Genomic DNA, 224098 nt, shown 5'->3' on the forward strand with positions numbered 1-224098 from the left:
CATGGCGTTTCAGCGCGACCTCGCGGAGCGCGTTCGGGCGCTGCCGGGTGTGCTCAATGCGGCCGTTACGTCCGCGGTGCCCTTCCGGGGCGGCGACTCCGTCCTCGTACTAAATGAGGTCGGCCGGCGTGAGGAGGTGATCGGAAACGGCCGCTTTGTGGACTCGCGCTATTTTTCTGTGATGCGCATTCCGCTCGTCCACGGCCGACTGATCTCGGAAACCGACACCGCCACGAGTGACAAGGTGGCGGTCGTGTCCGAATCGTTCGCCCGGCAGATGTTCCGCAACGGGGATCCGCTCGGCAGAAAGATCGAGTTTGACGGTCCGGTCGAGATCGTCGGTGTTGTGCGCGATGTGCGGTACGCCGCACTCGAACAGGATCCGCGTCCGGCCGTATACTTCGTCGCGGCGCAGTTTCCGCGGCCGGTCACGGGTTTGGTGGCACGATTGGCGCCGAACGCCGGCGATCTGCACGCGGCGGTCCGGAGCATCGTGCACGATCTCGATCCGGCGCTGCCGATCCTGCACATCGCCACTGTCGACGAGATTATCGGCGAAGCGATGGCGCATCGGCGGTTCTACACGTTTGCGACCGGCGCATTCGCGAGCGTCGCGCTCCTGTTGACAATTGTCGGCCTCGCGGTGATCGTCGCCAGGTACGCCGTGGAGCGGCGACGGGAACTGGCGGTTCGGGCCGCGCTGGGCGCGACACACTCGCACCTGGTTTGGCTGGTCGTACGCCAGGGTCTCGTTCCGGTGCTGACAGGCACCGCGGCGGGCTTGCTCGGCGCCTCTCTCACGGCCTCGCTGCTAAAACAATTCCTGTTCCAGGTCGCGCTGCGCGAGCCGGTGATCTATGCTGCAGCCGCTGGCGTGACCGTAGGCGTTGCGCTGATCGCGCTTCTTGTGCCCGCTCGGCGAGCGATGGCGTTTACGCCCGCTTCCAACCTGCGCGCCGAGTAAGGGATCCGCATATTTTTACCAAAATTCAGGCAATTCCGCGGGAAATGATGTCTCGCAACACACAGAGCTGCTCGCATCAGCCCAATGGTTGCCCTTCGGTTCGAGTGATTCCGCTCTGAGCTGGGGCCGTCAAAGGAGTATAGAGCATTGCGTTTGCGCGAGATTGTGGATAGTGCCAATGATTTTCCCCTTGACGATTGACAAGATATTCGAAATTCGATTTTTCACGAACGGCAGGAAAAGGCACACTCCAGTAACAGTCAAACATCGGCGGCCTCACTGGCAAAGCCGGTGGATCTCCCAACGGATTAGCTCACCCAGCTATGAGACTTGCCGTCCAGATGCGGGATTGACTGCTGCAAGGGAGCGACACCGTCTCTCGAGGCCATTTGTTCTTGACAGTTACATCCATGTCATTATATATCACTGCCATATATGTTACTCACACAGAGCAATCAGGAGCTTAAGAAGGGAAGCGCAGAGCTGCTGATCCTTTCCCTCATCGAAGTCCGGCCGAGACACGGTTATGACATCGCGCGCCTCATCGAGCAGCGGTCGGAGGGCACAATCCGGTTTCACGCCGCATCGCTCTATCCGCTCCTCTACCGTCTCGAGAAACGCGGCTGGATCATCGGCCGGTGGACCGAAAAGGCAGGTGAACGGCGCCGACGCCTTTATCGGCTGACTCCGGCCGGGCACAAGGCATTGGCCGCCCAGCGGAGCGGCTGGGAGGCGTTCGCGCGCGCCATCAACCGGATCGCGGGAGGAGAAAATGCCTGACTGGCGTCCGCACATCCGTGCGAGACTCGCTTCGTTGAACCTGCCGCCCGAGCGGGAGGCGGAAATCGTCGAGGAAGTGGCGCAACACCTGGATGATCGTTTCCGCGAGTTCTTTTCGGCCGGGAAAACTGCTTCCGAGGCTGAAGCTGCCGCGTGGCGTGAACTCGAAGCGCAGGACACGCTCCGCCGCGAAGTGGGTGCCGTAGAACGCAGCTCTCCGCCCGACCTGCCCCCACCCGGAGCGAGAAACCCCGCTTGGTGGCTGGAGTCGCTCATCCCGGATGTGCGGTACGCCTCGCGCACATTGCGTATGAATCCTGGATTTGCGATTGCCGTGCTTGTCACTTTGGCTCTGTCGATCGGTTCGACCACAGCCATTATCAGTGTTGGCAACTGGCTGCTGTGGCGCCCCATCCCCGGAGCGACGGCCCGCGGGATTGCGCAGGTCTATTTCGGCCGCTGGTATGAAGGCGGGAGCGTGAGTCCTTCAGGTGTTTCGTATGCAAACATCGCCGACATCCTGGGCCATTCCAAAACGCTGGCCGGAATTGCGGGGGTGCAGGAAGCCGATGCCAGCATCGCCATCCCTGGTGAGTTGCCCAGGATTGCCGGAGTCGCGTATGTGACGGCCGGTTTTTTCGATGTGCTGGGCGTGAGGTTTTCCGCGGGGCGTGGATTTTCCCCGGAAGAAGACCTCCCTCCTCAGGGCGCGGCGGTAGTTATCATAAGCGACGTCCTGGCGCGAAGAGCTTTCGGCCGGGTGAGCGACGCGATCGGCCGCCAGATCACGCTCAACAGCCGACACTTCACAGTCATCGGCGTGACGCTAGCCGGTTTCGCCGGAATCACCACCACCTCACAGGTAGAAGCATGGATCACCGGCGCTACCGTACCGTTTCTGTATCACCGGCCAGATGCCGGCCGGCCCGTGTCTCGGAGCAATGGAATCTTTTATTCTTTCGTTGCGCGAATGGCTTCTCCACATGGTATCCGCGAGGTCGAAGGCGAGTTGGGCGCGCTGGCGCACAGCCTCGCTGACAGGTATCCGAAGGAGAACTCGAAGTTCAGGACCGTCACGCCGCGTGTCTTTGCCGGTCTCGGGGCATATGTCCTGTCCCGGGACCGAGTGGGAAGAATCATCGCTATCCTCCTGGGTGTCGGTGGTGTTCTCCTGCTTCTCGGCTGCGCCAACGTCGCCAACCTTTTCCTGTTCCGGGCCGTTCGCCGGGAGCAGGAAGTGGCCGTTAGAAAGACCCTGGGTGCGGACAGGTTCCGGCTCGTTCAGCTGCAGCTTGTTGAATGCTGGTTGCTCGCTCTTTGCGGAGCCTTGCTGGGGATTATCTTCGCTCTGTTCTTGAAGGCAATGATTCAGGAGTTGTTGTTCCCTGCGGCTCCCGGGACCAGCGTCAGCATCCCGATCGATTGGCGAGTGCTGGGGATAACGTTCGGAGTGGCAATTGCAGCCGGGACGGCAGCAGGCGTGGTTCCGGCATGGTTTGTCGCTCGGGGTCGGCTCGCCGGACCGCTCGGCCGCTCGGGAATGAGGAGCAGTGCCCGGGCGCCACGGTTGCGCAGCGCCCTTTCGACGGTTCAACTCGCGCTCTCACTCGCTCTGTTGATCGGGGCCTTCATGCTCGTGTCAACGCTCAGGAATCTCCGCAATGTCGAGCTCGGATTTGAACCCAACAACGTCACGGTGCTGAATGTCGACCTGGCGGGTCATGGTTACGACAACAACCGGGCCTTAACCTATCACAGGGAACTGCAGGCAGCCCTCGAATCGGGCGGGTTTCAGAACGTGGCAATATCGCAACTTTACCCGTTTGGAGCGAGTACCATGCTGGAAATCGTGCCTCCCGACGGCGGGCCAAAAGGCATGATAGAGGTTGCATCCAACGGCGTCACGCACAGCTTCTTTCGCACTCTTGGCATCCCGCTCCTGCGCGGCCGTCCGTTCACGGAAACAGAGTGCTACACCTCCGGCGCCCGCCAGGGCGGACCGGCTATAGTCAATGAAACACTCGCGCGGCGCCTGTTTGGCACGATCGAAATTGTGGGCCGCACCATCCGCATTCCCGCATGGCTCGGAGGCCCCCAACGAGACCTCGTTGTGGTCGGAGTCTCCAGGGACTCCCGCTGGAGAGATTTGGCCGGCCAGGTCCATCCCTTCATATACTTGCCGCTCGGTCAATACGACTTCCCTGCCACGCGTGCCGCAGTGATGCTGTGCTCGATGCAGCCCGCATCCAAGGTAGCGGATGTGGTTCGTTCCGCCGCAGCGCGGATCGATCCTGCGGTTCCACTTTCCGGAGGCCAGCCGCTGGCGGCGGGCATCGACAGGGAACTGCGGGAGCAACGACTGTTTGCCTGGATGCTGAGCTTGCTCGGCGGCCTCGGCTTTGCGCTGGCCGGCGTGGGCCTCTACGGGCTCGTCTCCCACACGGTCGCGGAGCGATCTCGCGAGTTTGGAATCCGCCTTGCTCTGGGAGCGCGCCCGGTCGACATCGTTCACCTCGTCATTCGATATTCGCTCCTGATCACCGCAACAGGAACGGCATCAGGCATGGTGCTGGCCTTTTTCAGCAGCCGTATGATCAGGTCCATGCTCTTCGGGGTCACGAACGCGGAACCCTGGATCTATATCGCAGCCGCGGGCGCACTTGGATTCATCGTAGTCCTTGCCTGCACATTGCCTGCCCTCCGGGCAACCCGCGTCGAGCCCGTGGATGTCCTCAGGATGGAATGACGATTTTTCAGTCATGCGATGCGAGGTCAGGCAAAAGGCGGAGTCTTGGCAGTCCCGGCTCATTTTCCCCTTGACGATTGACAAGAGAAGCGCGATATTGCGCTTGTCAATAATTGAGGGGAAAGCAGATGGGCAAGCCTACAGATCTTGTACAAGGCACGCTGGACCTTCTGATTCTTAAAACGATCGCGCTCGAACCCATGCACGGTTGGGGGATTGCGCAGCGCATCCGGCTGGTCTCAAAGGATGTCCTGCAGGTAAACCAGGGAGCACTTTATCCTGCCTTGCACCGCCTGGAGCAACAGGGATGGATCGCGGCAAAGTGGGGCGCCTCTGAAAACAATCGCTGCGCCAAATATTACTCGGTGACGCCGGCAGGCCGCAAATATCTGAATCAGGAGCGTGCGAATTGGGACCGGCTGTCCACGGCTATCGACTTGGTTCTGGAAACGCCTTGAGGAACAGCCAAAATGCCGCGTTGGATATACAAATTGTTTCTCCGTCTCCGCTCGCTATTCCGAAGCAGCAAGGTCGAAAAGGAATTGCAGGAGGAGATCCGATTCCACCTGGAAAATCAGATCGCGGAACACATCGCCCTGGGAATGTCCCCACGTGAAGCTCGTTATGCGGCGCTGCGCGAACTCGGGGGCCTCGAGCAGCACAAAGAAGAGTGTCGCGATATGCGCGGGTTCCGATGGCTTGACGAGTTGCGGCAAGACCTGCGCTACAGCATTCGGACGCTAGCCAAAACCCGGGGATTTACCAGCGCGGCACTCCTGGTTCTGGCCCTGGGCATTGGAATTAACACGGCGATCTTCAGCATTGTCAATGTCGTCTTCTTCCTGCCTCTGCCGGTAAAATCTCCCGAAGAAGTGGTGTACCTGTACCAGATTCCCAGGAGCGACGCATCGCCCGTATCCATCTCGAATTGGGATTGCGAGTTTTTCAGGAAACCCAACGAGGCCTTCGTCGACGTTGCCTATCACAGGGGAGCCCCATTGAGGCTCGTTGCGGATGGTGAAAGCGAGGATGTCGCTGCCGAGATAATTTCCGCCAACTATTTTGATTTGTTGGGAGTCAAACCGATAATCGGCCGCACCTTCCTGCCTGAGGAGGATCAGCCGTCCTCTACACAGCGCGCGGCTGTCATAAGCCACGACTTATGGGAGCGCAGATTCAACTCAAATCCTGTGGTCATCGGCAAAAATATTCAGGTCAGCGGCAAAGACTACACCATTGTCGGTATCTCAAGGCCCGAGTTTAAGGGGGTTTCAGATCCCTGGACGCCGACTCAGCTTTGGATAACGCAGGCGCAGGCGGTCGCGGCTGGCGACTATTACAGAATGAATATTTACAACTGGCCCATAGCGCGCCTCCGGCCCGGCGTCACGCTCTCTCAGGCGGAGGCAATCCTTTCAACCATAGGAAAGCAGGCGCCATCCGTAGTCAAATATCGGGCAAATCCTCGCTACATTGTGCGCGCCTCAGAAGGCGTTCGTATGCCTTTCGATCCCAAGGGGAGTGTGGTTCCGGCCCGGTTGGCTACGGCGCTAATGGCAGTGACGGCGATGGTATTGCTGATCGCGGCCGCCAATATTGCGGGTATTCTCATGGCCCGGGGCATCAACCGTTCGGGCGAGATGGCGGTCCGGCTTGCTCTGGGGGCCGGCAAATTCCGCATCCTGCGCCAGCAATTGACCGAGAGTCTCCTGCTGTCCATGATCGGTGGCGCCTTGGGGCTGTTGGTTTCGCTTTCCCTTTTGAACATTTTCAGTAAGTGCACTCCTCCGCGATTTGTTCTGGAGGTCCCGCTCGATGTGCACGTTGTGCTGTTCACGGCGCTCGTCTGTATCTGTTCGGGCGTGATCGTCGGCTTGGCGCCTGCGCTCCAGGCTTCCAGAGTCAATGTGGTTGGCGCTCTTTCCGGAGGAGGCACAGCCGTGGGTAAGCAGGTGAAATCCCGCATGCGACCTTGGATCGTGATGCCTCAAGTCGCCTTGTCGCTTGTCTTGCTGCTCGTGGCCGGAGTTTATGTCCGAACCCTCATTGAAATTGAGTTGACCGATCTCGGTTACAGTATGGAGCGTGCGGTCGTACTCCGATTTATCATGCGGCAAGAATCGTCGAATGAAACCGCCCCGGACTCCAGCCGGATGCATGAAATGGAAACAAGCGCAGAAAAGAGCAGGGCCCTTTCTCGCCGCGTGCTCGAAAATATCCAGGGGATACCTGAAGCCGCGGCTGTCTGCCTGACCGATGGTTTGCTGCCGACATATCCGGATCCGGTACAGCCTTCCACTGTGGTTTCCCAAGAGGACTATCTGGCAGGCCGCACGCAAGGCGCGCTTAGCTACCATGTCTCTGTGTCGCCGGGCTATTTTCAGTCGCTCGGGATATCTCTGTCCATGGGACGCGACTTTGACGAGCACGACACGTTGACATCGACGCGTGTCGCCATCCTCAGTGAAGCGCTTGCGCGCAGGTTTTGGCCGAGAGGCAGTCCAAGAGGGAAGCGTCTGGCTTTTTATTCACCGGAAAATCCAGGGCAAAAGCTCGAATGGCTCGAAGTTGTTGGCGTCGTAAATGACGTAAAGCCGCTATTGCACGATCAAGGACAAAATCCTCATCTTTATGTGCCGCTGGGACAAAAATGGGATATGAGTGCTCATACCATCGTGGCCCGTGCTTATGGAAATCCTACCCCGTTGATGGATCGGCTGAAGAAAGCTGTTCTTGGAGCGGATCCAAAAGTGGAAATTGCCAGCGTGACGACCATGAGACAGATGACTGCGGAAATCCTCTATCCGCGTCGCATGGCTGCTGCGATCCTGGCATTCTCGGGATTGATCGGGCTGCTTCTGGCGAGCCTGGGAATCTACGGCGTCGTCTCCTACTCGGTGGCGCAACGCAATCGCGAAATCGGCATCCGGGCGGCGCTTGGAGCGCGGAAGAACGACATCATGAAACTGGTGATCGGAGAAGGGATAAAAGTCGCAATGTGGGGATCATTCCTGGGGCTCCTGTTGGCGATTGCGGCCATGCGCATCACCTCGCACTTCGTAGTTAAGCTCCCAAAGACAGATTGGATGACCATGATCGCAGTTCCCGCTTTTCTTGGCGCAGTCATCCTGCTTGCGTGTTATCTCCCAGCCCGCCGTGCCGCGCATGTGGATCCGATGGTTGCGTTGAAAGAGTTATGAGACTTCAGAAGAATAGGCAGATTTGAATGGCCGAACCTGAACCGAGAGCCGGCGGGCTGGGTCAGGCTCCCCATTGCTATTGACTTGGTGCTTATGAAACGCCTTGAGGAGTGACCAAAATGCCGCGATGGACATACACGTTGGTGGTTCGTCTACGCTCGTTATTCCGGGGCAGCAGAGTGGAGGCGGAACTCGACGAAGAGATTCGATTCCACCTGGAAAATCAGATCGAAGAAGAGATCCGTCAAGGAATGACCCCGCAGGAAGCTCGTTTCCGAGCCCTGCGTATGTTGGGAGGCGTTGAGCAGCACAAGGAAGAATGCCGCGACGCCCGCGGAGTTCGACTAATTCGCGACTTCCTTCAGGACGTGCGCTACAGCCTGCGCCAGCTGCGCCGTTCGCCCGGTTTTACGGCCGCTGCCTTGCTCACGCTCGCCCTTGGCATCGGAGCCAACACAGCCATTTTTCAGCTGCTGGATCGCATCGTCCTGCGGCCGCTTCCGGTGCGGGACCCCCAACAGCTCGTGCGGCTGCAGGGTTATCAAAACGCCCGCCAGCAGGGTTTCACCTATCCACTGCTGCGCGAAATGAGCGCCCGGCAGCACACTCTCCAGGGGATCTTCGCTTCGAGTCAATTCCGGATCAACGAGGCACGCATCGGCGGCCGATCGCTCACCATGCCGGAGGACGCCTGGGCCGTCACCGCTAACTACTTCCGTTTGCTTAGGACCGAGCCTCAGCTCGGCCGCTTTTTCGACGAAACCGATGATGAACCCGGCGCCACGCCGGTAGCCGTTATCAGTGACCGGCTCTGGCGCAGTGATTTCGCCGGTCAGGCGGATGCTGTCGGCCGATCGATCTCTTTGAATGGCCTCCCGATCACAATTATTGGTGTCGCCCGGCATGAGTTTTTCGGCGAACGCATCGGCACCGTCGCGGACCTTTGGGTGCCCATTCATCTCATCGCGCCGCTCTCTTCGCCGGCCTTTCTGCAGTCGAGCGTCGTCTGGCTTCACCCCATGGCGCGTCTAAAACCCGATGTCCCGCTCGCGCAGGCTCAGTCCGAGATTGCGCTGCTTTGGGTGCAACTCAAACAGTTCGGCATGCAGATCAAAGGCGCAGGCGAATACCGTCTGGAACTCAAACCAGCGCCCCAGGGTATCGGAGATCTGAATGCTCAGTTTTCCCGATCGCTTTGGCTGCTCATGGGCATCGTAGGAATTGTGGCGCTCATCGCCTGCAGCAACCTTGCCAACCTGTTCCTGGCACGCGGCACGGCGCGCGCCCAGGAAATGAGCGTGCGCCTGGCGCTCGGCGCCGGAAGGATTCGACTCATCCGCCAACTCATAACCGAGACACTTGTTCTGTCCGCGCTCGGAGGCGGAGCTGGGCTTGCGCTGGCGGCATTGGCCTCCAGCCAACTGGCAGCCCTTGCGTCAGCGGGTGAGAAATGGCAAATCTCGACCTTGCTCGACTGGCGCGTCGTCGGCTTCAACCTGGTCGCGACGCTAGCCTCCGCGGTTTTGTTCGGACTCGTCCCGGCTTTTACGGCGACCCGGGCCGAGCTGAGCGGGGCACTTCAGATGGGCAGCCGCACACTAAGCGCGAGCAAGTCACGCCGTGTTACGGCTAAGGCTTTCGTCGTCGCGCAAGTGGCGCTCTCGCTTGTCCTGACAGCCGGTGCAGCGCTCCTGGTCAGTTCCTTCTGGAAACTCACTCACCAGGATTTGGGCTTCCGCGCCAATGGCGTGCTGGTTGCCAATGTGGATGCGGATATGTCCGGTTTCAAGGACCTGCTTAACGCAAACAAACATCAGGCTATCGTGCAGCTCTTGAGTGAGGTCCCGGGAGTGCGCTCCGCTTCTTCGGCTGTCGCCGGTCCCCTCGGGACGGTAACCAATGATATCGCCATTGCATTGCCTGGGCGCTCATTTCCTTCAGGCGACATCAACGAAGTCCTGGTCGGCCCGGGCTATTTCGACGCCATGGGAATCCCGCTTATTGCAGGCAGGCCTATTACCGGCGTGGACCGTAAAGATGGGCCCAGGGTTGCCGTGCTCAGTGAATCAGCGGCCCGGCTTATGTTCGGCAAGCGGAATGCAGTCGGCTGCCTCTTTTCGGAGGGCAAGCAATTTGACGAAAAGAGGGCCGTTCAGGTGGTCGGTGTGGTTCATGATGTGCGTTACTCCTCCTTGCGCGCTCCCTTCGGCCCGCTGGTCTTCTACCCGGTCACTCAAAAATTCGTTTTCGGTAGTCCTACCTTCGTACTGCGAACTGAGGGTGATCCCCTGCGCTTCGCCGATGCGGTCCGCCAGGCAGTCCGTGAGGTTTCATCCGTCCTCCGCGTCTCCCAAATCCGCACGCTCGACTCGCTAATTGAAACGGGCGCCCGCCGCGAACGGCTCCTGGCCTGGCTCTCCGGCGCCTTCGGCGGTCTCGCCCTCATCCTTGCCGCCGTCGGGCTTTACGGCGTGGTCGCTTACGCTGTCGAACGCCGCACGCCTGAGATCGGAGTTCGCCTCGCCCTCGGCGCGCGGGCCTCACAGATACATGCGCTCCTTCTGAGCGAGATGATTATCCTGCTGGCCATCGGTCTCACGTTGGGCAGTGCCGCCACGTTCCTGTTCACGGCTCGGCTCGAACCGCTGCTGTTCGATGTCACACCGCAGAACCCTGCGACATTCGCCTTTGCCATGGTTGTGCTCGCGACGATCGCGCTCGTCGCCGGCTACATTCCTGCCCGCCGTGCCGCCCGCCTCGACCCCGTGAGCGCATTGCGTTCAGAATAGGGCGGAAGCGGCGCGCCCCGCCGAGGGACCGGAGAGAGTCAGCCAATTCCCAGCCACGCACGGATCGATAGCCCGTCCCCGCTGCCGATGGGGCATCAGAATTTCCATTTGACTTTCTAATGCAAGTAGCACTATTGTATTGGCGTGTCTAATGGAACGACTGACAAGATAGGTGTGCTGCAGGGGACTCTTGATCTGATGGTGCTCCAGACGATCGACGTCCTCGGGCCGTCCCACGGCTACGCGATTGCCACACGCATCGAGCAGGTTTCGAAGGGTGCCATCCAGCTCAACATGGGCACGCTCTATCCGGCGCTGATGCGGCTTGAGCAACGCGGTTTGCTTCGAGGCGCCTGGGGCATCAGCGACACGGGTCTGCGCGGCAGCCGCAAGGCACGCTTCTATAGCCTTACCGCGGCCGGCCGGCGGGCACTAGTCGCCGAGAAGCAGGCGTGGAGCCGAATGACGGGCATCATCCAGGCGTTAATAGATCAAGAGGGCTAATAGACAACGGATGTCCACGGTTGCAAGCGGGAGGGTGGCCATGGCGGGCACGATTCGCGAGTGGGTGCTCCGAATGTGGGCGACGTTGCGCCGCCGCCGCACGGACGCTGACCTCGAGGAGGAGTTGAAAGCGCATCTCGCTTTCGCGGCTGAAGACGCGCAGCACAGCGGCAAAGGGCCGAACGAGGCGGATCGTGCTGCGCGTCTGCGGGCCGGCGGCCTATCTCAGGCGTTGGACGCACTGCGCGATCAGCGCGGTCTGCCGTTTGTCGACGCGGCCCTGTCGGACCTGCGCTACGCGATGCGCGCGCTCATCAAGCGGCCGCTGCTGTCGGTCACGGCCATCGTCTCGATCGCGTGCAGCCTGGGACCCGCAACCGCCGTGCTCGGGATCGGGGAAGCGCTGTTCTTCAAGCCGCTCCCTGGTATCGCCCGGCAGGATCGGCTCGTCATCTACTTCTTCGGAACACGGGTCACGCGCGGTATCAACCCATTTGTTATTTCGTACGCCAGCGCAGAGGATCTGACGCGGAATGCGACCACTGTTGCGGCCATGGCAGGGTTTCAGCAGCTGCCGAGCTCCGCGCTGGCCGTCGCCGACGCCGAGCCACGGCTCACGCCTGGTGCAGCGGTCAGCGTCAACTACTTCGATGTTCTCGGGGTCCGGCTGCTTGCTGGACGAACGTTTCGCACCGAAGAGGATCGAACTCCCGGGGGCGAGCCCCTGGTCGTGCTCTCCGAACGTCGAGCGCGCGACTTTTTCGGCTCGGCCGAGGCCGCCGTCGGGCGGACCGTCTTGGTCAACAGTGTGCCGTTCACCGTCATCGGCGTAGCGCCCGGCTCGTTCGCGGGGACCGATGCTGAATCCCATGAGGACTTCTGGATCCCCGGGATGGCGTACGTGCGAGCGACGCAGTTCCCGCCGGAACTCTGGGCCCGCCGACCGTCGAGCAGACCACCGCCGAGCTGACCGGGCGGCTCCGGGCACTTGCTGCCATGGACCCGCGTCGGAAGGCCCGATTCCAGACTGTCGGTGCGATGCTTCAACCGGGATTTGCCGCGCCCGCAACGACACGGCCCGTCGCGCTGCGCGCCGTGCAACTCATGGCTGGCGTCGCAGCTCTCCTGGTGCTGCTCGGCGTGGCCAACGTCGCGAATCTGCTCCTCTTTCGCGGCGTCGCAGGCGCTCGAGACGTCGCCACCCGCAAAATTCTTGGCGCTTCGACGAGGCGCCTCGTACAACTCCGGCTGGTGGAGAGCCTGATGCTTGCGCTCGCCGGAGCCGTGGCGGGTGTGGGCGTCGCGCTCGCGTTGGGTGAGCTTTTCGCTGGATTTGCCGTTCCGGCGCTCGGCTCGATCAACGTGGTGATGGATTGGCGGGTGCTCACGGCCACAGCATGCCTGGCGATCCTCGTGGGCGCGGGCTTTGGCCTGGCCCCGGCGCTCCTGGCGGCGCGCAGCTCAATTCCGGGCACGCTGGGACGCGGCGCGCGAGCCGAGCTGCCGCGCGCGACGCGACTGCGGCACACGCTCGCGGCCTCGCAAATCGCGCTCTCGCTGGCGCTGCTCGTGGGCGCGCTGCTCTTCCTGTCCACCCTTCTCAATCTGCACGCGGTCGATCTGGGCTTCGATCCGTCCGGCGTGGTGATGGTTCCTTTGAACCTCAGAATGCACGGCTACTCGTCGGCGCGCGCGCTCGACTACGAACAGCGACTAGGCGACGCGCTGCGGCACGAGCCCGGCGTGCAATCGGTGGCGCTGGCGTCCGAGGCCCCGTTCTTCGGCCGCGCCATCGGCTTGGACGTGTACCTGCCCGGGGCCGACCCGAAGACCGCCACCGAAGTACCAGTGAACGCCGTCGACAGCGAATATTTCCGCACGCTGAACCTCCCGCTGGTGCGGGGCCGCGCGCTGAGCCACGATGAAGCCTTTGGCGCCACGCCAGACGCGCCGTCTGATGACGAGGCTGTCGTCCTCAGCGAGACGCTCGCGCGCGCGCTCTTCGGCTCGAGCGACGTCGTGGGCCGACGATTACTCATGCCGCGGTATCGGGCGGCGCCCTCCACGCTCCGTATCGTCGGCGTGGCGCGGCAAGCGCATTTTGGAGCGGTCGATAAGCCGCCGGATCCCGTGCTCTATGTGCCGCTGACGCATTTTCCCGCCGGCGAACCGTTTCTGCTCATGCGATCGACATTCACACCAGAGCGAGCCCGTCGGATCATTGCGAGGGTGGCGGCGGCGATCGATCCGGCCGTGCCCGTCGCTCCGGATCGGACGTTCGCCGCCATCATCGATCAGCGTCTCGGTCAGCAGCGGCTGTTTGCACGGCTGCTCGGCCTGCTCGCCTCGATTGCTTTTCTGCTTTCCGGCGTCGGCCTGCACGGACTGCTAGCGCAGACGGTGACCGAGCGGCGGCATGAATTCGGCATTCGGCTCGCGATCGGTGCCGACCCATCACAGATCATGCGATGCGTGCTGCGGCAGGCCGCCATTCTTGGGGCCACGGGTCTTGTCGCCGGTCTCGCGCTCGCCTGGATTCTCGGCCGTGTCGTCGAGAGTCGGCTCTTCGGCATCACAAGCCGTGACCCCGCGATTTACACCGCGGCCGCCTTCACGATGGTGCTCGTCATCGCAGTCGCGACATTCATCCCCGCTCGTGCCGCGACGCGCGTGAATCCCGTCGATATGTTGAAGCAGGAATAAGCGTCGGGCTTCACCCGAGGCAACCGACGGCGAAGCGCACTGTGCGAGTCACCATCCGACGTCCTCGCTCCGCCGAGTGCCGTTCCGATAGAGGCCGAGGCTGCCATCTCAACGCCAAATCGTCACGACCTCCCAGCCATGCGTGATTAATAGCCAGGACCGGGAGCGAAGATCGCGGCCCACCGGCTCTTGCGCTTGCTTCGCCGATATCAGCCTTTCCCGATCGCAATCACATGGTCCCTGGTCCTAACCCATGCAAACCATTTGAGGATGTTGACATTCTACATGGTATGGGTGTAGGCTGCCCACATGACCAAAACGACTCGTTATCAAAACCGAATCGAGTTGCTGCAAGGCACTCTCGATCTGCTGATTCTCCAGACGCTCCAATGGGGACCGCAGCACGGTTATGGAATCAGCCAGGCAATCCGCACAAATTCCGGCGAGGTCCTTCACGCCGACACAGGATCACTTTATCCAGCCTTGCACCGGCTTGAGCGCAAGGGGTGGGTTGCAGCCACCTGGAAGATCTCCGGCAACAAGCAGCGGACCAAAGTATATCGCCTGACGGCGTCCGGCAAGAGGCAGCTCGCTGACGAACATTCCCGTTGGGCGCAGTTCGTCGAAGCTATGCGACGCGCTATGACACCGGTCAAAGGAGTCTGAACTGTGAACCTTTTCAGATGGCGGCACCACAAAGAGCAGGATCTTCAGGATGAGATTCACTCACACCTCGAGATGGCGATCCGCGATCGAGTGGAGCGGGGCGAGACAGAGGCCGAAGCCTCGTACGCGGTGCGTCGAGAGTTCGGGAATGTCGAGCTGGTCAAGGAAATCACGCGGGACACTTGGGGATTCAGGTGGTTGGAACGGCTGCTGCGTGACTTTCGCCTTGTCCTGCGCGGCCTGGGCCGGGCACCCGGACCAGCCGTGCTCATCATCCTCACGCTGGGACTGGCCGTCGGCGCCAATTCCGCCACCTTCTCGTTGATCGATCGCGTCGCGTTGCGGCCGCTGCCCGTCGAGAAGCCGTACGAGATTGTGAGGGTGAACGCGCCCTTGCTTCCCTACGATCTGGGGGTGGGCGCCGTGATGAGGGGCAGCAGCAAAGTGAAGGGGATGGCCTACCCGCTCTTCCAATCGCTGCGCGCCGGCCTGTCGCGGCCGTTCAGTGCGATGGCCGCCTACCGGCCCTGGCGGTTCACCTTGTCGGCCGAACCATCGGCTGTCGAGATCTCCGGCGAATCGGTGACCGCCGACTACTTCCGGGTGCTCGGGCTCCACGCGCTCGTCGGACGGACCCTCACCCCCGCCGACGATGGGCAGCGCGACGGCCCGGCAATCGCCGTTCTCAACCACGGCTTCTGGATGCGACAGTACGGCAAAGATCAGTCAATCGTCGGCCGCACAATTCGCCTGAACAACGTCCCGCTCACCGTGGTTGGCGTCATCGCTCCCGGTTACTCCGGCATGACGGTGGGACAGCGTCCGGACGTGTTCGTGCCCGTCGCAATGGGCGACCAGCTGGAGCCGTCGCGCCGCGCCCGATCGCCGCTCTATGCCTGGGACGGTGTAACCAATTCCGTGTACTACTCGATCGCGCGGCTGGCCCCCGGCGTGACGTGCGAGGCGGCGGAGCGCGAGGTGCGCGCCTGCTATCAGCGCCTGTTCGACGATGTTGTGCGCGGGAGGAAGAGCAAGCTGAGCGCAAGAAGCATGGAGTTCTATCGGGCCAATCCCCCGGAAGTGATTCCGGCGGGCACCGTCGGCAGCACCCTGTCCGGGACGCAACGCAACCTGGAGGCGCCGCTGCGGCTCCTGTTCGCGATGACGGCGTTGGTTCTCCTGGTCGCCGCGGGCAACGTCGCGAACCTACTGGCCGCATCCGGCGCCCGGCGCAGCCACGAGATGGCCGTGAGCCTTGCGATGGGTGCCCAGCGATGGGACCTGCTGCGTCCCCGCCTGGTCGAGGCCCTGATACTGGCGATCTTGTCGGGCGGGGCGGGCCTGCTGATCGCGGCATGGACCGGCGACCTGATGCCGTCGCTGCTCGGCATGGGGGAGGAGCTCGCCGGCATCAACACGCGGCCCGACGCCCGCGTAGTCGTGTTCACCACGGGCATGTCTCTCCTCACCGGACTGCTCATCTGGCTGGCATCGGCGCTGCTCGTCACGCGCCGCGCCGCGCTGCCCAGTCTCCACACTGCGCCGCGGGGCGCCGCCGGAGGGCGGCCCGGCGCGACGCTGCGGCGCGGCCTGGTGATCGCCCAGGTGTCGCTATCGCTCGCGCTTGTCTGCACGGCGGCGTTCCTCAACCGCAGTCTTGCGAATGTGCTATCGGTTGATCCGGGATTCGACGCGGACCGCGTCGTCGGCTTCACCGTCAATCCTCGAGCGGCCGGCTACGACGGCAATCGACTCGAGCAGTACGTGCGCACGCTCGTCGACCGTGCGCGCGCACTGCCCGGTGTTTCGCACGTCGCGGTGTCGTCGGTGATGCCCCTGTCGGGGGGCGGTGGAGACACGCAGGTAGATGGACCGCGCCAACAGGAGGGCCACGCCGCCGCGCCATGGGTGGAAGACACGGTGGTGTCGCCCGACTTCTTTACGACCCTTGGCCTCGGCCTGACCGCCGGCCGGGCCTTCGACGACCACGACACGAAGGGAGCGCCGCGCGTCGCCATTGTCAACGAGACGGCCGCGCGACTCCTGGTGGACGGTCCGGAGGTCGTCGGCCAGATGATCGGGTATGAGGGCGTGCCGGCCAGCCTGCAGATCGTCGGCGTGGTGCGCGACGGCCGGAGCCGGCTCAAGGCGCCGCCCCCGCCCGCCCTCTTCCTCCCGCGCGCCCAGACGAACGCGAGCGGTGTCAGCGTTCTCCTGCGGGTCCCGCGCGCCGAGATGGTGTCGGCGGCCGCTGTCACCGAAATGGTCAGGCGGCTCGATCCAGGCGTCGCGATGTCGGCGTTCGGAAGTCTTGGCACGCTGGCGCGGGATGCGTTGCTGCGCGACCGGATGCTGGCGGGGCTGTCGCTGGTGTTTGCGTCGCTCGCCGGCCTGCTGGCGGCAATAGGACTTGCCGGCCTCACCAGCGTCAACGTCACGTGCCGGACACGCGAGATCGGCATTCGACTGGCGCTCGGCGCGACCCGCGGATCGGTGGAACGACTCGTTCTGCGGGAAGTCGCGCTGCTGATGGGCGCAGGCCTCGCCGCCGGCCTCACGTTCTTCCTTTTGGCGAACCGGGTTTTGCGGTCGCTGCTGTTCGATATCTCGCCCAACGACCCGGTTACGATCGTGCTGGCGATTGCCGCGCTTGCTGCCATCGGCGTCCTCGCCGGCCTGCTCCCCGCCCGTCGGGCGGCCCGCGTCGATCCGGCGGTGACGCTGAGGTGCGACTGACGGGGGGCCGCTCGCATCCAGACCGTGCTCCCAGTGGTCGCCCTCAGAACCGGACACCCGATAGTACAGGGTGGATATCCCGAAACATGCCTTCATGGTTCGGCTCGAACCGCTGCTGTTCGACGCCACATCGCAAGATCCTGCGACATTCGCCTTTGCCATGGTTGCGCTTGCGACGATCGCGCTCGTCGCCCGCTACATCCCTGCCCGCCGTGCCGCCCGCCTCGACCCCGTGAGCGCATTGCGTTCAGAATAGCGGATTCAAAACACCTGCGACCTGCGCTTAGGATGCTGCGGATAATCGTCCACGATGCGAGATCGTTGAGAAAACAGGTTCGAGATCGAACCAGGAGCGGCCCCGAAGGCAGTGGATCCACGGGGTAACGCGCCGCAACGCGGGGCGCAATCACGTCAGGCGAAAGAGCAAGTGAAAAATATGTTGACAAATCCTACTATATTTTAGTAGCGTAACAAACGTTATAGGAGGTCGCATGGCCAGGACCAAATTCACCAAGCTCGAACTGCACATCCTCGAGGCGCTCTGGGCGTACGGGAAGGCCTCCATCCGCGAAATCCAGGAGGCGTTTCCCGAACCTCGGCCCGCCTACACCACGATACAAACGACCGTGTACCGGCTCGAAGGCAAGAAGGCTGTCCGCCGCGTCCGGAAAATCAGCAACGCGCACATCTTCGAACCCCTCGTGGCGCGCGATGTGACCAGGCGCGGGCTGCTCGACGAGATCCTGAGCTTCTTTGGCGGAAAGGCCCAGCCGATGATGGCGCAACTCGCCGAAGCGGGGAAGCTCACCCGTGACGATGTCCGCGAGCTGGAGCGCATCATTAAGGAGCGCGACGAACGGGAACACGAAAAGGGATGGAGGTCGAAATGATCGCTGTCCTTCTGAACCATCTCTGGCAATCAACGCTCTTCGTGCTCGCGGCCACAATTACCGCGGCGGCGCTGCGAAAAAACAGCGCGCACATTCGGCACGGCGTGTGGGTGATCGCGTCGCTGAAGTTCCTGGCGCCGTTCTCTTTGTTAATGAGCCTGGGCTCGGCGCTGCCCTCGTTCACGCCGGCGGCGGCCGCGATCGCGGACACGACGACGGCTGCTGCGCCCGCTTTGCCGCTCACGGTCGACCGATTCGCGCAGCCGTTCACGGGCGATGACTTCGTGTCGACGATCACCATACGCGCAACGGCATCGACGACGAACTGGATGCCGATGGTGCTGCTCGCCATATGGGCGATCGGACTCCTGGCCGTGGCGTGGACGCGCCTCCGCGGCTGGCAGCGCATTCGCGCGCTCGTCCGTCAGAGTACGCCCGTCGCGCTGCGAAGTCCGATTCCCGTTCGGTCTTCGCCGGGTTCCCTCGAACCGGGTGTTGTCGGCATCTGGAGTTCCGTGCTGCTCATGCCGGCGGGCATCGAACAACGTCTCACGCCGTCGCAGTTCGACGCCGTGTTCGCGCACGAGCTGTGTCACGTTCATCGTCGCGACAACCTCACCGCCGCGATTCATATGGTCGTCGAAACCGTGTTCTGGTTTCACCCGCTGGTCTGGTGGATCGGAGCCCGGCTGGTCGAGGAACGCGAGCGCGCCTGCGACGAATACGTGCTCCGCGCATTCGGGGAGCCGCAGACCTATGCGGAGAGCATCCTCAACGTCTGCAAGCTCTACGTCGAGTCGCCGCTGCCGTGCGTCTCCGGCGTCAGCGGATCGGACTTGAAGAAGCGTGTCGCGGCCATCATGGTCAATCACATCGGCACGCGATTGAACCTTGCGCGCAAGACAGCGCTGACGCTCGCGGCGATCCTTGCGATCGCGCTGCCGCTCATTGTCGGGATGTTGACGCCGGCCATTCGCGCGTCGTCGCCGCAAGAACCGGTAGTCTTTGTCGCCAGACCTCAGACGCGCCCTTCGTTTGAGGCGGCTTCTATCAAGCTTGCTCCAAACTGCGACGCAACCCGTCCCGCGCGCTTCTTACATGACAGGATAATTCTGCCATGCACGACGCTTCGAGCCCTTATCCGGAACGCATATACCCCATTTTCCGGCGGAAGACTCCCAGCAACCCGTATTGAGGTGCTTGGTTTGCCAAGCTGGACAGAGAAGGATACCTATAATGTGGAGGCGAAGGCTGAATCCAATGCATCCCTTGCACAGATGCTGGGGCCCATGCTGCAAGCGCTCCTCGAAGACAGATTTCAATTGAAAGTTCACAAGGAGTTCAGAAACAAGCCTGTCTACGAACTGACCGTGGCAAAGAGCAATCCCAATATGCGGCCTTCAAAAAAGGGAAGCTGTATTCCGAGGGACGATAACAGCATTATAGCGGGTTCCGCCAATCCTGCCGAAATGTTTAAGACCAGATATTGTGGCATCGCGCCGTTCACGTCCAAAGGTTCGACTTGGAGCACCGATTGGTATGGGGTAAGTATGTCCGAGCTTGCCGATATGCTTCAAATCGCCCGCTTGGATCGCACCGTAATTGACAGGACCGGACTTACGGGGCGATTTGATTTCCACCTGGAATTTGTCCGCGAGCGCACCAGTTCGGGTGTGGTTACTCTTAATGGCGTTCCTGTGCCCGCTGACTCAATTCCATCGGTTGATGCAATGGGGCCGTCAATCTTTACCGCCCTGAAGGAACAACTCGGATTGCGACTTTCTCCCGCTAATGGTCAAGTAGCAGTGCTTGTCATTGATCGTGTGGAGAAGCTCTCCCCGAATTAGGAGGAGCAACCTCGAAGGTGCTCTTTACATTCTGCAGATTGGGAATTATGCCCAAACAATCTTGTTTTGCGAAGGAAACCCATTGAAAAGGCAAACGGAAAATTCACTCCGTCCGCGTCCAGGAAACAAGCGAAGGAGGTCGATGTGCTTGCTACCCTCATGAACCATCTCTGGCAATCATCGCTCTTCGTGCTCGCGGCCGCGATTACCGCGGCGGCGCTGCGGAAGAATGGCGCGCACATTCGGCACGGCGTGTGGGTGATCGCGTCCCTGAAGTTCCTGGCGCCGTTCTCTTTATTAATGAGCCTGGGCTCGGCGCTGTCCTCGTTCACGCCGGCGGCGGCCGTCATCGCGGACACGACGACAGCGGCTGCGCCCGCTTTGCCGCTCGCAGTCGACCGCTTTGCGCAGCCGTTCACAAGCGATGACTTCGTGCCGGCGGGCACGATGCGCGCAACGGCATCGACGACGAGCTGGATGCCGATGGTGCTGCTCTCCTTATGGGGGATCGGATTCCTGGCCGTGGCGTGGACGCGCCTCCGCGGATGGCAGCGCATTCGCGCGCTCGTCCGTCAGAGTACGCCCGTCGCGCTGCAAAGTCCGATTCCCGTTCGGTCTTCCTTGGGCCTCCTCGAACCGGGTGTTGTCGGCATTCGGCATCCCGTGCTGCTCGTGCCGGCAGGCATCGAACAGCGTCTCACGCCGTCGCAGCTTAACGCCGTGTTCGCGCACGAACTGCGTCACATCCAGCGTCGCGACAACCTCACCGCCACGATTCATATGGTCGTCGAAGCCGTGTTCTGGTTTTACCCGCTGGTCTGGTGGATCGGCGCCCGGATGGTCGCCGAACGCGAGCGTGCCTGCGACGAGCACGTGCTCCGCGCCTTCGGTGAGCCGCAGAGCTACGCGGAGAGCATCCTCAACGTCTGCAAGCTCTACGTCGAGTCGCCGCTGCCCTGCGTCTCCGGCGTCAGTGGTTCGGACCTGAAGAAGCGCGTCGCGGCCATCATGGCTAGCCGCATCGGCGCGCGATTGAACTTCGCGCGCAAGACGGCGCTTGCGCTCGCCGCGATCCTTGCGATTGCGCTGCCGCTTGTCGCCGGGATGCTGACCGCCCCCTTTCGCGCACCGGCACTCGGACTGCCCCAAGGTGGCGCGGCGACGACGGGACAATCGCCGCCGGCGAGTTTCGAGGTCGTCTCGGTCAGGGCCTGCGATCCCAACGCGGTGTCGCCTGGCGGCCGCGGCGGCTGGGCGGGAGCGGTGTCTCCGGGAAGACTGCGGCTGGATTGTCAGAACCTGGAAGCTTTGATTCGCTTGGCGTATTTCGTCAACGCGAACGGCCGCTTCAATCCGCCAGGGACATACCCGAGCATCGAGTGGTCCAAGGAGTCTGAACGGCTGAAGTTCGAACGATTCACGATTGAAGCGAAGGCCGATGGCACGCCACTGGCCGCGGTCATGCGGGGTCCGATGCTGCAGGCGGTTCTCGAGGATCGATTCAAGCTGAAAGTCCATTACGAAACCCGCGAGGTGCCCGTCTACGAGCTCGTCGTCGCCAAAGGCGGCTCGAAGTTGACACCGTTCAAGCCGGGCGCCTGCGTCCCGATCGATTGGAACTCGTACCCACCGCCGCCCCTCGAACCAGGCCAGCGCCGGTGCCAGAACTCAACATCGAGAGACGACAGCGACAGATACTGGGTGGAAACCGCCGAAGCGACGACGCTCGATGAATGGGTAACAGGGATCCGCGGGCCCGACCGCGACCGGCCGGTTGTCAACAAGACCGGGCTTACGGGACTGTTCGCCTTCCGTCTCGTCTACGAAAACCACGACGACTTTGTCGCCGGGCTCAAGAACCAGCTCGGATTGGAGCTGCGAGGGGCGACGGGGCCGCAGCGGATCTTGGTGATCGACCACGTCGAGCGGCCGACGCCGAACGCCGCATCAGCGATCGGCAACCCGCCAAGGCCAAGGCGGGTCGTATCCCGCTGATTCATTATGGACCTGACCAGTGGAAAGGCGCATGGGCCGGTCCATTTGGGCCCGGAAGCGCGGCAGCGAACGTTAAGAGATTTGCGCGCCGGAGGCGAAAATGAGAAGCCCCAGCATTCTGATTCTGTTGACCGCCTTCGCCTGGCGTACGGCGTTCGGACAATTGCCCTCCCCAAAACGGTATCCGAGGCCGCCTCAGTCAAGCCTGCTATTACACGTAATGCGGGCTCAGCGGCCGGCCCGCGGTCAACAGGCGCTCCACCCGCTTCGCCCCAGGGTGATCCGATTCTGGTTATCTACGCTGGCATTGCTCTCAAGGACCTCTTGATCAGGGCTTACGGTCTGCGATCACACCAGATCGTTGGGCCCTCTTAGCTCGAGAGAGCAGCAAACGAACTCTGTTACCGAGTCAAGTGACAGTCACTCGAAAGACGACCCATTATGAACGAATCGAGTAGCATGAGTTACGTTCGACAGATTGCTCTTGCGGCCGCCGCATGCCTGTGTCTCCTTTCCCTCGGCGCTGCGAGCCTGGCGGCCTCGGAACATCACGGACAGGTGAAGTTCGCAGGCGTGCCTGTGCCCGGCGCTACGGTCACTGCGGTCCAAGGCGAGAAGAAACTTGTAACCATCACAGACGCCATGGGGAACTACTCGTTTCCCGATCTTTCCGATGGAGTCTGGACGATTCAGGTCGAAATGCTTTGTTTTTCGGCCGAGAGACGGGACATGACCATCGCGGCGGAGGGGAGCGCTGCGGAATGGGAGCTGAAGCTGCTCCCGCTGAAGGAAATCAATGCGGAAACCAGAATGCTTGCGGTATCCGAGGCCGCATCAAAGCCGCAATCCGGTGTTTCTGCCGGTGCGAAGGATGCGAATAGACTCAAAGGCCTGCAAGTAGAGCCTCGCAAGGCCGAACCAGCGCAGCCGCCGGGAGCCAATGCGCAGGGGAGCTTTCAGCGCGCTGAGTTGAACGCTGCTGCAGCCGATGCTTCGGTGGGCGCCGCGGCAACGGATCGCGATTCGGGGGCGTTCAGAGGCCAGAGCTCCGACGAGCTAGTCCAGCGCGCCTCCGACGGCTTTCTCATCAACGGCAGCGCCAATAACTCAGCCAGTTCTCCTTTTGCCCTGAGGCCCGCGTTCGGCAACATGCGCAAAGGCATGCGGTCGCTTTACAGCGGTAACTTTGGCCTGGTCCTGGACAACTCCGCGTTGGACGCACGCTCGTATTCCTTCACCGGGCAGAACACGGCCAAGCCGTCCTACAATCGCCTGTCGGGCTCGGCTTCGTTCGGCGGCCCGCTGAGGATTCCGCACCTGATGACAAATGGGCCCATGTTTGTGGTCACCTACCAGTTTGCGCGAAACCGCAATGCCACGACGCAACCGGGCCGGATGCCGACGCTGGCGGAGCGCGGCGGAGATTTCTCGCAGACCGTGAATTCCCTCGGGCAGCCGGTGCAGATCTTTGATCCCACGACCGGCTTGCAGTTTCCCGGCAACGTCGTGCCGAAGGATCGAATCAGTCCTCCGACCAAAGCTCTATTGGACCTTTATCCACCCGCGATGTTTGCCGGCAGCGATCGCTACAACTATCAGATCCCCATCGTCGGGACTTCTCATATGGATGGAGTCCAATCTCGTCTCAGCCGCACAATCGGCCGCAACAATTATCTCTCCGGCGGCTTCGAATATCAGTCGACGCGTTCGAGCAGCCCGAACCTTTTCGGCTTTCTGGATAAATCGAATTCTTCGGGCATCAATGGGAACGTCAACTGGAGGCGCAGCTTCACGATGCGGTTCGTGATGAATTTCGGCTACCAGTACAGCCGCATGGTTTCCAGAAACACGCCGTTCTTCTCGAGCCGCCGCAATGTTTCCGGCGAGGCCGGGATCTCCGGCAACAACCAGGATCCGATAAACTGGGGGCCGCCGAACCTGTCGTTCTCGGGCGGCGCGACGGGATTATCCGATGCGCAGGCGTCCTTCAACCGCAATCAGACAAACTCGTTCACCTCCAGCACGTTCTGGAGTCGCGGCCGCCATGGCATGACCTGCGGGGCAGATTTCCGGAGGCAGCAGTTCAACTACCTGGCGCAGCAGGATGCGCGCGGCTCGTTCATGTTTACGGGTGCGGCCACGCAAGCCAGAGTGAATGGCATTGCGGTGCCGGGCACGGGCTACGATCTGGCCGATTTCATTCTGGGAATACCCGACACCAGTTCGATCGCCTACGGCAATGCCGACAAGTACTTTCGCGCGTCCATGTACGACGCCTACTTCACCGACGATTTCAGGGTCAATTCGGAATTTACCTTGAACATAGGGCTGCGCTGGGAATACGGCTCGCCGATCACTGAGCTGTACGGCCGCCTGGTAAACCTTGACATTGCCCCCGGCTTTACGGCCGCAGTCCCTGTGATTGCGTACGATCCGGTCGGCGGCATCACGGGGCAAACATATCCTGACTCCCTCGTTCATCCGGACAAACACGCCTTCCAGCCGCGCATCGGCATCGCCTGGCGCCCGTTCCCCGCGTCATCGCTGGTCATTCGCGCCGGCTACGGCATTTATTTCGACACTTCAGTCTATAACGCCATTGCCATGCAGATGGCCCAGCAATCGCCGCTATCGAAGAGCCTCAGCGTGCAGAACAGCCCGGATCACCCGCTCACTCTGGCAAACGGGTTCTACAGTTCTCCGGCGACCACGCCCCAGATCTTTGCCGTCGATCCGAACTTGCGCGTCGGTTACGTGCAAACCTGGCAGCTTTCCATTCAGCGCGATCTGCCGTTTGCGCTGCAGATGAACGCCACGTACCTGGGGAACAAAGGCACGCGAGGGATGCAGCGGTTTGTGCCCAACACGTATCCTGCCGGAGTGACGAGTCCCTGTCCTTCCTGTCCGGCGGGATTCATTTATCTGACCTCGAACGGCAACTCGAACCGGCACGCCGGACAGATTCTACTACGGCGGCGGCTGCACAACGGCTTTACCGCTACCCTTGCGTACACTTTCTCGAAATCGATCGACGACGCTGCAATCGGCGGACGGGGTCAGGGAAGTGCGGTGATCGCGCAAAACTGGCTCGATCTCAGCGCGGAGCGTGCTCTGTCGAACTTCGATCAACGTCATCTGATGAACCTGCAGCTGCAGTACGCAAGCGGAACAGGTGTAGCCGGCGGCATGCTGATGGGCGGCTGGAGGGGACGACTCCTGAAGGAATGGACTTTTGCCTCGCAGATCACGGCAGGCAGCGGTCTTCCCCTGACGCCCGTTTATCCTGGAGCCGTCGGCGGGACCGGGGTCACCGGGCCGCTGCGGCCGGACTACACAGGAGCCTCGCTTTATGCTGCTCCGCAGGGACTTTTTCTGAATCCGCTCGCTTACGTCGCTCCAGCCGCAGGTCATTGGGGAAATGCCGGCAGGAACTCGATTGCCGGTCCTGCCCAGTTCTCGCTGATCGCCTCGATGGGCCGCACGTTTCGGGTGCGAGATCGCATCAGCCTCGATCTCCGCATAGACGCCACAAATGCGTTCAATCATGTCACCTTCATCAGCTGGAACACAATGGTGGGCGGCCCGCAATTCGGCCTGCCGAACGGCGCCGGTCCAATGCGCAGCATGCAAACCACTCTGCGGGCGAGGTTTTAAAATGAGGCTGATCGCGACAGCAACTCTGTTTTTATGGACTATTGCTTCGGAAGGGCAGCAGGTCGGCCAGAACGCGCCCATGACCGCGACGCCGCAGACCACGTTTAAGACGAGCACCCAACTTGTGATCGAGAACGTCGCCGTCACGGACAAAAGCGGCAACTCGATCGAGGGCTTGACAGCCAAGGATTTCACGGTCACGGAAGACGGCGTGCCCCAGGAGATCACTGTCTTTGAATACCAGAAGCTGCCTGAGGCTCCGGACACGACCCCGACGTTGGAGCCAGTCCGGCCGATACTCCTCGATAAGCTGCCTCGCACCCAGATCTCGCCCGAAATGTCGGGTAAGATCAAATACAGCGATCGTCGCCTCCTGGCACTGTACTTCGACATGACCGCAATGCAGTCTCCCGACCAGCTGCGCGCGCTAAACGCGGCCATCAGGTTTGTGCACACGCAGATGACGCCTGCGGACCTGATATCGATGTTCATGTTTTCCGGTGGCGCGGTCCGCGTGCTGTCGGACTTTACCGCCGATCGGGACCGGCTGCTGAGCATCATCGAGACCATGATCGTCGGCGAAAATGAGAACGCCGAGGCGATCCCGGACGATGCGGACACCGGCGCGGCCTTCGGCCAGGACGACAGCGAGTTCAACATCTTCAACACCGATCGCCAGCTGGCCGCGCTCCAGACAGCAGTGAGCTATCTATCAACTCTGAGCGAGAAAAAATCGCTTATTTATTTCGCCAGCGGCTTGAGGCTGAGCGGCGTCGATAATCAGGCGCAATTGCAGGCTACTATCAACGCCGCGATCCGCGCGGGGGTCTCTTTCTGGCCGATCGACGCGCGCGGCCTGATGGCTCAGGCTCCCATGGGAGACGCCACCCGGGGATCGCCGGGCGGCGTGTCGATGTATACGGGCGGCGCCGCCATGGCGATGATGACGAACTTCCAGAGGTCACAAGATACGCTGTGGGCCCTGGCAGCCGATACCGGCGGTAAGTCTCTGCTCGACAGCAACGACCTGGCGCGGGGAATCGTCGAGGCGCAGAAAGCCACCTCCAGCTATTACATCATCGGTTATTACGCCAGCAACGCGGCTCTGGACGGCAAATTCCGCCGGATTAGGATCTCGCTCAACAACGGGCAGCCCGCCTCTTTGGACTATCGCCAGGGCTATTATGCCGGCAAACTGTTCGAGAAGTTTACCGCTGCAGACAAAGAAAGGCAGCTGGAGGAAGCGCTGATGTTGGGCGATCCGATCACGGAGCTCACCATCGCCATGGAGATCGACTACTTCCAGCTGAACCGTGCCGAATACTACGTACCGCTGGTGGTGAAGATTCCTGGGCGGGAGCTGGCGCTGGCCCGGCGCAGCGGCGCCGAGCACACGCTTATTGATTTTATCGGCGAGGTGAAGGACGACTACGGCACGACCATCCGGAACGTGCGCGACAAGGTGGACATCAAGCTGAGTGACGCAACCGCCGCGGAACTGGCGAAACGTCCGATTCAATACGACACCGGTTTTACCCTTCTTCCGGGAAAATACAAGATCAAGTTTCTGGCGCGCGATGCCGAAACCGGCAGAATCGGGACTTATCAGACCAACTTCACGATCCCGAATCTGAACCGGGAGGAGATACGGATTCCGATCAGCTCGGTGGTTCTGAGCAGCCAGCTTGTCTATCTCCGGGATGCTCTTTATAGCGTAGGGAAAGACAAGGCTCGGGAAAAGATCAATGCCGTGAATCCCCTGGTGCATGAGGGGATGAAGCTGATTCCCAGTGTGACGCGGGTGTTCAGCCAATCCCGGGACATGTACGTCTATCTGCAGGCTTACGACCGGGCCACGCCAAGCCTCCAGCCGCTGGTGGCATATGTTACTTTCTTCAGAGGGCAGACCAAGGCGTTTGAAACGGCGCCGCTCGAGGTGACCGACACTCCCGGCCCCGTTTCGAAGGCGATGGATTTGCGGTTCAGCTTATCTCTCAGCAAACTACCTCCCGGCGAATACATCTGCCAGGTAACGGTGATCAGCCCGAGCGGCCGGAAAGTCGCATTCTGGCAAGCCCCGATCATGCTCATCCAATAGCGCGCAACGCCGCTACAATCCAGGCTCCGCCCGGTATTAGAAGCTCGCTCCGGCCACGCCCACAAGCGTGTCCTCCTGCCCTGCTCGAAGCCGGCAACGGCCCCTCGATCCGCGGAGGCGCATCCATCTTCATATGCGCTGGCCCCACCGACAAGGAAGTGGCAGAAATCCGAGAAGGAACGATCCCGCCCGCTGCATCGCGGATGCGGCGGGAGCGGTCGGCGGCTGCTACACTCTCGGCTACTACACGAAGAACACCGCGAGCGACGGAAGGTACCGCCGCGTGAAGGTGATGCTCGCCGATCGGGTCGCAGCGGACCTGTCCTATCGCCAGGGGTACTACGGCGAGAAGGACTACAGCAAGTTCAACGCCTTTGACAAGGAGCGCCAGTTCGCCGAGGCGCTCAGGCTCACCAAACGATTCTCCCTTGCCCTCCTCACAGTGGATGGACGACGACTGAGTACGGGTTCATGTTGTCGCCCACGACGGTGCTGCTGGACCAGCAAGGCCGCGCGATCATGCGGCACATTGGATTCAGCCTCGCACGCGTGCGCGCGATCGAGGCAGGAATCAACAGATTGCTGCTGCAGGGAACGAAAGCGAGGTAAGGCGCTTTGCTTTCTCTTGGTGAGGTAGTGCTCTGCCAATCGATGACGCGCGTGACGGGCCTGCGCCATCCTGTCCAATGAGTCACTCCGACTTGAGCGCGGCCATGGGATCGATCCGGATTACCCGCGACGTTGCGAACCAGATCGCTGCCAAGGCCGTCAGCGTGAGCAGCAGGACCCCGAGGATGCACGTTTGCATGCGGAGGGGTTCCGAGGACGACATCAGGCTCGTCAAGAATTTTCCGGAAACGATTGCACCTGCGACACCCGCGCACATCCCCGCGATCACCGGAACCATGCCTTGTCGCACGATAGCAGCGCGAATTTTTCCGGGCGCTGCACCAATGGCAATGCGAACGCCAATCTCGTGCGTCCGCTGAGTTACCGAGTAAGAGGCCACGCCGTAGATGCCGATCGCCGCCAACACCATCGCAAATACGCCTAAAAACAGTATGGCGGTCGTGTAGAAGCGCGGTCGCAACAGGTTGCCGCTCAGGCGTTGGTCCAGGGTTGCCGCGTCATAGATAGGGATGCGAGGATCAACGCCCTGCACAGCTGTCCGGCACGCCTGCAGATACGCATCGGCCCGCCCGCGAACCCGCGCGACAAACGTCAAATACCCGGGAGCGGACTTTTCTTCCAGGGGTTGGTAGATCAGCATGTTCTGCTTCGATGCCGGACCGCCCAACCAGATATCGCGTACCACTCCGACAATGGTGTACGGGACTTTTCCCAGATAACCCCTGGTCCCGACAATTCGGGTGCCAAGACCGCTTCGCTGCGCAAAGGACTCGTCCACAATGACGACATGATCCCTTGCAGCATATTCCGCGGCTGTAAAGTCGCGGCCGGCGACGAAGTGTATTCCCATGGCTCCGAAATATCCGGAAGTGACCGTATTGCCCACGACGTGACCGGACACCATGGCGCCGGACTCGCTCGACATGTTAGTGTTGAGCAATCTCCAATCACTGTCTATGAGCGGCAGGTACCTGACTGCTCCGGCCGATTCGACGCCCGGCGTCGCCCTGAGGCGCTCCAAAGCGGCGCTGTAGAACTGAAGCTCGCGGTTCTTATCGTAGATCCCCGCCACAGAAGCTCGCATGGTCACAACCTGAGTGGTTTGGTATCCAAGATCGGCACCGAGCAGCTTCAGGAAGCTGCGGCCCATCATGATGCACCCGGCGAGCAGGGCTACTGTCAGCGCCGCCTGCAATGCCACCAGTGAGGTGCGCACCTTGCCTGGGCCCGAGCCGGCCACGCCAGGCTGGCTGCGGATAATCTCATCCACAGGTTGCATGCGACGGATTGTCAGCGCGGGAAGCAACCCAAAAATCACACCAGTGCCCACGGTCGCTGCCGCCATGAACGCCAGCACGCGCCAGTCGAGCACAACATATGACTGCGCGGCCAGCGGAGCGGGTTCGAAGCGGGTGGCCAAAGCCGACGCCCACCAGGCCACCGGCAATCCGAGGATCGTGCCGAGAAGCGTCAGAACGGTAGCTTCCGTAATCAACTGCTGGAGGAGCCGGGAACGGCTCGCCCCAAGCGCAGCGCGGATGCTCATTTCCAGACGGCGCTCGTTAGTGCGGGAAAGCAGCAATTGCGCGACGTTTGCGCAGGCAATACAGAGCACAAGCAGTACCGCAGCAAACAGCACGGCTGAGGCACGGCTTACCGGTCCGGCCAGTTCATCCCGGAGCGGCATGAACCGGGCATTTCGCATCATGAATTCGATGTTTCTCTGAGGATATACACGACGAAGCTCTGTGGTGAACATCGCCTTCGCCTGCGGCATGGGAATGCCCGGCTTCACGCGGCCGACGATGTCCGAGTCCCACACGCCATAGCCTCGCGGCAGCCCCTTGGGTACAGCCGCCCACATGCTGGTACGGCTCGGATAATCGAAGCCACGGGGCGCTATGCCGATCACGGTGAGCGGCACGCCATTCACGCGCACCGTCGAACCGAGCACGTCCCGATCGCCGCTCCAAAAATCACGCCACAGCCCGTAGCCGATCACGACGACACCGGGGCCGCGTGTATCTTCGTCCGGCGCGAAGGCACGGCCCAACTCCGGCTCGACGCCCAAAACCTGGAAGAAGTTGCTGGAAACCTCCGTAACGGTGACGCGCTTCGCCTCGGCACCCCGATCCAAGTTCACCTCTAACGTCGAGGTTTCCGCTGCTTCCGCGAGATATGCGCTGTGATTTCCCCAGTCCTTCACTTCACCTTGACCGCGGAAACGGAACATCCAAATCTGCACCAGTCTCTCCGGTTCGCGGAAGGGCAGGCTCCGGAATAGCACGCCGTTCAGAACGCTGAAGACGCCGGTGGTGACACCGATGGCCATGGCCAAAGCGATCACGGCGAGGCCGGTTGCCAGGGGGCGCCGCCAGTAGACGCGGGCGGATGTTCGCACATCCTGCGACACTTCGTGCCCGATCTCCGTCGGAATCGAGACAGCCAGATCGCAGAGCACGCGCGCCCAGAAAGCGAGGAGCGCCGGCCGGCCGCGAACTCCGCGATAGTCATCCTGAAACTGGAGTTGCAGGAGCGCCGCATATTCCTCACGGAATCGGGCAGGGTATAGCCGCAGCAGAAGGCGATAGAGCCGGGACGGGTCGCTCATGCGTCACCTCGCCAATTCCGGAAGGCAGCCTCTCTCATCGGCCAGGCGCACCAGCTCTCGCATGCGGGCGGCCTCCGCCTTAAGCACCTGTAGTCCCAGCGACGTAATGCGGTAATACCGGCGGCGAGCGTCGTCCAGGTGCGGATCGGGCCGTTCTTCGGATTCTTCGATCCAGCCCCGTTCGAGCATCGTGTTGATCGAGCCATAGAGCACGCCCGAGCCGAGGTTCATTTTCCCGCCTGTGCGCTGCAGGATCTCGCGCTTCAAAGCATACCCGTGCCGCTCTCCCTGGCTCAGAGACAGCAGCATGTAATAGAGATGCAACTTCAGGGGAAGGAAGACTTCCAATCGATTCAGTGTCTTCATAATACTATTATGTCTAATTGAGACATAGTATGTCCATCCTGGGACAGGTTGTCAAGCTCAAACTCTCCCTTGTGTGTCGCCATAAGTACCATCGCGATTCCGTCCCCGGGGTTGCGCCCGCCGTTGCACAGGATGAATCTCTCCCACGACAGTCCAAAGTGGCAGATCTGGGATGGCGCCCATTGCCGATAGAATGAAAATCGGATGATGGCACAAAGTCGCGGTGACTTGGGCTGAATCGGTCTGAACACCAATAACGCTTCAGGCCGCCTGCTGCCAATCGTATCGATGATGCCGGCCGCCCATTCGCGGGAATGAGATCACAGCAGCAGAAGTTTCAGAAGCTCTCCGTGAATTCTGGGAGCGCCCCAGGAGGAATTCTCAGACGCCATGCGGCGGGTCAGAGCTCGAACCTCGGCATTGAGCTTTGGCCTACCAAGGATCTTTGCCCGCGACCGAAGCCGCCAGAACAAACGAAAGCCTGCTCGATGCCAAGCGACCACGGTCTCTGGCTTGACGATGATCAGGACCTTGTTCCAGGCAGGCCATAACCGGCGGAGCAAAATCCAAAACACTCGGTCTTGGATTCGCAATCGCGGGCGAGGAGTTTTCCGCTTAAGCACGCCCAGCTGCTGACGGAGAGCAAGGATCTCAAGAGCGAGACTGCAACGGGAACGGAAAGAGACACTGAGGCAGTTCAGGAACCCAATCACAAATGCAATCATGAGCTCAGATTTATAGCATGAGGTGCATTCCACTGTCTGCGTTAACGGCTTGAATTTGCAGCCCTACGAAGTTTTGGCGACACACAGGAAGTCATGTTCGGTCAGATGGTCGGCCTTTTGCCGGGACGAATCTATTAAATCCTCCGCGGGGTGACTTACTCACATCGGAGAGCGGTCATGGCATCGACTCTGGCTGCCCGGTGTGCAGGCAGGTACGTGGCAACCATGCCCACCAACGCCCAGAGCGTGCATGCGCTAATGTAGGTAGCCGGATCGGTAGTGGTGACACCAAACACCATCTTCGACATCATCCTGTTCAGTATCAGTGCGCCGGCGACCCCGATGCCTTCGCCGACGAAAATCAACGAGAGACTTTGTCGGAGGAATAACCCTACGACATTCGGCATTGCCGCGCCCAGTGCCAAACGGATGCCTATCTCATTTGTACGCGAGCTGACGGAATACGCCATGACGCCGTAGATCCCAATTGCCGCCAGAGCGACAGCGGCGACCGCGAAGATGCTGATTAGGAGCAGATTGAATCTTCGGGGCATGTCGGAGCGGGCCAGGCTCTGTTCAAGGGTCTCAATGCGTGTAATGGGCTGTTCCTTGTCGATCGACCACACGGTTTGCTTAACACCTGCGATTAAATCCGACGGGTTCCCGCTGGTGCGTATGAGAAGGCCACCGCCGATTGCTCCCCGAAACTGCGGGAAGAGGGTGTATATGCTCTCTTCCACCGGACCTTCCAGCCCACGGTGCCTGACATCATCTACGACACCAACAATGGTCGTCCATTGCATTTCTGCTGGGTTCTTTGGCCGCGAGAAGGAGATCTTCTTGCCAATCGGGCTTTGACCGGGCCAAATGCTTTGTGCCGTTGCCCTGTTAATGATGGCAACCGCGGGATATGTGCTGGGAACGTCCTGGTTCGTAAACGTGCGTCCCGCGATCTGCTGAATGCGAAGCACGCGAAAATAATCTGGGCTGACTGGATGAATGTTGAGCTCGACAGGTGCTTCCCTGGCCTCCACATATATCCTGACAGGCATGCCTCCCGAAAAGGGAATGGAACCAATGGCTGCGGTGTCCGCACCCGGCAACTGTTCTAACTTTTCCAGGAGCTGCAGATAGGTTTGCTGTATGAGGTTTGAGTCATATACTTTCCCTTTCAGGTATTTGCTGCCGCTCGGGGAAACACGCAAAGTGAGCACGTTCCCGGGATCGAACCCGGATGGGACTCCATGCAATCGGATGAAGCTATTGATCAGCAGGCCGGCGGCAACGAGCAGCACCAGCGACAGAGAGATCTCTACCACTACCAGCAACCGACTGAAGCGGCGCCGCCGAGTTCCCGGAGATCTGGTCTCTTTCAAACCTGGCACCAAATCGGCCCTTGACCCTTGGAATGCGGGTACGATGCCGCAGACGAGTCCCGTGATCAGGGAGGCGGCTACCAGAAAAACGAAAACCGTCCAGTCAATGCCAATGGCGTCCAATCCCGGCAGGTTTTGGGGGCTCAGCCCAATCAAAGCCTTCAGACCCCACGAGGCAAGGACCAGTCCCAGCAAGCCGCCAAAGAACGCCAATAAGATACTCTCTGTCAAGAGCTGTCGGACCAGCCGCGCTCTCACCGCTCCCAATGAGGATCGCACCGCCAATTCTCGCGAGCGGTTGGCACCGCGTGCAATCAATAGGCTCGCGACATTAGCACAGGCGATCAACAACACTAAAGCCACCGCCCCCGCCAGGACGAGGACCTGTTTGTGTACGTCGCCAACCACAACTTCATAGAGGGAAACCAGTTTGATGCCGCAGCCTGCATTAGTTTTGGGAAACTCTCTTTGGAGCCGCTGGGCTATCAGATCCATCTCAGCCTGTGCCCGTTCGATTACTATATTCTGTCGAAGCCGCGCTATGACGATCAGCGTGTGACCCGATCTGGTTTGATCGGCTCTTGGGTCTTGCCGGAACCAGCAATCGATCGGACCTCGTAACGCATCACCAATCGTAAATTCGCGCGGCAAAATCCCGATAATGCTGTAGCTCTTGCCATCCAAAGCAAGGGATTGTCCGATTGCACTTGGATCACCTCCTAAACGGCGCTGCCAGAGGTCATGACTGATAACCACCAAATAACTCTCCGCGGATTTATATTCCTCAGAAAACAGCCGCCCCACGGCAGCATGTGTTCCCACAAGTGAGAAAAAGTCCGCAGTGACCGACATGGAGCCGACTTTTTCCGGAGCGCCTCCAGTGAGATTGACCTTGGAGTTCCTTACCGCGGCCATGCCGTCAAAGGAATGGGACGAGGATCTCCATTCGTCAAAGTCGGCGGGATCCGCATACGTCATGCTCGATTCTCTAGTGGTTTCAAATACCTGGACAAGACGTTGCGGATCTTTAAAGGGAAGCGAGTGCCACAGAACGCCATTGACAACGCTGAAGATCGCAGTATTGGCGCCGATGCCGAAAGACAATGTGAGGACTGCCGCCGCCGTGAAGCCCGGATTCTTGCGTAGAATCCGGAAGCCGTATCTGAAGTCTTGGAGCAAATCCTCGACAAGGCCGACACGGCGCATGTCCCGGCATTCTTCCTTGCGCAGTTCAATACCGCCCATGTCGATCATGGCACTGCGGCGAGCTTCCGTAGGAGACATGCCCTTGGCCAGGTACTGATCAATCTTCATTCCCAGGTGATACTGGAGCTCCGCGTCGAGATCCTCCTCGACTCGTCGCCGGCGGAAGAGCGAGCGCAGGCGCAACGGCACAGTGTAGAACCATTGCTCGAAGCGCATATTAAGCCTCCTCTAGTTGCACAACGCTCGAAATCGCTGTCGAAAGACGATTCCAGTCGGCGGCTTCTCTCTCGAGCTGCTTCTTGCCCAATCGGGTCAACGAATAGTACTTGGCGCGGCGATTATTCTCACTGGGCTTCCATTCCGCCCGGATCCAGCCTTGCTGTTCTAGTTTGTGCAGGGCCGGATACAGTGATCCGTCGCTGACCTGTAGGATATCCCCAGAGACTTGCTTAAGCCTTTGTCCGATTGCCCAGCCGTTCAACGGCGACAATGCCAGGATTTTCAGGATCAGCAGGGCTAGCGTGCCTTGTACGAGATCAGCGGGCTTGCTCATTTTGTTCCCTCGGTTAGCGAGATGAGTGTACGCACATTCCACTCGGTAAGCAAGGGGAAAGTAATTTAGATATTCGATCGCTCGATCTCACTCACATTTGCTTGTGGCCACAACACATGCGGGATAAGGCTGGCGGTCGAGTGTTAAGGTCGAATAATTCCCGCCATGAGCTTGACGTGGGGATTCTCGCTTCTATTCGTGACGAACTGCCACCATTGGGTCAATTCTTGAAGCGCGGCGAGCAGGCAGATAGCCGGCAAGTAATCCTGCCAGAAGCAGGATTGTAACGGAGGCCGCTATCGATGCCGGATCGTTTGGCTGAATCCCGTACAAGAGCGACTTGACGGTGCGCGTTCCGGCAAGTACGGCGGGAACGCCAATCGCTAATGCGATCAGAGCGAGAACGAGAACCTCGCACAGGATCATCCATACGATACCGGCGCGTTGTGCGCCGAGCGCCGCGCGAATGCCGATCTCGCTGGTCCGACGTTCGACATTGTAGGCGACGGTCCCATATAGGCCCACGCAGGCAATCAATAACGCGATTGCAGCAAACGCCGTGCAGAGCCGTGCAAATGTGATTTCCTGGCTGATCGCCTGGTCGATATGCGCTGTTTGTGTTTCCAGTCCATTGATCGCCAGGCGTGAATCCAGCTGCCGCACAATCTGGCGCACGGCATTGGCTTGTCTTATCGGGTTCCCGGAGGTTCGCAGCTCGTACGTCATTTGGCGGGGCGGGCGAACGCCCTGTAGATAGGAGAGGTAGACCATTGGAGCAGGATCTTCTCGCAAAAACATGAACGCAGCGTCGCCGACAACTCCGACGATCTGATACGAGCTCTTCCCAATAACCACGGTCCTGCCGATCGGAGTTGTCAATCCGAGATTTTTCACTGACCGTTCATTAACGATGGCAACCAGGGATGATCCCGCACCGTCGTGCTCGTTGAATTCCCGACCCGCAAGGAGTGGAATCTGCATCGTCCCGAAGAACGCCGGTCCGACACTTAACAAGCCCGCTCGGGTTGCTCCAATACCTCGAGCCGGCGAAGCCGGGAGGGGCGAAACGCCCGGCACTGTAATAGGAGCCACCGATCCCCCTCCCGTTGGCAGCGGACGCACGGACAAACTCACGCCTGTCACGCCCGGCGCCCGGCTCAGCCGCTGCTGGAGGTCCGAGTATAGGCGGTTCAGCGGCGCTCCGCCGTAACTGGTTGCCTGGGGCTTGATGGTGAAGAGCAGCACCCCTTCACGATTAAATCCGAGATTAATGGCATGCAGGTTTGAGAGAGTCCGTAAGAACAGACCCGCCGCTACCAGCAGCAGGAATGAAAATGCGATTTGCGCTATCACCAGGGCCCTGCCCAATGTGAGCCGGTTCCAGGCCCGGTGGCTATTGCCGGCCAGCGTAATTGCGCGCACCTGTTTGAGCGCCGGCATCACATCGAACTTCGTGGCCTGTATGGCCGGGGCCAGGCCGAAGAGCAATCCTGTGAGAACAGAGAGTGTGATCGTGAAATTCAATACGGCCCAGTTGAGCTCAGCGTGGAGGGTGAAATTGGCTCGCCCGTTGGCGAGCAACAACGTCAACGCGTGGATGCCCCATGCCGCAACTGCCACGCCGAGCCCACCTCCCAATGTCGCAAGGAGCACACTCTCGGTCAAAAGTTGACGGATAACGCGCACCCGGCTCGCACCAATGCTCAGCCGCACTGCGATCTCGCGCCGGCGCGCGAAAGCGCGCGCCAACAGTAAGCTCGCAATATTAGCGCATGCGATCAACAGGATCAGGCCGGCCATTCCCATCAGCACGTAGACCGGCTTGGAGTACTGCCGCCGCAGACTGTCAAGCCCTGTGGCGCCTTCCTGAAGCATCAACTGTGGAAGATCGGCGCGTTCTTTTTCATTGGAAGCGGACTCTTCGACGAACCGACGGAATTGCGGCGCCAGCACAGCCTGCGCCTGTGCCAGGCTCACACCAGGATTGAGCCGGCCCATGACCTCGATCCAATAAAAGTTCCGATCCTGATACTGCTGGGCCACTCCGGCGAGTGCGGTCGGCGGTTCGAGAAGCATGTTGGCATGCATGGGTAGATAGATGTCCGGTACGTAACCAGCCTCTGCGCCAAAAAACTCCGGCGGCGCCACCCCAACCACAATGAACGGCTTGTCGTTGATCCGTATCGATTGCCCCACCGCTCGGCTGGAATCGCCAAACCGCTCCGTGCTGAAACGATGGCTCAAGACTGCGACCGCTGCCGTACCGGCCTCGTCGTCGGCTGCCAGAATCAATCGACCCGCAGTAGGACGCACAGCCATGCCGAGGAAATAATCTCCCGACACATATTGCCCTTTGACGGCGTCAGTGTCTTCACGGACCGTCACGTTGAGACTCTCCGTTACGAAGTAGCAAAATGCGCTTGACAGGAGGTTCCTGTTGTCCTGGAACAGTTTCAGGGCAGGATAGGGAAAAACTGTGCTGATGGTGCCTCCGCCAGGAGGGGTATAGGTCCCACCTGTGGACGTCGAAATGCTCATGGCCACCGAAGCAAAGTCCTTGGCGCGCCACTTCATCACCACCAGTGATTTCGGATCCGAGACAGGCAAAGTGCGAAACAGGATAGATTCCATAAAGCTGTATATCGCCGTGTTAGCGCCGATTCCCAGCGCCAGCGAAAGCATGGCCAGCGCGGTAAAGGTCTTGTTGTGAAACATCGAGCGCAGCGCGTAGCGGAGGTCCTGGCCAAGGTGTTCCAGCCACATCCAAGTGAAAACCGCGCGGGCGTCCTCGGCGGCCAGAGTAAGGTTGCCAAGTTCTCCGGGTTCTGCCAGCTCTTTCAATGATTGCAGTTCTTCCTGCATGTCGAGCTCTTCGGCGCGGCGGCGCGATGGCAACAAATACTTGAGCTTTCTCCATTGGCCCATCATTGCCTCCGACTATGGCAAGGTCATTCGTGGCGAAGCGCGAGCATCGGGTCGACAGAAGCGGCCCGGCGCGCAGGAAACCACGCCGCCACGCACGCGACGAGAACGAGAAACGCGGCAGCAACCGCGAGCAGCAGCGGATTTCGAGGCTCGATTCCAAACACGATCTTTTCAACCAGGCTGCTGCATGCCAGCACCGCAACACTTCCGAGCGTTACACCGACAGCACATACCAGGAGCACGTCGCGCAGCACTAAGGCGAGGATGCCCGAGCGCGTTGCGCCAAGGGCCATGCGGATGCCGACCTCGTTCGTCCGCTTGGTCACTTCGTACGACAGCAGACCGTAGATGCCTACGGCTGCAATCGCCAACGCAAGAGCGCCAAAGGAACCAGCAAGGAACGCAAGCAGGCGATCGCGGTCCAGGGTCCGGTTGAGAAGCTCATCGGCGGTGTTGATGCTCCTTATCGGCAGCCGTGGATCCACTTGTCGGATCGCCTGACGAAGAGCGTTTTCCAACCCGAGTGGCGCTCCGGATGTGCGCACCAGGAACTGTAGACTCCACATGCGATCCCCCGGCTGATACTTCGTCAGGTAGATCCAGCGGCGCGGCGTTGCCCGAACGTTGTCGACGCGCATGTCGCGCGCGATCCCGACCACCTCCCATGCCTCCTTCTTCTCGCCGACGTACACCGTCTCCCCGAGGGGGTTCCGCTGCTGGAAGAAATGACGGGCAAACGATTCGCTCACCACGGCTGCGCGTCGGCTTCCAGTGGAATCTTCTTCGGTGACATCTCGACCGGCAACGAGCATTGCGCCGATGGTCGTGAAATAGTGCGGACCTACACGGTCGAACCAGGCAGAGGAATCTGATTCCTGCACCGGCTCAAATCCGTCGACGTACACGTCACGGCTAGAGTTTCGGCCCGCAAAAAAGCCGTTTTGAGAATAAGTCACGGCCCTCACACCGAGCAGCGAATTCAGCCGTTCGACTATACGGGCGACAATGATCTGGCCGCGGTTGAGATCGTATCCCGCTTCCGTCGTATTCATATCCAACACAACAAGGTTGCTGCGGTTCAATCCGATATCGTAGCGAACCAGCTTCTGCAAGCTGAAGGAAAACAGGCAAGCCGCAGCTGCAAGGAAGAGTGACAGGCCAAGCTGCACGCATGCCAGTGAACGCCCCAGCCGTCTGCGCTCGCGCCCAGCGATTCCTGAACGGCCGCGTGCCTGTAGTGAAGGAAGCAGCGGGCCCCGCAAGGCGCGCAGTGCCGGCAAGAGCCCGGAGATCAGTGCCGCCGAAACCGCAATTAAACACACGAATCCCAGCACAGAGCCGTTGATTCCATGAGAAATCACCACGGGTCCTCCCCGAAACGTGATCATCGCCAGCAACGCATTCGCAGCAGGCCCGCTCAGAAGCAAACCAAATGAGGCGCCGAGGATCGTGAGGACCAGGGATTCGGTCAGGAGCTGGCGGAGTATTCGGGCGCGGCCGGCTCCAATGGCCAGGCGGATGCTGAGTTCGCGGCGCCGTTCGCGGGCGCGAGCCAACTGCAGGCTCATCAAGTTGAGGCAACCGAGCAGGAGGCCGACTCCGACCATGCCAAAGACCATCTTCAGCGGTTCGGAAAAGCGATCACGCAAGATGGAGATGCCGCGCTCGAGGGACAGCAGCCGCAATCTCTGCTGTTTGAAGTGCTCGATATTTATCGGTTTTATGTTCGTTCCGAGCCGGCTGACGTTGATGTCCATCATCACCGGCGTCAGCGCGTCGGACGCCGCTTGTGCGTTGATTCCGGGACGCAACCGACCAATGAAGTCCAGGAAATTGGTATTGGGAGAATCAAGCCAGTTTTGATTCGGGAACACGGCAGGTTGAAGTGAGAGCGGCATCCACAGGTCGGGAGACTGCCCGACTTCAATTCCGAAGAATTCAGCAGGCGCAACACCTATAACAGAGAGGGGCTGGCCTTGAATCCGGATGGTGCGGCCCAGTACCGAGACATCGGATGCGAAATAGCGCCTCCAGAATCGCTGACTGAGCACAACCACAGGAGCAGGATTCGCCCGCCGATCGTCTTCCGGCGTGATCGTCCGGCCATGGGCGGCGGCTACACCGAGCAAGTCAAAGTAGTTTCCCGTTACCAGATCCACCGAGGCCCGAAAAGGTCCTCCGCCAAGATCGACATCCCGGATCTCTATCGTCGTGGCGAGAATCCCCGTCATCCACTCGCCCGAGCGGGCGCTGAACTGCTGCCACGCGAAGTAGGATGCGGTGCTGCTCTGTAATTGCACCAGTTGTCCCGGCTGCCGGACGGGCAGCGTTCTCAGCAGCACGGCATCGATCAGACTGAAGATCGCGGCATTGGCTCCAATGCACAATCCCAGTGTGATCACCGCAATCGCAGTAAATGACGGTTCACGGCGAAGCACGCGAAAGGCGTATCGGATGTCTGCCAGTACGCTCTCCAACCACCTCCATTTCGACACGGCGCGGGCATCTTCCTTGGCAAGCGTCAGGTTTCCGAGTGCCCTGTGCGCCGCGATGGGCGAGCCAAGGTCGTCTGCGGCCAGGTTTACGATCGACTGCAGCTCTTCATCAAGCTCACGATCTTCCGCGCTGCGCTTCCAGGGCAATAGATATAGCAGGCGGGTCCACCATGTCATGATTGCGAACCCCTCGGATCAGATTTCAGAACACTCGACATCGCAGCCACAAACTGCTGCCATTTCGATTCCTCTTTCACCAGCTGCCGTTTCCCCGCGGGCGTGAGGCGATAAAACTTGGCCTGCCGATTGCGCTCGGAGGTTTCCCACTTGGAAGAAATCCAACCTTTCAATTCAAGCCGGCGGAGGGCCGGATAAAGCGAGCCGAACTCGATCCGCAACGCCTCATTGGATGTCTGATGGATGGCCTTGGCAATTCCGTAACCATGCAGCGATCCGAAAATCAGCGTCCGCAGCACAAGCAGATCGAGCGTACCTTGCAACAAATCCGTGCCGTGCGATTGAAGTTTTTTCATGTCGCGCAGTTTGATTGAAATACACATCAATGTCAAGATATTCTTTATATAGATATTCTTTAGATTGATGAAACCACAGTGGTGTGTCGGCCATCAACTTCGCGTTCCGTCTTGCCCGGGGCAGGGGAAATGGGGACACCCCAATAACCAGATACCTTTTCCTCAACTCAGCACTGCAATTGGCTGCCATGTTCCAATAGAAATGCCTTTAGGATTTGTAGGAGATGGCGTCGATCAACACTCTCTTTGTCGCGACGTTCAGGTACGGTAGCGGGATCGCCGGCCCGCAGGTGCCCAACACGACGACGTTTCGCGGCGGCAATTAGGCAACGCCGCATCCGCAGTACTACCGCAACACCAGCATCGCGCTGAGCGCGCCCGACCAGCCGGCGCTGAGCCACCGCACGATCATCGTCTCGGGCGTTCTGGCGGCGGAGTGTCAGCACGTGATGCAGCAGTTCCTTCGGGAGAAGTAAAAGAACTCTGAGAAGGCTGGGTGGAGATCGAAAGCGATTCCCCCTTGCCCTCCTCACAGTGGATGGACGACGATAGAGTACGGGTTCATGTTGTCGCCCACGACGGTGCTGCTGGACCAGCAAGGCCGCGCGATCATGCGGCACATTGGATTCAGCCTCGCACGCGTGCGCGCGATAGAAGCCGGAATCAACAGATTGCTGCAGCAGTGAACGCGAGCGAGGTAAGGCGCTACGTTTTCTCTAGCGGAAACCGCGGCGGCGAAACGGAACGGCACACGATCAGCTGAGGCAGGCACCAGAGATCGACCCTCTTCGATGCGAGTAGACCTGGTCCTGAGAGCGCGCGTGACCACGCCCTTGCCGCAAGTCGTCGTTCTATTCCGCGCGCAGAGTGACGGAAGGCTCGATCCTGCTGGCACGTCGTGCTGGCAGATAACAGGCCAGTAAAGCGATGATTCCCAGTAGCAGCGCGAGAAGAACGATCACGGAAACTTGGGATGAAGCCAGCCACCAGAATTGGGACGAGAGAACCTTGGAACCCAGGATGGCCGCAGCCAGCCCGAATCCGATCCCGGTAATCGCCCATCGTGCTCCGTTTCGGACCACCCGACCGACAACCGATCCGCTCGAGGCGCCCAGAGCCATTCTTATGCCGATTTCTCTGGTTTGGGCGGTAACGGAACGCGACGTTACTCCATACATGCCTATGCCCGACACCACAACTGCGGCTGCAGCGATGCTCCCTAACAGCACGATCAAAAACGCCCAGGGCCGGGCCAACTCATCCCGGGCGTCCTTCAGTGTTCGGATGGCGGTGACGGGCTGATCAGGATCCATGCGCTTGATTATGTCCCTGATCCGCGCGGTAAGGTCCACGGGATCCCCGTCTGTATGTAGGACGAGAGTAGCATTGCTATACTCAGTGAAGTTGGAGGGCAGGTATACGGCATATTCGGGTTTGCGCACAAAACCCAAATTGACCACGTCGCTGCTGATCCCGACTACGGTATACCATGCGTTGTAGACCCGCACCTTCTTCCCGATCGTTTCCTGCCCAGCCCAGACTTCACGGGCCATACTTTCGCTGACAATGGCAACGTCTCGATCGACATCCTGTTCGGTGAAGAAGCGTCCCTTTTTCAGCGGGATTCCAAGGGTTCGCCAATAATCCGGGCTCACAGGTTCGCAAGAAGCAGTCAGCTTCGCCCTGTCATCAGTCTGTCGGTCCTTCTCATAATCGATTCGCGTGGATGCCCCTTGCCACATAATCGGCAGGTCCAGCATGAGCGCGGCCGAGCGCACACCGGGGAGCGTCCGGACTTCGGAAAGGAAGTCTCCGAAGAGTGGTTTCCGGTTCGCTTCTTTCCCGGTGCTACTTTTTGCTAGCGAGAGGGTGACCGCCAGGCGGTTTTCGAGGGGGAATCCCCAATTGAAATTCCAGAGCTGAAAAAGGCCCCTCAGAACGAAACCGCCGCCTGACAGGAGCAGTAGCGAAAGTGCAAACTCCCAGACCACCAGGATGCCGCTCAAGCGGCGCCGACGCACCACGGAGGAGTATCCGGAGGCGAAGTTCTTAAGGGTTTCGAGTGGTTCGACCCGGGTGCTGGTCAAGGCGGGGACGATTCCAAAAACGAAGCTGCATGCGACGGAAACCGCCAGCGTGAAGAGCAGCATGCGGCTGTCGATTTCGAATTTTTCCACTCCAAACGCTGCGAACGGATTTGATAGTGCAATGAAGAGAGACAGCGACCATCTGGCAAGCAGCACGCCGACTGTGCCCCCGAGCAGGGCAAGCAACAGGCTCTCAGCCATCAGTTGTCGGATGACGCGCAGCCTGCCGGCTCCCATCGCGATGCGCACGCCGATTTCTTTTCTCCTGTCTGTGCCCTGAGCCAGCAGGAGGTTCGCTACGTTTGCACAGGCGATCAGCAGGAACAAACCGAATGCAGCCATGAGCAGCTTCCCCTCTCCCGCCGTGCCTTTCTGCGCAAATGACCGATGCACCCCTTCCATGCGGACGCACCAGTCTTTCTTCTCCGAGGGAGGATAGAAACGAAACGCGTACTCCTTCGGGTGTTGCTCCACAAGGTGACGCATGAGGATGCTCATGGAATTTCGAGCCGACTCGAGCGCGACACCGTTTTTCAGGCGGCCCATAACCATGAAGACATTGTAAGCACGCGCGGATTCCTCCTCGGAGGCAACGAGTGGAATCCAGAGCGCGGACCCTCCTTCCATCGGCAGGGAGCGAAATAGTTCAGGCATTACACCCACGATCGTAGTGGCCTGCCCGTCAATCCGGATGACTTGGCCGACGATATCGGACCGGCCGCCAAACGAAGTCTGCCAATAACGGTAGCTCAATATCGCAACAGGATGCCGCTCGGGCGCAAAGTCTTCCGAAAGGAAGGTGCGGCCCAGCCCGGGTTGGATGCGAAATAAACGGAAGTAATCACTCGAGACGCGGTCGCCTTTTATGCGGCGGGCCTCGTCGCCTCCGGCAACATTGAGTTCTTTCGTCTGGTAGGCCGCGAGACCTTCGAACACTTGGTTGTGCCTGCTCCAGTCGACGAAGGTCGCATAGGAAGATCTAGCCACTGGCCCAGACGGACTTAGCGGTGCAAGGGCTTCTCCGAGCAGGACCAGCCGATCCGAATCAGGATAAGGCAGTGGCTTGAAATAGAGGGCGTTCAGAATGCTGAAGAAAGCGGTGTTGGCGCCGATCCCCAACGCGAGCACCATGACGACCATGGCGGCAAATCCCGGTTTCTTCCTCAAAATCCGGACGCCGAATGCCAGGTCCCGATGGAACTCGTCAATCCAGCGGATCCCGCTGGCCTCGCGGCATGCCTCTTTCGTCTGGTCCATGCCGCCGATTGCGATCAGCGCCTGCCGCCGCGCTTCCTCGGCATTCATTCCACGTCTGAGATTTTCCGAGATCTCCATCCGCAGATGGAATTCCAGTTCTCTCTCGAATGAAGACTCTGAGCCTGAACAACGTACGAGGTGAATGAGGCGCCACAGAAAGGCACGAATCGAAGCCCACATCGTCTCCTCCTCCGATCCCAATAAGGGCGGGATAGCAAGTGGCTACTCGTTTCGCAACGCGAGCATGGGATCTACGCGAGTGGCTCGCCGCGCGGGCAGGTAGCACGCAGCAAGGGCGGCGATCGTCAAGAACATCGCCGCACCTGCAATCGTCGCCGGATCGTTGGGCTCGATTTCGAAGAGCATGCCGCGCAGAACGCGTGTCAAGGCGAGAGCTCCCACCGTGCCGATGGCAATGCCGGAAACGGCGAGCCGCATCCCTTCTCTCAGAATCATGCGGAGGACGTCTGCCCGCTGCGCGCCCAGCGCCAAACGCACGCCAATTTCATGCGTCCGCTGGACGACGGAGTAGGAGATCACGCCATAGATGCCGACGATCGCCAGGATCAATCCCAGGACGGCGAACGATCCCACGAGCGCCGTCTGGAATCTCGGCTCCACCGAGGAATCTGCCAGGATCTGATCCAGGGTTTCGATGTGCGTAACCGGCGCGTCCTTACCCGCGGCCTGAATCACGCGCGTTATCGCCGGGACCAGGGGCATGGGGTTTCCGGATGTCTGAACGATAATGTCCCACTGATTGCCTTCGGGTGCGAACGGCGTGTAGTACTCCGGCATCGGCGATTCCTTCAGGGCGCGGTTGCGGACAGCATTTACCACACCGACGACTTCCATCCACTGGTGCCGGCCGTCCCTGTCCATCCTGACGCTGAATCGCTTCCCGAGCGGATCCTCGGCAATATATTTATGGGCAAAACTCTCGCTGACGATGGCCGCCTGCGCCCCCTCGTCTCCCGGTTCAAAATCACGCCCCTTCCGCAGGCGGATTCCGAGGGTGGCGAAATAGCCTTGAGTGACGGAACCGCCGATTATCACGTGCCCGGCCGGCAGTTGATCACCCTCCCGGCCCTCGACGTACAGGCCGACCGGGCCTGAACCGGGGTAGCGAAATGTGGCGTAAGGGCCGCTGAACGGGCCGCCCAGGGAGAGCGCCGCGCGCTGTACTCCCGGAAGCGACCGGATCTCATGGAGCATATCCCGGGCTGCCATCCGGCACTTCGTCGCCCCGTCCCTGCCGCTGCACTCCAAATCAGGGAACCTCGCCTTCATGGTGAGAATGTGGTTTGAGTCGAGGCCGATGTCCGTGCTCATGAGCCGATAGAAGCTGCGCCCCATCAGTGCTCCCCCCGCCACGACAATGACCGCCAGTAGCACTTCCAGGATCACGAGCGCGCTTCGGAGGCGATGCGGCCGCCTCATCGCAAGTCCGGCAAACGAATCACCCAGGACGCCTCTCAGCGCGCCTCCCATGCGCCGGGACGATGCCTGTACGGCCGGTGCCAGGCCAACCAGAACTGCTACCAGCAGCGAGATCCCCATGGTGAACCAGAGCACGCTCCCGTTCAGCCGGATGAGATCCACCCGCGGAGTATTCGGCGGGGCCAGGGCGCGCAGCAGCCGAACTCCCCACAGGGAAAGAAACAGGCCCAGTGCGCCGCCCGCCAGCGCGAGCAGCAGGCTCTCCGCCATGAGTTGCCTCAGGATGCGCGGGCGGGACGCGCCGAGCGCTTTTCGGATTGCCAGTTCGCGCTGGCGCGTCCATGACCGCGCCACCAGCAGCGAAGTCACGTTCACGCAGGCCATCAACAGCACGAATCCCACCGCGCCCATTAGAATCCATAGGCCGGCGCGCACGTTTGGATCGATTCCCAGATCAAGACTCTTGGCAGACAGGTTCATCAGTTCCGGCCCCGCACGTTTGACAAAAGCCTTCGGATAGGACGCCGCAAAACGGGCGGAGAGCGGTTGGAGCTGGGCATTGAGTTGGGCAAGGGTCGCCCCCTTTTTGAGCCGCGCAATGATGATCGAGTATCCGCCGTTTGACGCGTCCGCCGGAGACGGAACCTGGGGCACCCACATGCCGACGGCACTCCCGTCGTATTTCCCGGCCAGATAGGACAGGTAGATGCCGGCGCCGAATTCTCTCGGCATTACGCCGAGGACGGAATACGGCACTTGATTGACGGAAATGTCGCGCCCGACAATACCGGGGTCGCCGCCGAACTCGTCCATCCAGAGACGGTAGCTCAGGACCGCCACGTGGTCGTTCCCGGCCTGCGTGTCGTCGGCAAGGATGGGCCTTCCGAGCAGAGGCCAGGTTCCCACCAGCGGGAAGAAATCGGCGGATACGTGTGCCGCCGTGACCTGCGTCGGCGCTTTGGCTGCTCCAAGGGGCAGGCGGCCTAATTCGTAGGTCGCGATGTGCTCCAGCGTGCTGCATTGCTGCCGGATGGCGCGCAGCTCCGCGTAGGCTACATATATGGCCACCTGTTCCCGCCGGATCGTCACCAGCCTTGAGGAGTCCCGATAGGGCAGCGGCCTGAGGAGGATTCCATATACCGCACTGAAAATCGCCGAATTGGCGCCGATGCCGAGCGCCAGAGTCAGGACGGCGATGGCGGTGAACCTGGGCGATTTGCGCATCATGCGCCAGCCGTAACCGAGGTCCCGCCTGAACTCAGCGGCCCATCGGATCGCACACGTTTCCCGGCACGCTTCTCTCGTCTGTTCCATGCCCCCAAGGGAGATGAGAGCTTGCCGCCGCGCCTCTTCGTGGTTCATGCCCTGACGCAGGTTCTCCTCGATCTCCATCTGCATGTGGAATGCCAACTCCTTCTCGAACTGGGGTTCTGATTTCGAACCGCGTGCGAGATGGATCACGCGCCACACAAAGGCACGAATCGATGCCAGCATTATTACCCTCCGCTTCGAGGTGCAAGAATCACTCGGTACGATCCAGGCACACAGGTCGAGACACGAAGTGCACTAGCTCATTCGTTCCGCAACGATTCCATCGGATCCGTGTTGGTGGCGCGCATGGCGGGGAAAAAGCCGGACAGCGCAGTCACCAACGCTATTACCGTGGTAACAACAATCAGCGTCGGTGCGTCGTGCGGACCGATACCAAAAAGAAGGCTCGCAAGGAATCGCGTCAAGGCCATGGATAACAGCAGGCCGGTGGCCAAGCCGAAGAACGCCGATGTCATCACTTGCGCCAAAATCATCCGAACGATTTCAGGTGGACGCGCTCCAAGGGCAACCCGAATCCCGATCTCGCGGGTCCTGAGCCCGACAGAAAATGAAACCACTCCATATACACCGACTGCCGCCAGCAAGGTTCCCAACACTGCAAAGAGCCCAACCAGGGTGGAATAGAAACGGGGTTGATCCACTGATTCCCAAAGGATATCTTCCACGCGCTGGACTCGCTGGATCAGCGCCGTTTTGTCAACAGATAGAATTCGGCTGCGTATTTCTGGGATCAGCCTGGCCGAATCCGACCGGGTTTGCACTATCAGTGAAAAGTAACTGCCTCCTCGATAGGGTCGGTAAAGGGTGAGACGCGGCTCTTGCTGCAACCCGTGCTGTCTAACGTCCCGCACAACCCCGACAACCGGGATCCAAGGAAGGGAACGAGGACCCAAATGGAGCCGTTTGCCGATCGGATTTTCCCCGGGCCAAAGCAAGTGAGCAAGCGACTCGCTTACAATCACCTCTGCCGGCCAATCGCGCACAGATTCCGCAAACGTCCTGCCCTTCAAAATCTCGAGGCCCATGGTCCGGAAGTAGTCTGCGCTCACGCGTGCATCGTCAATGTCTTCAATAGTATCCCCTAGACCTGCGGGTGGTTCCTGTTCTAACAGACCTTTCGTGCGCCACGAAAAAGAGCCTGCTACGCCGGTCAACGGCAACGAGCTGACTACGCATGAGGACGCCACGTGGGGAAGAGCATTAATGCGGCGCAAGATGTCTTCGTAAGCCAATGGCGGGCCCTCCGGCCGTTGACCGAGCGAGAGCTGGAGTATAAGCAGGTTCTTCCGCTGAAATCCTGGATCTACCTTCATAAGCCTCACGAAACTGTTGATCAGCAGGCCGGCCCCGGTCGCCAGGACGAGCGCCAGTGCGATCTCGGAAATCATGAGCGCATTGCGGTATCGGCTATGCGGTTGTCCTCTATTCCCATGTGCCGACTTCAAGGTCGAATTGAGATCGAGCCGCCAGGCGCGCAGCGCGGGAGCGAGCCCGAAAAGAACACTTGTCAAAATGGATAAGCCCATGGCGAACGCGAATACTCGGAAATCAACATTGATTTCGAGGACGCGCGGAATCGTTTCCGGACATGCGCTCACAATCAGGTCAATGCCCCACTTCACTGCCAGGAAGCTGAGTGCTCCTGCAACCAGGGCAAGAAATCCGCTTTCGGTCAACTGCTGCCTCAGAAGACGCATGCGGCCGGCGCCGACCACGGCTCGGACTGCAAATTCCCTTTCTCGACCAAGCGCCCGCGCGAAAAACAGATTTGCTACGTTGGCGCAGGCGATTAAGAGCACCAGCCCGACTGCTCCGAGCAGTAGCTTCATCGGGCCCTCAATATTACCGACGATTTCTTCCCGCAGCGGCACAACCGTGACGCCCGATTTCGCTACTCCGACGGGCCCGCGATTTTCCTGTGCCAGCCGGTTCGCGATCAGAACCATTTCAGTGCAAGCCCGGTCGAAAGGAACTCCAGATTTTGTTCGCGCAACTACCTGCAGCCAGCTGGCAGCGTTGCTTAGCGACCTCATCTCTGGCGCTATTGAAACCCAAAGTTGAGGTTGCTGAAATCCATACTCCGGCCGTGTCAGTCCAGGGAGTACTGGCCTAAAGTCAGGCGACAAAACGCCTGCCACTGTATAGCTCTTCCCGTTTAGTTGGAGTCCGCGTCCCACGACGGATGGATCCGATCCGAAGCGATCCCTCCAAAATTGATCGCTGATGACAGCAACGGGGGCCGCGCCATTTTGCTCGTCGGAAGCAAGGATGGTTCTACCAAGGGCGGTATTGATACCAAGCGTCGAGAAAAAGGTGCCCGAGACGGTGGCTCCCGGAATGATTTCCTTGGTGCCCGACTGGTCGAAGACGAAACCTCCGGAACTGTAGGCAGCGATATCCTTAAAGTTCGATATTGCTGCCCGCCAATTGATGAAGTTGAAATAGGAAACCCGCTGATTCGTGCCGCGCCGGATGTCCTTCTGCCAAATCATGACGAGTGAGCCGGGATCTTTATATGGCAGCGGCCGCAAAATGACTGCATTGACCACGCTAAAAATTGCGGTGTTGGCTCCAATCCCCAACGCCAGCGTGATGATAGCCACTATCGTGAAGCTCGGATTTCTTCGCAATATGCGGACTGCGTAACGCAGATCCTGTTGGAGTTCATCCAGTAAACGGATTCGGCTGGTGTCGCGATATTCCTCCTTCGTTTGCTCCAAGCCACCCATAGCGATAAGCGCTTGCCGCCTGGCTTCTTCGGAACTCATGCCCTGACGCAGATTTTCTTCGATCTCCATCTGCAGATGAAACTCCAGCTCATTGGCAAGAGTAGCTTCTGACTTGGTCCGGTGATTGAGATGCAAAATGCGCCACAGGAAAGCTCGAATGGATGCCGGCATCGCCGCCTCCCTATGCGCCGTCAAGTACCCTGTTGATGATCGCCATCATGCGTTCCCAGCTTTCCGTTTCCTCGCGGAGCTGTTTGCGGCCTGCTTTGGTGATGGAATAGAAACGCGCCTTGCGATTCTGGTCCGAGGTGCCCCACTCCGCGGCAATCCAGCCGCGCTGCTCCAGGCGCAGGAGCGCCGGATAGATGGTGCCCTGGGTCAGTTGGAGCGCATTGTCGGAAACTTGCTGAATGCGGCGCGATATCCCCCATCCGTGCATCGGCCCGATGGTTTCCAGGGTTTTGAGCACGAGAAGATCGAGCGTGCCTTGCAACACTTCCGATTTAGGCTGAGTCATGCTTCACTCCTGTAGACGATCGTAAACACACCTTAAAACTCGAACGAGCAACTGTCAACAAGAAAACAGTCGAACACCGTCGCCGACTTCTCGATTGTCATGATGGGAACCACCGACAGAGAGGTGTCCCTACCAAATATCCAATCCGAATGAAATCGAGGTGTTGGCGCTGTATCGGAATTTGCATTTCGAGAGGAATTTTTCAAGAATCTGCTGCTTAATGGTGCTGATTGATCAGGATTTCGTCGTCGAATTGGCCGTTGCTGCGCACATCGGCGCACCGGATGGGAAATACCAGGGCCGAACTCGTGAAAATGCTGGAATTCAGGCAGCCCTGCGCTCGTATCGATGATGAAGCCCGCCTACTTCGGGGAAGGCAAAGATTTTGCCCATGTGCGGCGGCTGAACGGCCCTGCCATCGGGAGAGTCCTTCCCGAGCGAAAGATGGCACCTTGCGCCATGATAATATCGAAAGTAAAAAAACAAATGGCGGCGGAGCGACAGCTCATCAATGACAATAACATGATCGAGGCATTCTCTGCGGATTGAGCCGATGAGCCTCTCGACGTACGGGCTCTGCCAGGGCGAACGGAATGCGATGAGCACCTCGCTGATTTCCAGGCTCTTAGCCTGCGCCTTGAAGGCTGCACCATAGATGCCATCGCGGTCCCGAATCAGATAGCGCGGAGCGTTGTCCCAGGGAAATGCATTTAGTATTTGGGCTGCGGTCCACTCGGCGGTCGGATGCTCAGTGACGTTAAAATGTACGACGCGCCTGCGATCATGAGCCAGTACAAGAAACACGTGGGAGGCAATTCCGCCAATTGGGCCAGAACCGGGAGAGAAGGACCCACAAGATTCGATCCGACGCCCGGAGCCGGAACCGTTTCTTATTGGCTCTTTGCAGCACGACGAGTTGCTGACGAAGAGCGAGAAGTTCCAATTGCATGGAGGCGCACGTTCGGAGCGTGGAAACAACGGCAGCGAACAATGAAATCAGCAAGTTAAGCATGGCTCAGGACGATACCAGCGCGAATCCGCAAGAGCAATGATCGGAATCGTTACGAAGTTTTTAGCAGGCACACCGAAGGCCCGCACGGGTTGTCTCAGATAGCGTCACGCCGTCAGCACTGGGGCTCGCAGGGCCAATGGCCCGGGAACGCCCGGTTCGGCCATTGGCCCGCAAGAGCGTGCTCTGAATCAGAACGAGTACTTCAGTCCGAATTGGATCTGGCGCATGGCAGTGGACGTTGACGTCACCACTCCGAAGTTTTGATGGGCAGCCGTGCCCGGCTTTCCAGGTCGGACCGCCCCCGACAGAATGTTCAAGTTGGGCATCCCCCAGTTTGGGTGGTTGAGAACGTTAAAAGCCTCCATCCGGAACTGGAGTGCGTGGCCTTCCTTGTACGGCATCCGGAATTGCTTGTGTACTTCGAAGTCGAATTGGATAACCCCCGGTCCCCGGATTGAATTGCGCCCGGCATTGCCGAATTGTCCGGGAGGAGCCTCGACAAAGGCATCCAGACTGAAATATCTGGAAGGGGTCGGGTTGTCGAGATAAGGGCTGATACCCGTCGCATTGGGGCGATCGTATCCGCCCGAACCGGTGCCGGCATTATCCACTCCGCCAATAGTCAGATGGCCGGCCTGGCCGGATTGCAGAGTGAGGATGCCGCCGACTTGCCAGCCGCCGACGATTGCTTCCACCACCGGGTTGGTGAGGTTCAGTGCCCTGCCTTTGCCGGCAGGCAAATCGTAAAGGACGGAGGTCACCATCCGATGCGGTGTGTCAAAGGCAGAGGGTCCTTTTTCGCAAGCGAGGCAATAGCTGTTTTGCGGGTAAAGAGTATCACCTCCCTGGACGCGTATGCCACTGGTAGTGTCAAGCGATTTCGACCAGGTGTAGGAACCTATGACGCTAAATCCCTGGCTGAACCGGCGTGTCGCCTTGATGCTGAGGGAGTTGTAACTTCCGTCCCCGCCGTCTTGCACCCACTGGATATTGCTGAAGCCCTTGTATGGACGCCGGGAGGTGACACTGCCGACCGTGCCTGGAATACCCTGGTTCGCATCCTGGAAGCCCTGAAGGTGCCGGCTCATCGCACCCAGGTATCCGACCTCGATCGCCCAGTTGAGGGTCAACTGCCGCTGAATGTTGAGCAAATACTGCATGAGATAGGTTGTGCGGTGGTCGGGGTTCATGGCATACGCGTAAGGAGACGGCACGTTGGCATAGGTGCCGCTGGGGGGGACGGCGTTGCTCCAGAAGAGGTTGGGGGTTCCACTGTTGGACTGGAGAGTGACACGGCCCCCGATGTTCCGGGCCAGGTCGAAATACGCATTGCCGATTTCCTGGTTGTAGAACATGCCAAAGCCGGTGCGGATCACCGTCTTGGAATCGGGCGAAAACGCAATACCCATGCGCGGGGCGAAATCACGATAGGACGTATGCAACAACTGATCAGGCAGCAGCCCGTTGCTGCATTTTGCGTCGACAGTAGTCCAGCGGATGTTGATCGCTGGAGGCCCGGCATATGGATCGGTGCAATTGCCCTGGCGGAGCATGTACGGAATCTCGGACGACGGGGGGTTCGAGTTTGCCTGGATGTGCGGTACGTAAGCTGTGAACAAGTTATTGAGGTTGTTGGCCCAGGGTGGTGTCACCTCCCAGCGCAAGCCCAGAGACAGAGTCAGTTTCGGCGTCACCTTCCACGTATCGTCAAAAAAAACCGCCTCGACGTTCCGCTGAAACTCGGCCTGGGCAAGGGCTACGGCCACTATCGAATTCCAGAGATCGCCCAGCAGGAACTCGGCAAATGCATCGCCTCCCGTTTTGCTCGGACTCTGTGTCGCATTCGGCTGGAACGCAAACTGGCCGCGGGAAAACTGGTTGCCCTGCTGATTGAAGTTCTGGCGATTGTATTCGAACCCGAAGCGGAAGCTGTGTTTGCCGTGTGTCCAGGCTAGATTATCGACCACTTGGAGCGTGTTGTCGTCGATGAAATAAGGACCGTCCTGCACGTCGCCGATGGCGACGAAACCGTCCCCTGCAAAGGAAGCCATCGGAACGCCCCACGAGACTGGGGGGCCAGGCTGGAGGCCCGGAATCCCGATAGTGGACACCGAGTCGGTCTCGTACGCCGAGCGAGTGCCGAGGGAATTGCTCAGCTTCGAGTAGCCGAAACGCGCTTCGTTCACCAGCCACGGGGTGATGGTCCGGGTGTTGGACCCCAGGTACTGCTTGTAGCTGGTGAGGATCTTGCTGCCGGTGATGCTGATGCCGGTCGTCGACTGGTCCTCGTCACCATAGCTATATCGTCCCATCCACTGCGAGTGCGCCGATTCGACGAAGTCCATCCGCAGCGTGAATCCATGACGGTTGTTGGGAGAAGAGTTCATCTGTGTGTAGTTGTTCGAAAAACCCGGGAGGTTGGAATGGACATAGTATTTCAGAAAATTCTTCGAGATTGGATCGATCCGGTTCGGAGGAATGATGTTGCCGTCAAATGGCAACTTGGTGTTCGGATCATAGATCGTCGTGGGCCAGGCGCTGAAGTCGCCATTGAACATGGCTTCGGTCGGGACGGAATAGGTGGCCAGGGAACTCTGGCGCTGGGGTTTCCATTCAGAATTCGCCATGAAGAACAGCCGGTTGCGCAGGTCGAGAAGTTTGGGAATGCGCACCGGGCCGTCGAGTTCGAAGCCGTAATCGTTCCATTTGAACGGCGACTTGGGGCGAACGGTGGTGAAACTGTACGGCTTGGCATCCCAACTATCGTTGCGGATGAATTCGAATAGCGAGCCGTGATAGGCGTTGCCGCCGGACTTGGTCACCACGTTGATTTGGGTGGACTGATGGCCGAACTCGGCCGGGTAGACGCCGGTCTGGACCTTGAATTCCTGAATGGCATCGATCGATGGCAGCACGACATAGGTGTTGAAATCCGGGTCGGTGTTGGTGACACCGTCCAGCGTGAAGTAATCGAACATGATGCGGGCGCCCCCGGCCGAAATGGATTGAGAGGCCCGTTCGCCGCCCAGCCGGCCGGCCGCCTGACCCGAAATCGGCGAGAGCGTGTTGGCGTTCGCCGCCAGCGCGACCAGGTTCAGGTAGTTGCGGCCGTTCAGTGGCAGTTCCGTAATCCCCTTGTTCTCGATCACGGTGCCAAGCGACGCGGTCTCCGATTGCAGCAGCGGTGTCGAAGCCGTGACCTCGACCGTTTCGGAGACTTGCCCGAGCTCGAGAGCAAAATCGAGACGGACCGCCTGCTGAATTTGGACCTGAACGTTACTGCTGGCCGTCTTGAAGCCGGCCATTTCCACTTTGACGCTGTACATGCCTGGGGCCACAGCGGGGAAGGTATAATCTCCCGAACCTGTCGACAGGGCAGTTCGTACAGCATTCGTTGCGATGTTGGTAAGGGAGATTTTCGCGCCCGGTACGGCGGCACCACTCGGATCGCTGATGTGTCCCGTTACCTCACCGGATGTCTGAGCGAACAGAGGAATCGCAAAGAGAGCCACGAGCACGGCTGAAGGCAATAGAAAACGCCTCATTTTCGAGAACCTCCTTTAATGAATGGTTGGGCATTCGTTGATAAACGGCGCTTCGAGGCGGGGATAGGTCGCTCGATAGACGTTGGCCGCAGCGGGTTGATCATTGCCCGACTCCTGTCGACCGCAAGGATTCGCAGATTGGAGCATCGCCCTTCCAACCTTTTTCATCTCTATTTCCTCAGGTTGCGATTATGGCCAAGCTGCACGTCCACGCGAAGTTTTGTGCCAGCCTCCTACGACCTTCCCCGTCGATCCAGACGCCGGAGAGCGTTTTCCCGTGAACTAACCTCCTCCGGCGGGAGTCAGTCCCGATTGGCTTCTTCTGAATAGACCCATACTACGATCAAGATAGATCTGGAAAAAGCCGGATTTTTAAAAGAAACCTATCGAATTGTTAGATGTATTCCTGATACGTGAACGCCACTCTCGATGAATGGGAGACCTTTGGCGCCGCCCGGCAAATAGCAGCCTGGGTGGTTGATATGGCATCCAGTCACAGCAAGGCAGGCCGGGGTTGATAGCCTCGTTCAGAATACTCGAAGTAGTCAAAATCCGCCGCCCGGCGCGTTCCTGCACCGTCCTGGCAGCAGACACCCGCAAACGCCCCCGTGAAGTTGGGCAAGATCGGCGGACCGGCTTCGTCGGAGACGATGCTGGCATCAAAAACCCGCGGCAAAGCCTGCCAAGCCTGCCCGGGCAGTCGGTAAGCAAAAATCAGGCGCTCGTAATCCACATCCATGCGCAACTCGATGTTTCCCGTGCCCGCTGGCAGCGGAATCGGCGGAATGAAACTGTCGCCCACATCCGTCACGCACGACATGACGCGCAAATGACGTCCGATCGTTTCGTCCTCTGTCAGGAACAGGTAATGAAACTTCGTGGCGTGGTAATACAGGATGAGGCCGGCGGCTTGCTGAAAATGCTCCGGCTGGAATTCCATGCGCGTCGCGGCAGTGAAACAATAGGCCTGCTGTCGGCGGGCCACGAGCGCCTGCTCAAACTGGCTGCCCAGGGTCTCGCGGCCAAAGAGGCGCAGAAAGCCGGGGCGTTTCGAAAGGCTCCAGAGCTGCTCGGGATAGGGCGAACGAAGCCATTGAAAATCGATGGGCAGTTCCGGCGAATCGAAGTCCTCGCGGGCGGGCGGCGCAGGAAACCGGTGCTCCGGTAGGTTCGGCGCCGGGACGCTGGCCTGCGGCACGCCCTGGCCGTCGGTGGTGCGTAGCCACCCATCCGCTGACCAGACCATCTTCTGGATCGCCGTCTCCCGTCCCAGGACACAGCGGCCGCGATTGGGCAGCGGCCTGCCGCACAGATAGGCCATGTAGGTCTCGCCGTCCTGCGTATCCACTATTGAGGCATGTCCCGCGCGCTGCAACGTGCAGTCGGGCCGATCGCGCGCCGTCAGAACATAGGTATCAGGATGCACTTCGTAGGGCCCGTCAATCTGCCGCGACCGGGCCATGGTCACGGCATGGCCCCAAAACGTGCCGCCCTCGGCAACCAGGAGATGATAGTATCCGCCGCGCTTGTACAGATGCGGCCCCTCGGTGAAGCCGATCGGCGTGCCCCGGAAGATCAACCGCCGCTGGCCGATCAGTTTTCGTTCGCGCGGCGAGTATTCCTGCAGGGCAATGCCGGCAAAACGATTCCGGCCCGGGCGATGGTCCCAGAGCATGTTAAGCAGGTATTTACGGCCATCCTCGTCATGAAACAGAGATGGATCAAAGCCGCTGCTGTTCAGGTAGATCGGGTCCGACCAGTCGCCGTCGATGTGCTCGGCCGTCACCAGATAATTGTGATAGTCGCGCAGCGATGCGTTGGCCGTGCCGCCGCCCGACGCCCGGCCATACCGTTTCACGTCCGTGTAGATCAGGTGGAAAAAACCGTCGGCATAGGTCAGGCACGGTGCCCATATGCCGCAGGAATCCGGATCGCCGCGCATGTCCAACTGGCTCGCCCGCCGCAGAGGCCGCGTCAGCAGCCGCCAGTGCACCAGGTCCTTGGAGTGGTGAATCTGCACGCCGGGGTACCACTCGAAAGTGGACGTGGCAATATAGTAGTCATCGCCCACGCGCAGGATGGCAGGATCGGGGTTGAAGCCGCGCAAAATCGGATTGGTGATATTCACGTGGTCTTCCTCTCACGCACAACGGTCCACAAGACGATTGCGCCGATGATGTCCAGGATGCTCAGGCATACGAAGAACGGCGAATAGCCGATTCGGGTTACCAGCGCTCCCACGGTCAACGTAAAGATCAGCACGCCTGCGTTGCCCATCGTTCCAGCCATGCCGGCCACGGTCGCGACCTCGCTCCGCCGGAAAAGGTCTGATGACATCGTGATAACCGTCACCGAGAGCGTCTGATGGGCAAATCCGGCCAGGCTGAATAGCATGATCGCCACATACGGGTCATTGACCCGGCCTGCAAACGCGACACTGACCATCAGAACCACCCCCACCGAAAACGCAAGTCGCCGCGCGTTAATCAGCGATACGCCCATATACTTCTGCAGCGTCGCGGCCACCAGTCCTCCAAAAATGCAGCCGAAATCAGCCGCCAGGAACGGCAGCCACGAAAACAGCGCGATCTTTTTGAGCTCCCAATGGCGCTCGCTCGCCAGATACAGCGGCAGCCAGAACGACAACGTGCCCCACGTGGGATCGGCTAGAAAACGCGGGATCGCGATCCCCCAGAAATTCCGCTGCCGGAGGATCTCCCAGATTGACGGCCGTCCTCCTTCGTTGAGCGCCTTTTCCTGTCCCCTTACGATGTAGTCCCGCTCTTTCTCCGACAGCCACCGATGTCGCGAGGGCGAGTGATAGAGCAGCAGCCACAAACACACCCACACCAGACCCAGCCCGCCGCTGATCACAAACGCGCTTTGCCAGTTCAGGAAAACGACCGCAAAGACCACCAGCGGCCCCGCCAGCATCGACCCCGCCGAAGCCCCAATATTGTAAATTCCTCCCGCAAACCCCCGTTCTTGCGCGGGAAACCACTCCGCCGTCGCCTTCATCCCCGCGGGATTTGCCGATCCCTCCGCAAAGCCCATCAGCCCGCGCAGGAACGCCAGCCCCTTCCAAGACCCCGCCAGCCCATGCGCCATGTTGATCAAGGACCATGCCGTGGCGAAGATCGCAAATCCGATCCTGAGCCCCACCACGTCCAGAACATAGCCGCAGATCGGCTGCAGCATGATCATGATCTGAAACGCACCCGTGATCCACGAATACTGCGCTTCCGAGATGTGCAGCGTATCTTTGAGTTGCACCTGGGCCACCGACAGCGTGTTGCGCGTCAGATAGTTCAATACCGATCCCAGCATGATCAGGACGATCATCCACCACCGCAGCCCGGGGAGTTTGAACCGTTCAGAGGCTTCCACTTGAGATTTCGGCTTCACCAACTCACCACCTTCGGTGCGTACAATGTACGCAGTGCCACAGGTTCACGACCCAACACTGAACCGCAAAGACCTCGAAGACCGCAAAGGTCAAAGCGCACGCTTTCGAGGTCTTCGAGGTCTTTGCGGTTCCCCAACAGTCGCCGGTCTATGCGCGCTTGGGCAGACGCAGCAGCGGCATCAGGACCGCTGCCAACAGCCCGCATCCGGCGGCCACCAGCAGGAATGTCGGCCGGTTGAGCGACAGCCACACGCGCAGATTGGGACTCAAAAAATTCCCCATGAGATTCCCAATCGCATTGATGATGGCCAGCGATGCGGCGATCGCCGTTCCCGTAAGCAACTGCGGCGGAATCGCCCAGAACACTGCGAACGCTGCAAACCAGCCGATCGCAGTCATGGACAGTCCCGCCACCGTGAGCAGCGTTCCGGTCACCCCGCCGGCGAGGCGCGGTGCCACCGCCGCCAGGGCAAGTCCGACCGCCATCAGCCCGCACGCCCCCGCCGCGTGGAATTTGCGTTCGTTGCACCGGTCCGAGTGGCGCGCGATGGCCAGCATCGTGAGCGCCGCCGCCCCAAAGGGGATAGCCGACAGCAGGCCCACGTACAGCGACACGACATATTCGGGCGTCGGCGGCATGGCCGGCGCCGCATTCCCCGGTGCCGCCACCGCGATGATGTGCCCCTGCACCAGGGCGTCCTTGAGGATGTCGGGCGTAAAAAAATTTGCCGGGAAATAGGCCCATATCATAAGGCTGTAGATCAGCGACAAGGCCCAGGTGGAACGCGAGGCCAGCGCCTGCCGGAAGTCCGAAGCGCTGTGGCCCGCCACCTCCCGCTTCTCCCGGGCCATGATGTCGATCAGCCGCGAGCGCTCCACGGAGGACAGCCAGTGCGCATCCTCGGGCTTGTCCGTCAGGTAGAACAGAACGATCACGCCAACCATGATCGACGGCACCCCTTCCAGGAAGAAGAGCCACTGCCACGCATGCCCCGGAAGATGGAAGTAATCGGCCGCAGCCAGGAGGCTCCCGCCAAGCGTGTTTATCAGCACCTGGGCGATGGCCTGCGAAAGGAAAAACAGCGCCGACGCCCCTGCCCGATGGCGATGCGGAACCCAGTATGAAAGATACAGCAGCACGCCCGGAAAGAAGCCCGCCTCCGCCAGCCCCAGCAAGGCCCGCAGGATGTAGTAGGCCCACGGCCCGCTCGTAAACATGAAGCATGTCGAGACCATGCCCCAGGTGATCATGATCCGGGCGATCCACCGCCGTGCACCCACGCGCTGCTGGATAAGGTTCGATGGCACCTCAAAGAGGCAATACGGAATGAAGAAGACGGCCACGCCGATGGCGTACACGTTGTCTGTAAATCCCCGCACCGTCGCGATCATCGACGATTTGGCGATCGCGATATTGGCCCGATCGATGTAGTTGAGCAGGAAAAGCAGGATGCACAACGGAATGATCCGCCGCAGCACCTTGCGGATCAACTGATCCGTTTCGCTCTCTGCCGTGGCCGTGGCTGGCAGTTGTCCCGTAACTAGCCGCGACTCGTCCACTGCCTCCTCCAGCTTTGGCGCCTATTGGCCGATCTTCGTGCCGGAAATTTTCGCGTAGTATTTCGCCAGCCCGCTGTGGTCGTTCTGGCCGCAGCCGTCGGCGCGGAGCGTCTGCATCATCTCCATCACCTGGGCCGTCAGCGGCATGGGCGAGCCGACGCTGTGCCCGGTGTCCAGCGCGTTGTTCAAATCCTTGATGTGCAGGTCGATCTTGAAGCCGGGGTTAAAGTTGCCTTCCAGGATCATCGGCGCCTTCGCATTCATCACGGTTGAACCCGCCAGGCCGCCCTTGATTGCCTCGAAAACCCGCTTCGGATCGACACCTGCCTTCCTGGCCAGCGTGAACGCTTCGGCCACCGCCGCAATGTTGCACGCCACGATTACCTGGTTGGCCAGCTTGGTCGTGTTTCCCGCTCCGATCGGGCCGCAATGCACGGCACTGGCGCCCATCTTCAGCAGGATGTCCTTCACCGAATGGAACACCGCCTCGTCGCCGCCGACCATGATGGAGAGCGTGCCGTCGACGGCCTTCGGCTCACCGCCGCTGACCGGGGCGTCAATCATCTTCACGCCCTTCTGCTCGCATGCCTTGGCGATTTCCTGCGACGCCAGCGGAGCGATCGAACTCATGTCGATGAGAATCGTCCCCGCCTTGGCGCCCTCCAAAACGCCGCCCCTCCCCAACACCGCTTCCTTCACGTGCGGGGAGTTGGGCAACATCGTGACGATGATCGGGCATTGCTCGGCCACCGCCTTTGCCGAGCCCGCCGCCTCGGCGCCTGCCGATGTCACGGCATCGACGTTCTGCCGGATGATGTCGTAGCACACCACCTCATGGCCGGCTTTCAGGAGGTTTCTGGCCATGGGCTTGCCCATGATGCCAAGTCCGATGAATCCGATTTTCATGCCGTTCCTTCCTTTCAGAATACTGAAAAGGTTGAATAGCCCGCGTCCCCGCGCGACTGTATGAAAAGCCGCAAAGCGCGCGTTTCTAGGGTTTGCCGGCAGCCAGTTTCCTTGCTTTTTCTGCGATGTTGTCCGCTGTCAGGCCGAACGCCGCCTGAAGCTCCTCAGGATGATGCGCCGACTCGCCGAAGACGTCATTGATTGCCAGATAGTCCATAGGCACTGCGCTGCCGCGCAGCGCCAGCGCCGTCGCCGAGGCCAGGCCGCCGATATAGCTGTGCTCCTCAGCCGTAATCACTCCCTTCATCCCTTGGGCCATTTTCGCAAGGCCCTCGTAATCGAACGGCTTCATCGTCGAGATGCTCACTACCTTAGGGCTCAGGCCCTCCTTCTCCAGCAGTGAAGCAGCCGCCAGCGCCTTTTCCACCATCACCCCATGGGCCAGCAGGAGGATGTCCTTGCCCTCCCTGAGCACGCGGTGCTGGCCGATTTTGAACGTGTCATCTCTGGTCAGCACGTCCAGCACGGGATTCCGGTTCACCCTGATGTATACAGGTCCGGGGTGCGCCGCCGCCGCGCGCACTGCCAGGCGCGTCTCGGCCGCATCGACGGGTGTGAGGATCGTCATGTTCGGGATCGCGCTCATGATCGCCACGTCCTCGATCGACTGGTGCGTCGAGCCGTCGCCGAAATCCGACAGCCCGCAAGACGAGCCGCACACCTTCACATTCAGCTTGCCGATGGATATGGTCTGGCGAAGCTGATCGTACGCCCGGCCCGTAGCAAAAACCGCAAACGTGCTGGCGAACGCGATCTTTCCGCTGACCGCCAGTCCCGCCGCCATCGACATCATGTTGGCTTCCGCGATGCCCATTTCAAAAAAGCGGTCCGGGAACGCATCCTGAAACAGTACCGACATCGTCGACTTGCACAGGTCGGCATCGAGGACCACGATGCGCGGATCCTCCTTGCCGAGTTCGACAAGAGTCTCGCCATAAGCCGTGCGTGGATTGCTGTATGTTGCCATCAATCAAGCCTCCGTCTCATGAAGCAGAAATTCCGCCAGGGCTGCGTCGGCTTCTTTAAGGCCCAGCTCGTACTGAGCCTGGGTCATTATCCCGTTGTGGAAGGCCGCCTGGTTCTCCGCGAACGAGAATCCCTTGCCCTTGGTCGTGTGTGCGATGATGGCCGTGGGCCGTTCCTTGATCGTGTCGGCCGCATCGAGCGCCGCCACGATCTCCTCTATGTTGTGGCCGTCAATCTCCAGCACGTGCCACCCGAAAGCCCGCCATTTCTCGGGCAGCGGATTGCTATTCATCCGCTCGGCCACACGGCCCATTGCTGAGATGCAATTCTGGTCGATGATCGCGACGAGATTGTCGATCTTCCTGGCTCCCGCGAACATCGCCGCCTCCCACACCTGCCCCTCGGCCAGTTCGCCGTCGCCGAGGATGCAGTAGACCTTGTTGTCCTTTTTGTCCAGTTTCATCGCCAGTGCCATGCCGTTGGAGATCGACAGCCCCTGCCCCAGCGACCCCGTATTGGCCTCGATCCCCGGCGTCTTGTGAATGTCCGGATGGCCTTGCAGCATCGATCCGAGCTTTTTGAGTGTCACCAACTCCCCGGTCGGAAAGTACCCCAGTTCCGCCAGTGCCGCGTATTGAATAATCGCCGCGTGCCCCTTGCTCATCAGCAGCTTGTCACGTCCCTCCCATTTCGGATTCCTGGGATCGTGCTTCATCTTGCAGCCATAGAGCGCCGCGACAATGTCCGCGGCCGAGCATGAGCCTCCGATATGCCCGGCCTGTCCCACTCCGACCATCAAAATGATGTCCTTGCGCATCTTGGCCGCCAGATGACGGAGCTCGGTTACCTTCCCATTCCTGATCATGAACTCCTCCGAATCAGAACTTTGTGTCGTATTCCCAGGGCGTTCCCCCTGCCAGGCACCCACCATCCACATGATAGGTCTGGCCGGTCATGTAGCTGGAGGCATTGGAACAGAGCATCAACACTATCCCTACGATTTCTTCCGGCATACCCGGCCGGCGCATCGCGATGCGCTCCCGCAGGTACGGGGCGCGCGTCGGATGGTTCCAGGTGATCTGGGTCAGTTCTGTCAGAATGTGACCGGGCGCCACCGCGTTGGCTTGAACGTTGAACTTCGCCCATTCGATCGCCATGGAGCGCGTCAACGCAGAGACCGCGCCCTTCGTCGCCCCGTACACCGAAACACCCCCCAGCATCCCCTGGGCGTTGTGCGAGCTGAAATTGACGATCTTGCCGCCGCCCTGCTTGATCATGTGCGGCACGACCGCCTGTGTCATGAAGAACGTGCCCTTAAGGTTGACGTTCATGATGAAGTCGTACGTTTTCTCCTGCACATCCAGGAATCCCTCACGCTTGTTCACGCCGGCGCAGTTGATCAGAATGTCGATCTTCCCGAATTCCGCCAACACCGCCTCGACGCATTGGTGGATCGACCTCGTCTCCGTCAGATCAAGATTGAACGCCTTGGCCTGGTGGCCTGTGGGTATCATTTCCGCTGCGATCTCCCGGGCCCGGTCAAGGTTCACGTCACACACGGCGGTCTGCGCGCCAGCGCCGCATAGCCCCACCGTCAGCGCCCTGCCAATGCCCCCCGCGCCGCCGGTAAGCAAGGCTGTCTTTCCTGCTAGTGAGAACTGCGTCTCCAGATAACTGCCGATGTCGTTCATTTTCGCACCCGTCCTGGATACCCCGGTGACACCAACGGGAGCCATGTCCCTGGGCTCGCTCCAGAAAAAGCGATTTTTACATCATTAAATCCTGTTTTTCAAAGCAAAGCAGACCCAAAGACAATTCCCCCCGTTATACGTATGATCGAGGAACCTAAACCGTGGCTCCTTTATCCCCCCGCAAGAAACTCGGTAACGGGGATCCTTTCTCCTTGCATCTCACTTCGGCCCCAGGGTCCTGTGAAATTCCCATTTCTGGCAACAGACTATTCAGACGAGCCCATACTACTAAGTAATATCGAAGAAAAAGACGAATATTTTGGCTGGAATCTATCGAATTATTAGATGTATTCTCGACTCATGAAGACCACTCTCGATGAATGGGAAATTTTGCGCACCGTTGTTCAGTTGGGCGGCTTTGCACCTGCGGCGGCGCAACTCAATCGCTCTCAATCCACCATCAGTTACGCAATCGCCCGGCTTCAGGAACAGCTTGGGATCAAGCTGTTGGAGTTGAAAGGCAGAAAAGCCCAGCTGACTGAACTGGGTCGCGTGCTACTCGCCGACGCCGAACCCCATCTGGCTGGATTTCACCAACTCGAACAGAGAGCTCGATCACTCGCCTCAGGTGGAGAATCAGAGATTCGATTATCTGTGGACAGCATTTTTCCAGATGATCGGCTCTTTAAGGCTCTTTACGAATTCTCTCGGCGATTTCCCTATGCTCGGCCCAAACTCCGGCAAGCGACGTTTCTCTCCGCGGACTCTGAGCTCTCAGCGCAAAACGCCCACCTCTGTATTGCGGCACTGGCGTCACGCGAGTACTACGTCAAACCGATCCTGGAAATCAGGATGCTCGCAGTCGCCCGGGTGGATCACCCACTCCTCTCGCTTCCGCAGCCGTTGTCTCGGATAGACCTGATTCAGCACACAATCGTGACCATCGAAGGAGTAGCTTCTGGTGTCGTTCTGCGCCAGCCATCCAGTCCTGCCCAACGTTTTGTATCGGTCACCACCATAGAGGCCGCGATTGCTGCCGTTCGCAGTGGGTTCTGTTTCGGCTGGCTACCCATTTACCGGATCCAGCCTTGTTTGGATAATGGAGAATTGCTACCGCTACGTTTGCCGGTCGGCGGCACCAGGGTAGTTCGTCTCAACGTTATCTGCAAGGATCTAAGCCCCCGCCTCCGAGAACTCAATGTCCTTGCCGGTTTGTTCGGTATCAATCGCAAACCGGAATTGATTTAGTGCACTCGCTGAAAGCTGTGGTCGATCGTGACACTCACTTGAAGATATGCTGGGCGAAAAGGTACAGATTGTTGGCCCATTCCGTCCCGTCGTGGGCATTCGAATCCACGTGCCAGACGTGCGGTACACCTTTCTCTTTGAGGTATTTGTGGACGCCCTGGCTTACGCGGATCAAGCCGTCCTTGTTGCCGCAAGCAATCCACAGGAGCTTCAGTTTCTTTTTGGCGGCTGCAGGATCGGGCAGGAATTCGACGTCGGTGTACATCCCGCCGAACTTGTTCGTATTCGGGGCCGAGGAGAACCCACCAACAAAGGCAAAGGTTCCGATGTTATACATGCCGATGTTCAGGGACTGGCCGCCACCCATCGAGAGACCCGCCAGGGCGCGATGCTCGCGGTCTTTATACACGGAATAGTGGGACTCGATGTAGGGGATGATGTCCTTGATCAAGTCGTTTTCGAAAGGCTTTCCCCAGCTGTCGAATCCACCGCTGAACCCGCGGCCGGCGCCTGCACCGGCAGGAGCCCCAGCCCCGGCCCCGCTACGTGCACCGGGGGCGCCGCCGCGCGCTCCGCCTTGCCCGGGGGGTGCATTTACGGCATCGGCTGTTACGCTTGAATTGCCGTTAGGGAAGACGACGATCATCGGCTTCATCTTGCCATCGGCTATCAGGTTGTCGATGACGTTGTCCGCTTTGCACGCTTGCAGCCATTCGCGGTCGTTGCCGCCGATGCCGTGCAGCAGATAAAGAACCGGGTACTTGCGTTTTGTCGAATAGCCGGGCGGCGTGTAAACGCGGATCTGCCGCCGCGTTCCGAGTGTCTTGGAATCATATTGAACGGCCGTTATCTCGCCGTGAGGAACATTGTCGCGCCTGACATTGAACCCGGCGGGCGGATCGGGGAATGCGGGTTTGTCGTCCGGGCCCAACTCGATCGGCCCGCCGAATCCGCCTCTTCCGCCGGCTCCGCGAGCCCCTTGCCCGGGCACAGCACCTCGTGCAGCGCCCTGCTGGGCCACGGGCGGTGCGGGGGAGGAAGAGCCCTTGAACAGAAGAGGAGCAAAAGTATACAGACTCCTTCTCCAAGTCTGCCATTCGTGCGAGGTGCCGGGAGAGATGTACACGTAGCTGTTGGTGATCCCGGCGGCGACGAGTTGATCCTGGTGTCTTTTCAAGGCCTCGGGATTCTCCAACGGGGGTTCCGAGCCGAAACTCATGAAGAGGACCTTGACCTTCTTGTTGAATTCCGCAGGGTCGGCCATGGCACCGCTGTAGATCGTCTTGAGGTCGAGCGGCGCAGGCGCGGCTGTTGGTGCGGCGCCTGGCGCCGCGTTGCCGCGACCACCGGGACCAAACCCGGTGGCGGCGCCGCCGCTGAACAGGCCAATGTACGAGAACTTATCGAGGTTGACCATGGTAACGGAAGCGGTCTGCATGCCGCCCATCGAAAGACCCGCCATGGCTCGGTTGTCCTTGTCGGCAAGGGTACGGAAGTTGCTGTCGATCCACGGGATCAAATCATTGACCATAAGCTGTCCGTAGGGGCCGCCCCCGGGACCGCCAAACCCACGGCCGGCACCAGCACCGGCGCCTGGGGCAGCGCTACGACCCGCAGCAGCAGGAGCACCGGCGCCGCGACCTGCGCCACCCACGGCACTGGTTTCCATGACCACCATCATGGGTTTGGCCTTCCCTTCGGCGAGCAGGTTATCGAGGATCACATTGGTCCGGCCCATTTCGATCCAGACCCGCTCATCCTCGCCGCCGCCGTGCTGCAGATACAGCACCGGGTATCGGGTGGAGGTGTTGGTGTCATATCCCGGCGGGGTATAGACAAAGATGTGCCGCCAGGAATTGGATGTCCTGGAAAAATAGTTTTTGACCAGCACATTTCCGTGGGGCACGTCTTTCAGGTCATAAAAATCGACGCCCGGTTCCGGGATTTCAAAGGCATTGCACATGTGGCCGTAGCCGATGAACGCGTTGGTGGCCGGGTCCACCACGGCCGCGCCATCTACGAGCATCCAGTAGTTGTGATACCCGGGGCTCTGCGGTTCCTTGGTAGTGTAGGTCCACACGCCGTCGTCCCCTTTGACCATGTCATACGGAAGGGGCTGGAGTGAATTCGATCCAGATGTGACAAGGGCGACCTGCACCTTTTGCGCGCTGGGGGCGTTGAAGCGGAAGGTGACCCGCGAGTCCTCCTCGATCCGCGGATACTGGACACCGGGGAAATTGTATGGTGAAGGATGGGCCGGAACGGCGGGTGCGGAGGCGGAGCGCATGGGAGCAGCGACCATCTCCTGCCTCACGGCGGTCGTGGAATTGTTCGAAGCCTGACTTCCCTGAGCGAAACCGGTTCCACCGGCCAAAACGGAGGTGAACAGAACAAACAACAGAGCTCGCTTCATAAGCTGCACTCTCCCTCAGTAATCTAGTACATCTTGTCGAACGCCTTCTGTGCGCTGACGACCGCATGACGCATCATGTCTTCGGCTTTGGCGGTTTCGCGATGCGTCAGCGCCTTCAGCAAGGAGTCGGCATCGAGTTCCCTCGCCGCCTGTTCGCACGCTTCCCAGCTCAGCACGCTGCGGACCACGCGGTCGATACCTTGCGCGGCGTTGTCATAGGCGCGGGTCTGCATGTCGTGACCCTTCCAGCGATCGTAGCCGGCCTGCTGGATCAGCCCGGCAATGGCGACGTTCATCCCGTTGATGCGGGCCCCGTGGTCGATGTCGTACTTGCCCGGACCGCCCAGGATGACCCCGTCGTTATAGCCCTGGCTGTTGAGGTGCATGTGTACGCACATGCCGTTGTCCAGTTCCTCGACCGTGTCGGCCACGTGGTCCAGGCCGATCATCTCGGAGTGGCCGAACTCCTTGTTGACCCCCTTGTTTTTGAGTGAAATTCCGAATTCCTTCTCGACCCTATGCCAGAACAGCAGGGCACTGGCGACCGTCGGGATCAGCATAGCCGGGTGCCCTTCGTTGGGCTTGGGCTCGAAGCCGATGTGGAGCTGCCCGCCTTTGGCGGCCTCGTACTTGCACAGATCCGCGACGCTCTCTTTGAGGTTCTGGTACATCCGCTTGATGCCGACGGTGGCGATGTCATAGCCGAACGAGCCATTCCAGATCACAAACGCCGGGGCCTTCTCGGGGTGCCAGGCCTTCTTGAGCGAGCCGTAGGCAAGGTCCACGGTCCTGGTGCCGAGTTTCTCGGCCGCCTTGCGCTCGTTCGGATCGAGCGAGGCGATGCCACCGTAGCCAAAGTGGGTGTGCGCGCCGGGTGTGATCATCGCCAGGTACAGTTTTTCTCTCACCAACGCATCGGCTACGGCCGCGGCGTTGGCGTCGTCGACCTCGGCGTCGTAGTGCATCTCAATGCCGAGCACGACATGTTTCGGCAGACGCGGCCGAATCCGCTTGGCGACCAGTTCAATCATCTCAGGGGTGCCGAAGCCGCCTCCCCACTCCGGCCGCATATCCCCTGGTACGAACCCGCCCTTGCCCGGATTAAACGTCCAACGGCAAATGCTATGCAACGATTCTCTTGCCATCTTGATCACTCCTCAGTCTGATGTTTCCATTAGGATCTTGTTGATTGAATTCGTTGGAATCGCAGGCGGATTCCCCCTCCAGACGGAGATGGACAGGAATCTCAAGCCGCATCGGTATCGATCATCTGGCTCTGACCCAGTCGCGGGAGAGACCTCCCAGCTGCTGGTGCTCACTGCTTCTCACTCGACGGAGGTATCTTCACCTAATGACCACAGAAACCGCGTGTTGTCAAATGCAATCTCGTGCGTTACCGCCAGATTCGTATTGCGGCACGCCCTGCATATCCATAGGATAGGGATGTGATGCGGCAGCCGCCCACCCACGGCGGAATGGAATTATGCAGTAGAGCGCCATTGATTTGAATGCAACCTGGAATACACCATGAAAATGACCTGTTTGCGAAATCGAGCGCTGCTAACCCTCTCTGCCTGCCTTGCCGCCTTGGCGATCGGGGGGCCTTCCGGTAACTCCGCCGATGGCGCCGTGGCGCCTCTTTCGGCCTCACCGCGGATAAGATTGCTGATCGACGACGATTGGCGTTTTACGAAGGGCGATCCTCCAAACATCACCACAAGCCTCGACTATGATGTGCGCCCCCAGCCTGTGGGACGGGGCGGAGCTGTCGCCGTATCGCCTCCCGCCAGTTCGGCGACGGTTACAAAATCGTGGATTCTGCCCTCCGGAAGTGCCTTCCTCAAGGATCCGAGCAAGCGCGCCGGGCGTCCGGAAGGCAATTTGGGTGACGGCGTGTCCTACGTTGCGCCGGGCTTCGATGACAGTTCGTGGCAGAAATTGGATCTGCCCCATGATTATGCGATCGAGGGCCCATTTATTGCCACAGGCGGCGGGGGTATGGGGCGCTTGCCTTCATCAGGAGTCGCATGGTACCGGAAGAGTTTCACCTTGGCGGCAAGCGATGCCGGGAAAGTCATATTTCTCGACATCGATGGCGCGATGGCTTACAGCTCAGTCTGGCTCAATGGCCGGTTCGTGGGCGGATGGCCTTATGGATATTCCTCATTTCGCCTGAATCTGACGCCTTATGCAAAACCGGGGGAGAGCAACATTCTGGCGATTCGCCTCGACAACCTGCCCTCATCTTCTCGCTGGTATCCGGGGGGCGGCTTGTATCGGAATGTCTGGCTTGTGAAGACCGCGCCCGTGCACGTCGGCCAATGGGGGACATACATTGCGACGCCGGAGGTTTCGAAGACGTCGGCGCGCGTCGATCTGAAAGTGACTGTGGCGAACGATTCCAAACAGGATGTCAACGTCAGCGTGGCGACACAGATATTCGAGATCGATGGGGAGGATCGCAAAGTGGGCGGCGCCATCACATCGATTGCGCCCGTGAACATGCGCATTGCCGCCGGCCAGGGTGCCACAACCGAAACCAAAGGAACCATAACCAGCCCGAAACTGTGGGGAACAGGCCTTCATCAGAAGCCCAATCGATACGTGGCGGTGACAAAAGTGCAGCAGGGAGACAATACCGTAGATGTTTATGAGACCACGTTTGGGATTCGCACGCTCAAGTTTGATCCCAATAACGGATTTTTTTTGAACGGCGAACATATCAGAATCAAAGGCGTCTGCAACCACCATGATCTGGGCGCCCTGGGCACCGCGGTGAATTACCGCGCATTGAAGCGGCAGCTGGAAATATTGGCTGATATGGGAGCCAATGCGCTGCGGACCAGTCACAATCCACCTGCGCCGGAACTTCTTGAGCTTGCAGATAAGATGGGCTTTCTCGTCATGGATGAGGCCTTCGACGTGTGGGTGCGCCAAAAGACCGCTCTGGACTATCACCTGCTGTTTCCGGACTGGCACGAGCAGGACCTGCGAGCCCTTTTGCGAAGGGATCGTAATCATCCCTCTGTGATCATGTGGAGCATCGGCAACGAGGTAGGCGAGCAAAGCGGCGGCGCGGCGGGTGCTGCCATCGCGGACAAGCTCACCAAAATCTGCCATGAAGAGGATCCGACGCGTCCAACGATCAGCGGGATGAACTATGCCAGCGCCACCAGTCCTTTTCCCGCACCGATTGATGCCGTCGGTCTGAATTACCAGGGCGCCGGACTGTACCGCGGGTCCCCGCAATACCCGGCCTTTCATCAAAGCTTTCCGGACAAGTTCATCGTCGGCAGCGAGACCGCAGCCACGTTGAGCAGCAGAGGAGTCTATACCTTCCCGGTCGCCTCCGGTCCCGGCGTGCCGGCGTCCGCCAATGCGGGCGAGGAACCCGGCAATCGGCAGGTCAGTTCCTATGATTTGTACTTTGCGGGCTGGGCTTATTCCCCCGAAAAGGAATTCGCGGCACAGGACAGATTCCCCTTCGTGGGCGGTGAATTCGTGTGGACGGGTTTTGATTATCTGGGCGAACCCACGCCCTTCGATGCCTCGCGGAGCTCCTATTTCGGGATCATTGACCTTGCGGGCCTCAAGAAGGATCGATTCTACCTGTACCAATCGTATTGGCGTCCCGAGTACCCCATGGCTCACATTCTGCCGCACTGGACGTGGCCGGGCCGCGAAGGCCAGGTGACGCCGGTGCAAGTTTATACTTCAGGGAATGAGGCGGAGCTTTTTCTCAATGGCAAGTCGCTGGGACGCAAGAAAAAGGCGGAGTTTGAGTACCGCCTGCGCTGGGATGACGCGGTGTATGAACCAGGCGGACTGCGTGTCGTGGCCTATAAAGATGGCAAGCAGTGGGCAACGGATTCCGTCAAGACCGCCGGACCCGCAAGTAAACTCATTCTGGCTCCTGATCGGTCGATCATCGCGAATGATGGCAAGGACCTGTCGTTCGTTACGCTGACGATTGCCGACAAGAGTGCGCAGCAGGTTCCCCGTTCGATGAACATGATCCATTTTGATGTAAGCGGGCCGGGCGACATCGTGGCGACTGACAACGGGGATCCCACGGACATGACGGTCTTTCGGTCCAAGGATCGCCAAGCATTCAACGGCATGGCGCTTGCCATTATTCGCGCGAAGCGCGGGCAAAGCGGTCAGATTACGGTGATTGCGAGATCTGAGGGGCTGGAGGAAGCCCGCACGAGAATCACAACAAAATAGCGCCCCGAACCTTGAACCACAAGGACCGCGAAGGTCTGCGCTCTCTGCGGTCTTCGAGGTCCTCGCGGTTCCAGCTTGTGGTTTTCACGCGCGCCGATCTTCGGGCCACGGTGCCCTTTGCAGATCGGTAGCTCTCCGGCGGCCCAAGGTAACTGGGCTGCAGCCCACCCAAATCCACGACGATCTTCTGCACACCCACGGCGGGATCCACCATCCAGATCTTGAGCGTGTGGCGTCCTGCGGCTGCGAGGTTGTGGGTCGAACGCACCGTCCGCGCGGCATCCTTGACCGACTCTTCCCATTCCCGGTTTCCGTTGCGCGCGTCGAAGGACTCGCGCACGATCTCGATAATTTGCGGCGGCTGATCATCGAACGACACTGCGTAACGCAAGCCTCTGCCGGGGATAAAATTCAGCGTCGGGGCAACCACCGCGTGCACGGTCACATCGCCGGCATCGAACAAATACATGTCGTATTCGAGGCGGGGCGAGTTCTTAGGAGGAGCTGCAACCGGCGCTGTATTCGGCAGGATGGTCATCGCAGACAGTGTGCGTCCGTAACCCTCGATTCTTTCCCAGCGGGCGGCAGCCGAGGGCATGTTGCGTGTACAGTGTTCGGCTTCCATGGAGACAACGCCCCCATCTTCGACAAACATCCCCTCCCGATCCAAATCCACTTTCTCGGGATTGATGACGGCCACCTTCACCTCGACACTCTGACCTCCTTCCCGAGCGATCCTGATTGTGCCGGCGCCGGAACCCGCAGGAGCCCTGCGCCAGTCCACAGCTGCCCAGATGCGTTCCTCTTTAACGACAATTCCTTTGGCGGCGTCGAGCACGATCCACGGAACGCTGGCGGTCGCCGTAAATGTAAAAGTACCCTGCCCGCGATTGAAAACCTCAAGGAAATGCCGTTGCCGGTTGAACCTGTCGAATGTCGGTAATGACAGGGGCTGCGCGGTTCCGGGCCAGAATGCCGTGGAGCCTTCCACGGCTACGCCCATATCTGCGGCTTCGGGAAGTTGAATCCTGGTGACGTGCGGCATGACGTTACGCGGCGGATCCTGCCAGATCGTATACCCGATATGCACCTGGTCCATGAAGTGATTCCATTTGCCCCCGCCCAGATTATGGCTGTAATCGTTCATGAGATCGGCATCAGCTTTGAACAGCGCCTCCGCCTTTGCTGCCAGCTCGTTGGTAGCTGCACGGCCCTGCTGGGCGTACAAGGCATTCTTTCCCACGACGGCATACAGCTCATTGACCTGCGCACAGGCCTTGGCCGGGAACAACACCAGTTGGTAAAAGGCATCGCGTTGTTCCGGCGGCAGTTTGGCGGCAATCGCCTCGGATTTCGCGGCAATTTCATTAAAGTCAGCTACCACACGTTCCGCTTCATGGTAATGGACCGCACTGTAGGTTGCCGGCTCGAGCAGCTCAGGCTTGCGCCGGCCGTTGTACCTGGTGTATCTGGAAATAATTTCGGCAATCTCAGCGGAGTAGGCGGGTCCGAATTCCCTCGCTGCCCAGAGCCTCGTATATTCCCCGAGATTCCGGTTTGTCCACCGGCCGGTATTCCAGGCCAGGCGCATGAAGTATTCCACCGGGAACTCCAGGCCTTTGAAGTGCCCCACGTTCACAATCCAGACGCGGTCCGCGCCGTATTCCTTCGCCAGCGTCAGTTGCTCCCAGATTTTCGGGATCGGGTTGGTGTTGATCCATTTGTAGTTACGCGGCCCGCCGACGTAGTCGAAGTGATAGTAGATGCCGGCACCTCCGGCGCGTCTGCGCTCGGCCTCGGTGGGCAGCCTGCGGATGTTGCCCCAATTGTCGTCGGGCCATAGCAGCGTCACGTCGTCGGGAACACGCAATCCGGCCTTGTAGTACTCAAGGACTTCCTTGTACAGACACCAGAGCTGAGGGACACGGGTCACTTCGAGATTGATTTCCTCCGAGATCATGCGGCGCTGCGCTGCGACAATATCTTCGAGCATAGCCATGCTTTCGGCAACCGTGCCGCCCGGAATCATGGGGGTATCATCAGCACCGCGCAGTCCGATGGTGATGATGCTCTCGTAGCCTTTATTGCGCCGGATCCCCTCCCGCCAGAAGTTCTGCAGCACGTCGGGATACCTGTAATAGTTCCAGCTGCCGAGAGTTTTCTGGTAGCGCCGGTCCCATTCTTTCTGCGCGCGCAGCATCGGCTCCTGGTGGGATGTGCCCATGACGATGCCGAATTCGTCCGCCAGCCGGGCGTTTTCGGGGTCATCCTCATTAAAGGCATTGTTCCACATGGCCGGCCACAGGTAGTTGCCTTTCAAGCGAAGGAGGACTTCGAAAATGCGGGCATAAAATTCGTGATTGTAGTTGGCTACGTTTGCAGGGATGGGAGGATTGACACTGGGAGCGATCGTGCCGAATTTTTCGGCAACCCAATTGGTGAGATCCGGAGCCTCGTCGTTGAGGAAGATGCCGCGGTATTTGACCGAGGGCTCCCCTTGTTGATACTTGCCCCTCTTCACATACAGCGCCTTCTGGTGCCGCACGGGCACGTCGGCCCACCAGTACCATGGAGAAACGCCCATCTGCTCGGAAAGATCATAAATGCCGTAGATTGTACCGCGCTTGTCGCTCCCCACAATCACGAGCGCTTTGCTGACCTGCGGCAGCGGATTGTTGACGACTTCGAGAAAAAACGACTCCCACTTGCCGCGTATCCGGCTGACGTCGATCTTTCCCGCTTCGATCAGTCGATCGATGACCGGGCTTTTGCCGATCGTGCCGATCAGGATTGCGTTCGCCACGAGCGCGTCCGCAGTCGTGTGCAACTCCGGTCGGCAGAAACCAGACACGCTTCCGACGTCATTCTGGAGATCTGTAACAGCGCGAATCACCCCGGGCCAATCCATCCGGTCTACAAACAACCGGGCGCATCCCCCTTCACCAATGATTGGAAAGCTGCCCGCCGTTTTCACACCTGTCACGTAGGATGTCTGATCGATGGCAAACAAAGTGGGAGACCAAAGGCACAATGCAAAAATAGTTGTTCTGATGCGCATGACGATCCCCGCAAGGAAATTACAGGCTGTGGTGCCGCCGTTGATTTCCAAATATCTATGGTGTTCTTCATACGCACGTCAAGAAAAAGTTTCGGAGCAAAACAAGACAGGAATGCAGATGGAGAATCTGGCGGTTCGCCCTTTGATCCACCCTGCCGCAGGACAGTGTCACACCCATCTTGGATGCGCCTGGTCCGACAATGCGCTCCGGAATCCGCGGCCGGATGCCGAAGAGGTCATTCCGCATTCCTCACAGGCGGATTAGTCTGGGACCAATGCGAGTGAATCACACGCCATCCTTCCTTCTTGCGCTGGTAGACCTGGGTCGCATTCCAGCGGCTTGTGACAGCGCCGTTGTGGCGGACCAAGATGTAAGTCAGGACTGCCATTTCTCCGCTGGTCTGTATCTTCGGATCCACGATCTCATAGCTGTCGAACAAGGGCGTGCCGCGGTATGCTTCGAAGAGAGCCTTCAACGCCGGCAGGCCGTCGATTCGCTTCTCCGTCATGATGTGGAAATAGGAGATATCAGGATCGGTAATGGCCAGGACCGGATCAGGATCTCCTTTCAGCCACCCATCCATCACCCGGCGCTCCAGGGCAAGAATCTCCTTGGCGGCATCCGCCTGTGGCTGAGGGAACGCCAACATGGTGCATAGAATCGTTCCTGCTGTGTATATCAGGGCTGTTTGTTTCATTTGGTTGCCTCCGCTAAGCATGACATCCTAGGAATGCCGGCATGCTTAAGTCAATCCGTACGGTCGAACCGGGCCTGAAAACTGAACGCAAAGACGCAAGGCTGCAAAGGCGCAAATTTGTTCAGGTATCAGTCTTCTGGCTCTGCGCCTTGGCTTTTTTGCGTTTCCCTTTTCACCTGCAATTGGATGATCGCGGGCAACTTGCCTTCCGTCGCGGGCCTGGCCAGGTAGCCGTGCGTTTTTGAGCCGAGCGCATCGAGGACCAACATGCTCATTTCGACGCCCGCCACGTCGGTTTCGACCGGCGTCAGGACCGCGTTGGTCGGGACCTTGGCCTGGTCGGCGAGTTTGCCCTCCCAGAATGCGTCGAAGTCGTCGGGATGCGCTCGGCCCCAGGAACCTTAGCTACCTACTTTACTGCGAATTCATACACAGTGATGCTGGCTGGTGGCACGGTGATTCTGCGTGGCGCCTCCGGCAGAGATTTCTCTGCCATTGTCGCCGGAGGGCCGCCGAACCTGCCCCGTCCGGGTGCTGCCGGCGCTGCCGGTGTCCCTGCCGGCGCGGTCAATTGCCAAAGCCTGGCGGCGCCGGCAGGCTGGAGGCCTGTGAAATTCAAATCGCAATTTTGCGCCGTCTCGGCGGGATTGACCACAGAAATGGCAAGCGTTTTGCGATCGGCGCTCAGCGCCGCAAAAACGTCCAGAGGGTAGGTTGGACTTCCGGATGGACGCGCCGCGGTGTCTATCCCGACAGCCCCCTTTATGGCGCGCTGGGGAGAGTCGCCGGTAACGGCAACCGGCAGTGCGCCTGCAAAGTGGTCGTGCAGCACCTAGATAACCAGCCCCTCCGTGCGGTACCCGACGGCGTCGCCGCGGGCATCATTCGCCAGCGTCCCCATGCCTCCGGTGGCCACACCCAAGGCCACCATGTCCGAGTGCCGGAAGAACTCGTGGTAGACCAAGGCATTGGTCATGGGATTCAACATCGGATGGCTGACAGGAGGAGCAGCGCCGGGATTCACCGACCGGTTCCTGGGCGACCATTCGTCGAAAGCGAACTTGATGTTCTTCTCTTTCAGGAACGGCATCCTCTTCAAGTACTCCTCCCAAGCCTCAAACTTGTATTGCACTCTGTTTGACAGCCGGCGCACCTTGTCAGTGAGTGAATCGTTCGCCTCCACGAACGCCTGCTTTTCCGCGTCGATCGCCAGGTTGCGGTAGCCGTAGAAGTGTTCCCCGAGGTAGTCGATATAGTCGGCGGAACGCGCCAACAGCGCTCCCGTCCAGTCCTCATTTGAGCCAAAGGCGAAAGGCATCTTTACGTTCACCGGTTCTCGCCCGGGAAAGCTGCCCAACTGTCGGTTCTCGATGTAGCACCAGGATGCCTCCTCAGGCGTAGCGCTTGAGGCGATCACTTTGATGCTCGGATCGACCCTCTTCATTGCCTTGACGATCAGGTTGTGCTTGTCAGGGTATTGGGTGAGGGCCATGTGGCCCCACTGCCAGGGACCGTACATCTCATTGCCAATTCCCCAGATCTTCACCCCGTAAGGCGCGGGATGTCCGTTGGCCGCGCGCAACTGCCCCAGCCGGCTCGTGGCGGGACCGTTGACATATTCGACTTCCTCCGCGGCGGAATGGGCATCACCGAGGCCTGAGTTCACGGCAATGTAGGGCTCTGCGCCGATCAGGCGGCAGAAGGTCATGAAATCGTCGATGCCCATGTCGTTTGATTCCATGCCGTTCCACGCCAGCTCGCGCTGGGGCGGGCGCCTGTCGTTGTCGCCGAGCCCATCACGCCAGTCGTAGGCGGAGACGAAGTTCCCGCCGGGCCAGCGCGCAATCGAGATCCCTTGCTCCTTCAACAAACGGATGGTCGCGGCCTTGAAGCCCGAGACATTGTCGGCGGGCATCAGCGAAGCGGCTCCGATGTGGACCGAGCCGCTGCCGGTCGCAACAATCTCAAAGCGGCCTTCGCTGCTGTCCACCTTCGGGGTGAACTTCAGCGGAAACTTGGCGTAGCTCGCAGTGAGCGTATTGATGGTGATCGTCTGACGATCGCCCACATTCGGCCCCCAGACCAGGCTGACGTCCACTTTGACGTCCGGGCTGCCCGCCAGTACCACGCGCCCCGCATAGGCCCTGCCGCCGACCAGCGTGATCCCGGACTGGTTGATGCCGTGCGGCGTCGCCGCCTCCAGCCGGACGAGCGGGGTCCACTCACCCACGTAGGGGGCCCTCTTGTCCATGACCACAAACGAGTCGTCGCCGACGGGCATCCAGCGGCGTTGCGGCCCCCTCATGCCAAAGCCCCCCCGGCCTGCTGCGGGCGTCGGCTTTGAGGTGATCTCGTTGAAGAACTTGCGGTCGGACAGCATTTCGGCCCAAACCCCGGTCGTGGCCGGCTCCATGAAGCCGCCGAAGATGAGCTTCGTGATAGGCTGCCCCGTGCGTGTGGCGTCAATGTTCGCACCCAGGGACTGTGCTGCCGCCATGGTCGCAAAAAGAACCATTAGCGTTGATATCAGTAACAATTGCCTGCTGGTACGCATGTTTGTCCTCCACTCAAACCGGGCGCTGGCCGCAGTGTCTCAGCACCGCGCCGCGTCTTGTCTTTATCACGAGGTGTCCCGCTCGTCAGTCGCTGCGAGCGAGTGGAAGATGCAAAATCCATTTTCGAATAAGCTCACTGACAGTTCTTGCCAGAACACAGATTCTTGCTGAAAAACGGCATGACGGAATTCTGGAAGCGATCTGCCACGGCGCTGGTGTAGGTGCCGGAGTAGATTTCGAACGTATTGGTGATGCCGTGGTTGTCGAGAATATCATGCAGCTTGCCCGCATCGACCCGCAATCCATACCTTATCGCCGACATCCATCGCAATGGCCCGGTATTGCTTCAAATTGGCGATGCACTGATCAACAAACGCCAGAGTAGCGTTTGCCGCCCACTTGGCGATTACACCCTATTGCGTCGGGGTTTCCACCGGCTTTCCGAACACGGTGAACTCCGTGATTCCCAGCGGGGAGGTGCCGATATGCGGCCAATCGGTAATGGTCAACCGCACAAAACGGCACTGAGTGGGAGTAAGTTCGTCGAACTCCGTGTACCTGGTAATGCTGTTTCCTGTCTTGTCCAGGAGCGTCGTGAAAGTCTGGCCGTCGCGCGAGGCCTCGATCTTGTAACGGAATGCCACGCTGCCCGCTGGCTGCTGGCTGGCAGACTGCGGAGCGGCGGGCTGGCCGCCGGCGCGGCCGCCCGGGCCGCCAGAGCCCCCTCGGCTGGCGGTGAACTCGATGCGGCTGGAATCCACCGTGAACAATTGTTCGCTCTCGAACTCGGTGATCGAGCCCAGATCGATCGTCAGCGTCGGCTTCGCATCATCTTCGGCAGGCTCCCACCAGGTTCCGTTCGAGTCGTCGAGCGCGTACGCCGCTTCATGGCCGGAATGCTGGCTGGAGAAGGCGCCGCGCTGATTCATAGCGCGGAGTTTGTTGACGCTGAGGGGAATGGAGCCCGAGTCGCCGTTGCGTACCGGGTTGGCCACGGCGCCCGGCGCCCATTGAGGTGTATCGCTCGGGCCGCGGGTGAACACGTTTCCATTGGCATCGAAATCCACGGGATCCATGCCGATGCGCCTGCCTCCCGGAGGATTAGCCATCACGATGGTGTAGAAGACCCACCAGTTTCCATCCGGCCCCTGCACCACGCAGCCGTGGCCGGGTCCGGTCACAATGCCGGTGGTCTTTCGCAGGAGGGGATTTCGCGGGGGGTATGCGAATGGACCGAGCGGGCTCTTGGCTGTGTATACGCCGCTAGCGTAGGACAGCCACTGCGTTCCGGAGGCGCTGTATTCCAGGTAATAGGTCCCGTTGCGCTTGAATGCCCAAGGGCCTTCGATCCAGGCCACGTTCGCGTACTCGTTCTTATCTCCCCAGCGCTCCCATACGTGTGATCGGTCGAAGCCGAACAGGTGCTTGGGCGCGGCGGCGAACCGCGTCAGGTCATTCGAATCCAACGGCACAACGTAGATCCCGTCCGTAGAACGACCGGGGAAGTACAGATACGGCTTGTTGTCGTCATCGACGAAGATATCGACGTCGAATGCGCCGGTCCACGGTTTTCCGTTCGAAACGCCGGTCCAGGGTTCCCCCTTTTCGTTCTTCCAGGGCCCCAGGACTTCATATGGGCCCAGAATGTTGGGCGCCCGGTACAGCGGGGCGCCGTTGCCGGACATATAGAAGGCGCCTTTGTATTTGACCACATGAGGCGCTACTGGGAGGCGGCCCCCGCGAACCACAACTGCCTGGTATTTCCAATTGAGGAAGTCGGAAGATACCCATGCTCCGCCGCCAGTTCCGAACAGGTAGTAGGAGTCGCCCTCACGCACCACTGTGACGTCCCCCAGGCTGACGCCCTGGGGAGAACCGTCTCGCGACGAGGCTTCCAGCGGAAGTGGATTGCAGTACCGCAGAGACTTGCCGACAACGGGCACCGCTGCCGTGTGCGCGGTGGTTTGGGACCACAACGCCGGAGTTGCACCGAAAACGACGATCACGAGCAGCGGAGCTGTTGCAGCGCGTATGGAAGATAAAGACATTTTTGATCTCCTGTGAAATGCCAAACCGCTAAGACCTCCTCTTTTCGAGAATAATCGCGCAACTCTTGAATTCTCGCCTCTCCGCTATTATGAATTGATCTTCAGCGTATAAGCGAAATCTCCGGGCTTCTTTTCCGGTAATGTCAATGCGAGTCCCGCCGGGCTGCGGGTGAATGTCAGCGGGCCGGGCCTTCCAAGCATCTCGACGCGGGCGATTTCCTTCGGATAAGAGGCACTGCCCTGTGCAAGCATTTTGATGGTGACTTTGCCACCCTCGGGCCAGGCAAGGACGAAGGCATAAAGAGATTCGCCCACGGTAGTAAATCGGATGTCTTCGCTCGTGTAGGCGCGCACGTCGAGGGCGCCGCCAAACATTCCCTTGGGAGGCGGAGTGGAAACGGACGGCCCCTCGCCGTACACACTCCACGGCCGGCTGCCGTAAATCCCCTCGCCATTGCTTGCCATCCAACTGGCGATCCCCTCCACACAGGCCACTTCGTCTTCGTCGATCGTGCCATCGCCGCGCACCGGGACGCTGAGCATGAGGTTGCCGTTTTTGCTCACGATGTCGATGAGCATTTTGACCACTTGTTCGGCGGTCTTGTAGCGATTCTGTTCGAAAAGCCGGCGCTCGTAGTGCCAGGCACCGATGCAGGTATCGGTTTGCCAGGGTTCAGGTCTAATTTCGGTGGCCACGCCGCGTTCGATATCCTCCACCAGGGCTCTGCGATGTCCAGAGGACATGTTCTTGGCAGTGAGCACCACATCGAGCCGGCCGCTCCGCTTGATGGAGGAATTGTAGTAGTGCGCGGCAATATCGAGCCCGGCCTGACCCAGAGGCAGTTCGGTGTTGTCAAAATACAGAACGTCCGGATGATACTGATCGATGAGATCCTGGCATCGCAGGAACCAGTGCTCGACGAATGTGGGATTCTGCGCGGGTGGGTTCTCGTCCCAGCGGCGGTCGTTCTTCTCATGCCAGGCGGTGGCCTCGGCGATCGTCTTGATCCCGTCGGGAATGACCATGCTGCGGCCCGTATAGAGCTGCTGCGGATCGAGTCCCTGCCACCATTTGCCCTTCCCATCCTTCGTGCTGAGCGTGTACGCATCATAGCGCACGTCCGCATCCGGACCCTCGGCATCGTACCCGTACGCGGTCTGGAACCAATGCCAGGCGTGAGCGCTGTGGTTGCTCACGCCAAACCGCAACCCGGCCTGACGCGCCGATTTCGCCCAAATGCCTACGATGTCTTTTTTCGGGCCGATGTTGACCGAGTTCCACGCATGGTGGCCTGAGCGGTAAGTGTCGAAGTTGTCGTGGTGGTTGGCCAACGCAAAAAAATATTTTGCGCCGGCGCGCCTGTAAAGCCCGATGAGTTTTTCCGGCTCCCACTTCTCCGCCTTCCACAGGTTGTCCAATTCCATGAAACCGAACTTGGAGGGATGGCCGTAATTCCCGACATGGTACAGATAGTGACGGTGGCTTTGGATATACATCTGGCGCGCGTACCAGTCTCCTTGCTCGGGGACACACTGCGCAGACCAGTGGGCCCAGATGCCGAACTTCGCATCGCGGAACCACTCAGGGCATTGATATCCTGAAGTGAGAGAGTCCCATGTCGGCTTAAACGGGCCCGCTGCAATTGCGCGCGCCGACTTATTGCCAGTTGCGGTAAGCCCTCTGCGACCGAACGCGCAGAGGAGCGGCACGCCTGGCGCCACCGTAGCCGACAGCTGCATCAACCTGCGTCGACTTATCTTCATAATATGCATACTCCTTTAGGGATTTGTATTGTTGTTTTTCGTAGCGGCGGCTCCCTGGCCGGCATAGAATGCGGCTCACCGAAAGCGGATGCGTTGCTTCATTTGGATGCGGGAGGCCCTTCGTATGAACGAACACCGTTTCTCCAGGCGCTACTTCCTCTATGGAACTCTTCTGGCCGGCGCCATCCCGGCGCGCGGATTCGGCAGAACGCCGTCGCTGTCGGCCCTCGGCTACAAGTCCCCGAATGACAAACTCAACGTTGCCTGTGTGGGGATGGGAACACGCGGTCCTCAGATCCTGCGTGGCGCCGCCGTGACCGAAAACATCGTCGCTTTGTGCGATGTGGACGACGTGCGCGCGGCACGCGGCTTCCAGGCCTACTCGAACGCCAAGAAGTACAGAGACTACCGCAAAATGTTCGAGGCCGAGAAAAATATTGATGCCGTGATGATCGCCACGCCTGATCACACGCACACGCCTGTGGCTTTGCTGGCCATGCACCTCGGCAAGCACGTTTACTGCGAAAAGCCGCTCACCCGCACGGCCTGGGAGGCGCGTCTCCTGGCTGATGCCGCGGTGAAGTACAAAGTCGCGACTCAGATGGGCAATCAGGGATTCAGCCACGAAGGAACCAAGACAGCGTGTGAGATCCTCTGGTCGGGCGATATCGGCGACGTCAAGGAAGTGCACGCCTGGACGGGCATGATCTACGGCGGCCAACCCAACATTCCTTGCACCGGACCCGAATCTGTGTCGGTGCCCGACACTCTTGATTGGAACCTGTGGCTCGGTCCGGCCGTCCAGCGCCTCTTCAACCCGCTGATGACCAACCAGTGGCGCGCGTTTCTGGACTTCTCCACCGGCGGATCGCTGGGCGACTGGCTGGTGCACAATCTCGGTCCGGCGCACCTGGCCCTGCGGCTCGACAAGGCGGCTCCTATCAGCGTGGAATGCGTGAAGGTGGAAGGAGTGAACCAGTGGGTCTGGCCGCTTCGCTCCCACATCATCTTCGAATTCCCTGCGCGCGGCAGCATGCCCCCTGTCACCATCCACGTCTACCAGAACATGCGGGGCGACTTCCAGAATCCTCCCGGCATGGCGGAAAGTGATCGCCTGTTCCCGCCCATGAACAACCTCGCCGACAAGGGCCGGCCGTTTGTCGGCGGCGGCGATGGCATGATGCTGGTGGGCGACCAGCTCACCCTCGATGGCAAGCCGGTGACTGCAGCACGGGCCGGAGGTCCCCCCGCCGGCGCTCCCGGTGGTCGTGGCGGTGCCGCGGGACCCGGTGGCGCCCCGCAGGATCCCACGCTGCGCGCTCCGGGCAATGGCGCCGTGTTCGTGGGCTCCAAGGGCTACATGGCGACGACCTCGCGCGGCGAAGGCGTGTGGCTCCTCCCGGCATCCCGCTGGGCCGAGTACAGGCTGCCGCCGCAATCCCTGCAGCGCGGCGTCAATCACCAGCAGGACTGGATCCGCGCCTGCAAAGGCGGCGCTCCGGGCGTCTCCGAATTCGCCGTCGCCGGGAAGTACCTCGAATGGCTGGCGCTTGGCGCCATAGCGCTGCGCGTCCCTGGTAAGCTGATGTGGGACGCCAAAAACATGCGCTTCGCCAACAATCAGGAGGCCAACAAGCATCTCAAGCCCTTCCTCCGCAAAGGCTGGGATCTCAAAGTGTAGGGCGGGCTGCGAGCCAGGCTGACAGGCTGTAGCCTGTGTGCCTGAGGTCAGACTGACAGCCATTGGTTGGCTCCTGATCTTCTTCATTCCATGACTACTCGTTATAGCTGAGCCAGCCGCGAAAAGCCCGATTGGGGGCGGGTGGCGGCATTTCTCCTATCCATCTGTTCTTTTCCATGGGCAGCGCCAGCCGGTCAATGCCAACCGCAACCAGGCCCGCGGCCCGGCGCCTTGGAGCCGTTTCGATCGAAAGTTCGCCGAACCGCGCCCACATCGACCCTCTCATGATGGCATTGCAGAGGTACTCGACCACGGAAGGCGCCAGTTCCGTCAGGATTCCGGTAAGGATGAGACGCCGAAGTCCTGTGACATTCAGCGCACCCGAAATCACGACCCCGGTCGCATCGAGGGTCCGCGCCAGCCACGGGGGGACCCCGTGCGCTGCGACGGCTTCCTGCAGGGATTCCCAGGCAGACCCCGCACTGTGGTGTTCGGATGCAAAACTCCGGATCAACCCGCGCTTGGATATGAGAGTCTCGACGCAGCCGAAGGCGCCACAGCCGCACTTGCGCCGGTTGCCGAGCACGGGCGTGTGTCCCAGCTCAACGCTGAGAGGCAACGGGCTGCTGTACAGCCTGCCTGAGATAATCGCCGCCCCGCCGACACCCTCGCCGAAATCCACCAGCAGGAAATCCTCCTCACTGGCATCGACGCTCTGGTGGCCCAACGCGAGCGCTCGTTCTTCCTGCACCAATTCCACAGGCGCCCGCCAGACCTGCTGTATCAGCGCACGGAGTTCAACAGCCTCGGTCCAGTGCAGGTTGGGCGAGAACAACACGCGCGCATGCGCTTCATCGACAATCCCGGGCACGCTCACCAAGACACCCCAATAGTCATAACGCGGGATCTTCGCGGCCACCGCCTTGAGTTGCCGCACCCAGGCCTCCGCCGATGAGGAGGTCTTCGTCTGAAAGGTCCAGTGATCCTCGGGCTCGACGCCCAAGGGCAGCGCCGCAAGGTTGGTTTCGCTCACATCCAGCTGGATGACCAAAAAACGGGGCTGAGTCCGGTTCAAACGCAGAATTCTGCCCGGCCGACCAGCCTTTCCGCGTCTGTTCCCTGCGCGCGCACGCGGCAGCGACGCAGCAGCCACTTCGTCCACCTCCTCCAGCACGCCGAGGCGGAGCAAGTCATCGGCAATCCTTCCTGACGTCGGTTGACTCAGCCCGAGGGATTTGGCCAGATCGGCACGAGAGGCGTGGCCGATATGCTGCAGACGCCCCAGCAAGGCGCGCTCGTTGATGCGTCCCATTTTTGAGGGAATGAGCACCATCGCAGTCTATTAGCTAACCAAAATCATCGCGACGATAAGTTTATGAGTTCGATTTCACAGAGAAGGACTATGTGAAGTAGCCCACTCCCGACGCTTCCGGAACAGCTTCGATCCAAGGTCATTGAGGCATCCCTCGCATAATTCAAAGCAACGCCTGATCGTACGCGCTTGCATTCAGACGATGACTGACCCCGGTCCTCCCAACAGCCGGTGAGTTTGGCGTTGGTGGCAGCTGTGGACCAGGGGCCGCAGCGCGGACATGTCGCGGGCTTTGCCGGGCGCCCGTTCGCCGCCTCGGCCACGTGCTGCAGTGAACCTAACGGGGAAAGTCGTTGTTAAGGCACCTTAATGTATACGCGCAAATTCCTGTTGGCAATGTTTGGTACGGTACAGGGCGTTCAGGGCTAATGCAGTCATGTGTTTGGGCTCATGGGAAAAGAGCTGGCGTCTTGTCCCGTTAACTGTTAGCTGCGGCTGTTAACCCTTGGTTTGGTTCCAGGATCGGCGTATACCTCGTTTCTTCCGGTTTTTTCAGAAGGCCGCTCCTTGCTGCGTGCCGCGGATCCATACACTCTGCCATACAGCAGGTCCTGCCTGACCGGGTATTGATTGTGCTTGACTGGCAATAGTGCAAGCGCTAGCATCGCCACCATAACGTGTAAAAAGGGGCTGCGCGGGATCTTCGAACCCCAATTTTCATTCGGCACGATCAGGTCGGATCCATTAAGTGCCTCGTTCCGTTTGTAACAGCTGATTGCCCTGCGGGGATGGGGTTGTCACACAGAGCTTAGACGAAATAGCCGCGCGGGGGATTTGTGGCCGCCAGGCCGACTAACGCATTAGTGGCCGTTGTGGGCACTCGGCCGCCTCCAATTGACGATACTGATGTTATCGGATCAGAGGATGCACGAAAGCGAACGGATGAGACTCAGCGAGTCACAGGAGCGGGCCGTGCGGGCCGAACTCAACTGCCTGCTGGAGAGTGATGCGTTCCGCACCAGCAAGCGATGCAGGGAGTTCATCCAGTACATCGTCGAGCAGACAATTAAGGGATCGAATGGTGCTCTCAAAGAACGCCTGATCGGAGTCCAACTCTTCCAGCTGCCGCCCGACTTTGATACGGGCCAGCACACGATTGTCCGCGTAACCGCCAACGAAGTGCGGAAGAAACTGGCGCAATACTACTCGGCCGAGAATGGTTCGTGCCGTCCGGTCAGAATCAACTTGCCGCCGGGAGCATACAGCACGGAATTCAGATGGGAGGCGACGGTGGCGGAGCCGCCTGTTGTGGTACGCTCGAGGTGGCTCACCGGCCTGGTAATTGCCTGCGTCACGCTTGGTTTAATAGCCGCTGGTGTTTTCCCCTGGTGGCGCTGGCATGCGGCGAAGCCCATCTCGGCTGATGGCAAATTGACCGTTGTTCCCGGCCCTGTATCAAAGGCATCGCCGGGCAGCGGGGATCTGCGCATGATCACAGGATCTACCGATCCCTACGTCGACCGCACCGGACGGACATGGGATGCGGATCGCTTCTTTTCCGGAGGTTCCGTGCTGGTCCGTCGGTCGGAGAAGATCTTCCGAACACTGGATCCCGATATTTACCGGCACATCCGCCAAGGCGATTTTCGATATGACATTCCGCTTGAGCCAGGCACTTACGAACTGCACCTTCATTTTGCCGAGACGGGGTTGAGCGATTTCATTAGCGCGGAATCCAGCGGCGAGGGGCAGCGTGTTTTTCGGGTCTCCGCCAATGGGAAGCCGATTCTGGATGTATTCGATGTGGTGGCTGATGCCGCGGGGTCCAACATCTCGGATGAACGGATCTTCAGGAACATCTCGCCGGCCGAAGATGGCGTCCTTCACCTGAGCTTTGCCTCTATGAGAGGCGCAGCCATGCTGAGCGGAGTCGAGGTGCTGCCGGTCAGTGGCGGGGAGGTCAGGCCCGTCCGAATTCGAGCGGGTTGGCCGGCCGGGTGGCAGGATTCCGCCGGACAGCAGTGGCAGGGCGATTCCTATTTTTTGGGAGGAAATGCCTTGGTCCGAGCCATGAATCCGGCTCGGGAGAGCAACTCCCCTGACATGGCGCTCTATGCCAGCGAGCGGTGGGGGCATTTTTCCTATGCCGTGCCGGTGGCCGAGGGCCGATATCGGGTAACGTTGAAATTCTGCGAAGGTCACTACGGACAAAATAACACCGGCGTGGGTGGGGTTGGCAGCCGTATCTTTGACGTCTACTGCAACGGCGTAGCCCTGCTGAGGGACTTCGACATCCTTAAGCAGGCGGGTGGGGAGGGCCTGCCTCTGTACCAGACCTTTTCCGGGATTCGACCCAACGCGCAGGGCAAGATCGTCCTCACATTCGTTCCTATCAAGGGAATGGCCTGCGTGAATGGCATCGAAGTCGTGGAAGATTCAAAATAGCCACGCAGGGGCACCCGGGCCTGGTTGAGGGGTTTAATGGGAGCAGTTAACAGTTAGATCAGTGAAGGACCCATCCTTTTCCCGATTGGCGCAAGCAAAAGATTCCGTTGGCGTTGAACGCGGGACACCGTACGAAACCTAGCCAGTACGGGACGTGCGTGCTAGCGTGCCATCCGGTTTCCATATCTTAAGAGGTTCTTACCCGTCCGGACGCCAGCGGCATGGGCTAAGAGAGTTTTTTTTCGGATTTGAGGGCATGAGCCCCCCCCGCTCCGGGCAGCCGGCGCCGCTTGTGATTTCGGTTTGCCCTCTGTTGGCGCGCTTCGCACGTTTGGAGCGGGGCTGGGGCTCTGATACATCAGGCGTACGGGATGTCATCAGTTTCCTTGGACTTACGAGAAAGACAATAATTCGGCCCGTATTAGACCAGGGTGCCATGCCGGTTGAAGGGGCTGCGCGTGACGCTTCGTCCATGTCTAGCCATAGATGAAAGGATGAATCATGAGCTACCGTATTGCATTAGTCGCGCTTGCCGCGGCATTAGTATTCTGTTCGGCGGTCCCGCAGGCGGCCGCCCAGTTAACCACTGGTACCGTCTCGGGAAGTGTTCGCGATCCGCAAGCCGCGGTAATCGCCGGTGCAACCCTGACGCTGATCAGCGAAACGCGTGGGACACGGCTTTCCGAGGTCATTTCCAACGCAAGCGGTGAATTCGTCTTGCCTAACGTGCCGCCCGACACCTACACGTTGGAGATCAACCAGAAGGGTTTCAAGACGCTCAAGCGCACGGGCATCGCCGTAAGCCCGGGCGACCGCATTGGCCTCGGCGCCCTCACGATGGAAGTCGGCGGCACGACCGAGACCGTAACAGTTACCGCCGAAGCGGTACTGTTGCAGACGCAGAGCGCGGAACGATCGGCCACGGTCGCGCAAATCGAGGTTCAGAACCTGCCGCTATCGAGCCGGGTTTTCACGAACCTCCTGACCAGTGTAATTCCGGGGGTCGGCGGCACCTCCGGCCAACCGGCCCGGGTCGGGGACATAACATCCTACTCAGGCGGCAACGGGAACATCATGATGGACGGTATTTCCACCATGGATACCGGCAACAACGCCATGTTGATTTCAGTAAACACGGAATCGATCGAGGAGATCAAGATCCTGACGTCCGGCTACCAGGCCGAGTACGGCCGCTCCAGCGGCGTGCAGATCAGCGCGGTCACGAAGAGCGGCACGAACCGCTTTCATGGCACGGGTTTTCTGATTATGCGCCAGTCGGGGTGGTATGCGAATAGCAAGACTAACATACTCAACGGCGACCCCAGGCCCTACGTCAAGCAAAAAGATTGGGGCTTCTCGATCGGAGGACCCATCGGGAAGCCGGGGCGCGACAACAAGTTGTTCTTCTTTTACAGCCACGAGTTCGACCCCCGCTCTATGACGGTGACGGGCGGCAGCGTTGTGACCTACCGCTTTCCAACGGCGCTGGAGCGCGCAGGCGATTTTTCGCAAACGACGGACAATCTCGGCAACCCGTACCCATATATCAAGGACCCGCTTATCAGCGGCCCGTGTTCGGCTTCCAACCAGACCGCCTGCTTCAAGGACGGCGGCGTTCTCGGACGCATCCCAGCCAATCGCATATACCCCCTGGGGCTGAAGATCCTGAGTCTATACCCCATGCCGAACCTCACCACTGCCGGCCTTAATTACAATTACAGGATGCCGCTGCCGATTCAAGATATCATGTCGCAGGCGCCGATCATGAAATTCGACTACCAGCCCCTTGCAAAACTGAGAGGCTCCTTCAAGTTATCCCTGTGGGAGCAGCCGGCCACTGTTCAAACGGGCACCCTCCCCGGCTTTAACGATACCCAGGTGTACAAAAAGTGGTTCTACACGTGGGCCAGCACGATCACCTACAGCGTGAATCCGTCAACTTTCATGGAGGGGACCTTTGGTCACTCGCGGAATGACTTGGCCGGCTGCTTTGGGCCGACAAATACCGCCGCGCCAGGCTTTTGCACAAGCTCCATCCCTATGAACACCGTGGCCAGCCTGTCCGGCGCCGGCCTGACCGGGTTGCCGTCCCTCTTTCCCGATTCCGGCGTGCTGAACCCAAGCTATTACGCCTTCCAGGCCATGGAGTCCGTCAAGCCCCCCATCTGGGACGGGACGAAGATGAGCCTGGTGCCCCAATTTTCCTGGGGAGGCCGTGTTTCGAACGGACCCCCGAACTTCCCGTTCCCCGGCTGGCTGAATACCAACCAGACCACCGACATGACCATCAGTCTTACAAAAGTGAAAAGCAGCCACACGCTCAAAGCCGGCTTTTATTGGAACCACAGCTACAAGGCGCAGCAGTCATTGGCGGGGACGTGGCAGGGCAACATCAATTTTGGAAACGACTCGAACAACTTGCTGGACACCGGGTTCGGCTTCGCCAACGCGGCGGTGGGCGTTTTCAGCTCGTACAACCAGTTGTCGAAGTACGTCGAGGGCAATTACGTCTATAACAATCTCGAGGGTTTCATCCAGGACAACTGGAGGGTTAATGCCAGGCTCACGCTGGACTTCGGCGTGCGCCTCGTCCATCAGCAGCCGCAATACGACTCGCTGGGGCAGGGCGTGAACTGGCTGCCCGACAAATGGAGCCTATCCAGTGCGCCGCTCTACTATTTGGCGGGTTGCGCCACGACCTATCCCTGCAGCGGCTCGAACCGCCAGGCGAAGGACCCGCGCACCGGCCAACTGCTGGGGCCTAACACAGCCGTGGCGATCGGCACGCTGGTGCCGGGTTCGGGGAATTTCATCAACGGTTTGGTTCCGTCGGGAACAGACCCAGTACCTACCACTACCTACAACTGGCCGGCGCTCCGCCCGGCGCCCCGTTTTGGAGTCGCCTATGATGTCACCGGTAAGCAGAGGATCATCTTCCGTGGCGGCGCCGGCATGTATTTCGATCGTCCCTCCGGCAACACCATTTACAGCCAGATCGCAAACCCGCCCAACGAACTGAGCCAGACATTGTATTACTCCTCGTTCCAGACGATGGGTGGGCTCACCACCCAAGGCGCTGCCAACCTCAATGTTTACCAGCTCAACAGCGGGCTCCCCAGCACCTGGACCTGGAATGCCGGCGTGCAGTATATGCTGCCATTTAACACGATGCTGGATTTCTCCTACGTCGGCGAGCACGCCTACAATGTCGTCGAACAAATCAACATCAACACCGTCGATATAGGCGCCGCTTATTTGGCGGCGAATCAGGACCCGACGGTCACCAGCGCGCTTCCCGGCGGGGCGGCAGTGACCCAGAACATGATGCGCTCTATCCGCGGCTTCGGCAGCATCAACATGATGATACCGCGCGGCTTTCGTACCTCGCACACTCTGCAGATGATGTTAAATCGTCGCTTTGCCCATGGTGTGCAATTCAGGCTCAGCGACACGATCATGCTCAAGCAGTTTGGAGATGCCGGGGCGCGCATCCAACACGCCGCCGACGGCAGTTGGTCCTATCGTTCCGACCAGGACCAGGCCAACGAGCTGTTTACCAACTACATCCCCACCCGGCACACCTTCAAGGGCGATTTCGTGTGGGCTATCCCGGCGCTGAATAACGTCGGCTCCGGTCTCGCCCAGCAATTGGTGAAGACGGTGACCAGAGACTGGCAGCTCTCCGGTATCTGGAGCGCCAATACCGCCAGCGCATACACGGTCGGTGCGTCCTTCCAGAACGGCGCCGGCAATCAGCAAATCACCGGCTCGCCGGACTTCGGCGGGCGCGTCACGGTTATTGGCAATCCGGGCGGTGGCTGCAACACCAGCGATATCTACCGGCAATTTAGCACTTTAGCCTTTGCCCCGCCCGCAGTCGGGAGCGTGGGGCTCGAGTCCGGTCAGGACTACCTGCGCGGCTGCTTCAACCAGCAGTTCGATCTCGCCTTGCAGCGCGAGTTCCGTGTGGCTCGCCTGGGTGAGGGCCGGCGGCTTTCGTTCCGGATCGACGCTTTCAACGTGTTCAACCAGTCCCACATCACCGGGCGGCAAACCAACATGCAAGTGGCGAGCCTGACCGATTCGACGATCGTGAATCTTCCGTTCGACTCCAGCGGCAAACTGATTCCCACGCGATCGACACCGAGACAGTCGGGCTTCGGCATGGCCACCGGCTATCAGGGGGCGCGAACCATACAGGTGTGGTTGCGATTCTCGTTCTGAGGACGCGCGCCGAGTGCATCGCCATGCGCCTTATTCAACTGCCTACCGGCGGCTGAATAAGGCGCCTGTCGTGAGCGAGTCGCGAAGCGACGACTGAGGTTTAATGCGCAGCAACGAGAACCTCAGCCGCATCGCTTCGCAACTGGCCCTCGTTTGTCCCGAGAGTTTTTTCTCGGAGTAGAGGGTGTGAGCCCTCATGCTTCGGGAAGTTTGCGCCGCCCAGGATCCTGGGTTGCGCTCTGTTTGCTCGCTTCTCGCATTTTTTGATCGCGCTGAGGCTCTGCATTTTCGGGCAAATGGAACGTTTGCGCTATGCCCTGGACTGAGAAAAACAATAATCCGGCCGGGAGGAGAGACCTTGTCGGGTGCCATGCGGGTTGAAGGGGCTGCGCGTGTCACTTCATCCGTGCCCAGCCATGCTTCGGTGTCGTCAACGGTCATCAAGGGGCTCGAAATCTGCAGTTACAGCTGCGATTCGTGTTCTAGATTTCAATTCGCGCGGCCGAGAACTAGCCCTGGCAGTTCCGGCCGCGCGTTTTCATTTTGACGATTATCGGACCAAACGCCGGGACTGTTAAGATGAGATCGGCGACGCTAATCCAGGCACCGCTCCGAGGAGGATTTATGAGACTAGCGAGAATCATCATGTCCGAACTGCTCTTTTGTTGCGGCATGTGTTGGGGGCAGGCAACGGACGAATGCAAGCCTTCAAGCCTGAACGTCCCGGGCGCGAAGTATCCCTGTGTTTACCCCGACGGTCGAGCGACATTCCGCGTTATCGCACCCGACGCCCAAAAGGTGCAGGTCAGGGTCGGGGGTGCCTTTGATATGGAGAAGGGGCCTGACGGCGCCTGGATGGTAACCACGAAGCCGCTGGTAGTGGGGTTCCACTATTATTCGCTGGTCATCGATGGCTCGACCGTCGCTGATCCGGCGACCCGCACATTTTTCGGCTCCGGCTGGGACAACAGCGGCATCGAAATCCCCGAGCCGGCGGATGTCGACTATTATCTGCCCATAGACGTGCCGCACGGCCAGGTGAGCCAGCGGTGGTACTACTCCAAAATCACGGGAAAATGGCGGCGCTGCTATGTCTACACGCCGCCGGGGTATGATGCCGGGAAGACGCGTTATCCCGTTCTGTACCTGCTGCACGGTTGGGGGGAGAACGAACAGGGCTGGCATACCCAGGGGCACGCCGATCTTATCCTGGACAACCTGATTGCGGCGAAAAAGGCCAAACCGATGATTATCGTCATGGATAACCTCAATGCTGTCAAGCCAGGAGAGGATAGCTCGATATTCAACGCCCGCATGGGAGCGCCTCCGGCAAGAGCAGCCGCGCCGCCAGCTCAGGGCGCTCGGGGAGGGGCCCCTGCCGGCCGAGGCGGCGGCCTGGCCGGTTTCACCGGGTCGGCATTCACTGAGATGATGCTCACCGATCTTGTTCCGATGATCGAGAAGACGTACCGTGTGCTTCCTGGCCGCGAGAATCGCGCCATGGCAGGGTTGTCGATGGGAGGCATGCAGACGTTCATGACCGGCCTCGGCAACCTGGACAAGTTCGCTTACATCGGCGGCTTCAGCGGCAGCAGCGGCGGCGGCCGCGGTGGCACATTCGATCCGAAGACGTCCAACAACGGCGTGTTCGCGGATGCCGCCGCGTTCAACAAGAAGGTCAAGGTCCTCTTCCTGGGAATCGGCTCCGTGGAAGGGCCGAACACCAAGAACTTCAGCGACCAGTTGACCAAGGTGGGGATCAAGAACGTGTACTTCGAGTCGCCGGGAACAGCCCACGAATGGCTTACGTGGCGCCGCTGCTTGAACGACTTCGCTCCCCGGCTCTTCAAATAACCGCTTGCTGGATGGTTTGGAGACCGTCATAAAGACAACTATGCGGCGCCCACTGGCCTTTTAGGGCCGGATGAGCGTCGCTTTTAGTCCTCATTGATCTGATTTTCCGATATAGTGCGCTTCCGCAGTTCGTCCGAGGCCGCTACTTTTTCGGAAGTGAGGGGAGACAACATGCGCAATGCAATATATGCGATGATTCTGATGGTGCTTTTCCTAAGCGTGCCGGCTGCTGTGGCCGCGCCTCCCACCCGTGTCATGCTGCTGGATGGTGAGTCGGGCGGGCCCTACCACGCCTGGCAGGAGACCACGCCGTACTTGAAGCGAATGCTGGATGACACCGGCATTTTCCAGACCGACGTGGTCACGGCTCCGCCGCGTGGCGGCGACTTCACCAACTTCAAGCCGGATTGGAGCAAGTACCAGGTGATCGTCCTCAACTACGACGCGCCCGATGAACGCTGGTCCGCCGACTTGAAGGCCTCGTTTGAGAAATACGTCAGAGACGGAGGCGGGCTCGTCATCGTCCATGCTGCCGATAACGCCTTCCCGAATTGGCGCGAATTCAACCTTATGATCGGCATCGGCGGCTGGCGAGGGAGGAACGAGAAGTCAGGACCGCACTTTTATTACAAAGAGGGCAAGCTGGTGGCCGACGCCAGCCCGGGATCCGCAGGCACCCACGGCGCCCGTCTCCCGATCAAGATGGTGAATATCGTGACCGACCACCCCATCACGAAGGGGCTGCCCAAAGAGTGGATGCACACGGCCGACGAACTATATGCCAGGATGCGCGGGCCAGGCGAAAACATGACGGTGCTGTCAACGGCGTATTCGGACCCAACCAACAAGGGCACGGGCTGCGACGAGCCTATGCTGATCGTGCTCTCCTACGGCAAAGGGCGCGTGTTTCACACGCTGCTGGGGCACGACCTTACCGCGCTTAACAGCGTCGGATTCATCGTCACCTATCAACGCGGAACAGAATGGGCTGCGACCGGCAATGTGACGCAAAAAATTCCGAACGATTTCCCCACGGCCGACAAAACCAGTACGCGCAAGGACTACGACCCACCGCCCGGCTGGGGCACGGCTGCGGCAGCACCCGCCGGCGGCCGCGGCCGCGGCCAGGGCGGTGCCAGCGGGCAACCCGCCTATTTGAATCCTGCCCTGCCGATCGACCAGCGCGTGGACGACGTCGTCTCGCGCATGACCATGGAAGAAAAAGCTGGCCAGTTGGTCAATACGACCCCCGCGATACCGCGTTTGGGGATACCCGCCTATAACTGGTGGAGCGAAGCAGCTCACGGCGTGGTGACGCGGGATGTGACGGTCTTCCCTCAAGTGATCGGGCAAGCGGCGACGTTTGACAGTCCACTCATCAAGGAGATGGCGACGGCGATCAGCACTGAGGCGCGCGCGCGATTTCACGAATTGCAGCGGCAACCAGCAACGGGCGGAGCCGCCCCGTTCGGGCGTGCCCTCGGGTTGGATTTCTGGGCGCCGAACATCAATATTGTCCGCGACCCGCGCTGGGGGCGTGGGCAGGAAACTTACGGGGAGGACCCGTTCCTGACGGGCCGCATGGCCGTGGCCTACGTCACCGGCATGCAGGGGGATGATCCGAGATATTTCCGGACGATCGCCACGCCGAAACACTTCGCCGTGCACAGCGGACCGGAATCGACGCGACACTCGGTGGACGTGAAGGTGTCGCTGCACGACATGGAAGACACCTATCTGCCGGCCTTCCGAGCCGCGGTGGTGGAAGGCAAAGCGGATTCAGTAATGTGTGCCTACAACCGCATCAACGGCGAGCCCGCCTGCGTCAACACATTCCTCCTAGAGGACACCCTGCGCGGCGCATGGAAGTTCAACGGCTATGTGGTATCGGACTGCGGGGCCATAACCGACATTTGGCGGGGACATAAGTTCGTGCCGACCATGCCTGAGGCTGCGGCTTTTTCGCTGAAAAAGGGCACCGATAACGACTGCGGGGGGGGCGATGCACCAGCCTACCTGGAGGCGATGCAGAAACAGCTGATCACCCAGAAGGAGGTCGACGTCAACCTCAAGCGGCTCTTCAAAGCGCGATTTCAGCTGGGGCTTTTCGACCCGCCGGAGATGGTGAAGTACGCGCAAATCCCGGCGGCGGAAGCGGACAGCGAAGCGCATCGGCAACTGGCGCTGAAAGTGTCGCGCGAAACGATGGTGCTGTTGAAGAACGATGGCGTGCTGCCGCTCAAATCGTCGGTCAGGAACATCGCGGTGGTGGGACCCATCGCGGATTCGCTGGTTGCGCTGGAGGGCAATTACAACGGTACTCCCTCGCGCTATACAACGGTGCTCGATGGCATCCGGAAGCAGTTCGCCTCGGCCAAGGTGACCTACAATCCCGGGACGAAATTCCTGCGCTTTCCGGTGACGATTCCCGCATCGGCATATCACACAACGGATGGCAAGCCGGGGCTGACGGCGGTCTATTTCAACAACAAGGACCTTTCCGGAACGCCCGTGGCCACGCGAACCGAGGCGCAGTTGGGCTTTGGCGGACCGGGATTTGGAGCGGCTCCCGGCGGCCGCGGCGTATCGGTTCTGCCCGCCGAAGTGGGAGCGGAATTTTCAGCGCAATGGACCGGAGCCATCACTCCGCAGCAAAGCGGCAAGTATGAGCTCACGATCAACGGCGCCGGCGGAATTCGCGTCTGGCTCGATGGCAAGGCCGTGATAGACGATTGGACCTCGCGGCCTCAAGGCAGATTCGGCGCTCCGCCTGATCCGGCAGTGGCACGCCTCAGGACGGCGGAAGTCAGCCTGGAAGCAGGAAAGAACTACGATCTGAAGGTGGAGTTTTTCCGCACGCCCCCGGCGCCGCAGGCTGCGAATCCCGCCGCTCCAGCGGGCGCGTTCGGCGGAGGGCGGGGCGGCTTTGGCCCGACCGGTCCGACTCTGCAGTGGAACCTGCTGAACGACGTAAGTGACGCCGTAGCGGCAGCGAAACAGGCGGACATCGTAGTCGCCGTGGTCGGCATCACCTCGCAGTTGGAGGGAGAAGAAGGCGCTGGCCGCGGGATGCAGATTGAAGGATTCAGCAACGGCGATCGGACCAACATTAATCTGCCGAAAGACGAGGAAAGCCTTTTACAGGCAGTGAAAGCCACGGGCAAACCGCTCGTCGTGGTGTTGATGAACGGGAGCGCGCTGGCGGTCAATTGGGCCTCCAAGAATGCCAACGCGATTCTGGAGTCGTGGTATCCGGGCGAAGAAGGCGGCGCGGCTGTCGCCGAAACACTGGCGGGGGTTAATAATCCGGCGGGGCGGCTGCCGGTGACGTTCTACAAGAGCACCGATGATCTGCCGCCCTTCGATGATTACTCCATGAAGGGGCGGACGTACCGCTATTTCGATGGCCGGCCGCTGTTCCCGTTCGGCTACGGGCTCAGCTATTCAAAGTTCGCGTACAGCAATGTGAAGCTCTCGTCATCCACAGTGAATGCGGACGCCGGCTTGAAGGTGGACGCGGATATTCGGAACACCAGCCGCATAACGGGGGACGAAGTTGTGCAACTGTACCTGATCTTCCCGAACCTGCCTGGTGCTCCGATCCGGTCGTTGCGAGGATTTCAGAGGGTGAGTATCGCTCCGGGCCAGACGCAACCTGTCCAGTTCACGCTCGATCCGCGCGATCTTAGTTACGTCAACGAGGCGGGCGAGCGGGTCGTTGCCAGCGGATCGTATCGCATCTTTGTCGGCGGCGGACAACCAGGGACCGGCGCGGCGGGCCGGGAAGTGCGGCTATCGATCACGGGTGAGACGAAGCTGGACCGGTAAATCCGTCTGGCCCGCCTTGTGCGCGAAGGCGGGCCAGCATCAAGAGCTGCAGGGAGGAACGGGATGCCGAGAACAATCATTGCATTGTTGCTGGCGCTGTCAGCCGCGATGGCTCAGTCAGGGCAATCGCTAAGAGCGGAAGGGACCGGTCAGACCGTGCGGAAGAATCAGGGCGGTACACCTGCCGCCGCCGGCACTCCGGCTACGGGCGCCTATGCCACCGGGTGCTATCGAAACCTCTTCGTCGAGGCGGGTCATTCGCAATCCGAAGTGACCGCGAAAATCAATGCCGCCTTCCAGCAGCTGTTTCACGGGGATCCGAACACTCAGACCGTGTACTACGAGACCGGCAGGAATGAAAACGGGCTGCTGGCGTACCTCAGCGACATCAACAACAAGGACGTGCGCTCGGAGGGTATGTCCTACGGCATGATGATCGCGGTGCAGATGAACAAAAGGGTTGAATTCGATGCGTTGTGGAACTGGTCGAAGACGTACATGTACAACAGCTCTCCGACGCACCCGGCCTACGGGTTCTTCTCCTGGTCGATGAAGACGGACGGAAAGCCCAACAGCGAATCGCCGGCGCCTGACGGCGAAGAGTACTGGGTCATGGCCCTCTACTTCGCATCTGCGCGCTGGGGTGACGGGACCGGCATTTACAACTACAAGGCGGAAGCTGACCGGCTTTTGGGCGACATGAAGAACCGCGGCGTGATCACGGGTCCTACGGGCCGGGGTCAGACGACCGAAGGCGCCCACTTCAACGCCGAACACAAGATGGTGCGTTTCACTCCCAACATGAATCGGCCTGACCACACCGATCCTTCCTATCATCTCCCCGCCTTCTACGAGCTTTGGGCCCGCTGGGGGCCTCCCGCCGACAGGCCTTTCTGGGCCGAGGCAGTCAAAGTCAGCCGCGATTTCTTCCAGAAGGTCACTCATCCTGTGACCGGCCTGACCCCCGATTACGCCAACTTCGACGGCACGCCGGTGGCGAGTGGCTTCAACAAAGCTTCTGCCAACTTCGGGCCCGACGCCTGGAGGACTGCCGCAAATTGGGCGGTGGACTGGTCCTGGTGGGCAGCCGACCCCCGAGAGCGGCAATTGAGCGACAAGATCCAGGCGTTCTTCGAGTCGAAGGGCATGGAGACATACGGGAACCGGTTCACATTGGACGGCAACCAGACCGGCGCCTCCCACTCAACCGCGCTGGTGGCCACCAACGCGGTAGCCAGTCTGGCGGCTACTCAGCCTCGCGCGGCGAAGTTCGTCGAGGCTCTTTGGAATGCGTCGATCCCATCAGGGCAGTACCGGTATTACGACGGCATGTGGTATCTGATGGGATTGCTGCATTGCAGCGGCGAATACCGCATCTGGACGCCGAAGTGGGCGGGGGAATAAAAGCGCTCCACTCGGATCCAGTACGGATTGGAAACTGAACCGCAAAGGTGTCTGTGTGTTTGCGAAGTATACAGTTCCGTGTTGTAGTTGACCTATCGCACTTTATCGGGCCTGCGAAATCGGAATGCAACAAAACAAGAAAAGCGACCGAACCCCATACGAAAGTCGTATCATGTGAGTGTGCCGATTCTTCCCAGCGGGATCACGGAATCAGTTCCATTCGCTCGATGCATGAGTGAGATGCGATCAGGCGCAATCGCCAACCAAGGAGGAATTTCAAATGAGGATTTCCCTAGTTACATCCATGATACTCGCCGCCTCGGTTGTCTTTGGAGCTGTCGATATCTCCGGAAAATGGCAGGCTGAGTTCGATACCCAGATCGGCAAACAGAATTACACTTTCACTTTTCGAGTCGTAGGAGAGAAGCTCATCGGCCTCGCAGAATCCGAGATCATGGGGGAAAAACACAAGGCGGATTTAAAGGATGTGAAAGTAGTCGGGGAAGAGGTTTCCTTCGTCGAGATGCTGGATTTCCAGGGCAACGCCATCTCTATCTCATACAAGGGGAAGATCTCCGGAGACGAGATCAAATTCACACGACAGGTTGGTGAGTTTGCGACCGAGGAACTGGTCGCCAAGCGCCTCAAGTAAGCGACAGCTGCCCCCACCGCAGCTCAGCCCTCGAAATAGACGCCGGCTTCTTCCAGCGCGGCTCGCAGGTCCGCGTATCGCAGTTCCCTAAGTGATCCGATCCTAATTCGGGAATTGCGTAGCCTGTCCCCCTATTTCTGATCAAACCAGCGGCCGGCGGGGCCGAGCGTTTTTCGTACCGCCTCTTCATTCATGGTGACGCCGATGCCGGGGCGGTCCGGCACCGTGATGTAGCCCTTTTGAATGATGTCCCCCTCTCTGACAAACTCTTTCCACCGGTTCCAGCGCTCCGCCGGGTGCCCCCAGTGCCATTCCACTACCAGAAAGTTCGGGCAGCAGGCCATGACGTGGGCCGTCGCCATGGCGCCGATCGGAGACGCCTGGGAGTGCGGCGCAATCGGCGTGTAGTAGGTGTGCGCCATATCCGCGATCTTGCGGGCCTCGAGCAGGCCGCCGCACTTCTGAACGTCGGGCATGATGATGTCCACGGCCTGCTTTTCGAGATACTCCCTGAAGCCCCACCGCATATAGATGTTTTCGCCGCAGCAGATCGGCGTATGGGTCGACTGACGGACGTCGCGCATGGCATCGATGTTCTCGGCCGGAACCGGCTCTTCAAGCCACACCAGCCGGAAGGGCTCCAGTTCCCTGGCCACACGCTTGGCCGTGCCCAAGTCGTACCGGCCGTGCATATCCACCGCCAATTCGATCGCCTTCGGCAGCGATTCCCGCATGAACGCCACCTTGTCCACCATGTGGTCGATCTCGGCGTTGTTGGCAGTCCAGTTCACACGGTCGAACCGCGCCGGGTCGGCCGCGTTATCGATGTCGATCTTGGCCATGGTGAAGCCGTTGTCGATGATCTGCTGGATGAACATCCTGGCCTGAGGGTCGTTGCGGTTGTTGACGCCGGAATCGCAATAGACGCGGATGCGGTCCCGCACCTTGCCGCCCATCAATTGATAGATCGGCAGTCCCAGAGACTTTCCCGCGAGGTCCCATAGCGCAATCTCCACCGCGGTCAACGCCGCCGTGAACTGGCCCGCCTGCGCGCCGGCGAAGGTGCCGCCGGTCCGGATGCGTTCCCAAATCGCTTCGATGTTCAAGGGACTCTGGCCGATCAGGGAACGACGAAAGCCCGCGATGATGCCCGCCGCGCCGCTGACCGCGTCAACCCCTTCTCCCTCCCCGACGAGGTCCTGATCCGTGTAGATTCGAACGTGGAAGCCCGGGAGATTCGCTGTCTTCACGTCGGTGATTTTCAGCTTGGGCCGTTGATACTGCGTGGCGGTTTCCTGCACGGCGGCGGAAAGCCCGCGCAGGCTGAAGGCGCCGGCCAGGGCCGCGCCAGCGCTTCGGAACAACGATCTACGATTGAGCAGACTCATCGACCGTTCTCTCCTTGGAATAAGACCCGTCGAACGAACCATTGTCCATGAGGTGTTGTGATATTACTGCTTAATCACCGTGCCGTCGAGGCGGCGGATGACGCCCCAGCCGCCATTCAGGCCGCCACGGGCGGCGTCAGACCGGAAAGGATATTTTGCCGCCAGTTTCTCATCAACTTCGATTCCCCAGCCCGGTGAATCGTTGGCGTAGAGGTATCCATCTTTGAAAGTCTCGCAACCTTTGAAGATTTCCGCTTCCACACCGCGTATTACACCACCTTCCTGGACACCGAAATTCGGGCTGGCCAGGTCCAGGTGCAGGTTGCACATGTGGCCGATTGGGGAGACATCCCCGGGCCCATGCCACGCTGTTTTCACTCCGAAGAGTTCGGCAAGTTGCGCGATCTTGCGGCAAGGTGTCAGTCCGCCCGCCTGGGAAATATGAATGCGGATATAGTCGATCATTCTTTCGGAGATGAGCGGCACCCATTCATGCGGGCTGTTGAACAGTTCTCCCATGGCCAGCGGCGTGTTGCACTGCTGGCGGATCTGCCGGAAGTAGGCGATGTCCTCAGGCGAGAGCGCGTCTTCCAGGAAGAAGAGCTTCACCGGTTCCACATCTTTGGCGAATTGAACCGCCTGCCGCGGCGACACGCGTTCATGAATGTCGTGCAGCAGTTCGATGTCGTCACCAAGCTGCTTACGGCATTCTTCCAACATCTTCAACGCCCGCCGGATGTATGGGCCGGGCTCGAAGACCGGATCATTATGAAGAGCCTGCGCTTTCGGCGCCGAAGCCGGCCCGGACCCAGCCCCGTAGCCGGACATGCCGGGCACGCTGATCTGCAGGCGGATGTAGCGGTACCCTTGGGCCATCGCTTTCCTGGCGCCGTCGATGATCTGCGATACATCATTGCCGCCGATGCTCGTGTAGCTCGCCGCCGCTTCGCGGCATTTGCCGCCCAGGAGCTGGTACACAGGCATGCCCGCCTGGCGTCCCTTGATGTCCCAGAGCGCCTGGTCCACGCCGCTGATCGCATTGTTGAGCACAGGGCCATTGCGCCAATAGGACGAGTTGTAGCACATTTGCCAGGTGTCCTCGACGCGGTCGGCCGGCTTGCCGATCAGCAGCGGCCGCAGATATTTCTCCACGGCGGGCACCACCAGGTCGGCGCGCTGTGTGAACGTGGCGCACCCGTACCCGTACAGCCCGTCCTGGTCGGTTGTAACCTTGACTACGATGAGCCGCACACCGCCGGGCTGCGTGGTGATCACGGATATATCCCTGATCTTTGGGGAAGGCATTCCACGGACAGCCTGGACCGGCTTCTCCTGCGCCATCGCTTCGGCGGACGATATCCATCCACCCACGCCGCCAATCGCGGCCATTTCCAATATCTCCCGTCGCTTCATACCGCCTCCTTATTCCGCTTCGTCTGATACCGATTCCGATGACGATTCGAATGGCACTAAGTTAGGGCGCACATCTCGTGGTCGTGGACGTGGTCGTAGCCGTGGACGACTGAGCTCCCGTGTTTGCCACGATTGGAGTTCTGTCGGATCGTTTGTTCGTGCTTTTCGTCCACGACCACGACCACGCCCAAGACCACGTCCATGTCATGAGCGTCAGTTCCTTAACTTAGTGCGATTCCGTTACCAATTCCGAAACGGTCAAATCAGCTCCACAAGCTGTCATTCGAGCGTTCCCGGTCCCATTCCGTCGTGAGCTCGAAATATCCGGGCTCTTGGAGATGCTGTCGTATCACCTCGTCGTTGAGCGAGGCAATGCCCAGACCAGGCCCCTCTGGGACGGCAATGTAGCCTTTGTTGACGATCGGCTTTTCAATGCCGTTCACTATATCTCCCCACCAGGGGACGTCCACGGAATGGTTTTCCATGACCAGGAAGTTTTCCATCGCCGCGGCGCAGTGGACGGCTGCCATGCAGGCGATTGGCGTCCCCGCCATGTGCAGTACCATTGGAACTCCGAGCTCCTCGCAGGCGTCGCCGATCTTCTTGGTCTCGAGGATCCCGCCGGCAGTCATCAGGTCGGGCTGAAGCATGTCCACGGCGTGGTTCTTTGCCAGCTCGACGAACCCTTCTTTGAGGTAGATGTCTTCGCCCGTTAAGGTCGGCACATCAATCGCATCGGTGATTTTTTTCCAGAGCTCGGTGTTTTGCCAGGGGATCATGTCTTCGAGCCACGCCATGTTGTACGTCTCCAGCGCTTTGCCCAGCTTGATGCAAGCGTTGACGCCGATGTGGCCGAAGTGGTCCGCGGCCAGAGGTATTTCCATGCCGATGACTTCACGCACCTGGGCCACGTAGTCGGCCAGAGTTTCGATCCCTTTCGGGGTGATGTCGATGGCAGTGAACATGTGCTCGGTGAGGTTCACTTCGGCGTCCGTCTGGCCCAACGGGCGTGTGACGGCTCCGGCAATCCCTTGGAGCAGGTTGATGCCGAGGTCCATCTTCAGCATGGTGAATCCCTGGTTCATCCGCGCTTTGAGGCGCTGTGCGAAGACCTTGGGATCGCGGGAGCTGTCTGTGTCGGCATAACAGCGGATCCGGTTGCGGAATTTGCCTCCCAACATCTGGTACACGGGCACGCCGTAGGCTTTCCCGGCAAGATCCCATAGTGCCGTTTCGACACCTGAAACACCGCCCCCCTGGCGGGCGTGAAAACCGAATTGCTTGATCTTGCGGAAGGTCTTGTCGATGTTGCACGGATTCTCGCCGAGAAGCCGGCTCTTCAGGATCAGGGCGTATGTCTTGCTGGCGCCGTCACGCACCTCGCCGAATCCGGAGATGCCCTGGTTGGTGTCGATCCGGATGATCGGGCAGGTCATCGGCGCCCGTGCGACGACAGCCACACGAAGATCGGTAATTCTCAACTCCGAGGGTTTGGAAGCCGTTTTCGTGAACTGAAGAACGGAGTCGAATTCGCCATCTGCCAGGGATGCGCTCGTGAATGCGGCCGCACTCGTCTGGAGAACCTCACGCCTCCCCATCAGCCTTCCCACGGATTCTTTCATCATCCAGGAGTCCTCCTTCATTCAAAAAACACCATTCACACGTGGGCGGGGACCATCCCGCCCGCCGGTTCAGTGATCAAGTACGACTTTGGAGTCAACCGCTGTCCGATGCGGGCGAGACGCCCGCGGTCCCAGTTCCGCCTATTTCTTGCCGGCTCGCCGCTGTCTGCGGATGGTGGCGAAGTCGAACATCACTTGCTTGACGGGAGTGCCGACAACTTCTATGCGCTTCAGGTCGCGCGTGCCTAGGCCCATTTCTTCCGCCAGGCGCAGGGTGCTGTCGCAGGTCTCGAATGGCGGAGTGCCGCGGTCGGCCATCGGGTCGAAGTTCATGATAGCCATGCACACGGCATCGGTGGTCACCGGGTTTTTCCCGGCCACAATCACATCGGGATTCACAATTGTGAGCGCTCCTCGAACCCATGGTCCTTCGCCGCCGGTTATCGTCCTGATCCCTTCCACGATGGCAAGGTCGATGGGGCGGGCCGCAACCAGGTCCACAACCGCGCGGGGCACGCGATAGCCTCCATCCCGTGGAGATTTAGGATCTTTTTCGGCAGGCGCCGGCTTGGCCGGCTGTTGGGCGCCCGTGTGGATCAGTTGGCGCGACGATCGCGGGTTCTCATCCGGCTCTTCTTTTCCACCACCGGATCCATAGATTGAGGCCGGCGTGATCCCGAAGTTGTTTTTCATCGAAAGTGTCACGCCCGCCGTGGCATGCTCCTTCATCTTGGCCACGCTGACGTAGGCGTCGCAGTCTTCATACGAGTGGTTCAGATCATAGGCCGGAAACAGATAACCGCCGAACGGCACCTTCAGCCGCGAATACTTTTTGCCGTTTCCGAGGAAATTCGTGTTTTCAAATTCGACGTTGGCCGCGGCGCCCAGGATGTCGCGCGGGTTCCAGCCACCCCGGGAGACGTATTCTTCAACAGGACCCGCCGTGGACATCGGACTTTCCAAGATCCGGATGCGGCGAGCACCCGCCTGGCCGATCAGATGCACGGCCGCGGCAATCACCTGAGGATGCGTGTAGTGCGTATCTTCCAGCGGCTGGCCATTGAGCCGGTTGTCCGGCCCGCCGGTAAGATTGACCTTGACGGCTACTGTTTTTCCCTTGGCGACGCGCCCGAGGCCGCCGATCCGATCGAACATTTTCGCCATTACCACCAGAAGCTCCGCGGAATCGTACGTCATGCACTTTGCGACCGCGACCGGAGCCGTGGGTGCGGTGACCGTCCAGATCGAGGGCACTCCGGCCAGGTAAGCGCCCGCCACTGCCGAACTTGTGCGAATCAACCATTCCCTGCGCGTTTGAAGCTGGTACATATAAGTGCTCCTATTGAGAGAGCGATGTGGATGCCGCTTCCATGTAGTGCACCAATCTCTACCGCACCGAGACGATCGCCGCCTGCAGCATCGCCCGGGTGTATGCCACGTTGAAGACGTCGCCGGCGTAGCCGCCGCCGCCCGGATATCCGCGCAGTCCTCCTGATGGCTTCGCAACCTCGCGGTCGTAGTCCAGCGCTCGCGGGTGCTCGGGATATATGGCCAGGCCGTAGCGGTTCCGGACGACTTCTTTCATAACGGCAAACATGTCAACTTCGCCCTCGTCGATGAAAACCTCTTCGTATTTCTCGCGCGGGACATGCACGCGCACGTTCCGGAAATGCATGTGGTTGATGCGATCCCGGGTGGCAAAGTAACGACACACGGAAACAGCATCGCCGCCGATCTCGCGCGTCACACCGCAGTCAAACGTGATGCCGTTGGCCGGGCTCTTCACCGTCTCTATCAGGCGTTTCCACCCTTCGATAGTCCCCATGATCTGTTCCGACCCCCGGCTGAGGGGCGCCGGCGGATCGTTCGGATGCAACGCAAGCCGGACGCCGGATTTCTCGGCGACAGGAATCACGGCCTTGAGAAAGTACGTGATGTTTTCCCACATTTCTTCGAGCTTGCGGGCGCCTTCCTCGGGGAGGGGCGGCAAATCTTTCATTTTGTCGTAGTCAAAACCGGTATAGCCGGCGCCGGCCCTGCCAGTGACCTCGAAATATCCTTCCATGGCCCGGTGAGCGTAAAAGTTGTACTCCACGACAGGCAATCCGGCTTTTCCCGCGGCTGCAATCGATTCTTTGACCTTGGCAATCTCGCTGTCACGGCCCGGCCTTCCATAGATCGTGCTGGGAAATCCTGAGATCATCATATTGCAGACAGTCAGGCCGCCCTGTTTGAGCCGGTCCATGGTGCTGCGAATGGTGGATTCCTGCCAGGGAATTGCGGGTCCGCCCATCAGCACATAATCCACGCCAAGCTGCTTCAGGCGGCGCATATCGGCCTCATTCGACCGACTGGAAATTCCCATGCAGATCTTGGGCGCGTGCACCGGGCCGACGGCCTGCTTCTGTTGAAATGCGCGGACGGCCGCAGCGGAGGCCGCCTGGCCGGAGAGCGCCGTCACGCCAATGGCCTTCATGATCTGGCGTCGTGAGATGTGCGCAGAGCTCATTGTCTCACCTCCCGCTGTTTTCGAAGCAGTCCCTCACGCGCCGTGGCGCACCCAAAGACGCATGAAAATGGGCGAGCGAAGTGGGCGCCGGGCGCCGCACGGCGCTCAGGGCTCGGGATTATTCGATCCCCTGCCCCGTCCGGCGGACGGGGCCTACTTATTTTCGGAACAGAGCGAGCCTCTGTTTGAGATACTCCTCATGTTCCTGCCGGAGCTGCGGATCGCGCGGGGCGCCGTATATCTCGCTGCATTTGTACCTCCCCTCGTCGATTTTCATGCGCGTCCACTCGTGATGGGTGCAGATCTCCACCTGACTTGGCGCCACAATAAGGAAATTTTGTCCGATCATAGTACAAAATAGGTGTTTATTCACACGCGAAAACAGGCGACGCCGCAGTCGGTTGGTTTCGGAGAAGATGCGACATGAACATCCATAAAAAGGAGCTCTCACTCACGTGCTCGGCTCCGGGCTGCGCGGCCGCCCGAAAATGAAGAGCATAGGAAGAACGCAAGTTTGACGTGTATGATGGGCCCGCATACCCTCAGGGAGGATTTGCACATGAAAAGATCGATTCTGTTTGTGGTGTTTGCCTTCATGATACTGGCGGCTGTCGCATTCTGGAGGTCCGCGCCGGCTGCCGAGGATCCGTTGATCGAGGGATTTCGCCAGACCGAGGTCTCTTCGGTTGCCGACGCGATCGAACAGCTGTACGGCCGGCAAAACTACATGCATCACGATATGCGGGCGCTGTTCAAAACGAAATTCGCCGGACCTGCGGTCACTGTTCTTCTCAAGAAGGAAGAGCAAAAGGAAGGGGCGGCCGCTACCCAGGGGATGATTGATGCCATCGACAACTCGCCGGCGGGTTCGGTTTACGTCATCGTGCTTGAAAATGGACTGGACTTCGGTGCCGTCGGCGGGCTGATGGCCACGACCATGAAGGTGCGCGGCTTTGCAGGCGCGGTCGTGGACGCTTCGATCCGCGATCTGCCGCAGATCCAGCGCATACAATTTCCTATCTACGGCCGCGGCGTATCGCCCGGCACCACCGTCGGCCACTATCGCTGCGTTGGCGTCAATATCCCCGTGACCTGCGCGGGGGTTCAGGTGCGGCCAAAAGATATCATTGCGGCGGATGAAGACGGCGTCGTCGTGGTTCCGGCCGAAAAAGCCGGCGAGATCCTGAAGAAAGCGCAGGAATTGGATTTCACCGAGCACTCGATGTACCCGTTCATCGAGCGCTTCAAATCGCTGAAAGAAGCGATCGCGAAATTCGGCCGGATTTGAAAGAGAAACGCAAAAGCATAAGCAACGCACCTCCACGATGACTTTGCGTCCTCGCGGCCTCGCGCTGGCAGGCGGAGGTCAGGATGCGACAAAGATAATGCAGGAGGGAGAAGGAACGACGACAAATTCACCCGTCGGCGCGAGTTGCCCGGTACGAGCGTCAATCCGAAATACCACTACGTTGTTGGATCCCTGGTTGGCAGCTAACAGCCAGCCTCCCGTCGGATCGATCGCAAAATGGCGCGGAGTCTTGCCTTGTGTGGGCACCTGCCCCTGTAGAACGACCGTGCCGTTTGACCTGTTAATGGCAAAAACGGCAATGCTGTCGTGGCCTCGATTGGAAGCATAGAGGAACCTGCCGTTGGGATGGACGGCGATTTCGGCACAAGTGCTCGTCCCTGCAAAATCCTTCGGAAGAGTCGAGGCGGTCTGCAGTTCCGTCAATGATCCCTCTTTCCGGCTGTACGCAAAAACGGTCACGGTGGAGCGCAGTTCGTTGACGACATAGGTGTATTTGCCATCCGGGCGAAAAGCCAGGTGGCGCGGCCCCGAGCCTGGCTCGAGTTTCGCTGCGAACACAGGCGGCGTGGAGAACGCAATTCGCGCTCTGTCAAATCCATAGACAAACACTTTATCGAGACCCAGATCCGGGACGAGGCCGAGTCGGCCGTCGGGCGAGAGGACGACCTCATGGGCATGAGGTCCCTGTTGCCGCTGGGGATTGACACTGCTGCCGGCATGCTCCACCAGGCTGGATGCGTCTGACAGGCTGCCATCCTTCATAATAGGAATTGAGGCGACGCTGCCGGCGCCGTAGTTGGCCACAAACAGAGCTATTCCGGTCCTGTCCACGGTCACGTGGCAGGGCGAATCACCCTGCGTCGACATCCTGTTGATGAACTGTAGCATGGCGGGCCGCTTGCCCACCCTGTAGGCGCTGATGCTGCCGGCCCTTCTTCCCTGGAAATTGGAGATTTCATTCACCGCGTACAGAAACTGCCGATTCGGATGGATGGCGAGAAACGACGGATTTTCGGCCTCGGCTGCCAGGCCAACGGTTGCTGCCTTGCCAGCCGCCGGATCGAACCGGAAGGCGTAGATGCCCCGGCTCTGCTGCCGAGTGTAGGTGCCGACATAGACGACATACCCTGACGGGTGCACAGTTTCTCCAATACCATGATCAAACCACGCGGCAATCGCCAACGCCGTGAATGTCGTCGCCACAAGGAAGCGTGCGATTTGTCTCATCGGTGAGACCCCAGATTTGATATAAGAGGTTTTTCATTATAATCGGTGGCGTTTACGGATCCGGAGGGAAAATGCCCTGGAGCCAAAATTACGATCCCCTGCACTTCTGGCCGGCCTCGACCGCAATGGCGGCCATGCCGGTATTGACGCTGTTTTTCGTACTTCTGGTGCTGAAGAAAAAGGTGTGGATCGCAGCCCTGGCAGGCATCGTTATGGCAATCGCACTCGCCGGACTCGCGATTCGGATGCCCGCGCCTTTGATTGCCAACGCGGCGCTGCACGGATTCGTATTCGGCTTTTTCCAGATCGCCTGGCTTGTCATCGGTTCCATATTCCTTTACAACGTCGCGCTCGAAACCGGCCAATTTGAGGTCATGAAGGAATCGATTGCCTCTCTTTCGCAAGACATCCGTCTGCAGATGATCCTGATTGCCTTCTGTTTCGGCGCCTTTTTGGAGGGCACCGGCGGCGGGGGTGCACCCGTGGCCATCGCTGGCTCATTCCTGATCGGACTCGGATTCCCGCCGTTTAAGGCCGCGACGATCTGCCTGTTGGCAAACACCGCGCCGGTGGCCTGGGGCGGCGTAGGAAATCCGGTGCGGGTGCTGGCCGGGGTCACCGGGCTGCCCGAGCACGCATTCAATGCCATGCTGGGGAGAATTCTGCCGCCGTTCTCCCTCATGCTGCCGGTGTGGCTGATGCTCGCCAGCTTCAGCTGGAAACAGACGCGCGAAGTGTTGCCGGCCCTGGTCGTCAGCGGGGTTTCCTTCGCCGCGGTCCAGTTTGCGTGGGCCACGTACGGCGAGACTGGGCTTGTCGATATCGTGGCCGCGATCTTCTCGCTGTTGGTCATGGTGGGATTCCTCAAGTTGTGGCGGCCAAGGAACATCATGTCCGGCGACTCCTGGGAGGTCCAGGTCACCGCGACGAGCGCTTGCGCAGGCGGGACCAACGCATCCAGGTCCTCGAATGCTCAAGTTGTCGCGACCCGGCATTCCGTCGGTGCAGTCCTCAAAGGATGGTCGCCCTTCATTCTCGCTTCCCTGCTGATCTTTTTTTATGCCATGCCGACGATCAACCGGCACTTGAAATTCAGTGCCCTCACCTTTCCGCTTCCGGGCCTGCACAACCAGGTTGTCCGCGTGCCTCCGGTCGTGCCGCAACCCGCACCAGAAGAGGCGCGGATAAACCTGAATTTCCTGGCGTTGCCCGGGACTGCACTTTTTCTTGCCGCTTTCGCTACGGCGCCGTTTCTCGGTGTATCGCTGCGCAGGGCGCTCGACATCCTGATTCGTTCCTTTCGACAGCTGGGCCCCTCGCTGCTCGCGATCAGTTGTATGGTTGGACTGGCCTACATCACGCGTTATTCCGGAATGGACACTATTCTCGGGCTGACCTTGACCCGCACTGGTTGGGTGTTCCCGCTGTTCGGAACCCTGTTGGGATGGCTCGGGGTGGGATTGACGGGAACCGATGCCGGATCCAATGCACTGTTCGGGAATCTGCAGAAAATTACCGCGGAGCAGCTCAGTATAAGCCCGGTCTTGATGGGCGCGGCCAACAGTGCCGGCGGGGTGATGGGGAAAATGATCTCCGCTCAAAGCCTGGTTGTGGCGACGGCAGCTACCGGGCAGGCGGGCAAAGAAGCCGACATGTTCCGCTTCATTTTCAAGCACAGCATAGTCCTCGCGGTGCTGGTCGGCCTGCTCGTCATGCTCTACGCGTATGTGATTCCCTGGATCGTGCCGGTCTGAAGTCGTTTTCGAGTAGATTAGTGCCAGAAACGGGAGAACCCAAATGAAGACAAATCGCCGCGCTTTTGTGAAAACGCTGGCCACCGCAGGAATCAGCGCCACCGTTCTGCCGGATGCAGGGCCCGCCGCAGCCCGGCAGTACTTGCCGCCTGTCGTCGGCGGATCGACGTCTAACGTGTCCGCACTCGGACGCAAGACCGGACTGAAGATCAAGAGCATCGAGAGTTTCACCCAGGGGACGAACCTCGGGATCGTGCGCGTCCGCAACGATGACGGATCGGAGGGATACGGTCAACTTTCGCCCTATGATGTCGATATCTCTGCCACAGTATTGCACAGGAAGATCGCATCGTTGGCGCTGGGCAGGGACCCGGCCGATCTGAACACGCTCGTCGACCAGTGCATCGAGGAGAACTACAAATATCCATGGTCCTTCATCTGCCGTGCGTTGACAGGCCTGGACACGGCCATCTGGGACCTGCTCGGCAAACGAGAGCGCAAGAGTGTATGTGAACTGCTGGGAGGGAAGCCCGGACCTTTCCCGGCTTACGGTTCCAGCATGAGCCGTACCATCAAGCCGGAGGAGGAAGCACAACGCCTGCTGCGGCTGCGGGACAGCCAGGGATTCATGGCTTTCAAGGTCCGGCTCGGAAAGGTGAACGGGCACGACGAAGATCAGTGGCCCGGGCGCACGGAAGCCCTCATCCCGGCGGTGCGCAAGGCGCTGGGAGCCGGAGTCACGTTTCTGGGCGACGGCAACAGCTGCTTCACCCCGCCCAAGGCTATTCAGGTGGGCCGGATGCTCGAGCAGCACGATTTCGGGCATTTTGAAGAACCCTGTCCTTATTGGGAACTCGAGTGGACGGCTCAGGTCGCAGAGGCTCTGAAGATCCCGGTTGCGGGAGGCGAACAGGACAACGACCTCGCCCAGTGGCAGCGCATGATCCGCATGCGCGCGGTGGATATCGTCCAACCGGACATCTGCTACATCGGCGGACTCACCCGGGCGCTCCGCGTAGCCGCGATGGCGGAAATGGCGGGGCTCAAGTGCGTGCCGCACTCCGCGAATCTTTCCATGGTCACGGTTTTTGCCCTACATATGATGGGCGCCATTGCCAATGCAGGGCCGCACGTGGAGTTCACAATCGAGAACGACCCATGGACAAAGGACCTTTACCAGCCGGCGCTGCAGGTGCGCGACGGCAAAGTCGCAATCCCCGCCGGTCCCGGCTGGGGGGTCACCATCAATCCGGAATGGCTGAATAAAGCGAAGCGTGAGATCAGCGATCGCTCCTGAGGCGATCTGATCGACAAGTTCGTGGATATCGGGAGAACTTATGTATTCCACAATCCTGTATCTTCTTTTCTTAGTGCCCCTCGTGATGCAAGCCAGTAATTATTCCGCACAGCAGGTCACGATCGACGGCATCGAGGTGATCCAGCTTAAGGACAACGCGCACAAGATCGAGGTTTCCGTTGTGCCGTCGCTCGGCAACAACGCTTACGAGATCAAGGCGAACGGCAAGCACGTCCTTTGGTCGCCGTATCAGAATCTCAAGGAGTTTGCTGACAAGCCGGTTATGCTGGGCAATCCGCTGCTGGCCCCGTGGGCAAACCGGATCCAAGGGGATGGATATTGGGCCAATGGAAAAAGATTCCTGCTGAATCCGGAACTCAAAAACTACCGCTACGATGGCAACAAGAATCCGATGCACGGCCTGCTGGTCTATGCACGGGAATGGAAGGTGATCCGCATTCAGGCCGACGGCCGATCGGCCACCGTGACCTCCCGCCTGGAGTTCTGGCGCCGGCCGGACTGGATGGCCCAATTCCCCTTCGCGCACAACATCGAGGTGACCTACCGCCTGATGGATGGCGCCCTGGAAGTGGAAACCGCAGTTGAAAACCTGTCTTCGGATTCCATGCCGCTCTCGCTGGGCTACCACACCTACTACCAGATCGAAGATTTGCCGCGCGACGACTGCAGGATTCATGTGCCGGCACGAAGCCAGGTGATGGTCTCGGATGCGCTCATTCCGACCGGAGAGATGAGGCCGGCAACACTGTCCGATCCTCAACCGCTGCGCGGCCAGGCCCTCGACACCGGATTCACCGACCTCGTGCGAGACGCCGCAGGCCACGCCGAGTTCTGGGTGCAGGGGAAACAACAGAAGATCAGGATCGTCTTCGGCGCAAAATACGATGTCGCGGTCATATACTCCCCGCCGGGACGCAATTTTATCTGTTTTGAGCCCATGGTCGGCACGACCAATGTCTTCAACCTGGCGCATGCGGGGCTGTTCAGGGACCTGCAGAGTATCCCGCCGGGCGGTTCCTGGAAGGAGAGCTTTTGGATCATCCCGGAAGGGTACTAGTCCGAAAATGCGGTTCACTGTTCGTTGACAGCGGGGCCGATCAACATTTATAAGTGTGCAGCATCCATCGCAAAGGAGAACCATCATGTCCGGGCTTTTTTCACGCAGGAGTCTATTTCATCTGGCAGGATTAGCGGCAGGATCCATGCTTGGGAGCCGCTACGCCTGGGCAAGCCGGCAGCAGCCCAAGACTCAAACAGCAAGGCCGTTCGGCGACACCGGCCGCACGCCGCGGGGGCACCCCGATCCGTTCCCGGCAGTAGCCACGCGTTCCAGCGTATCGCTTGTCCACGGTGACGACCGCCGCAAGAACGTTTATGAAGCCCTGATGGCAATCGACGAGCAGATCAAGCCGAAGCTAAAAAGTAAGAAGTACGTAGTAATCAAGCCTAACAACGTTGCAACCAACAATCAGCTGGCGGCCACACACGCGGATGCGTTGCGCGGCATTCTCGATTACCTCGAACGACGCTTCAAAGGTCCCGTCATCATCGCGGAATCTTCGGCCGGCAACACCATGACGGGATTCGAATTCTTCAAATACCCCGCGTTGACCAAGGAGTACGGGAAAGTCAGCCTCCTGGACCTGAACGAAGAGGGGCAGTATGTGCTTCTGCCGCTGATCGATTACGACATCCACGTCGTGCCGGTGAGGCTGGCGGCGCGGTTGGTCGACCCGGAAGCTTTCATTTTCAGCGCAGCATGCTTGAAGACGCACAACATGGCTGTGGTCACGCTGTCCATCAAGAATATGGTATTGGGTGCGCCGCTTCACCAGGGTCCCAAAGATACCCGGCGGTGGAACGACAAGCGGCGGTATCACGTCGGAATCCGTCAGGGCATCTATAACATGTATCTGACGGCGCAGAGACTGCAGGCGCACTGGGGCGTAGCCGTCATCGACGGCTACGAAGGCATGGAAGGTAACGGGCCCGCTTCGGGAACACCCGTCCCCTCTCGTGTCGCCATCGCTTCCACCGATTTCGTGGCGGCGGACCGCGTCGGCGCGGAAGTGATGGGAGTCGACCCGGAGTGGCTTGGCTGGCTGAAATATTGCGGCGAAGTCGGCATCGGGCAATGGGACCTGTCCAGGATCGACATCCGCGGCGCCCAGTTCGCATCCGTTCAGAAGAAATACCGTCTCCATTCGGACGTCGATCTGATGCTTCAGTGGAGAGGCCCGATGGAGGAGTTGCCCTTGAACCTCGGCTGGGTGACACCGATTTCCGATCACTATCTGGTTGATGCTTAAAGAGCAAGGAGAAAAGGGGGGTATATGAACGACAAGGCATCGCGCAGGAATTTCCTGGTGACCGCTGGTATGGCACTCCCGGCTGCGGCCATGGCATCAACCTCAAAAACGCGACCGAAAGACACCATGCCACTTCTGGCATCGCCTGCCGGGCTGAGTTATCGCGTTTTAGGCAAGACAGGTCTGAAGGTGACGAGTGTCGGATTTGGCTGCATGATCACTTCCGATCCGAGCGTGATTGAACGAGGAGCCGACCTCGGCATCACCTATTTCGATACGGCGCGGAGCTACCAAAACGGCAACAATGAGCGCATGGTAGGGGCGGCCCTGAAGGCGAAGAGGAGGGATCTCGTTCTATCCACCAAGACCGGGGCCAGAACGAAGGAAGAAGCGCTGCAGCATCTGGACACAAGCCTGACCGAACTGGGAACGGATCATGTTGATATCTGGTATCTGCACGGCAAAAGCAGGCCGGAAGATCTGTCCGACGGGCTTCTGGAAGCGCAGCAGATCGCCAAAAAAGCCGGCAAGACACGATTCATCGGAGTGAGCACTCACTCAGGCCAGCCCGCGCTGTTCCCGGCGGTGATCGAAAAGCTGCCTCATTTCGATGTGATTCTCACCTCCTACAACTTCAGCATGGATCCCGGAATGGACGCGGTCATCGAGTCGGCCATAAAGCAGGGGCTGGGCATTGTGGCGATGAAGGTCATGGCCGGCGGCTTCCGCACCGCCAAGCCGGGTCAAAAGCTGTACGATACCCTGAAGCGCGACGGCGCCATGCTGGCCGCGCTGAAGTGGGTTCTGAAAAACAAGAATGTAGGCACCACAATTCCCAGCATCACCGACATGGAGCAGCTGGATGAGAACATGAAGGCCATGACGGTGCCTTTCTCAGATGCCGACCAGAAAATCCTATTTGCCCAACTGGAATACATCCGGCCGCTGTACTGCCGCACCTGCGGCAGCTGCGCCGGCCAGTGTCCCAAAGGCCTGCCGGTGTCCGACATGCTCCGCTACCTGAGCTATTCAGAGGGTTATGGAGAATTTCAGCTTGCTCGTGAAAGCTTCCTTGCGCTTCCATCGGACGTGAGGGATGTGCGCTGCAAGGATTGCGGTACCTGCACCATCCGTTGCCCGAATGGAGTCCGAGTGGCGGAACGGCTGCAAACTGCACAGGAGCTGTTCGCATGAAAATCGCAATGATTGCGGCCGGCGTCTTGATGTTCGTCGGCACGGCGGCGGCTCAACTGCCGCCGTGCACGGCAGTCCCGGGATGGACACAGCAAGGTCCAGCCCGGAGCTTTGGGCCCGACAATCTCTTTGACTACATGGATGGCAACGCCGAGGCGTATCTCCTGTATCATTTCGTCGGGATGAAGGGGATCAGCTGCCAGTCCGGAGATGCCACGCTCAATATCGATGTCTCCGAAATGGAAGACGCCGAGTTCGCATACGGGATGTTCACCTCCACCCGCGATCCCCGGCTGCCGACTGAAAAGATCGGCGCATCGGGCCAGATCACACCGAGGAAGGGGTTTTTCGTCAAGGACAAGTATTACGTCGAAATCTCCGCCAATCCGGAAAAAGACTTCAGCGCAACACTCCGGGCATTCCTTTCTGTTATTGAAAAGAACATACAGGGGCGGTCGACCCTGCCAGACGCCATCGGGTGGTTCCCAACGGAAAACCTGATTTCGGACTCGATACGGTTGGTGCCGGAGAGCGTACTGGGACTGCGATTGCTGAAGACCGGGTATGTCGCGCAATACCAGTCGGGCAAGGGCTTTCTTGTCCGCGAATCATCCCCTGAATCCGCTGCTCAGGTGTTCGCCAAACTGAAGGAGCGCTTCGGACAAACCACGCCGGTCCGGATCGCCGAGGAGGCGTTCACGGCGACGGACAAGTACCTGAACGGGATGTGCGTTTTCCGGAAAGGGAGTTTCGTCGGCGGATTCGCCAATCTGCCGTCAGGGAACAACGGCGTTGCGGAAACGGAAAAGCTCGCCGCAAGTGTCAAATGATGCGTAAATGAAACGGATCCGGAGGTTATGGCTATGTGGAGACTGCAAATAAGGATCGTTGCTGCCTTGTGGGCGGTTTTTGTTTTCACCTCGCCTGCCTTGGCACAGATCAACTCCCTGACCCGTGAGGAGATGATCAAGTACACCGCACAGAATCCGTTCGACCGCTTTCCCGACGGCAGGCCCAAGGTTCCGGATGCGCTGCTCAAGGAGTTCAACAACATGTCGTCGGAAGAGGTCATGGGAGCGGGACGCGGCGCCGGTCCTGCCGGGGCCCGCGTCACGTTCGTGTCCGGCTTCCAGGTTTTGAATCCGGGCAGGAAGCTCATCGGGCGGGCCGTTACGCTGCAATTGATGCCCACACGGCCGGATGTGGCCGGTCCGGATGCAGAAGACTGGAAGAAGAAGGGGAATGCGACTCCGCTCAACCATCAATCCGCGCTTGATGTGCTTCAGGCCGGCGATGTGATCGTCATTGATGCCGGAGGAAACATCAACGCCGGCGGGATCATTGGTGATAACCTTGCTTACTACATCTGGAAGAAGACGGGGGCGGGATTTGTCATCGACGGCGCCATCCGTGACCTTGAAGGTATCGCATCGTTTGGCATGGCCGGTTATTTCAGAGCCGCGGTTCCGCCGGCGATCCAGGGCCTCATGGTGACGGGCATTAACGTGCCGGTGCGGATCGGCAACGCGACCGTTATGCCGGGCGATGTGGTTTTCGGGGATCGCGAGGGGGTCAACTTCATTCCGCCACAGTCGGTCCAGGCTCTCGTCGACAATGCCATCATCACGCACATTCACGACGAGTGGACCAGAATGAAATTCGACCAGAACAAGTACAAATCAACGGACATCTACAGCAGCCCGAAAGATCCCGCGCTGATCCAGGAATACGAGGAGTTCCTGAAGCAGAAACTGGGCCCCGCCAAGTACGAAGAGTACCGGAAGCGCAAGGAAGGAAAGCAGTAATCCCGCCTTAGGCCACGGGATTGCGGAGGGTGCCGATTTCCGGGACCGTGATTTCTACAATATCTCCGCTCTGAAGTGTAAAACTGTCGGGCGGCACCAGGCCGGTGCCCGTCATCAGCAGGACGCCGTCTGGGAATTCCTGTTCGCGAAAGAGATACTCGATCAGCTCGTCGAAGTTTCGCTTCATCTTTGCGATCGATGTTTTTCCCTCGAAAACAATGGTGCCGCCGCGGCTGATCTGGAGCCGGATGGTGAGCGCACGCGCATCCTTGACTGCCCCGGCCGGCACTATTGCTGGGCCAAGCGCGCAACATCCTTTGTAGACTTTGGCCTGTGGCAGGTAGAGCGGATTTTCCCCTTCAATGTCGCGCGAACTCATGTCGTTGCCGATCGTAAATCCTGCCAGGGTGCCCCTGCCGTTGACTACCAGCACGAGTTCAGGCTCGGGAACATTCCAGCTGGAATCGCGGCGTATTCGGACCGGCTCATGGGGAGCCGAAACGCGATGAGCCGTCGCCTTGAAAAAGAGTTCCGGCCGCGCCGCATGATACACCTTGTCGTAAAATGATCCGCCTTCAGGGCTTTCTCCCATGCGGGCATCACGGCTGCGCAGGTACGTCACGCCAGCGGCCCAGACCTCCTGCCTCGTAATGGGTGCGAGAAGGTGTGGCATATCGGGTCCCGCCGGCCGGTCCAGTTCCGACCAGGAGCAGCAGGGTCTGCCGGCTTTGGGAAAAACGTTGCGGAGTTCCTCTGCCAGGTCCTCGGAATGAACGAGCCTTGTGAATGATCCATACCGATCTGCATCGACGGCACTCAGATCGTAAACTTCATCTCCCACAGCCAAACCCACGGCAGTGCTTCGATCCGGCCTCCAGAAGCGGCAGAGTTTCATGATCAGCCCTCAGTCTTTAGGTCTCAAAGTCCTGCCCGGTCCATGTAAACGCTCCGGATACTTGTGAAGAACTCCAGTGCGGCGCGCCCCTGTTCGCGCGAATGGGAGGACGATTCTTTCATTCCGCCGAAGGGGACCTGGGGCTCGATCCCGGCGGTTTCGCTGTTGACCTTCACGACCCCGGCCTCGATCCTGCCCACATAATCCTGCATCGCATTCAGATCACGCGTGAAGATCGAAGCCGAGAGTCCGAAACGGACCCGGTTCGCGAGAGCGATCGCTTCGTCCAGGTTCCGGGCACGCATAATTGCCAGCACCGGGCCGAAGATTTCCTCCTGTGCCAGGTACGAATCGGCCGGAACATCGGCAAAAACGGTCGGCTCGACGTAGAAACCGTGAGCGTAGGTTTCTCCGGCCGGGACACCGCCGCCGCACAGCAGGCGCGCCTCGGCCCTCCCTTTTTCAATCGCGTTCAGAATGCTCCGATGCTGCTCTTCGGAAACAACGGGCGGAACGAAATTGCCCTCATCTGTTCCTGGCCCGACTTTCAGAGCCTTGGTTTTGCCCAGCAGGTTTTCAACAAACGCGTCGTAGATTCCCTCGAGCACAATGGCGCGTGATGTTGCCGTGCACTTCTGGCCGGCGTAGCCGAAAGCGCCGCGCAGGGTCAAGGTCGCCGCCTGCTCCAGGTCGCAGTCCGGCATTACGATAACGGGATTCTTACCACCCATTTCCAGCTGAAACTTAGCCCCCCGTTCCGCGGCCCAGGCTCCGATCCTTCGGCCGATTGGATTGGAACCCGTGAACGTGATGCCGTGAACCTTAGGATTCTTGACCAGTTCGTCGCCAATGACCGATCCCACGCCGGTGACCAGGTTCAGCACCCCCTGCGGGATTCCACTCTCTTCGAAGATTCCGGCGATGAGCACGCCGCAATGAGGGGTTGCGCTCGCCGGCTTGAGCACGACCGTGTTGCCGTAAACCAATGCCGGGGCCATCTTCCAGATGGGGATGGCTATCGGGAAATTCCAGGGGGTGATGACACTCACGACCCCGAGAGGCACGCGGGTCGTGTAGACGAAAGTGCGCGGATTCACCGAAGGGATGACATCACCGCACGGGCGCACACCCTCGGCCGCATAAAACCGAAGCAGGGCGACACCTCGAGCCGTTTCGCCGCGCGCTTCCGCGATGGTCTTTCCGTTTTCCCGCACCATCGCTTGAGCGACTTCCTCAAGCCTGCGCTGGAGAATGTCGGCGGCCTTGCGCAGAAACTCGCCGCGCGCAAAGCCCGAGAGCGCTTTCCAGGCCGGCAGTGCGGCTTCGCCGGCATCGATGGCTCGGCGCACATCTTCGACGTCCGACGCCGCAAACCTGCCGATCACGTCGCGCGTATCTGCCGGATTCGTCGAGCTGAATGAATTGCGCGCCGCTGCCCATTTGCCGTCAATATAATTCCCGCATGTGTCGGTCATATGTTATCCCTCATGCTTGACGCCCGCTTGAATCGCCGGCTCCGGCGGTCTTCCCGGGAGGCAAGCACTCATCTGACGGATCAATATGGCGTCATGATCCGGAAACGACAGGAGAGGCGCAATTATAAGCCTGTTTCAGGATTTCGGGAACCATTCTACTGCAAATCTCAGCGCAGGATTGAACCGAAATCCGTTTCTGCACTGTGGCGCTCCGGCGGTCTCCGCGTGAAATGCACGCAGCTGGGGGTGTATAGTGTCTGCTGGCTTCTCGGCGATGTGCCATTCACCGTTTACCAAGGACACAAAATGCGGCTTTATTACGGTAAGGCGCGATGGTTTCATCACTTTCTCTTTTTCTTTTTTCCTCTGATAGCTGCCGCAACCGGATACGCGCAGCCCTCCGGCGGACCCTACGGTCCGGTTCACCGGCGCTATGAGATCCCGAAAGCGGCGCACGTCTATTTCGTCGCGCCCGACGCAAAGGGCGACGCCCCCGGTACGACGCTGGAGCAGCCGACAATGCTGGAGGCAGCCATCGAGCGAGTCGTCACCGGCGATGCAATCATAATGCGCGGGGGTGTCTACCGCACGGGCGGCCTGATTCTCAACCAGGGCATCACGCTGCAGCCATACTCTGACGAACGGCCCATCCTGAAAGGCACGCAAGTGGCGACGACGTGGGTGGCGCTGCGCAACAACGTCTGGAGGACTTCGTGGGCACGGCTGTTCCCGGCCGCGCCCCTTGGCTGGTGGCAGCGCGACCGCGAGGGCATGCGGACGCCTCTGCACCGGTTCAACAACGACATGGTGTTCGTGGATGGTGAACTGCTGAGGTCGGCAGGTTGGGAAGGAGAACTCGACGCGCACTCGTTCTACATCGACTACCAGAACGCCCAGGTGTACATCGGCGTCGATCCCACCAACAAGCTGGTGGAGATCACCGCATTCGATAGCGCGCTGGTTCGAACGAGTGCTCCGGCTCACGGAAAGACATCGGATCGCAAGGGCCCGGTTATCCGCGGCATCACGTTCACGCAATACGCCTACCGCGCGCTGGAGGTGGAGGGCAAAAAACACTTCACGGTTGCAGACGAGCCTACTGACGAACCCGTGGGCCCATCCGATCCTGCCACGTACGGCAAGGAGGTGGTGGGCACGGTGCTCGAAAACGTGACGATCACTTACTGCTCGCGCGTGGCCGGCTACTTCCGAGGGGACGGCCTCATCGTTCGGAACTGCCTGGTCAGCGATACGAGCACGGAAGGGATCTACGTCATCGGGTCGTCCGACGTCCTCCTGGAGAGGAACATCATCCGGCGGAACAACATCGAGCAGCTCACCGGCTACTACCCGGCAGCGGTCAAGATCTTCAACCAGTCGCACCGCGTCACCTGCCGCGACAACCTGGTGATCGAGCAACCTTACTCGAACGGCATCTGGTATGACGTCGGCAACCGCGACGGCGTATTCGTGAACAACCGGATCGAGGGGGCGATCGACGGCTTCTTCTTCGAGATCTCACGCGGCGTGACCGTCGCGGGCAATGTCTTCGTCCGCTGCAACAAGGGTGTCCGGGTGTTGAACTCCGCCGACGCGCGCGTGTACAACAACACGTTCGTGGATACGCCGGCGTCTTTCGAGCGCAATGAGCGGAGCGCAACGGGCGACCATTTCGGCTGGCATCCCGCCACCGGTCCGGACGTGGACCAGCGCGAAGGCCATGTGTTCGTGAACAATCTGCTGGTCGCGAGCGACGCGTATCGCGGGCCGATGCTGCGATTCGAACAGCCGAGGTCGCTGTGCGCGAAGCTCCCGCGCCCACAGGCAAAGGAGATTGACGGCAATGTCTACGTGCGCGCGACGGCGACGGACGCGCAGCCTCTTATCCTATGGAGCCCCGCGGCTTCGGACAGCTGCGTCTCCACGCTCGGATCGCTCGACGAATTCCGCAAGCTCGTGCCCGCATTCGAGGCCCTGGGTCAGCAGTTCGACCGAACGCCCCGCTCGATCTTCCGCAGCCCGGAATTGGGCCGCTACGAGCTGCTGCAGGCCCTTCCGGGAACGAGGAAGCCGCTCCCTGCGGACATCCGCAAGCTCCTCAACTGGAGTGACGAGGTGGCGCAATCGCCGGGGGCGTACCCGTTACTGCTGAAGTAGCTCGTCGCACCCGACCCCGTGAAATGCCATTGGAAGGGCCGAGATGCCCTCCGGGACTCAGCAGGTTTTACACATCTGAAACTGGATCATGAGCGGAATGTTCTAATAGCTCGTGATCTTGCCGAAGCCAGAGCCAGTCGGACCATGTCCGGGCCTGCCAGCACCTGGTAATTGAACGCATTGAGAAATTCAATCCGCAACAGCAGCTTGACGCTTTCTCGAATCGATATCTACTTCTACATGTCGGCATCCATTTGCGAGAGCGTCGGCTGGCGCAGAAGCTCAACCGGGTGGGAAACGCCCTTGCGTGATAGGCGGCGGGAGTCTGCGAGCTGGAGGTTACGAATGGATGAGGGGCGACAGAGTCAGATTGCCGGCGAGATCAGCCTCACGATCCCTTCCGCGATCTGAAAACTGTTGTGAACGGAAATGGAAGGTGTATATAAAAAGTCTCTAATCAGTGTCGTGAGACACCGTCCAAGCCCCGAAGGGATTGCAGGGTTATAGCCCCGGAGTAAGCCCGGGGGGAGGGTGGCCCTGGAAACGAGCCCTCAAGGGACCCGAACGGGCGACACAAAGTGATGGGAATCAAACATCTTACACCCCGCCCGGGGCTCCTTTCCGGGGCATGGCGCATACATCCGAAGGAGGTCGGCATATGGCAAAAAACGAGACCGATCGGCGCGAGTTCATGCAGGCAATTACGGGCCTCGCCATTATGACGAGGCAGCCAGCAGCGGCTTCCACTTCCCGCCCAGCGGGGCGGGTTGCCGGCGTGCCGGAAAGGCAAAACAAGGGCGTTTCACCCAGGATCCACTTTGCCGTCATCGGCGTCAACCATGCTCACATCAACAGCCAGGTGACAGCAGTAGTACGTGGGGGCGGAGAATTTGTCTCCTTTTATGCTCAGGAGCCGGACCTCGCCGCTGATTTCGGCAAGCGCTTTCCGCAGGCGAAGCCGGCCCGCAGCGAGAGCGAAATACTCGAGGATCGCGGCATCCATCTCGTGCTCAGTTCCATCATCCCGGACCAGCGGGCGCCGTTGGGAATCCGCGTAATGCAGCATGGGAAGGACTACATGGCGGACAAGCCGGGGATGACCACCCTCGAGCAGCTTGCCGAAGTCCGGCGCGTGCAGGCGCAAACGCGCCGGATCTTCTCCATTATGTACAGTGAGCGGTTTGAAAACCGGGCAACAGTCCGAGCAGGGGAACTGGTCAAAGCCGGCGCCATCGGCCCTGTTGTGCAGACCGTGGGGTTGGGGCCGCACCGCATCAGTCTCAGCCAACGTCCGCCTTGGTTCTTCGACCGGCAACGCTTCGGCGGGATCCTTTGCGATATTGCCTCGCATCAGGCCGATCAATTCCTGTTCTTTACGGGTTCAAAGAAAGCCGAGGTGGCTTTTTCTCAGGTTGGCAACGTGCACCATCCTCAGTATCCGGCATTCGAGGACTTTGGCGACCTAGTGTTACGCGGGGACGGCGGCACGGGCTACATCCGTGTCGATTGGTTCACGCCTGACGGGCTCTCGACATGGGGTGATGGACGGCTGACGGTTCTCGGCACCGAGGGCTTCATCGAAGTGCGCAAAAACGTGGACATCGCGGGGCGGCCCGGCGAAAGCCATCTCTTTCTCGTGGACAACAAGGGAACACGCTATATAGATTGCACAGATCAACAATTGCCGTACGGCGAGCAACTGGTCGGGGATGTTTTTAACAGGACGGAGACCGCCATGCTGCAGGAACACTGCTTCCTTGCCATGGAGCTCGTGCTCAAAGCGCAGAAAAACGCCCGGCAGTTTAATCTCAAGCTGTAGTTGACCGCAGTTCTCGACCGCTGTCGGCATCAGGGGGATAAGGCAATGATGGACAGACAAAGTCTGCCGCGCCGGGAGTTTATGAAAGCCGCGGGCAAAGGTCTGGGCGCTTCGTTCCTTTTGACTGTCGGTTTTCCCACTATCGTCCCGTCTTCGGTTTTCGGCTCCGGGGCGCCGAGCCGCCTTATCAATGTCGGGGTCATCGGCTCGGGCCGGATCGGACGCACCCACGACATGCCTGGCATCCTGAAGCACGACAAGATGGCGCGCATCACCGCGGTGTGCGATCTCGACACCGACCGGCTCGCCGAGGGCAAGCAGTTCCTTGAGGAGCAGTACGCGAAGAAGGGAATTTCGCTAAGCGTCCGCGCCTACCCGGACTATCGCGAGATGATTCAGAACAAAGAGTTGGATGCGATCGTCATCTGCACTCCAGACCACTGGCACGCCAAGCCCGCCATCGAAGCGGCGCAGGCCGGCAAAGATGTATACCTCGAGAAGCCGACTTCGCTTACGATCGCCGAAGGCCGCGCCATGAGCGATGCTATCATGCACACGGGCAGGATTTTCCAGATGGGCACCCAGCAGCGGTCCTGGGAGCAGTTCCGGATCGCGTGCGAGCTGGTGCGCAACGGCAGGATCGGCAAGCTCCACACGGTCAAGATTGGCTTGCCGGGTGACCCCGCGGGCAAAGTCGAGCCTGAAATGCCCATTCCCAAAAACCTGAACTATGAAATGTGGCTGGGATCGACCCCCTACGTCTATTACACCGAAAACCGCGTACATCCGCAGAAGGGATACGACCGTCCCGGCTGGCTGCGTTGCGAACAGTTCGGCGCCGGCATGATCACCGGCTGGGGCCACCATCACGTGGACATCGCGCATTGGGGCATGGACACGGAGTATTCAGGGCCTATCGAAATCAAGGCTACAGCCGAATTCCCCAGGAGTGGTTTATGGGATGTTCACGGGGACTTTCAGGTGGAAGCGCACTATGCAACCGGTGTGACCATGCTGATCAACGGCAGCTATCCGAACGGCATCCGCTTTGAGGGCTCGGATGGGTGGATCTTCGTGACCCGCGGCGAGTATAAGGTCACCCCCAGCGACCCCAAAAGCAACGCTGCCAATGGGCAGGCACTTTCTGCCAGCGATCCGAGGATCCTGAAGTCGCCGATCGGCCCTGACGAGATTCACCTGTACCGGAGCGCCGACCACCACCTCAATTGGCTGGAGTGCATACGAACCCGACAGGCGACAATTTGCCCGGTCGAGGTCGGTCACCGGGGCTGCACGACGTGCCTTCTCGGTCACATCGCAATGAAACTGCCTCGCAAGCTGTATTGGGATCCCGTGAGGGAGAGATTCAAGAACGATGACGAGGCCAACAGCCACCTCGCCCGCGCACAACGCTGGCCGTATCAGACAGGCTCATGATCACTTCGGAAAGGAGCGTTTCAGCCCGGATTCCGATATTGCTGATACTGAATCCGTGAAATCCGTGGCGTTTTTTTCGGTACTGTTGAACGGATCCGGTTGAAAAGCAATAACGCCACGGATTCCACGGATTTCACAGATCTTTTGAGGTTTTTGGAATTCAATTCGCCGGCGCTCGTTTTTTGAAGGTTCTGGAGACTCCGGTCCGACCGTTCGTTACGGTAAACGTTCCGCTCTTTTCCACCGATACCTTGATCCATTTTCCGTCCGGAGAGTCTCGCAGGTTGGCGATCCACTCGTCGGGCGGGTTGTCCTCGGGCGCGTTCTCGGACCAATGAAGCTGATAGGCAGCCGCCAGTCCCGGCGAAGATTTGACGGTTTTAAGAACAACCGGCGCGCCGGTTTTCCGCGCGCCGTTGTTCATGATGGTCACTCTCGGACGCACGGCGTGGATCAGGGCAGGCGAATTGGAGAGATCGTTGCCGTGATGGCTGACCATCAGCAGGTCCACCGTTCCGATTGGATTTATCGGGCACATCAGCTCGATTTCCTTGTTCCAGACCAGGTCAGCAAGGTCGAGCATGCGGAATTTCCCGAACGTGTACAGGAGGCCGACAGATGCCGCGTTTTCCGCTTTGTCCACCCTGTCGTTGGCCGGTTTCGCAGGCGAGCTCTGGCAGACAGGATTTACCGCGCCTCCGCCCTTCACTGCACTTTTGATTACTTGCGTTGCCGAGGTCACAACCAGCACATCCACACCTTGGAACGGGATTCTGTCGCCCGGTTTCACAATGATCCGTTTGGCCCTGGCTGCGACATCGAGGTAGGCGGCGACGGCCTTGGCGGTGTTTGGATCTCCCACAATCGGCGGGCCGTGATCGATAAAAGTGGCTACCGGGATCTTCGCAACCGTCGCGGGCACATTGTTGACGTGATCCAAGTCATAATGGGTCACGACCAGAAAATCGAGTTTCTTGACGCCGGCGGCCCGGACGGCTTCCACGATCCGGTTTGTATCGCGATCGTTGTTTCCGGGAAATCCCGTGTCCACCAGCATGCTCCGGCCTGCAGGAGAAACGATCAGCAGCGATTTCCCCCCCTCGGTATCTATGACGTAGATCTCCAGCGTTTTCGCTGCTTGCAGCAGCGCCGGAAACATCAGCAGAAGGAAAACAGAAAATAAATGGTCTTTTTTCATGGTCCCACCATCATTCTATCTTTCAAGGCACTTCACTTCGCATGGCTTTGGGCATCTCTGACATTTCTAAATTGACCTGCCGCAGCCGGCAAGGAAATTGTTGCGTTCATGAGACGCTCACTCCGCCAGGTTGGCTGCATTTGCTGCCTGTTCCAGTGTCAGTCGGGCGGCCGGCGATTCGGCCTGCGATGATCCAGCAGGCAACGGCGCGTGAGCCGAAGTATTCCGGCCAAAGCCTGCATTGAATCCTGACGGCCGGATGAAGCTACTTACGTGCCGGTAAAATCTCAATCCCGTTGATTTCCGGGTTTTCGATATTGGGGGTGAAGATGACGGTCAACTTACCGTTAGTTACGCTGACGTCGAAGGTCTTGACCAGGGCCTTGCCGAAGCCGACCTCGGCGAAGATATCAATATCCTTCAGTTCCTTGTCCTGAACCTTGACGGAGAAGACGCGCTGGCCCTTGTCCGCGATACCGTCGAAGGTTTCGGCGAAGTGGAGTTTAACCGTGTAATCGCCGTTGGGGAGGGCCTGGGTAAAGCGGGTCATGCTGTAGTGTTCCGTTCGATAAATGGGGGCCATGTCAGTACTGGCGATCGGAAGGTCACCTCGATCGATGGTGTTGCCGTCTTCTATGCCCGTATCGGGGGCCCAGACGTTGCCGCGGGGGTCGATGTAAGGCTCGAAGGCCCCGAAGTTTATGCGGATCGGCTTGAACACCTCGGTTCCTCCGGACGCGGCGGCGTCTGCCTGGCCGGCGCGGATGCTGCCGGCTGCCGCCAGGAGCAGGAACAGGGAAGTCAGAACGACACAGAGGCTACGAATGGAGTTGATCAAACGCATAAGAGACCTCGTTTTTCCGTGATATTTGGCGTCAAGTGTAATGCGGCGCGGCCACCGTTCGCAAGAGGTAGCTTAGGGGTCTGGCTTGGCGCTTGGCCGTGCTCTAGCGCATACTGCAGTACCAGTTATTATTCGGCGGCTCGGTGGAGGGATAAATGAAAACCCGTATTGTTCTTGTGGGCTTATCTTGTACTTTGGTTTTCGCCTCTGTACGGCAGGAAAATTGGGCAAGAACGCCCAACCCAGGGCAGACGACGGTGAGTATTCGCAGGGAGCAGTTCTTTATCAACGGAAAACCTACGTATGAGGGGCGGCAATGGAGAGGCTTTCGAATCGAGGGATTGCTCATGAATTCCCGGATGGTTCAGGGTATTTTCGATGACCTTAATCCTCAGACCGCAGGCAGATGGTCATATCCAGACACGGGAAAATGGGACCCGCAACGCAACGTCGATGAGTTTGTCGCAGCCATGCCCTTGTGGCGCAAGCATGGGTTGCTGGCCGTCACCGTCAATTTTCAGGGAGGATCGCCGGAAGGATATTCTAAAGGACAACCCTGGTTCAACACCGCCTTTGAGCCCGATGGTGCCATGCGCCCAGCCTATCAGGAGCGCATGAAAAAGATCCTCGATCAGGCCGACAGACTCGGGATGGTCGTGATCGTCGGATATTTCTATTTCGGCCAGGACGAACGTCTCACCGACGAGGCCGCGGTCATCAAAGCCGTGGACAATGCAAATCTCTGGCTGCTGAAGGGCGGTTGGCGTAACGTGCTGGTTGAGATCAACAACGAATGTGACGTCAGTTATGATCATGCAATCTTGAAACCTGCCCGGGTTCACGAACTGGTAAGCCGCGTGAAGAATCAGACGTACGACAACAGACACCTTCTCGCCAGCGTGTCTTATGGGGGAAACATATTGCCAGGCGAGGACATCGTCAATGTGGCGGATTTCATTCTGTTGCATGGCAACGGTGTAAAGGATCCGAAGCGTATCGCTGAAATGGTGCGACAGACGCGCGCAATCGCAGGGTATATGCCCAAGCCGATCATCTTCAACGAAGACGATCACTTCGACTTTGACAAGGCCGAAAACAACTTTGCCGCCGCAATCAGCGAGTATGCCTCATGGGGCTACTTTGATTACCGGTTCCAAGGAGAAGGCTACAACGAGGGAAATCAATCGATTCCCGTGAACTGGGGCATCAGTTCGGAACGAAAAAAGGGATTTTTCGCTCTGCTTGCTGAAATCACAGGAGCGGCGAAATGATGTGGGCCTGGATTGTCACTCTACGATCTGAACAAATTCGATTAATCAAATGCTCGTATCCCAATCCTCTACTTGTGATTAAGATTGTCTGTATCTGATCAGAAATCCAAGAAGGAGAGTGTAATGGCAACGTTCAAGCCGGCGGCATTACTTAAAAAGATGGAAAATGTCAAAGTATCCTTCATGTCACTGTCTGGTTCTTTGCCGCAAATCATGCCGCAAAACAATGATGAGGAGGCTCCATTCAAATGGGCGCGGCTGGCTACTTGGGTGGTTGGAGCCGTGGGGGTCTGGCTACTATTCTGCTGTGAATCGATCTCACCGGCCGAATCGAACATACACATCTGGGAACTGCACGAAATTGAATTGCACGCCTCAAAGTCCTATGCAAATCCCTATATTGATGTGGAGACCTGGGTGGAGTTTACCGGCCCCGGTTTCGCAAAGCGTGTGTACGGTTTCTGGGATGGAGGGGACTTGTATCGGGTGAGAATCGTCTCAACGGCTCCCGGGACGTGGAGTTGGATCAGCGGCTCCAACCAGCCGACTGACATGGGCCTGAACGGCAAGAGGGGCCGTTTCACTGCGCATGACTGGACAGATGAGGAGAAGCGAGCGAATCCCAACCGCCGCGGATTCCTGCGCCCAACCTCCAACGGCCACGCCCTGCAATATTCGGACGGCACTCCTTTTTTCCTGCTCGGCGACACCTGGCTCGGCGCGGCCACCTGGCGTCTGCCGCTGACGGACGCACCCGTGGAGCCGGCTTACGAAGCGGCGCCCGGCGTCACCTTCCAGCAGGCAGTGGCATGGCGGAAGCGACAGGGATTCAACTCGGTAAGCATGATCGCAGCCTTTCCGACCTGGGCATCAGATCAGTACCCGAACACCTATGCAGACAAGAAAGGCATTTTCTATCGTAATGCCTGGGAGGAATTTGGCGTGATGGTGCCGGGCGATAAGCCCACGGCGAAATCCATGCACGACGAGCGGGGCTACCGTCCCTTCGAGATCCTTCCCGACCGGGAGGGGCTGCCGGATTATGACCGGATCGTACCTCAATTCTTCCGGAGCCTCGACCGCAAGATGCAACTGCTGAACGAACAGGGATTCATCGCCATGCTTGAGACCGTCCGCCGCGACGTCGCCCCGCCGTGGAAGGCCTATTACAATTTCGACGAGTCGTTTTCGCGGTTCGTCGAGTACATGGTCGCGCGCTATGGTGCCTACAACCTGATCTTCAGTAAGATCCACTTCGATATCTACCTGCCCAACCTCAGCCTCACCGCCGATGAATTCAATCGGGCGTTGAATTATCACTATAAGAAATTCGGACCGATGCCGTTCGGCCAGCCGGTCACTTCCCTGATCGATCACGCCACCGATACGACATTCGGCACGGGCGAGAAAGCCTCGTGGATCACCATGCACAGCACCGGCAATAAGCCTCGTGATCATGGGATCTATACCGATATGGAGCGGCAGTTTCAGCTTTCTCCGGCGATGCCGACCGCCGACCTGGAACCGCACTATACGGGATGGGTGCACGGGAACAATGTGGTAAACGGAGAGCAGGCGGAACCCGGTTCAGATCGGGATAACTACTTCTCACGAGCCCAGATGTACGGGTGTGTACTTTCGGGTGGGTTGGCCGGTCACGTCCACGGGACGGGCGCTTATGACGTTACGAGTGCCTCGGAACCACGCGGGGGGCGGCCCTATTTCTGGGAGGCGCTGCGCTACCGTTCGGCCGAATACATGCGAGGGCTGGGCGACTTCATGCTCTCAGAAGGAACCCGCTACCGCGATCTCGAGCTCGCCTCTGATTCCCTGGAACCACGCAAGGCCACCGGCAGCTCAGAACAGGGATTGGACGGCTGGTCGTTCCTGATGCGTACACCCTCACGCGACTTGGGTTTCTTCTACTTCGAAAACCGGACAAAACAGCCGTTCACCTCGGGCTGGAAACCAAACACCCATTATCGTTTCACCTGGTTCGATCCTCGGACCGGCAGATGGGGCGAAACCATCGAACTCATCACTGACGACCGCGGTGTCATCAAGCTGCCGGCATTCCCCGGAAATGAAGCCGTAGCAAGTACAGACTGGGCGGCGAAAATCCTCGCCCGATGAAAGAAGCCCCAATCGCATCAGAAATCGGTACATGTCCGGGCCTCTCTCATTGCTGATTTCAATACCTTCAGTGCGCCGAGAGAGGACTGGCTGCGTTTTTCGCACACCAATGGCTTGCGCCGAGCCACATCCAATTTCACGATTCTAACCAACCGAAGAAGTGCTAGAATCGCCGCTGCATTCATCAATTTCTTATCCAAGGAGGACGCAGTTCCATGCGAACAAGACGGTACTTCTTGAAACACGCTTCTGTTGCGGGCGCCGCATTAGCCGCCGGCCGCTTGTTTGGCAGACTCGCCTCGGCGCAAACGGAAACATCGGTGACTCGGATATATGTCGATCCCGCGCAGAAAATCGCGCCTCTCGATCGGAAGATATTCGGATCTTTTGTCGAGCACCTCGGCCGCTCGGTGTACGGCGGAATTTACGAACCCGGCTCGAAGTTGTCCGACCTGGCGACCGGCTTCCGGAAGGACGTGCTGGAAGAAGTGAAAAAACTGCACGTCCCAATCATCCGCTATCCCGGAGGCAATTTCGTTTCGGGCTACAACTGGCTCGACGGCGTCGGACCGAAAGACAAGCGTCCTACCGTCTTGGACAGGGCATGGAACACCATCGAGCCGAACCAGTTCGGGACGAACGAATTTATGCAATGGTGCCGAGCCGTCAATGCCGAACCGCTGTTGGGATTGAACCTGGGAACCGGCACCGCCGATATGGCCGCCGCGCTCGTGGAGTACTGCAACCAGGAGAAAGGGACGAAGTGGAGCGAGCTGCGGCGCCAGCATGGCATCGAGAAGCCCCACAACGTCAAGTGGTGGTGCCTTGGCAATGAAATGGACGGCGGCTGGCAGATTGGCCATATGCCCGCGCGCGAATACGGCTTGAAGGCACGCGATTGCGCCAATCAAATGCGCATGGTCGATCCGTCCGTCCAGCTGGTTGCCTGCGGATCGAGCGGCCCACTGATGTCGACCTACCTCGAGTGGGACCGGGAGATGCTCGAAGAATGCTATGAACTGGTAGACGGGATTTCCCTCCACTGCTACTACCGCAACGACGCCGAGGAAACCGGCGCTGCCGGCGACACGGCTAAGTTTTTGACCTTCAATCTGGAAATGGAGAGCCAGATTGCAGAGGTGACCGGGGTCTGTGACTACGTACGCGCGCGCAAACGCTCCCGCAAGAAACTCTGGCTGTCGTTCGACGAATGGAACGTGTGGTATCGCGCTCGCGGAGGAGATGGCCAACGCAAACTGGCGCCGAAGCTGCTCGAAGAACCTTACAGCCTGGAAGACGCACTGCTGGTCGGCGGATTCCTAAACTCGTTGATGCGCTCCACCCAGCGCGTGAGGATCGCATGCCTGGCGCAGCTCGTGAACGTGATCGCACCGATCACAACTGGCCCGGACGGACTCTTTCTCCAAACGATTTACTACCCGTACGCGTGGGCCCTGCAGTGCGCGCGCGGCGATGTCCTCGACCTCGCGGTGGATTCGCCAACATACGATGTGCAGGGCATCGCTCCGGTACCGTACATCGACGCGTCGGCAACGATTGACAAGGGAGGCCCGGTGAGCCTCTTCATCTTGAATCGAGATTTGACCAAGCCGCGCGACGTGGAAATCGTTTGGCGGGAGGGGGCGCCGCAGCGCATCCTGTTCTCGCAGGTATTGACGGGGACAAATTTGAAGGCGTCGAACAGCTTGGAAAAACCGGAGAATGTGACGCCCCAGGCGTTTGAGCCAGGTAAGACCGGCGCGGGGAAAACGGTGCTCCAAGTCCCCGCTCGCTCCTACACCGTCATCCAGTGGGGTTCGCTCGCTTAAGAAAAGGGACGTGACTTCTTGCCACCGGGAAAGCAGCCGCACCTGTACAACCGCGTTGGCTTTGTGGACATTCCGACCCTCACCGCGAAAGCCCTGGAGGACGTGGAAATCGTCAGGCAGTGGAAACCCGGAATCGTCGTAGATGAGAAGGCAAAGCGCCGTTCTGCGGATCAGCTTGAGCGCGGAATAGGACGCTTGCTGAAGCGCCCGAAATATTCCAAGATCTGGTCGCGCCATTTTGCGGCATCCGCGACTTGAATCGCCAGGCGCTCGGCGACTTCCCGATGCCGACGCGCATCAATTTTGCCGTCGAGCGATTGCCACGTTTTCTGCACCGCAGCGACCTGTTCCACCCCTTGCTGATACTTTCCGCAAAGTTCCTCCCACAATGTCTTCCCCGACTTCATCCGGTAATCCCACGCGCAACGATGGAACCAGAGAAGATATTTTTCGGGGCAACGCCTGAGGGCATCGAAGCTGTCACACACCGGCGGAAAGTATTGCTCGACCGCGCGGCCGCCGCGTTTGGTCCGGTCGTAGCCGATGCCGTCCGCGGAGGCCTGATGGTAATAAGTCGCTGTCCAATCGGCCCTCGGCGCACGATCGTTCCAGGGCATTGGCGCGTAATGGTCGCCGCCGATCAGGTGATGGAGCCCCAGCGGCATTGTGTAGTCCACGAATGTTTCGCGCGAGCCCATCATCACATCACGAATGACCACCACGGTTTTGTCGTCGTTGTTGAAGGTCATGCGCGTCCATTCGTCGGCGATTTTCTCGGTGGACATCTCGGGATTCCACGCGAGGCGGCCGAACGCATACCAGTTCGACTGCGAGAAATGATGCCCGCACCAATTCGTGTCCAATCCGGGATTCGTCACGGAGACCATTCCCGTGATGCGACTCGTATGAACTTTGCCCGCCAAGACTCTGGCGACGGTAGAGCCGCTACCCTTCGCGTGTGTGTCTGAGTTCAGAAACTCCTCCCACATCGTGCCGAGATAGACGAGATGTTTTGCCTGGCCGAGATATTCCTGCGTGGCCTGAATTTCCGCGATGACGGGAGTCTGCTTCATTGCGCCGAACAACGGGTGAAACGGCTCGCGCGGCTGAAAATCCACCGGACCGTTCTTCACCTGCACAACGACGTTGGGGCGGAATTGTCCGTCAAGCCGCGTGAATTCAATGTAGGCGCGCTTGGCGCGGTCCGGATCAATGTCCTCGTCATAAACAAACGCCCGCCACATGACGATGCCCTTGTGCGGAGCGAGAGCATCCGCCAGCACGTTTGCCCCCTCGGCATGCGTGCGGCCATAAGTTTTTGGGCCAGGTTGTCCCTCGGAATTCGCCTTGACGAGAAAACCGCCAAAGTCCGGAATGAGACCGTAAATCTCATCTGCCTTGGCCTTCCACCAATCAATCACGCTCCGGTCCAGCGGATCGGCTGTCGCCAAGCGTCCCAGCTTCACAGGCGCGGAGAAGTTGGCCGACAAATACATCCGAACGCCGTAAGGCCTCCACACGTCCGCGAGCGCGGCGATCTTGCGGAGCGATTCCGGCGCAAGCACGCGCACGTCGGCATTGACGTTGTTGATGACCGCGCCGTTGATGCCGATGGAGGCGCAAGCGCGCGCGTAATCGGCGTAGCGCGGACTCCGTTTTCCCGGCAGTGCATTCCAATCCCATATCGAGCGCCCGGCATAGCCGCGTTCAATCGTGCCGTCGGGATTGTCCCAGTGGTTCATCAGCCGAAGCTGGAGCGCCGGCCGTTCGGCAATGTCAAGCCGGTCGATTGGCTGGCTGGTTTGCATCAACCGCAGGAAATGAAATACACCATACAGCGCACCGATTTCGCGGTTGGAGGCGATCACCGTCACCCGATGTTTTGCGTTCGTAGCGGAGCGGATGAGGAAGCCTTCGTCACCCATGGCAAGCAGGTCGGCGGTCCAGTTCAAATCGCGGATAAGTGCCGAATTCTCCGCTGTGCCGACGATGACCGCGCCGGTCTGCAATTCGCTTTCGTTGAGCGGAACCGCCGCGCCCAACATGGTCGTCGTGGCTGTACGCAATTCATCGCGGATAATTCCACTCGTGGGCGAAGTGCCTTCCACGCGAATTTGCCGCGCGATGTTGCCATAGTTCTTGGCAGCGTTACCCGGCGGCATATATCGTAGCCAGAGCCTATAGCCGTCTTCATCCAATAGCTGCGCATGCGGTTCGGCTGCTTGACTGTTTGTCGTGTAACCATCAACATAGAAGCCAGCAGCACTTACCAGGCTTGTCGCCACAAACTCCCGTCTGGAAATCTTCATGATTCGATCTCACGAAAAGTGATTCTGTCAGCGCCGCAGTGAAATCTGCTCAACTCTGCGGTCCGCCGACTTTTAGATTCGCCGTTACAATGCGGACTTTTGCCTCTGGGCTTCGGGGCCCGTGGCCCACGCAGGCAGCATTTTACATCTGAACAGTGCTCCTGGATCCCCTTTTTTGGACGCATCTACACCTGATTGCGATGGTCCTCATGATCATAGTTGCCGCCGTTGCCGCGCATATGCCCGCGCGCCGGGCGGCGCGCGTTGTCCCGATGGCCGCCCTTCGATGCGAATGACCTGTAGCGGGTGTCCAAGTTATCCGACAGTGCTGGTCCCGTGATGCTCATCTAGTGGTTATCCCGCGGAATGCCTTTGGTGCGCGCGATCCGCTGGTAGTTGACGGCCGGCTTGAGAACCATACCGTGCGAGAGCTCATCGACCATGCTGCGCTGGATCTCCTGCCACGGTGTTTGGTTTTCCGGAGTCTTGTATCCGCCCCGTCGCTTCAGAGCCGCCTGGCGGCGCGCATACTCGGCTTTGCCGACGAGGATATTGGCAGTGCGCTTGTTAAGGTCGATGCGCACGCGGTCGCCGGTCTTCAGGATTGCCAGCCCCCCGCCGGTCGCCGCTTCCGGGGATGCGTTCAAAATGGAAGGCGAGCGAGAGGTACCCGATTGCCGCCCGTCGCCGATACACGGAAGCTCGGTAATGCCCTGTCTGATCAGGCTTGCCGGCGGCTGCATGTTCACCACTTCTGCGGATCCGGGATAGCCCTTTGGCCCGGCCCCGCGGATGAAGAGCAAACAGGTCTCGTCGATCTTGAGCGTGGGGTCGTCGATGCGGTTGTGGTAGTCCTCCGGTCCGTCGAATACGATCGCACGGCCCTCGAAGGCGTTGGGGTCCTTCGGGTCTGACAGATAGCGGCTCCGGAACTGCTCGGAGATCACGCTTGTCTTCATGATGGCGCTGTCGAACAGGTTGCCTTTCAGGTTCAGGAAGCCGGCTTTTTCCTTGAGCGGACGCTTGTACGGGCAGATCACCTTTTCGTCCAGGATCCCGGTGCACCGGCAGTTCTCAGCCAGTGTCCTGCCGTTGACAGTGAGCGCATTCTTGCGGATCTTGCCGGCTTTGAGCAGCTCGTTGACCACGGCAGGCACGCCACCCGCCCGATAGAACTCCTCGCCCAGGTACTCGCCCGCTGGCTGCAGGTTGACCAGCAGCGGGATGTTGTAGCCGATCCTCTCCCAGTCGTCATTGTCGAGCTTGATACCGATGTGACGCGCGATCGCATTGATGTGTATGGGTGCGTTGGTCGAGCCGCCGATTGCGGAGTTCACCACGATGGCGTTTTCGAACGCCGCGCGCGTCATGATCTTCGATGGGCGCAGATCCTCCCATACCATCTCGACGATGCGCCTGCCGGTTTCGTAGGCCATCTGGGCGCGCCCCTTATTCGGCGCCGGGATCGCGGCGCAGCCGGGCAGCGACATGCCGAGCGCTTCGGCCAGCGAGTTCATAGTCAAGGCTGTGCCCATCGTGTTGCAATGGCCGGGCGAGGGCGCTGACGAGGCAACCATGTCCATGAACTGCTCGCGGTCGATCTCGCCCGCCGCCAGCATCTGGCGCGCCTTCCAGATGATGGTGCCGGAGCCGGCCCGTTCTCCGCGGAACCAGCCGTTCAGCATTGGCCCACCCGACAGCACGATGGCGGGAATGTCCACCGTCGCCGCAGCCATCAGCTGAGATGGTGTGGTCTTGTCGCAGCCCGTAGTCAGAACCACGCCGTCGATAAAGTAGCCGTACAAGATCTCGACCAGCCCCAAATAGGCGAGGTTGCGGTCGAGAGAGGCAGTGGGCCGCTTGCCCGTCTCCTGGATCGGATGCACCGGAAACTCGAAGGCGATGCCGCCCGCCTCGCGGATGCCTTCACGCACACGCTCGGCCAGCTTGAGGTGGTGACGATTGCACGGAGTGAGGTCCGAGCCCGATTGCGCGATCCCGATGATCGGTTTGCCCGCCTGCAGCTCCTCACGCGTCAATCCATAGTTCATATAACGCTCCAGGTACAGCGCCGTCATGCCGGGGTTGTCCGGGTTGTCGAACCAGCGGCGCGATCTCAGCTTTGTCGGGTCTTTGGTGAGTTGTTTGTGTGCCATGCTCCTCCCTTCTCCTCGCCACGCTCGCAACGTAACAATATCGCCGATCCCATTGTGCGAGCAAGTCATCGGTTGCACTAAGACAGGTACCTTATTTCATCTCGTTTTTATTAGGCGGTGTTGGTCCAGTTCCTGCGAGCCGCTTACCGGGGAACCGGAGTGTACGCGAAGGATAAGCCGAGGACGAATCTGCGCCTGATTGCGAATATTCAGGACCCGAGTTATGTTCTGGTAGCAGCCAGGGCGGAGACGGGGATTACCGATCTGTCTCAGATCTGCCAGAAGCGGTGGCCCGTACGTATCCTTACGGCGGGCATCGGCAGCAATTCGTTCGGCATCCTGGCTCACTTCGGCTTGTCGAGAGAGCAAAGAACAAGGCTACATGAAATAGTCCACCGGGTGACTGGGCAAGCGTGATTCTTCCGGGTGCTCCAATCTTGAGATCGGGACTTTCCCGGCGTATCATCGTCCCCGTTGGGGACAAGGAGGTCCTATGGCTCGAAGGATATTTCCTACAACCGCCCCAGGCTGGCTCACCCTATCGAAATTCCTTCGAACCTTTTGGCTTCTTCTATCGTATTCCGATAAGAGAAATCTATGGGCGCAAGAAAAACCGATCTTCTGCGTGGAACTCTTGATCTGTTGGTCCTGAAAGCGCTCGCTTTGGAACCCTTGCACGGTGTCGGCATCTCCCGGCGCATCACGCAACTCACCAAAGGAGCCTTTCAGGTGAGTTTCGGCTCGCTTTTCCCTTCGCTGCACCGCATGGAGGAGAAGGGCTGGGTGGAGGCCGAGTGGCGCTCATCGGAGAACAATCGACGGGCCAAGTACTACCGGCTGACATCGTCCGGGCGCGCACAGCTCAAGGTCGAAGAGCGGGATTGGAACCAGGTGGTCAAGATTATGGCGACTGCCGTTGGGTCCGCCTGAGTTTAAATGGGACACACCATGCAAAGGAGAATGCTGGCCGTGGAACCCACCTAAGCAGTACGGAGGTGTCATGCCAGGTCTAATCGTTAGCTTGTTCCGGAACCTCTTCCGCAAAAGCACCGTCGAGCGAGCACTGGACGAAGAGCTGCAATCGGCGGCGGAACTGTTGACAGAGGAGAAGATGAAAGACGGGCTTTCGCATTCCGAGGCCCGTCGCCACGCGCTGATCGAAATTGGAGGTGTCGAGCAAGTGAAGGAGAAGGTTCGGGAGATACGGGTGGGGCGCTTCGTGGAGGACTTCGCTCGCGACCTGCGTTTCGCCGTTCGCACGCTGGCCAAGTCGCCCGGCTTCACCGCAGTGGCTGTGATCACCCTCGGGCTCGGCATAGGCGCCAATACCGCCGTCTTCGACATTGTGCGCGAGGTCGTTTTCAGTCCCCGGCCTTACCCGCACGAAAAGCAGGTGGTCCAGTTTTACTCGCAGGACAAGAAGCATCCCGAGAAGTTTCGCCTGTTTTCGCACACGACTTATGCCGACATCCGTAATGCCAGCGCTGTTCGCGCTGTTTTTTCGGACGTCTTGAGTCACAACACCCTGATGGTCGGCCTTGGAGAGGGAGTAGGTTCACGTCGCGCATTCGCTGCTGCGATCAGCTCCAACTACTTCCGCACACTCGAAGTGCCTCTGGCGCAGGGCCGCAGTTTTCTCCCGGAGGAGGAAATACCCGGGAGTGCTGTACCTGTTGTGATCGTCAGCTACTTGTACTGGAAGCACACCGGCTTCGACCCTCAAATCATCGGCAAGACCATTCGGGTCAATGAGCGACCTTTTACAGTGGTAGGCATCGCGCCGGAGCATTTCACCGGGACAATGATGCTCTTCGGACCGGAGCTGTATTTCCCGCTCGGCGATTACGATTTGCTGACGAACGGTCCCCCAGCGCAGGCAAAGAACAACCTGGCACGCCGCGAACTCTACGGACTCTTCGTTGTGGGGCGGCTCAGATCCGGAGTCAGCATGGCGTCCGGCCAAGCTGCAATCCACACCATTGCCGCCAATCTCGAAAAGGCCATGCCCGTCGAGCAAAAGGACCAGGATTTTCTGATCCGTCCTCTACCGAGGTCGCGAACCAGCTTTTTCCCCACGGACGAGCGCGAACTCACTGTGGCTGGCATCATGCTGTTTTCGCTGGGCGCTGCCGTGTTGTTCATCGCCTGCCTGAACCTTGCGAGCGTGCTGCTCGCACGAGGCTTGGCGAGGCGCAAGGAGATCTCCATTCGCCTGGCGATCGGCGGCGGCCGCGGCCGGATCATCCGGCAACTTCTGACCGAAGGACTTGTGCTTTCTCTCGGGGGTGGTGTCGGCGGATTTCTGATCAGTCTCTTGTGTTCCGATTGGTCAGCCGCGTCGCTCAGTGCTCATATACCGGTACCCATGACGCTCACCGCCGGCACTAATGTCGCTGCGATCACGGCCACGCTGGGCTTTTGCGCGCTGGCGACGCTGTTCTTCGCCCTGGGGCCGGCGGTCAAGCTGACCCGAGCCGATCTCGTCGCCGACCTGAAAGAACAGGCGGGCGAGGATCTTGCTCGGCGCCGGCACCGCTGGTTGCCGCGCCATCCGCTCGTGGTGGTGCAGATCGCGTTGTCGCTCGGGCTGCTCACCGCAGCAGGACTGTTCATTCGCGGGGCGCTGAAGGCCGGAAACGTGGAAACCGGCTTCCAAACGGCCGACACGGTGCTCGTCGAGGCTGACACGAGCCTCGTCGGCTACGACCAGACCCGAACCTTGCAGCTCTACCGCGACGCGAACGAGCGTCTCGCATCGCTGCCTGGAGTGCAGTCGGCCAGCATCGCTTCCACGGTGCCCTTCGGCATGCTCACCATCAACCGTCCCGTGCAACGCGCAGGGGTGACAGCTGCTCCCGATTATCACCCCGCCACCGCGGCAGAAGGACTCGCCTTCAACGTCCGCTGGAGCAGCGTGGGCGCCGATTTCTTCAGGGCGATGGGGTTGCCGATGTTGCGCGGCCGCGCGTTCACGAAAAACGAGGCTGAAATTGCCGGTTCCCCGCCCGTGGCCATCGTCGATGAGGTACTTGCGAAAAAGCTCTGGCCCGAAGGTGACGCGCTCGGCCGGCGCATCCAGTGGGCAGAAACGGGCACTCCCACGGCAGCCGGCGGAGGAGGCGGCACCATGGGCCGGAGTAACGACGTCCCAAGAAGCCCGCAGGATTCCCCATCGATGGAGATCGTGGGGATCGTTCCCGCCACGCGCTGGGAACTATTCCAGTCGGAAATCGGCGGCCAGATCTTCGTGCCCTTCGCGCAGGGGATTCACAGCGACGTTTTCTTCCAGGTGCGCGCCAGGGCTGATGCGCGCGCCGACGACGCGACTCTGTTTGATCTCTTGCGCCGCGAGATCCGCTCCGCCGCGCCCGGCGTGCCCGTACTTACCGTGAGAACATTCGGCGAGCACGTCGATACGAACCCGCAACTCTGGATCGTGCGTTCCGGCGCCGGCATGGTATCCCTGTTTGCCGGCCTGGCGTTGACCCTTGCCGTCATAGGCATCTACGGAGTCATGGCATACGCGGTGGCGCGGCGCACACGCGAGATCGGAATCCGAAGGGCGCTCGGCGCTGCGCCGGCAGAAGTCCTGCGCATGATCTTGCGCGAAGGTCTCGTGACGACGTGTGGAGGCATCGCGCTGGGTGTGCTGCTTGCGCTCGGCATCGGCCGCGCCTTCAGCAGCATGCTGTTCGAAGTCAGCCCGCTGGACCCTGTCGCCTTTACCCTTGCGCCCGCTGTGATCGTCGCCACAGCGCTGGCTGCATGCTGGCTGCCGGCGCGGCGAGCCATGCGCGTGGACCCGATCGCGGCACTGAGATGCGAATGACTCAAGAAAGCGGTCGATCCATGAAGCGGCCTCACGCAGAGCCCGACACGCGGACCGCCACTAGGAATCCGCCGGCTGCTCGTGCCAGGAAGCGCGGGGCTTTTCGATAGGCAGGTCGGCCCGTCCGGTAGACACGATGTTTCCATGGATGTCCACTATGATAGCCTTGCAGGCCGTGGTACTGCTGTCCGAGCCGACGACCAGGTCGCTCGAGGTCATACCGGGTACGCCCCGCCTTTCCATTTGCGGTTGCCGATTTGCGGTCCACGTGGATCAGCTCTCGACTTCGCAGCGACTTTCCATCCGCCACTCTCGGCCGAGCGTGTGGACCGTTCCCGTTACGTTGACTGTGGCGCGGAGGCGGATGTCGGCGCTGGAGGTTCCGACCTGGAGCTCGAACTCGCCCGGCTCCACGATGCGCCGACCTTCCATGCCAGTGAAGCACAGCATATCGGATGGCGCCCGGAACGTGACTCGCGCTGAATGGCCCGCCGGCAGTTCCACCCGGCCGAAGGCCTTGAGCTCCTTCACCGGCCGCACCACGGAAGCAAGCAGGTCCCGCACATAGAGCTGCGGCACGGCTACCCCGGCGCGGGACCCGATGTTGCGGACGGTGAACCGCAGCCGGATCTCGCCGGAGTGTGCATCCACCTCGTTCGCGTCCAACATCAGGTCGGCAAACTCGAACTGCGTATAGGCAAGGCCGTGCCCAAAGGGGTAGCGGCTGCCAAAGTGCAGCGCGATAGGCGTGCCTGCGCTCTTCATTTTGTGATTGTAGTAGTATGGGAGTGCGCCGACGTTTTTCGGCACCGAAACGGTAAGCCGGCCGGACGGCTCAACCTTTCCAGTCAATACATCGACGAGGGCGGTTCCGCCTTCCTGGCCGCCCGCAAAGGCCATCACAAACGCCGCGACCTTGTCCTCCAGCCCTCCCAGGTTGTATGGGCGGCCGCTTGTCAGCACAACGACGACCGGCTTCCCAGTGGCGACCACAGCATCGAGCAGCTGCTGCTGGACGCCCGGCAGGTCGAGCGAATCGGCGTCTGATCCCTCGCCAACCGTGCCGGTATTGAAGAGACCCGATAAATCTCCGACACACACCACAGCGACGTCCGCTGCCTTGGCGCACTCCACTGCGGGCGGGATGAGATCCACACGTCGGGAAACCTGCGAGGTTTGCATGAGCGTGGTGCTCTTCTCAACGTCACCCGGGAATACCGGCGAGCCGTACTTGCGCTCTTCGATGATGTGGCAGCCCTTTGCGTAGCTAATCCTCTCAGCTCCGAAGGCCTCCTCCAGCGCGGCCTTGGGGGTCACAACCTGGCTGGCGGACTCACCTGCCTCGGTCAGGATCAGGTGAGCCGGGAAGCTATATCCACAGAGCAGCGCGAGCGGATCGTTCGCGGTGGGGCCGATCACGGCAATGCGCTGGCTCCCCTGCAAATCCAGTGGCAACACGCCCCGGTTTTCCAGGATAACGACGGATTGCCGCGCCACCTCGCGGGCAAGTTCGACGGCATCCGGCGTTTGCAGCGCGATCGCACTCTCGTCCACGTATGGCTTCTCGAACAGCCCCATGCGCATCTTTTCGGTCAGAATGCGCCTCACGATCTCGTCGATCGTTTCCATCGAGATCAGGCCTCGCCCCACAGCTTCGCCCAGGTGGGAGGCGCAGTCGTCCGCGGGCAGCTCGATGTCCAGCCCCGCGCTAAAGGCAATCGCGGCCGCCTCGGCTGGATCCTTGGCGATGTTGTGGTGCTGATACAAAAGGCTCACTCCGATGTAATCGGCCACGATCAGCCCATCGAAGCCCCACTCGCCCCGCAGCACCTCGCTCAACAGGTGGCGGGAGGCGTGGCAGGGCTCGTTGTCAAGGTCGTGGTAGGCCGGCATCACCGCTCCGGCGTGCGCCAGCTTTACGGCCATCTCGAACGGGAGCAGGAAAACATCGTTCAGCTCCCGCCAGCCCAGATGGACGGGTCCGTGGTTGCGCGCGCCCTCACTGAAGGAATGGCCGGCGTAGTGCTTCAGCGTGGCCAGCAGATCGCGCTTCTCGCCCTGCAGCCCGCGCACGAAGTGCGTGCCCAACACGCCCACCAGGTAAGGGTCCTCGCCCATCGTTTCCTCGGTGCGGCCCCAGCGGACGTCGCGCGACACGTCGAACACCGGCGCGAGACCCTGGTGGCAGCCGACGCTGCGGGCCTCACGCCCGATCGCCTGCGCCGTGCGCTCGATCAGGCCCGGATTCCAGGTGGCACTGTAGGCAAGGGCCGACGGAAACAGCGTCGCGCCGCGCGCCATCAGTCCCACCAGGCATTCCTCGTGCGCAAGTGCCGGGATGCCGAGTCGGGTTTCCTCCCGCAGGAACTTTTGCAGAGAGTTGAGTGCGCGAACGCCTCGGCGCACATCGACTCCGTGAGTGCCCAGCGGGCGGGTAATCTGCCCCAGGCCGTGGCCCAGCGTTCTCTTCACGGCTTCCGGGTCCGTCCCCCCCGTGAAGTCGTCCTGGCGCGGCCGGTGCCTGCCGTCTTCGGACAGGATCAACCAGAGCGCATGCATCTGCGCCGTCTTTTCTTCGAATGTCATGCGTGAGAGCAGATCCTTCACGCGCTCAGCAACGGGTCGGTCGGGTTCCAGATAGGGATATGTCATAGCTTTATTTAGCTTCCTTCCATTTGAAGCACGCGCCGTCCTTGCGGTCCGGCCGCGGGCCGGTGGCGGAAACCGTGACCGGCCCGGGATTGTTGGGTTTGGTGGCCAGGTAGCGATGATTAGTGAGGGACATGAGCATAGTGTCGCCGCGCATCAGGTTGATCCATTGGAAGGATTCCGCATCGCCAGGTGCTTTTCCGGCGAGATCCTTCAATACGACGCTTTCGCCGGCGGCGGAGACAAATCGGCCATTGCCGGCCTTCAGTGCCGCGCGGCCTTTTCCCAAATCGACGACCTTGAATCGAATATTCCGGGCGGCCGCACCCGGTGCGTCGGCTGCTACATTGACGAGCGACATGTTCTGATTATCGGCGGCCAGGAAGCTTCCGTCAGCGCCGCTGGCCAGCGTGATGGTCTTGCCCATTGGAATCGTACGTTCCATGCCCCACGCTCGCGGCTCATCAACCTTAAAGTTGTCGAAGTCGGCAAAGCCGCCGGGCTGGCCCGACGTGTTGAAGTTGAACAGCGAAAACCGAACGCCCTGAAACGTCGTGAGCTGATATGCCATTGTGAAAGTGTCGCCCAGCGGAGCGAAGTCCTTGCCGTTGGCGCTCCAACTGAAAACGGCTTTTTCGGTGTCGAAGTCGCACGCGACACGGAGCCAGACGAGGGTGGATTTCGTAGGCGCTTCGGTGGTCTTGCGATTCGTCTGGTCGACAGTCCGGAAGATCACGCCCTCAGTGGATTTGACGAGGCCGATCCAGGCGTAGGGCGCATTCAGCAGCGCCAGGCCGGCGGTGTCTCCCGCCGCCAGGCCCGAGGCGTCGAGTCCGACCGTCGCAATGGATTCGGGTCCGGGGGGCCTTTGGGTCAGGCTGTTGCGAGCCATCCAAAAGTCGGCGGCGGGAAGAGAATGGAGGCGAAGAACACCTGGCTTTTCCGAGAGGGACCACCTGGTGTCGTCGGGGACGTGGTTCCATTGCCAGACGGGGTTGAGATTCGGCGATTCGAAATTGTCGCTGCGCACGAACAAGGGCTTGCGATCCTGGGTACGGCCGGTGTTGGGCTTGATCCAGGTATTGGGTGCCTTGCGGAGATTGCCCGGCAGGCCGATGATCGGGAAGTTGCTGTCCCAGGTGATCGGAACCAGCGCGACCATGCGGCCGATGCTGCCGTGGTCCTGCATGATGATGCTCCACCATTCGCCCGAAGGAGTATCGACGATGCCGCCCTGATGTAGCGTGAGCCCGCCGCCGACGTTGGGATCGCTCGTCGTGATGGTGAAGGTCGGATTTGCCCCGCGGCCGCCGCGGACGCCGTTTTGCGTGGGGACGCCCAGGGACTCGTTCTGGACCATGCGTTCGACCTGCCAGGGGCCGTCGATCGAATCGGCGCGCGCGACGACCTGGTCGGTATGGGCGCCGGGGATGGCGGACACGTCGAAGTATTTGCCGTTAATCCTGTAAAGATGATGTCCTTCGCCCATGCCCTGGGCGTTCATCTGGCGGTTGGTATTGGCGACGACCTCCGTGATGTCCTTGTTGAGTTCGACAATTGTCGGGCGGCTAGCGCCGTAGATAGCGTAGATTTTGCCGTCGTCGTCGAAGAGAACGGACAAGTCATGCATGCCGGGGAGTTGGTTCCGTACCCAGGGACCGTTGGGGGACTTGGAGCGGTAAACCTGGCAGCCGACACCATTGACGTTGGAAAAAACGTAGAACATGCCGTCGTGGTAGCGGATGCATGGCGCCCAGATGCCCCTCCCGTATACGGTCCCGCCTTCGAGGCGGAAGGCGGGACCGAAGTCGAGGCGATCCATGCAGTAGCTTGCGAGTTCCCAGTTCACGAGGTCTTTCGAGTGCAGGACGATAAGAGCGGGATTCATATGCATGGTGGTGCCGGCGAGATAGTAATCCTCACCGACGCGGATGACATCGGGATCCTCGAATTCCTCATAGAACAGGGGATTGGAATAGGTGCCATTGCCGTTGTCGGCGGCCCAACTCCGCGGCGCGGCAGCGGAAGCTGCGGGAGAGTGCGGCGGTGCAGCGGTGTTGAGACCTACGGCCAGCGCGACCATGCCTACAAACACCAGAAGAAATCGAAAGCATCGCATGGCAATACTCCACAAACAGGATTACTACCTCCATGACACGGGCTCGCGCTTCAACAGCACCGACACCCGTTTCTCGCGTCGCGCACTTCGCGGCTGCTGGTGGTCGGCTCAGTGTTCGAAGCGAAGGATCGTCCGAATAGGCTGCCCCTTGATCAGCCGTCCTTCGCAGACCCGGCTTTGGCCTCTCTGTCTTCTCGCTTTTGATCTTATAAGAAATGCGAAGTGCCGACCACCAAATGTCGACTCTGACGCGTTTGCATTGTATGCCAAAACGGCTGAGATCATGCGGCATTTTGGCATGGCGCGTGCAGTGGCGGCGATTGCAGGGACACTCCCGGTCGAGCTTGCGTAAAGGATTCCATTCCGGGATAAGAGGAAGTATATTGAATTCACACTGAATTGAACAAACGTGTCTTCCTTGATAGGGAGCGCTCCATGCTACGACGCTGGACAATCATTCTTCTGCTGGTTCTTCATCCTTCCTGGATTGCAGCTCAGGATTTTTGGGTCAAAAAGAATTTCGACCAATGGTCGCTTAAAGAGTGCCTGCGCTTGCTTCAGGATTCGCCGTGGACCCGAAGCATGACCTTTACCCGCGTGTACATCCAATCGTCGGCGCAAGCTGCAGCCGTACCAGGCCGTGAAGAGACTCCGCAAATCACCTATGCGGCACAAATCTGGTCCGCAACGCCGATTCGGCAGGCCGCCGTACAGAAAGCTCGGTTAAGCAAGCAATATAAGAATCTCGACGCACCGCAGCGCCAGGAGACTGAGTCAAATGCGACTTCTCTCTTGAAAGATACGTTTTCAGACCGTATCGAAATACGGGTCGAATACTCAACCACCGCCCCCGCCTATGAACAATCCCTGGCTGCGTATTGGCAAAACCGTCCAAGCGCACTTTGGCCGCAAGACACATTCCTCATCACGTCAACCGGCAAGCATCCTCCAATCCAAGTGCGCAACGTGGGTCTTACTGGCTATTTCGCGCTCGTGTTCCCCCGCACAGTCGACGGACGCCCGTTGATTAGCGCCACGGACAAAGGCCTTTCTTTGGATTTTTACAGCCCTGCCATCGGGGTATTTCCGAGCGAGCATGTCTTGTTGGAGTTTAAACTGAAGGACATGACCATTCAGGGAATTCCGGTTTTCTAGACGGTTTATGCGCCGCACCGGGGTTCTCAAACCGGGATTGACGCTCCGGAAAACGATCCGGGAAGGAACAAGAGCAAGGGAAGGGTGAAACCGTTGTTTCGCAAGTGCGTACTAGTTGGATTGTGCCTGGCAGAATCGGCGTTATCCGCGCAACAAGGCGCTCGAGTGGACCTTGGACGCCTGCAAACAGGTGCAACGGTCTCGTTTACTCGCGCCACGACCGGCGAGTGGGGCATCGAAATCGCGGGAGCGGCAGCTCCGCGCATCCTGCAGCCGAAACCCGCCGGGTTTGAGGTCTTTCGCACGGAAGAGGACATCCGTCAGCTTGCCGCCGGATACAAGACAGTCCAAAAGTCGGCAGACGGCATAAATGCCCGGGCGGAAATTGCGTATGGCGAAAACGTCGTCTTCCACGTGACGGACCGCTGGAGTCTGAGCGGAGCAGTTCTTTCGGTGCGCAGGCAGGTGGAAGTAGTCGGAAATGCGCCGGGCGGCTTCTACTCGTCCGTCGTGTTCACGGTCGACCCATCCGTAGGCTGGTCCGACGTGAACTACCTGGCCCCGGGAGCTCTCTACGGAGATTCCACCTATGACGGCGACCGTTCGCCCGGCGGCACGCAGAACTACGCGGCCCGCCGCTTCCAAATGCGGGAGGATATTCTCCCCGCGCCTTTGTTCGCACTCTCCTTTAACAATGGCGCTTCGGTGGCTGTCCTGAATCCTTCGCCGCGCGGCGACACGACCGTAGAGGAGACAAGGCTTACCAAGCCGGTGCTGACCGACGCACGGCTGCAGTTCGGCGCGCTCGGGGTCTGGCAGGCGGACGACAGCCCCATCGAGTTCGGCTTCTGGTTTCCCGGCACGACGAGCAGTTACGCGGGCGGCCGCGGGGGGCCGGCGGGACTCAGGTGGATTCGACGCTATCACCCGATCGCTCAGGGGGTGGCCCACACCTACCAGGTGAGCTTTCGTTTCGGGCAGAGCGAGTCGTTCCGGGACGTGACGCGCAATGCGTGGCGATGGGCGTGGAACACTCTGAACCCTCCCGTCACGTACATTGACGTCGAGCAGATGCGCCGGGTCTTGATAGACCACATGTTAGCCCAAGCGGCAACCATCGACGGGCGGACCGCCATTCCTTTCGTCCTCAACACCATATCAGACCAGCTTCAATGGAATTGGACCATGGTGGCGATGGGCTTTGTGGGCAAGAACATCGAATGCGCGGACCAACTGTTGCGAGAAGGCGATCGCGACAAAACCGAACGTGGGCAGAAAATGCGCCGGACCGGCCTGGCGATCATCTCGTCCCTGATCAAGGCTCTTCCGACAGTTCCGCTTCAGGGGACCGGTTACGACCTTGCCACCGGAAAGCCATGGGATTCCACCGTGAAGCAATCGGATAACAACTGGCTCGCCCCCTGGCTGCGAAACGCCACCGAAGACATGCGCGTGCTGATGCGGGCATACCGGCGCGAGCGCTCGCTCGGCCGCCAGCATCCGGAATGGTTCAACTGGGTGAAGACCTACGTGGACTGGCTGATCCCGCAGCAGCGGCCGGATGGATCGTTCCCGAGGCGATGGAAACGCGGAAGCAACGAGGTTGAAGAGCCCTCGGGAACGACGAGCTACAATCCCGTGCCGCTGCTCGTCATTATGACCGAAGAGACGGGCGATCCCAAGTACAAGCAGGCGGCAATTCGAGCGGCCGAATACGTCTGGGCAAACTGGGGGACCCGAGGAGTCTTCATCGGAGGCGCGATCGACAACCCGAACATCACGGACAAAGAAGCCGGAATGCTCAGCATGGAAGCTTATCTGAGTCTTTACGACTCGACCAATGAACCCAAGTGGCTGGAACGCGCCAAGGCTGCCGCGGACTTCGCCGAAAGCTGGATCTGGATCTGGAACGTGCCGATGCCTTTGGATGCGGACGACGCGCAACTCCATTGGAAAAAAGGTGTGCCGGCCCTGGGATTCCAGGGCATAACGGCAGCGGTCGCCGGCAGTGTCGATGAATACCTGGATTGGGCTGTGCCCTCGTATGCGAAGCTGTACAACCTCACGAAGGATCCGCATTACCTGGATGTAGCGCGCGTTCTGTTGCACGACACAAAGTCGATGGTCGCTCTTCCGGGACGCCAGTACGACCTGAAAGGAATTGGGTGGCAGCAGGAGGGCTGGCGCATGGGGCCGGGAGGGGCCGGGCGCGGCGTAGGGGGCCACCGGTTCTGGCTGCCGTGGATTTCCGCGAACCACCTCTATGGAATCACGGGCCTGGAGGAGTACGACCCCCTCCTGTTCAAGATGCTATCCATCAGGCATTAGGCCAGCGGCTTGAGCAAGCGAACTAAAAAGATCGAAGCACGGCAGCACATATGAATCCTGAGTTACTTTCGGAGGCAACCATGTTCCATATTCCTTTCCGTGGTTTCGCCGCAGGCCTCTTGACGGCGGTTTCCCTCCTCGCAACGTCAGCCGGTTACTCCTCACTTGCCGGGACCTCCGCGGCCGCCGGAGCACAATCCGCGCCGGGGGGCAATCCTGCCACCAAGCCTTTCCCCATTGTCCGCCGGGCCAACTCCCGTACCCCAGTCGATACCTCGACCATCCGCGGCGCCAACTACTGTTATGCCGAATACGGCGGCCACCCTGGCATGTGGAACAACTATTCACCTGCTATCACCGAGCGTGACCTCAACTACGCTCAGCACCTGGGTATCAACCAGATTCGCTGTTTCATCACTTACCAGGCCTATCAGAACAATCCCAACCAGTTTCGGCAGAATCTCCTGCACCTCGCGCGCGCCGCTGACCAGCGCGGCATGGGCGTGATGCCGGTCGTCGGATACAACACGCAGATGCAGGGCGAAGGCCGCCCCGGGGCGGAGGAATGGGCCAAGTTTCTTGTGGACACCCTTGGAAAAGAGCCGGGCCTGGCGTTTTGGGATGTATCCAATGAGCCGGATTACCCACCCACACCAGCCAGCCGCGTCGCCAGCCGGATCGCGTTCGCGCGGTACATGGCGGGTTTATTCCGCAAGCTCGATGGCCAAACGCCCGTCACGATCGGATTTGCCTTTGAATCCACGATGGAACAATACGTTGATGATGTCGATGTGCTGGTCTTCCACAACTATCTGCAAACCCGAAGCGCCGTGCGGGCCGATATCGAACGCGCCAAGAAAGCCGCCGCGGCGGCGCGCAAGCAGGTCATGGATGATGAAATGGGCTGCGTGGCTCGGGCCAATCCCTATGACGTGACCATCCAGGAACACATGAACGCCCACGTCGGTTATTACCTTTGGGAGCTCATGATCGTACAGGACAGCACGGGCCGTGGCTGGGGTAATGTCCACGGCATCTTCTATCCCGATGGCACCGTCCGCGATCCCTCTATCCCCATGGCCGTCATGGGCATCTTCCGCAACCGCGGCCCGGATGTCGTGCTCGAACAACCCGACCGTGAAGGCTGGGTCACCCGCGAGATCCAGGAAGCCCGCAAATGGCTGGCCGACTCGAACGGCGACTGGAACTCGGGCCTTGAGATCGCAGAAGTGGCCGCCAATCTTCTTGAGTCTGCGCAACTCGTGCCGCTGCGTGAATTACCTACCCGCCAGGTCGGGATGCTTCGCCGCGGGAAAGAAGATCGCCAGGCTCTCAGGACGCTCCTGGAAAAATACCTTGTCGCGCTCCAACCATATGCACGATGAATTGGTTTGCGCCCGTCATGAGTCTTTCGAATTCCAATTTGAGAGGAGTGTATGAAGCGACCAACACACGAGCAACTAGAAGGACATACCATGAAACCAAACCGCCGTACCCGGTCGTCCCTCGATGCAAGGCTTATCATGCTTTTAATGGCGTTTATTGCTGTTTGGGCAGCAGCCCCGTTCGCGCTGGACGGTGTTGTCCAGATTCACGATCCATCCACCATCATGCAGTGCGACGGCAAGTTCTACACTTATGGCACCGGCGGCGGCACGCTGGTCTCCGACGATGGCTGGACTTGGCGTCGCGGCGTCGTACCTGCGCGCACCGGAGCAGCCCCCGACGTCATCCACATCGGCGACCGCTACTACATGTATATTTCCGGCGTCACCATGATATGGAGCAAAAGCCTCGATCCGAATTCTCCCGATTATAAATGGGAGATCGGTGGGCCTATCGTCGGGAAGGAAGGGCCGGACGACTTCATGAATCCCATCGATCCGGGACTCCTTCTGGATCCCGACGGGAGACTGTGGCTCACTTATGGTTCCTATTTCGGCTATATCCGTGTCGTCCAACTCGATCCCAAAACCGGCAAACGTGTCGACCCGAACGACAAGCCCGTGAACATCGCGATCAACTGCGAAGCGTCGGACATGATTTATCGCGACGGCTGGTATTACCTGCTGGCCACGCATGGCAGCTGCTGTCGCGGCGCCGACTCCGGCTACAACATCCGTGTCGGCCGCTCCAGGAAAGCGACGGGACCCTTTCTCGATCACACTGGCCTTGATATGCTCCAGGGCGGCGGTAAGCTCGTCATCGGCTCCGGCGGTCGCTTCATTGGCCCCGGCCACTTCGGCCTGATCGACCTGGGCGAGGGCGTGCAGAAGTTTTCCATGCACCAGGAAGCCGACCTGGACAGGGGCGGCGCCAGCGTGCTCGACATCCGCCCGCTGCTGTGGAGAGACGGCTGGCCCATCGCCGGCGAAAACATGAAGGAAGGCACGTATGAAATCGAATCCGTGCGCACCGGCACGGCGATCGAACTCGCTGTGGAGGGAATGCCGGTCGGCGGCCGGCGCGCCGGCAGGGGAGGCGGGCCGGGGGGAAGCGGAGCCGGCGCACCCGGCGGTGGACGAGGTGGGCAAGGCGTAACCGGTGAAGCCGGTCAAGCCGTCGCAGCCGGTGGCCGTGGTGCAACTGGTGACACCGGTCAAGCTGGCGCAGCCGGTGGACGAGGCGCACAGGGCGGTGCAACTGGAGCAGCCGGCGCTGGCGCCGGACGAGGAATGTTCGGAGGTACGGGCAGCCCGATTCCGCCGCAGGATGTCGCCGAGGTCTCGAAGAACTGGCCTGCCGGCAACATCGACATCCGCATGTCCAACTACATGTGCCAGGCCCAGCAGAAATGGACCATTACACCCGTCGCGAATGCCGGCGGCTACCTCGGCTCGCCGTATTTCAAGATCACCATCGCCGGCACCGACCGCACGCTGGCCGTGGGAGAGGATGGCGAACTGGTCGCCCTCCCAGCCTTTACCGGCGGGAACCAACAGCTCTGGCGTCTCGACCAACTCACCGACGGCACCTGGCGCGTCATGCCCAAATCCGCCTCTGCCGGCAAGGAATCGCTGGCCCTTTCGGCTATCGGCAGCAGTTTTGCTACGCTGGCCAAGTTCGACCCTAAGAGCGACAAGCAACGCTGGCTATTCAAGACACCCTGAAAGCCAATCGACGATCGGAAACCATTATTCAGAAATCGAAATCCAGCAGAGGGCTTCCTATGATTACGCTACGCAACATGTGTATGCCGGCACTCGTTGTCCTGGCCGGCTCAACGTTCCTGGCCATGGCTGTTGGACAGAGCCAGACAACTCCCAGCCTCGCGCCCTTCCTGGCGCGTCCTGCTTCCGCCGCTAGGGTCCCTGATGCCAACGGATTCATGCAGCGATGGCTTATCCTCGAACCCATCCCCGTCAATGGACAGACGGAAAGCGTCGTTCGGGCGGCTGTCAAGACTGAGTATTTTCCCGACCAGTTCACCGTCATTCCGCACGACGGCGACAAGGTGACGGTCGGCGGCAAGGAACTCGTCTGGCATGCCATCGATACCAACGATTACAATCTCAATCTCTATTACTTCGCCAAGGCTTTCGGCAAGACGAGCGACAACGCCCTGTTTTGGGCCGTCACCATCGTTAACTGCCCGCAAGATCTGCCCGGCGTGCGCCTGGCCATCGGCTCCAATGCCGCCTCGGTGTGGTGGGTCAACGGCAAGGAAGTCACCGGCATCTACGGCGACCGGCAGACCGTCATCGACGACGGCGTCTCAAAACGCCTCACGCTCAAAAAGGGGCCGAACGTCGTGCGCTGCGCCGTCGTCAATGGCAGCGGCGCCAGCGACTTTTGTGCGCGGTTCCTCGACAAGGAGGACAAGCCGCTAAAAGGATTCACCTTGAGTGTGGGTGGTACGAAGTAACCCTTATTTGGTGTGGACAGGTTGATCAAGACACTTGACAATGCGGCACGAATCGCTCACCTTGGTCGCGGCAAAAATTCGGTGTTGTTTCGCGCACAAAAATCAGAAATCCTATTGAAGGGCCTCCCATGATTACGTTCCGCAACATCGTGATATTAGTATTTGGCCTCCTGGTTTTATCGGCGTTTCAAGGCTGCTCTGCCGCGATTGGCAGCGATGCTCGCGGCCAAACGACCGGCAGTGCTCCTCGCAGCATCGCGCCCTACTTCACGCCGGCAACGCCGGGCGCCAAGGCGCCGGATCCCGACGGCTTCCTACAGCGCTGGCTGCTTCTCGAGCCGATCAACAAGCCGAACCGCACCAACACCGTATTTACCGACAGCTACGTCCGGAACGCCTTCAATACCGAGTACTTCCCCGACCAGTTCACTGTCATTCCGCGCCACGGCGACAAGGTGAAGGTCGGCGACCAGGAACTCGCATGGCATGCTCTGGATTCCGCCAATTGGAACGTCAAGCTTTTTCGCTTCGCCTATGGCCTGAACAAACCGACGTACGGCGTGATCTTCTGGGCCGTTACCATCGTCAACAGCCCGCGCGAGACTATAAACGCTCGCATGGCGGTTGGCTCAAATTCGGCGTCCATGTGGTGGCTCAACGGCAGGGAAGCCGTCATCCTCTCCGGCGACCGGCGCATGGTCATGGATGACTGCGTCTCCAAACGTCTCACGCTCAACAAGGGCCGGAACGTCATGCGCGGCGCCGTCATCAACGGCCCCGGCTTAAGTGATTTCTGCGTCCGCTTTGTCGACGAGAGCGGCAAACCGATCAAGGATCTTACCCTAAGCCTTGAAAACGCTGGAAAAGAATGAGTCGTGCTATTTCGGTCTATATCGTCTTGTGCTCGGAGCCTTTATGAAACCCCATATTCTGGCCGCAGCGGTTCTTTTGGGAGCAGCGGTTCCCACTCTGTTTTCTTTTCAGTCTCGTCCGGCACCGGCGCTGGACGGCGAACCCTATATCCACGATCCCTCGACCATCATGCAGTGCGATGGCAAGTTCTACACCTTCGGCACCGGCGGCGGAGGCTTGATCTCCGACGACGGCTGGACCTGGCACAGCGGGGCCGTGCGTCCCGGCGGCGGAGTGGCCCCCGACATCATCCACATCGGGGATCGCTTCTTCGTGACCTATGCCAGGGGAGGAGGCGGATTGGCAGGTGGACATGCCAGCGGTGTCCACATCATGTGGACCAAGACGCTCGACCCCAAATCCCCCGACTTCGGATTCAAAGACGACACCATCGTCGCCTCGTCTGACGGCATAGAGGACTGCGATGCCATCGATCCGGCGTTCCTCCTCGATCCCACCGATGGCCGATTGTGGCTCACCTACGGGACCTACTTCGGCTACATCCGCCTCGTCGAGCTCGATCCCAAAACGGGTCTGCGCATGCCCAAAAATAGGCCCCTTAACATAGCCATCGACTGCGAAGCCACTGCCATGATGTATCGTGACGGCTGGTACTACCTATTGGGCACTCACGGCACATGCTGCGACGGCGCCAACTCCACCTACAATATCCGCGTGGGCCGCTCCAAGAAAGTGACGGGCCCCTTCCTTGACAACATAGGCATGGACATGCTCAAAGGCGGCGGCAAGTTCCTTGTGGGGGCCAGCGGTCGTTTCGTCGGGACGGGCCATTTCGGTCTGCTGGACCTGGGCGACGGCGTGCAGAAATTCTCCTGCCATTACGAGGCCGACCTGGACCGCAGCGGCCGTAGCGTGCTGGACATTCGCCCGTTGCTTTGGAAAGACGGGTGGCCTGTTGCCGGCGACAACTTCAAGGAAGGAACCTATGAGATCCAGTCCGAACGCAGCGGCTATGCGCTGGAACTGGCTGTGGATTTCGTGCGGATGGACCGCGGCGGACGCGGTGGTTTCGGCGCCCCTGCCGGCCCCGTGATTCCAGTTGCGGCCCAGGAGCTCGCCCAGGTGTCAGGGAACTGGCCGGCCGGCAACATAGAGATTCGCATCGGCGACTACATGTTCCGTCCCCATCAGAAGTGGACGATCACGCCCGTCGCCGGTGTCGGCGGTTATCCCGGCTCGCCCTATTTCAAGATCACGATCGCCGGCACGGATCGTACGCTGGCTGCCACCTCAGGCGCCGAGGTTGTGGCGGTTCCCAGCTTTACTGGCAATCCCGAACAACTGTGGCGCATCGACCAGCTGACCGATGGCACTTACCGCATCATGCCCAAGGCTGTGCCCAATTCCAAGGAATCCCTGGCCCTGACCGCGGTCGGCGGCAGCACGCCGACCCTGACCAAGTTCGACCCCGAGAGCGACAAGGCGCGCTGGAACTTGAAAACGCCGTGAAGGGGATAGATCAAAGCAAAATCGGGACAGGCACCATTTTTCGCTTCCGTTGTCGGCGGCCCAACTCCGGGCTGCAGCAGCAGTGGCCCCGGAAGAACGCGGCGGTGCGGCGGTGTTATCACCCACGGCCAGCGTGATCAGACTTGCAAGCGCCAGAAGAGTTTGAAAGCGTCGCATGGCGATAGTCCTCGAACAGGATTACTGCTCCAATGACACGAGCGAGCACTTCAACAGCGCAGACAGCCACTTTTCGCGTCGCACAGTTCGCAGCTGCTGGGCGCCGGCCAGGTGGTCCGAGTGAGGGATAGTCCGGATAAGTTGCCTCTTGGGAATCTGCCCCTCGCAGGCCAGGCTTGGGCTACCAGTTACCTTGTATGACGTAGGACTTTGACTCGTTTGCATTGTATGCCAAAACGGCTGATATGGATGCGGCATATTGGCATAGCTCCGCCTCGATTGGCGGTTCGCACAGCCTTTTGAAAGGGTCGCCCGGATCAGTGCCCAAAAGCCGTATTCAGTGAGGCGCTCTCAGTGTAGAATCCAGCGGTGGCGGAGAGTTCGATCCCGAGGTTTGCATATCGTTTTTGGGAGGAAGGGGCCCCCGAAGGATGCAGCCATGCGAAATGGCAGCCACTTCTTCCAATCCTTCGAAATCCGAAACAGATTCAACATGAATTGCAGCGGATAACGGCACAAATCATGCAACAGGAGAATCAACCATGTCTCAAATGCCTCTCAATGTCGGTCTGGTTGGCGGCGGCAAGGGCGCCTTCATTGTCCACCCGCATCAAAGAGCCATCCATTTTGACGGCACGCGCCGCGTGGTTGCCGGCGCGCTGTTTCCCGATCCAAAGGTCGCGCTCGAAGAAGCCGCCAACTGGCCCTACCCGATCAAGGGTTACGGCTCCTACGACGAGATGATTGCCGCCAACGCCAAACTGCCCGACGACCAAAAGCTGGACTACATCCTGATCGTTACCCCGAACAACGTGCACTACGATCCGGCGATGAAGGCAATGAAGGCAGGCATCGCGGTGTTCTGCGAGAAGCCACTGTGCCTGAACCTGAAGGAAGCCGCCGATCTTGTGAAGACCTCTCGCAAGCTCAACATTCCTTTCGGGGTCGCCCATACCTATGTCGGCCACTGGACCAGTCGGCTCAGCCGTCACATTGTGCGCAGCGGATTGATCGGCGACGTGCGCTGGGTGGACAGTTATTACATTCAGGGCTGGCTCGCCACCAAGCTCGAAGACATGGGCCAGCAGCAGGCTTCCTGGCGCGTGGATCCGAAGCGCGCCGGCGGTTCGGGCTGCGGCGGCGACATCGGCACGCATGCACTCATGCAGCTTCGCTACGTCACAGGACTCGACGTTGCTAAGGTCAGCGCCCGGCTTGAGACCTTCGTCCAGGGCCGCCGCCTCGACGACCATTTCACGGTGTACTGCACGCTGAGCAACGGCGGCAAAGCGCTTGTCCGCGCCTCGCAGATTTGCATCGGCCACAAGAACGACCTTGGCATCGAAGTCGCCGGCACCAAGGGAACGCTCGTCTGGCGCCAGGAAGAATCCGAGTCAGTTACCATCATGCTGCCGGGCCAGCCCGATCGTGTCTATTGGCGCGGCGCCGTCACCCCGGGCGACGGATTCCTGCCCAAGGATGTCCCCGCTGACCTGATGGCCGAGCCGACGATCCCTTCGGGCCACCCCGAGGCATTCCACGATGCCTTCGCCCGGCTGCATCGTGGCTTCGAGGCCGACGTGCGGTTATGGAAAGCAGGCAAATCCTTCAAGTGCGATGGGATCAAATACGCCAACGTCGAGGACGGCTGGATGGGCATTGCCTTCATCGAGACCTGCGTCAAGAGCAGCGCTAAGAAGGGCGGCTGGACGTCGATGCCCAAAGCGATCTGATTCGAGGAAATGGTGGACGCTCACCTATTTCCATACGACGGTGCAGCATCCCAGAAGTGGATGCCAAGCAGGAAATAGGTGAGCATTCCCCGATGCCCGAGCCTGCCCTTCAGCAACGCCGACGGTCGGCAGCCTTGCCGGCACGCGCCCAAAACGCATCCTGGTCGCGAATCCGTGGCCGGAAGAGTGTCGGGCTTTGCCTGGCGTCTCCCCTACAGTTTGCCGCCCACAAAAAAACATGACCCCTCATAGCAGAAACTGATCCTGTTCGGATTGACTTGATGGCGCCAGCTTCCTTAGGATGCTGCATAAAGAAGGGAGGATTGAGGAATGAGCAAGAGAATTCGCCACATGGGGATGACCATGACCACAGAAGAACACGAACGTTGGCATGCAAAGCACCCGACACTTACTCCCAAGCAGCACGACGCCCTCATGAAAAAGCTGGGGGTGAACAAGGGGCAGGACGAGGAATGGCACCGCACCCATCAAACCCCCGACGAAGAGCGGCTGAAAGGGACCAAGAGTATCAATCGGCTTGCCGTCGGCGGCGGATTTCTCGCATGGTGCGTCAAGCGAGGTTGGCTGGTCCTGCAGGGCAATCAATACTTCGCCACGCCCAAGGGTGTGCGAGAACTGCGTGAGCAGTTCGACATCAAGCTTTAGCCGGTTATTCCATTCCTGCGTTATACTCGACGCAAAGAATTCTATTGCGGGGGACAAATATAAAAATCAAATTGGCAGCGCTGATTTGCCTCCTCGCCGGCATGGCAGCCGGAACGAATCCGGATCGTGGATGGGTGGCCGATACAGGAGCGTCGCGCCTCGCCGGGCTGGAGCTGGACTCGGGCAAGTCGGGCGACGCGCTTTTGCCGTCGGCCCGGGCCGTAGAATTCCGGATGACTGGCAAAGCGGATGCGCCTCAATCGACTCTCAGTCTCTGGTATCGCGAGCCGGCCGCAATATGGGAGGAAGCGCTGCCGGTCGGCAACGGCTTCCTCGGAGCTATGGTGTTTGGCGGTGTGCCGACCGAACGTGTTCAATTCAATGAGCACACTGTCTGGACTGGCCGGCCGCATTCGTATGCACACGATGGAGCTGTAAAGGCACTGCCGGAAATGCGCCGGTTGCTTCAGAAGATGCGGCAACTTGAGAACAAAGAATACCGCGTTCCGTCCAGCTCCGCGTGAACGGAGAGGTCAAGACCTTGATGGCGGCAAAGGGATAAGGAGCGAATGCGAATGAAAGATCCTGCACAAAAGCTGCCCGTTGTGGAAAAGGTCGGCTACGGTGTGGGCGATAGTGAGCTCCATTTATCCCTCAAGCGCGGCGAAGACGAGACGGTAGAAATCCGGATGCGATTGCCAGGTCTGGGCCGTAATAATGCGCCCGTCACGCACGGCCTCGTGACGGTCCCAGGTTCCGCCGGCCTGCACCACCTCGAAGCGCACATTTTCATAGCAGGTAACGCAGCGGTCCTTGACCAATCCCGCCGCGACCAGGATCTGAATGCCGTGGCAGATCGCGAAAACCCATTTTTTCGACACCTCGAAAGCGCGGACCAGCTCCAGCAGCCTCTCGTCGTGGCGCAGATACTCGGGTGCGCGCCCGCCAATCAGCAGGATGGCGTCGAAGTCCTCGACTCGCGCTTCGGAAAAAGCGAGTGCTGCGTCAAGGCAGTAGCCGGGGCGCTCGATGTAGGTATCCCATCCCGGCTCAAAGTCGTGCATCACCAGATGCAGGCGGCGGCGCGCGGGCGCGGCAACCGTTACAGTGTCGCCTGCTTCCCGGAAACGGTGCACGGCGTAAAGCGTCTCGTACGATTCTCCGGCATCGCCGGTGACAAGCAGGATGCGTCGGTTCATGGCCCCTCTCTTAACGCAGTGAAGTAAACGTAATCAAGTTGTTTATTCGAGATACGTCTCGGAACCTTTCTACGCCTCATGGACATTCAACACGACTTTGATCGTGTTTGGATCTTCGCTGTCAACCTTTGCAAAAGCGGTTGCAACATCCTTCAAAGCCATCTGGTCGGTCACCAGCTTATCGGGGTGCAGCAGACCCTTGGACATAAGCCGGAGGGCGCGAGGAAACTCCCCCAGCGTTACGCGTGAGGCAATGATCTGTGCCTCCTTGATGACCAGGGTCTTGAAATGCACCGCGGAAAGCTGTTCTCCCAATCCTGCCGTGACGATCCTTCCGGCGGTGCGGATCATCTTGACGGCCTGCGCCAGTGGCGCCTCCTGCCCCTCGATCGCGTGATAGTGTCCGACGCATTCGATCACGCAATCCACACCGATACCCTGAGTGGTCTCCATCACGTGTTCGACCGGATCCTCCTCCGCGATGTTGATGACGTAATCAGCGCCGAGCTTGGCGGCTGTTGCCAGACGGAACGGTTGCAGGTCGGTAATGATGGTCCGGGCCGCGCCGGCACTGTGGCAAAGCACGTCTAGGACCGAAAGCCCGAGTTTGCCGGCGCCCAGAATGACGACCGTTTCGCCCGGCTGTACCTGCCCGCGCTGCAGCACGTGATGCCCCAGCCCGTACATTTCCACCATTGGGGCAAACGTCATGGGGACATTCTCGGGCATGGGAAAAACATGGCTGGCCGGCGCGGCCACGTATTGTCCGAATCCGCCGTCGAGGTCCACTCCAAGCAACTTGAGGGTGCGGCAGGCGTTGAGATGGCCCGTAAGACAGGCAGGACAGCTGTGGCATGAGATGATCGGATCCACGGCTACGCGGTCGCCGGCCTTGAAGTTTTTTACTTCTTTTCCCACCGCTTGTATGATGCCGCCGAACTCATGTCCGGTAATCGCGGGGTATTTGACGCGTTCGTGAAACTCGCCGCGGAATATGTGAAGATCCGTGCCACATATGCCGGCATATCCGGTTTCCACCAGTACCTCGTCGGGTCTGAGTTCCGGATCCGATGCTGTTCCCAGGCGAATATCCCGGTCGTTGTAGAGTATCGCTGCTTTCATCAATTCACTCCTTCTTCCTGCGGGTAAATCCGGTAAAACGTGAGTGCGTTCTTCCCCAGCACCCTCTTCTGCTCGTGATCCGATAAGCGCCTGACGTAGTCCATAGCCATGGACATCACCCGATGAAAAGGGGCAGAAACCGTGCACACCGGCCAGTCCGACCCGATCATGATTCGATCCGCGCCAAAGGCCTCGAATACGACATCAAGATAAGGCGTGAAATCATCGGGCTTCCAGTTGTGCCAATCGGCTTCTGTGACCATCCCGGAGATTTTGCACGCTACATTGGAGAAGTGCGCTAGTCGCCGTATATCCTCAACCCACGGTTCCATGACGCCGTCTTTAACATGCGGCTTGGCAATGTGGTCGAGTACGAATCGTTGCCGGGAATGTCGCGCCACCAGGTCAGCGGCGGGCCGCAGGTGCCTGGGAAACAACAACAGGTCATACGCCAAATTGAATTCCGCCAAAAGCCCGATGCCGCGACTGAAATCCTCGCGCAGCATGAACAGGTCGTCCGGTTCGTCATGAATGACGTGCCGGACGCCGCAGAATTTACCATGCTCCGCAAAACGCTCCAATTGCTGTTTGAGCTCCGGACCGCACAAATCCAGCCATCCGACCACTCCCCGGATGAAGGCATACTGATCCGCGAGTTCCAGAAGCCAGGCCGTCTCCTGAACACTCTGCCTGGCTTGCACGGCAATGCTTCCATCAAACCCGATCGACTGAAGGAGCGGGAGAAAATCAGCCGGCAGAAAATCCCTCCGGAGCAACTCCATTCCACGCCCGATCCACGGATACTCTTCCTGATTGTAGCGCCAGAAATGTTGGTGTGCGTCGAGCCGCATGATGACGCCTCAGTTATTTTCCGGTCGACCGCTGAGCCATGTTTGATTACGGACAGGTTCCAGGATTGCGAAGACTTGTGCGTACAGTTCCTGATCCATCGGCTCGTCGAGCCACTGAACATTTCTTTTTAGATTTTCCGGATCGGCGGTGCCGACCAGTGTTGTTGCCAGAGCCGGGCAGGAGGTGCTGAACTGGACAGCGAGCCGCGAGATGTCGGCTCCACGTTTGCGGCAAAACTCAGCCGCACGGGCACAGGCTGCCCTGATTTCTCCGGATGCAGGATGCCATTCCGGTGCCCCTCGATTGGACAGAAGACCCATACTCAGCGGCGAAGCGTTGATGATGCCCACCTGTTTTTCCAGGAGATACGGGACCAGTTCCTCCAATGAAGCATCATTCAAACTGTAGTGGCAGTAGGAGAGTATGGTGTCGAGCTCCGCCCGCTCGAGCACAAGCCGGTGAATGCGGAGCGGCAGTCCGGTGATGCCGACAAATCGGACCTTGCCCTGCTGCTGCAGCTTACGGAGGGCCGGCAATGTTTCATCGACAACCTGATCGAGCGAACCGAACTCGATGTCGTGGCACTGGATCACGTCCACATAATCGACGTTGAGGCGGACCAGGCTCTCGTCGACGCTCGCGGTGACGCGGCGGGCGGAAAAATCGAAATGATCCGCACCGTAACGTCCGACTTTGGTGGCGAGGTAGTAGCGATCCCGGGGTACGCTTTTTAACGCCTTGCCGAGCACGAATTCGGCCTTGGTCAAACCGTAATACGGCGACACATCGATAAAGTTGATGCCCAGGTCGATGGCGCTGTGTACGGTGCGGATCCCTTCGACTTCATCCACATTGCGGAATACCCCGCCTAATGACGACGCACCATAACCGAGCACCGAAACGTGCAACCCGGTCTTCCCTAAAACGCGGTATTTCATATCAGCCTGTTCCTTTTGAACCGCCAAGACCTCGTAGATCGCAAAGTCTTTCAAAAACTGCCTTTGCGATCTACGAGGTCTTTGCGGTTCACGATGGGCGTTATCTCCGCTCCGGCGTGAGCTTGAGGATCGTGAACGAGTTGCCTTCCAGCTCGTATTGAAATTTGCTCTCAACGCACGGCACCCACGTCACACGGGCTCGATTCCGCCGGTGAGGGCCTTCCGGGCGGCTATCGGGTCCCCGACCACGGCGGCGGCCATCGTCTTGAAGCCCTCGGCCAGCTGCAGCCTTCAGCCCGAATGACAATACACAACAACGAACCGAACCGGAGTTCGCTGAATTGTCAACGCCCTGGGGTAGCCATGCGAATCGAATAGAGAGAGCTGCGGGCTCCGATGAACAGCGTGCGGTTGTCCGAGCCGCCGAAGGCGAGGCTGCCGGGACGCTCGGGGGTTACCAGGACGCCGATCTGCTTGCCCTCACGGCTGTAAATATAGACCTGATCGCTGGCAATATATACGTTGCCCGCCGCATCGTTTATGACCGATGTGCCGCCTCGTTCCACGAAAACACTGGTGGTCATCTTCTCATCGTTGCCCAGCTTCACCCGATACGTCTTTCCGTCATCCTCGCTGGTCACATAGTGCTCATCCCCCGGTGAGAACGCCGCGACGTTGGAACTCTGCAGGATCGGACGCCACGTCCCGCCGGCGAAGATCGCTGTGCGTGTGCCCGACGCGTAGAAATAGCCGCGGTGAGCGTTCTCGACGACGCGGATCACGGCAGTGTTGCTTCCCTGCCGGTACTCATAGTCCCGATGCTCAATCAAGTCCTTCAGGATCGACAGCATGTTGTGCAGCCCAACCGGAAGCAACAGCACTGTGTCAGGCAACTTCTCCGTAGTCTCGGCCACCGGCTGCGGCGTCGAATTACTTTCCGCCACATTGAGACTGGAAACGGCTCTTTCATACGCGACGATCAGCAGCGTCGAGGGCTTCACAAACCCCATCACCATCGGCTGGCCCTGGGTCGTCGCGATCTGCTCGGCTTTCTTGTCAACTTCATTCCAGCGATAGATCTTGCGCATCGCGGCGTCCGTGAAAAACAGATGCCCGGCGTCGTCGGTGGTCAGGCCCGATGCGTTGCTTAATCCGCCCACTAGCTTCTCGATCGTGGTGCCCTTGTCGAACACCGCCGGCAATGCAGACGCCGTCGGAATCTTCATTACCTTTTTGACGATGAAGTTGGTGAAGAACTGCGGCCGCACGGCTACGCTGCTGTCCTCGTCCAGCACGGCATTGTCGAAGGCCAACCGGGTCTGACTGAACACTTTCACGTTCTCAAAACGGATGTTGTCGGAATTGCGCACCATTACGGCATAGGTCTTCGGCAGTGTGATGCGGGAAACGCGGTATATATACGTATTTGCAAACAGGAGATTCCGGCAGTTCCTGATTTCGAGTGAAATCGCCTCGTGTCCGGCCGGATTTTCTTCCTCGGTCTGCAGCGCGTAGAACTCCCAGTTCTGAACGTTGTGGAACTGCGATTCCACGCTCATGTGATGCTCGACCGAGATCTGATACACCTTGCCCTGTACAGCGGTGTTCTCTATGCGAAGCCCTGCCGTTCTCGAACTCGTGCCGTGAGGCCAATTCCCTCGGAAGATCCCGCCCCCGCCGTCTTTGATCAGCAGATCGGGGCCTGCTTGGCCGCCGCCGGGCCCGCGGCCGAAGCCGCCACCGCCTCCCGGAAACGACACATCGTCGAGCATCGAATTGGTACCCGCCATCCAGACCATGCTCGCGGCACGGTTGTTCGCACCCGGCATAATGCTGATTGAGACCACGATGTTTCTGCCGCCCTTTGGCGCGATCAGCACGCCGACAGGGTCGCCTTCGCCCTCGAACCCTGACGCCCCATTCATCAATGAGATCGACGTATTTCCCGGGTTCATTCCAATCAAGACCGTGTCCGGCTTTAGCTCGATCGAGCCTGACACGCGATAGATTCCACTGGGGAAGAACAGCGCCTGGTGCTTCTCGATCGCCGCCCGCAGCGCTGCCGTGTCATCGGTTTTCCCGTCGCCTTTCACGTCCAGGGTCCGCACGTTCACCCACTGGCTCATGGGGGGCAGCGCCGGAATATCGTTCGCCGCCGTCGGAGCGGGCTGCGTCAGTGCGTGCTCTTGATGCCGCATCGCAATCCCACGCTCTCTCCCATCATCACCGATCTCCAGCCCGAGCGTGAACCGATCCACCATGTAGCGCCGGGACGGTGCGGCGACCATCTTGTCGCCCTGATAGAACTGTGGGACATTGCTGCATGCCACATTCGACAGCGTTACTTCCGAATGTGTATTCCGCACATTGCCTGCCTTCAACGCGACTGAGCTGATGTCCTCCATCTGGAGATCGCGACCATAAAGCTGCTCCACCTCCCCCGGCGCAATCTTAAGTGCGATCGGCATGTGCGCGAAACGGACCCGGACGAGCGTGAAGCCGACCTCCATCGTATGAATGGCCGACTCGCGCTGTCCTTCAAAGCTGGAATCCATCAACAGGAATTGCCAGACCGGCGCGGTCCTCTTGGTGATGATCCCGAAGGTGCCGCCGTAGACGTGGATATCGCTGGCCTGATTGCCGATATCCTCCATCGCCGCCCGGCAGGAGCCGACGCGGAAGTCCATGTGTTGCAGAGAACTGTGTTGGGCCACATGGAAGCGTATGCCGATGGCCGCCGGGTTGCCGTCCTGCATCTCGAAGTCGATATTGCTCATGCCGCTGTAGAACGTCACTTCGCTGGCGTCGCTGAACGGTCTGTTCGCCATGGGGCGGTATCCCGCGAAATGAACCATGTACTTGCCCGTCCCCTCCTGGAAGCCTGGCGTATCCTTGCCCAACAGAAACACCGGCCGTTTCTGGCCGTAGCCGATCAGCCGAATCCCCTCCCAGACAAAGACCGTTTTGCTTATCCGGTAGCGTCCTTCGGGAATGAAGACGACGCCGATGCGCGTCGTCTCCTGCACGCGATCGATTGCCTGCTGTATGGCGCTGGTGTCATCGCCGATCCCGTCAGCGCGCACTTCGAACTGGTCTTTGGTCAGATAGACCGCGCGAGGGTCGTCTGGGCGAAGCGGATAATACGAGTCCGCATAGAGTAAATCAGCACAAGCCACGGCCAGGAGTGCGACAGCAACAAAGCAAAATCGTTTCAAGTGCACCTGAAGCCTCCATTTCCATGATTCACTTGCTATGCACGAAGGAAACGCCAAACCAGGCGTCAGACTGACCTGCCGCTCCCCACGGTTCCCGGACCTTAATGCCAAAGTGACGGCCGGACTTAAAAAAGCAATCCCTCAATTTGGCTTCCGCTGAGCTTGAGCCCAATCATAATTCAAAACAAAGTTGCAGATTAAAGGATTTTGGGAACACCCCTGTTATCATGTGTGGATTATCTGCGAGCACGCCATCCGCGTGGCCGGTCATCAGTCAACTTCCCACATGACCATTTCTGGATAACGTGACGGTTTGCGGGTGCCCGCGATTCTGACAAGTGCTGCGGATTCAGCTGTCCAGAGCCATGGCAGCGGATTATAATGGCGGTAACTTCAGGTTCTTCTGATTGCATTGCGCGAATCGCCTATGGTATCGGTATGAAGAAAGCAAATACCAGTTCAAGCCAACGCCCGGAAAAAAAATTTCCGACAATCGGAGTATGCGGGCTTGATTGCGGTTTGTGCCCACGGCATTACACCGTCGGGTCATCGAGATGCCCCGGATGTGCCGGCCCCGGTTTCTTTGACAAGCACCCTTCCTGTTCCTTTATAACCTGTTGCGTCAAGAGAAAGAGCTTTGAAGTATGCGCCGAATGCCCGGATTTCCCCTGTTCAAAATTCAAAAGCGAGGAAGAATACAGGCAAGTGAAAGAATCTTCATCCTACCCGTCATGTGCAAGATTATTGCCGAACGCGAAATTCATAAGGGAACATGGTATCCATGAATTCATGGAACAGCAGAAGAAGCGGATGGCAATGCTTGAGACCATGATAGAGAGATTTGACGATGGCAGATCAAAGAGCTTCTATTGCAGGGCGGCGGCCTTGCTTGACGTGACGAGTTTAGGAGGCGCATTAGCTGAAGCGGATCGGAAAATACAAACAGATAGAGTCAAACAAGACGATTGGAAGACGAAGGCGAAAATCCTCAGAACAATCCTTGGACCATCACGCTCCTGCGACACTCGGAGCACCAGAGCCCGGCGAAGCCGTGCTCCGGAAGGCCGCATTTGAGGAACTCCCGGACGACCCGCTCAACCGCCGGGCGCAGGGGCCCATGCTGCCGGACGAAGCGGGCGGGCCAGCCGCGCAGCAACTCCCCGAGGTGCTGCTCCACGAGCCGGCCGGAGGCGGTCGGCGTGAGTCGGCGCTCGTCAACGACCTCAGATACATCGAGCAACTATTCATTCCTTTCTCAATCACAGCTGTCAGTTGCTCTGGCAGGATTCTACACTCGGAAAGACGGCGGGGCAGACAGATCCCCCGTCCGGCCTCTGACCTTGCTACTATCCTACGACCACTAACTAGTTTCTGTCGCGAAACTCGATACTGTCCGGATTTTGCCGGTCCCATCAGCGGAGCAACAGGAGTAGATTTTTCTGATGCCGAAGCCGGCATTTCAATCGAGAACAGCTCCTCGACAGGCGCCTGTGAAACCTGTGCCAGGTGCAGCGCCACGAGGGTATTTGGAATGCATTTGAAATGAGGTGCCTGTCACCGATTTTCCTCTTATTCTGCCCCGTCGTTTTGAATTATCATCGGGCTCGAGTCTGGGACCAGGACAGTGCGACAAATTGCCTTTGATCAGAATATGGAAGAGGCGCCTGGGCAAGCAGCCACGCGAAACGGCAGGCGCATCCTTCAATTATTTATGGGAGATCGCCGAAGATGAACCGACTGTCAGCGATGATTCTAAGCGCCGGATGGGCGGCCCTGGCTTGCGCGGCGACCGGCGCCGAAAACGGAGCTAAAGGCCTGCTGCCGGCGGATTCTATCACCCTATTCCGGCTCAGCGCCGGCGCGGGCGAATTCGCGAAGATGTCGACTGCAGAGGTAAAAGGCCAGCCGTTTTCGAAAACGCTGCGCATCGAAGTGACGAAGAAGCCGCAGCGATCTCAGGACGTGCAGATCGCCGTTCCCGTGGATGCTGCCATGGCCGGCGGTGACGTCCTGATGGTTTCGTTCTGGATGCGCTCCGGCACGGCGGGGGAAGCCACGCTCGATGCGGGATTCCGCACCACGCCGGGAGCAACTCCGGCTCCGAGGGCAGGAGGGACGCCTGGAGCGCCGGTGCCCCCGGGGGCAGTACCGCCAGGGGCAGCTGGAGTGCCACGGGGCGCGACTGGAGCGCTGGGAGCACCGGGAGCCAGAGGCAGAGGGATGTTCCCGGGCATGTCGGGCTTCAGCGCGCCTGCCCTGGCTGGAACCGTGTGGAAAAAGGTGCAGTTCCCCTTTGCGCTGATACGGGCCTACAACAAGGGGGAAGCCGAAGTGTACTTCACCCTTGGATTCCGCGAACAGACCGTGGAGATCGGCGGCATCGCGTTGGCGAATTACGGGACCAGCAAAAAGGTGGCCGACCTGCCGTTCACCAAGCTTGGATACGCCGGCAGCGAGCCCGGCGCCGCCTGGCGCAAAGCCGCGGAGGCGCGCATCGAGAAGATCCGGAAGGGCGATCTCACCGTGGTGGTGAAGGACCAGGCGGGCAAACCGGTCCGCGGGGCCGAAGTAGCGGTTCGGATGCGCAAGCACGCGTTCCTTTTCGGCACGGCGGTCAACGCGACCGCGTTTTCCAGCCAGCGCATGACCGCGGAGAACTTGGCCAGATATAAGCAGGAGATCGTGCAGCTATTCAACTTCTCGGTGATGGAGAACGAAACCAAGTGGCCGCAGTGGGCCAACGTGGCGTCCCGCCCGGCTACGGTGGCGGTGATAGACTGGCTGCGCGAGAACGGAGTGCAGGTTCGCGGCCACTGCCTGGTGTGGCCCTCCTGGAACAACGCAAACGTGAAAGCCGCGCAGGATGCCAGAAACGACCCCGCCGCGCTGGCCAAGGTCATCATCGACCACATCACCGAGACCACCACCGAGTTGCGCGAACGCCTGGTGGATTGGGACGTAATCAACGAGACGTTCACGAATCACGACTTCATGGACATTCTGGGCCGGCACGCGATGGTGGACTGGTTCAAAGCGGCTCGAGACGGCGATCCGAAAGCAAAACTGTACATCAACGACGTCAACATCCTGGAAGGCGAGGACCAGGCACACCAGGACGACTACGCTGCCACCATCCAGTACCTGATCGACCAGGGAGCGCCGATGGACGGAATCGGATTGCAGAGCCACTTCCCGGCGCGAGTCACGCCGATGGATGAGCTGATGAAGCGGCTCGACCGTTATGCGGCGTTCGGGAAGGAACTGGAGATCACTGAATTTGATATCAACACGTCCGACGAGGCTACGCAGGCGGATTACACGCGCGACTTCATGACCGCCACCTTCAGCCATCCTTTGGTGAAGGCGTTTGTCATGTGGGGCTTCTGGGAGGGCGCCCATTGGAGACCGAGTGGCGCCATGCTGCGGCGCGACTGGTCAGTCAAGCCGAACGGCCAAGTATACAAAGATCTCGTATTTAAGCGGTGGTGGACAAATGCCAGCGGCAAGACCGGCGGGCAGGGAACTTTCGCGACGCGCGGTTTCCTGGGCGATTACGAGATCGAAGTGAAAGCCGGCGGCAAGACCAAAACAGTGCGCGCGACTCTGTCTAAAGGCGGCGCGAGGATCGAGTGCGTGCTCGATTAGCGGATTGGACCTGCTCGATACCAGACCTAATCACTTCGCAGGGCTGTCGTGGGCTCAACGGACGCAGCTCGCCGCGCGGGAAGGAAACCAGCCAGAGTCCCTGCAGCGAGCGGAATGACGGTCGCGCACGCGATCGTCAGCGGGTCCGACGGACTCAGACCGAATAAAAGGCTCCGGATCATGGATCCCCAGATCAGGCTTACTTCCACGTTGACGCCGGGACTGCCCGCCAGCACGACGCGCCCCATGTTGTTTTCTTGTGAGGCGCCCTTCCGCCGGTCGCTGCGCGCGTTTCAAACTCAATTCGTAATTGAGGATAGGGTCTTTCATGCAGGTGTGGAATTCAGATCAAAGCTCCAGCTTTCCATGATATTCCATATCCTTCAATTTGAACTTGGCCTTGGTCGTCACTTCGTCAATGGTGAATTCGACGGTCACTTCATTGTCGTTGATCCCAATGGTATTTTTTCTGCTGAACAGGAGATACAGGCCCGGACCCTGGTGTGTGCTGACGACCATGATTCGGTCCGGCGGAATGGCTTGCCTGCCGCTGTATTTGATCGAAGGATTCCGAAGAACCGGCAGACCCGCGTTGGGATTCGCATCCGTCGGAGAGCCGCCAATTCTTTGCTCTTCCTTCGTCTGGGCGCCTCGCACGCCGGAGCCGGATGCGTCTGATGGGCCGCCGCGTCTGGGGCCGCGAAGCTGGAACCCGGTAAGAGACACCACATAATTCTCCTGCAACACCTTTTCAATCTCCGCGGGAAAGGCGAGTCGCTGGCGGGCAAGCGCCGCCCGGACCGGTGCTGCTCCTTCCCAGCGCACGACAATCGGGGGAACCGCCGGGCCCACGGGCAAACCGCCGCCCATCCCTCTGCCTCCCCTGCCGCCTCCTCCTGCCCCGGCACCTCCGCCCATGCCATCCCCTCCGGCTGGGAATCCTACCGTTTGGATCACAAACGACTTTGCCCAGGGAGATTTCGTCAGCATCTTGGTGACCTCATCGTTGCTCCATTGACTCGGATCTTTTGCCTTCCAAAAGTCTGCGGCGGACAGCGATACTGCGAAGAGGGCGATAGGGCAAAGCGGCAATCGTTTCATGGCAATCTCCTTTCCTCGACAACGAGGCGTATGCGGCAAGAATAAACGCATCGCAGGGCTTCAAAGTCAAACCATAAATGGCTTCTACAGGCATCAACGGGAATCGCCTGACTTCATGGATCGCTGAGATCAAGCCCCGTGCGAGGGATCCGCTCTCGGTCACCTTCATGGTGAAATCCGCGCCCGGCACAGACAGAACGGACAGCAGCAGAGCGAGCAGGACGGCATGCGATCGAGTGGACATGAGTCGAATCAACACGGGGAAATACACCTTTCAGCATAATCTCACTTTGCGACGATCTCGATGACGGCGACGGTGTAGGGGGGCAGGTCCACCGTCAGGTCCCGCGCATAAGGGATCATATTTTGAACGGCTTTGATTCTATCTGGATTCTCCAGCGACGGGGCGTCCATAAGTCCGGCCATCACCGTGTAAATCACAACCTCAGCGTTCGCGGGGACAGCGGAACCCTGCAGACGGGCGAGCAGGGTATTGCGGTTGCCCTCATAGTTCACCGCCTTGATGACGATCCGCTTGCCGTCGGCACTACCGGCGGCAATGGCATCGAACGTACCGGGCCGCCAGTCCTCCGGTTTCATCTGCGCGATGTCGTCGAAGAAGGCCTTGCGGTTCGGAATATCCCGGAAGGTGCCGGATGTGGAGGCAAAGTGCTTCGGCGCGTAGTGCTCGCGGAAGAGTTTCTCGACGACGTAGCCCGAACCGGGGAACCAGGTCATGTGGTCGTGATAGATGAACGCGCGCCACAGCGGGTCGTCCGTCGTATTTCGCAGAAGCAAAGCGGGACAGCTCATGGCCAGCCCGGGACTGAGCCTCTCGTACAGCATCAGACTGCCTGCGGTGTGCAATCCGGACCGCCAGTCGTAGGTCCGGCAGAGACTCCATTCCAGGACCGCCAATTTGATTTGCGGGTGCTTCGACGCGCGGATGTAGTCCCGCAGCTTGACGAGGTATTCTTGAATGCGGAGCAGCCCCGTCTGAAATTTTTCGTTCTCATACTCGTAGTTGTGACAGCCGAGGATGTCGAAATTGTCGCCGGCCAGATCAATGATCTTCTCGCTCCAGCCCATGTCGTTCGACCGCTTCTGCCCGCACGCGAATATCTTCGCTTCCGGCGCAATCTTCCGCAGCCGGCTGCCATACACGTTGACGATCTCGGCGTACTGCTCGGGCGTCAGACTGTGGTTCATCGGCTCATTGTCGATCTGGAAGTACTTAACTTTGTAGGGTTCGGCGTGCCCATTGGCCGCTCGCTTTTTGCCCCACTCCGTCGCCGGCGGATCGTTCAGGTAATGCACCCAGTCCATGGCGTCCTGCACCATTTCCGGGTCGATACTCGTCGCGGCGAAAACGATCAGCGGCTCGGTGTTGAGCTGCCGGCAGAGTTCCAGGAATTCGTCGGTGCCGAAGCCGTAGTAGTCGGAGTACCCGCCCCAGATCGTGTTGGGATGGTACTTCCGGGAGACGTGGGGACCGATGCCGTCCTTCCAGTTATAGATGGAGGCGAAGGATCCGCCGGGCCAGCGGATGAAGGGAGGCTTCAGGCCGCGAAGGGCTTCGACCAGATCGGAACGTAGCATGCCGTTCTTCCGCAGGTCGGCCCGCATCATCGATATGAAGTCCAACAGAATGGCCCCGGTGCCGGCAGCGGCGATTTCAACCGTTGCCTGTCCGTCGGTTCTCTTGCAGGAGAACCCGTAGCGGACTTCTTGCCAGGCCGAGCCGGACGTCGCCAGCGGCACTTCCGCCACGAGCTTGCCATCGGAGCCTTTCACCCGGAAGGCAGTTTTCACCGCGCCCTGTACGGGTTTGATCCAGACGGACCCGTTGTACTCGTATCCGGCCTGCACATAGATGCGGCCCTGCCGAATTCCGGCCGTGCCGTCGTTGACTTCGATGCGCGCGCTCCTTTCGCCGTTTTCAAACTTCACCTCCGCGAGCTGAACGGCGCCGTGATCTGCGAACGGTTTCCAATAAGTCTCGAAATCCTTCCCCTCGAACCCGCAGCCCTGAATTTGTTCGGCGAACAGCCCGTCGACCACGGAGTGGTTGATATGTTCGAGGAAGTGGCCGTAGATGGCTTCCTCGATGTTTCCCATCACGCGGTCGGTGTCCACCTGGAGAATGGCCACTCCCGGATCCCCCGTCGCCGCACCTCCTGCACTCAAAGACAGCAGCGCGACAGCAAGGAGAATAATACAAGCCACGTTTTTGGATGGCATTCTTTCACCACTTCCATTTGCTTGAATTACCCAAGCTCTCAGAGAGAGGCGTCGCCTCCAGCTTCTGGCAAAACGTTGTCCATTTACATTCGCCGCATTGCAGGCTACTTGGGATCGTCGACCTTATAATCCAGCAACGAAAGCATCTTCAAACCGAAGCGCGTCCCAAGTTCCCTGTAACCCGCCGCATTGAAATGCAGACGGTCCGGACGGCTCGTGCAGCCCTGCGAAGAAATGACATAGGAATTGGGGATGGTTTTCGGCAACTCGGCAATGATTGAATTCATCGCCGCACAAGCGCCATTCTGATCCGCATTCACGAGTTCGCCTGCGAGCAGAGGCACCTCCTCGGCCTTGAGATTCAGGTCTGCAATCAGATTGTCGTAGATTGCTTTTACTTTCAGAGGCCAGTCTTTGTCATTCGGGTTGGACTCCCCTTGATGCAGCAAGATTCCCTTGATGACTCCGTCTTTCTGAGCCAGCTTCCCCATTTCGACAAGGTGCTCATAGGGATTGCCGTTGTAGATTTTGATGATATTCGTCATCCACGGCGCGACCGTCGAGGCGTACGACTGATAATTCATCTTGTCGAACAGTTCAATCTTGCAGCCGGCCACCGACACATCGACAATGCCCACCTTGATGTTTGCCGGAAGCCTTGACACCAGGGTCCTGCCGAAATAGTCGGCGGGACAAAGACCGGTATTGCTTCGGCACAATGGAGGGACCGCAGGGTACCAATTCCCCTTTTTTCTGTCCATGTCTGGAAAATCAACAGCTGCCAGGACCTGAAACCGCTCGTCCACCGTCTTGTCCTGCTGCTCGACTCCCGGAAAGCCCTCCATGTTGGATTGTCCAAAGCACAGGAAGACGTAAAAATTCGAATCCAGCGAAGGAGCGGCCGAAGCTGCGAACAGCAATCCTGCTAATAAAGACAATCCCGTTTTCATTTTCATAATATTTTCAGAACAAATAGATGTAGTGTTGGATGGATAGGGATTCGGTTTTTTGCCGCGCAACTCAGGATGCGTCGGGCGGGTGAGGGAAAAACATTTTCCAATCTCACCGGATACGACGCGATGCTAGCAAAGCCCCGTTCGAAGTGTCAACATGCAACCAGGGGTACAAGTCCGAGCCCGGCCGCATCCATCCTGAGACGGTTCCCGCCGAAGCGCCCAACGTGTTCAAGCGTCTCGGGGCCAACACCTACGTGTCGCAGTATGATGTTTACGGCGTCCGCCCCAACAACTGGGGTTCAGCGAAACCAGCGACTTCGTGCACTATAAGAATCTGGGGCATTTCAACGAAGGCGTGATGAAGGGAGCGAACTTCGGACGCCCGAAGCACGGTGCTGTGACCTGCCTGACGCCGGATGAAAATTACAGGCTGCCGCTCAATATTGGAAGGTGGACATCAAGCAGGAGTGAGGGTAAAGATGAACGCAAGCCTTGTCCGGACCTCACTTTGTTGGTAGATGATCCCCGATACGATTTGGTAGAATCCGGTTGTCGCCATAGACTTGCCTTGGTGTTCGCAGCGACCAACACACGGCTGGCTGGAAGGACAAACCATGAAAACGAAAATCAATCTTGTGCTAATGTTCGCACTGGCGCTCACGCTGATTGGCGCCACATTCACGTTGACGTTGGCGACACAGGTCGGAGCGGGAGCCAATGTTCCTCCACCCAGGCCGCAAGGCCCATGTGACATCTACGCCGCTGCAGGCGCCCCCTGCGTGGCCGCCCACAGCTCCACGCGCGCGCTGTACGCCTCCTACAACGGCCCGCTCTACCAGGTCATGCGCCAGTCGGACGGCAAGACCTTAGACATTGGCGTCGTCCAGCCATCCGCGGGGGATGCGGGCGGATACGCCAACGCGGCCGCGCAGGACGCGTTTTGCGCCAACACGTACTGCTGGATCGCCACCCTCTACGATCAGTCCGGCAAGGGCAACCACCTCACCCAGGCGCCCCGCGGCGGATTCAGCGGCCCGGCCATGGGTGGGTTTAACAACATCCCGGTCGCCGATATGGCGCCCGTTACAATCATGGGCCACAAGGCCTACGGCGTCTTCATCGCACCGGGCATGGGCCTCCGCCAGGACGACCCGAAGGGCACCGCAGTCGACGACCAGGCCGAGGGGCAGTACTGGGTCATTAGCGGCCACCACTACAACTCCGGTTGCTGCTACGACTACGGCAACGCCGAGACCGACAGCCGGGACGACGGCAACGGGACCATGGAAACCACCTACTTCGGCAACGCCACCGCCTGGTATCGCGGGCCCGATCCCGGCCCGTGGATCATGACCGACCAGGAAAACAACCTGGTGGGTTGCGTCAACGCGGATGGATCCAAATTCTGCAAAGACCTGCCGAGCATCACCTGGCGGTTCGTGACCGCCATGGCCGATGGCGAACCGCACCACTGGAGATCCATGGGCGGCGACGCGCAGAAGGGCGGCCTGCAGGTCATGTTCGACGGACCGCGCGTCAACGCCACCTATGACCCGATGCGCAAGCAGGGAGCCATCCTCCTGGGCAACGGCGGCGACAACAGCAACGGCTCGCAGGGCACCTTCTATGAGGGGGCGATGACGGCCGCAGGCACCTTCCCGGCACAGGAGACCAACCAGAAAGTGCAGGACAACGTCGTGGCCGCCAAGTACGACGTGCAGCGGCTGAGCCTGGCGCCGGCGTCGGCAACTGCCAAGCCGCCGGGACTCCAGACGTTTTCACCGGGTTCCTCGCAGGACACTACGGTGACGTTCACCAATACCACGGGGGCGCCCGCGGTGGGAGTCGAGTTGAGCATTTCCGTGCCCAACAAGCAGTGGACCACCATCGTTGCGGGCACCAGCAAGACGTCGGCGACGTTCGCTGATGCGGTCGCGCCAGGTGCGAGCGTGAGCGCAAACTTTAAGGTCACTTCGGGGCCGGCGGCCTTCAACGGCAACCTGGTCGGCCGCGCCTCGTGGACAAACCGGACGACCGGCGAGAAGCAATCCGAGACAACGGTCGAGAAGGTGCGGAACGTCAGCTCGATCAAGATCAACGAGTTCCGCATTAACGCTGGTTCTCCCGCCAACCCGACGGACTCGTTCGTTGAGCTCTACAATGCCGGCGCCGGCACCGTCGACATCTCCAACTGGACCCTGACCCACCACCCGACCCAGCAGCCGATCTTCTCTTCGGTGAAGATCCCGGCCGGGACGAAGCTCGCGGCTCGCGGCTTCTACCTGCTCGGCCTGGCCAACTCCGGGCTGGCGGTCCCCGCGCAAAAGGGTGATACAACCATCTACGTCAGGAGCACGGCCGGCATGTCGGTCGGCGATACGATTGAAATCGACACCGGCTCCGCTGTGGAAACCCGCAAGATCGCAGGCATCGGAACTGCGGCCGGCAACAGCACGACGCTGTGGCAACCCCTCCCCGACGGTCCAGTGATCACGATCCCCGTCGGTTCGACCATCGTGCCTTTCACCGGCGCGGGCGGCGCTTTCGGCGGCGGAGGCGGCTTGGCAGTCGAGGTCGGCCAGAAGATCGGCATTGGCTATGGCGCCACCTACCCCGCCGTCGCAAAAGCCGCTGAAAAATACGAGGTGGTCACGGTCACAGCAGTCGGCAAGCAGGGCACGCAAGCCTGGCTGTCCGCGGACGCGAAAGCCAGCGATACCAACATCAAGGTATCATCCGTCGCCAACATCTCCGTTGGTGACAAGATCAGATTGGACATCGACAGCGTTGGACATGGGATCGAGACCGTCACGGTCACGAAAGTCGGCACGCAATCGGCATTCAACCCCAACAACGTTCGTAAGGGGGATCCGGGCACAGGCCTTGACCTGGCCGAACCGCTCAAGTTCAACCATGCGGCCAACATCCCCTTCAGCGTAAGAGGAACGGGGATCAGCTTCCAGCCGGCCACAGCCTTTGCCCACTCGAGCAACGAGCCCATCCTGCCGCTCGGAACCGGCATCACGCTCGACCAGCCCCTGGCCAACGGCCACGCGATCGATGCGGTTGTGCGTGACGAGAAGGTCACGACCGCGGGCTACCAGGGGACGCAGAAGCCCAACCAGTGGTTCGGGGGGCCCGCCCTCTCCAACGCCGGCAGCATGGTGCTGCGTGACGCCACTGGCCTGGTCGTCGACAGCCTCAATTACGGCGGCCTCGTTGATCCGTGGGCCGCCGAGGGTTACCAAGCCGAATCCGGATCAGGGAAGAATGGCTGCAGCGTGCCTGCGCCCGGCGGGGGCAGGGGGGGCTTCGGCGGGCGGGGCGGTTCGCCCACCGCCACGCCCAATAGGAGCGCGGGCCGCTTCCCGGACGGCCTCGACGCCGATAGTAACTGCACCGATTTCCTGTTGCAGGCCGCCACCACCCTGTCGGCCGCTTCGGCCGCCGGCGCGGACAATATCAAAGTCGCCAGCGTGGCGGACTTTGCCACCGGCCAGGCGATTATGATTGATACCGGCGCGAGCCTCGAGACCGCCGTCATCGCGACGGTCGGCACGGCAGGCGCCACCACGGTGGGCGCCGCTACCGTCGTGGGCGCAACCGTGATCCCTGTCGCCGGCGGGATGGGAGAGGCGCCCCTGGAGGCGGCCCTGGCCGCGGTGGTCCTGGCGGCGGTGCCACCATCACCGTCGCCGTGCCGCTCAAGTCTGCGCACGCGGCGGGCGCACAGGTCTCCGGCACTGGTATCACCCTCACCGCTGCATTGACCCGGGCGCATGACAGCGGGGCGCAAGTCGCCAACAATGTTCCCACGCCTGGAGCTTCCAACCAGTATTCCAGCCGCCGTCGTTGAAGGCGCCTGTGGAACTGGGTAGTGCGCTGAATCCTTGTGACTGACCTGGTGGCGGCCTCGAAAGAATTCCCGGCCGCCACTGGACCACGTCTTATCTTCCATGAACTGAATTGGACTTGAAGCTCCTAGCGAGGAAGAGGCAGCCAAGTTCCTTATTCTGGTCGAGGCGTTTTGTTGTCAGCGAGAGCCGGTCTGCCGGTTCTCGCGGCAACTCGGCCGCTTCAATCAGCACCTGGCGCAGGGCCTCTGCGCGGAACTCCTGCGACGACGGCGACGCTCATTGAAATCAGAAATGGAATAGCATCCCGGGGCTCTAATAAGCAGCCACGGCAAGGCGATCAGGATAAATGTGAAAACGAGAATCGATATTGTGAGAATGCTTGTACTGGCGCTCACACTGGTTGGCGCCACGTTGACGATGGCTACACCGGACGGGGCGGAGCCGCCCCGGCAGCAGGGCCCGTGTGACATCTATGGCGCAGCGGGCACCCCCTGCGTAGCCGCCCACAGCACCACGCGCGCGCTGTACGCCTCCTACAACGGCCCGCTCTACCAGGTCAAGCGCCAGTCGGACGGCAAAACCTTGGACATTGGCGTCGTCCAGCCCGTCGCGTCGCCGGTCCCGGATGCGGGCGGACACGCCAATGCGGCCGCGCAGGACGCGTTCTGCGCCAATACGACCTGCGTCATCAACCTCATCTACGACCAGTCCGGCAAGGGCAACCACCTTTACCAGGCGCCCCCAGGCACATTCAAGGGCCCGGCGAAGGGCGGATTTGACACGCAACCGATCGCGGATATGGCGCCAATTACGATCGGCGGCCACGAGGCCTACGGCGTCTACATCATGCCGGGCATGGGATTCCGCAACAACAATGCCACCGGCATCGCGATCAATGACGAGCCGGAGGGCATCTACTACGTCATAGACAGCACACACTACGACAGCGGCTGCTGCTTTGACTACGGCAACTCCTCGACGAACGGCCGTGCCGTGGGCACAGGCACCATGGAAACCACCTATTACGGCACCGCAACCGCCTGGGGCAGCGGTAGCGGCCCCGGCCCATGGATCATGGCCGACATGGAAGCCGGCCTGTTCTCCGGATACAACGGGAAGCAGAATATCGCCGATCCGACCATCGATTCCTGGCGGTTCGTGACCGCCGTCGTCGACGGCGGTGGCGGCAACAAATGGGATCTCCGCGGCGGCAACGCGCAGAAGGGCGGCCTGACGACCTTCTACAGCGGAATTCGACCCGGCTCACTTACCAACAACAGCTATTACCCGATGCACAAGCAGGGGGCCGTCCTCCTGGGCACTGGCGGGGACAACGGCAACGGTTCGTCTGGCACCTTCTATGAGGGTGTGATGACGACCGGCTATCCGACCGAAGCCACCACAGATGCCGTGCAGGCCAACATCGTGGCTGCCAAGTACGAAGTGCAGCGCGTGGGGCTGTCGCGGGTCACGACGTTCACGCCGAAATCGGCGCAGGACGTCACCGAGACTTTCACGAATACCACGGGGGCGCCCGCGGCGGGCGTCAAGTTGAGCATATTCGCGCCCACGGGGTGGACCGCCTTGGCCTCAGGCGCCACCGGCGCGTCGCTGACGTTCAGCGCCCCGGTCGCGCCGGGTGCGAGCGTGAGCGCGACCTTCAAGGTCGCCTCGCCGGCGACGACCGGAGCCGGCTTCCTGACCGGCAAATCCGAGTGGACGGACCCGGCGACCCGCAGGACGCAATTTGAGACAACTACTGCGAGAGTGCGGAACGTCCTCCCGATCAAGATCAACGAGGTCCGCTTCAGCACCAGCACCAACGCGACCAACCAGTTCATCGAGCTATACAACGCCTCCGCCAGCACCGTCGACCTCTCCAACTGGAGCCTGATCAACACCCAAAGCCAGTGGGCCCCTGTCAAGCTGGCGACGATCCCGGCCGGGACGAAGCTCGCGGGCAACGCCTTCTACTTGCTTGGCCTCTCCAACTCGGGACTGGCAGCCCCCGCAAGCCGAGGGACGACCACCATCAACGTCAGAAGCACCACCGGCTTCGAGGTCGGCCAGCAGATCGACATCGATGGCGAGACCTGCACGATCGTAACCGTCGGGACGGCAGCCACGGCCATGACGACGCTGTTCGTGCCCGTGTCCACGGGGCCGTGGATCACCATCCCCGCCGGCTCGACCAACCTGCCTGTCACGAGCTCGATCGGCTTCGCGGTCGGCCAGAAGATCGGCATCGACATCGGCGGCAACTACGAACTGGCCACAGTCACCGCGGCCGGCAAGGCGGCCACGCAAACGACCCTGTCGGCGGCGGCGGTCGCGGGGGCTACCAACATCAAGATCGCAGCCAACGCCAACATGACGGTCGGTGACACGCTGACGGTCGGCACCGGCGGACGCAAGGAGCTCGTCACGGTTGCGAGCGTCGGCACCACCGGCGCGAGCGGCACGGGCGTCGATTTGGCCGCACCGCTGAAGTTCGACCACATGTCAGGCGTTGACGTGTCCGATGCGGGGACGGGGATCAGCTTCTCGCCGGCTACGAGCTTCCCGCACGTAAGCGGCGACGCGGTACAGGCGCTGGGAAGCGGCATCACGCTCGACAGCCCCCTGGTCAACGCCCACGCGTACGGCGCGGCCGTGGTCAACCCCCTGGCCACAACGGTAGGCTACCAGGGGCCGCAGGCGCCCAATCAGTGGTTCGGGAGCAACCTCTCCACCAGGGCCGGCTCGATCGCACTGACGGATGCCGGCGGCGTGGTGGTCGTCGATGCCATGGTCTACGGATCCCAGCAGAGCAGCTCGAGCGGTAACGGGACCATCGCCAGCCCCGAGATTGCCACCCTCGAGGCCGACCAAGGCAAGGGTGGCTGCATCGTGGTGGTGCCCAGCCCGGCCAATGGCGCCGGCAGGAGCCGGGGCCGCTTCCCGGACGGTCTCGACACCGACAGCAACTGCACCGATTTCCTGTTGCAGCCCGCCACCACCCTGTCGGCCGCTTCGGCCGCCGGCGCGAACAATATCAAAGTCGCCAGCGTGGCAGGCTTTGCCGCCGGCCAGGCGATTATGATTGATACCGGCGCGAGCCTCGAGACCGCCGTCATCGCGACGGTCGGCACGGCAGGCGCCACCACGGTGGGCGCCGCTACCGTCGTGGGCGCAACCGTGATCCCTGTCGCCGGCGGGATGGGAGTGGCGCGAACCAGGAGACGGCGGTTGTCGTCTCCGCCACCGGCGGCAGAGGCGGCGCCACAATCACCGTTGCCGCACCGCTCACTTTTGCGCACGCGGCCGGTGCACAGGTCTCCGGCAGCGGCATCACCCTCACCGCTGCATTGACCCTGGCGCATGCCAGCGGGGCGCAGGTCGCCGGCAGCGTTCCCACGCCCGGCGCGCCCAACAGATATTACATCCCGGTCGCGTACGTAAACCCGCTTGCGCGAGTGTCAGGCTACGCACTGACCCCTACGGTTCCGGCCGGGCCACCAGCTTTGGTTATAAATCCTATGCGACGATTCTGGATGCGGTGAACCGTGTTAACACGGGCGCAACGGTACACACATCACGGCCGGTACCTACGCTGAACACGTGGTCATCGACCGGGACATTACCCTCCAGACCAGTGGCGCGGTTACGCTGCAAGGCTCCGGTGGTGATGGCATTACCATCGCCGGCAGGAAGGTCCACGTGTTAAGGGCGGACCCCGGTCCTGAAATCTTTGATCGGCCTTTTGCGCTGGGGTCGCCGGTGGGAGGCGGCGCCAAATCTTCCTTTGCCGGCGGACCGAGCAGTTCAGTGAAAAGGGGCTTCAATGCATCGGCCCATATCTGATACCCCTTGATGGCCGGATGGAGCTTGTCCGGATTCATCACTCCTTCAAACAGCTTGCCCTCACTGTCCGTCAATTTATCCGTAACGTCCAGGAACCGGATCCTCTTGCCGTCGGCGAATTTCGAAATATTCTCATTGATCTTTTTGATCGTGGGCATCACGGCAATGATGTCGTTTCGGGGAAAAATGCCCATGAGGATGATGGTCGCCTCCGGTGCTTTCGCGCGCATGATGTCCAATATCGCCCTGATGCCGCGAGTGACATCTTCAACTTTGGCCTCCACATCGGTTGAGACCCTGTTGCCGACATTATTGGTGCCGGCAAGGAGGACGATGATTTTGGGATTGATGTCATCCAGTTCCTCGTTATTGAGGCGCCAGAGTATGTTCTGAATATTGTCGGCGCCCCATCCGAAATCAGCGGCATTCCAACCGAAGAAGTTCTGCTTCCAGTTGGCAAGCAACTCGGGGTAATCGGTCGCTCCCCAGCGGCGCGTAATGGAATCCCCTTCGAAATAAATATCGATGCGGCCCTTCTTTGCCTTTTCAAGCAATTCCCGGTGAGCAGTCATTGAGTTCTCGTCCGATCGGGCGACAGGTTGATTCGCCGGAACAGTCGGGAATCCTTGGGGGAAGCACAGGAACATCCCTGCAGTCAAAAAGAACACAAATGGCAAAACGCATGGTTTCATAGCACGATATCCTCTGATTCCTCATTGCTGGGTGACCGCAGCGCAGTTTGCGCGCTTGCTCTCGATAGACCGAGTATAGCGGTGGATCCGCCCTAGGATCAAGTTCAGGCAGGTAGAAACTGCTATTCAGACGTTAATAAATGCAAAATGTCACCACAGATCACGCTGAGGTCGCTGAGAAATCTCCTCCTCAGCGTGCTCTAAGCTCTCTGCTGTGATGCTTTTATGCACCGGAATGGGATATGATCGGATATCCAATGACCTATGTACGGAGATTTCGCCTATGAAAAACCACCGATCAGTTTTCCCAATCTGCATCATATTGGCCCTCGTTGCACTGGTCTGGGCCGGGTCTGCTCTGATCGCTCAGCAATCCAGTGCCGGAGCGGCTCAAAATGCCCAGGCCCCTCCGGCCCCCAAAGGCCCGCCTTCGCAAGCGGAAACACAAAAGGATCATCAGAACATGATGGCGCAGCTGGGGATCCGGAAACTCCGTCCGGGCCCGAGCGGAAATGAATCTGCTCCCAATCACGCTAATTATGATGAAGCTCTTGCAAATCCTTATCCGAATCTGCCGGATGTTTTGACCCTGAAAAACGGCAAAAAGGTCAAGACCGCGAGAGACTGGTGGAACAAGAGGCGGCCTGAAATCGTCGAGGATTTCGATCGGGAGGTCTTGGGACGAATCCCTCGGAATGTGCCCAAAGTGACGTGGGAAGTCGTCAACAAGACCGAGGCCAAAATCGGCGATCACCCAGTGATCGGCAAGCAACTGGTCGGCCATGTCGATAATTCCTCGTACCCGGATATCAAAGTTGACATACAGATGATCCTGGTTCTCCCGGCGGACGCGAAAGGTCCGGTTCCCGTGATGATGATGTTCGGCGGATTTCAACGGTTGCCTGGGACACCGCCTCCGGCCGGAGCAGCAGGCCGTGGATTCGGCGCTCCTCCAGCCGGGAGCGACCCGCCGGCAACGCAGCAGCTGATAGCAGACGGCTGGGGTTATGCGGATATAAGCCCGAACAGCATTCAAGCAGATAACGGCGCCGGGCTTACCAAGGGCATCATCGGTCTCGTGAATAAAGCGAAATTCCGCAAGCCCGATGACTGGGGTTCTCTCCGGGCCTGGGGATGGGGCGCATCCCGTGCGCTGGATTATCTGGAAACCGACAAAGCGGTGGATGCCAAACATGTCGGGATTGAAGGCGTGTCGCGTTACGGCAAAGCCGCCCTAGTAACCATGGCTTTCGATACAAGGTTTGCCGTCGTGCTCGTCGGCTCTTCAGGGGAGGGAGGCGCCAAGCTGCACCGCCGCAATTGGGGTGAGGCTGTGGAAAACCTGACCGGATCGGGCGAATACCACTGGATGGCTGGAAACTTCCTGAAATACGGTGCCGAAGAAGCCGATTTCGGCAGCAAGAATGCAGGGGACATTCCGGTGGATGCACATGAACTGATTGCACTCTGCGCACCGCGCCTGACTTTCATCAGCTACGGCGTACCGGAGAAAGGAGATGCAAAATGGCTCGATCACCAGGGCAGCTTCATGGCGGCTATCGCTGCGGGTCCGGTATTCCGGCTCCTGGGCGCGAAAGACTTAGGACGGTCCGACGATTACAGGACAGAGAAAATGCCGCCCGTGAACACAGGCCTGCTCGAAGGCCAGCTTGCCTGGCGGCAACACGATGGCGGACACACCGATGGTCCGAACTGGAAATATTTCATTCCTTGGGCAGACAAATTTTTCAAACGCACTCGTTAGCACATCCACGATTTTGCACAACCAAACCCGGGGTGCCAGCATGAAAAGCAATAAAAACGCCAGAGGAACATTGGCAGCCCATTGGGCGATTACATCCTACTTGACCACGCCGTCCTTGGGAGGAGCCGGGGACCGCTCGAACTCGATCGTGTAAACGTGCCCCGCTTTCACGCTGAGCCGTGTCGTTGAGCCGGCCGCAGGCTGCACGCGAATCGACCTGCTGCCCTCCCGGACCGCGCTGATGCGGACACCTGGTGAGATTCGAAGCACGTGCGCGCCATCCACCATCGGCCTCAGGATCGCGGTGGTGGGCAGACCGCCGCTCCACGCCACGTCGACTTCCAGTCCCCCGCGGGCGCGAATCCCGGTAACCTTGCCGTTGCTCCAGGCCTTCGGCAGCGCGGGCAGGAACGCCAGTTCGCCGGCGTGGCTTTGTACAAGCATCTCGGCGATCCCGGCGGTGCCGCCGAAATTGCCGTCGATCTGAAACGGCGGGTGGTTGTCGAACAGATTCGGCAGCGTGGACTTGCCCAACAGCGCGGCCAGGTTCTCGTATGCTTTATCGCCATCTGCCAGGCGGGTCCAGAAATTGATGATCCAGGCGCGACTCCAGCCCGTGTGTCCCCCGCCGTTGGCCAATCGCCGTTCGATCGTAGCGCGTGCGGCTTTGGCCAGTTCGGGCGTTTTGAATGGCGTAATCTGGTTGCCGGGGAACAGGGCGAACAGATGGGACATGTGCCGGTGCCCGGGTTCCACCTCGTCGTAGTCTCCCAGCCATTCCTGGATTTGACCATAACGGCCGATGCGCAGCGGCATCAGCTTCGCGCGGGTCGCCGCTACCTTCGCCCGGAAATTCGCGTCGGTCTTCAGAATTTCACTGGCCTCGATCACGCGCCCGAAGAACGCCTGGAGAATTTCGGTGTCCATCGTCGGCCCCATGGTGAGGACAGCTCTCTCGCCCGAGGGCAGCTGGTATTCGTTCTCCGGCGACAGCGAAGGGCCTGTCACCAGATGCCCGCTGCCGTCCGAGACGAGATAGTCGAGAAAAAACTGCGCCGCCTCCTTCATGATCGGGTACGCGCGTTCGGCGAGGAACTTGCGGTCGCGCGTGAAGTCGTAGTGTTCCGCGAGGTGGAGCGACAGCCAGGCAGCGCCCATCGGCCAGATGCCATAGCGGGCGCCGTCAATCGGAACGGCGTCTCCCCACAGGTCGGTGTTGTGATGCAGGACGAATCCCCCGGCGCCGTAGTAAAACTTCGCCACCCGCCGGCCGTCTTCGCGCCCATTCTCGATCAAGTCGAACAGCGGCTCATGCAGTTCCGACAGGTTGCATGTCTCCGCCGGCCAGTAGTTCATCTCGGTGTTGATGTTGATCGTGTACTTGCTCCCCCATGCCGGCGTCAAGCTGTCGTTCCATTTTCCCTGAAGGTTGGCTGCCATGCTTCCGGGCCGGCTGCTTGCAATCAGCAGATACCTTCCGTACTGGAAATAGAGCGCAAATAGATCGTCGTCCGCCGCGCCTTTCTGCACGCGGGCGAGCCGCTCATCGGTGGGCAGGGCGCGCGCGGAGGCGTCCACCGGAAGCTCGAGCCGCACGCGCCGCAAGAAGCGCTGGTGATCCGCGACGTGCTCGCTGCGCAACGCGTCATAGGCGCGGGAGGCGCCCGCCAGATCGCGCGCGCAGGCGGCGGTCAGGTCCTTCTCCCGAATTTCAGTCTCGGCGACGAGTGTCAGCGTCACGCTGTGTGCGCCGGTAACGTCCAGATGATCGCCGATGTTTTCCATGCGGCCGCCGGATACGGCTGCCTTCACCTCGGCGCGAAAGTGAACTCCGATGTTGTTTTCTCCCGGGGCGCGCTTAGGAAGCGCCTGGCCTGTCATGATCAGCCGCCCCGGCGCCGCTTCAGTTGTGGCGTCGGCAGGCCGGCTCATCGTAGCCCGAAACGAGAGGCTCCCCGGCCGGTCAGCGGTCAAGCGCACGACAATACACCTGCCGGCCGGCGCGGAAGCGAAGACTTCGCGCACATAGTGGATTCCGCCGGCCGTGAAGCGCACGGATGCAATGCCGGTGTCCAGGTCAAGCTCGCGGCGGTAGTCCGTTGCCTCCGGCGCGGCGCCGAAATCCAGCCAGAGGTCGCCGAGAGTCTCGTAGACCGGCAACGCGCGTGGGATGCTGATCATCTTTCGGTCGGCCAGCGCCTGCGCTTCCGCGGGATGCCCCTCCAGAAGCAGGCGCCGGACCTCCGGAAATGTCTTGGACGCTTCGGGGTTGCTCCGGTCACGTTTCTCGCCCGACCAGACGGTGTCCTCGTTGAGTTGGAGATGCTCCTTGCGAGGGTCACCGAAGACCATGGCCGCCAGCCGCCCGTTGCCGATCGGCAGAGCCTGCGTCCACGCGCTGGCGGGCTGCCGATACCAGAGCTTTAAGGCGTTTTGATCCTGGGCAAAACACAACCCCACGCTCAAGAGCACGGTAAGTACCGAGACCTTGACAAAGGAACGAAGTTGCATCAAATCCTCCCTGCGAAACTTCATTTGCAAACGCATGCGACGAGAATCGTGCGTCGCCACCGCCACGTATTGCCTTGCCCTTCGAGAAATAGAACAGGTGGAACCTGTCGCCCAGCTTGGTGACATCACCGTCGATGCCGCCTGTCTCGGAGATACGATCCGGCCTGGTCTGCATCTTCGTCCGCGCCCGGGGTCAACAGGGGCACCCGCAGATTACTTGACCCAATCCTTGAACGTGGTGGCAACGGCAGACGCCCAGATCTCATAGCCTTGTTCCACGGGATGGAGATTGTCGGTGGGGCGAAAGCCGATCAAGCCGCCTTTTTCGTCGAGGAATTTGGAATTGATGTTCACGAAAAACACGTGTTGTTGGTCGTCGAGCTTGGCGATGATCCTGTTGGCTTCTTCGACCTTGAGGCGATTGGCATCGGTCGGACCGGCACCCCGCGGGAAGATGGCTAGCAGCAGGATTTTAGCATCCGGAAAATCCTTGCGGAGCTCCAGGATAACGGCGCCGATGCCTTCGGCAATTTCCGAGCCGGAGGCGCCGCCTGTGTTATTGGTGCCGATCATGAGCATAACGGCCTTGGGCTTGTGGCCCTGTCCCTCACCGTTCTGCAGGCCCCAGAGGACGCCCTGGGTGGTGTCGCCCGAAACGCCGAAATTGGCGACTTTCACATCGCCGAAATACTTATCCAAGACGCGCTTTCCGCCCGGATTGCCCTGCGGATCCGATTCCACGTTCCATAGGTCGGTGATGGAATCGCCGTAGAAGAGGATATCGAAATCACCGGTCTTGGCGGTCTCGACGAAGGCGTCGTGCCGACGGGCGCGTATGCCGGCGGCCGGGCGAATGCAGGGATTGTCACGCGGGACTTGAAGAACCAGGATCGAAGCGTACTTCTTCAACAAGTCCTTGTTGGCAGACGTATTGGTGCTGATGAATTGCTGGATCTCGGCATTGATCTTTGCGACTTCGTCCGAGGTGGGACGTGGCATTGTGACTTCCGGAGGCACGGGAGCAGGAGGTCCTGGAGGCGCCGGAGGCGCAAACTGACCACGCCCAGAGCCGCCGGGGCCGATCTGGGATGGAGCGCCCGTCTGCGCAATACATACCGCGGCAGCGCCTAACATGGCACAAGCAACGAGTGTCAGTACCGTTCTTTTTCTCATAATGAAACTCCTCAATTCGGCGTAGCTATGTAATGCCATTTGAGCAGGGCCCAAGCCCCGAAGTCAACATAGGACTTTCTATCAGCGGCTAGAGAAGGGGCTGAGCAGGCGTGGCCTACAAGGGAAGCGGTATGATAGACAGTCAATCCTTCCCATCGCTGTTGGATGTCCTCAAGGATGTTGCCATCAAGAATGCGGTCGTTGCCGCCCTTGCCGCCGATATTCCTTCGGACCGCAGCGCTCAGATCATTGATGCCAGGAACAAGCTGGTGACGCCGGGCCTGGTTGATCTGCATGCCCATGTCTATACGCAGGGCTCGGCGATCGGCCTGCCGGCTGATGAGATCGCACCTGTCACCGCCACGACGACATTCGTGAGTGCCGGGGATGCCGGGGCCAACAATTTTTCGGCTCTCAAGCATTTCATCATGGCCCAATCACGTTCCCGGATCTTCGGCTTCGTACATATCTCGACAATTGGTCTCGCAGGATATCCTGTGGGTGAGTGCCTGAACATCGACTATGCACACGTCGATCTCGCGGCCAAAACTATGGCAGAGAACCAGGACGTGCTCCTGGGAATCAAGGTGCGCATGAGCAAGAGCATCGTCGGTTCCAATGGCCTGGAACCGATGAAGCGGGCGATCAAAGCCGCTGAACGCTCGGGCACGACGGCCCGGGTCATGGTCCATATCGGAGATGTGCCGGCTACCCTGGGCGAACTGCTCGACATGCTGCGACCCGGAGACATCGTCAGCCATGTTTTCAGCGGCCAGGGCAACAATATCGTTCAGAACGACAAGGTCATTTCCCAGGCATTTGCGGCCCAGAAGCGCGGAGTGATCATGGATGTCGCCCACGGCGGGGGAAGCTTCGACTACACCATAGCCGAGCCGGCCATCCAGCAGGGACTTCTTCCCGATTGCATATCCAGCGACATTCATGGCTACAGCGTCAATACTCCAGGAAAGCCTTTCATGCCGTGGATCATGAGCAAGTTCTGGAACATGGGCTTTACCCTCGAGCAGGTGGTGGCTCTGGCAACAGTAAAACCAGCCAAAATCATAGGGAAGCTGGAGAAGCTGGGGACGCTGCAGGTAGGTGCACCAGCAGATGTGTCCATATTCGACATCGTGGAGGGGCCGGTACAATTTGCAGATACCGGGAAAAATGTGCGTGATGGCAAGCGGTACCTGAAGCCGGTTCTGACAATTCGCGCAGGCAGGCCCTTCGGCGGGCCGTACCCTTCCCCCTTTATCTACCCGTGATGAGGATCAAGGAACCAAACGATGCCTATCAAGTCCGACCACAGATGCTCAGGATGCTGGCTCTGTTGCCTGTGAATAAGCCTCTCTCAACCTGTCCATTGCCAAAATCCGGTCCGTATTAAATGAATGATAATCATAGTTTCGATTTCAGGTCGGATACGATAGAAAAGGCCCTCATCGTGGGGCATAGACGGCTGAAGGGCCTAAGTAAGAAGCGGAGACGAAGGGAAGAATGCCATGAGGGATTTCTTTGAGGTTCTCAGGACGCGTCGATCCGTTCGTTCCTACACCGCCGAGCCCGTTTCTCGGGAAGAAATCCAGGAGTTGATCGATAGCGCCGTTCTCGCCCCGACCGGGATGAACTTTTAGCCTCTCAACGCTTCGGCATGATTGCTTTGAACTCCCCCGACGCGTGCAGCACGCACATCATATACAACAGCCCGTCGTAGTACCGGAAGGCGTTGCTTGAAGGCACATTGAGCTTCCACAACTCCTCGGCAAACTTCTTGCCGCGTTCCTTGTCGGTGGCGCACAGGGATGCCCAACCGGTCGTAGCGACCAGCCCCGGCGAATGCCGGCGGCATAGCGGCTGGCCGTCGAGCGACCAGTTGTCGTCGTACGTATCAATGCCCATGGATTCAAAAAACTTCTGCAGCCGGTCCGTCAGTTCCTGCTGCCGCGGATCTTTGGCGAACCACGACCAATCCACCGCCCAGTTCATCGCGCAGCGCCACGCGTCCTCGCGGAACTGTCCGCCCATTCGCTGCGGTGTGCCGTCGAAATTTGCCATGTTCGGGATCAAACCGGTCTGCGGATTGGCGGCTTTGACAAACAAATCCCGCGTACCGTCCCCTTTTTTCTGGAACCGGCTTACTGCTTGTCAAACACCATCTTCTGCTCGCCCTCACCCATGGCGCTCTTGAACGTGCGGGTGATGGTCAGCATCTTGCCGTCCGCGGAAAGGACCCACTTTTCGGACATGGTGAATTCGTTGTCGCCGAATTGTCCCTTGGTTTCGATCATCAGCGCGTCACCATCCCATTTCACGATGCTCTTTGTGGGATTGCCGCCAAAGCCCAGGTTGGTGCATTCCTTGCCATCGGTGGTGTAGCTGGCCTGCATGTCGAAATCTCCCATGGCGCTCGATTGTTTCATGGCAACCGTCAGCTTGGGATCCACATGGGTGATCTTCTGGGTCATTGAATTCGGCGCAGGCATCTGGCCGAAGCTGCTCTGGGAAACGTTGAGCTTCCAGTCGCCGCTGAAGTTCGTTATTGCCAGGGCCGGCATCGCCGCCAGCGCCAGAACCGCGAGAATTGCAAATAGCTTTCTGGTAAACATGTTCCGCAACTCCTTTTCTTCGAATTGGTCAAGGACTATTGGTCTCGATATGGGAGCTTCTTCCGACCTGTTGTTTCACCACTCGCCGGCCTCGTGAAATCAGGCATGTGCGATCAATGTTCGACGTCGCGGCGACTTTCCATCCGCCACTCCCTGCCGAGAGCTATCGCTTCTCGACGGGCGCGCGGTTCCGATCTGATCAGAAGACCGGTTTTGCGGCAAGAACCAACATCCTCCGCCGCTGACCGGCTCCGTTCGAGGTCGTGGCGTTCAATGTTTCCGGACTTCGTCCAGAAAAGCGGCGAGGTTCCCGGTGGTTACTCCAGGCGGCATGCCGCCAGCACACGAAAGTATCAGGCGCGACCTGTCCGGCGTCTCGCTGAGCAGCGTATGGACAGCGGCGCTCACGTCACCCGGAGCGCCGCGCGCCAGCACGTTCAGGGGCGGTATATTGCCAAGGATTGTCATCCGGTGTCCGGAAAGCGCTCTCAATGCCGGCAGCGGCGTTTGAACTCCCGGGTTGTAGAGATTGATCCCGATTTCCGGGTAGTACCGGATGGACTGGGCGCACGCGGCGTCGTTATGAAAGAACTTGACCCTGACCTCCGCCTGATAGAGTTGCCTCATATACGGCAGAGCGAATTCCATGAAGTCTTTTTCACTGACGAAACCGATAATGTCGTCCAGAATCAGCATGCCGTCGATGCTTGGAAAGCTCGAGCGCTGAAGTTCATGCCAGCTTGCGAGGAAGTCGGTGACGATACGGAGCAGACGGTGAATCGATTCCGGCTTTGTCTTGAGTGCCATGAGGAACTCGGTCATTCCCATCAGGAACGATGCGACGTTGAAAGGTCCGCGCGAAACCGAAAAACGTATCCGATGGCCGAGTTCCTCAATTCGAGGCTGCGCCCATTTGAGGCGATAAAGCACCATGGGAAGAAGGCCGTCCGTGGACGGATTCGGCGTCTTCATATCCATGATCTGATCAAGGTTGCGGATCGCCTTCTCCGCGGATGGGAACTCATTCCTGGGAAACACGCAACGGGCCCCGAATGCCGAGGGTTCGGTACACATGCCGAATTCCGACCAGAACCCGGGGAGGAACCAGATGTCAGGGAACGTTTCCAGGACCCTGCGGTTTGCATCCAGCCAGACGCATTCGCTCGATAAGTACTCGATGATATCGACACCGTACCAGCCGGGCAGCCAGGGAGAATCAATGATGAATCCGCATGGCAGCGGGTCATGAACCTGGCCATCCATGGTCGCCAGCAGGCGATTCCACTGATCATCTCTCATATCAACGCCCGCAAAATGACTGCCGTTCCCCCAGCTGGTTTCCCAGGAAACTCAACCACTTCTGATAGGATGCGGCAAGCGCACGCCCACGGCCTTCGTCAGGGTGCGCCACCAGAATCCGATCCAGTCCGGCAAACGCCTCGGAGTTGGACCGGTAGGTTCCGGTTCCTATGCCTGCACCCCGTGCCGCGCCCTGGGAGCCGTCGGTGTTGTACAACTCGATGACCGCTCCGGTCAGATCCGCCAGAGACTGGCGGAACACCGGACTGAGGAACATGTTGGCGTTTCCAGCGCGGATCACGGCAGGCGCAATCTCCAGCTTTTTCATGATGTCGATTCCGTACTGGAAAGCAAAGACGATGCCCTCCTGGGCAGCTCTCGCGAAATGGCCCCGGTTGTGCGTGTTGAAATTGAGGCCCGCCATCGTGCAGGATGTTTCCACGTTCGCGAGCATGCGTTCGGCTCCGTTGCCAAAAGGGAGAATCAACAGCCCGTCCGATCCGGGGGGGACTCCGGCGGCCAGGTCATTGGTGGCCGCATAATCCAGGCCGGAAAACATGTTCTCCCTTAACCATGAATACAGGATCCCCGTGCCATTGATGCAGAGAAGCACGCCGAGTCTCGGCTCCTCCGGCCGATGGTTCACGTGAGCGAACATGTTCACGCGGCTTTGCGGGTCGCACCGGGTCTCCCGAGTCACGCCGTAAACGACTCCCGAAGTCCCGGCGGTTGCAGCGATCTCACCGGGTTCGAGCACTTTGAGCGAGAAGGCGTTGTTGGGCTGATCGCCGGAACGATACGCGACAGGGATGCCGGCAGGCAAGCCGAGTTCCTGCGCTGCGTCCGCCCGGAGAGTGCCTTGCTCGCCGAAAGTCGGTACGATGTCCGGAAGCAAGGACGGTGCGAACCCGAAATAGTCCATCAGGGTTTCCGAGACCCGGTTGGATTTGAAGTCCCAGAAAATCCCTTCCGACAAGCCGGAAGCAGTCGTACATGCCACTCCCGTCATCTTCATGGCGGCATAGTCGCCGGGAAGCATGATCTTCCAGATGCGGGCATAGACATCGGGTTCGTTATCCTTGATCCACTTGAGCTTGGACGCGGTAAAATTTCCGGGGGAGTTCAGCAGCCGGCCCAGGCAGAACCCGGTGCCGATATCTTCGAACGCCCGGTTGCCGATCGCGACGGCCCTGCTGTCGCACCAGATGATGGCCGGGCGTAACACCCGACACCGCTTGTCGACGACGACGAGCCCGTGCATTTGATAAGCAACGCCGAGGCCGACAATACTCTCCGGCTTGATCCCGGATTTCAGCAGTGCCTCGCGGGTGGCGCTCACAAGATGCCGCCACCAGACTTCCGGGTCCTGTTCGGCCCAGCCCGGCCTTGGGGCGTCGATGCCCATTTCGGTCGCGGGATGGGAGCAGGTCGCCAGGCATTTGCCTGTGGATGCTTCCAGAATCGTCGCTTTGACAGAAGAACTTCCCAAATCATAGCCCAGCAAATTCATAGGATGGCCCTCGCCGACATTCTATTGCCATTTTGCCTGGATCCGAAACTCAATTTGGCCCGGGCAGTATGGTGCCGTATTGGCGTACGGTCGCGGGTTCCCCGGCCCCCGTTGCGACCGCAGTTTCGAGTCTTCGAAAAAAAATCCAATTGACAACGGATTGGAATACGTGCTCTTTGTTGGCATCTTCGGGGCACCGAGTATCCGGGCGGCCCTCTCTGGTGATCTATTTCTTATGCTTGTTTGCACATCCAGGCTTGCGAGCGGCATCAGGAGGTAGGCAATGGCATCCGTCCAACAGGAAGCCGCCGAAAAATTGTCCGTAAAAGAAAAGGTGGGCTACAGTCTGGGAGACGCCGCAGCCAATTTTGTTTTCCAGACAATGTTAGTGTTCCAGTTGAATTTCTACACCGATGTTTTCGGCATCGCGGCAAGGGTTGCGGGCAGGGTGTTCCTGGTTGCGCGGGTGGCCGACGCATTTTTCGATCCGATCATGGGTGCGATTGCCGACAGGACCAAGACCCGGTGGGGCAAGTTCCGCCCCTGGGTTCTATGGACTGCATTGCCGTTCGGCATCATGGGGTGCGTGACATTCATCACTCCAAACGTCTCCACGGCGGGCAAAGTCGTTTACGCTTATGTAACCTACATGCTCATGATGGCGGTCTATTCGGCGAATAATACCCCCTACTCGGCGCTCAGCGGCGTAATGACAGGCGACGACGGCGAACGAACGAGCCTGTCATCCTACCGGTTCGTCGCCGCCATGGCGGCCGGATTCATCGTCCAGGGCTTCGCATTGCCGATGGTCCACTATTTCGGCGGCGATGACAGTGCAAAGGGATATCAGGCCACCATGGCGGTGTTCGGCCTCCTTTGCGTCATTTTCTTCGTTATCACGTTTCTCACCACCAAGGAACGAATACAACCGGATCCGACCAAACATTCCACGGTCCGCCAGGATCTCGCGGCATTGGCGAAAAACGGCCCTTGGATCGCCTTGTTTGCGGTGACGCTGGTTTTGTTCGTTACCCTGTCGATGCGCGGGGGCGTCGCGCTCTACTTCTTCAAGTATTATCTGAACAAGGAATCCTGGTTCCCCTATTTCGGCCCGATCGGCCAGGTCGCGAACATCCTGGGCATATTCCTGTCCAAACCGCTGGCAATGCGCTTCGGCAAGCGCAATGTGTTTATCACCGGCCTGCTCGGCACGGCGGTGTTTCAGAGCTGCTTCATGCTCGTGCCCGCGAGTGCGCCGGAACTGGCCCTTGTCTTTCAATTTCTTCAGGCGTTTGTCTACGGCCCGACCATTCCCCTGCTGTGGGCTATGATGGCCGATGTCGCGGACTACGGGGAGTGGACGACAGGCATCCGCGCAACCGGCATCATCTTCTCGGGAATCGTCTTCGGATTGAAAGCGGGGCTGGGTTTCGGCGGATCGATTGCCGGCGAGGTGCTCGACCGGTACGGTTACGTCCCGAACGTAGCGCAAACCCAGTCTGCATTACACGGCATTAAAATGACGATCTCCATTCTACCCGGCCTGGGTTTCCTTGCGTGCGCCGTGCTGCTGCTGTTTTATGTCATCGATCGGAAGATGACCATCCGCATGATGGATGAGCTGAAGGAACGCAGAAAGGGGTTCGCTCACTAACCAGCTCCGGGGCACCTGCTTCGCCAAGATCGTGGTCCGGGCTCCCGCCAGACCGTCGGATACCGCGGTAAGGACGATCCGGCCGTTTGGGACATCCTTGATTTTCACCGGCACGTTTGCAGCAGCTTGATAAGCAAGAAACAGCTAAAATCGCATTGCAGTCTACAATTCTAGTCTATAATCGCCACGCTTTGCGTGTCCATTCTGCTGTTCGTCTCAAATGGAAGGGGAAGTAATGAAAAGGCTACGATCCATAGATCGACGCGATTTTCTGAAAAAGGTCCCGCTCGCCGTAGCTGGTGCGGCCGGTTTTCCCACAATTATCAAAGCCTCTGCCCTGGGAATGAACGGGGCTGTTCCGGCCAGCGACCGAATCGTGATGGCAGGAATCGGATATGGCATGCAGGGGCCGGGAGACATGCAGAATTTCCTGGGTAAGAACGAAGTGCAATGGGTGGCTGTTTGTGACATCGATCAGAGTCACCTGGCCCAAGCTCGCGACGCAGTGAATCAAAAGTACGGCAACAAAGACTGCGCCACCTACAAGGATTTTCGTGAGATATTTTCCCGCACCGACCTGGATGCCATATTAATGGCTGTGCCCGACCATTGGCACGCGCTGGTAGCGATCCACGCGCTTCGCTCAGGCTTCGATGTCTATGGAGAAAAGCCGCTGACGCACAGCCTGCGGGAGGGGCGTGCGCTTTGCGATGCCGTCAAAAGGTATGGCAGAGTGTGGCAAACGGGAAGCTGGCAGCGCTCCACTGAAAATTTCTATCGCGCATGCGAACTGGTGAGAAACGGACGCATTGGAAAAATCCTGCGGGTCGAGGTCGGGCTCCCTTCCGGTCACACGGATTTCGCAAGGACCTTCGGGCAGGAAACCATCGAGCCGCCGCCCCCTGAACTGGATTACGATATGTGGCTCGGACCGGCGCCGGCTGCACCTTACTGCATAGCGCGTGTGCACATGAATTGGCGCTGGAACATGGATTACGGCGGAGGCCAGTTGATGGACTGGATCGGCCATCACCTGGACATCGCGCACTGGGGATTGAACTTCGACACTCAGGGACCGGTCGAAATCTCCGGCAAAGCCGAATTCCCCACGACGGGCATTTACAACAGCCCGGGCCGCTACTGGGTCGACACTCTCTATGCTGACGGAACCCCGATCACCATTGCGGGGGGCTATCCTGAAATTCAAAGCGGAACCAAGTGGATCGGCGAATACGGGTGGGTTTGGGTGGACCGTGGAGGTTTCGAAAGCCAGCCCGCCGCCCTGATCAACGAGGTAATCGGCCCCAACGAAACCAAGCTTTACCACAGCCGGGATCATTACCAGAACTTCGTGGACTGCGTACGCAACCGGGCGCTTACGATTGCACCGGCCGAGGTCGCTCACAGGTCGGCCAGCGTCGGCCATCTGGGAGTGATTGCGATCGAAACCGGACGAAAAATCAAATGGAATCCTGCCACAGAAACCATCATCGGTGATCCGGAAGCAGAGCGGCTCCTCAGTCGTTCGTATCGGAGACCATGGCAGCTGTCGGCTTAGAAAGGGAGACCCCATGAAATCAAATCTGATTCGCACAATCGTTTTTCTGGCCTTGATCACCTTCATGAGTGTCTCCGTGCTTTCCCAGGCTGCTCCGAATCTGGACCAGATCCTGAAGGAAATCTCGACCTACAATGGGGGGATTGAATCGGGCCCCATCTGGAAACTGCGGGACTATGTCTACTCGCACAAGGAGCCGGTCGAAGCCCGCACTGATTGCGAGGCCAAACTCCTCGCATTTCTGTCAACCAATGCGACCCCTGTATCCAAGATGGCCGTTATAAGGCACCTCCGCATCATTGGAGGCGACCGGTCCGTCACCGCCCTGGCGCCGATGCTTCTGGACGGCAACATGGCAGACCATGCACTTTATGCGGTGGAGAAAATACCAGGCACTGCCGCCGACCAGGCACTGATCGAGGCGATGTCAAAGGCTGGAGGTGCAATCAAGACTGAACTGATTGCATCTTTGGGGCGCCGCAAAACCACCGCGGCAGTGGCCTCTTTATCTCCGCTGCTCAAAGGCGAGTTTGCCGTTGCCGCCGCTGCCGCGCTCGGCGAAATCGGAGGCGATTCCGCCTGCACTGCCCTGCAGCCGGCATTCTCGGCGGCGGATGCCGCCGCAAGATCCACCATGGCATCTTCCCTCCTCAAGTGCGCCGAAGGTTATAGAGCAGGCCAGAACGATGCCGCTTCAGGTGCGATTTACAAAAAATTGGCTGCCGTGTCGAATCTGCCGCTATCGGTGCGCAAGGCGGCAATGCTGGGCAAGATCTCGACATCGGGAAGCCGCGCAGCTTCGATGGTTGCCGATCTTCTCAGGGGGTTCGACGTCCCGATGCAGGAAGTTGGAATCTCCAAAATCAAGGAAAACTTTACGGCGGAAACGATCGGCACGGTATGCAGCCTTGTCCCAAAGCTTCCTGAAAGTTCGCAGATCAAGGTGCTGGCCGTCCTTTCCGGGTACCCGAAGGATCGTGTTTTGCCCACGGTCCTGCAGGCAGCGAAAAGCGAGTCCCTCGCGGTTCGTACTGCCGCCTATGGCGCCCTGGAAAATGTCGGGGACGTTTCCGCCCTGGGACTGCTTCTCGAATCCGCATCAAAGAATCGCGGAGCCGAGCAGACCGCCGCCCGCAACACGATCGCCTTGCTCAAGGGCCGGCCCGTTGATGACAAAATTATCGAGATGCTGGGCCAAAATCCGGCCGAGGAAATCGGAGTTGAACTGCTTCAGGCTGTATCCGAGCGGCGTATCTTTGCTGCTAAGGTTGTAGTTGCGAAGAACCTGCAATCACCTGCGGCCCGGGTCCGCACGCAGAGCCTAAGAACACTCCGAGTCATCGGCACTCCCTCTGATATTCCTACCATTTTGAATTACCTCCTGAGCACCGAAGACGAGGCCGATCAGACCGAAGCGATCGGCACTACGGCAGCCTTAGCTCAGAAGATCAACAACCCGGAAAGCCGGGCCGCGGCCGTAAGGAATCGCCTCATGCGGGAACAGACCGCCAAGAACCGCATTCAGCTGTTTCAGGCTCTGAGCAGGATTGGAGATGATAGTGCCCTGCCGATTTTGAGAGCCGAACTTACCAACACGGATGATGCGATTGCGGATGCGGCAACCCGTGCGATCTGCAGTTGGACGTCGGTCGCCGCCAGGAACGATGTTCTTTCCCTGGCGCAAAAGTCGCGCAACGAAACCCATCGTATGTTGGCGTTTGAAGCATTTATCCGACTTGTCAGGACCGATAGGAATCGACAACCGGAAGCTGCTGTTGCCGACCTCAGGCAAGCTTACGCGCTTGCCAACCGCCCCGAGGATAAACGGCTGATCCTCGGCGTGTTGCCGAACTTTACATGCCCGGAGGCTTTGGATCTTGCGGCAACAATGCTCGGTGATTCAGCCGTCAAAGCGGAAGCCCAGGCCGCACTCGACAGGATGAAGACGCGCCCTGCACCCAAAAAGCGTTGAGCGGAATGGACTGAATGCACCCCCTGGGATTGCATGAAGCCCGCAATTCCCGGGGGGCGGTATTTGCCAAATAGGGTAGGGGAAAAAATGAGAATCAGGTGGATTTTGCTGCCTATCCTGGCAGTCTCCGTGGTCGCGGCCCAGGAACAGGCGCTTGAAGAGTTGAAACTGCAATTGCCCAAACCCATGTTCGTGGGTACGCCCAGCAACATCAAGAGCGCAAACCTTGAACCTGTGACTGGCAGGCCTCGCGGCCCCTTTCTGGTGCCCAAGGGGACCAAGCTGTTGTCCTTGAACAAGCCCGTGGCAGCAAGTGACTCGCAGCCCGTCATCGGAGAATTGAGTTTTGTAGATGATGGAGAAAAATCGGGCGGGGACGGCTATTTCGTGGAACTGGGGCCCGGCGAACAATGGGTCCAGGTGGATCTGGGCTCGACATACTTTTTAAACGCGATCCTGGTCTGGCATTTTCACAGCCAGGCGCGCGTGTATCGCGACGTCGTAGTTCAAGTCTGCGATAACAAGGACTTCCTCAAAGGCGTGACCACGGTTTTCAATAACGACCACGACAACTCCTCAGGGCTCGGGATCGGGAAAGACAAAGAGTACATCGAGGTTGCCGAAGGACGGCTGATTGACCCCAAAGGGATCAAAGGAAGATACGTTCGGCTGTATTCCAACGGCAACACGTCGAACGATCTCAACCATTATGTAGAAGTTGAGGTGTACGGCACTCCGTCAAAATAGTTGAATCCGGATCGTGAATATGCATCATGGCCGTCGTGGTCCGCGAAAATCCCGGTTACAGTAACGCAGGGTCGCAGTAAAACGCCCTCTTTGGCCGTGTGCCTTCCAAAAACTCTGTAGCATTTCAAATCATTGATCTTACATTCCCTCCCTGATACCGTCCTGAGCCATGTACAATGTGTTGAAATCGATATTCGCCGGGCTTGCATCCACATTGCGAACGCGAGCCTCACTGCAAGTGGAAATCCTGGCTCTCCGCCACCAGCTCGTTGTCCTGCAACGAACCAATCAGAAAAGGCCCCGGCTTCGGACATCAGATCGGATTTTGTGGATCCTTCTCTCCCGCCTCTGGCCTCAATGGCGCGAGGGCCTCGTGCTCGTCAAGCCTGACACCGTCATCGCCTGGCATCGAAAAGGATTTCGACTCTTCTGGAAGTGGAAAAGTCGCCGGGGAAAAACTGGTCGACCCGGCGTATCAAGTGAAATTCGGGATCTGATTCGCAACATGAGCGCTGCCAATTTCCTGTGGGGCGCACCAAGGCTCCACGGCGAATTGCTCAAGCTTGGCATCGAGGTGTCCCAGGCTACTGTCGCGAAATACATGGTAAAGCATCGAAAACCGCCTTCACAGACATGGCGGACGTTTCTCGAAAACCACGTCAATCAGTTGGTGTCCGTGGACTTCTTCGTGGTGCCCACCGTTACTTTTCGGATCCTGTACGTCTTTCTTGTCCTGGCTCATGATCGCAGGCGCATTGTTCATTTCAATGTCACCCAGCATCCCACCGCCGAGTGGACCGCAGCCCAGATCGTGCAGGCCTTCCCTTGGGACAGAGCCCCTCGGTTCCTGCTCCGGGATCGCGACAGCATCTATGGTGCGGCATTCAGGGCGCTGGTCAAGAGCTTTGACATCAGCGAGGTTCTCTCCGCTTTCCGATCTCCCTGGCAGAGCCCGTACGTTGAACGGTTGATCGGCTCAATCCGCCGAGAATGCCTCGACCATGTCGTCATCCTGAATGAGATTTCGCTCCGGCGCCATTTGGCATCTTATCTTGATTATTACCACGGCACGCGAAGCCACCTTTCACTCGGGAAGGATTCTCCGGATGGCAGGGCCGTGCAGCCGCCCGAGATGGGAAAGGTCTTTGCGCTCCCCAAAGTAGGCGGGCTTCATCATCGATACGAGCGTAGAGCCGCTTGAAATCCGGCATCCTCAAGAATTTGCCACCTGAAATATTACGCCTTGTGCGGCTGCGTTTGCAGGAAGGCCGCCAACCTTTCCCCAATGCGGCAGAATTCCACATAACTTCATATGATTTATGAATTCAGAAGCCGCTCCGAACGGTCAGTGACCTCCAGATCAAGTTTTTAGTAGGCACAGCCATCCGCGGTCATCCCCGGCGAACGCATGCACCTCGTCAACCACAACCACGCGCAAACGGCTGAACAGACTCAACGCATCCACGTTTGGAGAGACGAGCATCACCTCCAGAGACTCCGGCGTGGTAAGCAGCAGGTCCGGCGGATCACGCAAAATCTGACGCCGCGCCTGGCCGGATATATCCCCGTGCCAGAGTGCAGAGCGCCTTCCGAGAAGCATGCAGTATCTCTGCAGGCGTAGGTCAAGATTATTGAGCAGAGCCTTAATCGGGCAGACATATAGAACGGTAAGCCCAGACCAACCCTCGTTGAGCATCCTCGAGCATACGGGGAAGAAAGCAGCCTCAGTTTTGCCACCGGCCGTCGGGGCTAGAAGCATGACGTGATCACCGGCGACAATTGACGGGATCACGGCTTCCTGAAAGGGGCGCATTTCACGCCAGCCGAGGCTGTTTATAATGTGATGCTGTATTGCCGGGTGAAGCTGGTCAAAGTGGCTCACGAGTCCAGCTCGATCTCGTCGACGTCGGAAGCTCCCACTGCCTGCCGTTCTATCGGACTCAGCTCGGCTTCCCTGATCGTAAGCGAATAGTTATGCCGTGGATCAAATTCGGGGAACTGGTCAACCCGGTCAAGGACATCCGCGACCAGCTTCTTCAGGTAAACACGCGGCGCCAATCCGATCTTTCCACCAAATTTCCCAGCAACTGCTTCGGCAAGATCCCGCACGTAGCCGTCGTCGCATAGCGATCCGATTCTGCCTGCCGCATTCGAGTGTTCCTGGAAGATATCTCTCACCCTGCACCCAACTTGGCATAGGCGCTCAAGGTTGAAAGCCGGCAGCCGAATCTGCACGGCTCGCGGATTATCGAAACGAGGATCGGATTGAAGGTCAACGTGGAGCCGTTGCGCCAGCGGTTCCAGCCGATGAATGCCCTGAGGTCCGTCGAAGAAGGAGGGCGTTCCTGTTATCAACAGGTACAAACCCTGGAGGCGCCCGGAGTCAACCTCATCAATCAGCTGCCGGAGAGCGTTGAGACTCCTGTCTCTGGCGTCGCTTCGCATCCGTTGAATGGTCTCGGCTTCGTCGAGGACCACAAGCAGCCCCGGATAGCCGCAATCCCGCAAGATGGTCAGAATTCCCTGCAGAAAACTGAGTGCGCCAAAGTGATCGAGGTCGCCTTTGACATTTGCCGTGCGCTTTACCGCCGCAGCTACATTAGGCTGCCCGGCCAGCCAGGCGAGAATTCCCTGCGCAGTTGCCCGGTCGCCGGCAGCCAGGGCCGATCGGTATCCGCGCAAAGCCATGCTGAAGGCCGGTGCAGTGGCACTCACCCTGGCCAATCGTTGTTCCAGAAGCTCGGCCGTTCTCGCCACAAGATTCTCTTCGTCGTCCGGGCCGAACTTGCCTTCAGCCAGCACATCCTCTTCGAGCGCAAAGAACCAGGCGTCGACAATGTTCTGCAGCGCGCCGAACGAACAATCCACTGTCGAAAGCTGCTCCATCAGTCTGCGATAAACGGTTTCGAGCCGATACAGCGGCGTTTCGGTTTCTGAAATCTGTACTTCCGCGGTCGCAAATCCCGATTTGCGCGCCCGGTCGGCAAGCCAGCGCGAGAAGAACGTCTTGCCGCAACCATATTCACCACGGACTGCCTTGAAAGCGCTCCCGCCGCGACCGACCTTCCGCAGTTCCTCGTCCACCACACTCTCAAACCGCTCCAGTCCGACTGCGAATGCGTCGAGACTGGTCCGCGGCACGGTACCGCGCCGGAGGGCGTCGATGATTTCCTGCCTGCGCTGTGGACTTATACTGATGATCGCCTCCTGTAGCCGTATCTGTTCGATGCGAGGCGATCGGCAGGTCGCCCCTTTATGCGTTGAATCCCCGTTTATACCAGATCAAACTGCTTCAGCAGCAAATCCCGGTTCAAAATCACTGTGTCCGAAGCTTCGTCGCGACTGAGCACTGCATACCCGTCGATGTTGAGGACTCGCTGCATCACCGCAAGCAACCCCTGCAGCCGAAGTAAGGGGAAACTGGTCGTTCGAGCCAGGGCTGCCGAGGTCATCTTCCCTCCGCGCCGGTCCAATGCAGCCAAGAACCGGGCAAACACCTCGTCTCCAGGAACCGCACGTCCCCCCAGCTTTTTTTGAGCTGCGAATACTGGAGACGATAGCAGCCGCGAGACCCACTCCGGGAATTCTTGAGGCTGTGCCGTCACCTGGGTTGATTCGCATTCAGGCTCCATATCGAAGAGCGTCTGCCGGCTGCGTGGTTCAACGGCCTTCAGCAGCGGCAGCGGCTGTTCCGGACATGTCTCCGCAATTAACATCTGCTCCCACCATCCGGGGGTCTCGACCGGCGCTTCGGTCCAGCCAGGCGGGACGTTTCCGCCGCTCACCAGCACGATGACCGGGACAACCATTTCCTGCGGGTTCAAACCACCGTGATAGCCATTTTTCTTGATGCCATACCGAACTCTTTCGCTCCAGGGTGCGATGAGCCGCGAATTCTCCACTAGAACCCGACCCCCCTCGATCCGCAACTCGTCAGGGGCAGGCTTGCCGTCATCCTTGCGCCATCGTTCTCCGCCTTCGTGGACTCGAGCCTCCGTCTGACAATCCAGCACGTGGCCGTGATCACTCACCAGAACCACGATCCGGCCGGCGTTCCGTGCCTCGTGAAGGAGCGATGGGAGGACTTTGATTTCATCGCGCGACCAGCGCGTGTCAATCTGCTCTCCCTTCAGCAGGTGATCATCCACCGCATTCACGACAACTGCCACAACGCGCCTGTTTGTGGATGCGATTTCCTCACGCACTTCGGTCGAAAGAATGGCGTCGTCCGAATCCTGTAGGCTCGGCTTGTGAAACAGGGCAGGAGGGCAGCCGGCGCGGCAGCGCGCCAGTAGGCCCGGATGCGACCCAAAGGCAGACTTTTCATCAGCGGCCACCCCCATTCGCACACGACCGGAAAGCAGGCTCATCCGCGAGATCTCGGTCACGGAAGGAATTGCAGCAATTGCCGGCCGGTTGAAGGCGCGCCCGGGTTCGCACAGGCTGATCCATTCGTGGCGCAAGAGATCGGCCGTGAGTTCGCGCGCGACTGCGACGCTCATTGCATCCACGACGATCAGGAGGACAGGGCATTGGGCTGCGAGAGGAGCGACATACTGATCCAGGATGTTCTCGACCGGAACGACTTCATCGCCTCGCGATCCTGCAGCGGTCCAGTCGCACAGCAGCTTCGCAAATTCCAGCGCATGCCGTTCGCGCAGGCTGGTGACTTCCGCGAAAAGCGAAGCATAGGCTTCGGACAGCTCCCGAACAGGATCTCCTGCACGCAACGTAAGGCGAGCCCAGTCTACATAACCGGTATCACTCATCTCCCGGGCTGCGACCTCAGCGAGAGACTCAGGTTCGCCAGGCCGGCCCTCCGCGCGATCCCCGAGCCAGCGCAGCAGGCGCATCCCCATTTCCACTCGTTCCAGCCGGCGATGCTCACGTTCTGCCTGGTCGTGGTTCTGAATGGAATCATGAATCTTGCGCAGCTCGTCAAGCTTCTTCCATTCTTTCCCTCGAACGATCACCGAAAGCTCGCGGCCAAAACGACCGAGTCGCTGGTCGAAGCCCAGCGGGGATGTATCGCTCAGGAAAGCAAAAGCCTCGGCTTGAACCTCACGAAGGATCTCGTCCGCGCGCTGAAGCTGCTGCCACCGAGCCCTGGGATCATCAATATGGCGAAGCACCACCTCCGCGGCCGCTGAACCCCAACGCAACATTGCAGCAGGGTCCGTTGACTTTCCCGCAAGATAACGTTCTTCCAGCTTGCCTGCCGCCCGCTCCAGCTGTCCCGCTGCCTGTGGATGGAAGACGACGCCAGCCGCGAGCCCCAAGGGCAAAGCATCGGGCCTCTCGAGCCGCCCCGCGCAATCAAGTATCAACTCTCCTAGACTTCCAGTACGTTCCCGAACCCATTCGACAGCACCTTGCCGAAAGGGCTCCGATGCCTGTTGGAATCGCCCTACCGCATCAGCATCTGATGCCCACTTGAGAAGCCCAATTGAATCCAAGGTTTCCGATGCGAATCCTGCAATCCTGCTCAAAAGTAGAGCCCACACGGTGTCCGCGTCGAGAAATCCGCCGCGCGCAGGCGGAAATGATTCCGTCGAACTCAGATCCAACAATGCTTCCGCTATCCAGGGGTATCGCATGAGCCGAGGATCAATCGTCGTTGCCTGAAACAGCGCCGCAACGATTTGCCAGCTGTCGATGTCATAAAACCGCCGTTTTGCGATCCGGAGCCGGATATCGTCGCTGAGTTCTGTTTCATCAATGCTGGTAATAAGAACCTTCATCGTTCCGGGCGCGGTTTCTTCTCTCAATGCCAGTCGGATCGCCAGCGGGGAATCGCACTGATAAATCATGTACGATTGGTCCCCGTCCCGCTTTTCTTTCTGCCCGGTCCACCCCCCGTGCGTTCGTATGCCGAAGACGGAAGCATCCGGGACTTTCTTGCGGATGGCCGCAATCTGTGCCTTGATCTGGCTGAATGTCGGAGCTGCCGTTCTCACGATTTCGAACCTTCTTCCTCTATGATCCAACTCAGACTGATCCGGGCGGTCTGCCCCGGGCTGATTTCACGATCCAGTTTCAAAAGCAGATCCTTGGCGGCTGCGAGGGGCAGGTTTTGCTCTGTCCCCTGCCCGACGATCCTGCGCCCGACTTTTGCCGGTTGCGGCGGCGGACCAGGCGTCGGCTCAGGCGGCGTAGCACGTGAAACCGGTTGAGCAGGTGCAACAATTGTTTTTGTGATCAGCCTCAGGCCCTTCGTGGCGGCAACCTTCAAAGCAGGTGCCAGCTGGACCACGTGTTCATCACTGCTCAGGGCCTGGCGCACCTCCGTCAATACCTGCTCTGCCGCAGCACGGTGCTCGTCCGTTATGCCGCCCAGACTATCGAAAATATCCCAGCTGAGCGTCTCGAAAGCACCGGCGAGCTCTGCCGTTTTGGCAAGGCACTCGCCCATTGCTGCTTCACTCGTCGTGATCTCCGCTGTAGCAAGCAGGCCGATGAGATCAGTGTCTCCGGAGGCCTGAATGCAATCGGCCAGCGTGCGCATTGCCGCCGCGGTTTTCATCCGGTCTGCGGTTTCTGGGACCATTCCCAGTCGCGTCATTCCATCCCGAAGACGCTGGCAAAACGCATGACAGGAACGCTGTGTTTCGCCGGTTTTCCTTCTAACTCCGCTTGTCAGCGTGCTGACATTGTTCGCACTCAACAGAGGGGAAACTGCTACGCCGAAGATGCTCCCGGCGCGCTGAACAGCGACCTGCCATTGCTCCTGCTTGGGAAGCTTTTGTTCACGCAACTCGCAGTCGTCCGGCAGGTCCGTCAGGCTTGCCTCGTACAGAGTGCCGTGCTGATAGAAAGTGCGGTTGGCCTGAGCCGCAAAAGTGAGAATGACCAGGTTCTGAGCTTCCTTCGGCAGCCCCATTGACTTGGGATGGTTCATCCAATCGCGCAGATGACCCACCGTGATTTCACTTCCCGTCTCGGCAGCCTTGCGGAGGAAATGGTTGCGCCAGTGTTGGCCCAGCACGAAATGCGTTGCATCAATTCCCATTTCGCCGAGCAGAAGCGGATTGGCGATCTGCCGCAGCAGAGGTCTCAGCACTTTATCGACCGGGAAGCGGCCATCGGCGGTTTGGGCTGCCTGCAGCGCCTGTTCGCATACTTTTTTCAGAATTGCCGGTTTCACTTCGGCGCCGAACTCGGGAGCGGCCGGGAACTCATGCTCCAAGGCCTGGCCGAGCAGGTGCTCCATGGCGCCGCATAGCTTGGCGGCCACCGGCGGCCGCGGATCAAATCCGGGCCAAAGAGAAATGTAGCGCTCGCTCAGCTCCAGCTCATGCGTCGCATCAATGGATCCCGGTGTAATGGCCTCCAGCCCGTAGGCCGCGTCCAGGTGATTCTGCACACGCTGCCGCAGCACGCTGCGCTGGTTCTCCAACAAAGATTTCGCCGCCTGCTTGTCCGGCGGGGAAAGATGGTTTGCATATTGTAGGAACCTTTCGCCTGCGAGCACATGGTCCAGGATCACAAGCATGCCGAGGTCCTTCAGTGCATCTGCGCTCAGAAACGCCGGCACCCAGCACAGGGTTTTCGCACCCTGCCTGTGACTGTCCCTGAACGACTGCAGCAGGCTAAGGTCATCTCGCGGGCCGTGACCGGCCTCGTCGAAAGGAAAATCGATGATGAGTTTCCACGATTCACCAGTGTTTTCTAGTGAGTTGTCGTGGAGTTCTCGGATGTTTCTGAACAGCACTGTGAAATTGCGCGAGGTGTTTCGCCATACCAATTGCCGGTACTGTTCAAACTCGCCTTCACCCTGGATCTGGAGCTGCTCATAGAGCATTTGGCGCACACGGCGGATGCGGTTGCCATAATTGTCCTCGCGCCGGGCCTGCTCGATGATGCTCTCGACGTCCACTCCGGTAAGCTGGATGGAAATGGTCGGGTTCGCCTCCTCACCGATCCGGATCTCGCCAACCCCGGCCGCCCAATTTCTTATTCTCCGGATTACCTCCTGACCTTCTCTTCCCTCGACCGGTGTTTTTATGGAGCCGTGATTGAGCGCCGCGAGCCGATCCGCTGTCAACGCCCGCAACGACTCAACTTCGGGTACCAGGGCAGAAAGCAGAAGCGTCTTTAGCAAGCGATCGTCGCACCGGAATGCGGTTTGTTGGGGGTCGTCGAATGAGAGCTGTTCCAGGTCCTCGCGGTGCATGCCGTACTGTTTTTCCAGCATCGGCAGCAGTTTCTGATGGTACAGCCTCTTGGCGTTGTCGAAATGGATCGCCATATCCTGGCTGAAGGCTTCATCGCCATGCGCGATCACGTCGAACAGATCGCCGACCGGAACGATATCCCCCAGTTTCAGCGTGTCCCGCTGTTCGACGAGAAGCTGCACCATTACTTTGAGTGCGGTTCTCTCGCGCTGTAGGACGCTTGACACGGCGATCAGAGTCTGGACCAGCGCAGGACTGAACGGATAAATGCGCCGGAACATCTGCCGGTCCCCATCGCTAGTAAGAAGTATGTTCATTGCTGATTGCCTGATCTTTGAAGTCTGCTCGAATGAGGCATCCAGTTCCTGCCGCGCAGCGTGATTTCGGCACTTCAACACGCGCCGCTCGGCGATGGCGGGAAGGTTGCGATCCTCCAGCGTGATCTTGTGGAAACGTCCTTCCCAGTGCCGGAGCGCATCCCCGAAGTTGAGCCGGTCCGCGCCGGGCACAGCCTCCCCGATCAGCTCGCGCAAATCGCGCTGCCGGGCCACAAAGCTGACGATCGGGATCGGCCTGTCGGGTGTCTGCGCCTCGACCAGCTTGGCGAGCTTCTGGCCTTCCTGATGAACGAATTTCAGGTCGGTCGCGTGACTGGCAAGCCAGAGGATCAGTTCGTCGAGAAAAAGGACAACGGCGTCGTAACCGAGTGCCGAGGCATGTTTGCTCAGAACCGACAATCCTTTGTCCAGCGAAACAAAAGCCTCGCCCCGCCCTCCGGCCTGGGTGTCGTAGGATCCGAAAAACTTGCTCACGAGGATGCTGATCAGCTGCGAACGTTCCTCGGATCCTGGCGGCTCCGCGATGGCTGCTTCAAATCGCGCCGCATCCCACCCGGCGTCCAGCTCGCCCCAGCCTCCGCCATTGCCGTTGCCTTCGCTCAGTGCGGCAAAAAACGCGGCGTCACCCATTCGGGAGCGCAACGCCTGCGCATCGCGGAACAGGCCCTCCGCCAGGTAAACTCCAGGGATCGGTGTCCCGGGGTGGGCGCGGCGAACGTAATCGACGTAACCCCCCAGGATGCCCGACTCCATGTCATGCGCGCCGATCATGTGGTATGGGACGAGCAGAAACTTCTTGCCCGATAACCAGTTGTTGTGCTTCTGGATCACCGGCGCGAGTTCAGGAATGCCGCGCGCTGCCGGGTACCCCTGCAGGATCAGGTGCAGGACCGCCATGAAATGGCTTTTGCCGCAGCCGAAGCTGCCGTGCAGATAGCTGGCTTTGCTGGTCCGGCTCTGGATGGCGCTGCAAATGAACGAGAGCGCGTCGTCAAAGCAGGACTTCAGCTCAGGAGTCACGACGTAGTCCGAGAGAACGACCTCAGGTCGCGTGACATCCTCGGCCAGGTGCAGGACGAAATCGCCTCGTTGCACCTTTTCGGGAATTTCGATTATGTCTCTCAAAAGAGTCATCGACGTTCACCGCGATGGAATTGCCAACGTTTTGCTAACACTTTCCCAACCGTAACCATCTTAAAATCAATAGCCTACTGAGGCTGCCAGAAAATTGGTCTCGATTACCGCAAATTCGCTAACACTCTCGACTCATTGTATTGCGGGCAACCCACCAGGGCCGCTACGGCGACAATGAGCCGTTGACCTCAGCATCGGCCCAACTGTCTGTGCCGACCTCCAAAACCGCCCTGGAGTGCTCTTGGAGACAATCTGTATATTAACTTCTTGGCATAACTGACTGAGTTCCTCAGGTTTACTGAAATGCCCCAGTGATTTCACTCTAAATTTATAAATCTGTTATTAATCTTTTATTAATCGGAAGCAGGCAACAGAGCCGGTCATTTTCTGCCTGCCAAACACCGGGTGCATTTAAATTGCTAATACTCTGCTAACGCTTTCTCTTCTGCAATACCAACCGTTTCAACGAGATCCAGCTGTCTCCTTTGATGCGCCAAAGAATTAACGCTTTTGCTAACGTTCCTCTTCGCCTGGTATACAGGATAGAGGAGCACCTCAACCGACACATTCGCCTTCGGATTTCGGGACATACCTTATCTTGTTCGCCTTCCCCTCACGGCGGAGGAATCCCCCCGGGCCCGACCAGACCCTCAAGTGACGGGAAATTTCGACCTTGGCGGTCTGGGATTCTCCAAGACCAAGCAACTCCCGGCACTCTCTCGGGGTGATCGAACCATGATCGGTGACGAACTGGCGAACCATTTCGCCGAACCGGATCGGATCAACTCCACGGGTTCTGGTATAAGCGGCTTTGCCCAGCAGGTCTTTCGCAACCGCTTTGCTGAGGTGGTAGGTTGCGGCTCTGGTTCTGCCGCGACGTTCCAGAATGCCGGTCTTCGGCTGAGCCAGGTGGTCAAGGATCCCAAGAACGGACTGTTTCGATAACTGGAGAAGTTCAGATGCAGCCCCGCTATCGATAAATGCATGCTCGCGCAGGTAACTCAGGACCAACAATCCATCGAGGTCTATCTCTCGACCGTCGCCGCGCCACTTCGCCACCAGAACCGCCATGCGTTCATCGAAGGTGCCATCGAAGATCCGAAGCACAACACGCGTGCCATCGGTTTGATATTCGGGAATTCGTTTTCCGGAAGAGAGCATCGGGATGAAGATGCGCCGGCGCCCCATTCCGGCGCGTTCCACTAGCCCGAGCTTTTCAAAAGCTTCGGCCAACGTCCGGTTCCTCGAGACCGGTTCGTGACGCAGAATGTTCTTTGGTGTGATTCCCGCCAGAAATCCGCCGGGACTCGTGATCACCAGGTCACGCGCGGCATGCCGGATCAAAACCTCACCGGGATCGCTGTAGTCGCGATGCGTGAGGGCGTTGAGCAACGCTTCGCGTACGACCTCGATCGGGTAAGCGGGGATCCGCAGTTTGAAAAGCCCGATTGTGGCCTCATGCTCGGGATTGGCGGGCCCGGTGAAGGCCTGCTCGATCCGCTCCAGGATTTGCAGAAGTCCGGCGCGGTAGGAGTCATTGCGCGAGACCGTGGTTTCAGAGGTCTCGTACACATAATGCACCTGGTGCTGCGGGCAGAGTGACGAGATCACATCCTCCCGGCCGAACAGCAGTAACCCCGTCCGCGTCACGCGGCCCTGCCGCACAGCTCCAAGCCCCGTCAGGAAAGTCCCATCATCGACGCGCAAAAGCTCGGACTGAGGTTTGAGCCGTCGCAGGACGTTGCGCGCCCGAGCAATCTCGACTTGATCGAGGTCGCCGGGATCGAGGCCATCGGCTGCATCGCCGCTCCAATCCACGATGCCGGTGGAAACCCGGGCCCTGGCGAAGCTCTGGGCGTCCATGGGCATGCAGCTCTTTCCCACCCGCTGCTTGAACACACCCTGGACCGTACCGTAAGGCGGATTCGATCCCTTAGGAACGCGGACCAACAACAGCCGTCCGGTACCTTCAGGAACGGGAAGCTCTTCAACGTCAACCCCAATGTTTGGACGTGTGCAGTCAAACACGGACCGGCGAAGCAAATCGAGGTCGCAGTTGCCGGATCCATGTATTGCATTCGCACGGCTACGGACCCGGTCTCCCACGCCGAATACGATCAGGCCACCTTCGGCGTTGGCGAACGACACCGCATATTCCGCTGATGTATGGGAGACTGCCCTCGCGTCGGCCCAGGGCTTGAACTCGAGCCATTGCGTTTCTAGCTCGTCCGCAGTCTGCGCTTCCAGGCGATTGAGGATTTGGCAGATTTCCGCATTAGTGGGAATGCTCATCGGCGGTTCCTTCTGGATGCGGCACGCTGCGCCGGCCGCCATGCCCTGATCTCAGCCGGTGTTTTGCCCATCTGGCGGGCTTCTTCCTGAATGAAGCCTTCGAAATAGTCGCCCATCGGCAGGCGGAACCAGGGATCGATCTCGTTGTGCCACTGCTTCAGCCAGGGGAGCAGCTCGATCAGGCAGGCCAGCAGCGGCACCAGACGCGGGTCCTCGCGGCCGCCTAGCCGTTCCTGGACGTCCACGTAATGGGTGCTGATCGCGCGCGCAAGCTGTAGGTGATTGTAGCCGGCCCACGCGATCATCAGCGTGCCGTCCGATCCGTGGCAATGCGGAAAGCTCACCCAGCGCTCCTTCTGCACATCAAGCTTGCCGCGCAAGCGCCAGTAATTGGTCGTCAGGAAATCAGCGCTTGCGTATTTCGGAGGCACGGGGATATCGCCGACCTCGTTGCGCTTCAGAGCCTTAGCATCATCTTCGGTCAGAAAACTTGAATGATCCCGGGGCAGCTTCGTCCGAGCATCAATGGCATCTTCCTGCCGTTGCAGTTCCCAGGTGTGTTCCCATTCCGCCCTTTTGCGCAACCCGGTTTCCTTGTAGCGCAAAACGGGCAGCAACGGCACGCTCTCCGCATCGACCAGTTCGGTGACGAGCTTCTGCACATCAAAACCCGGATCGTCGCGATAGACCTCGCCGACCTGCATGAATTCGGGATCCTGTCGCGCGATGTCGGCAAGCCGCGCAAGTGAAATTAGGCCTTGCTCGATCCTGGCCGTGGTTTTGCCTTCGTCGTTCATACGGCCATCAAAGTCGAAGTATCCCTCCAACCTGTCCAGCAGCCAGTTCCGCAGAGCCCATTCTTGCTGTAGTTCCCAAGACTCGATGTTCCACCGCCGCTTGAACTCCGGTCGTTCGATGAGGCCAATGTTGCGGTCGGACTCGATCAGCTCGATCCGCCACCGCACGATCTGCTTGTACTCATCGGGCCACTCGGCAGGAATTTCGATGACCGGTGTCGAGCCGTGACGGGCGAACCAGCTTGATTCCTCCTCGCCGGCCGCCATGCGTCGCGCGAGGACAATCTCAAACGCCCGATGCCCGAACTTCAATTCGGGCGGGCTCTCGCATCGCAAAACATCCGCTTCATGGGGCAGAAGGTCGTATAGCTTGTAGCATTCCCAGTCTAGATCCTCCTGCAACGCGATCATCCGAAAGAGCGTGGTGTGGAAAAGCTGCCGATGCTCGGCCAACATTGCTGCCGTTGGAAGCGTCCGACGCGCTGCTACTTCCGGAAGCGAGGCAGACAGTTGCCGCGCGAGGGCGTCGAGCTTTCTGGCGAGTGCCAGTGGCTGATCGGCGGGCAATGGGAATTGCTTAAGCTTCGTGCCGTCGTGTTCCCAGAAGTCCTCAAAGGGTGTGGTTCGTTGACGCGCCCCATGTTGATCAACCGTGCTCCCCTTGTTATGAAACACCTGCTTCATCCAGAAGCACGCGATGGAACTGTTGAGTATGCCCAGCAGCCCGAGGTGGTCGTCTTCGCTGGCGTTGGCAGGTAGCGTGATCAACGGCGCGTGCCTGTTGAACATCAGGCCGCCACGGCAGAGGCTCAAATGATTGTGCGTGGCGACATGCGACAACACAAGTGACAGTGGCGTCCGGTTCCGCTCAACAGGAATCTGGTGGTACTCCCACCATGGCCGACCGCACTGCGCGTACGTTGCTCTGCTGAAATCGAGTCGAGCTGAGAGCGTTGTCCTAAGGGGCCAAAGCCATGTCAGGATCAGCTCATTTCTTTGCAGTTCGATATTGCCGTCGTACGGAAAGAGCACCTCGAGTTGTGGCAGAAGTCCCCAGTCTCGGATGTCCTCGCCCTCGACAAATAGCCGGCGATAAGTGGCAGGTAGCTGGCGGATGCGCTGGGATCCCTTTGCCGTACTGAACGCATCTTCTTCGCCAAGAATTGCACTCGGTCCAATCGACACAACCATGTCGCCCAAAAAGTGGCTGCCAGCCTTGTCAAGGAGATCTCTCAACTCTGCCGCACCGCCGCCGCCGATGGACCAGGGGTGTCTTCCGAACTGTTCGCGTGGGGTGTCATTGACGCTCACAAAGGAGCTCTGGCTGCCGACATGGTCGATCTGGTCGAGGATAGCCGACCAGACAAGTCCGCGTCCTGGATCCTCTGGCGTGGCGGGTTCACCCTTGATGCCCATAACCGCGCGAATAGTCCCAGCGACAGGTCGACGCTTGCGAGCGAAAAGGACCACCGTCGGCGTACCGTGGCCGGGGAGGTAGGCGCCGCTTGTGTCGATAACGTGAGTCAAGTCGATTTTGGGCAGGTAGTTTTCGACCAGCTCCTTTCCAAACTCTCGTTTCATGAAGCTGTTTGTCGTGATTTGCCCGGTGTAGCCGCCGTCGACAGCAAGCCAGAAGATGCGCTCCATGAAAGGGACTGCGAGCGAATACTTCATATGACATGTGCCGTATCGTTGCCGATAGGCTTGGTTCAGGGCACGATCTTTCGGCGTGATGTACGGAGGATTGGCTACGACCGCGTGATACCGTCCGTTCACGAGCATCCGATCCAGGCCACGCGAGTCTTCGGCGTGGAAGTAGTGTGCGAGCGGTCGCCAGTCACCCAGAAACATCTGGCTACCCGCGCCGTGCAAAAGAGAATCGCCGCAGGCGAGGTTCAGTTGAAATGCAGGCGCATCCGCGAGGCGCCGGATGTCGCAGGATTTCATCGCGGCCAAGAGCAGGCGAAAGCGCGTGATCGCAACGGCGTACGGATTCAAATCCACGCCGTGGATGCTGTTGAGCGTCCGCTGGACCAGTTCGCGTACAGACGTGCCGGGCTCCTTGCGTTGCCATCGGTCCAGGATGCGGCGAAAGCTGCCGAGAAGGAAATGGCCGCTGCCGCAGGCGGGATCGATCATCCGAAATCCGGCCGCCGTCACCGCGATCCCTTCGCGGTCCAGCATAGGCGGAGCATCGAGGCCAAACTCGTCCAGCGCTGGATCGAGGGTGCGGTCGAGGATGAACTCTTCGACGAATTCAGGGGTCTGGAGGAGGGCGTACCTTTTGCGGGCCTCTTCCGAAAGATCCTGGTAGAGATCGCCGAGGAAACGCGTGTCCCAGCCCGCATCGGTGAAGTCGTGCACCAGCCCGCCGGATTCCGGGTTGATTCTCTGGAAAAAGCGAAGCAGCTCTGCGGCGGCATCTCCCGAGAGCCAGTTCGGCTGTGCGCGCAGGGCGTTGTGGCGGCCGAAGATTTCTGCGGCGCCGGGAAGCTGGGCCAGATGGTCAAAGACGGCCAGAAGGTAGTCGCGGTCGTTGAGGGTTGGATGCGCCCGGAAATAAAGCTCGTGTTCGTCCCGGGCGCGGTTCAAGCGATCGCCCGGGCCGGCGATCTTGGGTGGATCGATCAGGCGGTTGTCCTCTAGAAAACGCACGAACACGCACGAGAGCACCCAAGCAGCGGCGCTTTGCGTGATTGAATCGCTTCGCCAGTCCTCGTAATTCTGCGCGGTTCTTTCGGCCTGGCGCGCGCGGCTGTGCTCCGCCCGAAGCCATTGGCCCACATCAGGAACTTCGACAGACTCGCTTCGTTCCAACAGATCACCTTCGAGCCGCTGGAGCAGCTTGCTCACATTCGAGAGTAATTGCCGACGCTCGATCATGCGGGGTCCCCCCCGCCGGCTGGCGCGCGATGCTGGTTCTCGATCCAGCTATTCGGAATGCGGGCGCGCTGGCCGGGGCTGATGATAGGGATGGCCTTGCCGTCCAGCAGCGCCTGGTCATCACCGGGGACCAGAAGCCAGAGGCCGTGGATCCCGTCGCGGCGTCCGATGCGGTCCCGCATCCGTTCCAGAAAGTCCATCCGGTCGTATCGGGCGAGCAAGCCCGCGTAAACGATCAGCATTGTCTTTTCGGCGCGCAGAAAACGCTGCTCAACCGCGTTCATGGCTCGGCCAACCAGGAGCATCAGCTTATCCCAGTCGCCTTGGCCGGGCGTCGCATCGGTTTTGACCACGAGGTCCCAGCTCACGCGCGCTTTCGTGGCTGCGTGCCGCAGAGCCTCCAGAAAGACTTCCTCGAAATCCACGAGCTGGACCGGAAACCGGCTTGACAGCTCCTTCATCGCTTTCTGGTAATTCCGGTGATAATTCGGGTTCACCAGAAGGGTCAGGAACGCTCCTCCTTTTGCGGCGCGCTGGAGCCGCTCCTCGAATTGCCTTGCTTCCGCGAAATCAGGAGTCACCTCGCCCGCTGGGCTCAGGTCGCGTCCGGTTGGGTGTCGTGGGAGCGACTCGGTGCGGGTGGAGATCGAAGGCCGTTCGCTCAGCCGGCTGGTGTAGCAGCCGGTGCCCTCCCGGCCCTCCGGGTCCCACTCGAAATCGAGCCCCGCCTGGCGCAGAAGATCGTCGAGCATGGGCCTATCCGGCGCTGGTTGAGCTTCTGGATAACGGCTTGACACGCGTTCCCGGATCTGTTCGATGGTCAGCGACCTCACGCCCAGAAGTGCGCCCTGGGACAGCTTCAGCGCTCTCGCGGCATCCATGTTCCTCGGGTACAGCTCCTGGCGGCTCGAGACGGCTGCGTGACGCGAAGCTGCCGAAGCCATCCGCAGCAACCGGGAGTCGGTAATGACCATGCCTGCAGGTGGTTGGATCTCGCGCAGCCGTTCGATCGCCCGGGTAGGAACGACAAGCGGGTCTTCTTCTGCCAGCCTGTCCGCGACCTGACCAAGGCGGATCGCGTAATTCGCGAGTTCCTGTGTTGCGGCCACAAGGATGCCCGATTCTGCCAGATGGACGATGAAACGCGACTCCGCCATCGTGCGCTCGACTTCGACAGAGGCGCGGACCACCGCACAGGCCAGTCGGGTGCGCTGCGGCTCATCCTCGGTTGAACCCCGCGCGGTAAGCACGGCCTCGGTCAATTCCCGGAGCGACATGGCACCGGCCTGGCCGGCAAGGATATCAGCGATGTCAGATCGGATTCGGGTAATCGCGGGATCTCTCGACCATCGGTTCTGGAACTGCCCTACCAGCTGGCTGACGCGGGCCCTGGTGATTTTCAAGGTTCGGGCGACATCTGATTGGGTGGGCCACTCCGGCGATTCAGATTCGAGCCCTAGGATGGCCCGCAAGACGTGCTGGGTTGTTTCCCGGCCGCGGCCCCCCGCTCCGGCCACGCGCCTGACGAGCATATCGATGCTCAAGGTGGCGAGGTCAATTGACTCACGCGGGGGCTCCGCCTCAACAGGCACCGAGGGTTTTTCGCGAAGCGGCTTGCCCAACTGCTCAAGAAGCATTCGCCTGATGGCCGAGATCTCGCGACGGGTTTTATTGCCTACGCCGCGCAGACGCAACAGCCGCCGTAGCGGGACAGTGAGCAGGTCCTCGACTGTAAGGATGTTTGCCCGGTCGAGAGCGTTTGTGGCGCGGGTTCCCAGGCCGAGTTCGTGGATCTGGGTGTCGAAACTGGCTTCGGCAAGCAAGCCTCGCAGACGCGAGTCATCCTCCTTGTCGGCCAACGTGCCGGGTTCTTCGATAGCTTCAAAGCAGGCGCGCCAGCTTCGCAGCATCTCTTCGGCATTGTCGGACCGTTCCGCAACATTGCGGCGAAACGCCCTGGTGAAGAACTCGGCCAACTGATCGCGCAATCCGGCTTCAAACAATTCAGCGTCGATCGTGATTTCGCAGTCGAGGTGCGATGGGTCCGTTGCCCCATCTCCCCATTTCGGAAGCATTCCGGTTGCCAGCTCGTAGAGGGTTACGGCGGCCGCATAGCGTTCCGCATGAAGGTCCCACGCCTTTCGAATCGGAAGCAGAGGGTCGAGATAGCCGGTCGTGCCCGCACGGATATTTTCGGGCGGCGTGCGGGAGAGAGAGAAGTCGAAGAGAACCAGGTGTAGCTTGTCGCCGCGCCCCAGCATTCCGATGGCAATGTTGTCAGGCTTGATGTCCCGGTGTGGGAAACCTTGCTCCTCGAGATAGTTGACCGTCTCGAGCAGGTCCTCCCCAAAACGCTGCAACAGATCGATGTGCAGCTTGCCTTCTTTGCGAAGGCGCTGGCCGAGCGTTTCTATGATCCGTTTTTCCTTCTCCGAGTAAACGGGCCGCATGAGAAAAGCGTTGCGGGTGCCCAGCACTAGCTGTTTTTCGAACTCCACGATGTGGGGGTGCCGGAGCTTCTGGAGCACCTCTGCCTCGCCTTTGATTCTGGTATTGTGGTCGGGAGTGGATGCGGCCTTGAGGATGAAGTCCTCGCCGTTATGCTCGACCAGGAGCACGACGGAAAATGCGCCTTGCCCCAGGCGTCTCGAGACTTTCAGGTCTCCCGGGAGCATATCTCCCGGCTGAGCTCTGCTCGGATCTTCGATGGACTTCGACTCTGGAGAGGTCAACTCTTCCTCAACCTCATCGAGCTCTTGCAGAAAATCGACGACCGAATCGGTCCGGCTGGGCACCTCGGGATGTGTGCTGTATTGAATAAGGTACTGGAGAGCCTCGCAAGCGCCGTTAAGGACGGAGCTGATCTGGAGCCCCTTCGTCTCGCGCAGTTTGTTGCTCAGCTCTAATCCGTTGGCGGCCGGTGGAACTCCGGAAAAAAGATGATAGGCGATTGCGCCGAGCGAAAAGACGTCGAGGTACTCCCCGGTGCCGTCCTCGTCAGCGAAAGCCTCCGGCGCCATGTAGGCTGTACCGGCGGCTTCGACGAACTGGTCCAAGTGCGACGTCGGCGTCACCGGGTGGGATACGCCGGACGATGTTGTACCCGCGCGATAGCCGACCTGCCAGTTGAAGACCTTGATTTGGGGTGTCTCTCCCGATGGCTGGACCAGAATACTCTGCGGACACAGCGCACGATGGACAATTTTTTTCTGGTGCGCGTAACGGACGGCCTCGGCAATCTGCCGGAGCAGGCTAAGCTGACTGTCCGGGCCAAGCTGGTCTTTCCGTTCGGCGAGGAAATGGTCGAGCCGGACAAAATGAGGATCATCTTCGAAGACTAATGCCGGCCCCAGTTCGTGCTGCGTAAAGCCGTAGATGCGGAGGATTCCTGGATGAAGCAGGGTATCGAGGAGCTGGAATTCGCGGTTCGCGGCGCGTTCGATAGTCTTGCGATCTCCGGAAGTCGCGTCCAATGGCAAGACATAAATCCGCACCCGGCGTCTCACGTTCGTTAGCTGGGCGTGAGCGGCCTGCCAATCCTGGTATCCGGGGCCTTCACCGATGAGGTTTTCCAGGACATAATCCCCCACCTTCCGATATCTCTGTGAAGCCCGAATGCCTGCCTGCTCCATGGCTTGGCCGATGAGTCTGGCCATCGGGCGATCGTGGGCTCCTCGGACGGATTGGTCAAGGCCAGGGCAATCGCGGCGCACGACAGCGGCGAGAATGCCCGGCCGGGCATGCGCATCCGGAGCGGCCTCCCGGTCACGGAGGCAGACGCGCGTGCGCGCCACTCCCTGCAAATCGCATCGCAGGTCAGGAGCCGAGCAGAAAACGAGAGCCTCGATGAAGGGAAGGTGGCCTTTTTTGCGACTGACTTTCTGCTGCTCGAGCAATCCGCGGAGCTTTCTAGCTTTGAGGTTTGCCAAGATCAAAGGGCTGTCTGTTGTGACGAGCTTACCCTCGTTCTCCCAAGTCCAAGTGCCCGCATCCCCGAGAAGCCGGCCGGGATTGCTTTTGATTTCGACAAGAAAAAGGCCATGCGGTGTGAAGACGAGAAGGTCGACCTCATTGATGCTACCATCGGACGCGATGAATTCGAAGTTGGACCAGGCCCGATAAGGGTCGCAGTCGGGCAGGCCCTGGCGGATGAAATCGAGAGCATCCCGTTCCCATGGAAAGCGGGAAGGGGAGATTTCTTTCCATCGATCCGATGAGATCGCCACGTTCCTTCCTCGACGAAGATAAATTCCGGCTTTGAATGACGATTTCTATCCCGTACCAGCCAAACAGGCAAGCTGAAAGTTGATTTGGGGATTAGTCGCAACTCCTACGTGCCTTTATGACAAGCCGCGTTTCCAGGCGCGGCGCGCCGCCAAACTCATAAAGGCCTTTCCGCGTTGAGGTCCAACCTCGCAGGGGCGACCTGCAGGTGCCCTTACAGTTATCGCCTACTAGCAGCATAATTCCGTAGCCGCTTCCTTCCGCGCGGCGCGTAGCCGGGGGGGTTACCAAAGCGCCCGACAATAGCCCAGGATGGCGTTCTACGCTGGGGGCGCGGCATCTTAGACAGCGACAGCGTTTGGTTTGCGGCGGGTCCTCAGTAGTGTCTCGCTGAGCCTTGCCACCTCTGAACTGTCAAGTTCGCACGTCAACAGTAGTCCTCCTTCACAGAAGTCCTGGAGGTCTGGGTCAACAAAACTGTCCCGAAGTCGCGTTCTGGAAGATGGGGCTTTTTCGGTCCGTAGCGAAAAAGGACGGGGCAAACAGTGTTCGTTTGGCGTTGTGCTTGACGAGGTCAGCAAACAAGTCGTTGCATCTATGTGCGCTTGCGCGGCAGTGAACGCGTGTTCAAAATCGAAGGGAGCCCTCACAATTATCGAGTCCCTGCATATAAACCTCTGACTAATAGGTTGGTGGCTTTCCAGCCTTTTGGGGAACCGTCGCCCCTTCGTCAACGGCGGAGTTCAAGCAGCCGCTTCGAGCAAGCGTAGGCATTCTTCCCCAGTCGAGGACAGTTGGAGCTGAGATGTCAGCGCGAGATAGAGACTAAGCGTTTGGCATACCTCCTTCTCCGTCAGAAGATGCTCTTGCATCAGGGCGAACACGATTTCCAGAAACATGTTCGCTCCTCGGATGACTTGTTCAGGATCAAAAAAGATGCCTGGATTGGCCCACCAGAACTGGCAGGAGTACCCGGCCTGCACCCGTTTTGGATCGATCCAATGCAAGGTTGCAGCAGAAGCTCGCGGCGAGGTCGTGTCCAAGAGCGCCAGAACGTGTTCAACAAGCGCCCAGTGCGCCTGGTGGATTGGATTACGGGGGCTCCTCCAAAGCGGAAAGGCGTCGCCCTGCATAAGCTGATCTGCCGAGGTAGACCAAGAGGAGCAGGGCAGATTCCACTCTGCGCGCTGTGGGAAGTAATACAAGATGTCGGAAACGGTGCACAGGCGAATGTCGCGATGGCAATCAAGATTGTCGAGAAGGTTTGTGAGGAAGCGTTCGATGTAGCCAGGTACATGGTATCCGAAGGTTTCCGCATCGAGAGCGACTATGACATAACCGTCCCTGGCCCCAAACCACCCATCAAGATCCCGTTTTAGCCAATCGAGGTATTCTCTACCGCTGAGGTGCTGGGCCTTCTCAAAAGCACTGCCCGAACCAATGCGAGAGGACCAGAGTCGGCTTCGGAGAAAAACGGGCAGGTCATTAACGGTCAGAACGTGCTCATAGGGAACAGGGATATCCGATGTGGCGAGCGCGACATCGTCCGTAATGGTCCATTCGTAGCCCGCTTTCTGAACGAGCGTGGGCAGCTCAGGGGAGTATGCCATCTCGGGAGGGAAAACTCCCCTGGGCTTGTATTCTTGCGCGAAGTTACGACGATTGCCCAGGCGATTGCGTCTCAGCTGGTCTAGGACGACCTCGGGTGGGGACAAGGGGAGAATATAGTGGTAGGCAGAGCTCTCGGTGAATTCGATATGTCCCACTCGAGCGGCGTGAGAAAGGGAATGAATAACGTCCGTGTAACCTTTCTGAACAAGCTGCTCAGTGAGCGAGAAATTGAAGTTCACAGTGAAACGCGCCCGAGGGTGCCTCTCGATCAATCGACTAAGAGGGCGGTAGCACGTCTCGGTAATGTGTTGGGTGACTTTCGGGAGCTGCGTTGGTGGTTGATAGAAGTGGAGCAAAACAGCAAGGTATTTCATGGATTCTCACCTCGCAATCATTGGCTCGTGGTTGAGAGAGATTCGAGCGGCGCAGGGCGTCGTTTCTCTTTCTTCCAGCTGCGGTTTTGGATTCTGCGTGCACCACAGCCGCACCTGTGAGGCCAGCCGCGTAGTTGTTCCAGCTCGATATCCACGAATATACTCGTTCAAATCAGCAACGCCATTCAGTAGACCGGTTCTGGTTCCGCCGCTATGCAAGCCAGCGGCGTCAAAGGTACAGTCGTAAAAACCGTGCACCCACCCAATCTTGTCTTGCTCACTTTCGTTATACACGCAATGACTTTCCATTGGCAAAGAACGGAGAAAATGGTCGGCTTCTTCTTTTGGACACATAGATTCTTCTCCTAATTCGGGTCCACATAACCCACAAGCGCAACCTTGCGGTGAACAAAATCAATAGGGTGAGCTTTGAATAAGCCCTCCCCAGCTTGTCAGTATCTATGCAACCTAGCTCTGCGCATCGTCATCGTCCAACTTGAGTCCAGCTATTGCACTAGCACACTGCCGAAAATCACATCGGTGCAGGTCAGGATCTTAGCAATCAGGATGAGATAGATACGGGCTGCCAAATTGCCCAAAACGCTCTTCTGCGCATGCGCCGCCGCCAGCATCCGCCAATGTGCAGAGCTGCTAGTTCTCACTCTTTTTAGGCATGTGCCCAAAACAGTGGTTGGCGCTGGGTTAACTGGCCGTCCTTTGCCGCAATCGGAAGCGGGGTTTCCGTCTCAGTGACATCTACACCCCACCACTTCCAGCAGCGGAGGCAATACCATATCCAGCCATCGTCCGGGTCAACGGCACTAGTCTTCACGACACTGTTTTTGGTTCCGCATACCCTGCAGGGATCGCTGTAACGTTCACGCATGTTGCTCCTCCTTTGCCTTTCGACGCTACCAGAATCCTGACAAATCTTAGGTAGCGAGAGTGATTTTCAAAATGCTTGGCACAAGGTTTCAAAACAGTCTTGACTATTCAAGGTCTCCATTCACTACTTTCTCCAACACTTGAACTTTTCCCTCGAGAATTTCCAATCGCGCGTCCAGATTGGGACTGCTTCTGTCCGAAGTACGCAATCCTTTGTCTCCATGGAACGCATCATGATCGCGCTCATAAATCATGTCGAAGGTGACAACGAGGCGGACCAAGAGGCTTAGGGTGATAGTTCGAGGGGCGTGTAGAATCCTGATTTCGGAGCCGATGAGATGAGCCATCCGACGCAGTCGAACCAACTGCTCAACTGCACCTGCGTCTAGGCTCGACACGCGCTTCATATCGAAGACGATTAGCACTGTACCGGTCCCGAGGGAATCCATCGTTTTGTCACGCACCTTGGCAGTTGCTTCTCCCACCCGGAGTGATCCAGATAGGCGCAAGAGTTCAACGCCGCACCCAGCGGCGCGGCTTGCGATATTTATTGATTTCATATGACCTCGAGAAGCGCCGGGGGAAGCCCGGCTATGGAAACAGAACACATAACACCAGCACAACAACACGAGCGCCAATTTCTCGGGTGCAGTTAGAGGGAGGCCAAAAAGACTTGCACAGAGCAGAAAACAGGTGGAAGATAACTACCGGAACAACAAGGCTCCCTAACTAAACCCAGGGGGCAGTGTGGCACGGGAACCATCCCGTTTCCGTGCCGCATCCAAAACTCTCTCACCCCCTTTCGGAAATAGGCGCTTTCTGCTTTGCCTTGCCCAGGCCCTTAGACCCTCCGCTCCCCACTGGTTTAGCAACCAGCACAGCAACACCCGCGCCCCAGAGCTGCTCAACAAGAGAATCAGCTCGGCTCACGGCGTCGGACTTTTGCGCCGAGCCGTCGTCTGTGATAATCAGATCAACCATCACGGGCGATAGCGGCGCAAAGCAGAAAGCCGATGACCTTTGTCTCTCAAATTTCGAAGAATCCATGACGATGCACTTCAGATCACTCCGGCTCAGGAATTCACTTTTCGTCCTTGCTTCGTCCTCGCTGTCACAAGCGAATCCCTCAACAAAATGCGCGGGACCGGCCTTAGGTGTGCGATGCGTCAGCAAGGTCGTTGTGCCTATGATGCTGACATCGAGGCGGAGATCCCAGGCCTTCCAGCACAGCTCTGACAGAAGACCTGTTTGAGCTTGCGTATCCTTGCGAAGTGCTCCGCCAAGAGTGATAACATCAGTAGTGACCCGGGGGCTGGCAAGAAACTCGATTACATGTTGGTGGCAATTCGTCAAGACTCTAAGGCCGCTAAGCGCTGCAGCTGCATCCGGGGCGCGCTGCATTTTGAGGAATCTTGCAACAGCCGCCGTCGTGGTGCCTGCATCAAGCGCAGCGAATCGATGAGATTTCCTCCAATATTCCGCCAAGCTCCCCAGCACTCTCTTCGCTGTCTCCCTCGCCGGGGCCGGAGCCTCACTCAATTGCCTCTGGATGTTTTCCCTCGCATCGGGCGTGCCCCATATAAGACCTCCCGCCAGCGTGCCGATCGCTTCTTTTTCTGATTTGCATTCTGATTGACGAATTTGATAGGTCCAGCGATCAGGGCTTACCAGATAGAATTCACCCTTGCCCATGCGGATTTCCAAACCCAACTGTTCGAAGAGATCGGCGTCCCCCTTTAAGGACTGCCACTTGACATCAGTCTGTTTCTGGATATCCGCAAAAGTAAGCAAACCAAATTTTTTAACTTCATCACAAATCCAGCGCCGACGTTCTTTAGTGTTCATTCTTCTTATGTTCATTGGGTGCACCTTAGTAGAAACCAGTATTTTCATATAAACTAGTAACATTTCGCTGGCTTGTCAAGATCTATTTTTGAAAAAGTTTTGTTTTGCCAGATATTTTGCAAAACTCTACTGGGTTTCTGTTTAAATCTATGAGTGTGGCTCCCTTGAGCCCGGTTCTGCCTTCACGGATAGTATGCCAAATAATGTATCATTTTGGATTCCATTGTTTTGCTGATTTTTGCTTGCGGCCACATTTAACAAAATCTGCTTGCGTTTGGATTTTCTGGCAGAGAGGGTTCAAGATGAACTGGGGTTGCGGGCAGACTGTGCGCCAGAGATTGCGCATCCCTGTACAACATGGAACGCAAACGCTTCAAACGGTGGGGGATACGGGACATCGGCCAGGCCAAGATCGTTGATTCTGGGCTGTTTCAGAGGCGCTTTCATTCCGAAGCCGAGGGACGGATGCGCTTTGAGGGTCGTGGTGGCGCTCACATCAAGATAAAATCTCGATCCCGCCCTATCTTCCTCAAAAATGCGACCTGCGGAAACATCGTGGGCGAGTCCCAAGTATGCCCGGGGAGCAGTGATGGCCGGACAGGAGCCGCCTGGACCTGCGGCTCGGGGATTCTCTTGGGGCATCAACGCGGTTTCGGGAGAGGATCCTTGAAGGGTTTTGTAAAGCGGGAAGTTGCGGGCTCCCGGGAATGAGAGCCCGCTTGTCACTTCTTCTTGGCTTGCCCCTTCAGGTTCTCGACGGAGACCCTGGGGTGCGTTGCGGCGTAGTACTTCTGCTGGCACGGCTTGGTGTCGAAGGCTTGCCATTTTCGGTTGGGGGTGAACTCCTTGCCGCAGACCGGGCATTTGCGTCGGGGCAGTTCTTCCTTTTGCAGGGGCGGTCTCAACATTTCGACATGTCGTACCATATTGGCACATCCTCCGTTGTCAACGCAATATAATGCATTGTGTGGAGTGTGTCAACTCGTATTGCGAGGATCAAAAGGGAATGTCTGAATCGTCGATGCCTGCCGCCTCGGAATTGCCGGCAGGCTCGGCTGATTCGGAAATGTCACCGGGGGATTCTCCTGTATCACCGTTGCGTTTCCCGCCGAGCATCACCATTTTGTTGCAGACCACCTCGGTCGTGTAGCGGTTGGTTCCGTTCTGGTCTTGCCACTTCCGGGTCGTCAGCTTGCCCTCCAAGTAGACCAGGGCACCCTTGGACAGGAAGCGCTTCGCCACCTCGGCGAGCTTGTTCCACATCACGATGTTATGCCAGTTGGTTTTTTCTTGCGGGTTGCCGCCGTTGTCCTTCCACCTCTCGCTCGTTGCAATGCTGAAGGTCGCTACCGGATTGCCGCCTTGCGTGTACCGAACCTCGGGATCTTTGCCGAGCCTGCCGATCAACATTACTTTATTCAAACTGGACACGTATTCGCCTCCTGTGATGAAAACAGATCTCAGTGTTGTCCTTTTTGTTGTTGGTAACGGATTTCCAAATGGCCCTAATCCTCAAATTTGACGCGAAGATGGAATCGCCTCTGTTTGCGTCTGGATCGTTTGTAGAGCGATAACAATCGATCCGCATATAAAATGATTGGGGCGTCGACGATCGCGGTTTTGCATGTTTCCGAAATCGCGATCTAAGCAGCGGAGTTCGGCTCTTCGAACATCAGCCGGAGCAGCTTGACATACACGCTGATGTCGCCGGCACGCGGCCCGGCCCCCTCGACCTTGTGCTCAATCTTCTGGCACATGCCCCAGAGGATGCAGTCCAATTGCTTCAGCATTATGTGGAATCAAGTTGTCAAGCCCCCACTTGATTTTTCGCATGGAATCTTTCCGGGACAGCACTGCAGATCCTTTGGTGTCTGCCCAGAGGGGGTTGGCTGGTTTG

General features: G+C 59.3%; 142 protein-coding genes and 3 pseudogenes. 68 read left to right on the forward strand and 77 right to left on the reverse strand.

Translation table 11 applies throughout. The annotated features are described in order from the left end of the window. The 18 genes from LAP85_04085 to LAP85_04170 form a co-directional block, all read left to right on the forward strand. Window positions 1-964, forward strand: a 964-nt coding sequence (locus LAP85_04085; GenBank protein ID MBZ5495558.1) for an ABC transporter permease, incomplete at its 5' end; no start/stop codon positions are given. Between the two features lie 435 nt (window positions 965-1399). Further along, entirely contained in the window at window positions 1400-1744 is a 345-nt protein-coding gene (locus tag LAP85_04090; protein ID MBZ5495559.1) for a PadR family transcriptional regulator, read from the forward strand. After that, window positions 1737-4490 (forward strand): ADOP family duplicated permease, encoded by a 2754-nt coding sequence (locus tag LAP85_04095; protein ID MBZ5495560.1) that lies wholly within the window; start codon window positions 1737-1739, stop codon window positions 4488-4490. The genes LAP85_04090 and LAP85_04095 overlap by 8 nt, the downstream gene beginning before the upstream one ends. Window positions 4491-4618: 128 nt before the next feature. Beyond that, window positions 4619-4948 carry a PadR family transcriptional regulator gene (locus LAP85_04100; GenBank protein ID MBZ5495561.1) on the forward strand — a complete coding sequence of 110 codons (330 nt, stop codon included), beginning with the start codon at window positions 4619-4621 and terminating at the stop codon, window positions 4946-4948. Between the two features lie 12 nt (window positions 4949-4960). Next, window positions 4961-7690, forward strand: coding sequence for an ABC transporter permease (locus LAP85_04105; GenBank protein MBZ5495562.1), 2730 nt, complete (start codon window positions 4961-4963; stop codon window positions 7688-7690). 119 nt (window positions 7691-7809) lie between these two features. Further along, complete coding sequence (locus LAP85_04110) at window positions 7810-10479, forward strand: ABC transporter permease (protein ID MBZ5495563.1); 2670 nt, start codon at window positions 7810-7812, stop codon at window positions 10477-10479. A gap of 144 nt (window positions 10480-10623) precedes the next feature. Beyond that, window positions 10624-10983, forward strand: a complete 360-nt coding sequence (locus tag LAP85_04115) for a PadR family transcriptional regulator (protein ID MBZ5495564.1) — start codon at window positions 10624-10626, stop codon at window positions 10981-10983. A 40-nt stretch (window positions 10984-11023) separates the two neighbouring features. Then, window positions 11024-11953, forward strand: coding sequence for an ABC transporter permease (locus LAP85_04120; protein ID MBZ5495565.1), 930 nt, complete (start codon window positions 11024-11026; stop codon window positions 11951-11953). 68 nt (window positions 11954-12021) lie between these two features. Next, the gene (locus LAP85_04125) at window positions 12022-13686 is read left to right on the forward strand and encodes an ABC transporter permease (protein ID MBZ5495566.1); all 1665 of its coding nucleotides are present in this window, start codon (window positions 12022-12024) and stop codon (window positions 13684-13686) included. Between the two features lie 309 nt (window positions 13687-13995). After that, on the forward strand, window positions 13996-14352 hold the full coding sequence (locus LAP85_04130; GenBank protein MBZ5495567.1) for a PadR family transcriptional regulator: 357 nt from the start codon (window positions 13996-13998) through the stop codon (window positions 14350-14352). A gap of 3 nt (window positions 14353-14355) precedes the next feature. Beyond that, on the forward strand, window positions 14356-17088 hold the full coding sequence (locus LAP85_04135) for an ABC transporter permease (GenBank protein MBZ5495568.1): 2733 nt from the start codon (window positions 14356-14358) through the stop codon (window positions 17086-17088). Between the two features lie 70 nt (window positions 17089-17158). Beyond that, entirely contained in the window at window positions 17159-17344 is a 186-nt protein-coding gene (locus LAP85_04140; protein ID MBZ5495569.1) for a hypothetical protein, read from the forward strand. Between the two features lie 235 nt (window positions 17345-17579). Further along, complete coding sequence (locus LAP85_04145; GenBank protein MBZ5495570.1) at window positions 17580-17978, forward strand: BlaI/MecI/CopY family transcriptional regulator; 399 nt, start codon at window positions 17580-17582, stop codon at window positions 17976-17978. Next, on the forward strand, window positions 17975-19825 hold the full coding sequence (locus LAP85_04150) for a TIGR03435 family protein (GenBank protein MBZ5495571.1): 1851 nt from the start codon (window positions 17975-17977) through the stop codon (window positions 19823-19825). The genes LAP85_04145 and LAP85_04150 overlap by 4 nt, the downstream gene beginning before the upstream one ends. A 144-nt stretch (window positions 19826-19969) precedes the next feature. Further along, complete coding sequence (locus tag LAP85_04155) at window positions 19970-21820, forward strand: TIGR03435 family protein (protein ID MBZ5495572.1); 1851 nt, start codon at window positions 19970-19972, stop codon at window positions 21818-21820. Between the two features lie 459 nt (window positions 21821-22279). Then, window positions 22280-25474: a carboxypeptidase-like regulatory domain-containing protein gene (locus tag LAP85_04160; GenBank protein MBZ5495573.1), complete on the forward strand. Its 3195-nt coding sequence runs from the start codon at window positions 22280-22282 to the stop codon at window positions 25472-25474. Between the two features lies 1 nt (window position 25475). Then, window positions 25476-27572 carry a VWA domain-containing protein gene (locus LAP85_04165; protein MBZ5495574.1) on the forward strand — a complete coding sequence of 699 codons (2097 nt, stop codon included), beginning with the start codon at window positions 25476-25478 and terminating at the stop codon, window positions 27570-27572. Window positions 27573-28043: 471 nt separating this feature from the next. After that, entirely contained in the window at window positions 28044-28181 is a 138-nt protein-coding gene (locus tag LAP85_04170) for a hypothetical protein (GenBank protein MBZ5495575.1), read from the forward strand. An 82-nt stretch (window positions 28182-28263) separates the two neighbouring features. Here the strand turns inward: LAP85_04170 and LAP85_04175 are convergent, their stop codons facing one another. The 20 genes from LAP85_04175 to LAP85_04270 all read right to left on the reverse strand — a co-directional run bounded on the left by LAP85_04175 (window position 28264) and on the right by LAP85_04270 (window position 63545). Continuing rightward, window positions 28264-30813: an ABC transporter permease gene (locus LAP85_04175; protein MBZ5495576.1), complete on the reverse strand. Its 2550-nt coding sequence runs from the start codon at window positions 30811-30813 to the stop codon at window positions 28264-28266. Between the two features lie 3 nt (window positions 30814-30816). Continuing rightward, the gene (locus LAP85_04180; GenBank protein ID MBZ5495577.1) at window positions 30817-31179 is read right to left on the reverse strand and encodes a helix-turn-helix transcriptional regulator; all 363 of its coding nucleotides are present in this window, start codon (window positions 31177-31179) and stop codon (window positions 30817-30819) included. Window positions 31180-32059: 880 nt separating this feature from the next. Continuing rightward, window positions 32060-34702, reverse strand: coding sequence for an ABC transporter permease (locus LAP85_04185; GenBank protein MBZ5495578.1), 2643 nt, complete (start codon window positions 34700-34702; stop codon window positions 32060-32062). Window position 34703: 1 nt separating this feature from the next. After that, the gene (locus tag LAP85_04190; protein ID MBZ5495579.1) at window positions 34704-35039 is read right to left on the reverse strand and encodes a PadR family transcriptional regulator; all 336 of its coding nucleotides are present in this window, start codon (window positions 35037-35039) and stop codon (window positions 34704-34706) included. Window positions 35040-35231: 192 nt separating this feature from the next. Then, window positions 35232-37967 (reverse strand): ABC transporter permease, encoded by a 2736-nt coding sequence (locus LAP85_04195; protein ID MBZ5495580.1) that lies wholly within the window; start codon window positions 37965-37967, stop codon window positions 35232-35234. 20 nt (window positions 37968-37987) lie between these two features. Next, the gene (locus tag LAP85_04200) at window positions 37988-40636 is read right to left on the reverse strand and encodes an ABC transporter permease (protein ID MBZ5495581.1); all 2649 of its coding nucleotides are present in this window, start codon (window positions 40634-40636) and stop codon (window positions 37988-37990) included. Next, on the reverse strand, window positions 40633-40992 hold the full coding sequence (locus LAP85_04205; protein ID MBZ5495582.1) for a PadR family transcriptional regulator: 360 nt from the start codon (window positions 40990-40992) through the stop codon (window positions 40633-40635). The genes LAP85_04200 and LAP85_04205 overlap by 4 nt, the downstream gene beginning before the upstream one ends. An 851-nt stretch (window positions 40993-41843) precedes the next feature. Next, entirely contained in the window at window positions 41844-44516 is a 2673-nt protein-coding gene (locus LAP85_04210; protein MBZ5495583.1) for an ABC transporter permease, read from the reverse strand. A gap of 42 nt (window positions 44517-44558) precedes the next feature. After that, window positions 44559-47270, reverse strand: coding sequence for an ABC transporter permease (locus tag LAP85_04215; GenBank protein MBZ5495584.1), 2712 nt, complete (start codon window positions 47268-47270; stop codon window positions 44559-44561). A gap of 77 nt (window positions 47271-47347) precedes the next feature. Then, window positions 47348-50008: an ABC transporter permease gene (locus LAP85_04220; GenBank protein ID MBZ5495585.1), complete on the reverse strand. Its 2661-nt coding sequence runs from the start codon at window positions 50006-50008 to the stop codon at window positions 47348-47350. Window positions 50009-50018: 10 nt separating this feature from the next. Next, complete coding sequence (locus tag LAP85_04225; protein MBZ5495586.1) at window positions 50019-50354, reverse strand: PadR family transcriptional regulator; 336 nt, start codon at window positions 50352-50354, stop codon at window positions 50019-50021. 324 nt (window positions 50355-50678) lie between these two features. Next, window positions 50679-51179, reverse strand: a complete 501-nt coding sequence (locus tag LAP85_04230) for an integrase core domain-containing protein (protein MBZ5495587.1) — start codon at window positions 51177-51179, stop codon at window positions 50679-50681. 375 nt (window positions 51180-51554) lie between these two features. Next, window positions 51555-54911 (reverse strand): TonB-dependent receptor, encoded by a 3357-nt coding sequence (locus tag LAP85_04235; protein MBZ5495588.1) that lies wholly within the window; start codon window positions 54909-54911, stop codon window positions 51555-51557. Window positions 54912-55404: 493 nt separating this feature from the next. Beyond that, window positions 55405-57039 carry a glycoside hydrolase family 43 protein gene (locus LAP85_04240; protein MBZ5495589.1) on the reverse strand — a complete coding sequence of 545 codons (1635 nt, stop codon included), beginning with the start codon at window positions 57037-57039 and terminating at the stop codon, window positions 55405-55407. After that, window positions 57036-58253: an MFS transporter gene (locus LAP85_04245; GenBank protein ID MBZ5495590.1), complete on the reverse strand. Its 1218-nt coding sequence runs from the start codon at window positions 58251-58253 to the stop codon at window positions 57036-57038. Before LAP85_04245 ends, LAP85_04240 begins: the two co-directional genes overlap by 4 nt. Window positions 58254-58464: 211 nt before the next feature. Next, on the reverse strand, window positions 58465-59877 hold the full coding sequence (locus LAP85_04250; protein ID MBZ5495591.1) for an MFS transporter: 1413 nt from the start codon (window positions 59875-59877) through the stop codon (window positions 58465-58467). Window positions 59878-59898: 21 nt separating this feature from the next. Beyond that, window positions 59899-60783 carry a 2-hydroxy-3-oxopropionate reductase gene (gene garR / locus LAP85_04255; protein MBZ5495592.1) on the reverse strand — a complete coding sequence of 295 codons (885 nt, stop codon included), beginning with the start codon at window positions 60781-60783 and terminating at the stop codon, window positions 59899-59901. Window positions 60784-60868: 85 nt separating this feature from the next. After that, the gene (locus LAP85_04260) at window positions 60869-61810 is read right to left on the reverse strand and encodes a transketolase family protein (protein MBZ5495593.1); all 942 of its coding nucleotides are present in this window, start codon (window positions 61808-61810) and stop codon (window positions 60869-60871) included. A 3-nt stretch (window positions 61811-61813) separates the two neighbouring features. After that, the gene (locus LAP85_04265; protein ID MBZ5495594.1) at window positions 61814-62674 is read right to left on the reverse strand and encodes a transketolase; all 861 of its coding nucleotides are present in this window, start codon (window positions 62672-62674) and stop codon (window positions 61814-61816) included. A 13-nt stretch (window positions 62675-62687) separates the two neighbouring features. Further along, window positions 62688-63545: an SDR family oxidoreductase gene (locus LAP85_04270; GenBank protein MBZ5495595.1), complete on the reverse strand. Its 858-nt coding sequence runs from the start codon at window positions 63543-63545 to the stop codon at window positions 62688-62690. Window positions 63546-63860: 315 nt separating this feature from the next. On the opposite strand from LAP85_04270, the gene LAP85_04275 reads away from it, so the two are divergent. Further along, complete coding sequence (locus LAP85_04275) at window positions 63861-64748, forward strand: LysR family transcriptional regulator (protein ID MBZ5495596.1); 888 nt, start codon at window positions 63861-63863, stop codon at window positions 64746-64748. A 34-nt stretch (window positions 64749-64782) separates the two neighbouring features. On the opposite strand, the gene LAP85_04280 is transcribed toward LAP85_04275, so the two are convergent. Beyond that, window positions 64783-67161 (reverse strand): hypothetical protein, encoded by a 2379-nt coding sequence (locus LAP85_04280; GenBank protein MBZ5495597.1) that lies wholly within the window; start codon window positions 67159-67161, stop codon window positions 64783-64785. Between the two features lie 23 nt (window positions 67162-67184). Continuing rightward, window positions 67185-68306: a xylose isomerase gene (locus LAP85_04285; GenBank protein MBZ5495598.1), complete on the reverse strand. Its 1122-nt coding sequence runs from the start codon at window positions 68304-68306 to the stop codon at window positions 67185-67187. Between the two features lie 388 nt (window positions 68307-68694). On the opposite strand from LAP85_04285, the gene LAP85_04290 reads away from it, so the two are divergent. Further along, entirely contained in the window at window positions 68695-71388 is a 2694-nt protein-coding gene (locus tag LAP85_04290; GenBank protein MBZ5495599.1) for a DUF4982 domain-containing protein, read from the forward strand. On the opposite strand, the gene LAP85_04295 is transcribed toward LAP85_04290, so the two are convergent. Then, window positions 71375-74446 carry a glycosyl hydrolase 115 family protein gene (locus tag LAP85_04295; GenBank protein ID MBZ5495600.1) on the reverse strand — a complete coding sequence of 1024 codons (3072 nt, stop codon included), beginning with the start codon at window positions 74444-74446 and terminating at the stop codon, window positions 71375-71377. The genes LAP85_04290 and LAP85_04295 overlap by 14 nt on opposite strands. Here LAP85_04295 and LAP85_04300 point away from each other — a divergent pair. Beyond that, window positions 74388-74711 (forward strand): hypothetical protein, encoded by a 324-nt coding sequence (locus LAP85_04300; protein MBZ5495601.1) that lies wholly within the window; start codon window positions 74388-74390, stop codon window positions 74709-74711. The two genes, LAP85_04295 and LAP85_04300, sit on opposite strands and share 59 nt — an antisense overlap. Here the strand turns inward: LAP85_04300 and LAP85_04305 are convergent. From LAP85_04305 to LAP85_04335, 7 genes and pseudogenes are all read right to left on the reverse strand, one after another. Continuing rightward, complete coding sequence (locus tag LAP85_04305) at window positions 74683-75144, reverse strand: nuclear transport factor 2 family protein (protein MBZ5495602.1); 462 nt, start codon at window positions 75142-75144, stop codon at window positions 74683-74685. The two genes, LAP85_04300 and LAP85_04305, sit on opposite strands and share 29 nt — an antisense overlap. A gap of 128 nt (window positions 75145-75272) precedes the next feature. After that, a pseudogene (locus LAP85_04310) lies at window positions 75273-75530 on the reverse strand (acetylxylan esterase). 23 nt (window positions 75531-75553) lie between these two features. Continuing rightward, a complete protein-coding gene (locus tag LAP85_04315) occupies window positions 75554-75976 on the reverse strand; it encodes a hypothetical protein (GenBank protein MBZ5495603.1) in 423 nt (140 codons plus the stop codon). Then, the gene (locus LAP85_04320; GenBank protein MBZ5495604.1) at window positions 75977-77698 is read right to left on the reverse strand and encodes an alpha-N-arabinofuranosidase; all 1722 of its coding nucleotides are present in this window, start codon (window positions 77696-77698) and stop codon (window positions 75977-75979) included. A gap of 134 nt (window positions 77699-77832) precedes the next feature. Continuing rightward, window positions 77833-78109: pseudogene (locus LAP85_04325) on the reverse strand (esterase). Between the two features lie 3 nt (window positions 78110-78112). Continuing rightward, a complete protein-coding gene (locus tag LAP85_04330; protein MBZ5495605.1) occupies window positions 78113-79747 on the reverse strand; it encodes a family 43 glycosylhydrolase in 1635 nt (544 codons plus the stop codon). Between the two features lie 87 nt (window positions 79748-79834). Further along, window positions 79835-81511, reverse strand: coding sequence for an alpha-L-fucosidase (locus LAP85_04335; protein ID MBZ5495606.1), 1677 nt, complete (start codon window positions 81509-81511; stop codon window positions 79835-79837). A 124-nt stretch (window positions 81512-81635) separates the two neighbouring features. Between LAP85_04335 and LAP85_04340 the strand changes: the two genes are divergently transcribed. Beyond that, the gene (locus tag LAP85_04340) at window positions 81636-83192 is read left to right on the forward strand and encodes a Gfo/Idh/MocA family oxidoreductase (protein MBZ5495607.1); all 1557 of its coding nucleotides are present in this window, start codon (window positions 81636-81638) and stop codon (window positions 83190-83192) included. 94 nt (window positions 83193-83286) lie between these two features. Here LAP85_04340 and LAP85_04345 read toward each other — a convergent pair whose 3' ends face one another. Next, window positions 83287-84504, reverse strand: coding sequence for an ROK family protein (locus tag LAP85_04345; protein ID MBZ5495608.1), 1218 nt, complete (start codon window positions 84502-84504; stop codon window positions 83287-83289). A gap of 924 nt (window positions 84505-85428) precedes the next feature. On the opposite strand from LAP85_04345, the gene LAP85_04350 reads away from it, so the two are divergent. From LAP85_04350 to LAP85_04375, 6 genes are all read left to right on the forward strand, one after another. Beyond that, window positions 85429-86949, forward strand: a complete 1521-nt coding sequence (locus LAP85_04350; GenBank protein MBZ5495609.1) for a malectin — start codon at window positions 85429-85431, stop codon at window positions 86947-86949. Window positions 86950-87450: 501 nt separating this feature from the next. Continuing rightward, on the forward strand, window positions 87451-91173 hold the full coding sequence (locus tag LAP85_04355) for a carboxypeptidase-like regulatory domain-containing protein (GenBank protein ID MBZ5495610.1): 3723 nt from the start codon (window positions 87451-87453) through the stop codon (window positions 91171-91173). 624 nt (window positions 91174-91797) lie between these two features. After that, the gene (locus tag LAP85_04360) at window positions 91798-93027 is read left to right on the forward strand and encodes an esterase (GenBank protein MBZ5495611.1); all 1230 of its coding nucleotides are present in this window, start codon (window positions 91798-91800) and stop codon (window positions 93025-93027) included. 171 nt (window positions 93028-93198) lie between these two features. Further along, entirely contained in the window at window positions 93199-96855 is a 3657-nt protein-coding gene (locus LAP85_04365; GenBank protein ID MBZ5495612.1) for a glycoside hydrolase family 3 C-terminal domain-containing protein, read from the forward strand. A 63-nt stretch (window positions 96856-96918) separates the two neighbouring features. Next, entirely contained in the window at window positions 96919-98259 is a 1341-nt protein-coding gene (locus LAP85_04370) for a glycoside hydrolase (GenBank protein MBZ5495613.1), read from the forward strand. Between the two features lie 280 nt (window positions 98260-98539). Then, the gene (locus tag LAP85_04375; GenBank protein MBZ5495614.1) at window positions 98540-98911 is read left to right on the forward strand and encodes a hypothetical protein; all 372 of its coding nucleotides are present in this window, start codon (window positions 98540-98542) and stop codon (window positions 98909-98911) included. Between the two features lie 131 nt (window positions 98912-99042). Here the strand turns inward: LAP85_04375 and LAP85_04380 are convergent, their stop codons facing one another. From LAP85_04380 to LAP85_04400, 5 genes are all read right to left on the reverse strand, one after another. After that, window positions 99043-100299, reverse strand: coding sequence for a mandelate racemase/muconate lactonizing enzyme family protein (locus LAP85_04380; GenBank protein ID MBZ5495615.1), 1257 nt, complete (start codon window positions 100297-100299; stop codon window positions 99043-99045). Between the two features lie 63 nt (window positions 100300-100362). After that, window positions 100363-101604, reverse strand: coding sequence for a starvation-sensing protein RspA (locus tag LAP85_04385; GenBank protein MBZ5495616.1), 1242 nt, complete (start codon window positions 101602-101604; stop codon window positions 100363-100365). Window positions 101605-101975: 371 nt separating this feature from the next. Continuing rightward, the gene (locus LAP85_04390; protein ID MBZ5495617.1) at window positions 101976-103310 is read right to left on the reverse strand and encodes a mandelate racemase/muconate lactonizing enzyme family protein; all 1335 of its coding nucleotides are present in this window, start codon (window positions 103308-103310) and stop codon (window positions 101976-101978) included. 165 nt (window positions 103311-103475) lie between these two features. Beyond that, the gene (locus tag LAP85_04395; GenBank protein MBZ5495618.1) at window positions 103476-104663 is read right to left on the reverse strand and encodes a DUF362 domain-containing protein; all 1188 of its coding nucleotides are present in this window, start codon (window positions 104661-104663) and stop codon (window positions 103476-103478) included. 58 nt (window positions 104664-104721) lie between these two features. Further along, the gene (locus LAP85_04400; GenBank protein ID MBZ5495619.1) at window positions 104722-105810 is read right to left on the reverse strand and encodes a mannonate dehydratase; all 1089 of its coding nucleotides are present in this window, start codon (window positions 105808-105810) and stop codon (window positions 104722-104724) included. A 628-nt stretch (window positions 105811-106438) separates the two neighbouring features. Here LAP85_04400 and LAP85_04405 point away from each other — a divergent pair. Beyond that, window positions 106439-107131 carry an RraA family protein gene (locus LAP85_04405; protein MBZ5495620.1) on the forward strand — a complete coding sequence of 231 codons (693 nt, stop codon included), beginning with the start codon at window positions 106439-106441 and terminating at the stop codon, window positions 107129-107131. A 78-nt stretch (window positions 107132-107209) separates the two neighbouring features. Here LAP85_04405 and LAP85_04410 read toward each other — a convergent pair whose 3' ends face one another. Next, window positions 107210-108379 carry a lactonase family protein gene (locus LAP85_04410; GenBank protein ID MBZ5495621.1) on the reverse strand — a complete coding sequence of 390 codons (1170 nt, stop codon included), beginning with the start codon at window positions 108377-108379 and terminating at the stop codon, window positions 107210-107212. A gap of 71 nt (window positions 108380-108450) precedes the next feature. On the opposite strand from LAP85_04410, the gene LAP85_04415 reads away from it, so the two are divergent. From LAP85_04415 to LAP85_04445, 7 genes are all read left to right on the forward strand, one after another. Next, window positions 108451-110133 carry an L-lactate permease gene (locus LAP85_04415; GenBank protein MBZ5495622.1) on the forward strand — a complete coding sequence of 561 codons (1683 nt, stop codon included), beginning with the start codon at window positions 108451-108453 and terminating at the stop codon, window positions 110131-110133. A 202-nt stretch (window positions 110134-110335) separates the two neighbouring features. Further along, complete coding sequence (locus LAP85_04420; protein ID MBZ5495623.1) at window positions 110336-111430, forward strand: mandelate racemase/muconate lactonizing enzyme family protein; 1095 nt, start codon at window positions 110336-110338, stop codon at window positions 111428-111430. Between the two features lie 40 nt (window positions 111431-111470). Then, window positions 111471-112508: an aldose 1-epimerase gene (locus LAP85_04425; protein ID MBZ5495624.1), complete on the forward strand. Its 1038-nt coding sequence runs from the start codon at window positions 111471-111473 to the stop codon at window positions 112506-112508. Between the two features lie 85 nt (window positions 112509-112593). Next, window positions 112594-113760: a DUF362 domain-containing protein gene (locus LAP85_04430; protein MBZ5495625.1), complete on the forward strand. Its 1167-nt coding sequence runs from the start codon at window positions 112594-112596 to the stop codon at window positions 113758-113760. Window positions 113761-113784: 24 nt separating this feature from the next. Further along, window positions 113785-114954: an aldo/keto reductase gene (locus tag LAP85_04435; GenBank protein MBZ5495626.1), complete on the forward strand. Its 1170-nt coding sequence runs from the start codon at window positions 113785-113787 to the stop codon at window positions 114952-114954. Beyond that, window positions 114951-115784 (forward strand): hypothetical protein, encoded by an 834-nt coding sequence (locus LAP85_04440; protein MBZ5495627.1) that lies wholly within the window; start codon window positions 114951-114953, stop codon window positions 115782-115784. Before LAP85_04435 ends, LAP85_04440 begins: the two co-directional genes overlap by 4 nt. Window positions 115785-115817: 33 nt before the next feature. Beyond that, window positions 115818-116759 carry a dimethylmenaquinone methyltransferase gene (locus LAP85_04445; GenBank protein ID MBZ5495628.1) on the forward strand — a complete coding sequence of 314 codons (942 nt, stop codon included), beginning with the start codon at window positions 115818-115820 and terminating at the stop codon, window positions 116757-116759. A gap of 7 nt (window positions 116760-116766) precedes the next feature. Here the strand turns inward: LAP85_04445 and LAP85_04450 are convergent, their stop codons facing one another. After that, a complete protein-coding gene (locus tag LAP85_04450) occupies window positions 116767-117654 on the reverse strand; it encodes a fumarylacetoacetate hydrolase family protein (protein MBZ5495629.1) in 888 nt (295 codons plus the stop codon). A 23-nt stretch (window positions 117655-117677) separates the two neighbouring features. Further along, complete coding sequence (locus LAP85_04455) at window positions 117678-119129, reverse strand: aldehyde dehydrogenase family protein (GenBank protein ID MBZ5495630.1); 1452 nt, start codon at window positions 119127-119129, stop codon at window positions 117678-117680. Between the two features lie 306 nt (window positions 119130-119435). On the opposite strand from LAP85_04455, the gene LAP85_04460 reads away from it, so the two are divergent. The 3 genes from LAP85_04460 to LAP85_04470 all read left to right on the forward strand — a co-directional run bounded on the left by LAP85_04460 (window position 119436) and on the right by LAP85_04470 (window position 124542). Next, complete coding sequence (locus tag LAP85_04460) at window positions 119436-121286, forward strand: right-handed parallel beta-helix repeat-containing protein (protein MBZ5495631.1); 1851 nt, start codon at window positions 119436-119438, stop codon at window positions 121284-121286. A 658-nt stretch (window positions 121287-121944) separates the two neighbouring features. Next, a complete protein-coding gene (locus tag LAP85_04465; GenBank protein MBZ5495632.1) occupies window positions 121945-123105 on the forward strand; it encodes a Gfo/Idh/MocA family oxidoreductase in 1161 nt (386 codons plus the stop codon). A gap of 45 nt (window positions 123106-123150) precedes the next feature. Further along, complete coding sequence (locus tag LAP85_04470) at window positions 123151-124542, forward strand: Gfo/Idh/MocA family oxidoreductase (GenBank protein MBZ5495633.1); 1392 nt, start codon at window positions 123151-123153, stop codon at window positions 124540-124542. A 160-nt stretch (window positions 124543-124702) separates the two neighbouring features. Here the strand turns inward: LAP85_04470 and LAP85_04475 are convergent, their stop codons facing one another. Next, complete coding sequence (locus LAP85_04475; GenBank protein ID MBZ5495634.1) at window positions 124703-125740, reverse strand: MBL fold metallo-hydrolase; 1038 nt, start codon at window positions 125738-125740, stop codon at window positions 124703-124705. 265 nt (window positions 125741-126005) lie between these two features. Beyond that, the gene (locus LAP85_04480) at window positions 126006-126584 is read right to left on the reverse strand and encodes a malectin (GenBank protein MBZ5495635.1); all 579 of its coding nucleotides are present in this window, start codon (window positions 126582-126584) and stop codon (window positions 126006-126008) included. 194 nt (window positions 126585-126778) lie between these two features. Between LAP85_04480 and LAP85_04485 the strand changes: the two genes are divergently transcribed. The 3 genes from LAP85_04485 (at window position 126779) to LAP85_04495 (ending at window position 131817) form a co-directional block, all read left to right on the forward strand. Further along, window positions 126779-127855, forward strand: a complete 1077-nt coding sequence (locus tag LAP85_04485; protein ID MBZ5495636.1) for a hypothetical protein — start codon at window positions 126779-126781, stop codon at window positions 127853-127855. Between the two features lie 123 nt (window positions 127856-127978). Next, on the forward strand, window positions 127979-129988 hold the full coding sequence (locus tag LAP85_04490; protein ID MBZ5495637.1) for a DUF4038 domain-containing protein: 2010 nt from the start codon (window positions 127979-127981) through the stop codon (window positions 129986-129988). A gap of 215 nt (window positions 129989-130203) precedes the next feature. Beyond that, window positions 130204-131817: an alpha-N-arabinofuranosidase gene (locus LAP85_04495; protein MBZ5495638.1), complete on the forward strand. Its 1614-nt coding sequence runs from the start codon at window positions 130204-130206 to the stop codon at window positions 131815-131817. Between the two features lie 170 nt (window positions 131818-131987). Here the strand turns inward: LAP85_04495 and LAP85_04500 are convergent, their stop codons facing one another. Further along, the gene (locus LAP85_04500; GenBank protein MBZ5495639.1) at window positions 131988-134126 is read right to left on the reverse strand and encodes an alpha-glucuronidase; all 2139 of its coding nucleotides are present in this window, start codon (window positions 134124-134126) and stop codon (window positions 131988-131990) included. Between the two features lie 347 nt (window positions 134127-134473). Continuing rightward, entirely contained in the window at window positions 134474-136282 is a 1809-nt protein-coding gene (locus tag LAP85_04505) for a dihydroxy-acid dehydratase family protein (protein MBZ5495640.1), read from the reverse strand. Window positions 136283-136441: 159 nt separating this feature from the next. Here LAP85_04505 and LAP85_04510 point away from each other — a divergent pair, with 159 nt between their 5' ends. The 3 genes from LAP85_04510 to LAP85_04520 all read left to right on the forward strand — a co-directional run bounded on the left by LAP85_04510 (window position 136442) and on the right by LAP85_04520 (window position 140111). Beyond that, a complete protein-coding gene (locus LAP85_04510) occupies window positions 136442-136699 on the forward strand; it encodes a hypothetical protein (protein MBZ5495641.1) in 258 nt (85 codons plus the stop codon). Between the two features lie 180 nt (window positions 136700-136879). Further along, complete coding sequence (locus tag LAP85_04515) at window positions 136880-137212, forward strand: PadR family transcriptional regulator (protein ID MBZ5495642.1); 333 nt, start codon at window positions 136880-136882, stop codon at window positions 137210-137212. A 70-nt stretch (window positions 137213-137282) separates the two neighbouring features. Further along, on the forward strand, window positions 137283-140111 hold the full coding sequence (locus LAP85_04520; GenBank protein MBZ5495643.1) for an ABC transporter permease: 2829 nt from the start codon (window positions 137283-137285) through the stop codon (window positions 140109-140111). Window positions 140112-140171: 60 nt separating this feature from the next. On the opposite strand, the gene LAP85_04525 is transcribed toward LAP85_04520, so the two are convergent. From LAP85_04525 to LAP85_04535, 3 genes are read right to left on the reverse strand one after another with little or no spacing between them, the layout of a single operon-like run. Next, a complete protein-coding gene (locus LAP85_04525) occupies window positions 140172-140330 on the reverse strand; it encodes a hypothetical protein (protein ID MBZ5495644.1) in 159 nt (52 codons plus the stop codon). A gap of 54 nt (window positions 140331-140384) precedes the next feature. After that, window positions 140385-142763, reverse strand: a complete 2379-nt coding sequence (locus LAP85_04530; GenBank protein ID MBZ5495645.1) for a glycoside hydrolase family 3 C-terminal domain-containing protein — start codon at window positions 142761-142763, stop codon at window positions 140385-140387. A gap of 4 nt (window positions 142764-142767) precedes the next feature. Then, window positions 142768-144879: a glycoside hydrolase 43 family protein gene (locus LAP85_04535; protein MBZ5495646.1), complete on the reverse strand. Its 2112-nt coding sequence runs from the start codon at window positions 144877-144879 to the stop codon at window positions 142768-142770. Window positions 144880-145314: 435 nt separating this feature from the next. On the opposite strand from LAP85_04535, the gene LAP85_04540 reads away from it, so the two are divergent. The 10 genes from LAP85_04540 to LAP85_04585 all read left to right on the forward strand — a co-directional run bounded on the left by LAP85_04540 (window position 145315) and on the right by LAP85_04585 (window position 157709). Then, complete coding sequence (locus LAP85_04540; protein ID MBZ5495647.1) at window positions 145315-146034, forward strand: hypothetical protein; 720 nt, start codon at window positions 145315-145317, stop codon at window positions 146032-146034. Window positions 146035-146199: 165 nt separating this feature from the next. Then, window positions 146200-148362: a hypothetical protein gene (locus LAP85_04545; GenBank protein ID MBZ5495648.1), complete on the forward strand. Its 2163-nt coding sequence runs from the start codon at window positions 146200-146202 to the stop codon at window positions 148360-148362. A gap of 80 nt (window positions 148363-148442) precedes the next feature. Beyond that, window positions 148443-149747, forward strand: a complete 1305-nt coding sequence (locus LAP85_04550) for a hypothetical protein (protein ID MBZ5495649.1) — start codon at window positions 148443-148445, stop codon at window positions 149745-149747. A gap of 90 nt (window positions 149748-149837) precedes the next feature. Continuing rightward, a complete protein-coding gene (locus tag LAP85_04555) occupies window positions 149838-151472 on the forward strand; it encodes a family 43 glycosylhydrolase (GenBank protein ID MBZ5495650.1) in 1635 nt (544 codons plus the stop codon). Window positions 151473-151531: 59 nt separating this feature from the next. Further along, window positions 151532-152227, forward strand: a complete 696-nt coding sequence (locus tag LAP85_04560; protein MBZ5495651.1) for an acetylxylan esterase — start codon at window positions 151532-151534, stop codon at window positions 152225-152227. A gap of 128 nt (window positions 152228-152355) precedes the next feature. Further along, on the forward strand, window positions 152356-153099 hold the full coding sequence (locus tag LAP85_04565) for an acetylxylan esterase (protein MBZ5495652.1): 744 nt from the start codon (window positions 152356-152358) through the stop codon (window positions 153097-153099). 43 nt (window positions 153100-153142) lie between these two features. Further along, a complete protein-coding gene (locus tag LAP85_04570; protein ID MBZ5495653.1) occupies window positions 153143-154609 on the forward strand; it encodes a family 43 glycosylhydrolase in 1467 nt (488 codons plus the stop codon). A 719-nt stretch (window positions 154610-155328) separates the two neighbouring features. Then, window positions 155329-156519 carry a Gfo/Idh/MocA family oxidoreductase gene (locus LAP85_04575; protein ID MBZ5495654.1) on the forward strand — a complete coding sequence of 397 codons (1191 nt, stop codon included), beginning with the start codon at window positions 155329-155331 and terminating at the stop codon, window positions 156517-156519. Between the two features lie 330 nt (window positions 156520-156849). Continuing rightward, entirely contained in the window at window positions 156850-157185 is a 336-nt protein-coding gene (locus LAP85_04580; GenBank protein ID MBZ5495655.1) for a hypothetical protein, read from the forward strand. Window positions 157186-157418: 233 nt separating this feature from the next. Beyond that, window positions 157419-157709 carry a glycoside hydrolase family 95 protein gene (locus tag LAP85_04585; GenBank protein MBZ5495656.1) on the forward strand — a complete coding sequence of 97 codons (291 nt, stop codon included), beginning with the start codon at window positions 157419-157421 and terminating at the stop codon, window positions 157707-157709. Window positions 157710-157832: 123 nt separating this feature from the next. On the opposite strand, the gene LAP85_04590 is transcribed toward LAP85_04585, so the two are convergent. The 5 genes from LAP85_04590 to LAP85_04610 form a co-directional block, all read right to left on the reverse strand. Next, a complete protein-coding gene (locus LAP85_04590; GenBank protein MBZ5495657.1) occupies window positions 157833-158384 on the reverse strand; it encodes a DJ-1/PfpI family protein in 552 nt (183 codons plus the stop codon). 69 nt (window positions 158385-158453) lie between these two features. After that, window positions 158454-159506: an alcohol dehydrogenase catalytic domain-containing protein gene (locus tag LAP85_04595; protein MBZ5495658.1), complete on the reverse strand. Its 1053-nt coding sequence runs from the start codon at window positions 159504-159506 to the stop codon at window positions 158454-158456. Beyond that, a complete protein-coding gene (locus tag LAP85_04600) occupies window positions 159506-160357 on the reverse strand; it encodes an amidohydrolase family protein (protein MBZ5495659.1) in 852 nt (283 codons plus the stop codon). The genes LAP85_04595 and LAP85_04600 overlap by 1 nt, the downstream gene beginning before the upstream one ends. Window positions 160358-160366: 9 nt before the next feature. After that, complete coding sequence (locus LAP85_04605) at window positions 160367-161296, reverse strand: aldo/keto reductase (protein ID MBZ5495660.1); 930 nt, start codon at window positions 161294-161296, stop codon at window positions 160367-160369. A gap of 344 nt (window positions 161297-161640) precedes the next feature. Continuing rightward, window positions 161641-164511, reverse strand: a complete 2871-nt coding sequence (locus tag LAP85_04610; protein ID MBZ5495661.1) for a hypothetical protein — start codon at window positions 164509-164511, stop codon at window positions 161641-161643. A gap of 381 nt (window positions 164512-164892) precedes the next feature. On the opposite strand from LAP85_04610, the gene LAP85_04615 reads away from it, so the two are divergent. Further along, complete coding sequence (locus LAP85_04615) at window positions 164893-165585, forward strand: DUF3795 domain-containing protein (protein MBZ5495662.1); 693 nt, start codon at window positions 164893-164895, stop codon at window positions 165583-165585. Here the strand turns inward: LAP85_04615 and LAP85_04620 are convergent. Beyond that, window positions 165500-165751, reverse strand: a complete 252-nt coding sequence (locus LAP85_04620; protein MBZ5495663.1) for a hypothetical protein — start codon at window positions 165749-165751, stop codon at window positions 165500-165502. The genes LAP85_04615 and LAP85_04620 overlap by 86 nt on opposite strands. 488 nt (window positions 165752-166239) lie before the next feature. On the opposite strand from LAP85_04620, the gene LAP85_04625 reads away from it, so the two are divergent. Beyond that, window positions 166240-168156, forward strand: a complete 1917-nt coding sequence (locus LAP85_04625; protein MBZ5495664.1) for an endo-1,4-beta-xylanase — start codon at window positions 166240-166242, stop codon at window positions 168154-168156. A 26-nt stretch (window positions 168157-168182) separates the two neighbouring features. Here LAP85_04625 and LAP85_04630 read toward each other — a convergent pair whose 3' ends face one another. From LAP85_04630 to LAP85_04645, 4 genes are all read right to left on the reverse strand, one after another. Continuing rightward, window positions 168183-168404: a hypothetical protein gene (locus LAP85_04630; protein MBZ5495665.1), complete on the reverse strand. Its 222-nt coding sequence runs from the start codon at window positions 168402-168404 to the stop codon at window positions 168183-168185. A gap of 100 nt (window positions 168405-168504) precedes the next feature. Then, on the reverse strand, window positions 168505-169257 hold the full coding sequence (locus LAP85_04635; GenBank protein ID MBZ5495666.1) for a hypothetical protein: 753 nt from the start codon (window positions 169255-169257) through the stop codon (window positions 168505-168507). Between the two features lie 285 nt (window positions 169258-169542). Then, window positions 169543-171498 carry an alpha-N-arabinofuranosidase gene (locus LAP85_04640; protein ID MBZ5495667.1) on the reverse strand — a complete coding sequence of 652 codons (1956 nt, stop codon included), beginning with the start codon at window positions 171496-171498 and terminating at the stop codon, window positions 169543-169545. 104 nt (window positions 171499-171602) lie between these two features. Further along, window positions 171603-172454 carry a sialate O-acetylesterase gene (locus LAP85_04645; protein ID MBZ5495668.1) on the reverse strand — a complete coding sequence of 284 codons (852 nt, stop codon included), beginning with the start codon at window positions 172452-172454 and terminating at the stop codon, window positions 171603-171605. 146 nt (window positions 172455-172600) lie between these two features. On the opposite strand from LAP85_04645, the gene LAP85_04650 reads away from it, so the two are divergent. From LAP85_04650 to LAP85_04660, 3 genes and pseudogenes are all read left to right on the forward strand, one after another. After that, a complete protein-coding gene (locus tag LAP85_04650; GenBank protein MBZ5495669.1) occupies window positions 172601-172813 on the forward strand; it encodes a hypothetical protein in 213 nt (70 codons plus the stop codon). Window positions 172814-173068: 255 nt separating this feature from the next. Further along, window positions 173069-176310 (forward strand): annotated as a pseudogene (locus tag LAP85_04655) (lamin tail domain-containing protein). 376 nt (window positions 176311-176686) lie between these two features. Next, window positions 176687-179662 carry a lamin tail domain-containing protein gene (locus LAP85_04660; GenBank protein ID MBZ5495670.1) on the forward strand — a complete coding sequence of 992 codons (2976 nt, stop codon included), beginning with the start codon at window positions 176687-176689 and terminating at the stop codon, window positions 179660-179662. A gap of 236 nt (window positions 179663-179898) precedes the next feature. Here LAP85_04660 and LAP85_04665 read toward each other — a convergent pair whose 3' ends face one another. Beyond that, the gene (locus tag LAP85_04665) at window positions 179899-180846 is read right to left on the reverse strand and encodes a hypothetical protein (GenBank protein MBZ5495671.1); all 948 of its coding nucleotides are present in this window, start codon (window positions 180844-180846) and stop codon (window positions 179899-179901) included. Window positions 180847-181129: 283 nt separating this feature from the next. Here LAP85_04665 and LAP85_04670 point away from each other — a divergent pair, with 283 nt between their 5' ends. Then, window positions 181130-182611: an acetylxylan esterase gene (locus LAP85_04670; GenBank protein ID MBZ5495672.1), complete on the forward strand. Its 1482-nt coding sequence runs from the start codon at window positions 181130-181132 to the stop codon at window positions 182609-182611. Between the two features lie 96 nt (window positions 182612-182707). Here the strand turns inward: LAP85_04670 and LAP85_04675 are convergent, their stop codons facing one another. Together LAP85_04675 and LAP85_04680 are read right to left on the reverse strand one after the other, a co-directional pair. Then, entirely contained in the window at window positions 182708-185122 is a 2415-nt protein-coding gene (locus LAP85_04675) for a glycoside hydrolase family 95 protein (protein MBZ5495673.1), read from the reverse strand. 213 nt (window positions 185123-185335) lie between these two features. Continuing rightward, on the reverse strand, window positions 185336-186121 hold the full coding sequence (locus LAP85_04680; GenBank protein ID MBZ5495674.1) for a GDSL family lipase: 786 nt from the start codon (window positions 186119-186121) through the stop codon (window positions 185336-185338). A gap of 305 nt (window positions 186122-186426) precedes the next feature. Between LAP85_04680 and LAP85_04685 the strand changes: the two genes are divergently transcribed. Further along, window positions 186427-187563, forward strand: a complete 1137-nt coding sequence (locus LAP85_04685; GenBank protein MBZ5495675.1) for an amidohydrolase/deacetylase family metallohydrolase — start codon at window positions 186427-186429, stop codon at window positions 187561-187563. Window positions 187564-187800: 237 nt separating this feature from the next. After that, window positions 187801-187932: a nitroreductase family protein gene (locus tag LAP85_04690; protein MBZ5495676.1), complete on the forward strand. Its 132-nt coding sequence runs from the start codon at window positions 187801-187803 to the stop codon at window positions 187930-187932. A gap of 4 nt (window positions 187933-187936) precedes the next feature. Here the strand turns inward: LAP85_04690 and LAP85_04695 are convergent, their stop codons facing one another. From LAP85_04695 to LAP85_04710, 4 genes are all read right to left on the reverse strand, one after another. Then, the gene (locus LAP85_04695) at window positions 187937-188398 is read right to left on the reverse strand and encodes a hypothetical protein (GenBank protein ID MBZ5495677.1); all 462 of its coding nucleotides are present in this window, start codon (window positions 188396-188398) and stop codon (window positions 187937-187939) included. A gap of 35 nt (window positions 188399-188433) precedes the next feature. Beyond that, window positions 188434-188904 (reverse strand): hypothetical protein, encoded by a 471-nt coding sequence (locus LAP85_04700; protein ID MBZ5495678.1) that lies wholly within the window; start codon window positions 188902-188904, stop codon window positions 188434-188436. 270 nt (window positions 188905-189174) lie between these two features. Then, window positions 189175-190203: a uroporphyrinogen decarboxylase gene (locus LAP85_04705; protein MBZ5495679.1), complete on the reverse strand. Its 1029-nt coding sequence runs from the start codon at window positions 190201-190203 to the stop codon at window positions 189175-189177. A gap of 1 nt (window position 190204) precedes the next feature. Next, window positions 190205-191713 (reverse strand): carbohydrate kinase, encoded by a 1509-nt coding sequence (locus LAP85_04710; GenBank protein ID MBZ5495680.1) that lies wholly within the window; start codon window positions 191711-191713, stop codon window positions 190205-190207. A 283-nt stretch (window positions 191714-191996) separates the two neighbouring features. Here LAP85_04710 and LAP85_04715 point away from each other — a divergent pair, with 283 nt between their 5' ends. The 5 genes from LAP85_04715 to LAP85_04735 all read left to right on the forward strand — a co-directional run bounded on the left by LAP85_04715 (window position 191997) and on the right by LAP85_04735 (window position 198845). After that, on the forward strand, window positions 191997-193367 hold the full coding sequence (locus LAP85_04715; GenBank protein MBZ5495681.1) for an MFS transporter: 1371 nt from the start codon (window positions 191997-191999) through the stop codon (window positions 193365-193367). A 235-nt stretch (window positions 193368-193602) separates the two neighbouring features. Next, complete coding sequence (locus LAP85_04720; GenBank protein ID MBZ5495682.1) at window positions 193603-194925, forward strand: Gfo/Idh/MocA family oxidoreductase; 1323 nt, start codon at window positions 193603-193605, stop codon at window positions 194923-194925. A gap of 13 nt (window positions 194926-194938) precedes the next feature. Next, window positions 194939-196897 (forward strand): hypothetical protein, encoded by a 1959-nt coding sequence (locus LAP85_04725; protein ID MBZ5495683.1) that lies wholly within the window; start codon window positions 194939-194941, stop codon window positions 196895-196897. 87 nt (window positions 196898-196984) lie between these two features. Next, window positions 196985-197644, forward strand: coding sequence for a discoidin domain-containing protein (locus tag LAP85_04730; protein MBZ5495684.1), 660 nt, complete (start codon window positions 196985-196987; stop codon window positions 197642-197644). A 169-nt stretch (window positions 197645-197813) separates the two neighbouring features. Continuing rightward, the gene (locus tag LAP85_04735) at window positions 197814-198845 is read left to right on the forward strand and encodes an integrase core domain-containing protein (GenBank protein MBZ5495685.1); all 1032 of its coding nucleotides are present in this window, start codon (window positions 197814-197816) and stop codon (window positions 198843-198845) included. 159 nt (window positions 198846-199004) lie between these two features. Here LAP85_04735 and LAP85_04740 read toward each other — a convergent pair whose 3' ends face one another. The 14 genes from LAP85_04740 to LAP85_04805 form a co-directional block, all read right to left on the reverse strand. Next, window positions 199005-199457, reverse strand: coding sequence for a DEAD/DEAH box helicase (locus LAP85_04740; GenBank protein ID MBZ5495686.1), 453 nt, complete (start codon window positions 199455-199457; stop codon window positions 199005-199007). Between the two features lie 65 nt (window positions 199458-199522). Then, window positions 199523-200842: a BREX system ATP-binding protein BrxD gene (gene brxD, locus LAP85_04745; GenBank protein ID MBZ5495687.1), complete on the reverse strand. Its 1320-nt coding sequence runs from the start codon at window positions 200840-200842 to the stop codon at window positions 199523-199525. A 74-nt stretch (window positions 200843-200916) separates the two neighbouring features. Next, window positions 200917-203601, reverse strand: coding sequence for a BREX-2 system phosphatase PglZ (pglZ, locus tag LAP85_04750; protein MBZ5495688.1), 2685 nt, complete (start codon window positions 203599-203601; stop codon window positions 200917-200919). Then, a complete protein-coding gene (locus LAP85_04755) occupies window positions 203598-207290 on the reverse strand; it encodes a phage resistance protein (protein MBZ5495689.1) in 3693 nt (1230 codons plus the stop codon). The genes pglZ and LAP85_04755 overlap by 4 nt, the downstream gene beginning before the upstream one ends. Window positions 207291-207845: 555 nt before the next feature. Continuing rightward, window positions 207846-209582 carry a putative DNA binding domain-containing protein gene (locus LAP85_04760; protein MBZ5495690.1) on the reverse strand — a complete coding sequence of 579 codons (1737 nt, stop codon included), beginning with the start codon at window positions 209580-209582 and terminating at the stop codon, window positions 207846-207848. Further along, window positions 209579-213262 (reverse strand): BREX-2 system adenine-specific DNA-methyltransferase PglX, encoded by a 3684-nt coding sequence (pglX, locus tag LAP85_04765; GenBank protein MBZ5495691.1) that lies wholly within the window; start codon window positions 213260-213262, stop codon window positions 209579-209581. The genes LAP85_04760 and pglX overlap by 4 nt, the downstream gene beginning before the upstream one ends. Then, window positions 213259-217482: a BREX system serine/threonine kinase PglW gene (gene pglW, locus LAP85_04770; GenBank protein ID MBZ5495692.1), complete on the reverse strand. Its 4224-nt coding sequence runs from the start codon at window positions 217480-217482 to the stop codon at window positions 213259-213261. Before pglW ends, pglX begins: the two co-directional genes overlap by 4 nt. 747 nt (window positions 217483-218229) lie before the next feature. Beyond that, window positions 218230-219471: a hypothetical protein gene (locus LAP85_04775; protein MBZ5495693.1), complete on the reverse strand. Its 1242-nt coding sequence runs from the start codon at window positions 219469-219471 to the stop codon at window positions 218230-218232. Between the two features lie 6 nt (window positions 219472-219477). After that, a complete protein-coding gene (locus LAP85_04780) occupies window positions 219478-219825 on the reverse strand; it encodes a hypothetical protein (protein MBZ5495694.1) in 348 nt (115 codons plus the stop codon). Between the two features lie 635 nt (window positions 219826-220460). Then, a complete protein-coding gene (locus tag LAP85_04785; GenBank protein MBZ5495695.1) occupies window positions 220461-220916 on the reverse strand; it encodes a hypothetical protein in 456 nt (151 codons plus the stop codon). A gap of 232 nt (window positions 220917-221148) precedes the next feature. Continuing rightward, window positions 221149-222216 carry a hypothetical protein gene (locus LAP85_04790; GenBank protein MBZ5495696.1) on the reverse strand — a complete coding sequence of 356 codons (1068 nt, stop codon included), beginning with the start codon at window positions 222214-222216 and terminating at the stop codon, window positions 221149-221151. 707 nt (window positions 222217-222923) lie between these two features. After that, entirely contained in the window at window positions 222924-223127 is a 204-nt protein-coding gene (locus tag LAP85_04795; GenBank protein ID MBZ5495697.1) for a DUF2256 domain-containing protein, read from the reverse strand. 70 nt (window positions 223128-223197) lie between these two features. Next, window positions 223198-223632, reverse strand: coding sequence for a single-stranded DNA-binding protein (locus LAP85_04800; GenBank protein ID MBZ5495698.1), 435 nt, complete (start codon window positions 223630-223632; stop codon window positions 223198-223200). A gap of 212 nt (window positions 223633-223844) precedes the next feature. Then, a complete protein-coding gene (locus LAP85_04805) occupies window positions 223845-223991 on the reverse strand; it encodes a hypothetical protein (protein ID MBZ5495699.1) in 147 nt (48 codons plus the stop codon). Between the last annotated feature and the right edge of the window lie 107 nt (window positions 223992-224098).

The sequence above is a fragment of the Terriglobia bacterium genome (assembly GCA_020072565.1).
Taxonomy (GTDB): domain Bacteria; phylum Acidobacteriota; class UBA6911; order UBA6911; family UBA6911; genus JAFNAG01.

Excerpts from the sequence above, each read along its gene's own strand:
- LAP85_04120 (MBZ5495565.1), top strand. The coding sequence starts at position 11,024 with ATGGCGGGCACGATTCGCGAGTGGGTGCTCCGAATGTGGGCGACGTTG.
- LAP85_04370 (MBZ5495613.1), top strand. The coding sequence starts at position 96,919 with ATGCCGAGAACAATCATTGCATTGTTGCTGGCGCTGTCAGCCGCGATG.
- LAP85_04585 (MBZ5495656.1), top strand. The coding sequence starts at position 157,419 with ATGACTGGCAAAGCGGATGCGCCTCAATCGACTCTCAGTCTCTGGTAT.
- LAP85_04670 (MBZ5495672.1), top strand. The coding sequence starts at position 181,130 with ATGAAAAACCACCGATCAGTTTTCCCAATCTGCATCATATTGGCCCTC.
- LAP85_04760 (MBZ5495690.1), bottom strand. The coding sequence starts at position 209,582 with ATGAGCATTCCCACTAATGCGGAAATCTGCCAAATCCTCAATCGCCTG.
- LAP85_04790 (MBZ5495696.1), bottom strand. The coding sequence starts at position 222,216 with ATGAACATAAGAAGAATGAACACTAAAGAACGTCGGCGCTGGATTTGT.
- LAP85_04320 (MBZ5495604.1), bottom strand. The coding sequence starts at position 77,698 with ATGCGTACCAGCAGGCAATTGTTACTGATATCAACGCTAATGGTTCTT.
- LAP85_04595 (MBZ5495658.1), bottom strand. The coding sequence starts at position 159,506 with ATGAAAGCAGCGATACTCTACAACGACCGGGATATTCGCCTGGGAACA.
- LAP85_04350 (MBZ5495609.1), top strand. The coding sequence starts at position 85,429 with ATGCACGAAAGCGAACGGATGAGACTCAGCGAGTCACAGGAGCGGGCC.
- LAP85_04435 (MBZ5495626.1), top strand. The coding sequence starts at position 113,785 with ATGAACGACAAGGCATCGCGCAGGAATTTCCTGGTGACCGCTGGTATG.
- LAP85_04215 (MBZ5495584.1), bottom strand. The coding sequence starts at position 47,270 with ATGCTGGCATCGATTCGTGCCTTTGTGTGGCGCGTGATCCATCTCGCA.
- LAP85_04150 (MBZ5495571.1), top strand. The coding sequence starts at position 17,975 with ATGATCGCTGTCCTTCTGAACCATCTCTGGCAATCAACGCTCTTCGTG.
- LAP85_04210 (MBZ5495583.1), bottom strand. The coding sequence starts at position 44,516 with ATGTGGGCTTCGATTCGTGCCTTTCTGTGGCGCCTCATTCACCTCGTA.
- LAP85_04395 (MBZ5495618.1), bottom strand. The coding sequence starts at position 104,663 with ATGTACCAGCTTCAAACGCGCAGGGAATGGTTGATTCGCACAAGTTCG.
- LAP85_04580 (MBZ5495655.1), top strand. The coding sequence starts at position 156,850 with ATGAGCAAGAGAATTCGCCACATGGGGATGACCATGACCACAGAAGAA.
- LAP85_04195 (MBZ5495580.1), bottom strand. The coding sequence starts at position 37,967 with ATGATGGGCCAATGGAGAAAGCTCAAGTATTTGTTGCCATCGCGCCGC.
- LAP85_04165 (MBZ5495574.1), top strand. The coding sequence starts at position 25,476 with ATGAGGCTGATCGCGACAGCAACTCTGTTTTTATGGACTATTGCTTCG.
- LAP85_04305 (MBZ5495602.1), bottom strand. The coding sequence starts at position 75,144 with ATGAAACAAACAGCCCTGATATACACAGCAGGAACGATTCTATGCACC.
- LAP85_04550 (MBZ5495649.1), top strand. The coding sequence starts at position 148,443 with ATGTTCCATATTCCTTTCCGTGGTTTCGCCGCAGGCCTCTTGACGGCG.
- LAP85_04105 (MBZ5495562.1), top strand. The coding sequence starts at position 4,961 with ATGCCGCGTTGGATATACAAATTGTTTCTCCGTCTCCGCTCGCTATTC.
- LAP85_04375 (MBZ5495614.1), top strand. The coding sequence starts at position 98,540 with ATGAGGATTTCCCTAGTTACATCCATGATACTCGCCGCCTCGGTTGTC.
- LAP85_04125 (MBZ5495566.1), top strand. The coding sequence starts at position 12,022 with ATGCTTCAACCGGGATTTGCCGCGCCCGCAACGACACGGCCCGTCGCG.
- LAP85_04295 (MBZ5495600.1), bottom strand. The coding sequence starts at position 74,446 with ATGCGCATCAGAACAACTATTTTTGCATTGTGCCTTTGGTCTCCCACT.
- LAP85_04455 (MBZ5495630.1), bottom strand. The coding sequence starts at position 119,129 with ATGACCGACACATGCGGGAATTATATTGACGGCAAATGGGCAGCGGCG.
- LAP85_04340 (MBZ5495607.1), top strand. The coding sequence starts at position 81,636 with ATGAACGAACACCGTTTCTCCAGGCGCTACTTCCTCTATGGAACTCTT.
- LAP85_04730 (MBZ5495684.1), top strand. The coding sequence starts at position 196,985 with ATGAGAATCAGGTGGATTTTGCTGCCTATCCTGGCAGTCTCCGTGGTC.
- LAP85_04280 (MBZ5495597.1), bottom strand. The coding sequence starts at position 67,161 with ATGAAGCGAGCTCTGTTGTTTGTTCTGTTCACCTCCGTTTTGGCCGGT.
- LAP85_04095 (MBZ5495560.1), top strand. The coding sequence starts at position 1,737 with ATGCCTGACTGGCGTCCGCACATCCGTGCGAGACTCGCTTCGTTGAAC.
- LAP85_04465 (MBZ5495632.1), top strand. The coding sequence starts at position 121,945 with ATGGCAAAAAACGAGACCGATCGGCGCGAGTTCATGCAGGCAATTACG.
- LAP85_04430 (MBZ5495625.1), top strand. The coding sequence starts at position 112,594 with ATGTCCGGGCTTTTTTCACGCAGGAGTCTATTTCATCTGGCAGGATTA.
- LAP85_04400 (MBZ5495619.1), bottom strand. The coding sequence starts at position 105,810 with ATGAAGGCCATTGGCGTGACGGCGCTCTCCGGCCAGGCGGCCTCCGCT.
- LAP85_04495 (MBZ5495638.1), top strand. The coding sequence starts at position 130,204 with ATGCGAACAAGACGGTACTTCTTGAAACACGCTTCTGTTGCGGGCGCC.
- LAP85_04405 (MBZ5495620.1), top strand. The coding sequence starts at position 106,439 with ATGATACTGGCGGCTGTCGCATTCTGGAGGTCCGCGCCGGCTGCCGAG.
- LAP85_04630 (MBZ5495665.1), bottom strand. The coding sequence starts at position 168,404 with ATGGGGCGCGTCGTGCTGGCGGGCAGTCCCGGCGTCAACGTGGAAGTA.
- LAP85_04290 (MBZ5495599.1), top strand. The coding sequence starts at position 68,695 with ATGACCTGTTTGCGAAATCGAGCGCTGCTAACCCTCTCTGCCTGCCTT.
- LAP85_04330 (MBZ5495605.1), bottom strand. The coding sequence starts at position 79,747 with ATGTCTTTATCTTCCATACGCGCTGCAACAGCTCCGCTGCTCGTGATC.
- LAP85_04660 (MBZ5495670.1), top strand. The coding sequence starts at position 176,687 with ATGCTTGTACTGGCGCTCACACTGGTTGGCGCCACGTTGACGATGGCT.
- LAP85_04265 (MBZ5495594.1), bottom strand. The coding sequence starts at position 62,674 with ATGATCAGGAATGGGAAGGTAACCGAGCTCCGTCATCTGGCGGCCAAG.
- LAP85_04560 (MBZ5495651.1), top strand. The coding sequence starts at position 151,532 with ATGATTACGCTACGCAACATGTGTATGCCGGCACTCGTTGTCCTGGCC.
- LAP85_04415 (MBZ5495622.1), top strand. The coding sequence starts at position 108,451 with ATGCCCTGGAGCCAAAATTACGATCCCCTGCACTTCTGGCCGGCCTCG.
- LAP85_04170 (MBZ5495575.1), top strand. The coding sequence starts at position 28,044 with ATGTTGTCGCCCACGACGGTGCTGCTGGACCAGCAAGGCCGCGCGATC.
- LAP85_04530 (MBZ5495645.1), bottom strand. The coding sequence starts at position 142,763 with ATGACATATCCCTATCTGGAACCCGACCGACCCGTTGCTGAGCGCGTG.
- LAP85_04805 (MBZ5495699.1), bottom strand. The coding sequence starts at position 223,991 with ATGCTGAAGCAATTGGACTGCATCCTCTGGGGCATGTGCCAGAAGATT.
- LAP85_04205 (MBZ5495582.1), bottom strand. The coding sequence starts at position 40,992 with ATGAAAAAACTTCAATCGCACGGCACGGATTTGTTGCAAGGTACGCTC.
- LAP85_04635 (MBZ5495666.1), bottom strand. The coding sequence starts at position 169,257 with ATGAAACGATTGCCGCTTTGCCCTATCGCCCTCTTCGCAGTATCGCTG.
- LAP85_04335 (MBZ5495606.1), bottom strand. The coding sequence starts at position 81,511 with ATGAAGATAAGTCGACGCAGGTTGATGCAGCTGTCGGCTACGGTGGCG.
- LAP85_04190 (MBZ5495579.1), bottom strand. The coding sequence starts at position 35,039 with ATGAGCAAGCCCGCTGATCTCGTACAAGGCACGCTAGCCCTGCTGATC.
- LAP85_04605 (MBZ5495660.1), bottom strand. The coding sequence starts at position 161,296 with ATGAAATACCGCGTTTTAGGGAAGACCGGGTTGCACGTTTCGGTGCTC.
- LAP85_04690 (MBZ5495676.1), top strand. The coding sequence starts at position 187,801 with ATGAGGGATTTCTTTGAGGTTCTCAGGACGCGTCGATCCGTTCGTTCC.
- LAP85_04445 (MBZ5495628.1), top strand. The coding sequence starts at position 115,818 with ATGTGGAGACTGCAAATAAGGATCGTTGCTGCCTTGTGGGCGGTTTTT.
- LAP85_04505 (MBZ5495640.1), bottom strand. The coding sequence starts at position 136,282 with ATGGCACACAAACAACTCACCAAAGACCCGACAAAGCTGAGATCGCGC.
- LAP85_04725 (MBZ5495683.1), top strand. The coding sequence starts at position 194,939 with ATGAAATCAAATCTGATTCGCACAATCGTTTTTCTGGCCTTGATCACC.
- LAP85_04590 (MBZ5495657.1), bottom strand. The coding sequence starts at position 158,384 with ATGAACCGACGCATCCTGCTTGTCACCGGCGATGCCGGAGAATCGTAC.
- LAP85_04440 (MBZ5495627.1), top strand. The coding sequence starts at position 114,951 with ATGAAAATCGCAATGATTGCGGCCGGCGTCTTGATGTTCGTCGGCACG.
- LAP85_04225 (MBZ5495586.1), bottom strand. The coding sequence starts at position 50,354 with ATGACTCAGCCTAAATCGGAAGTGTTGCAAGGCACGCTCGATCTTCTC.
- LAP85_04260 (MBZ5495593.1), bottom strand. The coding sequence starts at position 61,810 with ATGGCAACATACAGCAATCCACGCACGGCTTATGGCGAGACTCTTGTC.
- LAP85_04715 (MBZ5495681.1), top strand. The coding sequence starts at position 191,997 with ATGGCATCCGTCCAACAGGAAGCCGCCGAAAAATTGTCCGTAAAAGAA.
- LAP85_04460 (MBZ5495631.1), top strand. The coding sequence starts at position 119,436 with ATGCGGCTTTATTACGGTAAGGCGCGATGGTTTCATCACTTTCTCTTT.
- LAP85_04175 (MBZ5495576.1), bottom strand. The coding sequence starts at position 30,813 with ATGAGCGACCCGTCCCGGCTCTATCGCCTTCTGCTGCGGCTATACCCT.
- LAP85_04520 (MBZ5495643.1), top strand. The coding sequence starts at position 137,283 with ATGCCAGGTCTAATCGTTAGCTTGTTCCGGAACCTCTTCCGCAAAAGC.
- LAP85_04680 (MBZ5495674.1), bottom strand. The coding sequence starts at position 186,121 with ATGCCACGTCCCACCTCGGACGAAGTCGCAAAGATCAATGCCGAGATC.
- LAP85_04200 (MBZ5495581.1), bottom strand. The coding sequence starts at position 40,636 with ATGACATGGTGGACCCGCCTGCTATATCTATTGCCCTGGAAGCGCAGC.
- LAP85_04640 (MBZ5495667.1), bottom strand. The coding sequence starts at position 171,498 with ATGCCATCCAAAAACGTGGCTTGTATTATTCTCCTTGCTGTCGCGCTG.
- LAP85_04450 (MBZ5495629.1), bottom strand. The coding sequence starts at position 117,654 with ATGAAACTCTGCCGCTTCTGGAGGCCGGATCGAAGCACTGCCGTGGGT.
- LAP85_04740 (MBZ5495686.1), bottom strand. The coding sequence starts at position 199,457 with ATGCGCCCCTTTCAGGAAGCCGTGATCCCGTCAATTGTCGCCGGTGAT.
- LAP85_04600 (MBZ5495659.1), bottom strand. The coding sequence starts at position 160,357 with ATGCGGCTCGACGCACACCAACATTTCTGGCGCTACAATCAGGAAGAG.
- LAP85_04360 (MBZ5495611.1), top strand. The coding sequence starts at position 91,798 with ATGAGACTAGCGAGAATCATCATGTCCGAACTGCTCTTTTGTTGCGGC.
- LAP85_04390 (MBZ5495617.1), bottom strand. The coding sequence starts at position 103,310 with ATGGGGAGGCGTGAGGTTCTCCAGACGAGTGCGGCCGCATTCACGAGC.
- LAP85_04180 (MBZ5495577.1), bottom strand. The coding sequence starts at position 31,179 with ATGAAGACACTGAATCGATTGGAAGTCTTCCTTCCCCTGAAGTTGCAT.
- LAP85_04300 (MBZ5495601.1), top strand. The coding sequence starts at position 74,388 with ATGGCAAACAAAGTGGGAGACCAAAGGCACAATGCAAAAATAGTTGTT.
- LAP85_04700 (MBZ5495678.1), bottom strand. The coding sequence starts at position 188,904 with ATGTTTACCAGAAAGCTATTTGCAATTCTCGCGGTTCTGGCGCTGGCG.
- LAP85_04425 (MBZ5495624.1), top strand. The coding sequence starts at position 111,471 with ATGTATTCCACAATCCTGTATCTTCTTTTCTTAGTGCCCCTCGTGATG.
- LAP85_04380 (MBZ5495615.1), bottom strand. The coding sequence starts at position 100,299 with ATGAGTCTGCTCAATCGTAGATCGTTGTTCCGAAGCGCTGGCGCGGCC.
- LAP85_04355 (MBZ5495610.1), top strand. The coding sequence starts at position 87,451 with ATGAGCTACCGTATTGCATTAGTCGCGCTTGCCGCGGCATTAGTATTC.
- LAP85_04110 (MBZ5495563.1), top strand. The coding sequence starts at position 7,810 with ATGCCGCGATGGACATACACGTTGGTGGTTCGTCTACGCTCGTTATTC.
- LAP85_04130 (MBZ5495567.1), top strand. The coding sequence starts at position 13,996 with ATGACCAAAACGACTCGTTATCAAAACCGAATCGAGTTGCTGCAAGGC.
- LAP85_04270 (MBZ5495595.1), bottom strand. The coding sequence starts at position 63,545 with ATGGCTCCCGTTGGTGTCACCGGGGTATCCAGGACGGGTGCGAAAATG.
- LAP85_04185 (MBZ5495578.1), bottom strand. The coding sequence starts at position 34,702 with ATGCGCTTCGAGCAATGGTTCTACACTGTGCCGTTGCGCCTGCGCTCG.
- LAP85_04220 (MBZ5495585.1), bottom strand. The coding sequence starts at position 50,008 with ATGCCGGCATCCATTCGAGCTTTCCTGTGGCGCATTTTGCATCTCAAT.
- LAP85_04235 (MBZ5495588.1), bottom strand. The coding sequence starts at position 54,911 with ATGAGGCGTTTTCTATTGCCTTCAGCCGTGCTCGTGGCTCTCTTTGCG.
- LAP85_04100 (MBZ5495561.1), top strand. The coding sequence starts at position 4,619 with ATGGGCAAGCCTACAGATCTTGTACAAGGCACGCTGGACCTTCTGATT.
- pglX (MBZ5495691.1), bottom strand. The coding sequence starts at position 213,262 with ATGATCGAGCGTCGGCAATTACTCTCGAATGTGAGCAAGCTGCTCCAG.
- LAP85_04245 (MBZ5495590.1), bottom strand. The coding sequence starts at position 58,253 with ATGATCGTCCTGATCATGCTGGGATCGGTATTGAACTATCTGACGCGC.
- LAP85_04705 (MBZ5495679.1), bottom strand. The coding sequence starts at position 190,203 with ATGAGAGATGATCAGTGGAATCGCCTGCTGGCGACCATGGATGGCCAG.
- LAP85_04575 (MBZ5495654.1), top strand. The coding sequence starts at position 155,329 with ATGTCTCAAATGCCTCTCAATGTCGGTCTGGTTGGCGGCGGCAAGGGC.
- LAP85_04540 (MBZ5495647.1), top strand. The coding sequence starts at position 145,315 with ATGCTACGACGCTGGACAATCATTCTTCTGCTGGTTCTTCATCCTTCC.
- LAP85_04385 (MBZ5495616.1), bottom strand. The coding sequence starts at position 101,604 with ATGCCTTCCCCAAAGATCAGGGATATATCCGTGATCACCACGCAGCCC.
- LAP85_04275 (MBZ5495596.1), top strand. The coding sequence starts at position 63,861 with ATGAAGACCACTCTCGATGAATGGGAAATTTTGCGCACCGTTGTTCAG.
- LAP85_04570 (MBZ5495653.1), top strand. The coding sequence starts at position 153,143 with ATGAAACCCCATATTCTGGCCGCAGCGGTTCTTTTGGGAGCAGCGGTT.
- LAP85_04285 (MBZ5495598.1), bottom strand. The coding sequence starts at position 68,306 with ATGGCAAGAGAATCGTTGCATAGCATTTGCCGTTGGACGTTTAATCCG.
- LAP85_04645 (MBZ5495668.1), bottom strand. The coding sequence starts at position 172,454 with ATGAAAATGAAAACGGGATTGTCTTTATTAGCAGGATTGCTGTTCGCA.
- LAP85_04555 (MBZ5495650.1), top strand. The coding sequence starts at position 149,838 with ATGAAACCAAACCGCCGTACCCGGTCGTCCCTCGATGCAAGGCTTATC.
- LAP85_04675 (MBZ5495673.1), bottom strand. The coding sequence starts at position 185,122 with ATGCAACTTCGTTCCTTTGTCAAGGTCTCGGTACTTACCGTGCTCTTG.
- LAP85_04515 (MBZ5495642.1), top strand. The coding sequence starts at position 136,880 with ATGGGCGCAAGAAAAACCGATCTTCTGCGTGGAACTCTTGATCTGTTG.
- LAP85_04685 (MBZ5495675.1), top strand. The coding sequence starts at position 186,427 with ATGATAGACAGTCAATCCTTCCCATCGCTGTTGGATGTCCTCAAGGAT.
- LAP85_04145 (MBZ5495570.1), top strand. The coding sequence starts at position 17,580 with ATGGCCAGGACCAAATTCACCAAGCTCGAACTGCACATCCTCGAGGCG.
- LAP85_04565 (MBZ5495652.1), top strand. The coding sequence starts at position 152,356 with ATGATTACGTTCCGCAACATCGTGATATTAGTATTTGGCCTCCTGGTT.
- LAP85_04365 (MBZ5495612.1), top strand. The coding sequence starts at position 93,199 with ATGCGCAATGCAATATATGCGATGATTCTGATGGTGCTTTTCCTAAGC.
- LAP85_04665 (MBZ5495671.1), bottom strand. The coding sequence starts at position 180,846 with ATGAAACCATGCGTTTTGCCATTTGTGTTCTTTTTGACTGCAGGGATG.
- LAP85_04625 (MBZ5495664.1), top strand. The coding sequence starts at position 166,240 with ATGAACCGACTGTCAGCGATGATTCTAAGCGCCGGATGGGCGGCCCTG.
- LAP85_04710 (MBZ5495680.1), bottom strand. The coding sequence starts at position 191,713 with ATGAATTTGCTGGGCTATGATTTGGGAAGTTCTTCTGTCAAAGCGACG.
- LAP85_04785 (MBZ5495695.1), bottom strand. The coding sequence starts at position 220,916 with ATGAAATCAATAAATATCGCAAGCCGCGCCGCTGGGTGCGGCGTTGAA.
- LAP85_04720 (MBZ5495682.1), top strand. The coding sequence starts at position 193,603 with ATGAAAAGGCTACGATCCATAGATCGACGCGATTTTCTGAAAAAGGTC.
- LAP85_04755 (MBZ5495689.1), bottom strand. The coding sequence starts at position 207,290 with ATGACTCTTTTGAGAGACATAATCGAAATTCCCGAAAAGGTGCAACGA.
- garR (MBZ5495592.1), bottom strand. The coding sequence starts at position 60,783 with ATGAAAATCGGATTCATCGGACTTGGCATCATGGGCAAGCCCATGGCC.
- LAP85_04535 (MBZ5495646.1), bottom strand. The coding sequence starts at position 144,879 with ATGCGATGCTTTCGATTTCTTCTGGTGTTTGTAGGCATGGTCGCGCTG.
- LAP85_04160 (MBZ5495573.1), top strand. The coding sequence starts at position 22,280 with ATGAGTTACGTTCGACAGATTGCTCTTGCGGCCGCCGCATGCCTGTGT.
- LAP85_04615 (MBZ5495662.1), top strand. The coding sequence starts at position 164,893 with ATGGCGGTAACTTCAGGTTCTTCTGATTGCATTGCGCGAATCGCCTAT.
- LAP85_04410 (MBZ5495621.1), bottom strand. The coding sequence starts at position 108,379 with ATGAGACAAATCGCACGCTTCCTTGTGGCGACGACATTCACGGCGTTG.
- LAP85_04480 (MBZ5495635.1), bottom strand. The coding sequence starts at position 126,584 with ATGCGTTTGATCAACTCCATTCGTAGCCTCTGTGTCGTTCTGACTTCC.
- LAP85_04525 (MBZ5495644.1), bottom strand. The coding sequence starts at position 140,330 with ATGACCTCGAGCGACCTGGTCGTCGGCTCGGACAGCAGTACCACGGCC.
- LAP85_04795 (MBZ5495697.1), bottom strand. The coding sequence starts at position 223,127 with ATGGTACGACATGTCGAAATGTTGAGACCGCCCCTGCAAAAGGAAGAA.
- LAP85_04090 (MBZ5495559.1), top strand. The coding sequence starts at position 1,400 with ATGTTACTCACACAGAGCAATCAGGAGCTTAAGAAGGGAAGCGCAGAG.
- LAP85_04735 (MBZ5495685.1), top strand. The coding sequence starts at position 197,814 with ATGTACAATGTGTTGAAATCGATATTCGCCGGGCTTGCATCCACATTG.
- LAP85_04345 (MBZ5495608.1), bottom strand. The coding sequence starts at position 84,504 with ATGGGACGCATCAACGAGCGCGCCTTGCTGGGGCGTCTGCAGCATATC.
- LAP85_04780 (MBZ5495694.1), bottom strand. The coding sequence starts at position 219,825 with ATGTGTCCAAAAGAAGAAGCCGACCATTTTCTCCGTTCTTTGCCAATG.
- LAP85_04490 (MBZ5495637.1), top strand. The coding sequence starts at position 127,979 with ATGGCAACGTTCAAGCCGGCGGCATTACTTAAAAAGATGGAAAATGTC.
- LAP85_04500 (MBZ5495639.1), bottom strand. The coding sequence starts at position 134,126 with ATGAAGATTTCCAGACGGGAGTTTGTGGCGACAAGCCTGGTAAGTGCT.
- LAP85_04475 (MBZ5495634.1), bottom strand. The coding sequence starts at position 125,740 with ATGAAAAAAGACCATTTATTTTCTGTTTTCCTTCTGCTGATGTTTCCG.
- LAP85_04470 (MBZ5495633.1), top strand. The coding sequence starts at position 123,151 with ATGATGGACAGACAAAGTCTGCCGCGCCGGGAGTTTATGAAAGCCGCG.
- LAP85_04775 (MBZ5495693.1), bottom strand. The coding sequence starts at position 219,471 with ATGAAATACCTTGCTGTTTTGCTCCACTTCTATCAACCACCAACGCAG.